We start from the raw sequence: 230,686 nt of genomic DNA, 5'->3' as shown, positions 1-230,686 counted from the left end.
TCATGCGCCGTGGGCGAGCCGCCAGAACAATTGGATATCACATGAAAAACGACACCAGGCCTTTACAGGCAAAACAAACATCCCTGTTCGGAAAAGAAGCCGGGCCTCAATTCATATCATCGAATACAGGCCTGGCCCTTCGTGAAGAAACCCCGGATGATATCGTTGCCATCACGTGCGTGACGGTGGCGGCTTTCATGCATCTCAAGGTAAGCAACCAGACAGAACACTACATCCTCCATGCCCTTCGAAAGGCAGGCGCTTTGACCCTTTCCCTTGTTGCGGAGATGGATGGGCAGGTGGTGGGCCACGTGGCCTTCTCCCCTGTCACCATTTCCGATGGCACCGAAGCCTGGTTCGGCCTCGGGCCCATCTCCGTACTCCCCGGGCACCAGAGACAGGGAATCGGGGGGGCTCTCATCCGGGAAGGCGTCAAGCGGCTCAAGGCTATGGGTGCCAAAGGCTGTGTGTTGGTGGGTGATCCGGGATACTACAAAAAACACGGGTTCCGAAATCCTCCGGATCTGATCGTTGAAGGGGTCCCCCCGGACGTGTTCATGGCCATGCCCCTTGCCCACAGCGTGCCCCGGGGTACGGTCACCTTCCATGAAGGCTTTCTGGCAACGGAGTAACCTGCGTGAAGAACCAATAAGCCCAGGCTTCCACCCATAGGGAGGCAATACCCTAAAGACCGGGGCTGCCCTGCAGCCCCTCCCAACTCAGAGTTATACGTCGGCATCTCCGCTTTCAGGCGCGCTTGAGAGGGGCTTTCTCCTCAGCCTGTCTGCCGAAGGTGACGTGCGCATTTTTCCGAGCCTTTTCTGTTTGAACGGCCTACTGAGAAAATTAGGTCGCGTCTTGATAACTGACATCCCTCCTCTTTCAGTCCGGGATCAGGCATATGATTTTGCTAAAGATAAAACGGCCCTTCAAAAAAAGGCGTCTCAATTGTCAATGGCCAACCTGGGCTGTATCGCTTGCGTGAAGCAATGGCTTTATCCGGTCAACAAGCCCATGCACATCATGAAGGCATTGGATTCGATGCTTTTTTCCGGTTTTTAGATCCAATTGTATAAAGTCTGGACATTGAGGGACCATTACTGTGTTGATATCCCGGATTTGGGACAGTTTAATCCGCCTCACTTTTCCAAATCCAAACATGGAGCGTACATAAAGGCTGGTCTTGGTCAGCGCGAATTGTTTCATGATGAGGTGTATATATCCGACACCCGCCGCCAAAGAGAGGGCCAAAAAGACGTGGCTGCCAGGATAGGGCTGGGGATCCGGTACATGGGCCTTCGCTGCCGGCGAAAGGTAGCCGAGCCACGAAAAGTAGAGCATGGAAGACAGTGTGGTAATGAAAAGAAGGCTCGCTGGATAGCTGGGGCGTCCTTTAAGAAGAACGGGTTCCGGCACCTTAAAAAGCATGTTGGATATGGTTCGAAGTAACAGAAAGAGAAGCAAAAATACACCGAAGGCGAATGCCAGCCCCGAAACAATGGCCCAGTCTCTTTCCGATGTCAAATCAGGATCAAGATATCGTGCGTAGGATTTGTCTTGCCTCTTCTTGTCTTTGAGCCCCAGACGGCCGTACATCAGACCCCTTGCGTGATAGGCCTCAGCGTATTTCGGGTCGAGGGCGATGGCCTTATCATACGCTGAAATGGCGTCCTTAAATTTTGATTGATACCCGTATGACTTTCCCATGAGATAGTAGAGGGTTCTGGACACGATGTACCCATCTGTTGCCACTGCGTTATCAAAACGGGAAATAGCTTGATCGAACGTATTGAGCTCATACCAGCATATTCCCTCAAGGTAATGAGTATTACCTACATTTATTCCGTATGCGCCCTTTTTATTATGGCAGATGATGGGTTCTAGTTGACGAGCGTTCTGGAAGTCCCCAATTGCCTTCTTAAATTCCTGGTGCTTCAGGTGAGCGAGCCCACGTTGATAGTAGGCACACGAAAGATTGCGCCCCTTTGAAATGTCGTCGGACCATTCTGTGATCATTTTTTGATACTCTGCGGTTGTCTCCGGAGCCGCCGATGCCATAACCGGTGCGAGAAACCATAAAATTAGCAGGCTAAATGCTCTGAGTTTCAATTTCATCGTAGGCCTTTTCATTCAGGGTGAGGGGCGTAATAAAACGGCAGGGGCAAAATCTTTGCTACAATGTTCGATAATTAGCTTTAGCTGATGCTCACCTTGAGAGCAATTCATTTCGCATGTTGTCATGCTTTTTTGATGCCACAGATCGCGGTCGTCTTTTTTTGTTCCCTTGTGTGGTATCGCAACATGCCATATGTCCGGCATGACCGTCCTTCCATGGGGGCATCGTTTTGCGTGGGGAGTGTCCTTGCCCTTTGCTTTTTGGTGTTCGTCGCGATTTGCTTTGCAAGGATGCTGGAGCGGCTTTTGGGACGCTGACTGGTGCGGGAGCCGCACCCTACCCTTCCTCTGCCTGCGTTGGTTTTACGGGGCCGTGTCATCTCTCTTGCCCCTCTTGGAAAATAGCAGCTGTGCTCAATACGAAATCAACCGTGGCACGCGTCCCCTCCCCTGTTGGCGGATGGGCCAAAAAATGCGTTTTTTGAGGCTGTGGCAATCATGGTGGTGTTGCGGGGTGAGTCCACTGTTTCTGAAAGCCGTGGGGCCCATTTGAGGGGTTTTGCCGAGGGGGGGGATAGCAGAAGAGCGTGGGTGGCAGTTTTGACGCTCTATTGGTTGGGCTTGCGACGGGGGAATAAAAAAAGGGGACATCGTGTTTAAACGATGTCCCCTTTTATATCTTTTTTGGTCGGGATGAGAGGATTCGAACCTCCGACCCCTGCGTCCCGAACGCAGTGCTCTACCAGACTGAGCCACATCCCGTTTGTTTTACGGACACACTTCTACCGAAACGCGTGCCAAATGTCAAACCCAAAAAAGGGATCAGAAGTGTTTTTTTAGAACGATGGTTTCCTCACGGCCGGGGCCCACGGAAACAACATCCACGGGGGTTCCGGCCAGCTCTTCGATGCGCTTGAGATAAGCCTTGGCATTCTCAGGGAGATCGTCGTAGGAACGCACGCCGGAGATGTCCTCGTCCCAGCCGGGAAGGGTCTCGCAGACCTGGGTGCAGTTGTCCAAGGCATCGAGGTCGGCGGGGAAATCGGTGATCACTTCGCCCTTGTATTCGTACCCGGTGCAGAGCTTCAGCTCCTTAAGTCCCCCGAGGACGTCAAGCTTGGTGATGACCAGGCCGGTGAGGCCGTTCAGGCGGACGGCGTTTCTCAGGACCACCATGTCGAACCAGCCGCAGCGACGGCGACGACCGGTAGTGGCGCCGAACTCTGCGCCCTTCTCCTGCATGTAGGAGCCCACCTCGTCAAACAGCTCGGAGGGGAACGGACCGGCACCCACACGGGTGGTGTAGGCCTTGACGATCCCCAGGACACCGGTGATTTTACCCGGGCCAACGCCGGCGCCGCCGCAGGCGTTGCCGGAGACGGTGTTGGAGGAAGTGACAAAGGGGTAGGTGCCGTGGTCGATGTCGAGATGGGTGCCCTGGGCACCTTCGAAGACCACGTGCTGGCCCTTGTCCATGCCGGTGTTGATCTCAACGGAGGTGTCGGTGATGTAGGGCTTCAGCTCCTCGGCCAGCTTGAGGCAGTGGGCGATGGTGGCTTCCACATCTTCGGGCTCTTCGCCGAAGTAGTTGGTCAGGAGGAAGTTCTTCTCCTCCAAGGCTTCGGTGACCTTGGCGCGGAGAACGTCGGCGTTGAGGAAATCCAGAAAGCGGATGCCCACACGGGAGGCCTTGTCTTCGTAGCAGGGGCCGATGCCGCGACCGGTGGTGCCGATCTTGCCGTCGCCTTTTTTGATCTCCCGGGCGTGGTCGATGCGCTTGTGGTAGGGCATGATCACCTGGGCCCGATCGGAGAGGCGCAGATATTCGGGGCTGACGTCAACCCCTTTGCCCCCCAAGTAGGCAATCTCTTCGAGGAGCACTTCGGGGTCTACGACCACTCCGTTTCCGATGAAGCATTTCTTTTTCTGAAGGATGCCGGAGGGAACGAGATGGCTGATGAATTTTTCTCCGTCAACAACCATGGTGTGTCCCGCATTGTTCCCACCCTGGAATCTGACAACGTAATCGGCGTGTTCGGAAAGGAGGTCTACGATTTTCCCTTTTCCTTCATCACCCCACTGTGTTCCGACAATCACATAGTTACCCACAAGATGCTCCTTGACATGTGTGCAAATTAAAGTTGATGCGTCCATGCGTTTCATTTGATGGTACAAGCGGAGGGTGGACGCCTCCCCCGCCATGCCAGCGTATATATAACTGATGGGCGGTGAGCGACTGCCTGGCATGACATGGAGGACGATGCCCGGCGCGCTTCACGTGCCATGCTTACGTGTTTTGCTGAAGGGCGCTTTTTTTGCGCGCCTTCTGTTCCCTGCGCCTGAGCCGGAAAAAATCCTGCATAAGCGTGCGACAGGCATCGGCACAGACCGAAGGGATAACGTCAAGGGAATGATTCAACCGACTGTCGTCGGCCAGGTTGTACAGGGAACCGGCTCCCCCCCACTTCTCGTCACATGCCCCGAAGACAACACGGGAAAAACGCGCATGGACAATGGCCCCCATGCACATGATGCAGGGCTCGATGGTGGCGTACAAGCTCATTCCGGGAAGCCTGTAATTGTTCAGTTCTTTCGAGGCTTTCCGTATGGCGAGGATTTCCGCATGGGCCGTGGGGTCCGACAGGGAAATCGTCAGGTTATGGGCGGCAGAGATCACTTCTCCGGTTTCTGCCACAATCACGCAACCTATAGGAACCTCTCCTTTTTGTCCAGCTTTTTTGGCCTCTTCAATGGCCATGTCCATATAATAGGTATCGTTTTTCATGGAGCCGTCCCCGAACGCCGACAGGCACCCGGATGTCTGGTGGAAAAAATGCGCCCGCAGGCGCCGTGAATGAATGAAAAGCCTCTCTATACCCCATCGGGCCAACGGGTGCACCTTCTTTCTTGGCCGGGGCCGATGTTTCCGATTTGGGGGGCTGGACCACCCCAAAGGGAACCTGTGTCAAAAAAATCGGGAGGGCTATGGGGTTGATATCATGCTCAACCCTTGTCATACGCATGTTTCGCGGTTTTTGGACGTCAAAAAAGTGGAACTTTCACGTTGACAAGCCGACGCGCTTTGGATTAAAAGAAAGCCAACTTTGAGACGCGCTCGTAGCTCAGCTGGATAGAGTACCTGACTACGAATCAGGTGGTCGCAGGTTCGAATCCTGCCGAGCGCGCCACTTCAAAGAGACGGGCTTTGCGAACGCAACCGCAAAGCTTTTTCTTTGGTCCCCTTGTGCGCTTGTAGCTCAGCTGGATAGAGTACCTGACTACGAATCAGGTGGTCGCAGGTTCGAATCCTGCCAAGCGCGCCATTTCAAAGTTACCTGTTTGCGGGTTTCGCATCCCGCAGATATTTTTCGGTTTTTATGTGCGCTCGTAGCTCAGCTGGATAGAGTACCTGACTACGAATCAGGTGGTCGCAGGTTCGAATCCTGCCGAGCGCGCCATTTCAAAGGGACGGCCCCAGCGAAGCCACTTTATCTCCTTTGAATCCCATTTGTGCGCTTGTAGCTCAGCTGGATAGAGTACCTGACTACGAATCAGGTGGTCGCAGGTTCGAATCCTGCCAAGCGCGCCATTTTTATCTTAAACCGGAAAAACCCATTTGCGCGCTCGTAGCTCAGCTGGATAGAGTACCTGACTACGAATCAGGTGGTCGCAGGTTCGAATCCTGCCGAGCGCGCCACTTAAAAAGTATCAAGGCCCTGCATGGTTATCATGCCAGGCCTTAGCTGGTCTCCCCTGTTGATACAGGGGCGCGTGCGGCGTTGCCCGTGCTTTCAAGGCGTTCAGCGCCAGAACGCTCGCCACGACGAATGCGGCGCGACAGCCAGGTCCGCACCAGCGAGTAGATCACCCCCTCTTTTTCCCAGCGACGGGGCGAGGTGGTCACCGCCTCGGGCAGGATGCAGACCCGCTCCTTTTTTTTCCGCAGGCGGCGCATCAGCTCGATGTCTTCCATGACGGGGATCTCCCGGAACCCGCCCAGGCGGAAAAAGTCGGCCCGATGCATGAAGATGGCCTGGTCCCCGTAGGGAATGCCCGTGAGGCGGCACCGCAGGCCCGCTGCCCGGGAAATCAGGGCAAAGGCTTTTTTGTCCCCGGAAAAGCGCAGGGTAAAGGCCCCGGCCACATAGCGCCCGGTGGAAAGGGTCTCCCGGATGCGGTCAAAGGCCCGCTCCGGGAGCCGGGTGTCGGCGTGGAGAAACACAAGGATCTCTCCCGTGGCCGCCCTGGCCCCTGCGTTGAGCTGAGGTCCCCTGCCACCGCCTGCCGTCAGGGTGACGGCATGGGTGCCCTCAAGGGTGGCAATGCTTTCCCCGCCGGGATCGCCGTCCACCACAACCACCTCATGGACGGCGTCTCCGAACCGGGCACGAAGCCGGTCCAGAAACACCTTGATGTGGGGTTCCCGCAGCACGGGAACGATGACGGAGATGCGTGGCATGGTCCTCCTTTTCAAAGGGGCGCGGCATGGCAATGGAGCCCGGGGCGGACGGAACACCCCGGGACTCAGCCCGGATACGTAACGGAAAAAGCGGTGGGGTCAGACCCGGAACGCGCCCGTTACCGTATTGATGGTGGCCACCTCACGGTTCAGGCTGTCCACATGGCCGACCACCTCGTCGGCGTGCTGTGAGGCCAGGGCAACGGCCCCGTTTACCTCGGATATGCCAGCGGACATGTGGGAGACGATGTCCGAGCTCTGTGCCAGGTTTTCATTGATCTCCCGGAGCCCCACCGACGCCTGGACCACGTTTCCGGCAATCTCCTTGGTGGCTGCGGACTGCTCTTCCACGGCCGTTGCAATGGAGTTGATGGTCTCATGGACGTGGTTGATGGAGCCCACCACGTTGGTGATTCCCCTGGCCGTGGCGTGGGTGGTGGCCTGAACCCCGCCGATCTGCTCCTTGATATCCTGGGTGGCCCTGGCTGTCTGGCCTGCCAGCTCCTTGATCTCGTTGGCAACAACGGCAAAACCCTTACCCGCGTCCCCTGCCCTGGCCGCCTCGATGGTGGCGTTCAGGGCCAGCAGGTTGGTCTGCTCCGAGATCTCGGTGATGGTCTGGGTGACCTTGCCGATGGCCTCGGCTGCCTGGCCCAGGGCGTCCATTTGTTCAGAGGTCTGCTGCGCTTCGGCCACGGCCTCGGTGGAGGTGTGGCGGGCTTTTTCAGAGTTGGCTGCAATCTCGTTGATGGTGGCGGTCATCTCCTCGGCGGCACTTGCCACCATGTTGGTGTTGGTGGCGGTCTGCTCCATGGCGGAGGCAATGGAGTTCATGTTGGCCGAGATCTCGGAGGCCTCGCCGTCGATGCGGTCGATGCGCTGGGCCGTGGCGGACATGGTCTGGTTCATCACCTCGGCGGATTCCGTGAGCCCCCGGGAGACGCCTTCAAGGGTCTGTGAATTCCGGACCAGCCCGGTGACGATCTTCTGCAGGTTGCCCACAAAGGTGTTGAACCACCTGGAGAGCCTGCCGATTTCATTTTGGGTGCCGGTGTCGAGGCGTCGGGTCAGGTCTCCCTCGCCTTCGGCAATGTCCTTGAGCATCTCACGGGCATGGTGAATGGGGGTGACGATGCTGTTGGCGATGAGGGTGCCCAGGGCGCAGAAGACCAGGAACATGAAGGCGGCGACCCCGGCGATCACCTTGATGAGGCCGTAGGTGGTGGCCATGACTTCCCGGTTCTCGATCATGGAGATCACCTTCCAGCCGACCCCGGGGATGGTGTGCACCACGGCCCTGTAGTCCGTGTCCCCCACGGCGATCTCTGCGTTGCCTTCGGCCATGGTCCCAAGGGTGGCAAACCCCGGTGAACCAAGCTCGGACAGTTTCTTGAAGTTGGTGGCCGGATCGTCGGCGTTGGCAAGGATCACCCCGTTGGGCTGGACCAGCATCAAATACCCGGTCTCTCCTATTTTGATGTCATTGATGAGTTTTGTCAGCACTTTTAATGAGCATTCGATGGAGGAGACCCCCACCACCTCGCCTCCCCGCCTGATGGCCGAGGTGATGGCCACCACGGTTTCGCCGTTTGACGAGAGAAAGGCCTCGGACACTAAATCTGTTGAGGGCTCGGCTGCCTGTGCCTTGTACCAGGGACGCACCCTGGGGTCATACCCGGCGGCCATGGCAATGTCGATGGAGGTGATGAAGGCGCCGTCCTTCGTGGCAAGGTAGACCTCGATATAGTTCGGGTGGGTTTCATGGATGAGTCTGGCCAGCTTGTAAAATGCCGCATCGGGCTCTCCGGCCCGGGAGGACGGATCTCCCACGGGTCGGTGTTGTTCAGATAGGTCGTCATGCCCGGATGGATCGCTTCTTTTAACGGGGACTCGGACAGCATGTGTGTGTTGGCTTTGGCTTCGGTGAGAAAGGATGCGTAGTGGTCTGAAATGCGGTGGAGGAGCTTTGTGCTGTTGGCGTGATAGGACCGGATGGCGTGTCGGCTGAGGGAGACCCCCATGATCACGACGATGATAAGTAGGGGGAACATCACAGCTCCCATGAACGAGGCGATAATCTTCTTGCGGATGGTCAAATTCATGCATGTCTCCGTTGTTTCGGTTATCGTGCTCTTGTGCTGCCTTGAATATGGAGGCATTCCACTCCTGATATATCAGGGCTATGTTCTTTCTATCGGAACACCGGGGGCAATAGTTAAGGACGCCATAAAACAGGGTGCCCTGAAGGCCGCCAGGGGCGGGATAAACTTGTTTTCCCGGGACCTGCGTGTTACGAATCGGTTTTGTTTGGTGTGAAGGCGGTTTTTTTTTGTATGTCCAAGGGTGACGGCATCTTATCCGGGTACCTTTGGGACTGTCCTGTTCTTTGCAGCGTGCTTTTTCGGCGCGCGTGTTATGGATTATTCAGTTAGCCCGAATATTTCACGATTATTTAGGGCTAGAAGGGAAGCGTTGATGTCTTGTTCCGGTTGTTCATCTCCTGAATCCGGTTGCGGTGTGGCCCACCCATCCATCATGCGGCGGTTTTGCGCGGCGCGTGCGCTTCTCTGCGCCGTGATCCTGTGTTTTGCCGCCAACGCCTCGGCTGCCGAGGCGCCGAAGCGCTACCTTGATATTATCACCTCCTTTCCCCCGGAGTTCTACGCGCCTTTTATCGCTGCCTTTTCAAAAAAATACCCGGACATCCAGGTGATGACCCGCAACAAGAAGACCACCTCCGCCCTGGTGGATATCCGTCGGGACAACCCCCACCGGTTCGATGTGTTCTGGTCTTCGTCCACGGACGCTTTTGCCATCCTCAAGGCCGAGGGGCGTCTTCAGCCCGTGCCCGGGGGCAGGCGTCACCCTGCCCTTTCCATTGACGGCATCCCCATCGACGACCTGGACGGCTATGTCATGGGCTTTGCCCTCTCCGGCGTGGGCTGGATGTGGAACCCCGCCTATTTAAGGCGGGAAGGCATCCCCGTCCCCAAACACTGGGAAGATCTGGCAGCCCCCGTGTATTACGGGCACCTTGCCATGTCCACGCCGTCACGCTCGGGCACCACCCATCTTATTGTGGAGAGCCTTCTCCAGGAGCTGGGGTGGGAGAAGGGCTGGGCCATGCTGCTGCGCATGGCCGGAAACCTGCGCACCGTCTCTGCCCGGAGCTTCAGCGTGCCCGAAGGGCTGATCAACGAGCGCTTCGGCGTGGGCCTCGGCATTGATTTTCTGGGCCAGTCCCGCAGGGAGCTCAGGTTTTCCTACGCACTCGCGTTTCGTGCCCGCGGGCATCGGCATGCTCACCGGCGGATGCAATCCGAAAGAAGCCGATCTTTTCATCGATTTTATCCTCTCCCCCGAAGGCCAGGAGATCCTCCGGCAGCCCACGGTCTGCCGCTTGCCTGTCTCCAGGGAGGTCCACGACCGCTCCACCGGCGAGGCCCCCGAGCTGTTGACCCTTATCAGGAGCAACCAGGCCAAGCCCTACGACGCAGACCTCTCCCGGTGCCGCTACCACCTGGTGAACCGACTCTTTGACCGGATGATCACCTACCGGCTCACGGAGCGCCGCTCCCTGTGGAAACGCTACCTTGCCCTGGAGCGCCGATGGGATTCAGAGGAAGGCCTTCCCATGAAAGAGGAGCTGGCGAGCCTGCTCTGTGAGGTGCCGGTCTCCGACGCCCAGAGCAGGAACCATGATTTTGCGGCCCAGTTTGCCCACGCCGCCCGGGGGACCGCCCCCACGGAGATGGAGCGCGCCGAGACAGATCGCTGGGACGCCTTTCTCTCCAAGCGCCTGGACCGCGCCCGGGCCATTCTCACAAAGGCGGAGTCCGAACTCATCAGGAGCAGGCCATGAAAATAAGGGGTGTGATGTTGTTCCCCGTGCGTTACGGGATCTGGTCCCGGCTCCTCATCGCCTTCGGCATTTCAGCGGCCATTACGGTGATGGCCGCGGTTACGGCCCTCCTGGTGTTTAACCGGTCCACCACCATCCTCAACGGCTTTGCCGAGGAGCACCTCCCGGAGCTGGTGCAGGTGGCCGAACTGGAAGGGGTGGGCGGAGAGATCATGGCCATGGCCCCTCTTCTTCTCTCCGCACCGGACGAGACCACCCGCAACACCGTCCAGGCCGATCTTGACGAACTCGTGGCGTCTGTAAACCGCCATATCAATGCCCTGGGCATCACCTCCCCCACGATCCGGGGCGAGATCCAGGGGCTCCTTACCGATCTCACCGATAACCTGGCCGCCCTGCAGGGTGCTGTCTCCGGTCGCCTGGAGGAGGAGGCCCTTCTCGTGCGCCAGACCGAGCGGCTTCGCTGGCTCTACGCAGATCTCGTGGGGGAGCTGGATCCCCTCAACCAGGACCTTGCCTACAACCTGGACTCCGAGATCGAGCGGATGATCGGCGCCTCGTTGCGGGAAGGCCCCCGGTTCTCGGCCCTGAGGCTCCGGGAGAACCGCCACACCAAGGACACCGTGGAGAAGATCGGTTCCAACGGCATCCTGCTGGTGAGCCTGATGCTCCAGGCCGCCACCGTCCAGGGGGACGCCCAGGTGGACAACCTGTCGTCTCTGTCTGCTGATGCCATGGATTTTATCCGCGTGAACCTGGCTCAGTTGCCCGCGGATTCCAGCATGCTGACCCTGCGGCAGCTCTTTACTGAGATTTTTTCCCTGGCCGAAGGGCCGGACGCCCTGTTTGCCATCAAAAAACGCATCCATCTTAAGGAGGCCGAGGGCCTGGAGATCCTGGCCGACAACCGCGCCCTGGTCCTGTCCCTCAGGAAGCGCATCGACACCCTGGTGGCCGACACCCGCCACGATGTGTTCCGGGCCGCCGCAGGCATCCGCAACACCATGGACCGGGCCCAGCGCCTGCTCATCGTGATGGTTCTGTTCAGCCTGTTTATTACCGGTGTGGTGCTCTGGTTCTATGTGCGGGGCAGCATCGTGAAGCGCCTCGATGCCCTGGGCCGAAGCATGCGCGCCGTTGCTGCAGGGAACCTGGATTACGGGGTGCCCGAGGCCGGGGACGACGAGATCGGGGAGATGGCCGAGGCCCTGCGGGTGTTCAAGGAGACGGCCGAGGAGCGGCGCAAGGCCCAAAACGAGCTGGTTCAGGCCGGGAAGATGGCGGCCCTGGGGCAGCTCACCGCCGGTATCTCCCACGAGCTCAACCAGCCGTTGTCCGCCATACGCTACTACCTGCACAACGCCCGGCTGCTCCTTGAGCGGGGCCGCATGGAGACCCACACCGAGAACCTGTCCCGCATCGGGGATCTTGTGGAGCGCATGGCCTCCATGATCAGCCATCTCAAGACCTTTGCCCGCTGGCCTTCGGAGGCTAAAGCGCCGGTGGCCGTGGTTCCGGTCATCGACCATGCCCTCTCCCTTTTTGCCGGAAAAATCAAGGCCGGGGGGATCTGCGTGACCTCTCCGGACCCGGACCTATCCGTGCGGGTGTGCGCCGAAGAGATCCGGCTGGAGCAGGTGCTCATCAACCTGATCAGCAACGCCGTGGACGCGGTGATGGAGATGCCCCAGGAGAGTCGGCATCTTGTGATAGGGGTGGCCGGCAACAGCCGGGAGGTGGTGATCAGCGTGACAGACAGCGGCCCGGGCATTCCCGATGACGCCATGGGTTCCATCTTCGATCCTTTTTACACTACCAAGGAGGTGGGTAAGGGACTTGGGCTGGGCCTTTCCATCTCTTACAATATCGTCAAGGATTTCGACGGGACCTTAAAGGCCCACACGCCCGACGAGGGCGGCACACGGTTTTCCCTTTCCCTGCCCGGGGCCCACGGGACCCCTGAGGCACACACAACAGAAGAGAGAGACGCATCATGAGAGTTCCCTTAGGTGAAATTTTCCTGGTGGACGATGAGGAGGAGATCCGCATCGCCAGCAGCCAGACCTTTGAACTGGAAGGGTACGCCGTCAGGACTTTTGCCTCGGCGGCAGAGGTCCTTCCCCATATCGACCCGGACTGGCTGGGGGTGGTGATCACCGACGTGAAAATGCCGGGCATGGACGGGCTGGAGCTTCTTGCCGCCATCCGGGACATGGCCCCGGACCTTCCCGTGGTGATCCAGACGGGCCACGGCGATGTGCCCATGGCCCTTTCCGCCATAAAGGCCGGTGCCTACGATTTCATCGAAAAGCCGGTGCCCCCGGAGTACCTCATTGATGTGGCCAACCGGGCCCTGGAGTCCCGGCGCCTTAGCCTGGAGAACCGCTCCCTTAAAAAACGCCTGGCGTCGGAGGCGGACATCGGCTCGCGCATCATCGGCGAGTCCCAGGCGGCCTCGGGGCTCAGGCGCACCATCGGATCCCTCTCCCTCATCGACGTGGATGTCCTTCTCATTGGAGAGACCGGCGTGGGCAAGGAGCTTGCCGCCCACTGCCTCCACGACCTGGGCAACCGCAAAGCCGGTAAGTTCGTCCCCTTAAACTGCGGGGCCATTCCCCCCAACCTGGTGGAGAGCGAGCTTTTCGGGCACGAGCGCGGGGCCTTTACCAGCGCCTCCACCCGGCGAATCGGCAAAATCGAGCAGGCCCACGGCGGCACCCTCTTCTTAGACGAGATCGAGTCCATGCCCCTGTCCGTTCAGGTGAAGGTGCTCAGGGCCCTGCAGGAGCGGACCATCGAGCGTGTGGGGGGCGATCGCCTGATATCCGTGGACTTTCGGGTCATCGCCGCCACCAAGGTGAACCTGCGGGACGCCGTGACCCAAGGGGCCTTCCGCGAAGATCTCTTCTACCGCCTCAACGTGGCCCGGGTGCCCATTCCACCGCTTCGGGAGCGCACCGGCGATGCCCGGCTGCTCCTTCAGTGGTTCCTCATGAAGATGGCGGAGCGGTTTCACACGGCCCCGCCGTCCCTTGATTCTTCTGTGCTGGAGCGCCTCGAAGCCTATGACTGGCCCGGCAACGTCCGGGAGCTGCGCAACGTGGCTCAGCAGCTGGTTCTGGGGCTGCCCCTGGACCTGGCCGAGCCCCGGAATCCCGGCACGGCCGAACCGGATGCGCCCGCACCCGACGGCCCATGCGGAACCGGGCTGGACGACCAGGTGAACCGCTATGAGAAACAGCTCATCGAAGAAGCCCTTGCCCGAAACGGCGGCAGCATGACCCGCACCGCCAACGACCTGGACATCCCGCGAAAGCGTCTCTACCTGCGCATGCAAAAATTCGGCATCCAGAAGTGATGCCTTTCGGGGGCGGGTTTCTCGCCCCCGGACCGCTGCCAATGGGTCAATTCCGGACCCTGTGGGTCGATTTTGACCCATCCCCTTCCCCCTTCCCTTTTCCCCCCTTGAAAAGATAGCGAGTCATTTCAACGGCAGGTTCGGCCTTGCCGGCTTTGGCACGGCATTTGCTATTTATTATGCCAGGAATAACACCGGAGCGTTGAGGATGACGCCTCCGGCACCCGGGCGGGTGACGCCCTGCAGGGCACCCCTTGAAGGATCGGCGGGAACCGTTCGACCCTTTTTTTCTGTTGGATGCCCCATCTGCCCCATAAAGAAACATCAACCTTAGGAGAACCTGATGCGTAAAGTGATGACCCTCGTCCTGGCGTTGAGCCTTGCTCTGCCCCTCTCTCTTTCCACCGCCTTTGCGAAGGAGTACCCCTCCAAGCCCATCAAGATCATCGTGCCGTCCAAAGCCGGAGGGTCCACGGACACCGGCGCCCGCCTCTTTATCAAGGCGGCCAAGAAGTACTGGCCCGATGCCAAGTTCGTCATTAAAAACGTTCCCGGGTCCGGCGGCCAGAAAGGCTTTGAAGAGATCGCCAAGGCACGCAAAGACGGTCACACCATCGGCATGATCTTCACCACCCAGGTGGTGGCCCACGTGGTTGCCAAGCGCGCCCGCTACACCCTGGACAGCTTCCACGTCATGGGCAACGTCATGCAGGACCCGCTCATCGTGGCGGTTCCAAAAGACAGCTCCATCAAGGACATGGGCGCCTTCATCAAGGAAGCCAAGGCCCGCTCCCTCACCACCGCGGTCAACGGCATCGGCTCCGATGACTTCATCGCCGCCAAGAAGCTGGAGCGCCAGACCGGCGTGACCTTCAACCTCCTGCCCACCAAAGGCTCCACCGAGCAGAAAGCCATGATCCTGGGCGGTCACGTGGACGCCAGCGTCATGAACCTCTCCCAGCTCCAGGCCCAGCACAAGGCAGGCACCGCACGCATCATCGCCATCCTTGACGATAACCGCTCCGAGATCCTCCCCGATGTGAAAACCGCCGCCGAGCAGGGTTTCCCCGTCAACATGACCGCCACCCGCGGGTTTGTTGCTCCGGCCGGTGTGAAAAAAGAGATCCTGGCCAAGCTCGACGATCTCCTGGCCAAGGTGCAGAAGGACGAAGAGTTCATCGCCGAGTGCACCAAAGATGTCTTCTTCCTGCTGCCCATGAACGGTGTGGATTACCTTTCTTACCTCACCGACCTGCAGGCCGAAACCCAGACCTTCTACGATAAGAACCCATGGTGATAACACATGACAAAACGTGTCGCTGAGTTGCTCATTCTCGGGGGCTTCATGCTCCTGGCCATGCTGCTCTACCGCAGCACCGCCGCCTACCCCGAGGCTGTACAGGGGTCGACGGCCATGTATGTTCGATTCCTTGCCGTCTCCTTAGGGATACTGTGCGCCGTGGAGGTGGGGATGTGGCTCAAGTCACGGGAGCAGGAGATCAGCGAGAAGCTGAATATTACCGCAGCACCGATTCGGTTCTGGGGCCTTCTCGCGGAGCTGGTGGCCTACACCTTGCTCCTGGAGCCTTTGGGCTTCTACCTGGCATCCCTTATCTTCTTACCCGTGGCCATGGTGACCCAGGGGGCGAAAAAGCCGCTGACCATCGGAGCGACCACCGCAGGGGTCCTGCTGTTCGTCTTTCTGGTGTTTGAAAAGCTGCTGGCCGTCCCCCTGCCCGAGAGACTCTGGTTCTAAGCACGACGGGCCTCCACACCACGTGTGATCCGGTTGCAACACACACCACAGACCGGATCACACGGAGGCCCTACAAAGGACATCACTTATGATCGTTGAATCGTTAACTGCCCTCACAAACCCCTACTCCCTTCTGGCGGTTTTCATCGGAACCGTCTCCGGGGTGCTGGTGGGAGGCATGCCCGGGCTCACCGCCACCATGGCCGTGGCCCTTCTTATCCCCGTCACCTTTGCCCTGGAGCCCCTCACGGGCCTGCTCCTCATGGGCGGGGTCTACTGCGGTGCCATGTACGGCGGCTCCATCCCCGCCATCCTGCTGCGGACACCCGGTACCCCGGCGGCTGTCGCCACGGCCATGGAAGGCTACCCCATGACCCAGAAGGGCAAAGGGGGCCTTGCCCTGAAGGTGTCGGTGATCTCAAGCTTTGTGGGGGGAACCTTCTCCGCCTTTGTGCTGCTGCTTGTGGCGCCCATCCTTGCCAAGTTTGCCTTGAGCTTCGGGCCCCCTGAGTATTTTCTGCTGGCCCTGGTGGGCCTGGCGGGCATCGTCTCCATGGCCGACGACGAGAGCAGCCTGGTCAAGGCGCTGATCTCCGGGCTCATCGGGCTGATCCTGGCCGTGGTGGGCACCGATCCCATGTCCGGGATGCTGCGCTACACCATGAACAACCCGGACCTCTTCGACGGCATCGCCTTCATGCCCGCCCTCATCGGCCTCTTCTCCATCTCCCAGATGCTGGAACTCACCGGCTCCGGGAGCATCGTGGCCGATACCAGCGTCATCACCAAGATCAAGAGAGAGCCCATGCCCAAAGGCCTGGGCAAGTACATCGGCACCGGCTCCCTGGTGGGTACCATCGTGGGGATCCTCCCCGGCGAAGGGGCCACCATCGCCGCCTTTCTCTCGTACAACGTGGCCCGCCAGCGCTCCGAGAAAAAAGAGCTCTTCGGCAAGGGCAACCCCGAGGGCATCGCCGCTGCCGAGGCAGGCAACAACGGGTGCGTGGGCGGCTCCCTTATCCCCACCCTCACCCTGGGCATCCCCGGAAACAGCGTTGCCGCAGCCCTTTTGGGCGGGTTGCTGGTCCACGGTCTCATTCCCGGGCCGGAGCTGTTCACCAAGTACGGGGTCATGACCTACGCCTTTATCCTCTCCCTCTTTCTGGCCAACGTGGTCTTCCTGATCATGGGCCTGCTCATGGCACCCCACTTTGCCAGGATCTCCCTGACCCCCACCGGGCTTCTTATCCCCGTGGTCTGTCTTTTCTCGGTCCTGGGCTCCTACGCCATGAACAACAGCATCTTCGATATCTACGTAGCCCTGGGCTGCGGTATCGTGGCTGTGGTGCTCCACAAGACCGGGTTCTCCCTGGGCGCCCTCATCCTGGGCCTCATCCTCGGCCCCATCGCCGAGAGCGGCTTTGCCCAGGCCCTCATCATGGGCCACGGGGACTACCGCATCTTCTTTAACCGGCCTCAGGCCATGGCCCTCTGGGTCCTCATCATCCTGCTGCTGGTTCCCCCCGCCTACCAGGCCGTGAAGCGGCATCGGGAGAAAAAAGAAGCAGACACCCTGCAACCGGTTTAAACGAAACATCCGGTGGCCCATGGCCGCCATGAAATAATATATGCCGCAGCGCGTTGCCCCGGAAAATGAGGGGCAATGGGCTGCGGCATTTTTTTTGGACGGTTTTTGAGGTGGGGCGATGGGGCGCGTTACGTCGGGCGGTGCCACCCGTGAAATTGGTCGGTGAATTGTCGGGTGTGCTGTGTGTGTCGAAAGGCGCTCAAGATGTTGATATGGATCGGGTTTTGAGAGAGGCCGGTGGTTCGCGTTACGCCAGGCGGTGCGGGGGCCGCACCCTACAGCCTGCGAAACCGGTCGATGAATTGTCGGGTGTGCGGTGTGTGTCGAAAGGCGCTCAAGATGTTGATATGGAACGGGTTTTGAGAGAGGCCGGTGGTTCGCGTTACGTCGGGCGGTGCGGGGGCCGCACCCTACAGCCTGCGAAACCGGTCGGTGAATCGTAGGGTGCGCCGTGCGCACCGAAAAGCGGTCAAGGTGTCGATATGTAGGGATTTATGAAGTAGGCCGGTGGTCCGCGTTACGCCGGGCAGTGCGGGAGCCGCACCCGACAGCCTGCGAAGCCGGTCGATGAATCGTAGGGTGCGCCGTGCGCACCGAGTTGTCGTATCGATATGTAGGGGCTTTCAGAGGCCGACTGGCCGCGTTACGCCGGGCGTTGCGGGGGCCGCACCCCACAGCCTGCGAAACCGGTCGGTGAATTGTAGGGTGCGCCGTGCGCACCGTAAAACGTTCAAGGTGCGGATATAGATGGGTTTTCGAGGTGGACCGGAGGTCCGTATTCCGTCAGGGGCGACGCATAGACCGCCCCCAGGAAAAAAATCAATTCCAAGCCAGGCTTTTCCGAAAAGCCCAATACGCCTCCGGGGACTCGGCCAAGGGAGAAAGGGCTTCTTCGGCTTCTGCGTCCCAGGCCACGTCAAGGGCGGTGAGGTTGGAGGCGAGGTGTTCGGTGGTGGATGCGCCGCTCAGGACCACGTGGGCCCACGGTTTGGCGAAGACCCAGGCCATGGCCAGGGCGTCCATGGTGCAGGAGAGGCGCTCAGCCTGAGCAGCGAGTACCTTGCTTATGGGGGCAAAATCCGGGTGGGTGTTGCGCCCGGTGAGCCTGCCGTTGGCCAGGGCCTCTTTGATGATGATCCCCATGCCCGCGTCGGCTGCCTCGGCAAGGGCGGTCTGGGCCGATGGCTCCAGGAGGTTGCAGGTGGCCTGCACCGCGTCAAAGAGGGGCACGCCGTCGAAGGTGACGGCACGGGCGGCATCAAGGGTCTGGGCCTGCATGGGGCCGCTCAAGGAGAGCCCCATAAGCAGCCCTTGTGTCTGCTTGACTTCAAAAAGGCGGGCCAGGAGTCGGGTGTCGGTGAGGACCCCGCTCTCCAGGGTGGCGGAATGGATCTGATAGAGGTCGAGGTGGGAGCCTAATAGGGCCTGCGTCTCCCCCCACTGGGACGAGAAGTGGTCCAGGGTGTGCTCCTTGATCTCGTGGTGGTCTGCGGTGACCTGCCAGTCCGCGGTGTAGCGGTAGCCCCACTTGGAGCCCACGGCGGTGCCGCCTGACGGGATCTTGCGTGTGGCAAGCCAGGAACTTAAAAAGAGTTCGGCCTTGCCGTAGGAACGCGCCGCATCCATATACCGGATGCCGTGCTCCCAAGCCGCGTCCAGCACGGCGTGGGCGTTGGCTTCCATGTTCGCCACGTCGGTGCGGCCCTCAAGGTCTGCGCCATGGCCCAGGTTGATGTACCCGGGCCGCCCCAGAGCCGCCATGCCCAGCCCCATGGGCGAGACAAGGCAGCCTGTGTTCCCCAACGGCCTCAGTTTCATGATGGCTGATCTCCCGATTGTTTTTCGTTGATGCGCCTCTTCTGGTCCCTGGCCTGGTCAGCCCAGTAGCGATCCCGCCTCAGGTAGATCTCCGCCAGCTTGTTGAACCGCTCGGCCTGACCGTAGTTCCCCTTTGCCATCCAGGCTTCGGCCAGATAGTAGTAGCCGGGACCGTCCGACGGGTTGATGCCCACGGCCTTTTCCAGGAGCCTCAATGCGCCGTCCACGTCTCCTTTTTCAAGGCGCTCGTAGCCTTTGGCCGTGAGGCTGTGGGAGGCCATGGTCCGGGAATCGCTGTACCCCCGGCTTTTGTCCGGCGGGGCAATGAGCTCCGGTGCCGGCAGGGATCCGTCCGGGGTTCCTCCCGGAAGCGTGGCACAGCCGGACCCGATAACGGCAAGAAGAAATACCAGAAAAAACGTTCTTGCATTCAATGACATGGAACCATCTCTTTCATGCGTTGGTTAAAGAATTGTGCGGTGGGTCTATTCCGCCTTACGATCACTTGAAAAGCCCTTTGACTCCCCTGCCCATGCGCTCCCACAGGGAGGCCTTGCCGTGGATGGGGCAGGTCTCGTCCGGGGTGTTGGAATCTAGGAAGTATTCTTCATAAACGTCGGGGCACTTGAGCCCGGCGGCTCGCTTGCCGCTCTCCCGGCACACCTTGAGTTTCACCACGTCCGGGGGCGGGACAAAGCCGTTGCCCGAGATATACCCGGGCAAAGCCGACACCAGCTCCGCCCAGATGGGCAGGGCCGCGGTGGCGCCGGTGGCATAAATGGGGTCGTTGTTGTCAAACCCCACCCAGACCAGGGCCAGGAGATCGGGGGTGTAGCCCACGAACCAGGCGTCCCGGTAGTTGTTGGTGGTGCCGGTCTTGGCAGCCACGGGAAAATCGATGCCGTAACGCGCCAGGGAGCGCCCGGTTCCGCTCTTGGCGGCCCCTTCCAGCATGGAGGTGATGAGGAAGGCCTCCCCCGGGGAGAGGACCGAGTCGATCTGCATGTGGCGTCCCACCAGAAGCTCGTCTCTTTCATCCACCACGTCTTTGAGGGACAGGGGAAACGGCTGGATGCCGTCTGAGGCGAACACGGCGTAGGCCCGGGCCAGATCCATGGGAACAACCTCCGAGGCGCCCAGCACCATGGAGGGCCAGGGGGCCACGGGGGTGGAAAAGTGAAAGGCCTCCAGCCTGTCCACGGCATGCTCCAGGCCGCCGCGCATCAGCATGTCCACAGCAGCCCGGTTGCTGGACTTGCGCAGCATATCCCGCACCGAGAGCTGTTTTTCCGGCTCTTCGCTGAAGTTTTTCGGGGTCCAGATCTTGCCGTCCACCTCGTAGTCGGTTTTTTCGTTGGAGAGCAGGTCCGCAGGTGTGAACTTGTCCAGAAGCACCGAGGCCACCACAGGCTTAAAGCAGCTCCCGGACTGCCGTCTGGCGCGGGTGGCGCGGTTGAACTGGCTGATTCTGTAATTGCGCCCGCCCACCATGGCCAGGATGTTGCCCGTGCGGGGCTGGATCACCACCACGGCGCCCTGGAGCCGCTTGGCGGGGTCGTTGCGCCGGAGCTTGGGGTTGTTGTTTTCCAAACGTTCGAGGCCACGCTTCAGGGCTCGCTCTGCCGCCTTCTGCACCTGGGTGTCCAGGGTGGTGTAAATGGAGAAACCCAGGCTGGTGAGGCTGGTGGCCGGGTAAAGCTCCCGGAGCTGGGACGACACATAGTCGAGGAAGTACGGTGCTTTCTGGCTGTAGGCCTCGTACCCTGCCACGGTGATGGGCTCGGCCGAGGCAGCGTCACGCTCCTCTTCGGTGATCCAGCCGTTTTTCTGCATGGAGGAGAGCACCACGTTGCGTCGCTTGCGGCTTCGCTCCAGGTCCTTGTAGGGAGAGTAGAGGTTGGGCCCTTTGATGAGCCCTGCGATGGTTGCGGATTCAGCCAGGGAGAGATCCTGCACCCGCTTGTTGAAGTAGAACCGTGCCGCCTCCCCTGCCCCGTTCACCGAGGCAGACCCCTTCTGTCCGAAGTAGATCTCGTTCAGATAGATGCCGAGGATCTCCTCCTTGTCGTACTTGAGTTCGATGGCAAAGGAGATGAAGAGCTCGTTGAGCTTGCGGGTGAAGGTGCGCTCCGGGGTGAGAAAATAGTTCTTGGCCAGCTGCTGGGTCAGGGTGGACCCGCCCTGGCGGATGGAGCCGTGCTTGAGGTTGGTGTAGACAGCCCGCAGGATGCCCCGGGGGTCCACGCCGTAGTGGGTATAGAACCGGGCGTCTTCCGCTGCCATCACCGCATGCTGGAGGCTTGCGGGGATCTCGTCGATGGGCACCACCTGGCGGATTTCTCTCTCCTTGCCGAAGTAGCGCATGAGCACTTCGGGCTCCAGCTCCAGGATGGGGAGATCCTGGCCCGAGTCCCTGCGGGCCATGGAGTGAATGGTCCCCTTCTTAAAGGTGAGGACCGCCGGAAACCCGTAGCGTACCTTGCCCGGCAGGGTGAGATCGTTGAGGTAGATTTCGAGGCCGTCGTCCGTGGGGCGGTAATACCCCTTGCTGGCGGGGGCACCCGAGGATTCGCGGTAGCCGATGCCGATGAGTTTTTCGCGGAGGGAGGGCCAGTGGATCTTTCGGCCGGGGTAAAGCAGGGTGGTGTCCGAGTAGATGACCGAGGGAATCTGCCATCGCCTTCCGGAGAACCGCTTTTCCACCCGACCCGTCAAATGCCAACAATAAAGTGAAGCGATCAAAAACCCTGAAATACCAGCCACCAGGGCGATCTTGATCAGTCTTTTTATCCAGAGAATCATACAACCAAGCCTGAGTCATGAAGGAACACCCGCAGAGACGGCAAGGCCCTCAGGGGCCCGGCCCCGTACGGGAGACGGTGGGCTTGAACCTGCCGCACAGGCAATCCCTGCACCGGCCGTAACACCCGGCGTTGAGGTTATTTCCGGCCGCGTGACGGTTCAAGACCCGTTCTTGAATGCAGGTATCATAATCGAAGCTTGGACGAATGAACAGGGCCGAGTTTCCCCGGCCCGGTAACAAAGACCTCAGTCCATGGGGGTGTAATTGAATTTCGGGATTTCCAGATTGTAGTAAATCGCCAGGAGCCGGAGGGAAAATCCCGTGCCCAGGGTGATGAGGAGCACCGAGAGTTCAGGCAGGCCGCGGGCCTGGAGGAAGAGGAAGAGCCAGGCCGAGACAATGGAGACCCCGGCGTAGACCTCTTTCTGGAAGACCAGGGGAATGTCCCGACACAGGACATCGCGGATTACGCCCCCGGAGACCCCTGTGATCACCCCCATGATGGAGGCCACGATGAACCCGTGGCCCAGGGCCAGGGTCATGCGGACCCCGATGATGGTGAAGGTCACCAGCCCCAGGGCGTCAAGTACCAGAAAAACCCGGTGAAAATACTTCATGAAGGGGGACAGCAGGATGGTGATCAGCGCCGCGCAGGTGGTGATGACGATGTACTCCGGATGCCCCACCCAGGAGATGGGATGGTTTCCCAAAAGGACGTCCCGGATGTTTCCACCGCCGATGGCCGTGGCGCAGGCGATGATAATCACCCCGAATACATCCATTTTTTTTGTGCCTGCTTTCAAGGCCCCGGTGATGGCCTCCACGGTAATGCCCAGTATGTAGAGATGATGCAGGATCATGCGACGTTTACTCCTTTCAAACGCTGATCAATTTCCAAAAAACGCAGGAGATAAACATGAAACTGCGGGATGTGTCAATGGATGAATTAAAAAATACTGAAAACCGTCAGGCTGGCGGTTTCAAGACCGTCGGCTGGACATGGAGGGTGGCCTCTCCGGCCGTGAACCAGAGGGTGCCGTCGTCGATGGTGGCCTGGAGGGTCATGGTGCGCCGGACCATGGCCTCGAAGTCCGTCTCCTGGGGGATGGGAAGGTGAATCACGGTGAGGTTGTTGCAGCGGCCCAGGGCCTCGCGGTTCTTCTGCCACCAGGGCTCGGTCTTGTGCTCTCCGTACCCCACAATCACCACCTCCCCTGCCTTTGCGCAGGCTTTGCGGATCCTCTTTTCATCGGGCTGGCCCAGCTCGACCCAGAGGTCGATATCCCCCTGGGGGCTCATCTTCCAGAGTTCGGGCTCGCTGTCCGTGCTGAGCCCGCGGGTAAAGGCCAGGCCCTCGTCCGCATAAAGGGCAAAGGCCATGAGGCGGCTCATCATCCGTTCGGCGGTTTCAGAGGGGTGTTTTGCCACGGTGAGGGCATAGGTCTCGTAATGGTGCCGGTCCAGGTCACTGACCTGAAGTTCGGCTTTGTAAATGGTCGCTTTAAGGGCCAACGTCGTATCCTGTGTTTCTGGTAATCAGCTTCAAAAAAGCCTCCGGCGGGTCGCTTTTTTGAAAAAAAGCTCCGCAAAAAACTTTCCTAAATGCACCCGTGCGTCGTTTTGATCACCTTGAAGGGCGAGCAAAACGACGCACGGGTGCGAACATATCAAAAATTATTTTTTTCGTTCCCAGGCAGAGCCTGGGAGCGAGGGCAAAGAGGTTTCAGGAAATACATTCAAGAGAATCTAAATCAAGGGCGACTGTGCTTTCAAGGTGGCACACCTTCCGGCCGAAAGCAGCCCGGTTAAAGCTGATAATCCACGGGTCACGATAACGGATCCTAACCCGTCAGGGCTTGTCGTATCGCTCGTAGAAGCCATCAGCTTTCGAGGTGGCTCACCTCGCCGCCGGAGGCTTGCTTTTGCTCCCGACTTTAACCTTGGAAGGCCTTCTTTTCAGCTCTACTTCACCATGGCACGGGCAAAGGCCAGGGCGCGCTCTTTGGCGTCCTCGGGCATCTGGCCGTCCATACCGCAGCCGCCGATGAACAGGTCCCCCGCATCCTCAGCCTTGTAGAAGGCACGGAGCCGTCCGAAGGCGGTAAACAGGGGTTCCACGTTGTTGTCGTACTGACCGCCACCGGTGACGAGGAGGGCCTGGCCCTTGCCCGCCACAAGGGAGGCGTGCTCCGGGGTGTGGTATCCGGTCACCAGGCTCCAGCTTCGGTCCATGAGGGACTTGACCTGGGCGGTGAATCCCCAGAAGTAGGCAGGGGAGGTAAACAGGGTGACGTCTGCGGCGATCATCTTTTCAAGGATCCCTTCGGCATCGTCCTTCTGCACGCAGGCAATGGAGGTGGTGTCCTCCTTGCATTTTGCGCACCCCAGGCACCCTCTGATGTTCTTGTTTCCGAGGTCCACACGCTCCACCTCATGGCCCAGGGCCTTGAGTTCGTCTTCCACCCATCCCAGGACACAGGCTGTGTTGCCTTTTTTCCGCGCGCTGCCAAGCAAGGTCAAAATTTTCATTTAACACCTCAATGATTTTTTATAACACGTTGTAATTATGACGTTCATAATGATTTATTGCTGCAAGCAGGGGGCCTGCCCCCAATAACGGTCTGTTGTCACTATTCAGCTTATGCCTCCCCGGGATCCAACCGTTCAACACATTGAACAAACCTTAATTGTTCGTTTGAAATGACGTTTTGACCTTGGTTATCGTTTGGCCGTTACCTTCAAAATACCCGTGCCGCACAGGAGTGCGGCGCTCCAGCCAAGGTGGTGATTCAGGAAGCGATCGCTGGTCTTGTTTCAGCAGTGGAAAAAAATCCAGCAGGGATAATTACAGGGCCCGCGGGAAAACGGCCGTCTTTGACTGCTGTCATGCTGTTGCTTGTGAAGTCACGCGGAGCATCATGCTTTACATCCTTTTGGAAACCCTGTAAGCCAAGGCTTTATGCCGAATCCTTCCCTGGTTTTCGGCCCCTTGTCATCTTTTTGAGTTGGACGGATTTACCCATGCCCCGAAGTCACACCGCCGCTGTTGGATTCAGGAGCACCCTGCCCTGGATTTTCATCATCACCGCCATGTATTTCCTGAGCTTTTTTGCCCGAAGTATCCTCTCCCCGCTTCTGGTGCCCATGGAGGGAGCTTTTGCCGCGTCACACGCGGAAACCGCAGGGCTCATGTTCTTTCTCTCCTTAGGGTTCGGCTCGGCCCTGGCCCTTGCAGGGATCGTCTCCAGCAAAATCCGTCATAGAAACGTCCTGGTCATGGCCATCATCACCCTGGGGATCTCCCTGGTGCTCCTGGCCAAGGCCCCGGGTCTGATGACGGCACGTCTTGCCTTTTTTATTTTTGGGGTGGGCTCCGGGCTCTACCTTCCCAGCGGCATGGCCACCCTGGCCTCGGTGGCCGACGGCCGCTTCTGGGGCCGCGCCATCGCTATCCATGAGCTGGCCCCCAATATCGCCTTTATCGTGGCTCCGGTGGCCGTGGAGGCAGCCCTGGGCGTGGTGGACTGGCGGGGCATCCTCATGGCCATGGGGGCGGCCTGTTTTTTAGGGAGCGCCCTCTTCCTGAAGTTCGGCCGCGGCGGCGACGAGCTTGGCACCGCCCCCGATACCCAGACGCTGCCCCTCATGGTGAAAAGGCCCGCCTTCTGGGCCATCATGGTCCTCATCGGCCTGGGCGTGGGCCTGGAGTCCGGCCCCTACAGCCTCACGCCCCTGTTTTTGGTCAGCGAAAAGGGCATGAGCCCGTCGGCAGCCAACCACCTGCTCTCCACCTCCCGCCTGGTGACACCCCTCATGGCCCTTGCCGGGGGCTGGCTGGCCGATCGGGTACGGATCCCGCTGATCCTCATCGCCACCATCCTGGGCAGTGCCCTTTCCCTTGCGGGGATGGGTTTTCTGGATGGGTCCGGCCTGAGCGTCTCCATCATGGTGCAGGCTTCCATGCCCGCCCTTATGTTCCCGGCGGTCTTCAAGTCCGTGACGGAAGTCTTCGGCGTCAAAGAGCAGTCCCTGGTGCTCTCCCTCACCATGCCCGTGGCCATTTTTGTGGCCCTGGGCATCATCCCCACCCTCCTGGGCTGGTGCGGAGACCGAGGCCACTTCGGCTACGGCTTTGCCGCCGTGGGCGTCATGACCCTCTTTGCCCTGGGTGCCCTGCCCTTTCTTAAAAAATTGCCTCCGGCGGCGAGGTGAGCCACCTCGAAAGCTCATTGTCCTTGCGCTTCGGGAGCATACGGGCATGACGACAGGGACTCGCTATATTGAACATGGAGGCGGAGCCTCCAAAAACAGCATTCCCAGGCGGAGCCTGGGAACGAGGGACTATGCGCTTAGCGGCGAAGGCCGGGAGCATTCGTGAACCAAAAAAGCCCCGGGCATTTGCCCGGGGCTTTTTTTATGTGACGTGGATCCCGGTGGGGATCGGGTTATTTGATGATGGCATCCAAAACGCCCTGGCCCCAGGCTTCGCCCACGTCTTTCAGGACCACGGGCCACACCTGGCTCTGGATCTTTTTGGCGATGGCGGCGATTTCAGACTCGCTGATGGGAACAATCTGGGCGCCGCTGTCTGCCAGGCGCTTTTCATTGGCCTTCTGGTCCTCTTCGGCGGCGTTCCAGCGGCGGGTTTCAAATTCGGCGGCCACCTTGGACAGCTTAGCCTGCAGCTCGGGAGAGAGGGTGTCGTAGAGCTCCTGGTTCATGATGAAGTACCACACCTCAAAGTGGGTGTTGGCCGGGATGTAGTACTTGGTCACGTCCCTGAAGGAGGCGTAGTAGCCTTCGGCTCCGGAGCCGATGACCCCGTCCACCACACCGGTCTGCACGGCGGTGAAGGCATCGGAAAAGGGAATGGGCGTGCCCAGGTAGCCGGTGGTGTCAGCCATGAGCTGGAAGGTTTTCATGGGGGGGACGCGGAGCTTGATCCCTTTGGCAGCGTCCGGGTCGCCCTGGGCCACGGGGGCGGTGTTCAGGGCGATGCCGCCGAAGTAGACAGGCCAGGCGGCCAGCAGCTTGATGCCCTGCTCTGCGTACAGCGTTTCCACGGTGCCGCGCAAGGGAGCGCCCGGGGAGTAGTTTTTCCGGGCCTGGTCCCAGTTCTTCACCATGTACGGAAAATAAGGCAGCTGGAACCGCTTGTCCGCGGCAGATGACGGGGGCTGACAGGCCATGTCCACGGCACCCAGGCTCACCCTCTCCTGGACCACGGTGTAATCGCCCAGGGCGCTGGCCGGGTAGACCTTGGTACGGATCTTTTTGCCGGTGGCCTCCTTGATGCTGTCGGAGAACCACCGTAAGTCGTTGTCGATGGCCGTGCCCTGGGGACGGACATGGGAAATCTTCCAGGTGCGTGCCTCGGCTCCGCCGATCATCAACACAAAACACCCTGCCAGTGCCATGAGGCTGTACCTTAACGTCTTGGTCATTGTGTCACTCCTCCTACGTTGTTTCTTGCCAAAATCATAACTTTAGTAGCCGAACAGTCCCGGGATGAAAAGGGATAGTTTCGGCCATAACGAGGTCAGAAAGACCACGGGAACGTACCCGAAGATGATGAGGATCATCGCCGGTTTGATCACTTCGGAAAACTCCACTTTGCCGATGCGCATCCCGAGGTAGAGGATGCTGGCGTAGGGCGGGGTCACTCCGCCCATGGCCGTGTTGACGCCCATGATGGCCGCGAACTGCACCGGGCTGACACCGATGGCGCCCATGAGGGGCAAAAGCAGGGGCGCCAGCAGAATGATGGCGGTGATGTCGTTGACGATCATCCCCACGAAGAACAGAAGAAAGTTGATGAGGATAAGCAGCAGGACCTTGTTCTGGGTCACCGTAAAGATGCCGTCCACCAGGGCCTGGGGCACGTCTTCCATGACGAAGATCTGGCTGAGCATCAGGCTGAAGACGATCATGACCATGATGGCGCCCACGGAGGTGGCCGAGTTCTTGGCGGCCTTGAAGAAAGTGTCGAAGGTGAGGCCCCGGTAGACGAGGAACCCCACGGGAAGTGCGTAGATCACGGCCACGGCCGCTGCCTCCGTGGGGGTCATGATGCCCCCGTAGATGCCGCCCAGGATGATGAGGGGCATCACCAGGGCCGGAATGGCCTTGGAGGTGAGGCTCACGCCCTGGCGGACGGTCTCTTCCACGGGCTTGGGCGGGTCCAGCACCAGGGGGAACTTCCGGGAGAGGACCATGTTTACCACGGAGAAGAGAAAGGTGATGAGCAGGCCCGGCCCCATGGTGGCCAGGAAACAGGCGAGGATGGAGGTGTCCGTGACCCACCCGTAGATGATCATGGTGACGCTGGGTGGGATCAGGAGCCCTAAGATGGACGAGTTGGCCACCAGGGCCGTGGCATAGCCCCTGGGGTAGCCCTTGGAGTCCATCTCCGGGATGAGGATGGGGCCTGTGGCGGCCACGCCCGTAAGCCCGCTGCCGGAGATGGCCCCGATGATGGCGCAGCTCACCGTGGCCACAACGCCCAGGCCGCCCCGGATGCGTCCCACGAAGACGTTGACAAAACGCAGGAGGCTTGCCGCGATGCCGCTTTCACTCATGAGGGTCCCGGCAAAGACAAAAAGCGGAATGCAGAGGAGCACGGGGTTGGCCAGCTGGCTGAATCCCCACACCATGGTGCCTTTCATGGTGGCTCCGCCCAGGCCCACCATGGTCATGAGGGCACCGCCGAAACAAAACGGCAGGGGCACGCCAAAGCTCAGCATGAGGACAAGGAGTCCTAAGGCGATGAACGAGACAGTTACGATTTCCATGCGAGCCTCCTTGCGTTTCAACAAGGGGTATCGGCCTCCCCGGGTGTTTTTCACGAGGTGCCAGGCGGTGTAGAGGGTCATGAGACCCATGCCGAGGAAAAAGGCGCATTCGGCCCAGAACGTGGGGATGTACAGGGTGGGGCTCTCCTTCCATACCCTTCGGGCGTAGAGGAAGTAGTCCCAGGCCCAGTAGGTGAGCCAGATGGAGACCACCAGGGACATGAGGTCCGCGATGACCCGAACGACCAGCCGGGACCGCTGGCTGTTAAGAAAGATGTCCAGGACGTTGGCCTTGATCTGGGTGTCTTCCCGGCTTGCGTTGACGCTGCCTAAAAAGTAGAGCCACAAGGTGGGATACACGAGGATCTCGTCCAGCCCCATGACCGGGAGCTCCAGGACGTAGCGCATGACCACCTGGTAGAACTCAAGGGCGGCGACAATGGTGATCAGGGCGGTCAGCGTGTACTTGAAAAGTTTTTCCATTCCACACTCCTTCTCGTTATTTCTTGTCCAGCAACCAGTTGCCTCCGTCGGGGCCTGAGCTGAGGTCCATGGCGGCGATCTCCTCTAAGGGGATCGGTTTCAGCGGAGGACGTACCGAAAGCTGTCCGGTGCGATGCGGGGAGACCCCCAGGGCCGCTCCCACCACCTCGGCCAGGGCCGGTCCGCACATACGCCCCTGGCAGGGGCCCATGCCGCAGCGGGTGATGATCTTTATCTCGTTAAGGTCCCGTACGCCCTCTTTCACCACCTTGTGCACGTCGCCCACGGTAACATTCTCGCACCGACAGAGGACGGTGTCGTCGGTAAAAAGGAACTGGCCGGGCCTGGGTGCGTACAGGGCGTCAATGAAGGGGCGGGGCCAGGCATCGTGCATCAGGGCCTTGCGGAGAGGCAGGGCCCGGGCATTGCGCTCCTCTTCGGAGAGGATGCCCAGGCATCGGGCAACCTCCAGGGCGGCAAGCTCCCCTTTGTACCGGGCTGCCGGAGCCCCGGAGACCCCGGCGCCGTCGCCGGCGGCAAAAACGTTTTCAAAGTTGGTGCGTCCCCAGGGATCACAGGCGGGAATCCAGCAGCGCTGCCCGGCGTGCCAGGCCATGCGGCACCCCATCTGCCGAAAGATATGGGTGTTGGGGATCACCCCGAAATGGAGCAGGAGCATGTCGGCCTTCAAATGCAGCTTTTTCTCGCCGCAGGTGGCCTCCACCGACTCCACGGCCTCCTCGCCCAGGGCGCGGATCCCGGTAACCCCTTTGTAGTGGGGCACGCCCGAGCGTTTGATCTCCCGGAGCATAAAGGCCCCTTTCAGGAGAAAGTCGGCCCTCAGCAGGGCCTGGGGAGCCCGGGGCAAGGCCCGGATAGACGGCACCGCCGGGGTGGTCTCCAGTACGGCGGCGATGTTCACCCCTTTTTTCACCAGCAGGGAGGCCTCCAGAAGCAGCAGAGGCCCGCTGCCCGCAAGGACCACACGCCCCGACGGAGTCAGCCCCGCCTCCTTGGCCAGGTTGTTGGCCGCCCCTGCCCCCATGACGCCCGGGAGAGTCCAGCCCGGGATGGGCATGGGCCGCTCCATGGCCCCGGTGGCAGCCACGATGTAGTTGGCCACCACGCGCCGGGAGACGCCGTTCTGGGAATAGCAGACCGTGCCGTCGGATTCGGCCTGCCACACACAGGCACCCGGCTCGTAGCGGGCGCCGCTTTTCCTGAATCGTTGGGTGAGATCGAGGCCCCGGGTGTAGTCCGGCCCGAAGAGGGCGTGGGCCGCCTTGGGCGCCTCTTCCACGTTACGGTAGATCTGTCCTCCCACCCGATGCTGTTCGTCCAGTGTAAGGACATCGAGGCCCATCTCGGCAAGGGCTGCGCTGGCGGCAAGCCCGGCCGGTCCGGCACCGATGACGATGACATCCACGTGTCGGCTCATGGGCGGCCTCCTTTTTCGTCGTCTGTGTCCTGAAGGTGGCGACGGATCACCATGCCCTCCCGGACCTCGGTCATGCAGGCCTGGCGGTTGACCCCGTCAATCTCCATGAGGCATTCAAAGCAGACCCCCATGAGGCAATGGGGAGAACACGGCCTGCCGGACGACGGCGAGGTGCGGGAGAGGATCTCACCAATGCCCAGAAGACCCGCAGCCACGCTCACCCCGGCGGGCAGTGTCACGGCTCGCCCGTCCAGGGTCACCGACACGGTTTGGTGCGTCTTTTTTTTGTCGAGTTTAAACATGAAAGCGTCCGTTGCTGAAGTGAGAGATGATATCGTTTTCGCCCTCGTCCAGGATCCACGTGGCAATGTCGCTGGCCTGCAGGGGGGCCAGGGAGACGGCGCTGTGCAGGGCCAGGACCGTGATGTTTTCATGGCCGGGGATGCGGCTGTAGATGGGAGCCCCGTCCGGCGTCATGACCCGGATGGCACCCCAGGAGCGGACCCAGTTGAGCTTGCCCAGCATGGGAAAGAGCCGGATGGCGTTTTTTGCCTGGGACTGCATGGCCTCGGGGGTGACCCGGGTGTCCAGGGCCGTATCCTCCGAGGAGAGGCCGATCATGAAGGTGCCGTCCACGGTCTGGCGGACGCTGAGCAGGGGCACCCGGAGCAGGCGCGTGTGCCGCTCCGTAACCATGAGCTGGCCGCGCTGGGGGTAAATGGCGAGTTTTTCGCCCAGGGGGGTCACCAGGCCGGAGGAGCCGTGTCCTGCGGCGATGACCACCTTGCCGCACAGATAGTCGCCCCGGCTGGTCGTCACTTTTACCGTGCCGTTTTTAAGGGGGACCACGGCACGGGCGCTTTCGGCGGCCCGGTATTCCCCGCCCTTTCGCTGAAAGGCGCCCCGCATGGCTGCCAGGAGCTTCAAAGGGTTCACGTGGCCCTGCTCTTTGGTGTACATGGCCCCTGAGACTTCGTCACCCAGGGTCATCTCCGGCACGATGTCCGCAAATTCGTCGCGGTTGAGGATGCGTACCGGGTAATCGAGCCCGGCTTCGGCGCAGGTGTCGGTGAGGCTGGCAACGGAATCGGCATAGCCCTGGAGCTCGTCTTCGCCAAAGGCGTGGACCGCGCCCCCTGTCCATTCGAGTTCCACGTCGTAGCCGGACTCTTCTTTGAGCTGGGCTGCAAACTCAGGCCACTGGCGTGCGGCCATGCGGCACCACCGGGCATATTCGGGGTTGCCGGTGCCTTTGCACATGAACCAGGTGAGGCCGAAGTTGCCTCTGGAGAGGCGCTGGCTGGGAAGCTGTTCGTCCAGAAGCACGACCCTGCCTGCGGCACGGCGCATGAGGCCCAGGGCCGTGGCCGCACCGGAGAGTCCGCCGCCGATGACGAGAATATCAACGGTTTTCACAAGGCACCTCCCGGGTGGAAGGCCCTGGGCGGCACACCGTTGTGGGGAAGGAAGCGTGGTGTCTTCATAAAGGATTGCCCCCCTACGTTGTTGTGTGAATGGGAAATTGAGTTACCCGGTAAACAAAGCAAAGGGTGTACCAACGGGTTAAACCACGGGATCAGGTATTGAGTGCAACTCGCTTTATTGATTTGGTATCAAGGTATTTTTGTGGCAAAAAGCCCGGTGGCCGTGCTGCCCACGCCCCCGGGAGGAAGCAGGCAAACTGTTTCATTTTGAGAAAGCACCGAAGGAAAGGCCGCGTAAAGGGCTTGTTTTTAAAGAGAGAGGAAAGGTTTGATTCAAAATGCGACATGTGTCAAAATGAGACTCCCTGTGACCGATGACCCCAGACAGAAACCCGGAGGCCCATGAAACAAGGACAGATTCTCGGCGTCGATGAGATGCGCCGACAGATCGCGTTGTCACACCGGCGCTCAGCAGCGCGGGGGATCAATCCCATCCTGCGCAACACCAAACAGACCCTGCTCTCCCCTTCCGAGCTCAAGGCGAAACGCAATGAGAACAGCGAGCTTCTGGATGTGCTGCTGCCGCAGTTCGAGGAGTTTTACAACTTCCTGTCACCCAACGAGTTTGTCATCGCCGCCGTGGACTCCGAGGGCTATATCCTCCATATCGAGGGCAGCAGCAATCTCATTGAGAGCGCGGCCAAGCGAAACTGCATCCCCGGGTACCGGTGGACGGAAAAAGACGTGGGCACAACAGCCATCGCCCTGTGCCTGAAGCTGGGGAGCCCCATTCAGCTCATCGGGGATGAGCACTACTGCCGCCAGGCCCACGGCCTGACCAGCTCCACAGCCCCGGTGTTCGGGAAGAAGGGAACACTCCTCGGCGTCATTGCCGTGTCCGGTCCCTCCACCAAAGCCCATCCCCACACCCTCTACATGGTCACCACTGCGGCCCGGGCCGCCGAGCAGCAGCTCCGGGTTCTTCGGCGCAACAAAGAGTTGGCCCTGAACGTGCGGTTCCTGGACCAGGTCATCGACACCTCCCGCACCGGGCTTATCATCATCAACAGTGAGAACCAGATCTGGCGGGTCAACCGGCGGGGAGCCGAGATCCTCAAGATGGACAACCTGGCGGGCCAGCCCATCACAGCCCTAAAGGGCTTGAAGATCGACCTGGACGATGTGCAGACCCGCCCCGAGTCCTGGGTGAACAAGGAGAGCCGCCTCAAGATCCAGAACCAGACCCTGACCCTCATCCACACCGTTCAGCTGGTGATGTCCCCGGAGGGAGAGCGCCTGGGGGCCCTCATCACCTTTTCCGAGGTCAAGGAGATCTACAAACTGGCCGACACCATCGCAGGGACCCGGGCCCACTTCACCTTCGACAGCCTGGTGGGCTCCTGCCCTCCCTTTGTGGAGGCCCTGAACCTTGCCAAGCGGGCCGCCACATCGGACACCACCGTGCTGCTCCAGGGGGAAACCGGCACGGGCAAAGAGCTCTTTGCCCAGGCCATTCACAACCAGAGCGACCGGAGCCAGAACGCCTTTGTGCCCATCAACTGCGGGGCCATCCCCGCCAACCTTCTGGAGAGCGAGCTCTTCGGGTACGTGGAAGGGACCTTTACCGGCGCCTCCAAAGGGGGAAAACCCGGAAAATTTGAGCTGGCCAACACCGGCACCATCCTCCTGGACGAGATCGGGGACATGCCCCACAAGATGCAGGTGAAGCTCCTGCGGGTGCTCCAGACTGGGGAGGTCTACCGCATCGGCGCCGACAAGCCCGTGAAGATCAACACCCGCATCATCGCCAGCACCCACGTGAACCTTCTCGAAGCCATCCGGGAGGGCCGGTTCCGGGAGGACCTCTACTACCGCTTGAACGTCTTTCCCATTGCCATCCCGCCCCTGAACACAAGAGGGCCGGAGGACATCCTTGCCCTGTCGGCCCTCTTTCTGTCGGAAAACGCCGAGGAGCCCCCGGGGCTCAGCCAGGAGGCCCGAAACCTTCTGTGTTCCCACCCGTGGCCGGGAAACGTCCGTGAGCTGGAAAACTGCATGCAGCGCGCCCTGCACCTCTGCGAAGGCCGGGAGCTTAAGCCCGAGCACCTGAGCCTCTCCCCTGCCCCGGCGGATCAGCCCAGCCAGGCCGGAACCTTGGAGGAGATGAACCGAAAGATGATCCAGGACACCCTGGAGGCGACCTCCCGCAACATGGCCCGCACCGCCAAGATCCTGGGGATTTCTCGGGCGACCCTTTACCGGAAGCTGAAGCAGTATGCGATGTAATACTTTAGGTGTGGTGCCTAAGTGCCTGAAAAGATGGCATGGGGCGCCGCACTCCTGTGCGGCTTTTTTCGTGGGATGAAGCGCCTGCCGCACGGAGTGCGGCGCTCCACGATGTGTGGCTCTCCGGGGTATTTCTGAAGCTGCGGGCCTGGATGAAAGACCCATGGCTGGGGATGTCACATGGAGCGCCGCACTCCTGTGCGGCTTTTTCGTGGGGCGAAACGTCTGCCGCACGGAGTGCGGCGCTCCAGGATGTGTGGTTCTCCGGGGTATTTTTGACACTGCGGGCCTGGATGAAAAAGCCACGGTTGGGGATGTCATATGGCGCGCCACACTCCTGTGCGGCTTTTTTGTGGGATGAAGCGTCTGCCGCACGGAGTGCGGCGCTCCACGCTGTGTGGTTCTCCGGGGTATTTTTGACACTGCGGGCCTGGATGAAAAACCCATGGCTGGGGATGTCATATGGAGCGCCGCACTTCTGTGCGGCTTTTTTCGTGGGTCGAAGCGTATGCCGCACGGAGTGCGGCGCTCCAGGATGTGTGGTTCTCCGGGGTATTTTTGACGCTGCGGGCCTGGATGAAATAGCCACGGCTGGGGATGTCATATGGAGCGCCGCACTTTTGTGCGGCTTTTTTGGTGGGACGAAGCGTATGCCGCACGGGAGTGCGACGCTCCAGGATGTGTGGTTCTCCGGGGTATTTTTGACACTGCGGGCCTGGATGAAAAAGCCGCGGTTGGGGATGTCATATGGAGCGCCGCACTCCTGTGCGGCTTTTTTCGTGGGACGGAGCCTCTGCCGCACCGAAGTGCGGCGCTCCCATTCCGTGGGATTTACACCTCTTTCAGGCGAATCCCCGTATCGCTCAGTTCGATGAGCCCTTTTTTGTAAAGCGCCCCCACCGTGCGTTTGAACTCTTTCTTGCTCATGGAAAAGACGCCCTTGATCTCTTCCGGGGCGCTCTTGTCGTGGCAGGCCACAAAGCCTCCGGCTTTTTTAAGGATTTCCAGCACTCGCTCAGAAGAGCCTTCAATGGACTGGTAGCCCGGTTTTTTCAGGGTGAGGTCGATCTTGCCGTCTTCCCGGATGCGGGAGACGTAGCCGGTGAGGCGTTCTCCGATGGACACCTTTTTAAACACCTCATTGCGGTAGAGGATGCCCAGGCAGGTGTCGTCGATGACCGCCTGGATGCTCAGCTTGGTGATGCCGTAGATGAGGAGGGAGACCTCCTGGCCCACTGTCTGGTCGGTGGCGACCTTTGCGCAGTGGCGGCCCAGGCGCGTGGAGCCGAAGACCCTGCCGGTCTCTTCATCCAGGCTCACATACACCACGTACTTTTCCCCCACGGCCATGGGCTTCTGCTGCTCGCTTCGGGGCACCAGGAGGTCCTTTTCCAGGCCCCAGTCGAAAAAGGTGCCGAAGGGGTTCACGTCCTTTACCGTCATGACGGCAAACTCCCCCACCATGGCATTGGGCTTCAGGGTGGTGGCCACGGGGCGGTCTTCGGAGTCGGTGTAGACAAAGACGTCGATGCGGTCCCCGAGCTTGAAGCCTTCGGGTACGTATTTGTTGGGAAGGAGCACCTGCTCCTCCCGGGGGTTGAGGTAGAAGCCGAATTCCATGTAACGCTCGGCAACGAGCGAGTTCATCTGACCGATCTTGAGCATATCCTGCCGTCCTTCAAAAGCCGTAATTCCCTGAATAAGGGCCTTCGGCGTTGATTTTCTATTTGGTTCACACCGGCTCCACAGCCGATTCGCCCCGTTACATATCAGCAATGGGCCACCGAATCGAGGGATTTGACGAGAGGAAGGCGAAAAAGACCGGTTGATTACAGGGACCCCATCTTGAGAAGCCGGAAAAATTCGGTGGCCGGGACCGGGGCTTTGAAATAGTAGCCCTGGGCTTCGTCGCAGCCGTAAGACTTCAGGAGCTCGTACTGCTCCTCGGTCTCGATGCCTTCGGCCAGGATCTTTTTGCCGAGGCTGTGGCCCATGGCGATGATGGCCTTGATGATGATGCGGTTGTTTTTGTGGATGGTGCTTCCGATGACAAAGGAGCGATCGATTTTGATGACGTCCACGGGAAAGGTGGTGAGGTAGCTCAAGGAGGAGTAGCCCGTGCCGAAATCGTCCAGGGCGATGCGCACCCCGAGGTCCTTGATCTCTTTGAGGGTCTCGATGGTCTCTTCGGTTTCCTGCATGAGGATGGTCTCGGTGATCTCTATTTCGATGTTGGTCGGGTCCAGGCGGGTGGTCTCCAGAACGTCCCGGATGCTGGTGACGATGTTCTGGTGGGCAAATTTGTAGCCCGAAAGGTTCACGGCGATGTTGAGGTCCGGAAATCCGTTTTTTATCCATCCGTCGCTCTGGCGGCAGGCCATGAGCAGCACCCACTTATTGATGTCGATGATGAGGCCCGACTCTTCGGCCACGTGGATGAACTTGTCGGGGGGGACCATGCCCTTTTGGGGGTGCATCCACCGGATCAGGGCCTCGGCGCCCACGATCTTCCGGGTGGCCAGGTCGATCTGGGGCTGGTAGTAGAGCACGAGCTCGTTGCGGTCGATGGCCCGGGCCAGGTCCCGTTCCAGGGAAAAGCGTTCGGTGGCAACAATGTTGAGGGATTCGATGTAGAACTGGAACTGATTTTTTCCACTGTTCTTGGCGTTGTACATGGCCGAATCCGCGTTTCGAAGCAGGATGTCCGCGGTCTGCCCGTCGTTGGGGAACACGCTGATGCCGATGCTGGCGGACACCGAGACCTCCTGACCTTCCAGGTCGTATTCGGTGGAGATCTCCTTGATGAGGCGTCTTGCCACCAGGGCCGCGCTCTCCGGGGACCTTATGTTGGAGAGGATGATGGTGAACTCATCCCCTGCCAGCCTGGAGATGGTGGGCTCGGAGCGGTCCATGACGTTGCGGGTGGCCAGGTCCGTGCTTCGGATACAGGCCTGCATCTTTTCCGCCACCTGCTTCAGGAGCAGGTCGCCTATGTGGTGGCCCAGGGTATCATTGATGCGCTTGAACCGGTCCAGGTCCAGAAAGAGGAGCGCAAACTTCTGGTCGTTGCGGGTGGAGTCCTTGATGGCCATGTCCAGCCGGTCCAGAAAGAGCATGCGGTTGGCAAGCCCGGTGAGCCCGTCGTAGAAGGCAAGGTGCATGATCTCTTCTTCGGCGCGTTTCAGCTGGGAGACATCCTGCACCACCCCCAGCATCATTTCCGGCATACCCTGTTCGTTGAAGAGGATCTCCCCCTGGTTGAGGATGTGCTTCTGGGTGCCGTCGGGATAGAGAACGCTGTAGCTCACGCTCATATTTTTCCGTGCCTTGACCGCATCGTTCATCTCCTTTCGGACCTTCTCCTTTTCATGGCCCATGATGGGCGCCAGAAAATCATCCAGGGAGACGGGGGCGTTGCCCGTGTCGAGCCTCAGCAGGCGACTGGCTTCGGTGGAGCAATGGAAATCGTTGCTGTTGAGGTCGATCTGCCAGTTCCCCAGCTTGGCCAGCTCCTGGGTTTTGGCCAGGCGGCTCTGGCTCATGTAGAGCTCCCGAAAGGCGAACCCGGCACGGAGCATGTATCGGGCCCGATGGCCCAGCATCACCCAGTTGATGGGTTTGGAGACAAAGTCGTTGGCCCCGACTTCAAAAGCCCTGGCCGTTGACTCCACATCATCCAGGCCCGTTACCATGAGAATTTGGGGATACCGGCCGTACAGGGATTTGCGGATGGCCGCGCAGACGTCAAAGCCGTCCATCTCGGGCATGATGACGTCCAAAAGGATAAAGTCCGGCTTCTCCGCATGGAACAGCGCCAGGGCCTGACGTCCGTTTTCCGCCTCCAGGACATCAAAATCGCATTTTTTCAGAGCCGCCTTTATGGAGAGGCGCAGCGACAGGTCGTCATCTGCGATGAGGGCCAGCGGTTTTTTCCGTGCATGCTTTTCATACATCATGGGATGTTATCTCCTCTTCCAGGGCGTTCCTGACCAACATGAGTTCCGATTCGATGGCGTGTACCCGTGCGTCGGCGTCATCGCCGCACTGCCTGCTGCATCTCACCTCAAGGTCCCTGCACAGGGCTGCCAGTCCGGTTGCGCCGATGTTGGCGCTGCTCGATTTGAGGCTGTGGGCCGCCCGTTGGAGGGCGGATATATCCAAGGGGTTCAGGGCCTGTGTCATCTGCGTGCGGATGGCCTCGGAATTTCTCAGGTAGGCCGTAAAGACCTGCACGAGTATGTCGGGCTCTCCGTCTGCCTGGAGTTCCTGGAGGGCGGCGAGGCGTTTCCGGTCGATGAGGTCGACGCCGTCCGCTTCGTCCGGGGCCCCTTGCCGGTCCGCCGAGGACGCGGAGAGCTTCGGGCGGGTGTCCATCCCTTCGCCGAACCATCGTTCCAGCGTGGCGCCGATCCTGTCGATGTCAAAGGGCTTGCTGATGTAACCGTCCATGCCCGACGCCAGGCAGCGCCGGTCGTCTTCATCCTGTGCATGGGCGGTGAGGGCCACGATGGGCGTCCGGGCAAACCCTTTCTCCGCTTCAATGCCGCGGATCTCTTCGGCAGCGCCATACCCGTCCAGCACCGGCATCTGGCAGTCCATGAGAATGAGGTCATAGGTGCTGCTTTCTCGGAACGCTTCCACAGCCTCCCTGCCGTTTTCAACCACATCCACACGGCATCCGAACAGTTTCAGCATGGAGACGACCACCTCACGGTTTGTTTCGTTGTCCTCGGCCACGAGCACATGGCGGTGAAACCGACGCATCTCTTCGGCGATGGAGTGCTGGGTAATCAAGGGCAGGTCGGAGCGTTGGGGTGTCTCCGACATGGCCTTCACCAGGGCTGCGTGCAGATCGGTGCGGCTCACCGGCTTGGTGAGATAAGCCGAAACCCCTGCCCGTGCCGCAAGCCTGGCCTCCCCGCGGAATCCCGGGGGGGTGATAAGGATGATGGGAAGGTGGCTCAGCTCCGGGCGGGCCTTGATGGCCCGGGCCAGTCCCAGGACGTCGGTTTCGGCAGGGCTGTCCAGCAGGATCACCAGGTCAAAGGGCCGGTCCGAAGCCCTGGCGTCGTTCAGGAGGGTCAGGGCAGCGCTGCCGTCGTCGATGATCGTGCGGGGAACCCCCAAAGACGAGAGCATGGGCTCGATGATGGCTCGGTGTGGCTCAATCCTGTCGTCCACCATGAGGACGTTCAGGCCGGAGATATCCACGGATCGGCCCTCTCGTGTGCTTCGCCACGTTCCCTGCCCTGCCCTCAGGGGCACGGTGAAAAAAAAGCGGGACCCCTTCCCTGGTGTGCTTTCGCAGTCAAGACAGCCCCCCATGAGGGAGATGAGCTCCATGGAGATGGCCAGCCCCAGGCCGGAGCCGCCGTATTTTCGCGTGGTGGCCCCGTCAGCCTGGGAAAAGGGCTTGAAGAGCTTGGTCCGGTCCCGGGGACTGATGCCGATGCCGGTGTCTTCCACGGACACGCTGAGCTCCACGGTCTCCTTCGTCTTCATGGTGGTGGACGCCCGGATCACCACCGAGCCTTTATCCGTGAACTTGACGGCGTTACCCAGAAGGTTGGTGAGCACCTGGCGCAGTCGGGTGGGATCCCCGCGCAGGTGGGTGTGGGTGGCCTCGGGGATGTGAATGCTCAGCTCGTTGCCCTGGGCATGGGCGCGCAGCAGGAGCAGGTCCACAACGCCCTCGATGAGGGGCCGCAGGTCAAAGTCGATGGTCTCCAGTTCCAGCCTGCCCGCCTCGATCTTGGAAAAATCGAGGATGTCGTTGATGATGGTGAGCAGGGATTCCCCGGAGTTGCGGATGGTGCGGGCAAAGCGCTCCTGCTCCGGGGTCAGGCTGGTTTGCAGCAGCAGGCCCGCCATACCCAGCACCCCGTTCATGGGGGTGCGTATCTCATGGCTCATGTTGGCCAGAAACTGGGATTTGACCCGGGTGGCCTTCTCCGCGTCGTCCTTGGCTCGGCTGAGGCCCAGGCTGTGTGTTTTCAGCTCGTTGTCCCGCCGCTGGATCTCTTCGAGCATGTCGTTGAACCGGTCGATGAGGGTCCCGAACTCATCGTCGCTCTCCTTGTGAACCCTCACCGCATAGTTTTTTTCCCGGATCACCCGGTTCATGGACTGCATGAGTCCCAGCACCGGACCGGTGAAGATGATCTGCATCTTCACCGACATCACGATGATGACCGCAAGGGTAAAGGCCACGAAAAAAGCAAAGACAATGTAATCCGTGTGCAGGCGGATGCGCATCTGCTGCATGTTGTCCACCAGGTGAATGGCTCCGATGACCTCATCGTTGGCGATGACGGGCCGGAGCACATGGGCGTGGTGGGACACGAGGAAGATGGTTCTCTTTCCCCCGAGGACCTCACGGAAAAGCGCGGCCCTGTCCGGGTAGGCTTCCTTGAGCTCGGCCGTGAGGGCTTGCCGGTCGGCTTCCAGGGCCGTGTAGCTGCTGTAGAGTTTGCCGCGGGCATCGTAAAGGAGCGCGGCGGCGATATCGGGCTTTGCCTCCAGGGACATGAGGGTCTCCCGGGCGGACAATTCGTCGTTGAAGAGCAGGGCCGGGCCGCTGTTCACCGCGACGACACCGGCCATGGAGCTGAGCTCTCGGGCAAGGTTCTTCCTGCTGGTCCATTTCTCCTTGAACACAAGGGCCGTGGACAGAAGGATCACCGTCAGGACTGCGGGCAGGCTGAAGAGCAGGACCAGTTTGGTCCGGATGGACAGGTTTTTCATTTGTCGTACTGCGTCGCCACCGCTCATGGACCACCCACAATGATTGCATGCCGCAACAGCCGGGACCTGAACTTCAGCCTCACCTGCAGGGCACGTTCCACGTTGATTTCAAACCGCAGTCGGTCGTTTTTCTTGAACATGTTGATGAGTCCGCCGGACCCCAGGAAACGGGGCATGTCATCACCGATGGTCAGGGTGGATCCGTCCTTGACGGCGTCAAGGGCCGCAAGGCGTTTCTCCAGGGGCGTCTCCCGGCAGAAATAAACAATATGGGACCCTTCAAGTGTTTCGGGATCGTCCGTGAACCGTATTTTTAACGGCCGGGACCCGATGGGTTTGCCCTCGATGCGTTGAAAGGCCTCTTCCATGCCGGTACCCCCGAACACGGCGAGCTCACAGGGCTCGTCAGCCGTCTCAAAGTGATCTTCGGGCCACTGGGTGTACCTTGCAAAATTGAGAACAAAAGCCGCTTTGACCGTGGGTTCGTCCATGGCAGCTGCAAGGGTGTCTTTCGGCCCGAAACAAAGCTGGGCCGGAAAGATCAGAGCCGTACACGAGACGATACCCCAGGCACGGCGGATGTATTTCGCATAGGTCATCCGATAGCCTTAAAAACGGTAGGTGATTTTACCGTACACGCTGCGAGGGACCTCTGTGGGCAGACCGTAGTTTTCCATGACATACTCCGGGTGGCGTTCGTCCAGAAGGTTCTGGCCCACCACGGAGAGCTCCAGGGCCGGGGCGGGAGCCCAGCTCAGACGGACGTCCAGGGTGAGGTAATCGTCAATCTCATACGTGCCGTCCGGGGACGCGGCATAGGCCGCGCTGGAGTCGTCCACGTACCGGAGCCAGAGGTCCAGTTCCAGGTCATTTCCCATATCCACCGCTGAACGCAATGAGACCTGATGGGTGGGTTCCCGTCCCACCTGCCCCTCCTCTTCCAGGTTGCTGTTCAGGTAGGTGTAGGCCAGGTCTTCTTTTAACCAGTCCGTCACCTGCCAGGCCGTTGCCAGCTCCGCGCCGTAGGCACGGGACGAAAACTCATGGACCAGAAAAAAGGGCTGCTTGATGTAGGTTCCCTGGAACTCGGGGGCGCCCTGGCGGGTGACCCGCAGGTGGTCGTAGTCGTGGTAGTAGCCTGCGATGTCCACGGAAACGGTGGGCCTGGGCATGAACCGGTACCCCACTTCGTAGGCGATGAGCTCTTCGGACTGCTCGTCGTCCACACCGATTCCCGTAACCACCACGGGCAGGGGCGAAGGGTTCTCCGGGCTCATGGGGGGGACCACATAAAGGTTCACCACCCCGTCCCGCTCGACCCGTGACGGGGTTCGCACGGCACGGGAGACCGCGGCCCAGAGTTTGTGGTTGGGACGGGGGGAAAAGAGGAGGCGCGCGCTGGGTTGAACCTCATAGCCCGTGGACTCGTTGTGTTCGACTTTGCTGCCCAGGGTAAGCCAGAGCCTGTTGTCGGAAAGGAGGATCTCATCCTGGAGAAAGGCGCTGAACAGGTCGTCGGTGCGGCTCTCCGGAGAGTACATCAGCACGGATGTGTCGGCCAGCTCGTCGTGGATCCGCTGGTATCCGGCTCCCCAGACAATGTCATGCCGCTCCCCGGCCTTGAAGTGGTGTTGAAAATCGACGTCGATGTTCTCTTTTTCTTCGTTGGTAAAGGCCTCTTCCCGCTTTGATACGTCGTAGATGAGCTGCAGGGAGAGGTCCGATGTGGAGGAGAGAACCCGTTGCCAGCGGGTGAGCAGGTTGCCCCCGGACACATCGGCGGTGTCGTCCACGATCTCGGCATAGGGTGGTGCAAGGGTGGGAAGCACCACCTCCTGATTGATCTCCCCGTCGTAGAGATCCCCCTGGAAGGTGACCTTGTTTCGTTCGCCAGGGTGTCGCCGAAACCCTCCCTGGGCCATTTCCCAGTCGTCCCCTGCCCCGTCCCCTGATGCGCGCTCAAACTCATCCCGTTTGAAGCCCTTGGCATAAAAACGGCCGTGGGTGGCCTTGCCCAGGGCCGCGCCGTAACGCGCCTCGGCAAAGCCCTCTTCCGTGGTTCCCCCGCCCACAGTGGCCACGCCCCCCACCGTATCCGAGGCCTGCTTGGTGATGATGTTGATTACCCCGTTCACCGCGTTGGCTCCCCAGAGGGTGGCCCCGGGCCCTCGGATCACCTCGATGCGGTCCACGTCTTCGAGCATCACGTCCTGCACCTCCCAGTAGACCCCGGAGAAAAACGGGGTGTAGACGGTGCGTCCGTCGATGAAGACCAGCAACTTGTCGGCAAACCGGCTGGTGGCACCGCGGCTGTTCACGGCCCACTTGTTGGAGTCGATGCGGGAGACCGTGAGCCCGGGTACCATGCGCAGGGCATCGGGAATGTTGGTGACCCCGGACCGTTTCAGGTCCTGGTTGGTGATGACGAACACTGCGGCCGTGCTGTCCGAGAGGTGCTGCTCTTTTTTGCCCACCGAGGTCACGTTGATATTCATGAGATCCTCGATACTCAAATCAACCACCTCCTGTTCGGAGGCCCGAAGCGGAGAGCTGAGAAGCAGGAGAAGAGACAAAACCATGAAATATGAGGCCGGGGACCCGGGTAGCTGCATTCATGATCGATTCCCTCGGTGCTGGGAAAAGGGTGCATGGCAGTCAGGTGATCGGCCCGGCGGGCTCGGCGTCCGCATCGCAGGGAAAAGGCATGGGGATACGGAGAAGACACTGCGTCACCGAAAGCGGACGGGGGCTTTGCTCAGCAAATGGAAAGGGGGCCGCTTACGGGTACTGGAGACATCCACGGGCTGTTGGCCTGCGAGCAGTCAGCCGGATTGATTGAAAGATCACCGCAGGTAGGGGGCGCGTGAGTTCGCGTGGCGAGGTGCGCGCATCGGGTAATGGTTAAAATGGTTAAAGATGTTTATTTACTAATAATTTCATCGATTTTTCAAAAAGTCCAGTTGAAAAAACAGTTGGCACGGCCCGGTCAGCCACCATTGAAGGCGCTTTCCATGGACTCTGCCTGCCTCACCGGTATGGGAGTCTTCCCGGGAAAACAATTCAGTCAGATGGCGACAGGGCCGCCATCGGTGGGCTATGGGTTGAAATATTTCGAAAAGCTGGAAATCAGGGAGCATATGCGTTACTATACACAGAATCCGAAACTTATTTTGAGAAAAATGGAAGCCGAACCTGCTGATTTTAATGAATACATGAATCTGCAGGGTACCACCGTTTCCCTTCCATGGATCAGACCAAGGAAAAACAGCTATCAAACAAGGGGTTACCAACATAGTGTCATGACCAATCAGAGAAGGAGCGTTTTGTGAGTTTAGTCAAGCAGAGAGAGCAGCTCGGAAGCCGCATCGGCTTCCTTTTTATTTCCGCCGGGTGCGCCATCGGCCTGGGGAATGTGTGGCGTTTTCCCTTTATCACCGGAAAGTACGGAGGGGCCGCCTTTGTGCTGATCTACCTCCTCTTTCTCTTCATCCTGGGCCTGCCCATCATGGTCATGGAATTTTCCATCGGCCGCGGCGGCCAGAAGAACATTGCCGGTGCCTTGAAAGCCCTGCAGCCCAAGGGAAGCCGCTGGCATCTCTACGGCTACTTTGCCATCCTCGGCAACCTGATCCTCATGATGTTCTACACCACCGTTGCCGGGTGGATGCTGGCCTATTTCTACCACACACTCACCGGTAACCTGGCGGGTCTCTCCCCGGATGCGGTGGGCGGTTTCTTCGACGGGCTCCTGGCCAGCCCCGGTACCCTGGTGTTCTGGATGGGCCTCACCGTGGTTTTAGGCTTTTTTACCTGCTCCCTGGGGCTTCAAAAGGGGGTGGAGAACATCACAAAATGGATGATGTCCTCCCTTTTTGTGATCCTCATCGCCCTGGTGGTCAAATCCGTCACCCTGCCCGGTGCGTCTGCGGGGCTCTCCTTTTATTTACTGCCCGACTTCGGCCGTCTCATGGAAACCGGGGTCTGGCAGACCGTCTACGCGGCCATGGGCCAGGCCTTCTTTACCCTGAGCCTCGGCATCGGCAGCATGGCCATCTTCGGCAGCTACATCGGCAAGGACCGCTCCCTTACCGGTGAATCCCTCAACATCATTGGCCTGGACACCTTTGTGGCCATCCTCTCCGGCCTGATCATCTTCCCGGCCTGCTTTGCCTTCGGAAAAGATCCCGGCGCCGGTCCCGGCCTGATCTTCGTCACCCTGCCCAACATCTTCAACACCATGGAGGGCGGCCGCATCTGGGGCACCCTCTTCTTCCTCTTCCTGAGCTTTGCCGCCATGTCCACGGTCATCGCCGTGTTTGAAAACATCATGGCCTTCACCATGGAGGAGTGGGGCTGGACCCGAAAGCGCGCCTCCCTGAACAACGGGTCTGTCCCCTTCCTCTTCCTTCTGCCCTGCGCCTTGGGCTTCAACGTCCTGAGCGGCATCAACCCCCTGGGGGAAGGCACCGTGATCCTCGACCTGGAGGATTTTATCGTGGGCAACAACCTGCTGCCCATCGGCTCCCTGATCTTTGCCTTTTTCTGCAGCTATAAAATAGGGTGGGGTTGGGACTCCTTCGTCAAAGAGGCCAACGAGGGCCACGGGCTCCGTTACCCCGAGAAAACCAAATTCTACGTCAAATACATCCTGCCCCTGATCATCCTGGTGGTCTTCATCGGCGGGTACATTGAAAAATTCGGCGGCTGATACCGAACCTGAGATTGCGTTACGTAAAAAAAGCCCCCGGCTGTGCCGGGGGCTTTTTTGTTTGCCGGGCAAAGCGGCTAAAGAGCTGTGCTGTGGGATTTTGGGGCAATGATGGGCACGCTCCGCTTTGCCCATCCTACGACCAAACACACCGACCCGCGTCGATAAGCGAGACCATGTAGGGTGGGCAAAGGCAAGCCGAACCCATTGGGGTGGCGATGCCCTTGGCGCCGTGCCCATCGAGCACCACAAGCCCACCTGGTTGAATGGGGTTGCCGGGCAACGATGGGCACGCTTCGCTTTGCCCATCCTACGGTTAAACACACCGAGCCACGCCGATAATCCCCGACCACGTAGGATGGGCAAAGGCAAGCCGAACCCATTGGGGTGGCGATGCCCTTGGCGCCGTGCCCATCGAGCGCCACAAGCCCACCCGGTTGAATAGGCTTGTGGGGCAACGATGGGCACGCTCCGCTTTGCCCAGCCTACGGTCAAACACACCAAGCCACGCCGATAATTCGCGACCACGTAGGATGGGCAAAGGCAAGCCGAACCCATTGAGGTGGCGACGCCCTCGGCGCCGTGCCCATCGAACGCCACGAGCCCACCCGGTTGAATGGGTTTGTTGGGCAACGATGGGCACGTTCCGCTTTGCCCATCCCACAGTCAAACACACCGAGCCGCGCCGATAAACCGCGACCATGTAGGATGGGCAAAGGCAAGCCGAACCCATTGAGGTGGTGACGCCCTTGGCGCCGTGCCCATCGAACGCCACGAGCCTATCCGGTTGAATGGGGTTGCCGGGCAACGATGGGCACGCTCCGCTTTGCCCATCCTACGGTTAAACACACCGAGCCACGCCGATAATCCGCGACCACGTAGGATGGGCAAAGGCAAGCCGAACCCATTGGGGTGGCGACGCCCTTGGCGCCGTGCCCATCGAACGCCACGAGCACATCCGGTTGAATGGGGTTACCGGGCAACCATGGGCACGCTTCGCTTTGCCCATCCTACGATTAAACACATCAAACCGCGCCGATGGTCCGCCACCATGAATGTGGCCCCTTTTCCGCCTCTCCCTTTCATTTCTTAAAGAAGAAGGGCTCTCACAAGGGCTTTCCCGTCTTTTTTTTGATGGGCGGGTAAAAAATCGAAAACATGAACGGCGCCCGGTTTACGAATAAAAAGAAAGCTCTCCAAAAACTTTCCTTTTATCTGGTGGGTTACGACACTATCTTAATTAGACATTGTATTTATTATAGATAATGCCTATCGGGCCCATCCCTGTCATCCCGCAAAAGATTGTGTTACCCTCCGATTTCTGTGTCAACGTGGAGTTGAAAAGCAACTCCCAAACAAGTGCTCGAATCGGTGGAGGTAACACCTGTGAATAAAGAGATGAAGGATATCGTTGTTGCGGGAGCAGCTCTGTTTGCCATGTTTTTTGGAGCGGGAAACCTGATCTTTCCCCCTGCCCTGGGGTTTATGTCCGGAACCTCATGGTTTTTCTGTATGCTGGGCTTTTTTATCACTGGCGTGGGCCTGCCCATCCTCGGTGTGGCGGCCTTGGCCAAATCCGGCGGGTCCCTGGACCGGTTTGCCGGTCGGGTGAGCCCGGTGTTCGCCAAGGTGATGGGCACGGCCATTGTCCTGGCCATCGGCCCGTTCCTTGCCATTCCCAGGACCGGTGCCACGGTCTATGAGATCGGCATCAAGCCCCTCTTTCCGGGTGTCTCCCCTTTAACGGCCTCCGTGGCCTTTTTTGCCGTCACCCTCTTTTTTGCCCTGAAGCCCTCCAGCATCGTGGACAAGATCGGAAAATACCTTACCCCCTTGCTGCTGCTCATTATCGGCCTGATCATTGCCAAGGGCATTGCAAGCCCCATAGGCCAGCCCGTGGACAAGGGGTTGATCCAGCCCTTGGGCAGAGGCTTCGTCGAAGGGTACCAGACCATGGACGCCCTTGCCTCCATTCTCTTTGCAGGGCTGGTGCTTTCGGCCATCGCGGCAAAGGGGTACAAAACCGCCGAGGAGCAGATCTCCCTGACCTGCAAGGCAGGCCTCATCGCAGGGACGGGCCTGATGCTTGTCTACGGTGGGCTCCTTTTTCTGGGGGCCACGGCAAGTGGGATGTTCGAGACCGGGATCACCAAGACCGACCTCATCGTCACCATCACCAACATCGTGCTGGGCAGCGCCGGGCGCATGGCCTTGTGCCTGGCGGTCTCAGCCGCCTGTTTGACAACCGCCATCGGCCTCACCGCCGTGGTGGGGTCCTGGTTTGAAAAACTCTCCCACGGAAAGCTCAAGTATCAGCCCGTGGTCATCGCCACGGCTGTCTTCAGCACCCTCATCGCCGTGTCCGGCGTGGAGAAGATCGTCACCTTTTCGGTTCCCCTTCTCATCATCGCCTACCCCATCGTCATCGTCCTCATTGCCCTGGCTCTCTGGGGAAGCAAACTGAGTTCCGCCGTGTACAAGGGCGCGGTCACCGGCTGCCTTATTGTCAGCGTTTTCGATGCGCTGTCTTTCCTGAAAGTGGACACCGGGGCCGCAGGCAAGCTCATCGCCAAGCTCCCCTTTGCCGATGCCGGATTTTCCTGGGTGCTGCCCGCCATCTTCTGTGCGGTGGTGATGGAGTTGATCCGTAGCACCATGCATCACAAGCCCCTGAACCAGAGCACCATGCCCAAGAGCTGATCCCTTTCCCCTCAAGCCCGCCTTCCTTTCTGTGACAGGAGGAAGGCGGGTTGTCCCCTCCCCCTCATTTATTTACCGCCCCGTCTTACGCAACGCCCGTCAATGGTGTATAAGGAAACCATTGACGATTCATGGATACATGATGAACGAAAAGGGCGATACCAGCGTGGCGGAATTCAAGACACATCTTACGGTTTCCAGTTTCTGCAGCAGTGCGGCAGCAACCTTTCTGCTAGCGGCCTCCCTTGCCACCCCCGATGAGGTGCTGCTCTTTTTCGTCATGGGCGTTGTGGGCGGCCTTTTGCCCGACATCGACTCGGACAGCTCCCTTCCCGTGCGGCTCCTCTTTACCTTCATCGCCACGGTGATTTCGTTTCTCATCATGTTCAACCAGAGGGCCGATAATTCCGCTGCGGAGCTGTTCACCATCTGGCTGGTGAGTTTTTTCGTGGTCAATTTTCTCTTTTTCTCCATGTTCACGCGCATCACCGTGCATCGGGGGATCATTCATTCGGTACCGGCCAGCTTTGTCTTCTGGTTTTCATCCACACTCATCCTCTACCACTTCTTCAGCTTTTCCAGGCAAACCGTCTGGATGGCAGGGTTTTTCGTCTTTGCAGGCTTTCTCATCCACCTCCTTTTGGACGAACTGGTGAGTCTCGATCTCTTCGGCAACGGCCCGAAGCGCTCCTCGGGCACCGCCTTTAAGTTTGCCAACCCCAGGGACCTGAAATCCACGGTGGCGGTCTACGGCCTGGCCGCTCTCCTCTTTGCAGCCACCCCGGACTACACCCCTTTTGTGCGTACCTATTTTTCACCGGACAGTTTTGCATCCCTGCGGGTGTTTCCGGATAAGGGCTGGTTTACGCACCTCTACCGAACCTACCTCAGTCGCTGGCAGACCAAACCCAAAGGGGCCCCCGGCACGTCTGCCGGGGGCCCCTCCTTTCATCAAACACACACCATCTCTACAAGGTGAAGCGGATACCGCCCATGAGGTTGAGCCCGGGCATGGGATAGCCCGGCAGGTATTCGTAGGATTCATCGGTGAGATTTTCCCCCCACAAAGAGCTCCCCTTCCATGCCGGGCAGGTGGAAGGCGTAGCTCAGCTGGCCGTTGACGAGGGTATACGAATCCACCGGAGAATTATTGGTTGCACCGGCCTTGCGGGCCTGGGAGCTGACGGTCATGCTCGACAGGTAGGAGGCGTCCAGACTCAGGGTAAAGGCTTTAAAGAAACGCCAGTTGAGCCCGCCGGTGACCGTGGTCTCCGGAGCGTAGGGCATGTCCCCGGGGTCGGTGTCCAGGAAGGTCGCCCCGGCAAACAGGGAGAGGTTCCGGGTGGGGTTGACGCTTACGGTGATCTCCGAGCCTTTGATGGTGAACTCTTCGATGTTGTCGTACACGGGGGGAGGCGGCGGCGTGATCGTACCGGTCTGTGCCGTCGTCGTAGAAGAAGGTGACGTCCACAACGGCGCGGTCCCCGAATTTTTGGGTGATTCCCGCCTCGAAATGGTCCACCTTTTCCGCGTTGAGGTCCTTCCAGGAATCCCTAAGCATGGGGATGACCTTCTCGGAGAAGACCACCACCTCAAGGCCCGGGTAGACCACGCCCCGGGCATAACTCAGGTGCACCTCGGTCTCTTTGTAACCGGCAACCAGCCCTGCGTGGGGTGCGAGTTCGTCATCGAAGTCGGTGTTGTCGTAATAGCGCAACCCCGCCGACGGCACGACGTAGAACCCCTCCTGGGAACCGGACTGCCTGCTCACGGCCGTGTACGGTGAAAAAAGGGTCACGTCGTGGCCGTCCCATCGGTCGGTTGATCCGTCGCTGAAGGTCTTGTCGTACTCTCCCTCGCTGTAATCCCAGTCAAACCCCACAAGCCACTCCAGGCCATGGTCCAGGTAGAATGTTTCCCGGGCCTTGACTCCGTAAAACAGGGAGTCGTTGTAGAGGTTCTCCCTGACCCCCGGGGTGGACGCGGGGTAGTCCAGCCAGTCCCCTTCCCCGCCGTTCCAGTACACCTTGACGCTGCCGTCGGCATGTTCGTAGCTGTTGGAGAGGGTGGCCTCGGCCAGCCAGGTCCGCGTCTCAAAGGTGCCTTCGCGCAGGGCGGGGTCTGCCCCCTCTTCGCCCGGGTCCTTGGCGTAATTGTCGTTCCAGAGGGTCACCATGTTGAGGTCCCAGTTGGGGCTTAAGGCAAAACCCAGGCTGGCGTGGACGTTTTTCAGCTCACCGTCGGCTTCGTCCCTGTGGCCGTCGGAGCTTCGGTACCCGCAGCCGATGTAATAATCAACCTTGTCTTTTTTTCCGCCGTGCTCCACGGTCCCCACCAGGGTGGACCAGCGGCCTGTTGCCACCTGGCCCTTGGTGACAAAGCCTTCGGTCTCCATGCGTTTGGGCACCACATTGATCACCCCGAAGGCGTTTCCGAAGTGCTGGGGCTGAGGGCTTTTGTACACCTCAATGGCATGGGCGGCGTCCACGGGGATGGTGTCCAGGAGGGGGTGGTTCCAGACGCTTAAGTACATGGGAATGCCGTCAAACAGTGTTTTAATCTCTGCCCCGGGCCTGCTGGAGCCCATGCCCCGGATAAAGACCCCGCCCCCTTCGGCCCCGCCGAAAGAGCCGATGGGGTTGTACCGGGAGATGTTGACCCCGGGGGTTCGCCTGAGGGCTGTCTCCAGGTCCTGGGCATTGAGGTCTTCCACCTGCTCCTCGGTAACCCGGGTTTTCCTGGCCCCATAGGCGTCGGTGATGTTTGCTTCGATAACAGGGGACGCGGTGACCGTCACATCGTCCAGAAGAAGTGCCGGCTCTTCGCCTGCTGTGGCGCTGCCCGGGAGTGCTGCGGTGATGAGCAGCAGGATCATGATAAGGCCTGATTTTACTTGTCTGACTGAAGGGGTCATGCCTTTCTTGCACACAGGAAATACCCCCTTGCATCATCGCTCAATTCAATAATTCGCAGCCCTGCTTCGGTGCACATGCCCTCCATCTCCCCATGTTCGGGGATCATGTCCTGTTCAACGGCTGTTCCAGCCTTGCGGTGTACATCATTGATGACGGACAGCGGTTTAAAGTGGCAGATGATGAGAAGGCCTTCGGGCTTCAGGCTGCGGGTCAGAAGGGCAAGGGCCCCTTCCTGGTCTTCGAGGTGGGGAAAGACCTGGTGGCAGAGGGCCAGGTCCACCCCTTCCCCGGGAAGGGGACAGGCTTCGAGTCGTCCCTGCCGCAGCTCCACATGGGCCTGATCTGCGAGCCTTTCTTTAGCTGCTGCCACCATGCCGCGGCTGATATCCATGGCAATGACCCGGCCCGACGGACCTACCCTGCGAGCCAGGATCTCGGTGAGGCGGCCGGTGCCGCAACCCGGCTCCAGCACGGTTTTTCCCTCCAGGGGACCGGCAGACGCAAACACCCGGTCCAGTTTTTCCAGCTCCTCCGGGCCGTACGCTTCGGTTGCCCAGGGGGCGCCTGTCTGTGAATCAAAAAAGTCCGCCTTGCGTGCATACATTTGGGTTGTATCCTTTCTTTTAAAACGCCTCCGGCCATGTCTTTAAGGTGTTTGGTCACCTTTCCAGCAGGTTGGTCTCGGCAGGGCCGAAGGCTTTTATTTCATGGTCAGCTTGCCCCCCAAGGGGCCGTAGGCTGTTTTCATCTGCCCATACACCGGTTTTCCCACGAGAAAGGTGTAGATCTCGTCGGCCATGGCTGCGGGGTCGATATCGGTAAACCGATGCGGGTAAAGGATCTTGCCGATGGTGTAGGCGTCTCCCATGGCCGTGCCGATGTTGGTCATGTACCAGTTGTAGGAGTGGAGGGTGTGGACACGTCCTTCCCGGAAAGCGGTGAGACCCTGGTAGAAAGCGGGTTTGGCCTGCATGTCCCGGGCCACGTTGCCTCGCCCTCCGCCGTCGATGAAAATGATGTCCGGGTCCATGGCAAGGAGGGCTTCCCTGCCCACAAACAGATGACCGGTGGTGCTTTGCCCAGCCACAACGTTTCTGGCCTTTACCCAGTCAAAGGGGGCGTAGGCGGTCTCCGTGCTTCCGATGCCCTGGGTGCCTTTAAACCCGATGCCCCCCACAAACACCCCGGGTTGTTCCTCTGCGCTCTCCCCTTCCACCCGTTGGGCAAGGTCCTTTTCTGTCTCTCGGATAAAACCCACCACCTCTTCCGCCCGGTCCTCTTTGCCCAGGATTTTTCCGGCAAGGCGCAGGGAGCGGTACATGGTCTCGTCAAACCGGCCGAAGGGACCGTAAGAGAGAACCACCACGGGAATCCCCAGCTTGGCCTGGAGTTTGTCGGCTTTGCGCCGTTCAAGGTAAGTGATGAAGATGAGGTCCGGGGCTGCGGCGAGCAGGGCCTCCAGATCCGGCTCGCCGTTGATGGACCCGGGGCCTCCCGGGCCCACCGTCGGCAGGTGGGACAGCTCGCTGTTGGCGACCCAGTAGGGGCGCGTGGTGGGAAACCGTTTTTCAATGGCTTCCACCCCCACCACCTTGGTCTTGGCCTCCAGGTAGATGATGAGCCTCAGGGTGCCCGGGGCCAGGCAGACGATGCGCTGCGGGATGGCTTCAACGGTGACGGTGCGTCCGGCCATGTCCTGCACCGTCACGGCACCGACCGGGGAGATCCAGCCAAAACAGAGCAGGCATAGGATGATTACGATGCGTTTCATAAGGTGGCCTGCCCTTTCTTGACGGCAACAATCATCCGGGAGTCCAGCCTGTCCCCGAATTTGGCCAGGGGGTGGCCGGAGAAGGCGTCGGCTTCCAGGATCTCCTTGATGGTGAAGTGGCGTTCCAGAAGGTCCCTGTACGCCTCCCAGGAGAGGTCGCCGGAGAACCGGTAGATGTTGTCCTCCTTGCCCACGCCCTTGAAGGCCGAAAGGCTCCACTCCAGGTCGAGCAGCCGGTCTTTGGAGCCCTCCCCTTTTCCGTAATAGACGTGCTTTGTTACAAAGAGCCCTCCGGGTTTCAGGGCGTCGTGGATCCGTTTTAAAAGGGCCGGGTTTTTGCCCCCCGGATTGTAGGAGAGAAAAATCACGTCGTGGTCGCTCCCCAGGTCGTCTGTAAAGAGGTTTCCGGACACAAACCGGACCCGGTCCGCGCCGTGGGCCGCCATGACCTCTTCAGCCTTGCGGGCAATGTCCGGGAAATCAAACACCGTGGCACGGAGTTCGGGGTTGATGCGGCTCAGCGCAATGGCATAGAGCCCGTGGCCGCCCCCTAAGTCCAGCAGGCTCCGGGCCTGTTGAAAGGCGGGGATGGCTGCCACGGCGTCAACGGTCTTTTGGAGCTCTCCGCAGAGGATCTCGGCTGCCAGGGAATCCACCATGCCGTTTTCGAAAAAATCCTCTTCCATGACATCCAGGGGGCCTTCGCGGAGCACTCTGTCCAGGCGGTCCCACAGGGCAAACCCGTTCTGGATATCCCGCATGACCGCTCCTTGAAACAGGGGGGATGAGGAGACGAGGTAGAGGGCGCTCAAGGGGGTGTTTCGGTAGTACCCCTCTTTCCGGCAAAGGAGCCCCAGCTCACAGAGGAGCTCCACAAGGTGCTCCGCCGCTGGGAGCTTCAGGTTGCAGGCCGTGCAAAGCCCGGTGAGGGTGAGGGGCTCTTTCAGGGCATCGAAGAGCCCCAGGCGAACAGCGGCATTCATGGCACAAAACTCTTTGTAGTGGCGCGAGGCCTTGTAGAACAGGCTGTGAAGCGCATCGGCTCCGGGTGCGTCACCTTCCCCTTTCATGTGGGTGGTCGATTCGTCTGTTGCAAACACTGAAGGTCCCTTTCATTTATCGTTGGGTGGTAAGCAAGAATGTCGCTGGGATTTTTATCCGGCTTTGACCAGGGACGGCCCCATGGTTTCTGCCTGCCGTCGGCTGTCCAGGGGCACGGCCACGGTGTGGCCCCGGATGCGTTCCAGGGCCACAGGAACGCCGTAGACCTCCCGGATCATCTCCGGGGTCACCTCGTCCCTGGGGCAGAAACCATGCATGGCGCCGTTTTTCAGCAACAGGAAATAGTCGGCATGGCGAAAGGCCAGGTTCAGGTCGTGCATGGAGACCACCACCGTAAGGTTCTGCCGGGTGGCGATATCGGAGATGCGTTCCATGACGTCCATCTGGTTTTTCAAATCCAGGCTGCTGGTGGGCTCGTCCATGAGGAGGAGCTCAGGCTCCTGGGCCAGGGCCCGGGCGATGGTGACTTTCTGAAGTTCCCCGCCGCTCAGGCTGCCCGCGGGCCGAAGGGCCAGGTGGTCCAGGTGCATGGTGGTGAGGATGCTCTCCACCATGGCCAGGTCCCGGCGGGACGGTGCCCAGGTGATATAGGGCTTGCGCCCCAAAAGCACGGTGTCAAAGACGGAGAGAAGCTGGGCACCGGAGCTCTGGGGCACATAGGCCACGTGCCGGGAGAGCTGTCGCCTTGGCATGCGGAGGAGGTCCAGATCGTTTAAACGCACCTCCCCGCTCAAGGGGGGCAGGATCCGTATGAGGCTTTTCAACAGGGTGGATTTCCCGGCGCCGTTGACGCCCAGAACGCCGCAGACACACCCCGGGGGAAGCTGGAATCCCACACCCCTCAGGACCATGGCGTTGCCATACCCGACGTGGAGATTATCGACGGAAAAAGTCATCTGTGTATCCCCCTTATAAGAAGGAAAAGAAAAAGCGGGGCCCCCATAAAAGAGGTCAGCACCCCCACGGGCAGGGCCCCGGAACCAACGAGCAGGCGGCCTGCGGTGTCTGCCCCGAGGAGCAGCAGGGCCCCGATGAGGCAGGAGAAGGGAAGAAGCAGCCTGTGATCGCCTCCCACAAGCCGTCGGCCGATGTGGGGGGCCAGGAGCCCCAGAAAGGCGATGACGCCGTGGAACGCCGTGACCAGGGCGGCCACCAGGGTGGCAAGGATCATCCCTGACAGGCGGAGTCCGGTGACGTTGACCCCCAGGGCCTGGGCTTCGTCTTCCCCAGCTGCCAGGGCGTTTAAGTTCCACCGGTTCATCAGGAAATAGACAAGCACGGCAAGGGTCACGGCCCCTAAGATGCCGAGTTCCTGCCAGCCGGAACGGGCCACGTCCCCAAAGGTCCAGAAGACAACGGCGGCCAGCTCCACCTCAGAGGCAAAGTACTGGATCAGAATCGTGCCCGAGGTAAACAGGGCGGAAAGGGCAATGCCTGCAAGGATGACGGACTCCGGGGACATGCCCCGGAGCCGGGCCAGCACCAGAATCACCACCGTGGCGGTCATGGCACCGGTGAAGGCGCAGAGGGTTACGGCGCACACGCCGGGGATGGACCAGGCCTGGGGCCCTGAGGCTGCCAGGGCGCCCTGGTCCAGGCCACCGGCTCCCAGTGCCACGATGGCAAAGGCCGCGCCGCAGGCCGCTCCCTGATTGATGCCAAGTGTGAAGGGTGAGGCCAAAGGATTCTTGAGAAGGCTTTGGGTGACCACACCCGAGAGTCCCAGGCCGCATCCGGCCACCACGGCCGCCGTGATCCTCGGCAGGCGGATACTCCACACCACGATGCGGCCCGTTCCCGTCTCAAGGCCCATGAGGCTTCGGATCACTTCGGAAAGCGACAGCTGATATGAGCCCACGCTGACCGCCCAGATTCCAAGGACCACGAGGAGGATGCACAACCCTGCGAAAAGAAGGAAGCGCCGTGCCAGGGTTGTTCCGTAAAGCCGGGCCACAGCACCCTGCCCTTCGCCTGTGCCGACCTGGGCTCCACTTGTTACCATGTATTCCATGCATGCCCTCCGACAGGGGGAGCTGACCCGGATATGTCATGAGAAAGTAACCAGGCTAAAAACGATCATCTGTTTTTACGCCTGGTTGTCGAGGTGCGAATGGATATTTCAAAAATGCAAAATATCATTCGCCTTTTGTGCCTCGATTTTCTCACCCATCGGCCGAGTCCCCTTTCCTGCCCGGAAAATAAAAAAGGCCACGAAGGCTCAACCACCTCTTTTTTGAGATGGCGTGAGCCTTCGTGGCCTTTGGGTTGCGTATTGCGGCACCGGAAGCGCCGGGCTTAGTGCCCGAACGCATCACCGGATCACCGGGGATGTCAATAACGATCTGTCAATCGAATACCAACGGCTTCTTGCCGCAATTTATCTACACTTAAGCAGGTTTTTCGCTGTTGTCAAGGACGGGGTGGGTTCCATGGGAAAAAGTGGGCCTGGGCCGGGGGCTTGTGGCCTTTCGCCCCGACGACGACGGGACGACGCGACTTGATATGACAAATATGTATTTTTTATTTTTTCAAAACACAAAAATGTTACCCATTCAAAAAGCCATGACACCTCAATGCAAGTTTTGCCGGATAGATATTTGGAAGCCATGGGCTGTTGTTTCAAGGTCTTGTGTCGGTGTAGCTCACCCATATCGCGAATTTGGCACACCCGTTGCACTATACACAAGTCAACATCACGGAGACAGGAATCCACGACAAAAAAGGAGAGTTTCATGCGAAAAATTGAAGCAATCATCAAGCCGTCCCGGCTGGACGAGGTAAAAGATGCCCTCAACGAAATCGGCATCAACGGGATGACCGTCAGCGAAGTTCGCGGGTTCGGAAGGCAAAAGGGCCATACCGAGATCTTTCGCGGCGCAGAGTACCAGGTGGACTTTATCCCGAAAATCAAGATCGAGATCATTGTGGAGCGCTCCATCATGGAGAAGGTGCTCTCGGTCATCGAAGAAAAGGCTGGAACCGGAAACATCGGGGACGGCAAGGTTTTTGTCCTGCCCGTGGAGCAGGCGGTGCGGATCCGCACCGGTGAATGCGGCCGGGAAGCCCTCTAACCAGAAGCCTGTATACGGAACATCACCCAACCAAACGCTTAAGGAAAAGAGAGATGAAAAAAAGATTCATGACACTTACCGCGCTGCTGGTCGCAGCTTCGTCAGCCTGGGCAGGGGACGACACCCCCACTGCTCTGACCAACCGGGATGCCATTGCACTGGTCCAGGAGCATGCCAACTTTGTCTGGACCCTGGTGGCTGCATGCCTCGTCTTTTTTATGCAGGCGGGTTTTGCCCTGGTGGAAGCCGGGTTTACCCGGGCGAAAAACGTCATCAACATCATGATGAAAAACCTCATGGATTTTTCCATGGGGTCCCTGGCCTACTGGGCCGTGGGCTTCGGCCTGATGTTCGGCGTGAGCAAGGGTGGCCTCATCGGCACCTCAGGCTTTTTCCTGAGCGACTACACCCCTGGCGGTGATCCCTGGATCCTGGCCTTCTGGATGTTCCAGGTGGTGTTTGCGGCCACGGCAGCCACCATCGTCTCCGGTGCCATGGCCGAGCGGACCAAATTCTCCGCATACCTTATTTACAGCGTGCTCATCAGCGCCATCATCTACCCCATCTTCGGCAGCTGGGCCTGGGGCGGCCTCCTCAACGGCAGCGGATGGCTTGAAAAACTGGGATTTATCGATTTCGCAGGCTCCACCGTGGTTCACTCCGTCGGGGGCTGGGCAGCCCTTGCCGGAGCCATGGTCCTGGGGCCGAGGCTCGGCAAATACACCAAGGACGGCAAGGTCAAGCCCATCCTGGGCCACAACATCGGCCTGGCTGCCCTGGGCGTCTTTATCCTGTGGCTCGGATGGTTCGGCTTTAACCCCGGCTCCACCACCACGGCAGATAAGAGCATCGCCATGATCTTTGTGAACACCAACCTGTCGGCTGCTTCGGCCGCAGTGGCCGCCATGTTCGCCTCCTGGATTATCTTCGGCAAGCCTGAAGTGGGCATGAGCTTAAACGGCGCCCTTGCCGGCCTGGTGGGGATCACCGCAGGCTGTGCCAACGTGTCCCCGGGAAGCTCCATCATCATCGGGCTTGTGGCAGGCGTCCTGGTGGTCTTCTCCGTGCTCTTCTTCGACAAATGCCGCATCGACGATCCCGTGGGTGCCATCTCGGTCCATGGCGTGTGCGGTGCCTGGGGCACCCTGGCAGCAGGGATTTTCGACATGAACGGGTTCTCCATGTCCGTGGTGGGTGTTCAGCTCATCGGCATCGCGGCCTGTTTTGCCTGGACCTTCCCCACGGCTTACGGCCTCTTCAAGCTCCTTGAAAAGACCATGGGCCTGAGGGTCTCCCCCGAAGAGGAGATGGAAGGCCTCGACCTCTGCGAGCACGGCGGCACAGCCTACCCCAACTTTGAGGTGTTCAACTACGGCGGTGGCGGCGGCTCCGCCAAGCCAGCAGGCGAAATGGGCGCCTCCGGGACCTATGAGAGGCCGCCCGAACCAGCCCACTGACCCACGCAACCCCATGTAAAAACGGTTTCCGGCGGTGCCGTTGTGCACCACCGGAGACCGGAAGCGAAAGGAGTTTTCCATGCATACCGTATCACGCTTACCCCACTGCTGCGAACCGGGAGCCGTACTCTCCCCCGTCACCGATGCCCTTCACCTGGTCTACGGCGACACAGGCCAGAGGGCCTGCCCCGTATCCTTGCATGGAAAATCCACCGTCAACCAGACCAAAAAACGTCCGCCCCTGTCCGTGCACTTGCCGGGCGTTCGGGGGCTTTCCCAGGGACGGCGTATGCTCTACAGGGGCCTTACGGATCTCATCGATGGCCACCATCCCGCCGCTGCCTTTGTCTACCCCACGGGCAAGGGAGAACGCCTGGGCGATGAGGTGGACGCGGTATGCAGCCGGGTGGAAGAAGAAAAGGGCATTCCGGTGATTCCCGTGCACTCCGAAGGCCCGAAAGGAATGCGCAAGGCCGCGGACCGGGCAGCCTGCCAGGCCCTGTTTCGGCTCATGGGAACCGGGGACATTTCCGGCATCACCCCTGCCTCGGTAAACATTCTTGCAGGGCCCGGAAACAGGTGCGCCGCCATGGCCCTGAAGAACCGTTGCCGGGAGCTGGGGGCCGAGGTGGTGGCCGTGCTTCCGGGATGCAGCAGCGTGGCGGAGATCCGCCGTAGCCACGGGGCGTCCCTCAACCTGGTTTTCGGTGGCGGGGCCATGCTGCAACTGGCCCTTATGATGGAGGTGGAGTACGGCATTCCCCTGGTGCAGGTGTCGGGGGATACAAAGGAGGCGGTAAGGGCTGCCCTTGCCGGCGTGAAAAGGTAAGGCGCAACGCATTTTCGACTGGAGACGTGCAGGCCCTTTTCGCAAAAGGGCCTGCACGGTTTTATCTGGGTATCAGCAATAGTGGCAGGCCGTTTTTCGGCCTGCCTCTTTTGTTTCCAGCTCGGGTTCCACCAGGTCACACCCTTCCTGACGGTTGGGGCACCGGGGGTGAAAGCTGCACCCCTTGGGCGGGTGGATGGGACTCGGTACGTCCCCGGAGAGGATGATGCGCTCCCGCGGCCTGTCCGGGTCGGGATAGGGAATGGCCGAAAGGAGGGCCTTGGTGTAAGGGTGCTTCGGGTTGGCGTAGACCTCTTCGCAGGTGCCCTCTTCCACCACCTTGCCCAGGTACATGACGGCGATGCGGTCGCAGATGTGCTCCACCACGGCCAGGTCGTGGGAGATGATGATGTACGAGAGGTTGAATTCCTGCTGGATGTCGATGAGCAGGTTGATGATCTGGGCCTGGATGGAAACGTCCAGGGCAGAGACGGGTTCGTCACCGATGATCATCATGGGGTTCAGGGCCAGGGCCCGGGCAATACCGATGCGCTGGCGCTGACCGCCGGAGAATTCGTGGGGGTAGCGATTGCCCTGCTCAGGGGAGAGGCCCACCTTTTGTAAAAGCCAGGCCACCCGGTCGTTTCTCTCGGATTCGCTGCCCATGCCGTGAACCTTCATGGGCTCGCCGATGGCGCGGTTGACGGTCATGCGGGGGTTCAGGGAGGAGAACGGGTCCTGGAAGATCATCTGCATCTTCTGGCGCGTGCGCCGCATCTCGGCTGGGGTAAGGCTGTCCAGGTCGGTGCCGTTGAAGATGAGCTTTCCGTGGGTTTTTTCGATGAGCTTCATGGCGGCAAGGCCCGTGGTGGTCTTTCCGCAACCCGATTCACCGACGATGCCCAGGGTTTCGCCCCGGCCCAGGGTCAGGTTGACGCCGTCCACGGCGTGGACAACGTCCTTGCAGCAAAAGCCGCCCTTGACGGGAAAATGGACTTTCAGGTTGTCAACGGTCAGAAGGTCTGTCACGCGGCGGCTCCTTTCACACCTGTGGATTCACACCGCCAGCACCGCACCGAATGGTCCGGGGAGACCTGGAACAGGGGCGGCAGCTCGGCATCGCACCGCTCGCTCCGGTGGGGGCACCGGGGGGCGAAGCTGCACCCTTTGGGAAGATCGTAGAGGCTGGGGACCATGCCGGTGATCTCCGTAAGGCGGCTGTTGCCGTCTGAATCTTTGGAGCCGATGACGGGCACCGAGTTCATGAGCCCTTTGGTGTAGGGGTGGCCTGTCTCCCGAAACAGGATGCGCGTGGGGGCGGACTCCACGATACGGCCCGCGTACATCACGATGACACGGTTGGCCATCTCCGCGATGATTCCCAGGTCGTGGGTGATCATCATGATGGCCGTTTTCTGCATGGCCTGGAGCTTGAGCATGAGGTCCATGATCTGGGCCTGGACCGTGACGTCCAGGGCGGTGGTGGGTTCATCGGCGATGAGGATTTCCGGGTCGCATGCAAGGGCCATGGCGATCATCACCCTTTGCCTCATGCCGCCGGAGAGCTGGTGGGGATATTCCTTCACCCGTCGTGCGGGTTCCGGCACCTGGACTTTTTCCAGCATCTCCACCGCTTTGTTCATGCTCTCCCTTTTGGATACCCCGCGATGGAGGGCGTACACCTCACCGATCTGCCTGCCCACGGTTTTCACCGGGTTGAGGGAGGTCATGGGCTCCTGAAAAATCATGGAAATGCGATCGCCGCGGATTTTTCGCATCTGCCGGGCGGAGAGCCCGACGATGTCTTTGCCGTCGTAGAGGATTTCGCCGCTCTCGATGCGCCCGGGCGGTTCCGGGATGAGTCGCATGATGGATTGGGCGGTGACGCTCTTACCGCAGCCGGACTCTCCCACCACGCCCAGGATTTCGCCGGGGTACATCCCGAAGGAGACGCCGTTGACCGCGTGGGCCACACCCCGCTGGGTGTGAAACCGCGTGGTGAGGTTCTTCACTTCCAATAAATAATCGTTTTGCATGGTTCCCCTGATTGAATGAAAATTGAGCAAAAATTAATACCAGCAAATCATTGTCCATTCAACTCTTAAAAAAAACTCCATCGCCTTTAAACATATACCTAAGCGAATGCTTTACATATCTTACGTTCCTTAAGCGGAAACATAAAATCAGATTTAGTATAACTTATTGACAGTCAATTGATGGTGTGGTTCTATTTTTAGTTCTCGTAAAAAACTGTTTTCGAATAATCAGTCACAGTAACTCAGGAGGATCGTTTTGATGAAGAAGATTGGATTGTTGCTGCTTGCCGCAGCGACGGCTCTTCTGGTGACGGCGGGTGGGGCGGCGGCCTCATCCGGCGGGACCTTTGTATTCTGCGCGCCCTACGGCGGTGACCTTTTTTCCCTGGATATGCATAAAACCTCACGGACCCAGGACTACATCGTGGGGCTGAACATCAACCGCAGCCTCTACAAGTGGGACGCGGACCAGAGCAAGCCCGTCCTTGACCTGGCCACCGAAGCCAAGGTATCTGCCGACGGCAAGACCTACACCTTCAGCCTCCGCAAGAACGTCAAATTCCACAACGGCCGCACCCTGACCGCCGACGATGTCATCTGGAGCTACAACCGCATCGCCCAGCCCGAGACCACCTCTTCCGCGGCCAGCTACATCGCCAACATCGACGGTGCCGAGGCTGTCATCGCAGGCAAGGCCAAGACCATCACCGGCCTGGAGAAGATCGACGACCACACGTTCAAGATGACCCTGAAGCACCCCGTTGCCATCGGGTACTCCCTCTGCAAGGTGGAAACAGCCATCGTTCCCCGTGAGGCCCTCGAAGGCAAAGAAGCGGCATTCGCCACCAACCCCGTGGGTTGCGGCCCCTTCAAGTTTGTTAAGTGGGTGCGCGGCAGCGAAGTGATCCTCGAAAAATTCGACGGCTACTTTGAACCCGGCAAGCCCTACATCGACAAGCTGGTCTACAAGATCATGCCCGAAGGCGCGGCCCGTGACATTGCATTCCGCGCAGGCGAACTCGACGCCAACATCGTGGGGGCGTCCCAGTACCCCATCTACCAGCGCGACCCCGAGATCAAGGACAACATGATCGAGGTGGCCGAGATGTACACCCGTATCATCGGTTTCAACCCCGAGTTCAAGCCCTTTGCCGACAAGCGCGTGCGCCAGGCCATCAACCACGCCATCAACGCCGAGCTCATCATCAAAAAGCTCCTCAAGAACAAAGCGGTTCCCGCCACCGGTTACCTGCCCACCAGCTCCCCTGCCTATGAAAAGGCCATGAAGGGTTACGACTACAACCTAGCCAGGGCCAAGGAGCTGATGAAAGAGGCGGGCTACGAAGACGGCTTTACCTTTGAGTGCATCGCAACGGCCAACAAGAGCTGGGGCGTGGGCATCGTGGAGGCCCTGATCCCCTTTATGAAGCGCATCAACATCACGGTCAAGCCCCAGCAGCTCGAAGGCGCCGCCCTGGGCGAGCGCTGCCGCACCGGCAAGTTCGACGCCTTTATCTGGTCCATCGAGTCCGGTCCCGATCCCCTGGAGACCCTGAACCGTTTCCGTTCCACCACCCCGAGGTCTGCCGGCAACTACACCGCCTATGCCAACGCCGATTACGACAAGGCCCTGGACCAGGCTGCCGCCGCCTCCTCCGAGACCGAGAGAATCGAGTGGGTTAAGAAAGCCAACCGCATCCTCTTTGAGGACGCCCCCTTCTGGTTCTTCAACTACAACAAGGCCATCATCGCCTATCATCCCTGGGTTCACGGCATTAAGCCCGTGGCCATCGAGATGATGCTTCAGGACTTCACCAACCTGAAACTCGACGACAGCTCTCCGCGCAAGTAAGCCCGGAAGGCCGCGTAAGGGGGAGGACGCTCTCCCCCGATTCACACATCAAACCACAGAGCCTTGCCGGTACGGCAAAGGGGCTCTGTGGTTTTGCCATTGAATGCGTTTCATGGGTACCGTTACACCACAATTTCTCGGAAAGGCCTGCGTCGGCACACCCTGCCCATCGCAAGGCACCAGTGGCCTCGCCGGAATACCGGCGGGGCCATTGATACGCTTTTCGGCACCATTTATTATTTATCCCAGGTTGTTCAACGTATAAAGCTGACGCCTTTCGCCGTCTCCAGATTCATCCCCACGAGATCCTGATCATCTCCATGATCATGTTCGTGCTGCTCAACCTCCTGCCGGGGAACGCCGCCCTCATGGCGGGCGACCAGCGCAAGGCACCGGACCCCCGGATCGTCGAGCAGCTTAAGAAAGAGTGGGGCATCGACAAGCCGGTGCACACCCGTTACTTTATCTACCTCAAAGGGCTTGTCCGGGGCGACCTCGGCACCTCGTTTCTGCGCCGTGAGCCGGTGAACAAGCTGGTGGGCGAGCGCATCTGGCCCACCCTGCGTCTCTCCATTGCCGCCCTTATCATCTCCGTGGGCATCGGCATCCCCCTTGGTTTTATCTCCGCCCTGAAACGCGGGACCCTTGTGGACACAGCGTCCATGATCGGGGCGGTTTCCGGGGTCTCCCTGCCCCAATTCTGGCTGGGGCTCCTCTTGATGTACCTCTTTTCGGTGGTTCTCGGCTGGCTGCCCTCCTCGGGCTACGGCCACGGAAAATTCGCCAACCTCATCATGCCCGCCATCACCCTGGGCATCGGCTACACCGCCCTTCTCGCCCGGGCCACCCGGGCCGCCGTCCTTGAAGTGCTGCACAAGGATTACATCCGCACCGCACGGGCCAAGGGCCTCTCCGAGCTTCTGGTGAACTGGCGCCACGTCATGCGTAACACCATGGTGCTGGTGCTCACCACGGCAGGGCTCCAGTTCGGCGCCCTCATCGGCCAGACGGTCATCGTGGAGAAGCTCTTCTCCTGGCCGGGACTCGGCTCCCTTCTGGTGGACTCCATTTTTCAGCGGGACATCCCCGTCACCCAGGGCTGTATCCTGGTGATGATCCTTGTCTTTCTCATCGTGAACCTTGTGGTGGATCTTCTCTATTCGGTGGTGGATCCGAGGATTGAATACTGATGGCATTTTCCAAAGCGGCACTCAAAGGCAGAAGCAACCTGATCATCGGCGCGGTGCTGACCGCCCTGGTCATCGGCATGGCGGTGTTCGCCCCCCTGCTGGCACCTTATCACCCCATCAACGACGCGGACCTCATGGTCTCGGAGGAACCCCCGTCCGCAGATTACCTCTGCGGCACGGACACCCAGGGGCGGGACGTTCTCTCCCGGGTAATCTACGGATCCCGGATCTCCCTTTCCGTGGGGCTGGTGAGCCAGCTCATCAACACCATCATCGGTGTGATCTTAGGGGTCACCGCCGGGTATTTCGGCACCTGGTGGGACGATCTGGTCATGGGGCTCACCAACATCATGCTCTCCATCCCCTCCATGGTCTTTGCCCTGGCCATCATGGCCCTTTTAGGCCCGGGGCTGGTGAACGTTTATATCGCCCTGGGGCTTACCAACTGGTCCTTTACCTGCCGGATCACCCGGTCCCAGGTCCTTTCGGCCAAGCGCATCGAGTACGTCCGGGCCGCCGAAGCCCTGGGCTACGGCAAGTGGCGCATCATGTTTGCCCAGATCCTGCCCAACGTGGTAGGGCCGATCCTGGTCATGGCCACCCTGGGCATCGCCTACGCCATCCTGACGGAGGCCTCCCTCTCGTTCCTCGGCCTGGGTACCCAGCCCCCCACCCCGAGCTGGGGCGGGATGCTCTCCAACGCCCGGGAACAGTTTTTCACGGCCCCCTGGATCTCCATCTATCCGGGCCTGGCCATCTTCGTCACCGTCCTGGGGTTCAACCTTCTGGGCGACGGCCTGCGGGACCTTCTGGATCCCCATAAGCATTAAACCATGCGAGCCTCCGGCGGCCCTGCCGGGGGCCTAACAGATAAACAGGGGTTAACCCCATTTGGGGTCGCTTTTTTCCATTCCGCATACTGCGAGATGTCCCTTGGGTGATGCAACAACGGAAACATGCTGCTAAACTTGGGCTAAAAAAGCGACCCGCCGGAGGCAACATGAAGCGCGCCATTGTATCGACAAAAATCTATACGGGGGTACCCGATGCCCCCTTTGCAGAAGCCCTCCTCATGGAAGACGGCCTTATCACGGCTGTGGGCACCACCAAAGAGATCATGTCCCGGGTCACCCCGGACACCACCGTCTCCTCCATGTCCGGCCACCTTGTGGTGCCCGGGCTCGTGGACGCCCACTCCCACCTGGCCAGCTACGGCCTGACCCTGACCCGGGTCAACCTCGTGGGCCTGCCCTCCCTTGCCGCCTGCAGAAAAGCCATTGCAGAGGCCGTGGCCTACACCACCAGGCCCAATTCTACTGGATCATCGGACGGGGCTGGAACCACCACTTCTGGGAAGAGCAGCGCGAACCCACCCGGGCCGACCTCGACGACATCTCCCCCGACCACCCCGTGGTCATGACCCGGGCCTGCGGCCACCTGATCTGGGTGAACCAGAAAGCCCTTGAAGTGGCCGGGGTCACCAAAGAGACCGTCACCCCCGAAGGAGGCCAGATCGACCGGGATGAGAACGGCCTTCCCACGGGCATCGTCCGCGAGTGCCTGGAGGTGATCCGGGACCACATCCCCCCCGTCACCCACGAAGAGCGAAAGGCCGCCATCCTGGAAGCCCAGAAGCGTACCTTGGCCTACGGCCTTACCGGCACCCATGTCTGCGAAGAGCTCGTCGACTACCTGGCCTACGCCGAGCTGGAAAAAGAGGGAAAACTCACGCTGCGTGTCTGCCACCTGTTGCCCCCGGAAGACCTGGAAAAAGCCGATGCCCTGGGCATCACCGCGGGCTCGGGCAGCGACCATCTCTGGCACACCCACGTCAAGCTCTTCATGGACGGCTCCCTGGGTGCGGAAACCGCCTGGATGTTCGATGACTACGAAGGCTCTCCCGGGTGTTGCGGCCTGGCCTGCCTCACCAACGAAGAGCTTCTCGCACAGATCGAGATGGCCTACAAAACCGGACGCAGCGTCGCCATCCACGCCATCGGGGACCGGGCCGTCTCCGCCGCCCTTGACGGGTTTGCCGCCATGCGCGTTAAGTACCCCGGCACCCGGCGGGACCGCGTTGAGCATGTTCAGCGGGTCACCGACGAGGACCTGAATCGATTCAAAGAGATGGACGTCACCGCCTCGGTACAGCCCGGGTTCCTCCCCACGGACTGGAAGACCGCCGAGGCCAAATGGGGGCGTTCACGTTGCCGCCAGGCCTACACCTGGAAACGCATTCAGGAGACAGGCATCCGCATGCAGTTCGGCTCCGATGTGCCCGTGGAGTCCAACGACCCCATGATCGGCATCCGCGCGGCCATGTTCCGCACCGACGCCCAGGACAAGCCCACCGGCGGCTGGTTCCCCGAAGAGGCCCTCACCTTCTGGGAAGCCATCGACGGCTACACCAGAACCGCTGCATGGACCGCTGCTGTGGAGGATAAGTCCGGTACCATCGAGGCCGGCAAGTGGGCGGACCTGACCATTTTTAACGATGCCTTTGACGAACCGGAAAAGTCCGTCCTCAAAGCCTCTGTGGTGAAAACCATTGTGGGGGGCAACGAGGTATAATAAAAACCAGGTCGCGGGATACCCCCACACCATGGCAAACAGGGCCATGGCCCCTATGAACTTTCAGGGGCTGGCCCTGCATCCCCTTAGGAATTCTCTCTCAACTCATTTACAGGATGATGGCCCCATGACACGACTGGTAATGATCCCCGTGCTTCTCTTCGGGATTCTTTTGCTCTACTTCTCTCAGAGGTCATTTTTTGAATCCTGGGACCTCACAAAAAACGCCGAGCACACCTACGGAGAGGTTGTGGATTACACGACCAGTCAATCCGACGGAACCACCTACTACTATCCCGTGCTCACATTCACCACCCGGGACGGCCAAACCATCACCTTTGATGCCAAATCAGGCAGCTCCAAGCCGAAGTATGCTTACGGCGAGAAAGTTGAACTTCTCTACGACGCCACCAACCCTTCCAACGCCCGTGAAAAAGGCTTTTTCGCCCTTTGGGGCGGTGCGCTCATTGCAGGGGTCATGGGGCTCATTCAGACCGGCATCGCCCTGTTCTTTCTGGACAACCCCTTTGCGTCCAAAGATGACGACGATGATGATGAAGATGACGATTACGATGAGTCGTAATCAGGCCCCTGCATCCTGATGGATGCATTCCGGCTCGACCATATAAAAACGGTTGCTCTCCCAAGGTGCGGGAGGCAACCGTTTTTTATTGTCAAAAAAGCCTCCGGCGGCAAGGTGAGCCACCTTGAAAGCAGGGGCCCCACGGTGTTTTGCCCCTCGCTTCTCGGGTCAAAGCACATCCACCTTTAAAGCGACATTCATTCAAATAGTTTTAATTGCGAACTGTTTGTTCACCTTTTTTAAATGCTTAATTCCGGTTAAGGTCAAGCGAATCCTTTTTTGTTTTCCAGAACCGATGACGCTAGCCCCCTTGCTTTTGCCGCAAGGCCTCCAGGGCTTCCCCGACAACCGGGGCCTGCGCGATAAAGCCCCTCAGCTTTTCACAGACATACTCAGGGCACGTTGCGCAGTGTGGCGCCTCCTTTTCCATGGCGCATTTCCGGATTTCACACAGCGATTCGGTGAAGAAAAATTTTTCTCCCTCCGACGTGCATCCCCGGCAGTTGATCTGCTCCGGAGAAATGTCGGTTTTGTACTCAATGGTCCACGCCTCGGCAACCTCTTTGCGCTTGGCATCCGAATCATCCCGGGTCGCTTTATACGCCTCGCATTGCGAGCAGTCCATACCACAACGAGCTATCATTTCTGTTCCTTTCATCAAAAAAAACGGTGCAATGCTCCACCCCGGTGTCACGACCATCCGGGCTGAACATCAGTTGACGGTAAAAAAGCGTACCTGAAGGAAAGCTGCGGTGTATTGGAAAAATGGAACCTTTTTATGCGGGGGAAAGGTATTCTGCGGGGGTAAGGCCGGTGATGCCCTTGAATTCATGGATCATATGGGACTGGTCAAAGTAGCCGCCCTCCTGGGAAAGGTGACTCCAGCCATGAAGGTTCCCATTTTTGTGCAGGGCGATGGTTTGGTGCAGGCGCACCACCTGCATCAGGAACTTGGGGGACAGGCCCGTGGCGTGGAGGCATCTGCGGGTAAAGTGCTGCCTGCTCCAGCCAATGGCATCGCTGATCTGCTGCACCGAACACTGCCCGCCGGCATTGCGGATCAGGCGAAGGGCCTCGGCAAGGGGGCGTTCCGGGGGAGATAAACCGGTCATCTGCCTGAGAAACACCTCATCGAGCAGGGCGATGCGATCCTGCGGCAGAGCCTTTTCCGCCAGTTGGTCCGAGAGTGCATGGGTGGGATTGCCCAAGGCGTCACAGGCGTCCACCATCAGGTCGGTGAAGTGATGCATGGGAGTCTTGAAAAGGGAGGTCGCCATGGCGGTGTGGAATCGCACCCCAAAAAGGTTGGTTTTCCGGCTTTGAACGGGCTTTGTCATGGCGCCCACGACAAAACACCTCAAGGGAGCTGCGGGTTCCAGATCAAAAATGATGTCCACGCAACCGTCGGGTATCACCGGCTTCCGGGCCGATAGCCGGGCTTTGGACTGGACATGGCACGACCAGTAGCAATCGATGAGGGACGCAAGGAGAGGATGGGGCCTGTACTCAGCGTATTCCGGGGGTGTCATCATGGGCATGTGGATTACGCAACGGTAATTTTTTGAAGACAGATGGTGTCCCCGTTGAGAATGGATTTCAGCAGGGTGACCTTCACCGGCCTGCCGAAGAGCGTCTCAAAAATCTGCCGGGTATACCCGACGGTGCAGTTGCAGAGAAACGGATGGATCACCTTGCCGGATGTCACCATGCCGCAGGCACACTCGGTGTACTCCAGGTAGATCGTTCCATCCTTTTTATAGAGGGATGGTCTGTTGTCATACAGTTTGGCCTTGTAGGTATCAAACAACAGGTCCAGGTCATCCTTGTGGGCAACGGACTCCCGAAGGGCTCGGATCGATTCAAACCCCTCGGAGGACTTCAGGCAGGCCCTGCCGCAGTTTTCCACGGCTGCGGAAGCGTCGGGGCTCTTGCTGGTGCTCAGCTCGCTGAGGATGGTGTTGATCCATGCGGACGGGTCGTTGGATTCCATGGTTCTCCCCTTTGTGTTTCCGATGCCGTGGCCCGATGATGTCTCTGGCTGCGTGCATCAATGTTCCGTAAGGGGTTCCTTATACCACGATGGCATAAAAAAATAAAAACGCCACCGCCTCAGAGCACATGCCTTAAAACGCCGGACAGGGTTTGAACGGAATAGGTTTGCCCGTAATCCGCTGTTTCCCCGGGTGCCAGCAGGATGGATCTGGCCCCCGCGTTTGCTGCGCAGGCCATGTCTTTTTCTTCGTTGCCCACATAAAAAACGTGGCCGGGGTTTGCGCCAAACGCCTTCATCAAGTTGATGAGCCCCAATGGATGGGGTTTTCTGACCCCAACCTCGCATGACGACACAACGCGATCCATGAGGGGAACCAGCGGCCCCAGATCGTCCATCAGAAAATCCCGGGGCATGCCGTAGGGCACGTCGGAGAGCACGGCCGTAAAGACCCCTGCGTTTTTTAACTCGGTAAGGGTCGCGACTGCAGACGCTTCCACAACGGCCCTTCGCTGAAAGTAGGCAAAGAAGCTTCGCCCAAAGGCCGCCCCGTCCACTCCCAGCACCGTGGCGATTTTTCGGGTGACCTCCCCTTCTGCGACTTCAAAGGTGCGTTGATGGGTCCGCGTGTTGTAAAAATCCAGGATGGAGACGGCCAGCTCCAGGTCGGGCGTGGTGACGCAGATACTGTTCTTCACCAGAAAATCGTTGATGGCATCGATGTAATGCTCGCTCCAGTTCAGCGGAATGCCGTAATAGGAAACAAGGGTCTCTCCGAGATCGAATACGACGAGGGTCATGATATCCCCACTGCTCACCCGGAGATATATCCGGGCTACTGTTTAATACAGATAAACACCGAACCGTTCCTGCTCTTGATGGAAATCTTCCCCATTCGGTGAAGGGCAGCGCATTCTCTTTCACCATCCTGGCGGGACATGTGATCCGTCAACCGATCCGCAAGGCCGTCGGGATCCAGGCCTCCGCACTCTTTCAGGGTACTGAGTATCTTCAACTGGTTGTCGGTGAAGGCCGTTTCCGGGTTGCGCTTGTGGAAGGACTCGGCTCGTGATATATCCGGGCAAGGGAATCGAGGCGTTGCATTTACTGCATTCCATGGTTTCCTCCGGAAACAGTGATGAAGACACCTTCGCCCACCCCCGGAAACATCAGGGGCGGGCTTCCCTCAACATGTAGCGGTTTTTCACATCGAACACCTGTGATGTGGCGACAACCTCAAAGCCGAAAAGTTCATAAAACAGCACATTTTCATCCCTGTCTGTTTCCAGGTACGCCCTGGCGGCGCAGGCATCCACCTCGTTGCAGAATCGATCCATGAGCCTTGAGCCGATTCCCAGTCTCCGGTGGGATGGAAGGACGCCGATGGGCCCTAAGTGCCAGTGCTGCTCCTTGGGATCCTGAAGGGCCCATTCCCTCAGCCAGACGAATTTTCTCCACCGGATGTCCGTTTTGCCGTCGAATTCAGGCGGTCCGTCCGGCAAATTACGGCCGGAGCACGAATTCATCCTCATGACGCCTAAAATGTCTCTCTCTTCTTTTGCCAGAAAGACAATGCCCGGCCTCTGAGTCAAAAGGTCATCAAACATGGCCTCGATTTCGAGGCGTTCCTGTTCGCCGCTGCCCAGGAACACGGCCTGGTGAAGGGGGTTGTCGAGCATGGCGAGGCTGAGGACCTTTGCCGCTTTTTTGGCCTCGTTTTTTTGCATCAGCGAAATGGTTATGTTGCCCATGGTACGCGCCTTCTTTTGAATCGGACCGATCCACGTTACGGGTTTACGGGCTCCCAGATCGATTCATCCGGCCGAAAACCGGATGTCTGGGTCAGCATCGCATAGATAAAGACATCTTCATCCACCCCACTCTCTTTGATTTGCTCTTCAAGGACCATTTCAGTTATCGAGAACATGGAGGTCAAGTCAATGCGCCATGTCTTGTCTTCTTTTCGAAAGGTAAACCCAAAGGGAGCCTCCCCCTCTTCATTGACGACATGGGTTTCTGCAACATTCTTTTCAATGCTTGAGACGGTTATCTCCAGGTTTGAAATGCTTTCCTTTCCGATCCACCCATTTTCAACGGCGTAAATAAACAGCTCTTCCCCGTTCATTTCCCTCAACTGTTGATTGCTGATGGAGTGACGGGCCATGGTAACGATCATCTTCGTGCCGAATGACATATTCTTTGTCTCGGATTCCGATGCCGTCATGACCTTGTCAAGGATCTCATCATAATAGGCCTTTGTGTTGGAATCTACATAGAAATATGCCGTAAACCCGTCCTGGTTGAGAAGTGCAGATTTGTATTGCTGAAAGGACTCCTTGACCATGGGGGCTTGATCCACTTTACTGCAGCCGAAAGCAATAAGAGTCAACAATGCGGTTGCACAGATCATCTTTACCAATGACTTCATCGTGTTTCTAGCCTTATCATGTATGGGAAATCGGGCCTGAAAAAAGTGCGGAGACAACGTGTCTGATTGAAGGGGCATGAACATTGAAATTCTGAAGGGTTGAGTTTTGATGCATGACTCCCCTCAATAATAAATCAGGCGTAAGAATTCATGTATCATCGATAAAAACATAGTTCCCATGCCTGTGCAAGGGCAAACTCGCTCTTTGAGAAGCAGTAAAACCCTGCGTTACAGGCACATCACAAAGAAGGGTCGCCGCCGACCTTGTCGGAGATCACCACCCCTACCCCTGCAGCCACCGCCTTTTCCATATCCTCAGGCCCATCGACAGTCCAGGCGTTGACCCGTTTCCCCAGGAGCTTTGCACCTTTCATCCAGATTTTTTCCCCGGCACCGGGCTTTGGAAACAGGGTAATTTCAGGGTGAAGGGTGTCTGCGCCCGCCAGAAACCCCTTGATGCCGGACCGGTTCAGCAGCGTGTTGACTTTGAACCGCCATTTTTTTTTGTCTTCGATCCGTACCGTGCGGTCATTGAGGCGAAACAGGTAGGCCGTCTCGATGGTGCGATTAAAAAAGCGCGTGGTGATAAGGGTGTTCAGGTCAAAGGAGGATAGGATCACCCGGTCGTCGATGCCGTGGTGCCGGATGACGTTGACGGCTTTTCGGGCGGTGTGGCAGACAAAACGGTGGCTTGATTTGATCTCCACGTTGAAAATGCTCTCTTTCCTTGATGCCATGAACCCACAGGCGTCGTGGAACAACGGGACCTCTATCCCCTCTTCCCGGGCCGTTGCCCGGAGCTCTGCCAGTTCTTTTTCCCAGGGGAAAAAACCGAGCCTCGCCTTGCAGAACCAGCGGTTGATGACAATCAGCTTGCCGTCGGCCGTGGACTCCACGTCGATCTCAATGCCGCGGGCACCCCGCCGGAAGGCCTCTTCAAAGGCTTCGAGGGTATTTTCTGAGACATGGGCGTGCCGGACGCCGCGATGGCCCAGGATGACAGGGCTGTCCGGGCTCTCTTCTACCAGTTTGTCGATAAGGGTGCTTCTCACGGCCGGGTGCCTTTACTCTGTGGGCAACCTTGGCTGAAGAAGGCTCTGTCAGGCAAGGTTGCCGGGTCAATGGGGAAGATGGCTCGGGAAAAGGCCGGGGCCCTACCCTTTCATGGTGTTGATGTGCATCTCAAGGAGGGGGTATCCGTCTCTGGTAAGGCCCATGATGGATTTATCGAGGAGCCACATCTCCACGATGCCCCAGGTAAAGGAGACCAGGGAGAGCCCGCACAACCTGGGGTCCAGGCCGGGCTTCAGCTCTCCTGCCTCGGCAAGGGCGGCGAACACCTCGGTGACGTTGGCGATTCCCTCCTCGGTATTGAGCTTTTGAGAGGTGAGAAACGAATGCATCTCGTCGGTGTACTCCACCTTGTACTTCAGGACACGGTAGAGCCTGGCATACCGGGTGTTGGTCTCCAGAAGGGCCAAATAGCTGTGGAGAGCTTTCAGCACCGTCTCCCAGGAGTGGGGCCCGGAGTCGGTGAGTTTGAATCGCCGGTCGTCGATGGTGCCTTTGACCCAGTCGCAGCATTGGGCAAGGATGTCCTCTTTTCCCTGGAAATGCCAGTAGATGGCTCCCCGGGTGACCCCTGCCTCATGGGCGATGTCTCCCAGGGTGGTCCGGGAGTAGCCCTTGAGGTCAAAAAGGGTCAGGGCGGCATCCATGATGCCGAGTCTGGTTTTTTCAGCGTCTTCCTTGGTTTTACGTGCCATGCAACGGCCTCCTGATGTTTTGGGTCTTGTAACATATTCGGCGACTCATTTCATCCGTCAACAGGCTCAGCTATTCTTTCATCGGGACCACGGCGACGAAACCGCGGCCCCGACCCCTTGGGCTTTGGGCTACAACAGGGTCACCACCACCCCCAGGTGCCCGGCCACGATGTAGTCCTCATTGACAATGGGGCTGTTGTGGATCTCATCGCCGAAGTACTCTGCCTTGACGCCCCCCACCATGTTCAGGTTGGCTGCCAGGGGAGCGGCAAATGATAAAGCGACAAAACCGCTGACGTCGGCCTCGGGTTTGTATGCTTTGCGAAAGTCGGCGGCCTCGTTTTCCCGCACACCGTAGTAGTAATCCACCTGTTTGCCGCTGCGCCAGGTACTCCCTGCCGACGGGATCAGGGTGAACCGCCGGGTGCGGATGGGTATCAGGTAGGCCAGGGTCGCTTCCCCGCCGTTGTGGGTATCCGATGCGTCCAGGCTGCCGCTGAGCTTGATGCCGCCCACGGGGCTCCAGTAAGTGATCCGTGCCCCGGCTTCGATGGCCTCCTTTCTCTCGGCCATGCCTTCAAGGTAAGGGCTGTCCGAGGCCTCGTATCCGTTGACCCCGCGTGCAATGAACACGTCGAGACGGCACTGCTTCATGTTGACGACCTTGACGCCCGCCTTGATACCTTCCACGAAAAAGCGACGGTCTTCGCCAAAAATCAACGGCATGGGCAGGTAGCGTTTGTCGTTTTCCAGGTCTTTATAGAGACGTGAAGAGGCCGCACCTCCGAATCCGATACGGAGCTTGCGGCCGTCGTCGAACGCCTGGGCCCCACCGGTCCACAGCAGGATCATGAAAAACACCAGGACGCCTCGCACACGATAATTGCTTACTTCTTGCATTGCATAACCTTTCTTGGGTGATGTTATTTATACATTCATCAATGTATGTAAAATGTGCGGCAGTTTATATACACTCGTGTATGTATGCGTCAAGGGCTTTCAACGGACCCCCCTGTTTTTTCAGGACAACAGGAATTTCCATCCCCCTTCCGTGTGTTGACAAATCTGTTTAGTGGCTATACAGTCAGGCCATGGAATCAGACTACCTTTCAACAAAATTTGCCGCCTTCGATGCCATCTTTCACCGGGTGATGAACAAGATGAAACGCATCGAACAGAAACCCCGTTATTTCGGGACGGACATTCTCCTGTATCCCTCGGAGATCCACACCATTGAGGCCATCGGCAAGAACCCCGGCATCAACGTCACCGATCTCGCGGCTCTTCAGGGCGTTACCAAAGGAGCGGTGTCCCAGGTGATCCGAAAGCTTGTGGATAAAGAGATGGTGATCCGGATGAAAGATGAAAAGTCGGACCGGGAAGTCCTTCTGGTGCTCTCCCCCACCGGCAAAACCGCCAACGCCGCCCATCAGAAGTTTCATTCCCGCATGGACCCCATCCTTCTGGAGCTCATCGACGGGGCCGACGAAGAAAAGATCGCCTTTATGGTGTCGGTATTTCAAGCCATTGAGCGATTCTGCGACCAGGTCCTCAGCGAATAAATACCCCAACGCTTTAATCTTTGTTTTGTCCCTCCAGCCCACATACGTTGACGTGCTGCGCCGATCCAAAACGGCGGACCGGAACGTGCCGCCTCCACTGTCTGCATTTGTTGATAGCTCGTTTTTTTTCCGGGTCTCGGTCATGGTCGGGACCCTTTGCCCATGTGGCGGTACCACATCGCATCGCGGGGCCAGGGCCCATGAAAGAAAGGGCCTCAGCCCCCCACGGGCTCCCTCCATGGAAAGGTGATGAGCGCCGCCCCTGCTTCGTCCCCCGAAAGAAACCGCGAAACGCAGGTGCTCCGTGGCTCTCTCTTACCTTCTGCAAAAACCTGTTTTTAAAAAATCGAAAATTGTGTTGACAGCTTTGTTTAGTCGCTATACCGTTTAATTAAAGTTTAGCACCTAAACCTTAAACCCATCTGCAAAGGAAACCGCCATGAACACAACCGTATGCCCTTTCTGGGTCGGCTACCTTCTCTTAAACCCATTGCGAAAAAAACTTCAGAATCCGGAAAATCTGTTAACCCCGTATGTGAAACCCGGCATGACTGTGGGAGACATCGGCAGTGCCATGGGCTTCTTTTCCCTTCCCATGGCTGAAATGGTTGGCCCCACCGGACGGGTCGTCTGTGTGGATATCCAGGAACGAATGCTCAAAAAACTAAAAAAGCGCGCCATCAAGGCCGGGGTGGACGATGTGCTGGAATATCGGGTCTGTTCCCCCACGTCTCTTCACCTGGAGACCCCCGGCCGACCTTACGATTTCCTGCTGGCATCGGCAGTGGTCCACGAGGTCCCCGACGCAAAGGCTCTCTTTGAAGAATCGTTTGAGGTCCTTAAACCGGGCGGGCGCCTGTTGCTCTCCGAACCCGCCGGTCACGTTTCCCAGGCAACCTTTGATCGCGAAGTGGCCGCAGCCGAAGCGTGCGGGTTCCACGTTCTCAGCATGCGTCCAGGGCGACGGACCCTTGGAGCGGTATTTGAAAAAGCAGCCTGATCTTTTTTTATCCTTATTGTTTAGCATCTAAACCCAAAGGCACGGAGACACGTACAGGGGCCCTACGGCCCCTTGCAGCTCCGCAACCCACAGGAGGACATCCATGAAAAAACTGACACTTAACAAACACCTGTTTCTCACTGCAGCCATGCTGCTGGCCTTTTTTGCCTTTGCTTCCCCGGCGTCGGCCGCAGGGTTTGACTTTCTCTTCGGTCCCAAGGCGACACCGGGAACGGAGCTTCATGCCCTGGGATCCCGGGCCATGGAACGCAACGCGGGAGGCGCCACCTACTTTACCAACGGAAAGGGTCGGGTTCTTGAGGTACGGGCACGTCACGCCAAGGACGGTGCCCTTCGCGTAGCCGTCAACCGGACCTACATCCCGGAGAATTATAACGGCAGCCGTACTGCGGAAACCCTGTATCGCCGCCTGGGTCGACTGGCAAAAGAAAACAAAGCCATCAAGGCGGGGCAATACACCCTCATCGACGAGGAAAACGGGTTGGAGGCGTATCAGTACGGTGCCATGGTGGCCAAAGCCCTGGACAAGGAGTAAGTTCTGCGGTCATACAGCCTACAGGATTGATTTGCAGTTCATATGGGCCTGGTGAGTTTTGCCATGACTCCCGGGTCACATAATCATGCCAGAATCACCCTTTGGTGGCCGGAACAGTCATGCCTTACCCGTCCGTTTGTCTGTTCGTTCTATATTGCAGTGCATTCCGTGTGAACACCCCCAAAACACAGCCCGATTCGACGATTTGCTCGGATCGGGCTGTGTTTTGCGCATTTCATAATATGGAATATAACATTTAAAATCCCATATTGTGTTGCGCTGTCGGTTTTCACGTGTCATAGTAGCGACGTTTTGAGGGGACACCCCCTGCCCGCCCTTTATTAGTGCCGGGCAAAACCATGACATACCACAGACACCAGGAGGATGACGATGAATGGTAAAACCCTTATCTTAAAAGCTCTGAATCACGAAGAGGTCCCCCGCACACCCTGGGTACCCTACACCGGGGCCCAGATTGCGAATCTTAAGGGGTATGCTGCCGATGAGATGTTTCAGGACGTCGATAAACTCGTGGCGTGCCTCCTGGAAGCCGAGGCCCAGTATGCGCCCGACGGCCTCCCTGTGATGTTCGATCTGCAGGTGGAGGCCGAGATCCTCGGATGCGACCTGAAGTGGTACCCCAACACCCCGCCCACGGTGAGCAGCCACCCCCTGGCCGATGAATTCACCATCCCCACCCGTCGCCTGACCAGGGAGGATGGCCGAATCCCCATCATCATGGAGGCCACCCGCCGCCTCAAAGAGATGAAGCCGGATATCGCACTGTACGGCTTGGTCTGCGGCCCCTTTACCCTGGCGTCTCACCTGCGCGGCACCAACATTTTCATGGACATGTACACCGCCCCGGACCAGGTCAAGGCGCTGATCAGCTACTGCGAAGAGGTGGTGAGCGAGTATTCGGAATTTCTCGTGGAGGCGGGGTGCGATGTCATCGGTGCGGTGGATCCCCTGGTTTCCCAGATCTCTCCGGCTTCCTTCGAGCAGTTTTTAAGCGAGCCCTTTGCCGCCTATTTCAAAAAACTGCGGGATCAACATATTCCTTCCACCTTTTTTGTATGCGGGGACGCCACCAAGAACATCCCGGCCATGTGCGCCACCCGGCCCGATGCCATTGCCATTGATGAAAACGTGGACATCGTGGAAGCCAAAAAGGTGACCGACGAACACGGGGTCCTGATCTCCGGCAACCTCCAGCTCACCATCACCATGCTCTTCGGGTCCCAGCAGGACAACCAGAAAGCGGCCATCGACCTCATGGACGCTTTGGGGACCAAAGATTTTATCCTGGCCCCGGGATGCGACGTCCCCTTCAACGTGCCGCCGGAGAACATCGTGGGCATCGGCATGGCCGTCAATAATAAGGAAGCGGTGCGAAAAGCCCTTGAAACCTACGTAAAAAAAGAGGGCCTGCCGGACATTGAGCTGCCCGACTACCAGAGCCTTGATCACGTCCTCATCGAGGTGGTCACCATCGACGCCCAGACCTGCGCAGCCTGCGGCTACATGCTCGCCTCGGCCCAGGACGGCTCGGCCTCCTTCGGGGACAAGGTCAAGGTGGTGGAACGCTCCATCATGTATCCGGAGAATGTCTCTTTTATGGGAAAGGTGGGCCTTGAAAATGCACCGGCCATGCTCATCAACGGAGAGGTCAAGCACGTCTCCCTGATCCCCACGCGTGAAACCCTGGAAGCGGAGATCAAGGCCGCATTGGGTTAACGAGGAAGTTCAGTTGCCTCCGGCGGCCCTGCCGGAGGCCTGCTTTTGTTTTTTCTGAATCCCCCTATCTCTATAGGCGTCTTAGCGCCTCCATATCCAGTTCCGCCCCTCCGGAGTTCATCTCCGGAGGGTAGCTCCCCTTCCTGAACCCCTCCATTAAGAAAGCGGCTTCGTGACCCACGGTGGATATGCGGCAGTCCCTGAACGAAGAATAGATGCTGTGGACATTGGCGCACGGTTCCCGGGAATCCAGCAGCGCCTGAAGTCGCGAAAGATGCTCCTTTGTCAGCCAGGCGTCCGGTATCTCCGGCACCACAACGGTGGGACAGGGATCGTCTTTTTTTGTTTGTAAAAACGTCAGAAAGGCAAGGGGGTCTTCGCGGGCCCAGTCAAACGATTCGTGTGAATGCGTTGCCCCCATCTGTGTTGCACATGATGCGAGCATCACCGTAAAGACAATAGCCGAAAGAATCAGAGGAAGGCGTTTGGATCTGGGCATGGTGTTTTCCTGTGTGCGTTTTTGGTGAGAACAGTTTAGGGTGTTGGCAAGGCAACGCAGGGCGCACACCGCGCAGCCGTTGCCGCCACAGCCCAATGGACCATAGAATCCAGGGAAATACAACGGCAAAGGGACAGGTTTAGAGGAACGGTTTATGGAATCGCTCAAAGGGTACATACTGACGCGTGAAGGGGTGGATGTGCGCGATTCACACCACCTCCGGTATGCCGGGACCAGTGACCGGGGGCCCTTTGAGATCACCATCACCACTCATCGCCCCCTGTTTTTTCTACTTCGGGGAACCCCGCTTCCCACGGGCCTCCCGTCATGTGAGCGGCGCGCCGTCGAGTTGACCGATTTAGGCTGCCCGGGGACTGCCTCGATTTTGAAAGCCGAAATGCCCACTACAAAGCCCGGAAGCTTTTTGAGGAATCGAGCATCCAGACTTTTGAAGTGAAGCGCTTACTGAAGACCGCTACCTCATGGAGCGGTTTATTTACGGAGGCGTGGACATCCATGGTCCCTCAAGGGTTCAGGATGGTGTGATCCGATTCACCGACCCGGTCATCCGCAAAGCCGACGTGGAACCGATTTTTTCCCTTCTCTCCCTGGACATTGAGACCGGCCAGCGCGGCGAGCTCTACTCTGTGGCCTGCCACTTTACAAAACCGGTGTCAGGCGGTGTTGACGGAAGCCAGGTTTCCGAAGGCATCGTCCTGATGCTGGATCCTGGAGCGCAGAACCGAAACACCGCTGGCCCCCGCCTTCACGGCAGGCTCCCGGGAACCCCGTGCGAAGCCCTTCCCGGCGGGGGCGTGATGCATCGTTTTCCTGACGAAAAGGCACTCCTCCACGGATTTTTCAGGGTGTTGAAAGAGTTGGATCCGGACATCCTCATTGGCTGGCACGTCATCGGATTTGACCTTCTTTGAGGGCAAAGTGAAATTGAGATTCCTTTCTTGATGGGGCGAAACCAAAAACCGCCCAGGATCCGCGAGGTGCGCAAAGGCATCTACCGGGTCGAGGCCTGCGGCAGGATTGTCGTGGACGGTCCCCCTGCCCTGCGGGGCGCCTTTTACACCTTTGACAACTTCCGACTGGAGACCGTGGCCAAAGAGCTTCTGGGCGCGGGCAAAGAGATCGGCGAAGACGTCGACAAGGTCGCGGAGATCGAGCGCCGGTTCCGGGAAGACAAGGTAGCCCTGGCCCGCTATAACCTCTTGGACTGCACGCTGGTGACGGATATTTTCGGTAAAACCGGCCTCATCGACCATCTCTTCAAGCGGGCCATCATCAGCGGCCTTCCCATGGACCGGGTGGGCATGTCCGTGGCGGCCTTTGATTACTTTATGCTGCCCCAGGTCCACCGCAAGGGGCTCGTGGCCGCCAACGTGCGGGATGTGGAGAGCGCGGGCCACGCCAAAGGAGGCTTTGTCTTCTCCAGGGAGGCGGGTTTTTACGAGCATGTGGTGGTGCTGGATTTCAAGAGCCTGTACCCCTCCATTATCCGAACCTTTCACATTGATCCCCTCTCACGGCTCCGGGCGGAGACTGCCCCTGTCTCCACACCGCCGGGCATCGATTTTTCCCGGTCCGAGCACGTGTTGCCCGGTTACATCCAGTCCCTCATGGAGAAAAGGGAGCAGGCCAAGAAAGCCGGGGACCCGCACCTCTCCCAGGCCATCAAGATTTTAATGAACAGCTTTTACGGGGTCATGGGGACCCCGGGGTGCCGCTTTTATCACCCGGATCTCCCCTCTGCCGTCACAGGCACCGGGCAGTGGGTCCTGAAGACCACACGGAACCACCTGGAAGAACAGGGTTACGAGGTGATCTACGGGGACACAGATTCGGTGTTTGTCTGCCTCAAGGCCTCTGAAATCGCCGAAGGTGAGGACGCTCCCAAGGCGCTTGTGGCAAAGCTCAACGCCTTCATGGCCCGAACCATCCAAGACATGTTCGGTGTGGCCTCCCGGCTGGAGCTGGAATTTGAAAAGCATTTTACCCGTTTTTTTCTCCCCTCCTTACGGGGCGGCGGGGAGAGTGCCAAGAAGCGCTACGCAGGCATGGTGCGTACCGGCGATACGGAAAAACTTGTCATCACCGGTTTGGAATTCGTGCGCTCCGACTGGACCCGCTTTGCACGGGACCTTCAGTTTGAGCTTTTTCAACGGATTTTCAACGACGACGAGGTGGAGACATGGATCAAGCAGAAGGCAACAGACCTCAAAAACCACGTCTACGACGCGGACCTCATCTACCGCAAGCGCCTGACCAAACCGCCCGGAGAGTACACCAAGGCCATCCCGCCCCATGTTAAAGCCGCCCTTCTCCTGGGCAAGGCCGGTGAAAACGCCCGGGAGAGCCGCTACGTCATGACCCTTCGGGGGCCGGTTCCCGTTGAACTCCCCCACCCCGACCTCGACTACGGCCACTATATCGAAAAGCAGCTGATCCCCATCTTCGATGCGGTGATGATGTTCTTCGGCACCTCCTTCCATGAGATCATCCACGGTCGCCAGTTGAGCCTCTTTGACGATTGATTTAAGGCCTCCTTATTTACTTAAATAAAAGCAGAAAAAAACAGCCTCCGGCGGCAAGGTGTGCCACCTTGAAAACACCCATGTGGGGCTCTTCCCCCTCGTTCCTCGGGTCAAATCCCAGCGGTATTCCGACGAACCATTGTGTGATTATTTGTTTCCGACAGCCCTCCCTCCGGCGGGTCCACGTCGTTCGTAAAACCTGTTTGTCAAACCCGGTTTTATAAATCAGGCTAAAAGTTTGGCCCCCGGCAGGGCCGCCGGAGGCTTTTTTTTAGGTCTCTCCCCCAAATGGGGGATGTTTTTTTTCGGCCTCTCTCCTATGGATTTGTATGAAAGCGCACACGGATCCCTTTCGGCTGCAATACAGCATCACAATAAGGAGGACGCCATGAGTCAATTCCGCAACGCCATGGAGATTTTCAAGCATTTGCCCCGAACAAACTGCCGGGCCTGCAATGAACCCACCTGCCTCGCCTTTGCTTCCAAGGTGTTTTTGGGTCAGAAACCCCTGGAGCTGTGTCCCCATGCAGCGCACATTTCCTGCGAAGAGAAAACAGAGGGAACCAGCATCAAAACTCTGGAGGAACAGCGGCAGGAGGGTCTCAAGGCGCTAAAATTAAAACTGGCCGACTGCGATTTAAAGGAGGCGGCCCAACGGGTGGACGGGGTCTACGGGAACGGCAAACTGACCCTTAGAATGTTTGGAAAGCCTCTGTCTGTGGACAACGCCGGGAATCTTTCGGCGGATATCCATATCAACCCGTGGATCACCTCCGTGGTGCTCAACTACGTCCTCTCCTGTCGCGGCGCCGAACTTACCGGGGACTGGGTTCCCCTGCGGGAGCTCAAAGGGGGACGGGAAAAAAACGGCCTTTTTGTCCAGTGCTCGGAGTCGCCTTTCAAATCCCTTGCAGACATGTACCCCGACCTGTTCGAAGAGCTCATTGTTCTCTTCAACGGAGAATCCATTGAGGAGCAGTTCCAATCGGACATCGCCCTTGTGCTCCGTCCCCTTCCCCGGGTTCCGCTGCTGGTCTGCTACTGGAGTCCCGACGAGGGCATGGACTCCGACCTCCATCTCTTCTTCGACTCGTCGGCCGACGACAACGCGGGCGTGGACACCATCTACACGGTTACCACGGGAATCGTGAGGATGTTCGAGAAGATTGCCCGGAGGCACTGGCGCATATAATTGGGAAGCGCGACTGTTGCAGGGCTGTTTATGGCTCAGATAATTTTGCGTCGGGCGGCCCAGACCGCGGCCTGGGTGCGATCGCTGACGCCCAGCTTGTTGAAGAGATGGATGACGTGGCTTTTGACGGTGTGGGGGCTGATGCCGAGCTCGGCAGAGATTTGCGGGTTGGTAAAGCCCCTGCCCAAAAGGGACAGGACTTCGATCTCCCGAGGGGTCAGGGCGGCAAGCAGGGAGGCGTTGGCCTCATCCACGGCACGGCCCATGTGCACATCAGGATCGTGGGGTGGGGTGTGCTGTTGTGGAGCTGGGCGGGTGTCCACGTCAAAGGTGACAGAATCCACGGGGCGTCCGGCGGTGTCCAGAACCGGGTAGGTGACCTGCTCACTGATGGGAGGACCGAGGTGGGGACACTGGCCGGGAACGGCCCGTTGTTTGGAGACCATGGAGGCAAAGGCAAGGCAGGTGGGGTACCCGCAGGCCTTGCAGTTGGTCAGGGGCAGAAGCTTTAAGATATCCGGTACGGCAATCTTCCTGAAGACCTTGTGCTTGGGCACGATGGTCTCTTTTTTCTCCAGGATGGTGTTGAGTTTTTCCAGGAGCCTGTCCCTGAAGGCTGCGGCTTCGTCGCGGTCTTCAAAGGGCGTTGCAAGGCAGCGAAACGGGTAGAGCACGCAGAAGACCCCGTCCAGCTCAAAGCGCATCAGTGCTGGCGTCTCGTGAAGTTCGGCGCGCGGTATGACCGCGTTGATATAAGGAAAGAGAAACGAGAGATCGGTGTCGAAAAAAAAGCCTGTCATCACCGAGGCGCGACGGACCGAGCCCGGTTTGGCCATGGGGCCTTCAAGGCAGGTGAAAAAGGTATGGTATTGGATGCGATTCGTCGTCAAGGCGTACCGTTCCTTACTCTGTTTCTTCCCGTAACAGGCCGTAGACCACAAGGTCCCTGTACTGATCGTAGAATTTTTCTACCCTGCGAAGGGTGCCTTCCTCAGTGAACCCGAGCCGTTCGGGGATGGCCCTGCTCCTGATGTTTTCCACGCCGCACCGGATTTCCACTTTCTGCAGGTCCCAGTAATGATACCCCATCATGACAAGATCCTTGACGGCCCGTGTCATAATGCCCTTTCCGGTGTATTCTTCCCCCATCCAGTACCCGATGTGCCCGATACCGTTGGCATGATCCAGCAGGTTGTACCCGAGGACCCCTGCGATGCGTCCACGGTAAAAGATCGTTTCATGCAGGGCCAGGCCTTTACTGAAACGGTGCAGCTGGAGATCGATAAAGTGACGGGTGTCTTCCGGCTTTTTGATGGAGTCGAGCCAGGGCAGCCATTGTTTCAGGTAATCGCGGTTTTTCTCCGTGAGTTGAAACAACTCGTCGGCAAAATGAGGCACGGAAAGCCGGAGTTGAATGTGCCTGTCGAGCTGGCGGTAAAACATGGCAGGTTCTCTCCATCCTTTTGGGGACAGGTTCCCCTTGGTTTACCCTCTATAATATGTTTCATGAACCGAGTACGCCCATATTCAAGGCATCAGAGCTGCAGATGTGGTTGCTTCCCTTAAAGCCTTGATAACGAGGACGATGGATACACTTTGCATCTTTCCAACAGGAGGTGGGCGTTTTTCATGAAATGGCCGGGTTATTGACCTTTCTTTTGCTCCCCCATCGTCCAGAGAGCCAGGGTACCGATTCCATAGAGGACCCCGATGGCAAGGGAGAGCACAGACGAGACAAAGACAAATAAAATCCTGGTGTTCATCTCTTCCAGGTACGGATGCTCCACAAAGACGATCATCGGGATGCTGCCGATGCCCCGGGTCAGGTAGACACACGAGATCATCACAAGGGCCGCTCTGGTGAAGGGAAGCCTGCGGACATACCCGGCTCCGGAAAAAGCATAGAGACCGAACACCAGAAAGATCAGAATAATCGCCGTCGTAATCCCCATGGGGACCCATGAGCCGTTTTCCGCCATGGCGGCCATGGACTCACCGGCGCCGAAAAAACGGTACCAGTCCCCACCCCCGATGACAATGACTGTATGCAGGGCGGCAATGGCCACGCTGCAACACCCTGCGACCGCAAGACATGGATTGCCGGTTTTCATCATGGTCGTCCCCATTGTTGTTGCCCCGGCAGACCGCCGGGGCTCAGTCGAACAGGCTCGTTACGGAAAAATTTTCCGTTAATCGATGAGATACAGCGTATCCACCAGTTCATTGGCATCGTCCGGGGCAACGGGAAAATGGCTGGCCAGGAGTTCGCCGCATCGCAGGATCCCCTTGCGCATCCCCTCTTCGGGCTTGCCGCGTCTGAAGCCGCTGATGATGGTATCGCACAGGGCCTGCCAGTCTTCCCCGGTGAGCTTGGCGTTGATGGTGTCGTCTCCCACCACGTGGACCATATGCTCATACAGGGAGACATAGATCAGCACGCCGGTGGCGTCTTCGGTTTTCCTGATTTTCAGTTGCTGAAAGGTCTCCCGTGCGCGGCGCTCCACCTCCTCCTGCATCTCTCGTTTTGTGATGAGAGGGAGCCTCAGCACGGGAAAATGGCTCGCCAGGGACATGCCCATAAAAAAGGAGACAACAAGAACCGCCAGGGCAACGGCCATGGGAAGGCGTGATGCCGTTGAGGCACCCCAGGTATCGACAACGGGGGCCAGGCCCTGAATCCACCCCCAGGTGCACCCGAGCACAATCAGGGAGAACAGGAACCCGAAGAGATCCTCCGCCCTGTCGTAACGCCCGGAAGCGCTGGCAATGACCGGAACCACTTCGGCCGAAGTGTTCTTTTCCACGTCGGCAATGGCTGCTTCGATGCTTCGAATTTCGTCGTCTGTCAACAGACTGGTCGCTTTTTTCATACCGGTTACCATGATCCTGTTGCCCCCCCGCCGCCGGAAAAGCCGCCTCCGAAGCCCCCGCCGCTACCTCCGTCAGAAGAGGAGTCAGCCGAGAGCAAAATCTGGATAATAAATAAAAGAACCACGCCAAGAATTCCCAGGAGCACCCAGGCCCATCCCTTTCGCCCCGAACGGAACAGGTTGATGATAAGCATCACCATAAAAGCGATACCACCCAGCACCGCGGGAATCACCCACCAGGGCCCTTGGGGTTTGGGCAGGGAGAGCCCACGTGCCATGGCATCCAGTCCACGGACCCCGTCGGCAATTCCTGTTGCGTAATCGCCTCGTTTGAACCCGGGGATAATGAGGTCATTCATGATCTGGCCGGCCTCATAGTTATGTACCCCGCCCCAGTCAGCCCCAAGCTCGATGCGGGCTTTGCGATCCCCTTCGGAGACGAGGAGCAGGATCCCGTAGTTGCGATCCTCCCAGCCGATGCCCCAGTGGTTGAAGAGGGCGGCGGCGTACTCTTCTATGCGCATGGTCACGGCATCCTGGACGGCAAGGGCATGTATGGTGACCACATACAATGGGATGTTTTCTTCGGCAAGGAGAGCCGAAGCGATCTCATCAATTTTGGCCCCTGTCCGGGCATCGATGAGCCCTGCTTCGTCCACGTAAAAATGCTCCGACGGTGGCTTGTCCGGAAACGTTGCAGCCAGGGCACATATGGGCGTCAGCAACAGAATCGCTGCCCATGCAAACCATTTTTTTCTGTTCATCTATGAATTTCCCTTCAAGGTGTTGAGGTTAACACCTGCGACATGACGTTGAATATCAGATATAATCAAAGATAACCATACGATTTTACGCTGATGCCGTATGACGTTACCCCTTCAAAATGAGGCGGGAGTGTGTTTCTACCTGCATCTCTAACAGCTGAAAAGGTGCCGGCAAAAGAACCTGTCCCCTTCTCTTCGGCGTGTAGTAATAAGATACGGCAGGTTTGTCAATTGGTTCCGTTTGTCGGGGCTGAGCCGTGCTGATTCAGGCCTGAGCGGTCTGGTGTTTGACGTGTTCCCTTCCCTTGCGCGATGGCTCTATTCCCTGTATTGAGTTAGGTTCTTGGTATAGAAAATGCAATGAGTCACCTTTTCACTCCCCATATGTTTTTCACTCTGTTTGTAGCCGCTGCTACAGACAAGAATACTCTTCTATACTTAATAGAAGCACCATCATTATCTACAATCCAGGTGGAGTAAGAAAGGGTTGAATCGTGTGTCATGCTAAACAAATTGCAGGTAATGATATCAACAAATTGTCAATAGATTTTAATTTCGAAAACACGTATTCGCCGGAGTTTGAAGCCTTTATCGTCAAGGCGAAAAAAAAGAGAGCCGCCAAGGGAGATGCCCTGTTTCTTCAAGGGGCTGCCGCAGAGGAGCTGTTTTTGATTACCGCCGGGCGTGTCAAGCTGAACAAGGTGTTTGAGAACGGCAATGAATTGACGCTTGAGATGCGGAAGTCAGGGGATTTTGTCGGTGAAAATATTTTTCTCTCAGGGGCCCAGTACCCTGTCTCGGCGTACTGCATGGAAGACACGACCACGTGCGGTTTCAGCAAAACAGAATTTGAACAGCTTATTCTGGAATACCCGAAGATAGGCCTTCAGGTGATCAAAAACATGAGCGAGCGGATTTCATGGCTGACGCGTCGCGTGAGAAGCTTGTCTCTGCCCAATATCGAGGACCGCCTCTTTCATGTGCTCCTGAACATAGCCAAAGAGCACGGGATACAGAGCCCCCAGGGTATTATCATCAAATTTCCGCTGACCCATGAGGAACTGTCCATTTTAACCGGCGCCCACAGGGTGAGCATTACCCGTGCCATGAAGGTTCTCAAACGAACTGGTAAAATCATATCCGAAGATCGAAAACTCATTGTCCCCACCATCAAATAGATGTCGGGTATTCACACATGATCCTTCCATGGATACGTACGGTTTACTCCGTACTGAGGTACCGTTGGGGTCGGAATTACAGCAGGGCGATACCAAGGATGACAAAGGCAATTCACGTTCCCGAGCATATCAAGAAAACCTGGCAGGACATGACCGACCTCATAACCGAAATCACAGGAGCGCCCGTTGCCCTTATCATGCGGTTTTCCGACCCGTGCGTGGATGTGTTTGTGTCAAGCATCGGCACAGGCAACCCCTACTCCCCGGGTGAGACGCTGGAGTTGAACAATTCAGGATTGTATTGTGAGGCGGTCATTAAAACGCGGGAGCCCCTTGTTGTCTGCGATGCCATGAAGGATGAGAGGTGGCTGGCCAACTCCAGGTCCAATCGGGACATGACCTCCTATCTGGGGTATCCTGTCTTGCTTCCCAACGGCGAGGTCTACGGGACCCTGTGCGTTTTGGACAGGGTCAGCAAGGGCTTCCCCGATCCCGTACGGCACCTTCTGCATCATTTTACCAAACAGATGGAATCCCACCTTGCGCTTCTCTGCCTCAACCATGCCATGGTGGAACAAAACAGAAAAATCACGCGGAGTCTTGCCGAGCGACAGGTGCTCCGAGGATTTATCACCATGTGCGCCAACTGCAAGAGCATCAAAGACGCCCGGGGCAACTGGCAGGATATAGAGAGCTTTCACCCGGAGGCCAACTTCAGCCACAGCATCTGCCCTTCATGCCGCCGCGTTTTGTATCCCTATTTAAAGTAATCGACAGGGGGAACCCCCACCCTTTCCCTTTTGGCTTATCCGCTATTCCGGGGTGTAGTTGAAATCCATGATAAAGGAGTGCTCCGAGGATTTGGAGGACGCATAGATGTCGTTGAGGACCTCCCGTGTGGAAAATACATCGGGCTGGGTGGCTTTCAGGGCCGCTCCGATAAAATCAAAGGCCCCTGCCCCGGCCTTGGTCTTTCCGCTGAGGACCGTTTTGACAAGGCCAAAGGGCACGTCCGGGTCATAAAAGTTCACCTGGGTCATGTCCGCGTCCACGGTGCCGAAAAACGGGTCTCCGGAGTAGTGAACCATCTGCTGGGTCTGGATGTAGACAACGTTGTACGACCTCCCTTTGATATCGAAATGCTGGGGTACGGCGCATCGTTTAAAGGCAACGCGACGGAAATAGCCTGATTCAGGGTTCTCGCCCTCAACCTTGAGAGGCATGATTTCCCCTTTGTATTCCAGCTGCGCCTTAAGCACCTGCCCCCCGTCCGTGACCCAGTAGAGTTTCCTGAAATCCAGCATGTTTCTGTTCTCGGGCTCAATGGCCACCAGGTTCACCCTGTCTTCCCGGGACACTAAGGTAACCCGGCTCCCGTTGCCGGTCATGTTTTCGTTATCCGAGGTGTAAAACGCCGTGTCCCCCACCTTGGGGTCCGGGTGGATATAAAATCGCTCACAAACCGGCTCTTTTTTCATGCTCGAGACCACATAGCCCTGCAGGAGCGACATGCAGCCCGTGAGGGGAATCAGAAAGAAAAACGTCAATACAATAAACATGGCGCGTTTCATAAAAACTCCTTCTTAGGGGACAGGTTCATTTTGCACTTTGTAACACAAAGCCAAAAAATCGTGTGAATCGCTTTGACTATCTGTGGATTTTTTTTGCCCGTTTTGAGGTGGAACGCCTTCTAAGGGCCTATGAAAAAAACACTCACCGGAAAAACCGATGCAAAAATGGGCAAAAAGGCGCACCCGGACACAAGGCCTCTTTAAGGCCGACAGGAATCAGGCTTTCAAGCATGGGTTAGGCTCCGACAAGCCGTTTTAAGGAGTACATCCCATCTATCCCTTTGACGCTTCGAGGAATTTTATCCCGTGCGGTTTGGTGCTTATCCTTGAACAAACCGTATGTTCTTTCGACAAAAGCCCTTGAGCCGATAATTCCTGAATCCGTGAAGTATCGCGTTTTAAACCGGAACCGTCTCACCCGGGCAATCTCGAAACCATGGGCTGTCTCCTTGTCAAGGATATGCTTTGCAAGGCTTGCCTTGCCCTGCTTTTCAACGGTACCCACATTGTAGAGAAATTTCCGGTAATCCTTCAAGCGCGCCACCCGGTCAGTCGTTCTGGAATCTTCAAGTCCCAAGTCCAATGAAAGAAAATCATCTTTGTTCCCCGTTTGCAGATGGTAACCTATGGAGCACCAGCGGTAATCCTCGGGACGCTTCACAATTCCAGCCCGCAGAGGGTTCAGGTCGATATACGCGAGACAATGGATCAAGGAATGCCCCTGCTGAACAAGAACGCTTTTAAAGCGTTCGCCCCAGAGAGTCCCTTTGCGATTTTTTCGTTTGTTGTAATAGACGGAAAAACATTGCTTGATATCTTTGACATAGGCAGACAGGCTGCAGAACCTTTCCCGGTAATCGTTAAGCAACCCGTCCGGAAATTCGGCGTCTCTCCCGTAAAGAATTCTGAATCGCCGTTTTACCTCGTCGTCGGAGACCATGGATTCGGGGGTGATCTCCACAAGCAGATGAAAATGATTGCCCATCACAGCAAACCCCAATACATCAACAACATAAATCGAGGAAAGGCGCTGAATGATGCTGACCAGCTTATCTTTATCGACCTGGCCAAAGGGGAGGCCTTCAAGTGCTGTCCGACTGATAATGTGGTACGCGGTCTTTTGTCCTGGATCCGTGACAACCAAACGGGGAATTCGCGGCATAACACCCTCCTTCCTGAAACCCGGAATAGATACGGCGATCGGTTGGTGTGAATCATTTAAAAATAAATCTTTTATAATTCAAGGATGATATCTTCGCAACCACTGTCTCACACATGGCAGAGGAAAGTCCAGCATTAAGAGCCTGTCCCCTGATGTGCGATGAGCTTGAAGTCAAATATAAATGCCAGCATAATGGTGAGGTGATGGCCTGCAGTGAACCTTACAGACAAGAGAGGTGCTCCATGAGGCTTGATTTATCTCGCTCCCTGGCAGGAGGATGGGTGATCGTTCTGTTGGTCGCCTGTATGACTCTGTCGTGTACCAAAACCACCACAACGCCTTTAAACGCGGAACAGGAAACACCAGGAGACGTGATTGTGTTCTACAGCCCCCCGACGGACCGGGAGTACGTGGAGCTGGGGCTTGTAACCACCCAGACAGGGCAGACCATTTTCCATGACCGAAGCGCAGAAGGTATGATTGAAAAACTCAAAGAAGAGGCAGCCAAACTCGGGGCCGATGCCGTGATCGTGCGGTCTGCCAACGAAGGGACCTGGGGACTGAAGGGCGGAGGCACCACCGGCTTTGATCGTGGCAACGCCCAGGCCGTTGCCATCAAGTTCAAGTGAAACATGAAAATCGAATAACCGGTATACCTTGAAATTCTAAAGAAATCACGCCCCCCGCCGGTTGATCCATGGGGCAAGACAAAAAGAACCTGTCCCCAAAAGGAAGCAAACAGAAATAATGAATTACATTCCGCGCAGTTCGAATCTTACGGGCAACGTGACCCAGGTGGGTTGGGTAGATCCGCTGGCGGAAAATCGCCATTTTTTAACTCCTTTTAGGGCGCTGCGATCCAGAACGCCGTGGCCGCTCGATTTCTTCAATTTTACCTCCTCCACGTGGCCGTCACCGGCCACCAGGATATCGAGAAGAACCACACCCTGATATCCCCTGCGGATGGCCGCTTTGGGATAACGGGGCTCCGGCGCGTAGACCGAGGTGGGCTGTGCGTCGGTGAGTGTTCCCCCGACGGCAGGTGCAGAGGCAGGCTCAACGGTTTCTTGGGACTCCTGATCGGTCTCTTTGGCCATGGCGACCGCAACCGGGGCAGACGGCTCGTCTGGTGTGGGCGAGGGCTCCGGATCTTCAGCCGCCACGGGCGGAGCAGGCGTGGGAAGCTCCTCCACGGGCTCAAGAACGGGGACCCTCTTTTTTGCCGCTTTCTTAGGTTTGATGCGCTTTGCCTGTGTTTTCTTTTTTTGAACAGGAGGCTTTTTGGAAGGAACTGGTTTTTTCTTTTTGGGGGGCGTTTTCTGGGGTTTCGGCTTTGCCACCGCTTTGGGCGGGACAGCGGACTGCACCGACGGAACAGTCATGGAAACGGAAATGGTGGTGCCGTGGGTGGGGGCAGACGGAGGAATGACCGATGCCGTGGGCAAGGGCACCAGGAAAAAAAAAGCATGCAGCAAGGCGGCTGCACAGGCGGAAAGCATCAGGCGATTCACGGCTTTGCCACCTCCGCCTGAAGGGCGATGTCACAGATTCCCGCTCCGCGGATGGTGTCCATGACATGGAAAAGATTTTGATACGACAGGTCTTTGTGGCCGCTGAGAATGACCTGCTTTTTTTTCTTCCCCTCAAAGTATCGCTTTACCCTGGCACCGAGGTCCGCCAGGATCACTTCTTCCTTCCCCATGAACACCCGGCCGTCTGCTTCCACTGAGATGATGAGCTCCGTTGTCTCCTCCATGTGCTCGGCCTGGGCGGACTCCGGGAGCTCAAGGCGGATGCCGTTGTGGTAACTCATGGAAAGCATTGCGTAGATAAAAAAAACGAGCAGGAGGAACACCACGTCGATGAGCGGCAACATGTCCGGCTTGTTCTTGATGCTGAAATCTCGTTTGACTTTCATCTGGAAAACCTTTTTCTTAAAAAACACCGCCTGAAAGGGATCCCCCCTTACATGGAGGCGATGGTGCCTTTCCGTATACTACGTAACATGCCCCGGGATTCATCACACAAGGGTATGCTCATACATTGCATGTACCCGGTACCGGGCTATTTAGATGATTTGTTCGCGCATGCTTATCCCCTGCCCCCGGCTGCGAGCTTTCCCTCTTCCGGACGTTGCACATCGTTGTTGCCGTTGGCTCTTTTTTCATAGGTAATCTCAAGGGAGGTGGCATATTTTTCGATGGCAAGGGCCGAAGCTTCGGCACAGGCGTTGAAGTAGTTGCAGGGAAGCAGGGTCAGAATACTGATGGAAAGGCCCGCAGCCGTCGTAATGAGAGCCTGGGCAATCCCCCCTGTCACGGCCTGGGGATCGCCGATACCCTTGGCCCCGAGCATATCGAAAGAATGGATGATGCCCACCACGGTTCCCAGGATCCCCAGCAGGGGAGCCACAGTGATGATGGTTTCCAGCACGCCCATGAAACGCCTCATCTTGCGCAGCTCATCAGATGCCGCGGATTCCATGGCCATGGCCATGGAGTAATCGCGATGCAGGATGCCGTTGATCAGGATACGGATAATGAAGTTGCGGGAGCCCCGTGCAGCCAGGCGGATCTCGTCCCAGAGCCCCTGCTCGGCAAGGTCCAGGACCCGATAGACCAGCTCTCGGTCCTTATCCCGCCTGATGCGGAGCCAGAAGATGGATCGCTCAATGATAAGGGTCAGTGACACAAAAGAACATAAAACCAGCGGAAGCATCAGCAGGCCGCCGCTTTTCAATAAGTGAATCATGTTGCCTGTACCTGTCTCGGAATGAAAACACCAAAGCCTCGCAGAAACAAAATCATTTCAGCAAGGCGCTGTGATAACAAGGGATCAATTGCCATGATCGCTGCGATATATAGCACAGATCATCCGGCAATGCGAGATGATCCCGTCAACAAAAAATCTCCGAATCCAGCCGGATATCATGGGAGGGGGGAGGGACGCCGTTGTCCCTCCCCTGCCCCTGATTCCAACCACAGATCAGGAGATACATGATGCTCCGAGTCAACGGGCGGAGCAACACCCCTTTTCCGGCCCTTTCCTTTGCATTCGGTTCAAAAAGAACCGAACCGCCCTCCGCAAGGAGGATCTCCCGCCCTCTTAGCAGCTGCCCAATCATACAGCCAAAGACGGGAAAAACGGGGGCGGCCTGCCCTGATGCGCCGGGCACGGCCTTCAAGGGGTTTTCAAGGGGGCGACGATGCCCCCCTGATTTTCCGCCGGTGTCACAGGTCCGGCGAAAATTGGTGAGCGGGGAAACCGGTCCCAGCCCGGGTCGTGGGGACAACCCGGATTAGTAGGACCAGGTTACCCCGGCAAAAAATCGGCGGCCCGGGATGGGGTATCCCAGAACATAGGCCGCATCTTCATCAAACAGGTTTTTCACTTCACCGCGGAGGGACAGGCTCCCTAGTTTGTCCGTGGTCAGCACGCGTTTGGTGATGGTGAAATTGGTCACGGTGACCGAAGGAAGCGTCACATCGGATGTTGACCAGTCTGGGTTGTATTTAACCACATCCTGGCTGCTCAGGTATGAGACGCTGAGATCCGAAGAGAACCCATCCAGATCGGTCAGAGCGATGCCTGCTGAAATATCGAGATCCGATGTATACTTGAGGTCTTTGTCGGTCTCTGCATCCTCGTATTTGAAAAGATGTGTCAGCGTGGCGTAGGGCCTGAGTTCCCAGCCCCCGAAGATGTCGGAGAATGTGTAGGAAAATTCGCCTTCAACGCCACTGATGGTTGCTTCATCCAGGTTTTTGTAGGTAGTAAATCCATGCTGCTTGTCAGTCACGATTTTATCATCATATTCGGTGGTAAAAACGGTGAGGCCTGTTTTTAAGCTACCACGGGTAATATCCACTCCCGCTTCATAGGTTCGGCTTTTCTCCGGGTTCAAATCCGGGTTGCCGACATAATGAGTCCCGTAAGACGTAAAATCAGCGGCCAGCTGTTCTGCAGAGGGCATGCGAAAGGCGTCGGCAACGGATGCCCTGAGCTTGACCTGCTTGGAGAGGTTGTAGACAACGCCCAGGCTTGGGTTCAGGTCATCATCGGATTTATCGCTGCCTTGATCTCCGGAAATATCTACGGAGTAGTGATCATACCGAGCCCCACCGATGAGAATTAATTTCTGGTCAAGAAGTTTAACCTTTCCCAGGGCAAATCCGGCTGTGTTGTCAAATGCTGTGTTATTCGGTGCACTGGGCTCGTTGGTCACATCATAATCCACCCAATCCACGCCGGTGGTAAGCCCGAATCGCTGACCATCGTATGAAACTTGGGCCTGAGCGCCCTTGCTGTCTGTTTCATGCACACTGGGAATGCCGTCATCCCACCCCGAGGCATTGCTATCTGAAGGGTCATTCCACGTGTCTTTGTCCGTTCCGCCGAAGTATCGAAGCATCCATGCCAGTGACGATGTGCTGTTTTTCCCGTCATAAGTAACGTCGTAGGAGCTGTTTTCCGAATCTTTTGTGTTGTCCAGGTCGTTGGCGTCGATACTGCCGGGGTTGCCGATGTCGTCGCCATCAAAGAGCGTATACGTCAATCCGATGCGGTGTCCGGGAGAAAACTCATACCCTGTGTTCAGGCTGGCACGAAGGATTCCATCATTACCCGTGTTCAAGTATTCCTTGCCGCTGCCTGTTTCGTAATCGCCTTCTTCGGAATGGGATACAGACGCAGAGAAATCGATTTTGCCAGCGGTTCCCGACACGTCAGTTCCAAATTCGTTGTAGTCATAAGATCCGGTCTTTGCGTAAGCTGAAACGGTGGGCTTCCCGGTCCCTTTTTTGGTAATAACGTTTACAACGCCACCCATGGCCGCCGAACCGTACTGAACGGCTGCAGGCCCCTTGATAATTTCCACTCGTTCAACATTTTTTGTGATCAGTTTGGCTGCGTTGCCGGTCCCTGCACGGCGACCATCAATGAGGATAAGCACATTACCCATCAGGTCGTTTCCATGGGTGTCTGTGCTGAACCCACGGATCTTCACAGTCGTCAGAGCTCCGGGATACTCGCGTATTTGAACGCCGCCCTTTTCCACAAGCAGCTCTCCCAAGTTTCTTGCCGAGGAGTTCTCGATTGTTTCCGAGTCAATCACCGTCACAGCCGCCGCCACTTCCGTAATGCTCTCTTTGGCTCGCGACGCGGTCACCACATATTCATCCAGGGCAGCGTCGGTTGCCCAGGCCGGGGAGCTGGCCGCCACCCAGGCGGCGACAGCACCGATCATCAGACTTTTTCTCATTACTTTTCCTTCCACAAGCATCAGACTTCTTTTGCACCGGAGGCGGCGATCCTCCATGCAGAACGACCACCTGAACCACTGCTGTTTCGAGTTGCGGGGGGCTTCCATTCAAGGGGGCTGGGTATAAGGAGAGAAGAGAGACACCTCGGGCGTTTCGCCCAAACAAAAAAAGCCCCATGAAGCCTACAATAAAAAGGGGGCATGGGGCCGTTTTTCCCATGTCGTCTGATCAGGTCTCCAGTTCCTACCGCGAGAACGAAACCCCTCACCTGATTGTACTTTACAAAAAGCATAAGCAGGTGAATTCACCCTGGCAGGTCTTCTGACTTCCGGATCGTCCGAACCCTCGCGCCTTCCCGCTCAGATCATGAGCAGTGGCGTATATACGAAGTTCGTCCCCGGTTACAGCGGCGGGCCCGTCCCCGATTCTCACGGGGTTCCCTTTTAAGCAGCATCTCTTTTGTTAAAAAAGAAGCGTGCACCAGAGATCAATTTGTATGTTTATCTACACAAGATATTCGACGTGTGTCAAACACTTTCTTATCTTTTTTGTCACCCCCTCTGTGCGTGAACAAGGGGCGCCGTTTTTTCCTTTTGCTCATGCCTGCAGTTAAGAGTGTAACGGTTTTATGTTACAGTAAAAATAAAAATGCATAACAATAAAAAAACAGATCCTGCGGCTTGACTCACCACGTCAATAGAAAGGCCTCACACCGTTTCCGCTTCAAGGACCATGTCCATAGCCTCTTCCAGGTGCCGGACAAAGAGCCGCACAATCTCCGGCATGTACCCGATACCCCGATCAATGAAGGTGGTTTCAATGCCTTCTGTTGCAAAGAGGTTTTTCCAGGAGTCTTCATCGTCGCCAGCCAGGTCTTCCAGGTAATGCACCCCGGCCACCAGCATCAGCGGAACGATCTTCACCCGTGTAAAACCGGCTGCTTTAACCGTACTTACGATATCCTCAGCCTCGGGAAAGCCCTCCACCACCCCAGTAAAGGCACTGGGGCCGTAGGTGCTTTTCAGCATCGCGTCCAGGCCGGGTGATCGGTGCCGTGGCCTATAAACAGGGTGGCTTCGTGTTGGAGGCGGTTTGCGGTTGCATGGTTTCCAGGAAATATCCGGGTTATGCATTGGCTTTGGTCATGCCCCAGGCAAACAACCCGATAAAGCCCAAGAGAAAAATCGCCGCATACCACATCACCCCGGATGAGGAGAGTTTTGTGGTCTCTTCCCTGGTCTCGATTTTTTCCATCTTGTACCCCTGGACCTTTCGGTCGCCGCTGCCGGTTTCTGTCACCTCAAGGGTTTCGGATTCTGACGGAGTTGCGGGATCGGATACCTGAGAGGCTTCGGCTTTTTCAACGGGCGCATTTGTATGGGGCTTTGCGGCCGCCAGGACCTTGTCGTGGACCGCTTTTTGTTTGGCTCGCTGATTTTCAAGGGTCGTTCCCACGGCCTCTTCCATGGCCAGGGTGAATTTTTCCACCATCTCCGGGGAGAGCATGCCGGGCATGGAGATAAGGGTCACCACCATCTGATTCAATAAGGGGTTGTTGCAGGTGTGGTCGCAGCAGGCCACGCCCTTTTCAATGACGCCCACGGCGTACTCTTTGGCCAAATTCTTCGTCACGGATTCGTCCGGGGCCCAGTACCCTTTCCTTACGGACTCAAGCATGCGGGCCGTAAGGGATTGATAGGCCCAGGGGTTGGCTTTGTTGAAAAACGTTTTCATGTCCAGGCCCAGGCTGTCATTCACATAGACGTCGTAGGTCTGCTGCCAGGAGGTCTCTTTGACGGCATGGGGAACCGTTACCTGCCAGCCCCACATGTACTCCACAAAATGGGCCATCTCACGTGCCCCGGCGTAATCCTCTTTTTTCATGGCCGCAATCCACTTGGGATTGATGTAGCGACTCCTGAGCTCCCGGCCGATGGTTTTGTCGATGCCCTCCACGGTGACGGCGTCCGGGCGATCCTGGCGGGTCATCACAACGTCGGGGCGGGTGCCCGTCTCTTTTTCCACGGCAAGGGAGAGGCCACCCAGGTACTGAAAGACATCGTCGTTGTCCATGGTGCCGTACAGGGCAGACGAGCTGCTGTGGACCGTTGTGGAAACGTTTTTAAGGTTCTCTGCCAACAATCCTTGAGCCTCCTCGCCCCAGAGGTCCTGGCCGAAGGCAAACCCCATGCGTCGCTTCCACACATCGGCGATCTCCTGATCGGACTCCCAGAATCCGCTCATGCCAGTCATTTCCGACACACCGTTACCGTAGCTCCCGGGTTTGCCTGTAAAAATGCGGACCCGGGAAAGAGTCTCGGCCCGTTCAGGGGAAATGCCCTGCTCTTCCAGCGCACGTCGGGTCCGTGCGCTATGCTTTGCCAGGAAATTCTCCACATCGTTGGCTGCGATGGCCTGCTGAACGGCCTTGTCCAGAAGCGTCATCTTTTCCGGAAACAGATCCCGGTAGAGCCCTGAAGGGTTGATAAGCACGTCAATGCGCGGTCGCCCCAGCATGGCACCGGGCACCACCCGCGTCCCGGAAACGCGCCCTGAGGAATCCCACACCGGCTCCACACCCATGAGCCACAAAACAGTGCCCTCGTTGATGCCCTCGTTTCGAAGGGTCTCCGTGGCCCAGAGAACCACGGCCACCTTTTCCGGGTACTCCCCTTTTTCACGGAGTTGCCGCTGAAGAATCTCTTCGCCGGCTTTGGCCCCAAGCTTCCAGGCCTCCCTGGTGGGAATCTTGCAGGACGAAATACCGTAGAAATTCTTGCCCGTAGGAACCGACAAAGGGTTTCGAATGGGGTCGTTCCCCTCCCCCGCCGGAACAAACCGGCCGGACAGGGCCCGCACCGTGCGTTCCAGCTCCAGATTACCGGAGTTCCGGATCCCCCGGGCCATGGCCTTGGTATCCAGGCCGGGCCGGAGTTCCGCCGCCAGCGCGGAAAAATCCTCGGCCTCCTGGTCCGACGGCGAGATACCGAAAGTATGGAGCCCGTGGGGCATGAGGGTCTCTTTCAGCTCCAGGATGGCGTGCTCCAGGGTCTCGATCTCCTCCTCGTCGTAGCTGGAAAGGGAGAGCTCCCCGTGGAACCCGGTCTTGACGGAGAGGGCCCTGATCTCCTCTAAAATGGCAGGCACGGTGGCGCTGCCCACGGCCTGCCCTCGGGTGAGCCGGTTGATGAGCTCATACAAGGTGGCGTAATCGCTGTGGAGGCCAGCTTTCTGGAACAGGGGCGTCATGTGATCGATGATTACCCCGCGGCCCCGTCGCTTGGCCTGAATCCCTTCGCCCACGTCATCGACAATGTAGGGATAGACATTGGGAAGGTCCCCCACCATCACCTCCGGGGGGCAGGACGGGGAGAGCCCGGCCTGTTTTCCCGGAAGCCATTCGTAGGTGGCGTGGGTGCCCAGGTGGATCATGGCGTCGGCTTTAAATCCGTTCTGGATCCAGAGGTAGGCAGCAATGTACTGGTGATGGGGCCAGACGCTGGGGTCGTGGTAGAGCTTCATGGGGTCGTCCCCCCAGCCCCTGGAGGGCTCGGGCATCATCACCAGGTTCCCGCTCATCACCACCGGCAGGATGAACTGCCCGTCTTTGACCATGATGGTGGAAGACTCCGGAGGGCCCCATTGCTTGATCACCGCGTCCTGAAAGGCCTTGGGAAGCGTTCGAAACCAGCCCGCGTAGGTGGCCACCGGAATCCGCACCACCTTGCCGGCTGCCAGCAGTTTATCCAGCTCGCCGGGAGCCCAGGAGCCGATGTTACGGCCGGTGCGCAGAATCATCTCCTTGATGGCGGCCTCGGAAAGATCTGCGTCAGCCCCCATCCGGTACCCCTCCTGCCGGAAACGGGCGATGAGGGTTTCGATGGATCGGAAAACGTTCAGATAACTGGCCCCGATGTTCTGTTTCCCCTGGCTGTGGTTGTAGTAGAGAAGGGCCAGCTTTTTTTCAGCGTTGGGCTTTCGCTGCAGGGCGATCCACCGCTTGAGGCGGGGCATGAGCCGATCCATGTTCTCCTCGATGGGCACGGTTGCAAACAGGGGTTTTCCTTTTTTCTGCCCCTGGACTTTCACCTTGCCTTCCAGGGGCGTCGGCTCGATAAGGCCCGAAATCTCGGGGTTTCCCACCGCCCACATCAGATCGGTCACAGGGATTCCCACAGGGTCTTTTCGCCATGCGTTGATTTTTGTGGAGTAGAGGGTGACGGCGTTGATCACGGGCACATCCAGATCCCGCAACCCGTTTTTGGTGGGCTCGGAAAGGGCCGAGTAGAACTTCATGGAAAAGGCAAGGACAAGGTCTCATGTGGTCCTTTTGGTGATTATTCGTCCAGGAGAAACCGGTCAAAGAGAACCTTCTCCCGCCCGAAACAGGGTAACACGTTAAAGCCCTCCTTTTCCAGGCGCTTGATAATGGCTGCTGCCGAGCCGTGGGCTCCCCGCAGGACAGACGGGGTGTAAAAGGTGACCCCGATCCAGGGTGCGCCGGAAACCGGGTGGTACCAGTTGCGGTACGCCTCCCAGAAACCGAAGAGCTCCGGCGCATCGGGGTGGTAGATGCCGCTTTCAATGCGCACCGGCTCACCTGCGCACCCCTCGGGACGATCCAGGGCCACAGCCACGGCACACCGGACCATGGAGGCAACATTGGCCTCGGTGAGCACCGAATACCACCCCCGGATCTTGTCATCAAAGCGGTACCCTTTTTTCTTGAGCCCCTCGGTGTCCCGGGAGCCCCGCAGGGCAAACACACTCTTTTCTGAAAAGTCCACATGGGTGTCCAGGTACGCGGGAAGCTCCCGGTGCATCACATCCACCAGAATCACGTCCGATGAGCGAAGGAAGGTGCGAGCCTTTTCAGAGGCATGGAGTTCGGCGTGGGTGAAGTAACGGGCCTCGATGTCCTCGGTGTCGCTGAGCTCGGAAAGCCCCCGGCTCACCACCCCGGTATCCGACTCGCTGATGACAAGGGAAACAGTGGTGGCGTGGACGGACACGGCAAAAAACAGACAGGCCAGACATGTGGTGACAAATACTCTCAATGACAATGCCTTCTCGTGGATAAATCAGATTTCAAAAAAACATACAAATGCGATGCCTCCGGCGGCCCTGCCGGGGGCCAAACTTTTAAAAAGTTTGACAAACAGGTTTGGGCTTATTCCATGAGAATTTTCGCGAATGCTTCACCCCGAGGAACGAGGGGGGAAGCATTCGTAACCTGGGGTCCAGGGAATTTATTCCCTGGCCGCCGGAGGCATGCTTTTGCAAACCGAACAGCCCCTGTCTACTTTTTGTATTCAATCCCCTTAAGCAGGGCATCCACGGCAAGGCCAAGGGGCTTGGGCAGGTCGGTGTCTCCGGTGAAGCTCTCATCGGAAACCTGTCCCCCTGCGATTTCCGTGGCCATCTGGTTGCACCAGCCTTTGTAGGCGGAAAGATCGGTGACCAGGCCGCGCTCCCAGGCATCGGAGAGGGCCATGGCGGTCTCCAGAAAGGCGGCGTATTTCGGTTCCAGCAGCAGGGTTTCCAGTTTGGCGTAGGCGGGGATGCCCGTACCGCCGGAAGATGTGTTGCAGGGGCAGGAGCTGTCTCCCACAAGATCGGAGACGGTAAGCTGCCGATCCTTGAGACGCCTGAACACGCTGCGATCCGCCGTGAGGCCGTTCTGCTTGAAGATCGCCTCGGTAACGGCTTCATAGACCGCCGTGGCGATGAGCTCGCCCATCTTGGTGTGTCCTCCGGCGTTGTCCACGGCAACGCCCTCCCCTTCGGCGATGAGGATGTTGTCCGTGCCCGTGCCCGTGGCAGGGTTCACCAAAGAGGTGTAGCTGCTCCGCACGTCCAGGTCCTGGAGGGCGGCGGTTTTGCCTTCGGTGGCCGAGATGACGGCGCGGCTCATGGCCCGCTTTGAAAGGTGCATGTTGGGCAGGATGATGATGTTGATGGTGCCGGGCTCGTAATAGCTGCCCATGTCCTTGCCCATGCGCATGGCGTTGGAGCAGACCCCGGCCGTTGCCAGCACCGTGACGCTCATGTCCCGGAAAGAGGCGGTTTTTTTGCTGAAGTTGTCCATGTCGGCACCGGTGAAGAGAAAGCTCGTGGTCTCCCCCTTGATCCCCAGCATGGCAAAAATGTCCTGCTTCATACCCTCAAAGCCCCCTTCGTGGGCCAGGCGCCAGCACTGGGGCGGCATGTAGTTGTTGCCCACGGTGGTGATGTTCTCCCGCCAGCCGTCCAAGGTGGAAAGAATGGTCTTGGGGGATGTGAAGGTCACCTCCAGGCTTCTGGAGGGAAAATCGTAGAGTGTGGCGTGGTTTAAGCTGGCTTTCTTTACGTACGTCAGGTCCAGGGGAACCGGCGTACGATCGATTATCGCATCGGGGTGGATCTGGTTTTTCCGAATGGAAAATTCTGCGGAATAGAGGTTTGACGAAAGCCAGGAGACAAAATAGCCCACATGGGTGGAGGCCCGACAGGTAAGCTCGCAGGGGTAATAGTCGATGCGCTTGTTTTTGACGGCGGGAATCGACCCAAAGGCCGGGTTGGCGTAAAGAAGCTCTGCGGCCTCTTTGTCTCCCCCGCATCCATAGATGACGTCCGGTTTGAAGTCGATCAACTCTTTGTCCGTCATGGAAATCACGGCGCCGTCGCGTTTGATCCCGTGGGGGATGCCCCCGGCCAGCTTGATGAGTTCCTGCTGAAAGGAGTCGGCCCCGGGGGTCATGATGCTGGTGCGGCCCATGAGGCGCATCACCCGTTTGCGTTTGTCAGCCGGAATCGCCGCCACTTTTTTCCGGATATCGGCAAGGACCTGCCGGTTGTCCGTGATGATTTTCTCCGCTCCGGCCTCGCAGCCCATGATGCGTCCCATGAGCCGCATCTGCTGAAAGGCATCGTCCACTGTGGCGGGGTCGAACTGAACCAGGGGCACAGACCCTTCAAGGGCCTCAATCATCTCCTTCTGGATGCCGGAGACAAACACCAGGTCGGGGTTAAGGGAAAGCACCTTGTCCACTGAGGGCCTGAAGAATCCGCCCACCACGGTCTTGGTGTTGGCCTCAGCGGGCCAGGTGTCGTGGAGGGTCACCCCCACCACCCGGTCCCCGGCTCCCATGACAAAAAGGGCCTCGGTGAGGGACGGCACCAGGGACACCACCCGTGTGGGCCGCTGGTCAAAGGTGACGGTACGGCCCGTGGAATCGGTGATGGTGACAGCCCGGGCAACGGGTAGAAAAACAAAGAGAAAAAGAGTAAGGACGGCCGCTGCCATCCCCCGGCGGATCCATGTCATGGTCGGGTTCCTGATTGCGTGGCGTAAACGATAATGACTCCGCTTGTCTCCAGCGGCCCTGCCGGGGCAACACGTTTGGAAAAATTGACAAACAGGCCTTGAATATGGGGGCACTCGATTCGAGAAATATCCGGGTTAGTCCGGTGCAGCCTCGTTTCCATCGGGAACGTACACCATGGAACCGTCTTCCAGACGATAGGCCACGCCCATGCGATGCCCCTCCCCTTCCCCCATGGTTTTGGAGACCTTCAGCGCTTCGATTTTTCGCTTGGATTTGGTAATGATCTCCATCTCCCCGTTTTTGTTTTTTTTGACGATGGTCATCTCGCTCTCTTCGTTGAAGAGGTCGTGGAGGCGATAGGTGGAAAACAGGGTCACGATGAGCCCCACAATAAAGACCAGGCCGATGTCAAACAGGTTGGCCACCCCGTCCATGGGGTCAGAGGCCATGGGCCTCCCCTGATTCCCGCCCCCCACGGCGTAGCGTCGTTTTTTCAGGTACCTCATGCCGCCTCCCCGGCGGGTGCCCCTGTTGTCCCGTTGCCCGATGAGTCTTGCGGGGTTCCGGCCAGGGCTTCGGTGGCCACCTCCATGTTCAGGAGGTCCTCATCGGCCCAGCGGGTCTTGATGACGAGGAACAGATAGGCCAGAAGTCCCACGGCAAGGCCCACCACCGTGGTGGTAAAGGCAATGACCAGCTCCGAAGAGAGCATGGAAAGGTCCCCCTGTCCCAGGGCGGCCAGCCCCGTTCCCATGGGAATCAGTGTGCCGATGAGGCCCAGGCCCGGGCCAACGCGAACCACCAGGCGGTACATGTCAAGAGAGGAAAAGAGCCGGCGCGTGGTGTCCTGAAGGAGTCCCTCCACCTCAAGGGTCGAGGCGCCGCCGTTTTTTTCCAGGAGGCCTTTGAGCCGGGCCACATAACGGCTGACCCGGGGCGTGGTATGCAGGTCATGGTCGGGCCTGAAGAAAACATCCGGGCCGTCGTTTTCCACCGCCATGCGATGCCTTCGTACCCATTCGGAAAAGAGGGCCCCGGCACACACCACGGCCCAGAAGGTGAGAAAGGCCAGAAGGATCAGGACCGGGTAGAGAAGGGATGATGAGACCACATAGATATAACTTTTGATGAGAGCTGCCGTTTGCACGTACGAATCCTTAAAAAAACGTCAATGGGTATGGACAAAACGATCCAGAAAGATGCCGCCCCCAAAGAGGCAACATGCAACAATGGCCGCAGCAATAGATGCCTTTTCCTCGCCGCGGGCCGAATCGGCTGCGCCGGATGCCATGGCAAGCACATCCGGCAACTCGGAGACATGGGGAACCACCAGAATCGTCAGGAGAAACCAGAGCGCCGCAAGGACCATCATCGTTCCCATGACGTGGTGAGGGGTACCGAACCGGGCCCCCAGGCATCGGGTGATCAGAAAACCACCCGATGCAACGAGGACGAAAATCCCCCAGGCCATGGCGGTCATGCCAAAGGCATTCTCCGGGAAAAGCCCGATAACAAAGGCGATGGTCAGCAGAATCACCCCCATGCACACCGGGCACGGCAGGGCAAAGAGCAGCCATCCCCGCACGGGCCCTGATCCCTCGGCAGGTTTTTTCAGCAAGGCGGAGCCCCACACGAGGAGAAGCGAGGCCATGGCCGCGTGAACGGCCATGGCCCACTTCACCAGGTGTTCTACGATAAGGAGCTTGTTTAACAGATTGACTCGGGTAAGGAGCAGGTAACACCCGGCGAACAGGAGGGTATAGGCAAGAGCCGCCACTGCGATGAAGGCAAGGCGGCGGCTCTTTCTTTGCGACCACCCGCAGGCCAGGCCGATGCCGCATTTGGCGGCGTACATTCCCATGGTAAAGACCAATCCGGCAATCAGGCTTTTCCATTCCATGGTACGTGTACTCCTTCCAAATCATACGGCAACGGAGTGGTCTCCGTCGGGTTGCGTAAAGCCGGGATGGAGGGTGCGGGCGTGAAAACAAAAAAATCCCCGCACCTGTAGGTTTAAGGTGCGGGGATCCGTATTTTCCCACAAAAAAAGCGTGACACACAATCTGTGCATGCATCGCGGCATATCTCAGCCTTTACCACGGGCATCGAGACATCTCCATCCAGGCAGGTCTTCTGACTCGCGGATCGTCCCGTCCGGCGCGCCTTCCCGAGTGTTTAACAACACCCAGTGGCATGGTGGCCGAAACAGTCCCCACTTACAGCGGCGGGTCCGTTCCCGAATTTCACGGGATTCCCTATTCTCTTCTCCCCTTGAGCCATGCAAAGGGAAAAGCACCTGAATTTCTCGTTTACTATTCCATAGAAATGTCCTATGTCAAGGATAATTTTCCCTGTGGGGAGAATCCGGCAATCAGGCTCGAACCCTTTGGATTCAAGCATATCCAAAGATATGCGCGGACCCGGTTTCGTGGGAGGTCATGGATAACATCATGAAAAATCGAGCCTTACGCACCCTTTTCCTTCTCGCTTTGGGCGTGGCCTGGTGCGGCCTCTTCGCTGCCCGTGTGCAGGCCAAAAGCGTCACCGACACCACAGGCTGCATCGTTGATCTGCCGGACGCCCCCAAAAGAGTGGTGTCCCTTGCCCCCAGCATCACCGAGATCGTTTTTTCCCTGGGCAAGGGAGATCTCCTTGCCGGGGTTACCCGATACAGCGACTACCCTGCGGCAGCACAGAAACTTCCCCGGGTCGGCAGCTATATCCGACCGGAGCTGGAGACCATTGTCTCCCTGAAGCCCGACCTCTGCCTGGCGGTGAAGGACGGCAACCCGGATAAAGTGATCCAGCGTATCAAGGCCTTCGGCATCCCCGTGTACACGGTCAACCCCGACGGTATCGACACGATTATCCGTTCTATCAATGAGATAGGCAACCTCCTTAATGCAACGAGTGAGGCCAGAACCATCACCGATGCCATGGGCGCCCAGCTGGAAGCCATTGACCGGACCATTGCCGGGGCATCCCATAAACCCCGCCTCTTTTTCCAGATCGGGATCTCCCCCATCGTCTCCGTGGGCAAAAACACCTTTTTAAACGAAATGATCCGCCGAGCAGGTGGAGAGAACGTCGTCACCAGCAAAACGCCCTACCCCCGGTTTTCCAAAGAACAGGTCCTGGCCCTGGCACCGGAGATGATCATCATCACCTCCATGGCGAGAAACGACGACTTCGACACCATGAGACAGGAGTGGGCAAGCTGGCCGTCCCTTCCCGCCGTTCAAACCAACAACATCCATGTCGTGAATTCGGACATCCTGGATCGCCCCACCCCGCGTGTGGTGGAGGGCCTTGCCATGCTGGCGGCCCTGATCCATCCCACCCTTTTTGAGGAGGCGGCCCGGTGAGCGACACATCCAGGGTACGGGGGCGCCTGCTGAAACGAATCCTCCTTATCACCGCCCTGCTCTCCATGGTTCTTGGGGCTGCGGTTCTCCTGGGCCTGGCCACTGGGCCTTCGGGTATCGATCTTACGCCTGTGGCACAGCTCATAACGGGTGATTCCCAGGCAGACAGCCTCCAGATTGCCATCATCGAGCGCATCCGGTTGCCCCGGGTGCTCATGGCCCTGTTTTGCGGGGCAGTGCTCTCCTTAGGGGGGCTGGTTTTCCAGGCCCTTCTGGGAAACCCCCTTGCCGAGCCCTATATCCTTGGCATCTCCGGCGGTGCGGCCACCGGTGCCATCATGGGGATACTTGCCGGATTTGCCCGTGTGCCGGGGGTCAGCCTCACCGCCTTTGCCGGCAGCATGGTCACCCTCTTCCTGGTGCTTGTCCTTTCACGGGGCGAAAGCCGGGTGGGCCGGGACGCCATGCTGTTATCCGGCGTCATGGTCAACGCATTCTGCTCGGCGGTGATTATGTTTCTCATCTCCATTTCCGAAGAGAACAAGCTCCACGACATCATGTTCTGGCTCATGGGGGATCTCTCCTCAGCAGACATGCCCCAGGTGGGCATGGTGGCCCTTCTGGTACTGCCCTGCTTTGTGGTGATCTTTCTTCTCTCCCACAAGATGAACCTCATGCTCATGGGGCGCGAGATGGCAAGGGCCATGGGGGTCTCCATCCGGCGGACCACCCTTATCCTTCTTATCGCCACCTCGTTCATGGTCAGCGCCATGGTCTGCCAGAGCGGCCTCATGGGGTTTGTGGGCCTGGTGGTGCCCCACATCCTCCGGCAGGTGTTTGGTTCGGACCACCGGGTGCTGGTGCCTGCCACCATCGTGGGCGGAGGCGCCTTCATGGTGATCTGCGACCTGCTGGCCCGTTGGATTCCCCGGGAGGGAGAGATTCCCGTGGGGGTGATCACTGCCATGATCGGGGCCCCTTTGTTCATCATGCTTCTTAAAAGGAGGGCCCGATGATGACACGCAACAATGCGGTCACGGCAGCCAGCCTTTCCACCCGTGAACTCTCCACGGGCTACGGCAGCCATGAGGTGCTGACGGACATCACCCTTTCCGTTCCCCGGGGCTCCTTTTTTATCATCGCAGGCCCCAACGGCACGGGCAAAACCACCCTGCTGAAATGCCTGGCCGGGCTTTCCCGCCCTCGAACAGGCGAAGTGTCCCTGGAAAATACCCCCCTGTCCCGGATGACGCGGCGGGAGCTGGCACGGCGCATCGCATTTTTACCTCAATCGGTGGAGAGTGCTTTTTCTTTGACGGTACGGGAGGTGGTGCTCATGGGGCGGGCGCCCCACCTGGGCATGCTGGGCTTTCACAAAGATGAAGACATGGCCCTTGCCGAAGAAGCCATGGCCTTTACCGATGTCCTGCATCTGGCAGACCGTTCGGTGGAGGCGCTGAGCGGTGGGGAAAAACAACGGGTCTTTATCTCCAGGGCTGTGTGCCAGCAGCCCGAGTTCATTCTCCTCGACGAACCCACCTCGGCCCTGGATCTGGCCCATCAGGTGCGTGTCATGGATTTGATGGAGAGGTTGAAGCTGGAGCGGGGAACCGGGGTGGTGATGGTCTCCCACGATTTGAACCTGGCGGCCATGTATGCCGATACCCTCTGCCTGATCCATAAGGGCACCGTGTCGTCCTTTGGGGCGCCGTCCCAGGTCCTGGAAAAAGAACGGCTGGAAGCCGTCTACGGGTGCCGCCTCTTTGTGGAAGAGAGCCCGGCGGCCTCAAGCTTGCGCATCACCCCCGTCCCCGCTCGATTGAGCAAGGGCGTGGCGAGCCATTGAGGGGGCTCACCCCTTGCCGGACGATTCTCCACCAAACTCCGGGTAAAGAAGGTTTCTGCACTCCGGGCAGATCCCATGGGAGAAGTTCGCCTCGGAATGATGTGAGATGTAGGCCTCCAAAGGATGCCAGACGCCCTGTTTGTCGCGGATTTTTTTGCAGGAGCTGCAAATGGGAAGGATCCCCTTGAGGGTCCGGATTTCAGCCAGGGCTTTTTCAAGGTCTGCCATGGCCCTGTCCCGCTCAAGCTCGGCCTTCTTTTTTTCCGTGATGTTGATGACGGTCCAGAGGATAAAAGCTGGCGGCCCTTCGTCGTTTAACAGTGGGGAAATGCGCCCCTGGAACCACTGAAGGTCCGATGGCCCGCCCCCGGGGTTGTCTTTCAACGTGTCGGGCACGAGGCTGTACTCCACCACCTGTATGGTTTCCGTATCAAGGGTGAGATGAATCATGGAAAGGTAGTGTTCGGCCAGTTCCACGGGGAGCACCTCGTGAAGCGTTTTGCCTTTGAGATACGCAGGGTCATCGTAAAGGCTCCGCTCGATGCCCCCGAACACCTCCAGATAACGCCCTTTCCGATCCATGATAAAAACCGGATCCGGAAAATGTGCCACAATGGAAACAAGGTCCTGTTTCCCCCACGTTAAATCCTGCATCCCTCGTAACCTCCCCCCAGTCAGCCGAGACAGCGCGTTAACCCATCGTTCCCATGGTGTGTTTCCCCTATGTCGAGCCTGCCTGAACAACACAAAGAGGTCAACCTGAAACATCTGGCAAGGCGCTCCGGACTTGCCTAAGGAACCATATTGTTATTGCCATTCATGACGAGTTTGTTTAATGTTTGCCCGAACGCGTGCCGTCATCTAATCAATGCCGCACGTCTTCAGGGTATCCTCCCTGAGGGATTGTTTTTGCCAGAGCCTTGGATGCCAAGTCATGTATGTAAACCCAGCCATCTCCGGAGGGATGCATGGAGATAGAACAGAAACGCTACCTGAACAGGACGCGCTTCACCTTTGAAAAGGAACGCCTGACCTACGCCATGGGTCAGGAATCAGGATCTCGGTCTTTCGGGGTGTATTACGCCGACATCCCCATGGAGACGACCATGGTGGAAGCACGAAATCCCTGGTTTCGAAACACAGCGGCCGTGCTCATGATCGTCTGGCTGTGCAGCCTCCTCACATGGTTTGCCATGCCGTCTCAACAGGCGGGCCCAGCCCTCTACCTTCCCCTTGCAGCATCCATCTGCCTGCTCATCTACCGGTTTGCCTTCACCCGGTATACGGTGCTGAAAACCGAATCCGGGGAGATTTACCTGATCAACGACAATCGCTATGACGAAATCTTTGACGAGCTCATGAAGCGACGCAAAAGCCAGCTTCTCTCCTGGTACGGAGAGATCGATTACGCCAACGACCCCGGCGAAGAGATTCGCAAATTCCACTGGCTCAAAGTTCAGGGCGTCATCGGCGATGAAGAGTTCGAATCCATCCGCACCCGCATCGAGGTGTTCCACGGTCCCATGCAGGAGACTGATTTTATGGAGGGGCCGAGTATAAATTAGGAACAACAGGAAAAAAAGGTTATAGAAAAACAAAGCGCCTCCACAGCACATGTGGAGGCGCTTTTTGTTTTCGGCAAATGCATACTTTTTATTTGCCTATGACCTATCGCCTCTTACCTGTTTTTCCCGTTTTGTCATACCTTAAACCTCGACACCATGGACGTCAAAGACTCCGAAAGCCGGGAGAGCTCTTCGGCGCTGGTGCTCACCATGGTGCTGCTGGATGCGATCTCGGCGCTTCCGGCGTTTACGGCGCTGATCTCCCGGGCGATGTTCTCCGAGACCATGGAGGTCTCGGCCACGTTGCCGTTGACCTCTTCGATGCCCTGGGCGGCCTGGGCCACGTTGCCGGAGATCTCCCGGGTGGTAACGGCCTGCTCTTCCACTGACGCGGCGATGGTGGAGACGATGTCGTTAACCTCGACGATGACGTCGGAGATGGAGCGGATCTCCGTTACGGTCTCCCGGGTGGATCCCTGGATGCCCTCCACCTGACGCTTGATCTCCTGGGTGGCCTCGGAGGTCTGGGCGGCAAGGGCTTTGATTTCGTTGGCCACAACAGCAAAGCCTTTGCCCGCTTCACCGGCCCGGGCCGCCTCGATGGTGGCGTTCAGGGCCAGGAGGTTGGTCTGCTCCGAGATGTCGGTGATGGCCTCGGTGACCTTGCTGATCTCATCAGCCGACACGCCCAGGAGGTCCACTTTTTCCGTGGCTGTCTTTGCCTTTGACACGGCGCCCTGGGTAATCCCGCTTGCCTTTTCGGAATTTGAGGCGATCTCCTGGACCGTGACGCTCATCTCCTCGGAGGCGGCGGCCACCATGCCCACGTTGGTGGAGGCCTGCTCGCTGGCTGCGGCCACAGAGGTCATGGTGACGTTCATCTCTTCGGCGGCGGCCGCCACGCTGTCTGAACGGGAGGAGGCTTCGTCGGCACCCTGGGAGAGCTGGGTGGCCACGGCAGAGAGTTCCGTGGAGGCGCTGTTAAGGCCCATGGCATTTTCCGCCACGTCCCGGACAATGGTCTGCAGATTTTCGATAAACACGTTGATCCAGCGGGCGAGCTCCCCGGTTTCATCTTCATTGGTGATGGCAAGTCGCGTGGTCAGGTCCCCTTCCCCTTCGGCGATGTCCTTGAGGCCGTTGATGGCCTGCCGCAGGGAACGGGTAATGGCAACGGCCATCATCAGGGTCACGGGCATGATAATAAGAAGAAAGAACCCGCCTGCGATCCCCGCCACCAGAGTCACGCCCCGGGAGACGTCTCCCGCGATCACTTTCTGGATAACAGCCTTTTCTTCTTCGATGTTGTCGATGTAGACGCCCGACCCGACCCAGTAGGATGTTCCGGGAATCTTCTCGGCGTAGCCGATCTTGGGCTGCACCCCTTTTCCGGGTTTCTGGAAGCTGTAGGAGACGAATCCGCCCCCGGCGCTGGCGGCTTTTTCAAGCTCAATGAGGTAGTAGACGCCGTTGGCGTCCTTGGAATTTTTTCTGTTTTCTCCGGTCAGGGACAGGTTGGCTGCATTGCACACCACTTTAAACCCGTCATAGACAAAAAAATAGCCGGACCGGTCTTCTTCAAACCGAATGGGAACGATGATCTCTCGAACAACGTCCTCCACCGACTCGGATTCCGGCGCTTTTTGAAGGGCATTGCCCAAAGCCAGGGCCATGGCGTGGGTGGCCACCTTGAGCTTTTCCTTCTGCCCCTTCAGCATCACCTCTCCGGCTTCATGGATCCCGGCGTCCCTTGCTATGGAACCGATCTTGAATGATCCGACCAGCATGCCGCTGAAGAGAAGAAAGACCATACCGATGATGATATAGATCCTTGCCTTGATTGAGACCTTCTTGAACATTACAACTCCTTATCATCTTTGATGTGACATCCGTGTCACGGCAGCATGGGATGCTGCCGACCAAATCTGAGGGATCCCCTCAACGGATCCGAGGCGAGACCGCAGTCACTCCCGCACGTGGTGAACATCTCGGTATATTTCTTTTGTATGTTCTTACTTTCCTAAAATTCTCCTCGCTATTTCCCCCCGTTTAGAAGAATCATTTCCCGGAATGGACACCAATACCGGCCCATGCCCAATGGTTTGTGAGACTGTTCTTCTTTCTATTTTGTAAATGATAGTGATTAAAATACGTATCGCCAAAAGGAACTCACAATTTAGTAAAATTTACCAAATTAATTTCCCTCGACACCTATCACGCCTTAAACACAGAACATACAGGCCATGGTTCAACAATGCATGACAGGTTCCCTGAACAGCATCATCCGAACCGTGAGCACACCGTCAGTGGCGAGGCTTTGCCGCGCTGAACCCAAGGTAAAAACAGGTCGACGCCCTTGGGGCATTTCTCTGGCAGTTGCCTCCCGAACCGCAGCTCTCTCAAGGACGATATGAATCCCATTCAGTTTTTCCGGTGCAAATTATCCTAAGGTACGTGTGCCCCTGTGCTTCCAAAGAAGACAGGTAAATTTCAGGGGTGAGTGCGCGTTTATTCCGCCACGTTCCGGAGATGAATAACTGGCGGACACAGGCTCTCCCGCCCCATGACGTCACTGTTTTTGCCCGCAACGGAACAATTTATTTCCTCGATATTTTCTGATAGCAATATTCAATATTCCTATTTGACATATTTAATACGTCTATATATCACTAAACCGAATCCCATGGACCGACCCGTTGCCCGTATACATAAGGGGCTCCAGGGACTTTCGTTCCCCCATACCTCACTGCACTGGAGACAAGATGCGATTTCCATCCGGGTACAACTGACAGAGCAACAAAATCCGCCCGTGCTCGGCGGATTTCCGTTGCCGGTAAGCACGCCCCTCGTGCGTGCGTCAGGTGATACCCGGAAATGTGCCCGCCTTTTTATCCAGACGGCCCATTTCCTCTTCACCTCCCCTGCCTGGTCTTAACGGACCGGGCTCCTGACAATTGTGGACACCATTTCCGTCGACCACGGGAATCTTACATCCCGCCCACCCGAGGTGCATGCATCGGGTGGCGGAGCGAGACGTTGTTTGAAGAGGAGACGACCACACAATGATTGAACCACTGGAAGTAACCGGAACCCCATCGCGAATCCGAGACAAGGCCCTGGCCATGATCCCGGACGGGAACTTGAGCGCCTGCCTCACCTGCGGCACCTGCGCAAGCGGCTGCCCGGCAACAGGACAGATGGGCATGGACCCGCGCAGGTTTTTGCGCATGGCGGTCCTTGGCATGGATGAACAGCTGGATCGCCACCCCTGGGTATGGGTCTGCACCATGTGCAAACGGTGTTACGACGCCTGCCCCATGAGCATCAACATCCCCCAGCTCATCTACGACCTGCGGGCGGAGTGGCCACGGGAGGAACGACCCAAAGGGATCCTCGGCTCCTGCGACCACCACATCAACTCCGAGGGCGGCGCCATGGGCGTCCCCCTGGAGGATTTCAAGTTCACCATCGAGGACCTGGCCGAGGAGTGCCGCGAGCAGCCCGGGTTTGAAGAGCTCCGGGCCGACCTGGACCGGGAGGGCGCCTATTTTGCCCTCAACCAGAACTCCCGGGAGCCCGTCACCGAGCCCGATGAGCTCCTTCCCCTGTGGAAGATCCTCCACACCGTGGGGGCGGACTGGACCTACTACTCCAAAATGTGGGGCGGCGAGAACTACTGCATGTTCCTGGCCGATGACGAATCCTGGGAAAAAATCATCCGCGCACAGGTGGAGCACATCGAAAAGCTCGGCTGCAAGGTGTTCATCAACACCGAGTGCGGCCACTCCTTCTATGCGGTCTGGCAGGGCCTGCGCCGGTTCAACATTCCCCACAACTTTGAGTTCCGAAGCATCATCGAGTACTACGCCAAATGGATCCGCGAAGGAAAACTCCCGGTCAACTCCGACTGGAACACAGGCGGCATCAAATTCACCGTCCAGGACCCCTGCAACGTGGTCCGCAAATCCCTGGGGGACAAACTGGCCGACGACCTGCGCTTTGTGGTGAAAAAAGTGGTGGGCGAGGAGAACTTCATCGACATGGTGCCCAACCGCTCCATGAACTTTTGCTGCGGCGGCGGAGGGGGCTCCCTCCAGGCCGGTTTCACGGACGAGCGCCAGGCGTACGGCAAAGTGAAGTTCGATCAGATCCAGACCACCGGGGCCGACTACGTCATCACCCCCTGCCACAACTGCCACGCCCAGGTGGAGGACATCGGCCACCACTTTGAGGGAACGTACCACACCGTGCACCTCTGGACCCTCATCTGCCTCTCTCTGGGGATCCTGGGAGAAAACGAGCGCCCGCTGCTCGGGCCGGACCTGGCCGACTACGGGCTGTAAGGAGACTGGAAATGACTGCAAAACAAACCATCGGATCGGTACTCATTGCCGGGGGCGGCATCGGCGGCATCCAGGCCGCCCTGGACCTGGCCAACTCGGGGTACAAAGTCTACATGGTGGAAAAGGCACCTTCCATCGGCGGGGTCATGGCCCAGCTGGACAAAACCTTCCCCACCAACGACTGCTCCATGTGCATCATGTCCCCCAAGCTCGTGGAGGTGGGGCGCCACATGAACATCGAGCTCCTCACCCTTGCCGAGATCAAAGGGGTCTCAGGGGAAAAGGGTGATTTTACGGTGGAGGTCTTCCAGAAGGCCCGCTACGTGGACATGGACAAGTGCATCGCCTGCGGCGCCTGCACCGAGAAGTGCCCCAAAAAAGTGGAAGACGTCTACAACCAGGGCCTGGTGAAACGCAAAGCCATCTACGCCCTCTACCCCCAGGCCGTGCCCCTGAAGTACTGCATCGACGCCGACAACTGCATCAAACTCACCAAGGGCAAGTGCGGCATCTGCGAAAAAACCTGCCCTGCCGGGGCCATCAACTATGAGGACACGGACAAGACCCTCTCCCTCAACGTGGGCTCCATCATCCTGGCACCGGGATTCAAGGCCTACGACCCCAGCGGAAAAGCCATCTACAATTACGACAAGAGCCCGGATGTGGTGACCTCCCTGGAATTCGAGCGCCTCCTCTCCGCCTCGGGCCCCAACCAGGGCCACGTGGTGCGCATGAGCGACCACGCCGAGCCCCGGAAGATCGCCTGGCTCCAGTGCATCGGCTCCCGGGACATCAACACCTGCGACAACGGCCACTGCTCCAGCGTCTGCTGCATGTACGCCATCAAGCAGGCCATCATCGCCAAGGAGCACGACCCGAGCCTGGACTGCACCATCTTCTACATGGACATGCGGACCCACGGCAAAGGCTTTGAGAGCTGCTACAACGAGGCGAAAGAGAAGCACGGGATCCGTTTTGTACGATGCCGCGTTCACTCGGTCTTCAGCCAGGTTGGAGACGAGGTGGGCCAGGTCATCGACTACGTGGACGAGGCCACGGGCAAGGTGACCCGGGAAATCTACGACCTGGTGGTCCTCTCCGTGGGGATGGAGATCTCAGACGAGGTGAAAGAGCTCGCCCACACCATGGGCGTGGAGCTCACCCCCGGAGGCTTTTGCAAAACCGACTCCTTCAACCCCGTGGCCACCACCCGGGACGGGGTCTTTGTCTGCGGCGCCCTCCAGGGACCCAAGGACATTCCCCAGTCGGTCATCGAGGCGGGCTCTGCCGCCCTGTCCGCAGGGGCTGCCCTCACCTCGGCCCGGGGCACCCTCACCAAGGCCGTGGCAACTCCTGAAGAGACCGACATCTCGGGCGAGCGCCCGCGGGTCGGAGTCTTTGTCTGCCACTGCGGCATCAACATCGGCAGCGTTGTGGATGTGCCCGCCGTGCGGGATTTTGCCAAAGACCTCCCCTTTGTGGAGTATGTGGGAGACAACCTCTACTCCTGCTCCCAGGACACCCAGGACGCCATGACCAAGGTGATCAAGGAGCAGAAGCTCAACCGCATCGTGGTGGCGGCCTGCTCTCCCAGGACCCACGACCCGCTCTTTCAGGAGACCCTCATCAACGCAGGGCTCAACAAGTACCTCTTTGAGATGGTCAACATCCGGAACCACAACTCCTGGGTCCACAAGGACCACCCGGCCGAAGCCACGGAAAAAGCCATGGAGATGGTGCGCATGGCCGTGGCCAAGGTGGCTCTTTTCACGCCTCTCACCGAAGCCGAACTCTCCATCGACCAGAACGCCCTGGTGGTGGGCGGTGGGCTCTCGGGTATGGCCGCAGCAAGAGCCCTCTCCGGCCAGGGGTACCACGTCTCCATCGTGGAAAAAGAAGATCGTTTAGGCGGCCAGGCCAACAGCCTGTTCACCACCTCCAAGGGCGAGTCCATTCAACAGGGCCTGAAAGCCATGAGCGCCGAGGTGGAAGCCGACCCCAACATCGATCTGTTCCTGGGGGCCGAACTCTCCGAAGTGGAAGGCTTTGTGGGCAACTTCTCATCCACCATTTCCCAAAAGGACAAGAACACACAGGCCGAGCACGGGGTCACCGTCATTGCCACCGGCGCTTCCGAGCACACACCGGACGAGTACCTCTACGGCAAGGATCCGCGTGTCCTGACCGGCCTGGAGCTGGACGAAAAATTCATCGCAAACGATCCCATGCTGGAGAAGGCAAGCTGCGCCGTTTTCATCCAGTGCGTGGGTTCCCGGGAGCCGGGGCGTCCCTACTGCTCCCGCATCTGCTGCACCCACACCATGTCCTCGGCCCTGCACCTCAAAGAGAAGAACCCCGAGATGAAGGTGTTTGTGCTCTACCGGGACATCCGAACCTACGGCGAGCGCGAAGCCCTCTACAAAGAGGCCCGGGAAAAAGGCGTGATCTTTGTCCGCTACAACGTGGATGACAAACCCGTGGTGGATAACAGCGGGGACTGCCTGACGGTCACCGTCACCGACCACGTGCTCAATCGGCCCCTGGCCATCAAGGCAGACCTGCTCACCCTGGCTGCGGCCGTGGTTCCCCACCGGGACGAAAAGTTGGCCCAGTTCTTCAAGGTGCCCATCAACGACGAGGGCTTCTTTGCCGAGGCCCACGTGAAGCTGGCGCCCTCGGACTTTGCTGTGGACGGTGTCTTCCTCTGCGGCCTGGCCCATTATCCCAAGCCGGTGGACGAATCCATCGCCCAGGCCCAGGCCGCCGCCTCCAGCGCCACGCGCCTGCTCTCGGGCAAGACCATCAACACCAGCGGAAACGTGGCCGAGGTCAACCCCTCCCTTTGCAGTGGGTGCGGGGTCTGTGTGGCGGTCTGTCCCTACAACGCCCCGAGCCTCCAGGCATCGGGCCGGGACGAAGGCAAGGCCATCATCAACCCCGTGATCTGCAAAGGGTGCGGCGCCTGTGTCGCCTCCTGCCGCTCCGGCGCCCTGCAACTCAAAGGGTTTGAAGAGGCCCAGCTCATGGCCATGATCGACAACATTTAGGCCCGTAACCATGTAACCACTCAGCTGGCCTCCGGCGGGTCGCTTTTTTGAAAAAAAGCTCCGCAAAAAACTTTCCATAATAGAAAAGTCGAAATTATTTCGGCGAAGCCTGGAAAGACTTGCTCAAGACCTGTTTGTCAAACTTTTCAAAAGCTTGGCCCCCGGCAGGGCCGCCGGAGGCAAGGCGTTTAAGATACAGGAGAACACCAATGAGTTCGTTTGAACCGAAAATTGTCACGTTTCTCTGCAACTGGTGCAGTTACGGCGCCGCCGACCTGGCGGGTGTGAGCCGTTTTCAATATCCCCCCAACATGCGGGTGATCCGCGTGCCCTGCTCGGGCCGCATCTCGCCCAAAATGGTCCTGGCGGCCCTTCGCAAAGGAGCCGACGGGGTGTGGATCTCCGGGTGCCACCCCGGGGACTGCCACTACATCGAAGGAAACTATTATGCCCGGCGCAAGTTCACCCTCCTCAAGGAGATGCTGGAGTTCAACGGCATCGAACCGGGGCGTCTCCACTTCTCGTGGATCTCGTCCGCCGAAGGGGTGAAGTTTGCCGAGGTGGCCAACAAGGTCATTGACGAGGTGAAAGCCCTCGGGCCCGCCACCGTGTTGATCAAAGAGAGCCCCGAGGAGACTGCCGCATGAATGCCATCGTAGAAACAATCCGGACCACGGCAAAGGAGCTCCTCGCCAAAGGAGAGGTGGAAGCGGTCATCGGCTTTAAAAAAGGGAGCCTGCCCCTCTCCACCGAGCCCTTCATGGCCACAACCCCCGACGACGCAGAAAAGCTCACCTGGGACGCCAACTGCCGCCTCAACCTGGCCGCTTATCTCAACAAAGAGATGGGCAAGGTGGCGGTGGTTGCCAAGGGGTGCGATTCCCGGAACATCGTGGGGCACATCGTTGAGAACCGCGTGAAGCGTGAGGATGTGGTGGTCATCGGCGTCCCCTGCACCGGCATGATTGATCCCCAAAAGGCCATGGATGCCGCAGGGGGCGAGATCCTGGCCATGCAGGAAGACGGAGAGGTTCTGGTCCTTACGTCCGCCACGGATGAGAAGCGCATTCCCAGGGCAGAGCTGCTGCGCCAGAACTGCACCCTCTGCGCTCACCCCAACCCGGTGATCTCCGATACCATGGCAGGCGATGCCGTTCCCGAGCCCCAGGGCATCGACCGCTACGCCGATATCCGGGAGATCGAGGCCAAGCCCAGTGCGGAAAAATGGGCTTTTTTCGAGGAGGCCCTCTCCGCGTGCACCCGGTGTTACGCCTGCAAAAACGCGTGCCCCTTGTGTTACTGCCCCACCTGTTTCACGGAAGAATCCCGTCCTCAGTGGGTGGGCAAGGGCACCGACCCTGTGGATGTGCGCACCTACCATATGCTCCGGGCCATCCACTGCGCCGGTCGCTGCACCGACTGCGGGGCCTGCGAATCGGCCTGCCCCATGGGCGTGCCCGTGCGGCTCCTGACGCGCAAGATGGAAAAGGCCGTGGAAGAGAACTGGGGATTTGAAGCGGGCCTCACCATCGAGACCCGCCCGGCACAGGACACCTTCCGCCTCGACGACCCGGAAGCGTTTATTCTGTAACCAGGGCATGCCCAGGTTGCAGCCTGCCTTTTCCGGTTTCCCGGGCAGAGCAGGGTCTGGCGCTATGGCCGGAACCAGGAAACTCACTGACCGATGCGGTTTACTGGAACTCATCGAATCCTGGGTGACAGCACATAAAGGATCATACCGATGACCATATTACGTATCGATAAATCATGTTGGACCGAGGGGCTGGACCGTGCGCGGCAAGCCTACGCCCTTGTGGGACCCGCTCCGGATGGAGAGGTCCCGGGCTTTCGGGAGCTGAAAGAGAGCGAGTACCCCATCATGGACGGCAGTCAGACCCGTCTGTCTCCTAAAGGCGTCGTGTTTCCGCCTTCCCAGGTGATGATGACCTGCTCGTTCAAGGAAGGGGACCCGAAAAAAGATATCTACGAGGCCGTAAAGATTGACACCCGCCCCCGTGCGGTGGTGGGAATCCGCCCCAACGACGCCAAAGCGCTCCAACTTGTCCGCCTTAACTTTGACACCGAGGAGTACAAGGATCCCTATGTGGTGGAAGCCTATGAGGCCTGCACCTGGATCGGCCTGGCCGTGCAGGCGCCGTCTGCCACGGATTTTTCCACAAGCTGCGGCACCGGGCCCTTTGACGAGTCCTGCCTGGACGTGATGCTGGTGGACAATGGTGAGCACTACCTTGCCAGGGTGCTCACGGACAAGGGCGCGGCCTGGGCCGAGGCAGCAGGGTTTGAGACCCCGGCCGAAGAAGGCGCCGATGCCCGCATTGCCGACCTGAAAGCATCGGCGGAGAAAGCCATCTCCTCTTCCATGGCCTGGAACCGCATTTTCAGGTTCTGGACCTCTACGAGGCCGATCACTGGAACAAGACCACCTTTGCCTGCCTCAACTGCGGCACCTGCACCTATGCCTGCCCCACCTGCTGGTGTTTCGACATCCAGGACGAGGTCCACGGGGAGACGGGCTACCGCATCCGAAACTGGGACTCCTGCATGACCTCTCTGTTCACCCGGCACGGCTCCGGCCACAACCCCCGGGAGACCCCCATGCAGCGGACCCGGCAGCGGTTCATGCACAAGTTGAAGTATTTTCCGGACAAATACGGTCAGGGCATCATGTGCGTGGGATGCGGACGGTGCATCGAGCAGTGCCCCGCCGGCATCGACATCCGAGACGTGTGCAACACCATGAACAGCCAGGCATAGGGGGAGCCCATCATGCAGAATCCGTACGTACCCTACCCGGTCCGCATCGACGCCGTCGATACGGCCACCGAAGACAATAGCTTAAAGACCTTTACCTTCAGCTTCCTGAACCCCGGCGATGAGGAAAAATTCGCCTACCAGGCCGGGCAGTTTGCCGAGCTTTCCATCCCCGGCCAGGGGGAGATCCCCATCGGCATTGCCTCTTCCCCTACGGAAAAAGGCTTCGTCATGTTCACCGTGTTCAAGACAGGCAAGGTGACCGCCTGCCTCCACGACATGAAGGAGGGGGACATCATGGGCATCCGAGGGCCCCTGGGCAACTGGTACCCCTGGGAGACCCTCACCGGTAAGAACATTCTCATCGTGGGCGGTGGGTTTGCCTTCACCACTCTGCGTTCTTCCATCAAGATGATGCTGGAACCGGAAAACAGGTCCAAATTCGGAACCATCGACGTGGTCTACGGCGCCCGGACCCCGGGGATGCTTCTCTACAAAGAGGAGCTCATGGCCTGGGAAAAACGGGACGACATCAACATGCACATCACCGTGGACGCCACCGACGACCCGCACTGGGGCTACCACACGGGCTTTGTGCCGGCCCTCACCGAAAAAGTTGCTCCGGCCGCCTCCGAGGACACCTACGCCATCGTCTGCGGGCCGCCTGTGATGATCAAGTTCACCCTGCCGGTCCTTGAAAAACTCGGCTACAGCCACGACCGCATCATCATGAGCCTTGAAAACCGCATGAAATGCGGCATCGGCATGTGCGGCCGCTGCAACATCGGCAAGGAGCTGGTCTGCAAGGACGGTCCGGTCTTCAGCCTTGCAGAGATCAACATGACGCCCGGCGAATTTTAGCCTCATACAATCAAGATGTTATGCGCATCTATTGATGCGCTTGTTTAACCAATGGGGCATCCCCCCCATGGACACAAAGGAGTACACAAACACATGTTTACCGTCACCGAAGCGGCTCAAAACGAGATCGCCCGTTACTTTGAAAACCGAACCCCTGCCCCCATCCGCGTCTTCCTCAACTCCGGCTGCGGCGGTGCCCAACTGGCCATGGCCGTTGATATGCAGAAAGACGGGGACACCCTTTATACCATCGGGGGCATGGAGTATGTCATCGAAACCGATCTCCTCAACCAGGCCCAGCCCCTGGTGGTGGATTTCAAGGATGTCGGCTTCAAGCTCAGCTCGAGCCTGAAACTCTCAAGCGGCTGCTCATCCTGCGGTAGCCACGGTTCCTGCTGTTCCTGATCCACACTGATAACGTGCCGGATGTATTCGCCCAGCGGATGACCGGCACCTGAAAGATTTGTCCTGTCCGACCCGGCGGGCGCATGGCTGAGGGCTTACAGCCTTGCGCCTGCCGGGGACGACATTTTTTCCGGAGGCACCATGATTCGCTGCATCCATCTCACCCATCGCTTTGAAAAACAGCTCAGCGCCATGCGGCGTTCCTCAAAGATGGCGGTTGCCGCAGGTCGCAAGGCAGACACCATCATCCACCGCCTTACCGCCAACGGCCAGGGCCCCCTGCACGAAGCCGGTAAGCTCAGCAACCACGGTGAACGCCGGATCCGCCATGCCGTGAAGTTCGATATCGGCAAGGGCTACCGCATGCTGGGGGTCAAAAAAGACGACGAGCTGTTCCTGCTCTTCATCGGGCCCCACGACAGCTGCGCGGCCTGGATCGAAAACAACAGGGGTGTGGAAAACCCCGGGGACCTGGCGCGCATCAGGACCCTTGCAGTGGACCAGCCCGTCCCCGAACCGGCAGCAGCCTTCGATGGCTCCCGCGAACCCGATTACGACGACCTCCTCCTTGCCCGGGTCACCGAGCAGGACCTCTGTGTTATTTTCAAGGGGTTGAGGGGGCAGAACGGTTGAATGGCGTGAGTAGTGAGTAGTGAGTAGTGAGTAGTGAGTAGTGAGTAGGTTAACGGCGAAAGGGGTGGTGTCAATCGCAAAGGCACGTCGAAACCTCCTGACCCTTGCACCGGTGCGATGGTGCGACGGATGCCGTAATTTTATGTGTGTAGCACTCCGTAAAAAACCCCGCAGCTTTTCCTGAAAAACGTCCTCCCTTTTCCTCGACAGCCCCGACGGCCCATGTTATCACACTATCTTTAACGCCTTGCCCCTTGACGTCAAGGCAACCCATGACTTACAGGAATGTCCCATGCCGTCTCGTTCAGAATCCGCCGTCGGCCTGCTTGTTGCCATGCAGGCTTTTCTTATTTGGGGGCTCTCTCCCCTTTACTGGAACCACCTCTCCCATGTCCCGGCCTTTGAAACCCTGATGCACCGCGTGGTGTGGTCCCTGGCTTTTCTGGTTCCCATCCTTGTCTTCCAGAAGAAAATGGGGCCGTTTTTAAAGGCCCTGACCAGCCTTCGCACCCTGGCCGTCCTCACCGTCACCACCTGCCTGGTGGGGGGGAACTGGTTTCTCTTCATCTGGTCCATCAACCATGGCCACGTGATGCAGACCAGCCTGGGGTACTATATCAACCCCCTGGTCACTGTCTTTTTAGGGATGATTTTTCTAAAGGAACGGCTCACGACCAGGCAGAAAATCGCCGTGGTCCTCGCAGGGGTCGGCGTGGCCTGGCTCACCATCGATTACGGCACCCTGCCCTGGATCTCCCTGGCCCTGCCCTTCAGCTTTGCCTTTTACGGCCTTATCCGCAAAGTAGTGGACGTAGGGCCTCTGGTGGGCCTCACCGTGGAGACCCTGCTCATGGCTGTTCCGGCCTCGCTCTACCTGGGGAACCTGGCCGCAAGCGGAGAAGGCGTCTTTCTCCACACAGGGGCCACCACGGACCTTCTCCTCGTGGGCACGTCCCTGATGACGGCCCTGCCCCTGCTTCTTTTCAACCTGGGCGCCAAGGCCCTGACCCTGTCTACCATCGGGTTTATCCAGTACCTGGCCCCCACCTGCACCTTTCTGCTGGCGGTGTTCTATTTCAAAGAACCCCTGGACCCGTCCCTGGTGCGCACCTTTCTCCTGATCTGGAGCGCCCTGGCCCTGGTGACCTGGGACTCCATTGCGGCCTACCGGCGTCAGGAAAAACCCGCGGAGGCGGCCTGACCCGTCACAGGCGGTTCTTTTGCCGGAAGAGACACAACCAAAAAAGCGGAGACCGGTTGACCGGTGCTCCGCTTTGTTTATGATCCGTGGAAACGCCCCGCCTGCCGGGGCGTTTTTTTTATTAGAACTGGGGCTCCATCACGTCTCCGCTGTAGGCACCGATAAGGATGGTCAGGTCCCCTGAGGTGAAGTGATAATACGGCTCCTTGACGTCCGGGTGCAGGGCCCAGTACAGGTCGCAGGAGGCCCCCTGGAGGTCAAAGCCCGGCGGCAGCTTTTTGGCGGCATCAATGGCGCTGATCATGCGGCTCACATCAATGGGCCGCATGCCGATGGGCAACGGAATCTTGTCGTGCTGAAGCACCCCGCCGTATCGCCAGGTCTCGGCCCAGGGTTCGGGATCGGGAACCACGGGGATGACTTTCATCATCACCTGGACCCAGTCGTAAGGGGGTTGGGAGACATGGCTGTCCTTGGCTGACAAGAGTTGAACGCTTACGCCCGTCTCTCCGAACTGCTCGAAGGTTTTCTTGATATCCTCGTCAAATCGTTTGGCATCCATACACGGCACTCCTTGCTTGTTTTGGATGGAATGTAGGGAGGGCCTTACCGGGTGGCAGATGGGATCGATGGGGACGTCACGGACGGTGGGATCCGGTTTGTGAAAACGGATGAGAGACGCGTTGTGTCTGTCAGGGGCCCTTTTCGGGTGATCTGTGGCAGATCATTTTTTTCCTTAGTGAAGTTTACCATACAGCCCCTGTGTCCACAAGGGATGTCGATACCGGAAAAAGGCCCAACGAAAAAAGCCGAAGCAAATGCTTCGGCTTTTTTCATAGTGGTGGGTCGTACTGGGCTCGAACCAGTGACTCTCTGCTTAAAAGGCAGATACTCTACCGACTGAGTTAACGACCCGCGGATGGTGGGCGAAACAGGGCTCGAACCTGTGACTTCAACCTTGTAAGGGTTGCACTCTTCCAACTGAGTTATTCGCCCGGTCAACCGGGGCGACACCGAAAGGTGCCTTATGTATGGTGGGTCGTACTGGGCTCGAACCAGTGACTCTCTGCTTAAAAGGCAGATACTCTACCAACTGAGTTAACGACCCGGAAGATGGTGGGCGAAACAGGGCTCGAACCTGTGACTTCAACCTTGTAAGGGTTGCACTCTTCCAACTGAGTTATTCGCCCGGACATCCGGAGCGACGCCAAAAGGCGCCATATGTGTTGCCAGCCATGCCGGCTTGTCTTCTGGTGGGTCGTACTGGGCTCGAACCAGTGACTCTCTGCTTAAAAGGCAGATACTCTACCGACTGAGTTAACGACCCATTGGGTGGTGGGCGAAACAGGGCTCGAACCTGTGACTTCAACCTTGTAAGGGTTGCACTCTTCCAACTGAGTTATTCGCCCGAAGAACGAGGAAACTTTTACAGGACCCTCCCATGCATGTCAACACCTGAAAGCCACATTTTTCGATGCTTTCAGCCTCTGGGAACTATGGGACCGGAATATCAATCGATATTGTAGCATTATTTTAAAACCAGTCGAAGATCCAAAATGGACTCCCTTCCCACCCCGTTTGGGGCCGGTTTCAGCCCCCACGGGACCGGCCGGAAGGCACCCGCAGCGTTCCCGGACACGCCACATATCAATTTGCCCGTGCGGCCCCCAGCATGGCCGTGAAGTCCGCCCCGAACCGATAGATGGGCCCCGGGGTGAGACGACGCACCCAGTACAACAGCTTGGTGCGCACACCGGGTACAATAAGGAACCGGCCCTGCTCAATGCCCCGGATCAGCTTGGCCGCGGCCACGTCCACGGGTAGGACACCGGCAAAATCCTTGAGGGCGCGGGTCTCTTTGGGGATGGTGGGCTTTTCCCGCTCCAGCATGGGGGTGTCCACCTCGGAGGGGCAGAACAGGCTGACCTGCACCTCAAAGCGCGCCAGTTCACAGCGCAGCACCTCGGCAAAACCCATGACGGCAAACTTGGAGGTGCTGTACGCTGAATATCCGAACACAGGGATAAAGCCGGCAGAGGACGCAATCAGGACAAGGGCGCCCTTGTTCTTCTTGAGCCAGGGCAGAGTGGCCGCGGCCATGTTGCGACTCCCCGAGACGTTGATGGCCAGCACCTTGTCAAAGGCCTCGGCATCGATGTTTTCGAAATGGTCGGCAATCCCCACCCCCGCGCAATTGATCACCACATCCGGTGCCCCGAAGTCGGCGACGGCCTGAGCGATTTTGCCGTTCACATCCTCCCAGTCGGACACATCCATGGGCAGAGAGAACACCTCTGGCTCATCCGATCTCGCCCTGAAGGCACCGGCCACGGCGGTCAGCGCCTTCTCCCCCCGGGCAAAAAGCGCCACACGGGCCCCGTTGTCAAAAAGCTGCCTTGCTGTCTCCAGCCCAATACCGCTTGAACCGCCCGTCACATAGACGGTGATACCCTTCCAGTCCATGGTCGCCTCCTTTCGTAGTAAGAATGTTGCCGGTGGTTACAAGGTCTCGATCCCTCGCTTTTCAAAACAGGTTTCCCATCGTGCCACTTCCTCCGGTGCCATGAACCCGCCCGGGGCACCGGGCACGCGGCCTCCGAGTTTAACAATTTTTCCGTGCCAGAGCGGATTGTAAGGCAGGAGCTGAACCTCCCGGGCCCCCAGGGAGCTGAGATGGTCGGCCACGGCCGTGATGTTCTCATCGGTTGCCGTGATCCCGGGAACCAGGGGAATCCTGGGGAGAAGCTCCAGCCCCCCTTCCCGGTGAAGTTCCAGGAGGTACTCGAGGTTTGCGAGAATGCGCGCGTTGCCCGCACCGCAATACTGTTTGTGGGCTTCAGGGGAGATGAGCTTGATATCAATGTATACCGTATCGGTGTGGGGGCGGATGTGGGCGTCAAAGGCCGACCGGGAGAAATGGCCGCTGGTCTCAAGGAGGGTGTGAATGCCCCAAGCCTTGAACCGCTGCATGAGCTCGCCACAGTATCGGGGAAACAGGGTCGGCTCGCCCCCGGACAGGGTCACCCCTCCCCCTGAGGCGTCGAAAAAGGGCATGTCTTTTGACACCGCCGACACCACCTCATCCGGTTCCATGGCGCTGCCCACAGGCTCCAGGGCCTTTGACGGGCACACCTCGGTGCATGCCATGCAGAGGGTGCATCGGGAACGGTCCGGCCCCCACCCGGGGTCGAGGGCCCCTTGCCGGCATACCCTCAGGCACTCTCCGCAACCGATGCATTTTTCCGCGTCGAAGGAGAGCTCCGCCCCTGTCTTTTTGCTTTCGGGGTTATGGCACCAGGCACAGTCAAGGGGACACCCTTTGAGAAAAACCACCGTCCTGATACCGGGGCCGTCATCCAGTGACGCGCCCTTGATCTCCAGGACCAGGGGCGCATCGCGTTTGTCAGCCGCTTCTGGGGGATTCATGCGCACCTTCATGTATGGGGTAAATCCATCTGTTTTTACGTCGGATCAGTCCATATGGGCATGAAACACCGTAACCATGTTTACAAAAGCGGTCAATCCTTATCTACGGGCGGACGTGCGTGATAAATTCAACGATGTACTTTCCGGCGGTTCCGGCAAGGACAAGGCAGAGGAGCCACTTGAGCCCGCTTCGGTACGGTACATTTTCTGGCACCGGGCGCCCGTGTAGATACCTGCGATGCCGCCCAGGCCGAAGAGAAGCCCCAGGCCCCAGTCCGGGGCAATATGCATGGAGGGAAAAAAAGGGGCCATGCCCTGATAGAAAAGCACCCCGGTAATGGAGGTCACAAAGGTACCCATGAGGGTCGCTCCGGCGATGGTGTGGACCGGAAGCCTGTAAAACGAAACAAAGAACGGCGCGATGATGGCCCCACCCCCGATGCCGTAAATGCCACCGATGATGCCCACCACAAAACTCATAAAAGAGATGCCGGGCACCGAGAAGCGATGGGTACGCCCCCGAAAGGTATAAGCCATCTCCCGAAGGTTCCAGAAAAGGACCGTGGTCTTAAAATCGCCCCCCTCTTCCGTTTTCGGCTCCTTTCCCCTGGTGTCGAGGAGCTGCCTGACCATGCGAAACCCGATGTACAGAAGGACCATGCCCACAAACATCTTGAAGTGAAGCGGGTCCGGCAGGTAGAGCACCCGGATCATCGCCCCCAGGATCACCCCGGGCATGGTGCCCACCACCACCACCAGGGTCAGGGGCCAGACCATGCGCCCCTCCTTGATGAACCGCCACACCCCCGAAGGGATGGCTACAATGTTGAAGAGCTGATTGGTGGCGCTCACCGAGGGGTGCACATAGCCAAGGACGGACATCTGAAAGGGAAGGAGCAGAAAGGCGCCTGAGAGTCCGGCCATGGAGGTAATGAAAGAGACGCCGAAGGCCACGACGGGGGGGATCCAGGGGGCCACGTGGATACCTGCGGTTTCGAAAAGCATGGTCACCTCCTTTGGGAAGGGGGTTGTCATGAAGCGCGCCCGATGGTTAATTGGCACGGTTTTTATAATTTGCATGTCACTTGTACCATTCGATTTCCAGCCATGTCAACCCGATTTCCTTGGAAAGAAACGGATCTGCCGCTATAATGCCACCCATGAAAACACCGCCGCACGCATCCGCCAACCCATCGACCATCCTCACGCCTTCCGAGGAGGAGCGCACCCTCGACCCTGTTCAGCTGGCCGCCCTGGAGACAGCCTTTCGGGACTGGGTCTCGGCTGCACGGCGCTCCGACGTGCGAAGGTCCCGGCAGAGAATTTTCTGCATCTTCCTGCTCATTCGCTACACCGGTGCCCGTTTAGGGGAAATCCTGGGCATCGCCTCCACCGATCAGATCGATTTTACGGGCCACACCGTGCATATCGGAAGCCGGTCCGCCGGGTACCGGGATGTCCAGATCCCTCCCCACGTGGCCGAGGGAATCCTCGAGGTCCTGCCGCCATCCACCGAAGCCCCTTTTTCCGTGGATCCGGGGCATGTGCGGAGAAAGTTTTATGAACAGGCAGAGTCCTGCGGGCTGGCCAAGGCCATGGGAAGCCCCAACGTCATCCGCCGGTCCCGTGCCCTGGAGCTCCTGCGCAGCAACCTGCCCCTTCCCGTGGTCCAGAAGATGCTCGGCCACAGCACGGCGGGCCTCACCGCCTCCTGGCTCGATTTTTCCGAACAGGACATGCAGCGGGTGGTGGCCCATGTCACCCGACGCGAGAGCAGGATCAAGACAAGCGCAAGGAACAGCTTTGCCGGAAAGGTGGCCCGCATGGTCCCCGGAGAGATCCAGACGGTGGTCACCCTGGACACCCTGGGGGGCTACCCCATCACCGCCATCATCACCAATGAAAGCGCCGGCCGACTGGCCCTGAAGCCCGGGACCCTTCTCACCGCCGAGGTAAAAGCCCCCTGGGTCCTGGTGGCCGCAGGGCCCCACCCTCCCCTGACCAGCTGCGCCAACACCCTTGAAGGAACGGTGCGACGTATTATTAAAGGTGGAAACACCACCGAGGTGATCCTCGGTCTCAAAGACGGCACCGAGGTCTGCGCCCTCATGACCCGCTCCGGGGACGATGACCTAGGGCTTCGGCAGGACGATACGGCCTGGGCCCTCATCGATGCGTTTTCCGTGATTCTCCGTATGGGGGACCTGTAGCGCCAAAAAGGCGCCTTGAGCTGGGGGCAAGGTATGGTATAAGTGGGATCTTGTGAGGATCAAACGGGGACCCGGAGGACGAAAAAACATGAGCCAGACAAACGACAAAGAGATTATTTATGTGGGCGACCCCATGTGCGCCTGGTGTTTCGGATTTGAGCCGGTCCTGGATGCCCTCATGGAGCGCCTCGGGTCTTCGGTGCCCTTCCGGTTTATGATGGGGGGGCTGCGGGTGGAGGATCCCATTGCCATCACCGACGCCATTAAGCCGAAGCTTCTTGAAAACTGGCAAGGGGTGACCCGGGCCACGGGTCAACCCATCAACGGCCACCTGCTGGCAGATGCCCCGGATTTTCTCTACGACTCGGCACCGGCCAGTCAGGCGTTCGTTGCCGTCAGGCGCCTGGACCCTGCCCTGGCCCTGCCTTACTACCGCGCCCTTCATCACGCGTTTTACCTGGAGATGAAAGACATCACGCAGCCGGAGATCCTCTGCGACCTCGCCAAAAGTATCGGCGTGTCCCCGGAGCAGTTTCTGCCCCTTGCGCAGAGCGACTCCGTCCGTGCAGAGGCCTTCGACGATTTTGCCCTGGCCCGGGCCTACAACGCCCTGGCCTTTCCCGCCCTGGTGCTCAGGGAAGGCGAGGCGGCATCGGTGCTCAACCAGGGCTACAAACCGCTCTCCGCCCTCACCGGCATCCTCGATGACTGGGTGGCGGGCACCCTGCCCACCTCGGAGATCACCCCTGCCCTTCTCATCTTCGGCCGCGCATCCTGATGCGGAGGAATCATCGCAACCTATCAATATTCATATCAATGTTTAGAAAAATAACACTTCATATTCATTCCGTCCCGTGACATAATTCAATCATCCGTAAACGGTCGGACACCCCCACGCCTCCACCCCCACACTGCGCTTTTAAACCAAAACCCACCTCTCCACCAGGCCCCCAGACCGAAGACGCCGGGCCAGGCCCGGGCACCAGCCATCATGAAATAACCAAATCATTGGGCCACCCCGCAGGGCTGACACGCCTTCCGGGTGGATCCGGCCTGCCGCGGAACGGATAAAGCGCCTGCTTTCCCCATGGGACAGACGGGGTTGCAGGGATGTGTGACGGGTTGTAAGTCGCTGTTTTTCATTCTTTAAGAACCAGGAGAATTCCATGCTCAAGCCATTTTCAACCAACCACGACATCAAGGGTAAAGCAACGGGTTTTTCCATAACAAACAGCGAAGGCAAGGAACGCAAGTTTGCCCTGACGGACAACACGTTGCCCGAGTCCCGCACAGACAGGCCCCAGTCCTGTTTTGTCCGCGCCCCCTTTTCCCTTTTGTTCAAGGGCGCTGAGTGCACCTGCTCATCCAGGGGAAGGGTGACCATCCGTCCCCCGGCCAAGGAAGACGCCTCCGGGTTTGAGACAACCGAACCCCGGGACGAAAACGGCAATGAGGCCCCGCGCCTTCGCTTCCAGGCGGTGTTCAATTCCAACTCCGGGTTGTGGAGCACCTGATCCGCCCTGGCCCGGATATCTCATGAGAAACCATCCAGACAAAACGTAAATCAACGTTTGCTGTTTGATTTTCTCACCCTTCGGGCAAGCCGGGTCAGAGGGTCATGCTGCGCTGAAACGCTCGGATGATGGCGGAAAAAAGGGCAACACCCGGCCCGAGAAGGGCGTCCGGAAAGTTGTAATCTGCGTTGTGAAGCTGCGGCCCCTCGCCGCAGCCCAGCCCCACCATCACCCCGGGGTACCGGTGGGTGAACCACCCGAAGTCCTCACTCCACCTCATGGGCTCGGAAAGTGTGGTGACGTCCAGGCCCGCATCGGTGGCGGCCTCCATCACCATTTCCGCCATCTCCCGGTCCACGGGTGTTCCCGGAAACTCATTGGTCACCATCACCTCGCATCCCACGCCTGAAAGCCCGCTTTTCTCCTCCAACGCCTCCTTGATACGGGACATACGGTAATGCAGGTATGCGTCCGCCTCCCCTCGCAGGGTGAGCTGCACCCGGGCTTCGCCGGGGCTCACCCCGAAGCCGGGTCCTCCCACCTGAAGATGGGTCACCGTGCTCATGAAAAACGGTCCCCCCTGTTCCCGTGCCAGCAGGCCCTCATCGGCCAGAAGCGACTGCACGATGGGCATGGGGGAGTTCCCGTGCTCCGGCCAGGCCGCATGGCTCGGTGTGCCGGAAAGATGGATATCCATGCCCAGGGAGGCGCAGGCAAACAGCCTGTCCGGCACGCACACCTGCCCCAGGGGCCTGCCGGGCAGGTTGTGAAGGGCGAAGACCCGATCCGGGATGATGCCCTGGAACCGAGGGTCCTTGATGACGGCCTCGGCACCGTCCCCGGTCTCTTCGGCCGGTTGAAAGAGAAGCACCACCCGCCCCCGCTTCGGGGGAGCATTTGAGAGTTCCCGTGCCAGGCCGCAAAGGATGGCCGTGTGCCCGTCGTGGCCGCAGGCATGGGACAACCCCTTATGAACCGATGCATAGGGAAGGCCGGTCATCTCGGTGACGGGCACTCCGTCAAGGTCGGCTCGGAAGAGAAGGGTCTCTCCGGTGGACATCCCGTCGAAAAAAACGGCCACTCCGTGGCCGCCCAGATCCCTCACCATGCCGTGATGGTCGCAGCCACTGAGCCAGTCTGCAACCATCCCTGCTGTCTTCTCCTCTTGCCCGGAGGCTTCGGGTATGCGATGCAGTGCCTGCCGAAGTGCTACCAAGTCTTCATCCATGATCCCCATGTCCCACATCTGACGGGCACCTGTAAGGTGCCCTCGTTGACCTTGGCCCAAGGGAGAACGCCATGCTCCTCCAGGGCTGAACAAACGACCCGCATCACAACGAAAACGAGCCGACGGCGTGCAAACAACTGGACGCCCCTGTGCAGATATGCCATGAACATATACGCAGAGCCACCAGCATTTCAACCACCCATTCGCCCCCTTTCTCCGCTTGTCATCGGTGAACGCGGGCCGACGCATTCCGGAGCCTCCCATGACCATCACCCCCACGGACAAATGGTACATCACCACCCAGACCTTCCCCGAACTCCTGAACCGAAACGTCACCCGCTTCGGGCACCGCATCGCCCAGCGCTGGAAATGCAAAGGATCAGACGAAACCGCCGCCCTCACCTACGGAGAGATGGGCGAAGCCGTCCGGGAGATAAGCTGCGGCCTCATGGCCCTGGGCATTGAAAAAGGCGACCGGGTGGGGATCATGGGTACCACATCGCCCCAATGGACCCAGGCGGACTACGCCATCCTCTGTGCCGGGGGCATCACCACCTGTGTCTACCCCAGCCTCACGGCCAAAGAGCTGGCCTATCTCATCAACGATTCGGGAAGCACGGTGCTGTTTGTGCAGGACGCCTCTCTCCTGGAGACGGTGCGGGCCGCGCGGAGCCGGATGCCGAACCTGTCCCGGGTCATTCTCCTTGAGGGAAACGAGGCGGGGGACGTCGACACCCTCACCCTCGACGAATTGAAGCAACGGGGCCGGACGGCCCACGACGCCACTCCGGAAGCCTGGGAGGCGAGGTGGCAATCCGTGGGCCTTGGGGACCCCATGACCATTGTCTACACCTCGGGAACCACCGGTAACCCTAAGGGCGCCGTGCACACCCACGCTTCCGTCAACGCCGCCTGCAGGCGGGATCTGGCGGCTATCCCCGTCCTCACGGAAAAAGACCTCCTCCTCTCCTTTCTGCCACTGGCCCACACCTACGAACGCGAATGCGGCCACGCCATCGCCATGCACGCGGCCCTGCCCGTGGCTTACTCCAGCCCCAAAACCCTGCTGGCGGACCTGGCTATGTTCCGCCCCACCTTTTTCATGTCTGTGCCGCGGATTTACGAACGCATCTACATGGCCATGAAAGAGAACGCATCGGCCTCTCCCCTGAAGCGCCGCCTCTTCTTTTCTGCCATGGAGACCGGACGGCGCGTGGTGGATGCCCGGGCCGACGAGCGGGGGTTCGTGGACATGTCCGAAGGGACCGATCTCCTCTCCGGGGCCGGGCCCCTGCTCTCCGTAAAATACCGGCTCTTCGACCGGCTGATCTTCGAAAAGGTCCGCAATAGACTGGGCGGACGGTTCCGTTTCGCGTTTTCCGCCGCCGGAAGCCTCTCCGCGGACCTGTGCAAAACCTTCATGGCCATGGGGGTGCGCATCTTCGAGGGATACGGCTCCACCGAAACCTGCAACACGGTCAATCTCAACACTCCGGGGGCCATCCTGCCCGGATCGGTGGGCGCCCCGTGCGCGGGTGTGTCCGGTCGCATTGCAGACGACGGGGAGTGGGAGGTCAAAGGGGAGAATCTCTTTGTGGGGTATTGGAACAACGAAGAAGCCACGCGGGCGGCCTTTACTGAAGACGGGTACTACCGGACCGGGGACATCGTTGAAAAGGTGGCCGGGGACCACATCCGCATCGTGGACCGCAAAAACGGGCTCCTTGTGCTGGACACGGGCAAAAACGTGCCCTCGGCAAAAGTGGAAGGTCTTTTTGCCCTTTCCGCGTATATTGACTCCGTCATGGCCGTCGGCAGCGGGAAAAAATACGTCACCGCCCTTGTGATCCCCGACTTCGACGCCCTTCTATCGGTCCTTACGGCCCGGGATCCCGAAGCAGAGCGGTACGCCCTCTCCCATGCCAACGGCCTCTGCACGGAGGTGATGCGCGAAATGCTCCACCTCCCTGAGGTGAGGGCGCTTATCCAGGCTGAAATCGATACGGCCAACGACCAGCTGGAGCCCCACGAACAGATCAAGGCCTACCATGTCTCCCACCGGCGCCTCACCGAAGAGGCCGGGGAGCTCACCCCCACCTTCAAAGTGAAGCGCAAGGCGGTGATGGCCCGCTACGCCCGTGACATGGAGGCGCTTTACGGCAGGGACCTCACGGCCCGGACATAATAGTGATTCGCTTTGTTGCTGATGTTGACGTACCCGATGTAGTAGAAATCGATGCGCCAGGCATAGCCGGAATTGGCTTCATAGGTGGAGGAGGACCAGTAGCCCGAGGACGCCGTGTCCGGAAAAATCCGGGGGTCCACCGCGGGATCGTAGCTCAGGTAGTTAATGATACTCTGGAGTTCATCGGAACTGGGCAGGCGCCAGTCGTCATACCCGGCCAGGTCGAGTTTTTTGCAGTAGGCCACCGCTTGGGCCCAGGTCAGGGCCTCATTGTCATTGCCTGTCTGGCGTTGCCACATGAGCCCTGTGTCGGTGTCGACGACCACCCCTTTTTTTTCATCCACCTTGAACTCGGCCAAGGCGGGTCCTGTGAGCATCACCACCAGAAGCAGCATGCCTCCCAGGGTCATTCCAAGGGTTCTCAGGTTTTTCCTCGCATCTTTTTTCTCTCCTTTACCTGTCATGGCTCACCTCCATGCAGCTTTCATCCCGGAAAGGGCCTTTCCCCTGCGACCACCGGAAGGAGAAGGCCTCTCCCTGCCATATATTGTCTCAAGCCCCGGGGCCCGTCGGCATGGTCCCCCTTACCCGTGCCGAAGGGCAAGACGCTCCAGCATATAGGTGAATCCCACCCCGAGGTAAAAGAGGGATTCGGCGTCCGCGTTTTCGATGGCGGTGCTGTCGTAATAGACATTCACGGCTGAACCCAGGCCGTCCTGGTCGTTGCAGTAGCAGATCATAAAGGGAACCGTGGGGAAAAAGTGAAGGACCACCGAGATATCCGACTGGAACTGGGGCGGCACCTCTTTGGCGTCGAAGAGATGCACCAGGTCGTCAAACAGGCCGGTGTGTCCGTCCGCCAGGCGCAGAAGGTTCTCCTCACAGCGCCGGTGAAACAGGTTGTACTGCTCACGCCCTCCCGGAATATCCCGATAAGAGACCCACTGCCCTTTGGCCGGAACCCCCTTGCCGTCCAGGATATGATTGAGAAAGGGCACCCCAAGGTAGGGGTTCACGTGCAGGTCGGTGTGAAACCGGCCCTGGTGATCCACCCCCACATCCTTGCCCAGCACCTTGAGGGTCAGCACCTCGCCGGACAGCGTTGCCCCGATGCGCCGGGATGCCTCGTCAAAATCGCAGGTCCCCATTTTTTCCTGGAGGGCGGCAAGGTAGATATCGCCGTTGTCTCCGGTCTCCCCTGCCCCGCCCCTGAACAGGGCCCGTGTGGCCTCATCCGCCCTGGGACAGGCGTCTATGGACTTGGCGCCCGTAAACACAGCTCCGGCAAAGGCCAGGCAGCTCTTTTCGCCGCACTCCCGGCAGTTGGATTTCTCCAGGTGCTTGAATATCTCCATGGCGTTTTTGGGTCGGGACACAGGTATACCTCCGTATTGTTGGGTCTCAGGATGAGGATGAGGACGGTCGCAAAGGGATCCTACCTTCATTCATAGCCCAAAGAGAGCCGGGAACAAACCAAAATATGAACGCAGGCGGCGATTCCTTGAGGGTGATTATCCCTTTTCGCAATGGTTTACGCTCACCACCGGGCAGGAGGCCCGTATGACAACCTGCTCCAGGGTGCCTCCCATGGCCGGGCCCTCTTCCGGGCCTTTGCCGTGGTGCGCCATGACAACAAGGTCTCCGTGGCACCTGCGGGTCAGCTTCAGGATCTCCACGTACGGGGTCCCTTCGCACACCTCCACCTCCAGGTTGGTGAAATCCCCGACGCGGCTTAAAAAACGGGCTTCGACAGCTGCCCGCGCCTCGGCCAGGCGTCTGTCCATGGCAACGGGATCTTCGGGGATCCCCGTGATCTCCAGGGTATGGAGCAGGTGGCAGGTAGGTCTGCATTCCGGGCGATCTTCACGGCAAAGTCAAAGGCGGCATCCGATGCCTGCGACAAGTCGGTGGCAAAGACAATGTGCTTGAAATCCCAGTGCGGAAGAGGACAGAAACGGTTGATGATAAGGACCGGTGCCCTGGCGCTTTTTGCCACCTTCTGCATGGTGTTGCCTAAGGTGTTGCGAAACGCAAGGGACGCACCGGTGCAATCCAGGCGGGTATGGGTCCCCATGACGATGAGGTCGCTCTCCCAGGCCCTGGCCCGGCGCAGGATTTCCGTTGCGGGAATCCCGGGTTTTACTACCACCTCACAATCCATGGACGTATCGGCCAGGTGCTTGTGGGAGGCACGGATTTCACGGGTCAGGAGCGTTTCGTAATCCGCGTCCGGCACCTCCTCGCTTTCGGGGCTGTACGCTTTGACCTGGGCCGTAAAGCCGTGGGAGGGCAAGCCGTAGACGTGAAGGACTTTTAATCCGGAGTGAAATTTTTCGGCCAGGTTGTAGGCAAACCGGGCGGCTTCGTCGCAGATGGGCGACGCGGTGGTGGTGAACAGAATGTTTTTGAACATAAGGAACCTGCCTGTCTGAAGTGTCAGCATCAAACTCGATCGAATGGTTCGACGAAAGAGGTCAGGGGAAACGGGAAGAGAGGGGCAAAGGGAGGTTTGTGCAGGGAGACCGGGTGACATGGGCAAGGGGAACCGACGGGGCCGACCCCTGGGACGAACACGGCACCGGGGTGCGGAAGGGGTGTCCCCCGCAGACCGACACGTCCCATGCTGTCGCCGTGATACGCTTCATGTCCCTGGCTCCTGGTTTTTGGTGCCACGCCATGGCCTCCCCCGGATGCCGAGTTGCAGCCGGGGGAGACGGGTCATAACTAACTACTAACTAAAGCAGTTATTTTTTCAAAGTTCAATCAATTACCGTCCATGGGGTGTTTTTTCCTTATGAAAGAGGCGTTCCCCATGAAAAACCGGCAAATCAAGATATCGCCAGAGAGCTGTTTTTACTCCTCATTGTGCGTCAAGTGATCCGGCACCACCACCATGGGAATGAGCAGGGGTTTCAGGAAAGACCACCGGATCCCGATATGGTAGACCTCCTCCAGGTCCCGGATGGCGTCCCAGCAGTTGTGGCAGGGAGAGATCACCAGCTTGGCCCCGGTCTCAAGAATCTGGTCTCGCTTGACTTTCAGGCCGATGTTCCGCTGTTCCCGGTACCGTCCGATGCCGTTCATGCCCCCTCCCCCGCCGCAGCAGTAGTTGTGTTCGCGGTTGGGGGTCATCTCGCGAAAATCCTCGGCGATCTGGCTCATGATGTACCGGGCGTCGTCGGCCAGGCCTGCATTGCGGATGTAGTTGCAGGAGTCCTGGAAGGTCACGGGCTCCTTGATCCGTTTGGCCGGGTCGATCTTGAGCTTGCCCGTGCGCAGGGCTTCGGCCACCCACTCCACGTAGTGCAGGCTGTCCACCGGGGCTTTGCCCGACTTGATGCCCGCCCAGTAGGGCCCTTCGGTCACCGTGGCCCGGTAGGCGTGGCCGCACTCGGTGACCACCATGCGCTTGGGCTTCAACCGATCGATGGCGGAGTAAACGGACTTCACCTGCATGGTGGAGGCCTCCCAGTCTCCGGCGAACATGGCCAGGCTGGTCTCTTCCCACCCTTCGGAAGGAACGGTCCAGTTTTCCCCGGCCAGGTGAAAGAGCACCGCTGCGTCGGCGAGGTCCTCGGGGTAGTGCTTGGCCTCGCGGGCGTTGACCGTGTAGATGATGTCGGCGTCCTCTTTGTCCACGGGGATTTCAAGGCCCGGCCACTCCTCTTCGGTCTCCTCTTCCATCCACTGGCAGGTGTCCACCCAGTCCTCGGTGGTGATGTCCATCTGGGCGCGATAGACCCGGTGCATGCCCGATCCGATCTTCATCTCCCACGGCACAAAGCCCTGGGAAAAGAGCACCCCGCGCAGGTAGGAGAACATCACCCCCATGTCGATACCCATGGGGCAATACATGGCGCACCGGTTGCAGCAGGTGCACTGGGACCAGGCCACATCCATGCAGTGCATCATAAAAGCGGTGTCCACCTCCCCTTTTCGCCGCACCAGCTCCCCCAGGGTGGACTGGATCTTGTAGGAGGGGACCTGCTTGGGATCCTTGTCATTGGCAATGTAAAGAAAGCAGGAATCGGCGCAGAGCCCGCATCGCATGCAGGAGTTCAGCCAGGTCTTGAGCCGTGATTTCAAGGTGTTTTTCAAAAGGGCCTTCAACGCCGGGACGTCCACGTCGAGGCTCTCCATCTCTTTGTAATATTGGGCGCCACCCTTGTCTCCCAGGAGTTCCTGGAGTTTTGCTTTGGTTCCGATGGGGGTTCGGTTGCACAGTATGCCTTGCTGCTTTGTCATGGTTCCTCACTCACAAAATCGTTGTATCTTAAAAAAGATGGTTACCAGGGAAATCCAGGGGCCTTGAGCCCACCGCGCTTGATGCTGAAATCCATGCCGAGCTGGATGCGCGAGCAGAAAAAAAGCACGATATGGGAGAGCTTGGTAAAGGGCACGGCCACGAGGAAGAGCTCCCCGCTGAGGATGTGTGCCAGGGTCCAGAAGGTGACGTCTCCGATCTGGTGATAGGCCATGAAAGCGGTGGCAAAGGGCGCCACCGACAAAAAGAGCACGCCGATGTCCCGGGGCCTTGTGAGCTGTCGCACCTCGGGGAGCACCATGCGGCGGATGAGAAGCCCTGCGGCCCCTATCAGAACGCCCACGGTGAGGGCATCGGCCACGGCATCGGGCATGGCCGGAATGGAGATGCCCCAGCGGTACTTCAACAGGATCCCGTGGGCCGAGACAAACAGCGGAACGGCTACAGCCCCCACGTGAAAGAGATAAAACAGCAGGGTGTGTACGGGGTTCTGCCGCCAGCAACGGGTCCCGAAGGGCGTCAGCCAGAGCACAATGGAGCGCAGCGCCCCTTTCAGCCCGCTTGCGATGCATGTGTCGTAGGCCACCCGGTCCAGGCGGGCGTCGAGGTTTTTGATATAAAGAGCCACATGGGCAATGCAACCGATGGAAAAAATCCCGAGGGAAAGCCACAACAGTGGCCCGGTGATAAATTGATACATGGTGTTTCCTCTTTGTTCATTCCGGTAAGATACAGGCCCTTGCTGATGCTCCGGTGACGAAGGGTCCGGGCTCGGCAAATCATCCGAGCCCGGGAGGTGTCCATCCCGATCGTTTAAGGAGTTCCCCCGCTGAACGGGGCATGGCAGGCGGTGCAGTCGTCCACCTCCCCTGCCCCCATGGCGTCATGGCAGCCGATGCAGCTGCGGTCGGCTTGCCGGCTGTGCATGGCAGCGTACAGGGAGACGCCGCCGCCCCGGGAAGAGCCCGACGCGTCATGGCATTCGGAGCAGGAGGTTTCCGGTTCCTTGTGGTGACAGGTCTCGCAGGAGATGTCTGCGCCTTCATGGAGGTCGTGGTCAAAGAGCACCTCACCGCCACCGGCGGCAACGCGCGGCATGGAAGAGGTGTCCACAGGGTCGGTGTGGCAGGCTGTGCAGGTTACGGGACCGCCGGGTTCACCGGAATCAAGGGTGGATACATGGCAGCTTACGCACAGATCGTGGGAGGTTTCCCGGGATGACATGGCCGGGCTGTCCGTTGCACCGGGCTCACCGTGGAGCCTGTCGTGGCAGGTGCGGCAGTCAAGGGTGGCCTGCTCGGTGTGGATGCTGTGCAGGGTATCGTCAAAATCGATGGCGTGGGACGAAGAAGGTGATGATGCGGGCTCGCCATTAACGTGGCAGCCGCCGCAGACCTGGGGCCCTGTGGCCCCTGTTGCCGCGGCCGCATCGGCGTGGCACTGGATGCACTGGGCGTGGTAATAGTCCCTGGCCTCCATGCCGGAGAGCCCTTTACGCTGCCTGAACGCCAGGGAAACCCCGCCGTCTGGCCGCGCCTCATGGCACTGAAGGCACGTGTCCTTCTCGGCATCAATCACATGTTTTTCGTGTGGGAAGTGTACCTTGGGGCGCTGAAGTACCCCGTAGGAAGTGATGGTGTCCATGGAGATGACATCTACACCCCGATTCTGTTCGTCGGTGCCCTCGGAATATGCAAGACAGAGGCCGAAAAACAGAAGACCAAGGAGAAATGCCAGGCTTGCCCCGACTCGTTTGCGCATAACTGCTCCTTACCAAACCCTCAAGTTAACAGAAAACAATGGCTATATCCGTACCGGGTCGTCGCGACGCCGGTTTCAATGCCGAGCAATCGTCCCTGAATTTGAAATTCAGAAACAGCTTCTCTTTGTTTCCTGCTGAATGAGGGCCGACACCATTTGGTGCAAAGGTGCAGCCTGTCAGGGCGTGGGAATAACTATCCCCACAACAGACGTTATAGCGCCTGCAATTATGTTACACGTATTACTAGATAAAAAACTCCAAGCCCACTGCGTATGAGCAAAAGCACTTTACCATGTGGCGGTTCATTGTCAAATATTTTTTAACAAAAAACGGAGAGCATGCTCCTGAGCACTGTATTTTTTATCGTTAAAATACAGAGTGTTAAGTTAAGAAATTTTTCCGAATTTCATTTACTATACCATAGCAGTATAGATTGCAATAGTATGTTAAATTCAATTGAATACATTCCTCAGTTAGACTTTTTAAACACCCTTTTCACGCGCCACAGACCTTCCTGAGCAAAAAGCCCGGCAGGCGAAGATCCCGCCTGCCGGGCCCGGGGCAACGAACACCCTGATGCTGTCAAAAAAAGGCCCCCTGAAAAGGGGCTCCCCCGCGGCCTACTCTTCCACGTGGGTCAGGTACTCGGGGACCTCCACCATCTTGATGAGCAGGGGCTTGAGAAACGACCAGCGGATCCCGATCTTGTAGACCTCTTCAAGGTCCCGGATGGCGTCCCAGCAGTTATGGCACGGAGTGATCACCAGTTTGGCCCCGGTGGCCAGGATCTGGTCCCGCTTCACCTTCATGCCGGTATTGCGCTCCTGGCGGTAGCGCCCGATGCCGTTCAGCCCCCCTCCCCCGCCGCAACAGAAGTTGTGCTCGCGGGTGGGCGTCATCTCCCTGAAATCCTCGGCGATCTGCCCCATGATATACCGTGCGGCCTTTGCCAGGCCCGCGTTGCGGATGTAGTTGCAGGAGTCGTGGTAGGTCACGGGCTCTTTGATGCGTTTGGCCGGGTCGATCTTGAGCTTGCCGGTCTGCAGGGCCTCTGCCACCCACTCCACATAATGCAGGGTCTCCACCGGGGGCTTCCCGTCCTTGATCCCCGCCCAGTAAGGCCCTTCGATGACCGTGGCCCGGTAGGCGTGCCCGCACTCGGTGACCACCATGCGCTTGGGCTTGAGGCGATCAATGGCCGAGTAGACGGACTGAACCTGCATTTTTGCCGCTTCCCAGTCCCCTGCGAACATGGCCAGACTGGTCTCCTCCCACCCTTCGGAAGGGACTGTCCAGCTCTCCCCGGCCAGGTGAAACAAGGTGGCGGCGTCGGCAAGGTCTTCTGGATAATGCTTGGGTTCCCGGGCGTTGACCGTGTAGATGATGTCCGTGTTCTCCTGATCCACGGGTATTTTCAGGCCCGGCCACTCCTCCTCGGTCTCTTCCTCCATCCATTCACAGGTATCCACCCAGTCTTCGGTGGTGATGTCCATCTGCGCGCGGTAGACCCGGTGCATGCCCGAACCGATCTTCATCTCCCAGGGCACAAACCCCTGGGAGTAGAGCAAACCGCGCAGGTAGCTGAACATTACCCCCATGTCGATGCCCATGGGGCAGTAGAGGGCGCATCGGTTGCAGCAGGTGCACTGGCCCCAGGCCACATCCATGCAGTGCATCATAAAGTCGGTGTCCACCTCCCCTTTCCGCTGCACCAGCTCGCCCAGGGTGGACCGGATCTTGTAGGACGGAACCTGTTTGGGGTCCTTGTCGTTGGCAAGATAGAAAAAACAGGAGTCGGCACAGAGGCCGCACCCCTGGCAGGTATTGAGCCAGGTTTTCAATCTGGATTTGAGGGTCCGCTTGAGTTCTGCCTTCAGGGCGGGGACATCCACCTCAAGGGACTTCATCTCTTCATAATATCTGGCGCCCCCCTTGTCCTGCATGAACGCCTGGAGTTCGTCTTTGGTATCGATGGGTTTTCTGTTGCAAAATGTTCCTTCCGGCATCATCTTTTCCTTCTTATGATCATGGTCCGTACACATCGTAAGCCCCTTAAGGGACGTTGTTGTCTCCGTTTCTACCAGGGGCTCACACCGGCATGCCCGCGGATTTCATCCCCCCTCGCTTAATGCCGAAATCAATACCCAGCTGAATCCGGGAGCAGAAAAAAAGCACCACATGGGAGAGCTTGGTAAAAGGAACGGCCACCAGCAGCATCTCCCCTGAAAGAATATGGGCCAGGGTCCAGAAGGTGCTGTCCCCTATCTGGTGATAGGCAATGAACCCGGTGACAAAGGGAGCCACGGCGATGACAAGGGTTCCGATCTCCCGACTTGTGGTGAGAACGCGCACTTCAGGCAACGCCAGACGGCGAATCACCATGGCCAGTGCCGCAAGGATCACCCCCACGGTCATCCAGTCCGCCACCACATCGGGCAGGGTCGGCAAGGCAATGCCCCAGCGCAGTTTCAGGATCACCACATGGGCGGAGAGAAACAGGGGCGCGATCACCGCCCCAAGGTGAAAAAGGTAAAAGATAACCGTATAAACAGGCTTGGCCCGCCAGCTTCGTGTGCCGAAGGGAAGCATCCAGAAAACAAGGGAGCGCAGAGCACCACGGATGCCCCAGCCCACGTGTGAGCCATAGGAGACCCGGTCCAGGTCCTGGTCCAGGTTCTTGACGTACAAAACCACATGAACAACGCACCCGACAAAAAAAATGCTGAAGGCGAGCCAGAGAAGGGGCCCGGTAATAAACTGGTACATGATATGTCCTCCAAATTAGGATCCGATAAGAAAACAGGCGCAAAGACGGTTGCCTAGTCAGCTTCGGTGCCGAAGGGAACATGGCACCCGGTACAGTCGTCCACCACGCCGGCACCCATGGTGTCATGGCATCCAATGCAGCTGCGATCAGAGGTCCGGGAGTGCATGGCCGCCTGAAGGGAGACGCTGTCGCCCCCGGGCTCACCGCGCCTGGGATGGCACTCGGCGCAACCGGTGTCGGGCTCCTTGTGATGACAGACCTCGCAGGAGATATCGGCTTCTTCATGGAGGTCGTGGTCGAAGTCGACCTCACCGCCGTGGGCGGCCCCATGGCCCTCCCCTTGGGAGGCGGAAAGGGCATGACACCCCGTGCACTCCAGGGGGGCGTCGGAGGCCGAGTCCAGGTGGCAGGTGACGCACAGGCCGTGGGCCTCATCACTGTCTCCTCCTGACGGCAGGGCATCATGGCAGGCCTTGCAGTCAAGGGCGGCATCATCGGTGTGGCGCATGTGGAGGCGGGCGTCAAAGGTTATGGCGTGTGACATGGGGGAAGAATCGGGGACAGGTTTTACATGGCACCCGCTGCAGACCTGGGGGCCGGTGGCAAGCCCTACTGTTTCACGGTCGGCATGACAACCGATGCACTGGTTGTGGTAGAGGTCCTGAAGCGCCTCTCCGGAGAGTTCATGGCGGTTTTTCATGGAAAAAGAGATCCCATGACCGGCACCGGGGGCCGGGTCATGGCATGCCAGGCAGCCGGCAGACTCGCTTGTGGCCGACACATGGATTCCATGGGGGAATCGAACAGGGGGACGTTGAAGGGTGTCCAACGGGGCAATGGAATCAATGGTAATGAGATCAACGCCTTCTTCCGGCGGCATCCGGTGTTCGGTATACGCCAGCCGCAACCCCACACAGGACAGGATCAAAAGAACAGCCAGGGTTGCCTCGACTCGTTTTCGCATAACGGTTCCTTCTCATGGCTCAGGTTAACAGAAAACAATGGATATATCGGGCCCAGTCATCTCGACTGCGGCATCGGTCCAAACAAACAGATCCCCCGGCAGCGCTGCCGGGAAATGCGTTCTCCTGTGATCCCTGCTGAGAAGGCGAATTCCTCAAAATGTGGATTCCTGCGAGCGTGGGCCCGCAACGTAAAAATCGCCCCGTTATGTGTCTCTCAATGTATTACTCATCAATACTCCATGCTCACTGCGTATGAGCAATGAAACCCTACGCCCCGTGTGTGATCCTTGTCAATTATTTTTTTTAAAAGGGCTAAAGAAGAATGTGCATCATTCCTTATAAACAATATGATTCGAATACATTACAGAGAAAAGAACGTAAACGCATTTTGTATTTCAGCCCGATTTAGAGAAGAAATAAAAAAGACATCATCAATTATACTGATGATATCTTTCAATAGAATTGCGAGTGAGACATAAAGGAACAAATCAACCTTTTGCAGATGACAGCACGAGCCGTGGTTGGAACGCGGAATAAAGGGAAAAGAAGAGAGGGAGAAGGCATGAGGCCACTGCCGGGGCCCCCGTAACCGAACCGGAGGCTGCCCGCGTGCACACAGGTCTGAAGGGCATGAAGGAGGGAATGTGATCAGTAGCGCTTGACACGCCGGATGGATTCACCATGCCAGAGACACCCGCCCAAAGCGCAAAGCCAGGCAGATCTTTCATCTGCCATCTGCCCCTTGGCAGGGGCAAGGGAGACCACCGGGTACTCCCCGAGCTGATCCTCGTTAAAGCTCCCTTTTTTCACAGTGTTTTCCAGGGCTGCAACCATCATGGGGGCGGTGACCACATGGCAGTTGTGAAAGGCATCGGACTTGAGGCGTTGCCGAGCGGTCTCATCGGGCTCGGTGCTTAAAAGCACCTCCACGGACGCGCATCGCCTTCGCATGGCCTCTGCCATGCGCACCTCATCGTCCCAGGAGGAGAGAAGGATCAGCGGAGGCTCTTTTTTGGTCTTGGCGGGACGACCGCTCTGGCTGAACACCTTCTTCACCGCTGTCCAGCGATCATCCAGGCGCATGTCAAGGAGAGTCCGGGTCAGGGCGTCGTGGTCTTTTTCCTGAAGGATTTCAGCATGGATGATGCGGTATCGTTTGGTGCCGCTGTAAAATCCCTTTTCCACCACAACCACCTCGGCACTCCCCTCTTCCCGCTCCAGATACGCCCCCAGAAAAAACATCTCCGCCTCCACATCCACAATCAGCAAACAGAACAAAGGCCCTGGCAGATAAATCGTGGGATCTATCTGCCAGAGCCCCAATACACCGGAACCTTGGAACGATATCTATACCTGACGCCCCGTGATGTCAATCACGGAGGGCTTGTGTGCCAGGCACCTTACCCGAAAAATGAGGACTCCGAAATGGTCATGGCGGCATCCGACCCCTTGAGGATGGCACGCATGCGCCCCTGGGCCACAGGAAGCTCCGTCTGGATGTAGTGGGCGGCCGAGGACAGGATGCCTCCGTAGAAATCCTTGTCTTTCTTTTTGGCCTTTTCAAGGGCCGCCGTTGCGGTGACGGCCCGCCAGAGATGCATCCAGGCAAAGACCACGTCCCCTGTGACGGTCATGAAAGGATGTGCGCTGGCAAAGGCGTTCATCACCTCGGTGCTCATGGCGGTCTTGCCCATGTACATGGCCACCTCGCCGAGTTTGCCCACGGCCTTTTCAAGCTCGTCTGCAAGGGGAGAAAGGGCCTCCACCCCGCGCGCTTCGGCAATGGTCTTCTGCATCTCGCCCATGAGGTCCATGACAGCCTTGCCCTTTTTCATGCCGAGTTTACGGCCCAGAAGGTCCATGGCCTGGATCCCGTTGGTGCCCTCGTAGATCATGGTGATGCGACAGTCCCGGAGCAGCTGGGCCTGGGGGTACTCTTCAATGAACCCGTAGCCCCCGTAGACCTGCATGCCGTGGGAACAGACATCGTAGGAGCGGTCCGTGACGTACCCCTTGCCGATGGGGATGAGCACGTCGATGATTCCCTGGAGGCGCTCCTTCTCTTCCTCGGAATCACTCACTTTTTTCAGGTCCGAGCAGTACCCGATGTAAAAGAGAAGGCTTCGCATGGCCTCCACGTTGGCCTTCATGGTGATGAGCTGGCGACGGATGTCCGGGTGCTGGATAATGGGCACGGCAGGCGGGTTCTTCTCCATCATGGACATGAGGTTGGGCCCCTGGACCCGCTCCTTGGCGTAGGTCAATGCGTTGGCGTACGAAGCCCCGGCCACGCTGAGACCCTGGATGCCCACAAAAAGACGGGCCTCGTTCATCATCTGGAACATGGCGCGCATGCCCTTGTTGGGTTCGCCCAGGAGTTCGCCTACGCAACCGCCCTTCTCTCCCAGGGCAAGGGAGCAGGTGCAGTTGCCGTGGATACCCATTTTGTGCTCGATGCCCGTGCAGACCACGTCGTTGAGTTCCCCCACAGATCCGTCTTCGGTAACCCGGTACTTGGGCACGGTGAACAGGCTGATACCCTTGGTGCCGGCAGGGGCCCCTTCGATGCGGGCCAGGACAGGGTGCACGATGTTTTCGGCCATGTCGTGATCGCCCCCGGAGATAAAAATCTTGTTGCCCTTGATGCTGTAGGTGCCGTCGGCGTTGGGGGTGGCCGTGGTGGTCAGGGCGCCCACGTCGGAACCGGCGCCGGGTTCGGTGAGGAGCATGGTACCGGTCCACTGGCCGGAATACATCTTGCGCAGGTACTTCTCTTTCTGGCTCTGGGTACCGAAGGCCTCCACAAGGTTGGCGGCGCCATGGGTCAGTGCCACGTACATGTACATGGCCATGTTGGCCCCGGAGAGGTACTCCGTGCATGCCATGGAGAGGGCGTGGGGCATGCCCTGGCCGCCCCAGGACGGGTCCTCGCTGGTGGCGATCCACTCCCCGTCCCGATACAGATCCCAGATCCGCTTGAACTCCTCGGGAATCTGCACCTGCCCCTTATCCAGGCTGCAACCGGTCTGGTCCCCGGGGGCGTTGGTGGGAAGCACCTCTTTCAAGGCCAGGTTCCGCGCCTCGGAGATCACCAGGTCGATGGTTTTCTTATTGAACTCTCCGTAGGTTTCATGGTTGCTCAGGTCACTCAGGTTCAGCTGCTCATGAAGAACAAATTCAACGTCACGTCGATCTGCAAGTTGGTGTGCCATCATGCCTCTCCTCTGGTTGGAAACTCGGAATAAACAACATGGTGCAAGTGCTTCGGCCGCTTTACGGGGTTGCCGCGGGATCTCCACAATAACGTTAACGTCAGCTTTAGCTAAGAGACCCTGTCCGTGTCAAGATGATTGTCTCCATATGTAAACTTTGTTACCATTTAAAGAAAAACACTCACCCATCTTCTTTTTTCCCTTCCGGGAGGCCCACTGACATGAAACGGATTGTACTCATCACCGGATGCTCATCCGGCATCGGAGAGGCCCTGGCCCAGAATTTTCTCAAGGCCGGATGGACCGTTTACGCCACTGCCCGCAAACGCGACGCCCTGACGCCCCTTGTCTCCCTCGGGGCACAGCCCGTGGCCCTGGACCTCACAGCCCAGTCATCCGTCAGCCAAGCCGTGGAACATGTCCTGGGCCGGGAAGGCCACATGGACATGCTCATCAACAACGCCGGGTACGGGGCCATGGGTCCGCTTGCCGAGATGCCCGTGGACGAGGTCAGGCGGCAGTTCGAAGCCAATCTCTTCGGCCAGATAGCCCTCATCCAGGCGGTTGTCCCCGCCATGATCCAGCGCGGTGCAGGACACATCATCAATATCGGAAGCGTCTCAGGGATCCTGCCCACTCCGTTCTCCGGTGCCTATGCCGCCAGCAAGGCGGCGTTCCACGCCGCGAGTGACGCCCTGCGCCTGGAGCTCGCGCCCTTTGGCATCAAGGTGGTGATTGTGCAACCCGGGGGCATCGCCTCCCGCTTCTCCGCCAACGCCGAGGCCCAGCTCAAAGAGACCACGAAAAATCTCAACCACTACGCCGCCTCCATGGACGCCATCGTCCGGCGCACCCGCATTTCCCAGGAGAGCGCCATGCCCCTGGACCGATTCGCCGAAAAGCTCACAGCCATCCTCCTTCGGGAGCCCATCCCCCCGGTCATCCGCCTGGGTACCCATAGCACCCTGATGCCCTTCCTCAAGAAATGGGTCCCCACGCAGCGACGCGATGCCATCCTGATGAAGAAGTTCAAGCTGAACTGACGCCAGACACAAGCAGACAAAAGCGCGCCTCCGGCGGCGAGGTGAGCCACCTCGAAAGCAGGTTGCCATTGCGCTTTGCCCTTCGTTCCTCAGGGCAAAGCGCAATGGCATTTGTTGCTGCATGGGTTTTCATGACCTTCACAATTCTTCGGAGGTGCGCAAAGGGCAACCGACCTCATCCCCCTGCGCCGTCCGCTCCGCAGGTCTCGCCCATATGCAAAATCAAGCCGTGGATAGCACACGTCACAGAACCTGGAGGTATCTCACATGGAGGCAGAGCCTCCGAGACGCATGCCCAGGCGGAACCTGTTAATTAAAATTTGTATGTGAAACGTTTTAGAAGGTTACTTCCGGCAAGGCCGCCGGAGGCTTTTTTTCAGGAGGTCATAGAAGGGGGCCCTGGCCTGTGTCTCCTTCCAGGGCACGTGCCCGCACTGCGGCAAGAGAAAAAACTGAAACTCATCAAGGGCCTTTTCAAGGGGGACACGCACCCCGTCGGCCGGATGGGGGTCGTAGTCGCCGTGGATGGCGGTCACCGGGCAGGTCAGGGAAGAGGCCGCGGTCAGCAGGGAACCGTTTCGGCGGCACTGGGCAGCCTCGGGCCACACCGCGTTGAAGATGTCTGCGGAGCAGAAGATGTCCGCCTTATCAGTGTCCATGGGGTCAAAAGCGTCGGCCTTTGAAAAGATCCTGCCGAATCGGCTGAACACATCGTTGCGGACACGCGCAGAGGGATGCTTCAGGTCCGGCAGCAACCCCTTGACCTCGACACGCTCTTCAGGCGTCAGGCGCCCCATGCGCTCGGCATCAATGCCTGCGGCATCGGCTTCGAGAAAAGGGCCGCTTCCCACCAGGATCAGGTGGTTCACAAGCTCCGGGAAGCGAGCGGCCAGGATCACACTCAGCCAGGCACCCCAGGAAAACCCGATGAGGGCCACAGGGCACGTGGCATGCTCCAGAAGCGCCGAGCGAAGCTCTGCCACCTGGCCTTCAAGGCTCAAGGCCGTCTGAAGGGGCTCCAGCACCCCCCATTCGCGTGAGAGCTCCCGGGCCACCGGTGCCATCTCCCCTGCCCCGCCCGGCCCGCCGTGCACAACAGCCACCCCAAAAGGGCGCCTTCCCGTACGTTCGTCACACTTTCACTTGTTCAGACCTTTCCATGGAATTCTCAGACGCAAAACAGCCCGCAACACAGAAGACCCATATCACGGGCTGCCCAAACATGCACCCCCGCCGCCCCTACACCCCAGGGTTAACGCATTTAGATTTTTGCCTCCGGCGGCCCTGCCCCCATACCCTATGCCCCATAACCTATGACCTTATTTCCCTCTATCCTCTTTCCCCTACATCTCCCCCGTCCTCACGATACGCTCCGTGCACCGATCCACCAGGTAGAGAATGGATGAATAGGTGATGCCGCCGTGGAGGGAGAGGCCGATCTCGCAGGTACGGCTGGTGGAAAATCCTTCCCGGCAGCCTGCCACCTTATCCTTCAGGCCGTCCAGGGCCGCTTCGTTCAGCTCAGGGACGTTGAATCCCCGGTCTCCGGCAAAACCGCAGCAGTTGATGTCTTCCGGCACCACCACCCGTGCGGCACAGAGTTCGGCCAGCTCTTTGAGCTTTCCCTCCAGGCCCAGCTTGAGGGTGGTGCAGGTGGCGTGGACGGCGATCTTGTCGTCGCTTTGGTTGAAGATGAGGCGCTTTTTCAGGAACTCCAGGATGAACCCCACGGGCTCATAGAGGGCAAGGGATTCGGAAAGGGTCTCTTTCATGTGGTAAAGGCAGGGGCTGGTGTCTGCAAGGATGGGGTATTCACCGTCCCGGCTCGCCGCCATCAGGGCCTTTTCAAGCTCAGCGGCCTTTTTATCGGCCTGGCGGGTATACCCCTTGCTGGCAAAGGGAAGGCCGCAACAGAGTGTGTTGAGTCCCTCGGGGATGATCACGTCGTAGCCCGCCTTTTCAAGGACGGAGAGGGTCACGTCCCCCAGTGGACGCTTATCTTCCATCTGAAGAGAGGCGCCAAAGCTTCGACTGATGCATGAAGGAAAGTAGACAACCTTCAGGGGATTCGATGATTTTCCTTTGAGCTTTCTCATTTTCTTTGCTGCGTCGGGGAGGGCACGGTTCCACATGGGAAGCGTCTTGAGGGAGAGGCGGCGGGCATGCATGGCCACGGCCTCCATGATGCCGTCCCCGGCAAGCTTATGCACCATGTGCGCCCCTTTGAGCCCTGCCCGCACTGTGCGGGTGGTCCCGTTGTAGTGGTCGGCCAGAAAAGAGGCGGTGTGGTTGCCCATTTTCCCGGTGGCCTCGGCCCGCTGTTTTTTGGTGAAGGTCCCGGTGTTGATCCCCACGGGGCACCGCTGGGCGCACAGGCCATCTGCCGCACAGGTCTCAAGGCCAGGGTACTGATATCCCCTCTTCCACTTCCGGGCACCGGAACTGTTTTCAAGACGCTTTGCCTCCCTCCAGGCGGTGATGCGATGCCTGGGGGTAAAGGTCAGGTTTCTGGAGGGGCAGACTGGCTCGCAAAACCCGCACTCGATGCACTTGTCCACGATCTCATCGGCAGCGGGCATGGGTTTGAGGTGGGTGATATGGGCCTGGGGATCGTCGTTCAGGATCACCCCGGGGTTGAGGATCCCCTCGGGATCGAACAGGGCCTTGATCTCCTTCATGAGGGCGTATGCTTCCCTGCCCCACTCCATCTCCACATACGGCGCCATGTTGCGGCCGGTGCCGTGCTCGGCCTTGAGGGAGCCATCGTAGGTGGTCACCACCATGCCGGCCACCTCGTCCATGAAATCCCGGTAGCGGTTGATTTCTTCCTGTTCTTCAAAGGCTTGGGTAAACACGAAGTGAAGGTTCCCTTCCAGGGCATGGCCGAAGATGATGGCTTCGTCGTAGCGGTATTTTTTAAAGAGGGCCTGAAGTTCCAGGGTGGCAGAGGCCAGGGAGTCCATGGGAAAGGCCACGTCTTCGATGATCACCGTGGTGCCGGTTTCCCGCACCGCCCCCACAGCCGGGAAGAGCCCTTTCCGAATGGCCCAGAGACGCGTGAACTCCTCCGGGTCCGGGGTAAACACCGTGGGAACCACCTGGGTGAGATCGGCCAGGGAGGCCGTGACGGTTTCCACCTGGGCGGCAAGGGCCTCCCGGGTTTCGGCCCGGGTCTCCACCAGCAGGGCGGTGACGCCGTCGGCCAGCCCTTTGATGGCTTCGGGCATGCCCTCCTTGTCCTCCACCGACTTTAAAGCGGCCCGGTCCATGAGCTCCACGGCGGCCACGGGCTGTTTTTTCAAAATCATGGTGGCGTTGCAGGCGGTCTCGATGTCGGGAAACAAAAGAAGGGCCGAGGCTTTGTGGGGATGCTCCACCACGGTGTGTAGGTCACCAGCTCAGAAAACCCCGAGGGTCCCTTCCGACCCCACCAGCAGGTGCTTGATGATGTCAAACGGATCATCAAAGTCCACCAGGGCGTTGAGGCTGTAGCCTGTGGTGTTCTTGATCTTGAACTTCCGGCGGATCCTGTCGGCAAGCTCGGGGTTGGCCTTGACGGCATCACGCAGGTCGCAGATCCCTTTGAGCATGTTCGGGTGCTCGTCTGCAAAGCGACTCCTGCTGGCGTCGTCTTCGGTATCGAGGACCGTGCCGTCGTAAAACACCGCCCGAATATCCGCAATGGTCTTGTAGCTGTTCTCCGAGACCCCGCAGCACATGCCGCTGGCGTTGTTGGCGACGATCCCCCCGATCTGGGCGGTGTCGATGGAGGCCGGGTCCGGGCCGATCTTCCGGCCGAACTGCCCCAGCCTGCTGTTGGCCCAGCTTCCGATGACCCCGGGTTGGAGCCTTATTTTTTCGGCGTTGTTAAAAATCGCGCACCCCTGCCAGGTGTGGCCCAGCCTGACGAGGATGGAATCGGTGACGGCCTGGCCCGAAAGGCTTGTTCCGGCGGCACGGAAGGTCACCGGCAGGTTTCGCGCCCCGGCTTCCCGGAGGAGCCACACCACCTCCCGCTCCTCTTCCACGGTGATCACGATCTTCGGCACCATGCGATAAAAACTGGCGTCCGTGCCGTAGGCCAGGGTAAAGGGGAGCCGTGGTAATTCGCTCCGGCGGGATCACTTGCTTCATGGCGCGTAAAAAGGCTTTATACTCTTTGGTCAGCATGGCGGGTCCTCGCTGATGGGTTGGCAGAGGGTTGATCAAACCACCGAAGCGTTTAGGAAAAAGGCTGAAAAAACATTGGGAAGGAGGAAGGGAAAAACGAAGGGGACGGATGGCATCCGACGAAACAGCCCCGGCTTTTTCTTCATATTATGGAAAAACCGATGTGGGGTGTCAATGGGTATCCCGAATATTGCCCTGTCACGACAGGTAGTTGCGAATCCAGAAGGCGCGATATCGTCGGAGACGAACCGCCGCGATTCCATGCTGCCAATGCCCCTTGAAAGGACGACATTCTCAAATTGTCATCATAAAATGAATATGCTATGGTTTTGTTAATTTTTTGCTGTCATATCGGTTACCCACGCCGTTGATAAACCTTGGACAGCACTGTTATTCCTGATTCTCATCGTCATTTCCAACCATGGATTTTGGATCCCAACACTCAGTCACGACAACCCTTTCAGGGGAGGTTTTGATGAATCGCACTCGCTTTCAGGTCTTTCCCACCTATACCCAGGAATTCCACACCCACCACAGCTACCCCGTCTGCTTTACGAACAACCTGTTTACCGGCACCAATCAGACCATTCGCCGGACCCTGACCAAGATGAACGATGCCCCCCTTCGATGCGCCATTCTCGTGGACTCGGGTGTGGTGGCCCGCGCAATGGAATCTGGTTAAGCAATATGATCCGCCACTTTCAAAAAGAGCATCCCTTCTTTGAACTCTGCCACGCACCCTTTATCATGTGCGGCGGGGAGTCCGTTAAAAACAGCCAGCGCATGGTGGAGGAGACCGCCACCATCGCCCATGCCCACGGCCTGACCCAGGAGAGCCTGGTGTTCGTGGTGGGGGGCGGAGCGTTTCTGGACGCGGCCGGTACGGCCCTGGCCCAATGCCGGGGCGGCATCAAAACCATCAATGTCCCCACCTCCACCCTCTCCCAGTGCGCGGCCGGCATCGGAACCATGCGTTATATGAACACCCGAGGGATCAAGAATTTTTCCGGCATCACCGCCCCTCCCTACGCCGTGTTCATCGATTTTTCCCTGCTCAGAACGCTCCCCTTCGAGCACCACATCAGCGGCATGGCCGAAGCGTTCAAGATGGCCCTGTCCGCCGACACCGAATTTTTCTTATTTCTGGTGAAGAAGGCGCGAAAGCTGCGTCAGAACGATCTGGAGACCGTGGAAAAGGTGGTCCACAAAACCGCCACCCTCCACCTGGACCGGGCCCGTGCATCCAGCGAATCCACCCTCGACGAAGGGTCGAGCCTGGGGTGCCGTGTCGCCCACTGGCTGGAGACCCGCTCCGGGTACAAACTCCCCCACGGGCACGCCCTGTCCGTGGGCATTGCCCTCAACGCAAGCTACGCACGCCACACAGGCTCCCTGTCCGAGGCGGACTTTTCCCGGCTCGTCAACGGACTTGTCACAAGCGGCCTGCCGGTCTGGAACCGGTTTCTTGAGACCCGGTCCGAAAAGGGTTCCCTGGAGGTGACGGCCATGCTCGCCCGCTCCCTTCAGAGTACCTCAGAGCCCCTCATGGTCCCCGACGGCCTCGGTGCGTTGAAAGCCGTCTCTCATCTGGATTTCAAAGCCTTTGAAAAGGGAATCGGCGTGCTTCGGGGGCACTGCCGAAAAGAGTTCTCCGGGGATCGGCGCCTCTTTGTGGTCACCCCCTGGAACAAAACCGTGCAGAGCGACCTGTCGGGCCAGGGCGCACACGCAGACCAATAACCTCGCAGAGACAGGGTTAGTTGCCGCACCCAAAATCAAGGGTCTTCGCCTTGAACGCCGCGGGCAGAAACGCAATGCGACGCGCTGCGTAGTTGAAGGCAACGAGCCCTGTCTCCGCAACAGCAACGGTTTTGCCGCTGCATGTCACATGATAGTGGATCCGAAACCCTGCCTCTCCCACCTCACCAAAGGCGCACCCCACGGTGAGGTTGTCCCCCAGAAAGGCCTCGGCCCTGAAGTTCACCACCAAATCATCCATGACGATGCCGGTCTTGCCGTCGCCCAGGTCCCCTTCGTGGACCCCCATGGACCGAAACAAGGCCACGCGGGCGTCGTGGAGGATCCCCACCATTTCTGAATTTCCCACATGACCGCCGTAGTTCAGGTCTCCCACCCGCACCTGGATATCGCAGGTAAACGGGTACTCTTCTTTCAGCGCAAGCTTGATTCGAGGCATGATTATTTCCTGTGCAAAGTATCTTGGGTCCATGGCCCCGGAGGCCGGAAGGACACGTATTTTTTCTCAGCCCGACCATCGGCCGGATTTCAGTGATAGCTGAAAGCAACCGAAAATGGAACCCGAAACAAGGCAACTCATTCCTTGTTTTCCCGTTGTCAGAAAAGGATTGATCCCGTCATCTTTTGCCTGTTACAACACATACTGTTTTCCAGGCACACCCATGGCATCCCATGGATTTCCAATTTTGCCGACAGGACGACGATGTCCTGCCTCGCGAACAGATGATCCAGGTGAATCAAGCCCCGAGCTGGTTCGAGTCTGGTGCGATGACGGTCAGTCCATCAAGGATGATGCGGCCCCGGGCACCCCGTTTCGAATGAGATCCCGGTTTGTTGCAGGTGGAGAGAGGTTGTATGACCAAGCAGACCAACCCCGTGGCCCGAGGCGATGCTGGCGCATCATTTTTTCAGAACCTCATGCAGAATATCTCGGCACAGATCATCGTGCTCATGGACTCCATCCACAACCCCGTGGTGGGAGTGGACAGCCGCAGCCGCGTGGTGCTGTGCAACCAGACGTTCACCAAGGTGGTGGGACTGTCCCGGGACGAGGTCATCGGAACCCCCATTGCCTCCATCATCCCGGAAACCCGGCTGACCCACATCGTGGCCACCGGCAAGACCGAAGCCGCCAAAAAAATCCGCATCGCCGGAAAGACCTACCTTGCCAACCGCACCCCCATCGTCAACGACGGCAACGTGGTGGGGGCCATGGCCCTTCTTCAGGATATCACGGGCATCGAAGCCCTGGGCAATGAGCTCAGGCACTCCAGCGACACCAACGAAGAGCTCCAGGCCATCATCGAGTCCTCCTTCGACGGGATTTTCGTCACCGACGGCACCGGCACGGTGACCCGGCTCAACCGCGCTTACGAGCGCCTCACCGGTATCAAGCGTTCTGAGATCATGGGCAAATCCATGACAGAGCTCGTCAACAAAGGGTACTACAGCGAGTCTGTCACCTTAAAGGTTCTGAAGAGCAGGCAGCCCGAGTCGGTGTTCCAGGAGGTCAAAAACGGCAAGACCATCATGGTTACCGGCACCCCGGTGCTGGACAAAGAGGGTCAGATCGCGCGGGTGGTGACCAACGTACGGGACGTCACCCAGCTCAACCGCCTCCAGCATGAGCTCTGCTCCATGCAGACCCTGCGTTCCCATTACGAGGTGGAAATCAACAGCCTGCGCCAGGAGAAGGGGGACGGCCAGTACGTGATCCGCTCCAAAAGGCTTCTGGAGATCAAGGCCCTTGCCATGCGCATCGCCCAGGTGGACTCCACTGTGCTCATCCAGGGAGAATCCGGGGTGGGCAAAGAGATGGTGGCCGAGATGGTCCACGAAAACGGCAAGCGCAAGGGAAAGCCCTTTATCAAGATCAACTGCGCCTCCATCCCCGAAGCCCTTTTGGAAGCCGAGCTCTTCGGCTACACCCCCGGCTCCTTTACCGGGGCCTCCAAAAAGGGCAAGGCAGGCCTTTTCGAAGCCGCGGACAACGGCTCCATCTTCATGGACGAGGTGGGGGAGATGTCCCTTCCGCTTCAGAGCAAGCTCCTTCGGGTCATCCAGGAAAAGGAGATCACCCGCATCGGGGACACCCGCCCCATCACCGTCAACGTGCGCATCATCGCCGCCACCAACCGGGACCTGGAAAAGATGGTCCAGGAAAAGACCTTCCGCAAAGACCTCTTCTTCCGGCTCAACGTGGTCCCCATCCACATCCCCCCGTTGCGGGAACGCTCTGAGGCCATTGTGCCCCTGATCCGGCATTTCCTGGCCAAGTACAACAAGCGCTTCGAGTTTGCCAAGCAGATCGACCGGGAAGCCGTGGACATCCTCACGGCCCACCCGTGGCCCGGCAACGTGCGGGAGCTTGAGAATGTCATCGAACGCCTGGTGGTGATCACCCCGGGGGAGCTGATTTGTGCCGCGGACATCCCGGACTCCATCCGAAACCCGGATGGAAACGGAGGGCTCCCCTCGTTGACGGGGAAACCCTTGAAGGAGCTCCTTGAAGAGGTGGAGGCCCGGGCCATTCAGGAGGCCCTCAAAACCCACGGCACCACACGAAAGGCGGCCGAAGCCCTGGGCATCAATCAGTCCACCGTGGTGCGCAAGGCGTCCCGGTACGGCTTGCGCCCCTGACCAGAACTGATGCATGGCTGCATTTTTGCGATGCCCCACAGCATCACCCGATCACCACAGACTGTTTGAAGAAGTATTTTAGCATGTTACCTGATTCTACCCACCAGATTCTCGCCACCGGAGATGCCGCCGTGCATCGCCGGTGTACCGCGTCTTCCCTTCGTCCGCACCTGTTGCCCGTCAAACATCTCTCCTGTGACGTGATGGCCGTAAGCCCCGTAAACATTGGACACCCTGAAGGTCCTCCGGGCAGAGACCGGCCCTTTTTACCACCGGAGTAAGTCATTCCTGCGGCTTGGCATGCTCCTTGCGAAATACCACCTTCGAAAGCCGGTCATGATCGGTCTTCGGCAGGAGGATTCCTCGTCGGGTCACAGTCTGTGTGCATCACATACACAGTCAGGCCGGGCGGATTGCAGGGAACACATTGCTTGCCGTTGCCCGGAGCACTGAACGTCAGATGTTGGAAGGAGAATGAAGCATGAGTAAATACCGCGAGCACGGTGGCAAGCAGTCCGGGATCCCCATGGGACCCCTAACGCTCAGGCTGCCCTTTATTCACTACCGTTTCGAATGGCCGGATTACCTCCAGGGCCTGTTGATGTGCACCGTCTGTCTGGCCATTATCCCCGTCCTCACCGGCAAACTGGGCATGTCCTTTGAGGTGGCCCTGGCCATCGTTATCATGAACGGCACCCTTTACCTTGCCCACGTCACCTTCGGCGACCCGGTGGTGCCTGGCTGGGTCACCCCGGCCATCCCCCTTCTCATCGCCTATGTGGAGACTTACGCCCCCGGGGTTGAGCGCATGCAGTGTCTCATCGCCTTTGAGATGATGTTCGGGATTTTCTGTGTAATCCTGGGGGTCTCGGGGCTGGCCAAGAAATTTGTCTCCATCATCCCCAACGCCATGCAGTCCGGCATCGTGCTGGGGGCGGGCTTTGCCGCCGTCATGATCGTCTTTAAGCCCGGCAACGGTCTGAAAAGCTTCGACAACTTCCCCTGGACCGTGGTCATCTGCGTGGGCCTTGCCTTCTACCTCCTGTTTTCAGAACACTTCAAGAGCCTTCGAACCAAAAACAAGTTCTTCTTCTATCTTGCCAACCTCGGCATGATGCCCACCCTGGCCCTGGCCGTGTTTGTGGGGCCCCTCACCGGTGAGCTCTCCTGGCCCACCTTCACCGGAGAGATCATCACCTCCCCTGATTTTGCGACCCTTTTCAGGGATTTCACCATCCTCGGCAACATCCCCATGCCCTCGGGCCACATGTTTATCTCCAGTATCCCCATGGTGGTCAGCGCCTACCTCGTTATCTTCGGCGACGTGATTCAGAGCCAGGCCCTTCTCGACGACGCCCAGAAGTACCGCCCCGATGAGGACATCGACTACAACCCCAACCGATCCCACATCATCTTCGGCGTACGTAACACCATCATGAGCGTCATCGGCCCGGACATCTCCATGTGCGGGCCCCTGTGGGCGGCCATGCAGGTGGTCCTGTGCGAACGATACAAGCACGGGCCGGAAGCCATGGACTCCATCAGCGGCGGCGCAGCCTCCTTCCGTTTCGGCACCTGGACCGGCTACTTCCTGGCCCCCATTGTCTCGGCTGTGAAGCCCATCCTGGGCATCGGCCTGGCCTCCACCATGCTGATCCAGGGTTATGTAAGTGTCCGCATCGGGGTCCTGAAATCCCGGTCTTACAACGACCTGGGCATTGCAGGGGTCACCGGCGCCATCGTGGCCACCCGCGGGGCTGCATGGGGTCTGGGGGCTGCCATCGTCATGTGCGCCCTCATCTACTTGGGCGGAGACAAGCGCAAGGCCTACATCCAGGAAGAGCCTGTCTTCCCCGGAGATTCCCCTGAAAAAATCAACAAAGAGATCGAAGAGCACGTGGGCAACGTCGCCTAACGCGATGTAAACCGACACGACGCCGCCCCGCCCCTTTGCGGCGGGGCGGCATCACACCCCAGAAGGAGTTCACGCCATGGCATACATTCAAGGCAACCCCGTTGAAGGGCTCAAGCAGACCGTCACACGCCACCTTTTTCTCATGGGCACCGTCACCGTGGTGCTGGCAGGGATGATGCTCGCCTTCTCCGAGGACCCCGTGGCCGAGGCGGGCCCCATTGCCGCCATCACGGTAGTTTGCGCCGCCATCATCGGCTTTGTCTCCTTTCGCTCCAACCCCCTTGCCCTGACCATGCTCTTCAAAAAGGACCGGTTCGGGGAAGCCGTGGCCCGGGAAGAAAAGGTCATCACCCATCTGGAGGCCCTTTCCGACCGCTGTTACGTCTTCAACAACCTCACCCTGGAGCTCTTCCGCATCGACCACCTTGTCATCTCCCCCTGGGGCATCTTTGTCCTTGGCCGCGTCCGCAAAGAGGGCGAGCTCCACGTAAAGGAAAAAATCCTCCACGCAGGCCAGACCTCTCTGGACAGCCTCTGCACCAGCACATGGCGTATCTGCCACCTCCTGAACATCGTCATCCGCAAAGGCTGGAGCCAGGAGATCATGCCCATGCCCGTCATTGTTCCCCATGAAGCTCACCCCAGCCGGACCAAGGCCGTGGACAGCATCATGATGGTGGAGGCAAGCCGTCTGCCCTCTTTCATTGAGTCGGGCCGTAAAGAGACCATCTCCAAGGAGATGGTGGACTCCATTACCGCCTATCTCCTCAAGCGCTACACCGCTTAACCCGGATCTTTCATGAGAAAACAGCCATTTAAAAGAAAAATAATATGATCTCGGATAGATGCAATAAAAATGTCAGCTATTTTGAAAATGTAAATCAGCGTTTGCTGTTTGATTTCCTCACCCTTCGGGCGAGCCGAATGCACCCATCTTCTGCGTTATCAGAGCTTTGAGGTAAAACACTACATCTGCAGCTTTGATGCCTTGAATATGGGTGCACTCGACTCGTGAAATATCCAGGTTAATCACATACAAAAGGGAGTTTTGCCATGAACAGCCTGCACCGCCTGACGCTTTCCCCCACCCGAAAAATCGCCCTTGCCACCCTTACGGCGGCATGGGCCCTGGACCTGGGCTACGGCATCTTCGTGCTCAAGGGCCTCTCCCTCATCAAGATCACCCTGCTGCTCCTCTCCTTCACCCTGGCCCTGTCCGACAAAAAGAGCGGCGCCATCGGGTGCGCCGTGGTCTCCTTTTTGATGGTCCTCTTTTCTGCGGGCACCGCCGCCACCCTGAGCCAGCAACCGCCCTCCTCCCACCTCATGGTCACCCTGGTGTCCCTGGCCCTTTTCCTCATCACCACCCTTGCCATGGGGGTGGCGGCGATAAAGCAGGGAAAACAGGTGATAGGTGATAGGTGATAGGTGATAGGTGATAGGTGATAGGACAAAAAAGAGATCTATCTCGTGACCTGTCAAGACGGTTTCCTCCCCCTGAACTGCAACACACCTTTTTAACAACGTATCGCACCCTCGAACCACAAACACACCACTACCATCCCCCCCAGAACTCCCCATAAAAGATCTAAGCACCGGTGGTCATCATGCTGCGTATCTGCCCAGGACACCGACGGCTTTCGTCTTGGTGCGTGGGACGCACCCTACGTGGTGTCGATCGGTGTTTTTTTTGTTGGTGCCACAGGGTGTTGTAGGGTGCGCCGTGCGCACCGCAGGCGATTCATGCCTCTGAATTAGCCGATTTCATGAGGACATGCCGATTGGCAGGTGGTTAAACCCAAAGCCGGTGGTTTGCGTTAAGTAAATCGGTGCGGGAGCCGCACCCTACGGGCCCCGATGCCCCCCCAATTCTCATCATAAATCCGTGTCTCCACACCCTGTAGGGTGCATTTATGCACCATGTTCGAAATGCCACCAATTATCGATTTTTACATAAATTCAGGGCAATACAGATATTTCCAGTCACTCATAGTTAAAGCCATAACCCTTGATGCGCCAGCGCATCACAATGCATCCATGCATCTCCCGTCCAACCCCTTGTTTGCATGCAATTTCTTACCCCGAACCCACGAAAGCGATGCTGCTGTGCATCTCTCATCCTGGTGGGCTGTCGAAGGGTCGCCCATGGCATGGCCTGCGAAGCACCCTGTGTAATGACTTGTTATTATACACAATCAAAACAAATCAAGTAAATTCAGGTTAAAAAATGACTTCCTGGCATGCTTCTTGGTATATCTATCACCAGTCATTTTGGATGGCCGGCTTTCACCCCATTCAATCTCTTGTTAACGCCCTGATGTCGGGACGTTCCATCCATGAAGTTAGAACAAGGAGTAAGCGATATGAAAACCGCAGCGGAATACGAAGCAAGTTTGAGAGAACTCAATCTGAACGTCTACCAGTTCGGTAAAAAAGTAGAAAATGTCGTGGACGATCCCATCATTCGCCCCTCCATGAACGCCGTGGCCGCCACTTATGACTGTGCCCACAAACCCGAGTACGAAGACCTGATGACGGCCACCAGCCACATCACCGGCAAAAAAATCAACCGTTTCACCCATATCCACCAGAGCACCGAGGACCTTGTTAAAAAAACAAAGATGTGCCGTCTTTTGGGCTCTTTGACCGGATGCTGCTTCCAGCGCTGCGTGGGCATGGACGCCATGAACGCCCTGTCCATGACCACCTTTGATATCGACGCCAAGTACGGCACCGAATACAACAAGCGCTTTCTTGCTTATCTGGAATTTGTCCAGGAGAACGACCTGGTCTGCGACGGCGCCATGACCGACCCCAAGGGTGACCGAGGCCTGCCCCCCCACAAGCAGGCAGACCCCGACATGTTCCTCCACGTGGTGGAAGAGCGGGAAGACGGCATCGTGGTCCGGGGCGCCAAGGCTCACCAGACCGGCGCGGTGAACTCCCATGAGATCATCATCATGCCCACCATCTCCATGCGCGAAGAGGACAAGGACTACGCCATCAGCTTTGCCCTGCCCAGCGACGCAGAAGGGATCACCTACATCATGGGCCGTCAGTCCTGCGACACCCGCAAGCTCGAAGAGGGCAACATCGACCGCGGCAACGTGCTGTTCGGCGGCCATGAGGCCCTGGTGGTCTTTGACGACGTCTTTGTGCCCTGGGATCGTATCTTCATGTACAAGGAGTGGGATTTTGCCGGCCAGCTCGTGGAGCAGTTCGCCTCCTACCACCGCCAGAGCTATGCCTGCAAGGCGGGCGTGGGCGACGTCCTCATCGGAGCCACCCAGACCATCGCCGAGTTTAACGGCGCCCAGAAGGCCTCCCACGTCAAAGACAAAATCATTGAGATGAACCACCTCAACGAAACCCTCTTCTGCGGCTCTGTTGCCTGTGCGGCCGAAGGCCACAAAGAAAAATCCGGCACCTACCTGGTCAACACCCTTCTTGCCAACGTCTGCAAGCAGAACGTCACGCGTTTCCCCTACGAGATCTCCCGGCTCGCCCAGGACATCGCTGGGGGTCTCATGGTGACCCTGCCCTCTGAAGACGATTACCGCTCGCCGGAAGTGGGCAAATGGGTGAAAAAGTACTTCAAGGGCAACGACGAAGTGGACACCGAAGACCGCATGCGCATGCTGCGCCTCATCGAAAACCTCACCCTGGGCACCGCGGCCGTGGGCTACCTCACCGAGTCCATGCACGGCGCCGGCTCTCCCCAGGCCCAGCGCATCATGATCTCCCGCCAGGTGAACCTCAAGCAGAAGCAAAAAGTTGCCAAGCGCCTGTGCGGCATCACAAAGGACGATGAGTAAGTCGGATACGGGGGCCCTGGCAGAAGACCACGGCCCGAGGCGTATCGGCCTGAAGTATTGCGGGGGGTGTGCCCCCCGCTACGACCGGGTCGAGCAGGTCAAGGCCATGGAGCGAGAGCTTCGCGGACTGGTCACCCTGCTCTCCCCGGACGCGGAAGGGCTGGAAGCCATACTCATTGTAGCGGGCTGCCCCACATGCTGTGTGGACGCCTCGGACTTCCGGCCCCTGCCTGTTCTCAGGATCCGGTGCGAGGCCGACGCCCGCCGATTTATCGACGACATACGATCCGAACCGAGCCGTGACCTGGCCGGGAGCACACTCTGAAGTGGTTGGATGAGGAGAGCACATGAACTGGAACGCACATTACGAAAACCGACAGATCACCCTTGAGGAGGCCGCACAGAAAATCGAATCGGGCAACCGGGTGGTGGCAGGCCACGCCTGCGGCTCCCCCGAGCCCATCCTGGATGCCCTGGTGGACCGGGCCGATGAGCTTGAAGACGTGGAGATCGTCCACATGGTCTCCATGGGCAAGAGCGCGTACTGCCTGCCGGAATACGAGAAGAACTTCAGGCACAACTCCATTTTCGCAGGGGGCGGGTCCCGCAAGGCCATTGCCGAAGGCCGGGCCGACTTCACGGCCTGCTACTTCAGCGAAATCCCCCTGTTGTTCCGAAACGGGCACCTGCCCATGGACGTGGCCCTCATCACGGTCTCGGAGCCGGACAAGATGGGCAACATGAGCCTGGGCATCTCCGTGGATTACACCCTGGAGGCAGCCAAGTCCGCGAAAATCGTCATCGCGGAGGTATCTCCCCACATGCCCACCATCGGGGGCAACGCGTACGTCCACGCCTCGGACATCGACTTTTTCGTAAAAAGCGATCGCCAGATGATTGAGCTCCCCCTGCCCCGCATCGGCGAGGTGGAAAAAGCCATCGGCTCCCATGTGGCCAGCCTCATTGAAGACGGCGACTGCCTGCAGCTGGGCATCGGCGCCATTCCCGATGCGGTCCTCACCTTCCTGGACGAAAAGAAAGACTTAAGCGTCCACTCGGAGATGATCTCCGACGGGGTCATGAACCTGGTGGAAAAAGGGGTCATCAACTGCCGCCGCAAGCAGCTCCATCCGGGAAAAATCATCATCACCTTTGCCATGGGCAGCCAGTCCTTCTATCAGTGGCTGGACCACAACTCCATGGTGGAGATGCACCCGGTGGATTACGTCAACGACCCTTTTATCGTTTCCCAGAACGACAACATGGTCTCCATCAACTCCGCCATCGCCGTGGACCTTCTCGGTCAGGTGGCGGCGGACAGCATGGGGGCCCGGCAGTTTTCCGGGCCGGGCGGCCAGGTGGACTTTGTCCGCGGTGCCAAGCGCTCAAAAAACGGCCGAAGCATCATCGCCATGCCTGCCACGGCAAAAAAAGGCACCATGTCACGAATCGTCAGCACCCTGGCTCCGGGCCAGGCCGTCACAACCCCCAGGAACGATGTGGACTACATCGTCACCGAGCACGGCCTCGCCCACCTGACAGGGAAAACCCTGGAACAGAGGGCCAAAGCCCTCATCGACATCTCTGCCCCCGAATTCCGAGACACCCTCTGGTACGAATTCGAGGAGATCTACAGAGACAAATAGGGATTGTTTTCGGCCGGCACCTTTCACCCTTGCGTCCCTCTCCCAGGCCTTCCGGCGGTGCTGTCCCTCCATCAGCGCCGCCGAGATCCATCCGGGCCCTTCCGCACCAACGCCAAGGCCGGAACATCCCGACTCCTTCCCACCAGCCCGTACCGTACGCTCCCACATCAGACGGGGCGGGCCGGATGGGAGGCATCCAAAACCCATCACGTGTTTCATCCCCACACACGACATCCCACTATCAAAGCCCTCATCATACGCGATGGGCACGGCGCCAAGGCCGTCTCCATCCCAACGAATACGGTTATGCCTTTGCCCATCCTACAGGGCTCGGGATAACCGCTCCGGTCGCCATGCGTCACACGTAGGATGGGCAAAGCAAAGCGTGCCCATCTTTGCATCGTTAACCCGCACGCCCCAACCCCATGAAGGAAACCCTCGCCACACCCGATGGGCACGGCGCCGAAGCCGTCTCCACCCCAACGAATACGGTTATGCCTTTGCCCACCCTACAGGACTCGGGCTAACGGCTCCGATCGCCATGCGTCGCACGTAGGATGGGCAAAGCGAAGCGTGCCCATCTTTGCATCGTTAACCCGCACGCCCCTACCCCATGAAGGAAACCCTCGCCATACGCGATGGGCACGGCGCCGAAGCCCCCTCCACCCCAACGAATACGGTTATGCCTTTGCCCATCCTACAGGACTTAGGCTAACGGCTCCGGTCGCCATGCGTCACACGTAGGATGGGCAAAGCGGAGCGTGCCCATCTTTGCATTGTTAACCCGCACGCCTCACTCTTTTCACGATGTGGCAATAAGCTAAACTATTCCCATATTACATTGACACAATACGGGGCGTGTGCCACCCTCGTTAGCGCCAGACCCTACACGCATACGATCCCAACATAATGGGACAAAGGAGCTGGACATGAACCATAAAGAACGTGCACTCACCGCCCTGAACCACGAAGAGCCGGACCGGGTCCCCATAGACCTGGGGGGCCGCAACACCACCTTGATGCTCAGCGGGTATGAGGCGTTTAAAAAAAAGCTCGGAAAAGAAGAGATCCCCACCCAGGTCATGTCCAAGGTGTGGCAGACCGCTTATGTCGATGAGTATTTCCTGCAAAAATTCGGTGCGGATTTCCGCCAGGTACGGCCCCGCAACATCGCAGTGCTGGGCAGCACCAAACCCAGGGAGTTCGCTGAAGACGGCTGTGAGATCTTTACGGATCAGTGGGGCGTAAAGCGAAAAGTGGACGGTGAGTACGCCACCATCTACGAATACAACCTGAACAACCCCACCCTGGATGCCCTGGAAGCCTACCCCTGGCCCGACACCACCAAAGATTTTGATTTCAGTGGGGTCCGGGAAGAGGCCAAAAAGCTCCACGACGAAGGGGAATATGCGGTGGTGGGCTGCATGGCAAGGTTTTGACCAGAGCTGGTACCTGCGTGGCATGCCCGAATTTTTCATGGACATGATGAGCCGCAAGGATTTTGCCCATGCCCTGATGCGCAAGGTCTGTGATGTGAGAAAGGAAAACGCCCGCCTTTTCCTTGAAGAGGCCGGTGAGTTTATCGACGTGTTTCAATGCGCCGACGACCTGGCCATGCAAAACGCCCCCTTCATGTCCCTGCCCATGTACCGTGAGTTCATCAAGCCCTACCAGGCCGAGCTCTTTGGCTACATCAAGGGCATGACCAAGGCCAAGCTCTACTTCCACAGCTGCGGGGCGGTCGCCACCCTTCTGGACGACCTCATTGAGGTGGGGGTAGACATCCTCAACCCTATCCAGGTTTCTGCCACGGGCATGGAGACGGACAACCTTAAAAAACGCTACGGCAAGCAACTCTCCTTCTGGGGCGGTATCGACACCTTTGACGTCCTCCCCAACGGCAGCGTACAGGACGTCCGCAACGAAGTGGCTAAACGCATCGGCGACCTGGCTCCCGGCGGCGGCTACATCCTGGGCTCCGTCCATAACATGCAGTCCGACGTGCCCCCTGAAAACGTTATCGCCATGCTGGAATCTGCCGTTGAGCTGGGTCAGTATCCCATCGCCTCCTGAATCAAAAAAGGCGGAAGAGATGAACCCATCCCTTCCGCCCGAACCCGCCTCGTTCAACCTGTTCCGAAGCAAGACCTTACATCATTGAATTAGTCGCCGCATTTATCAGGCGACTTTGGTGGAGCCTTTTTTATTGGAGGATCTCCAGATTCCCATGGCTTCGGCATCTTTGATCAACGCCTCGCGAAAGTCGGGGTGTGCGATGGAGATAAGGGCTTCGGCACGTTCCCAGGTGCTTTTGCCTTTCATCTGGGCAATGCCGTACTCTGTTACGATCATATGGGTGGCGGTACGGGGAGAGGTAACGATGGCCCCGGGGGTCAGGGTGGGCTTAATGCGGGACACCGGCCCGTTGGGGGTGTTGAAGGTGGAAGTCATGCAGATGAAGCTCTGGCCGTTTTTGGATTTGTAGGCCCCTTCCACAAAGTCGAGCTGGCCGCCGGTGCCGCTGATGTGTTTCGTGCCGACGCTCTCGGAGCAGACCTGGCCGAAGACATCCACCTCAATGCAGGCGTTGATGGAGACAAAGTCGTCGATTTTGGCCACCACCACCGGGCTGTTGGTGTAATCCACGGAGTAGGAGATGACCCCGGGGTTGTCGTCGATGAAATCATAGAGATCCTGGGTCCCCATGGCAAAGGAGAAGACCTGCTTGTACTTGTCGATGTTTTTATACCGACCGGTGATCTTCCCGGCTTTGGTCATCTCCAGATATGCGTCCACGTACATTTCGGTGTGCACGCCCAGGTCCTTGAGGTCGGATTTGGCCACCATGGCCCCCACGGCGTTGGGGATGCCCCCGATGCCAAGCTGGAGGCAGCAGCCGTCGTAGAGCTTTTCGATGATGTAGGAGGCGATCTTCTGTTCTTCAGGGGACGGGTTGGCCGCGGGCAGGGTCGGAAGGGCAGGGTTTGAGCTCTCCACCACATGGGTCACCTGGGAAAGGTGAACACACTCCTGATTGCCGCCGAGGACCCTGGGGCAATTTTCGTTGACCTCCACGAGGACGTAGTCCGCCATCTCAATGGCAGCCATGGTGGCGGGGGCACCGGAACCAAAGCTGAAGTACCCGTGACGGTCCATGGGGCTGGCCGTAAACATACACACCTTGGCGCTGGTGCAGTTGTTACGGACCATAAAGGGCTTTTCATGGAACTTCATGGGCACGTAGGAGAGCAGGCCTTTTTTGTAGTACTTGCGGTCCAGGCCGCCGCAATGCCAGCTGTTCCAGTAAAAATGGTCACCCGTGGGGTCGGCATCGTTCGTATGGTGGGGCATGGCACCGATGTCGCATCGAATGTTGACCCCTGCCAGCTCATCTTTTCGCCTGGCAAGGGCGGCGTCCAGTTCGTTGGGAGCGTTCACCCCGAAGGCATACTCTATCCAGTCTCCGCTGTTTACGACCTTGACGGCCTCATCAGCTGATACCAGTTTCGCTTTATACTCATCCTTCGTAAAATCGATGATCATAAGTACCCCTTATCTTTCGTTATGGAAATTGAATACCAACAACTACTCGACATTTCAGGAGTTATGCCAACCATCGGGGTAATTTATTAACCATCTGAATTAACGAACGCTTTTATTCTAAACGCTATTTCCCTGCGAGACACACGTTCATCGCAATGGCTGGGGTTATTCCGCCACACCCCAGCCGGGGCTTCCTGACAACAGTCTGAATACATGGGCGAATCAAAGGATGGGGTCAAAGGGCGCCAATATGTGTCGAATCGGTAACATCACCATGCCAAAAAGGCCGTGCCACGTCAGGATTTTTCCACGGACACAGCAATGGCCTCGGTATATCGCGCGTGGATGGAGAGGCCCACCTTTAGGGTATCAAAGGTTTCCACCGAGGTATCGACCCGGGTGGTTATGACATTGCCGTCCGGCAACTTCAGGGTCACGCTTCGGTTTTCCCTGTCGATGGCCACGATCTCGGCAGAGACATCCACGGTCTCCACCAGGATCCCTGCAGGCTTTTCCCCTTTGGCCGCCCTGCCGGTAACGCTCCCACTGCGGGTGGCGGGCTTCATCCCGTGGTCCCCCAGGTACAGGGCCACCGATCCGTAATATTCCACCCGGACCCGGTCGCCGATATCTATCTGATCGAAATTCCGTGCGTCCTCACTCACCTCATAGTGCACCACGTCGCCATCCGGTCCGGAAAGCATGAGCACACGATCAGCGTAGTCGATTCCCACGACCTCCGCCGTGATGACCTTTCCGCTGCCCAGCTCAAACCCGGACTCCATTTCGGAAACGGCTGCGTTTTTCCCGTCATCGGCCATAACATAAAGGGGCGCTGAGCAAACCATAAGAGCCCCAAGGGCAACGGCACACAGAAATACTGATACGTTGGTTTTCACGTCATCCTCCTGTTCGTGCGTTATTGTTACGTTAATCATGTTATTGAAAAGCGAACACAGGCAGATTATCACCGCCGTTTACGACAATTCAAGAAGTTCCTGCAATAGGTCAAAAGCGCTTAAAAGCCTGAGGCCCCCACGGGCAGCCGGTTTCCAGCAGGGCACAGGCCCCCAGAAATCAACAGGGTTGAAACACCGCGGCAACCGATACGGCCCTCCCGCGAAAAACACTTACAGAATCAAGCAATTCCGCCGTTTCGGCCCGGGGCTCACGGCCTTTTATTTTCAACCCATTTGTCCCCTGAGAATGCCAATTGTTTAAAAAAACTAAAAAAAGTCTTGACCAATCGAACGTTTTCATAGACTATACGTTTCCAGTGCCTCACCGGAGGCTTTAGTGTTTCGTTATCTTAAGGTAAGATCCATTTCAAGAAGTGGCAGACCCTGAAGTATCGAACAAAAATTAACACATACCAAGTAAGGAAACGTCACGATGGCTAATGGAATCGTAAAATGGTTTAACGAATCTAAAGGTTTTGGTTTTATTGAGCAGGAAAACGGCCCCGATGTATTCGTACATCACTCTGGAATCAACTCCAGCGGCTTCAGAACTCTCAATGAAGGCGACCGTGTTACTTTCGACATCGAGCAGGGCCAGAAAGGTCCCGCTGCTGTCAACGTAACCGTGCAGTAGCTTGATTAAGGCCTGATGGCCTTTTCAGCATATTGAAAGCCCCCTCGCTTTACAGTGGGGGCTACGCTCATTGCCCGAGCCTGCACGCCCAGCCTGCGCAGACACACCGCGAGCCATCCCCCGGCATGACCTCCTTTCGGTACGGTGTTGATTTTGCCACCGCAAACCGGATAAAATAAGCTTTCTTCTCTCCGGATCCATCACATCCGAAACGCGCCTCCATCCGATCCGGAACAGCCCGGTTATCTATCGATCGTCCCCTCTGTCGACCCCATGAGCCCCTGCTTGGCCATGGCGGTAAACCCGTTTGTTTTATGGATGAACCCCCGCAAAGGAGCACCTTTCCATGAACAGATTTTTCACCACGGCGGCAGCGGTCCTCCTGGCCCTGGGACTTGCTGCGGGATGCGGCAAAGAGAGTTCCGACACACCCGAGGACACCAAACCCGTGACCCTTCGCATGGCCACCCAGTACCCTGAAGACCATCCGGCCCACGCGGCTGCCCTGCGTATTGAAGAGGCTGTAGAAAAAGGGACCGAAGGCAGGGTGAACATTACCGTCTTTCCGGACAGCCAGCTGGGTGACCCGGGGCAGGTGTTCAAAGGCGTCCAAAACGGCTCCATCGACGCTGCACATATCTGGATTCCCGCCCAGGACGATCCCAGGCTGGGGACCGGCAACCTGCCCTATATCGCGCGGGGCTACGGGGACCTCAAAAACGTCTTTGCCCAGGACGCCTTTATCCCCACACAGGTCGGGAAACTCCTCGACAAAAAAAACGTCACCCTCTTCGGCTATTACATTGAAGGGTTCATGGGGGCAGGAACAACCGGAGGCAGGACCCGTGCCAGGACACAGACAAGGGGGTTGTTGTCAGTATCTCCGACTCTGCTACGGTCAAAACAGGCATGGAGGCCCTGGGGTTTCGAACCACTGCCCTGCCCTACACGGATGTCCTTGCAGCCCTTAAAGCCGGCGTGGTGGATGGATGGGTCGGCGGCCCTCCCCGCCTCACCTACACGGGATTCCGTGATGCCATCACCACCTACTACCAGCTGAACTCGAACGTTGTGAACTCCCAGTACATCATGAGCACCAAGATCTTCCGTTCCTTCAGCCAGGCAGACAGGAAGGTGGTGGCTGAAGCCTTTGCAGCCGAAAGCCTCAAGAGTTTTGAGATTGCCGAGCAGGAGGAGGTCTCCTACCGAAAAAAAATGACGGAGGCCGGCATCACGGTCAATGAATTTTCAAGGCATGAGCTCCGCGCCATGGCCGACTACGTCCGTGAAAACGTGTGGCCCGGATTTGAAAAAGAATTGTCTCGCAAGTGGATGGAGGAGCTGGCGGCGTCGTATGCTGACAAATAGCAGAGACGGACCAGCGGAGTTGTGCTGTGTACGACGCCGCATTTCATATCAAAATGGTCGGAAATATCGTCTTGACACCAACGCAGCGATCCCCCACAATGAGTCGTTTTAAAAGAAAAACAACCCATGAAATAAAAAGGCACGGGGCCAACGGCCCTGTACCTCGCTTGATTACAGCAACAGGAGTTCCCATGCGCCAACGACTCATGTATGTCATCACCTTCGTTCTTTTGACGGTGATCCCAGCCGGAGGGGCTTTTGCCGAGCCGCCTTCGGTTCCCCTGATGAAACAGACGAGCCTGGGCCTTTACATCACAGCTGCAGACGCCTGGGCCGAATGGCAGAAACACCCCGAAGCCACAAGAATCCTTGATGTCCGTACCCAGGAAGAGTACATGCTCGTCGGCCACCCCCCCATGGCCCGCAACATTCCCGTGATGCTCATGGAACCCATTCGCGAGCGTATCACCATGTCCGCCAACCCCGATTTCGTTGAGCAGGTCAAAAAAGTCTACCCTCCGGAAACACGACTCCTTGTCCTTTGCCGGTCCGGCGGGCGCAGCGCCATGGCCGTCAATATCCTGGCCAAAGAGGGGTATACCCAGGTCTACAACATTGTGGATGGATTTGAAGGAGACACCCTCAAAGAGACGGGCCATGAAGACTACGGCAAACGCACAGTAAACGGTTGGAAAAACGCCGGGGCGGAATGGACCTACGACCTGAACCGGGAGCTGCTCTACCTGCCCTGACGGGCCCACCCGATCCTTTCAAGCCTCCGGCGCCCCTGCCGGAGGCTCCTCACAAATTCTTACTCATCAGCCTGTTTTATCCCCACGGCTTTCACATTCCCATTTTCCGCGACCTTGTCCACCATGGCCTTGACGCTCTGATCCATGGGGCTGCCGTCCGTGTAATCTGCCGGGGCAATAAGGGTGGCGCGCCCGTCGTCCACCAGTCCGGCGGCCCGACTCTTTGCTCCGTTGCTCCCCGGCGCATAGGCCGCGATGGCATTTCCTCCCATGCTTGTCACCACCCGCATGCACGGAATATCCGTCTCCCCGTCTCCGATAAAAATCATGTTGGAAAAGGGAACCACCCGGTCTTCCCGGGGCATGCGCTTGTTGATGAGGGAGTTGTCATAGACATCCAGGCTCCCTTTGTTGATGCGAAAAAGGTATTGCGTCTTGGTGGTGTAATTCACGGCCAGGGCCGGCCAGCTTGCAATGCCGTGGTGGTCGTACATGAACCCCGAGGCAAAGATGGCGTCAAAGCACTCCGCGATCACCGTCCCGCGGATCATCTCCCGCAGCCCGGACGAGACAATGTAGTGGCACACCTTCACCCCCTTCTCCGCCCCGTAAGTGTTGATGCGATCAAACCACCCTTCCACCCCGTCAAACAGCTCGATGCCCGCCCCGAAAGCATGAAAATCTTCCCGCCTTACCGGCACCTCATGCTGCCGGGCTTTTTTGAGCATCAGCCCCATATACGCAAGGATCTGGTCGGCATCCTGCTCCCGGGCATACGCATCCACCTCCGCCCAGAAATCCCGGGACGCCACCTTCAGCCTCGGAATAAAGTCATACTCTTGCATGTTCCCCGGAGACAGGGTTCCGTCAAAATCATACGCAATGGCCATGGGAATCAGATTGGACACAGGCAACCTCCCTGAAGCAAAATCGAAAAGAAAGAAGACGGAAACACAATAAAACAGACAGGGCCGACAGCGCAAGGGGCATGCAGGCTGCGAACCATCGCCACCGGTCGCCGTGCGTCATACGTAGGATGGGCAAAGCGAAGCGTGCCCATCGTTACCCAATCTCCCACGCCATTCATCACCTCAAAGGGCACCTCGCAGCCCGACAAAGCGCCCCGACTTGACTCATCGATAGCAATCGTATCCAGCGACAAGACCAACAAACCCGATGATCGCAAGGCACCGAAACCAAAATAACAATACAAACGTACTATGCAGCACATAAAAGCGCCACCACAGCAGGTCATGTAGATAAAAATTGGGTAATCGGAAACCGGCATCCTTTGACGAAGGGAACAATATCCTTGGAGCGCCGCACTCTGTGCGGCATAACCGTCGGCACAAAAAAGCCGCACAGGAGTGCGGCGCTCCGGTACGGCTCTTTGATTCGTGCTGTTTTCATCGCTATAACATCTTCTATTTATCTATTCTTCTTCATAGTCTCACATAAAGACAGAAAAGTACTGCATAAACACTTATGCGCCAAAATATATCAACTTATCACACACACAAACTCAGCAATTATATTTATTTCATCAAAGTCATTACTATCAATAACAATTTCATCATACCCAAATACTGTTGTTTCTGGCTTAAGAGTTATCTTTGAATGAAACCATGCCCCATCTTCACTTACTATTTTTTCACTGGAGTAACGCTTTACTGTATATTGCCCACCAAGATCTTCATCAAATATATCTTGATGCTGAACCAAAACAATTTTCCCTTGCCTACTTCCCACCGGACCTTTTTTGAATAGACACCATGATTTGTTAGGAATACGTTTGTTCATAGATTCGCCAACAACCTGTAAAACAAAGTAATCTGAATTCGGCTTTATATAATCTGGAAGCAAAACCCAACAATAGTCACGAACGACTTGATTCCCACTAAACAAACCTGCAGCAGCCTTTAAGTCGTAAACAGGTACTGCATTAGTATTCTTAAAAACTTCATTATCTGCTAAAATAGGAAGGTTTAATCCAGGATATAAGTCAATTATGTCCGTCGATTTGAGTTCATCCATGACACATTCATGATGAATAAGATTCTGAAAATAGGTGGACGTCTCTTGATCTGTGCAATAAATATAGCACCCTTTTTGGCCTCGTGTCATTAACGTTCTATAAGTATTCTTTATGATTTCTGAAGCTTGTTTATTCGCAGATTCAGGGTCCTTTTTCTTAAGTTTTTTATAGCCCCTTAGTGAAGCATCTGTTTTAGCACGATATTCTGGCCTTGCAATCACTTCACCATTGCGAACAACTAAATCTGGTCCTATGATCACTCCTATATAATCAAGTTCAAGTCCCTGGCAAGTATGAATACATCCAATTTCGCTAACCGATTCGGGCTTAATAAGCCATAAATTTCCATCCGTAGCCAAGTTCCACTTCATAGCAAAATCATATTCAGGAAATGAAATATCATATTCCTCGACAGAGGATCTTTTTGAAATCCAATTCCAACAATAACCAGCTACAAGTCTTGCTTTATTCGTAAATTTATTCTTCCTAAATATTATATCTCTTAAAACAACCGGCGAGTCTAACACTTCAATTTCATAATTTAATTCAGAAATATTTGTATTTGCTGTCTCTTGTATTTGAAGAGCATTATCTATCCACGCTAAATACCCATCCGATCCATTACACCTGAATTGAGAGCTTAACTTTAAAGAGCGTACACTTGCACCAAGGCGTTGCGCCCAACGTATGATCTCCGCATTACAACCGATATCTTTAAACGTGACCCTTTGATTTTCATCAATAAAAAAAACGCTCACCTTTGCCGCATTGATTATTTCCTTAATTTGATTCTCACCAAGGTTTTGATACATTCCAGATTTAGCATTCAGCCGATGAGCTTCGTCTACAACTAAAACATCCAATTCATTAGTTTGACTTTTTGTATACGAGCCAGAGCCTTTGAACATGTTATCTATGTAATTTTTTTTTAAAGAGCCTTTCAATTTGCTAGAATAAACAGCTCTCGGAGCTGCATTCTTCGTGACGTACTGAACCATCTTCTTTTGATTAGTAAGTTCGACTAGAAGATTAATGGCAACAACAGACTTACCCGTTCCTGGTCCTCCTTCAATTATCAGAACCGATTTTTGTTCACCAGTCGCGTTTTTTGACAACTCCAAAACCGTTTCATATACAATTTTTTGATCGTCAATCATTATAAATTCAGCATTTCCCCTTAGCATAGAGTCAAGTTTTTCAGCTAAATGCTTTGATGGACTAATTTTTCCATTTTCGATACGATACATTATCCTTCCTGCATCGCCGTACTTAACATACCTCTCTATCCAAGATGCGAGCAACTCTGCATCATACTTCAAAAAAACAGGTGCTTTTTTTATATACTCGGCATAGTGTGAATTTTTGATCACATCATAACTGGTGCAATTATGAAGATAAGCACAAGGCCTTAACTTAATATTTTCATCACGAACTGTTTCATTAAAATCATGAAGTAATGCAGCATATGTCCACGCTTGATAAGAGGGATGTTCAACATCTCTAACACCTTTATTCAAAAAGGTCTCAACCACGCCATCCTTGGAGCTTAATAAAGCATTTTCCCACTGCTTCAGCTCTACAATTACAACAGAATCCTTACGATCTTGATCTCTACCCGTTAAAATAAAATCAATTCGCTTCGATGACTGAGGAATTCTATACTCAATTGAAACACCTGCATCATCAGGTATTGAAGACAATGCAAGAACATTATTCATGTAAACCAGCGAATTTTTCCATGATAAAATTTCATTCTTGCTTGTACCGTATCCAAAGTTATTTTTAAATGCAGCTAAAATTTTATCTTCAATACAATTTGATAATACATCGGATATAAAACGTTTCTTTGATGTTGAATAAACGAGCATACAAAATCCTTTTACAATTCATATTCAAGGGTGCCCCCAGCAAGCCTCACTTTTTACTTGAATATTTACGTCCACGAATTCACGTGTCTCTATATAATTGAGACGCCACTTTTGGAAAAAGTTCCAGGCGAAACTCACAACAAGACCAAATCCTTTCAGCCTAAATGAAAATCAGAGATCAGTATATGACATAACAAACCCTATTTCGGGTAGCTACAGAAACATGACAAAAATAGGCAACATCCTGCTTTTTAGATCAATATGTTCCTTGTGCCATGCTTTTTCAAATAAAACAAATTTTTATGTTCTAATTCAGGGCTATCGTTGTTTTATGTGGTAACTTTTTTCCAAAATGGACTAATTTAGGAATCAATTACACACGATTGAATGGCATACCCAGGGTTAAAAGCTGTAATCGACAGAGGTAAAGGTTGCTGAGCATCTGGCGGAGCCTGGCTTTGCATTGAGGGCAAAAATTTCTGTCGAAGCCTGATGCGTAGGGCTTTCTAATCCCAATCCGTAACCAGAGATCACAAACATCGCCATCAGAAAGCTGTTTTCCAGGCTTTTTCATACCAATTTGAAACAATATGGGGATTTTTCAGATAAAAAGCATTGACATCTTGAAAGGATGAATCTATCGTGGGTGGTAATAACTAGTTATTGACGCAATGAAGAGCGACCCGACAGGATGCGCTAACATCCTGCCAGGCCTGACCAAAACAACCTTACTGGGAGGTCGTCATGGCTACACGGTTTTTTACACCACACCCACCCCCTTTTCAAGTCGTATTTTCCTCATCACGCGGTAACCCGCACCTTTTCACACCACATGTGTGTCGCAACAGATGGCCGCTAAAGGCGTGCGATCCTGATTAACGGGAGGGGGAAGCGCCTCTTCGGATCTCTGTACGATCTCTTTCAGGCCCGTCACTATTGGCGTTCCACGGGTCTCCTGCGCCTGTCCTCACCGAAGAGGCACTTTTCGTTCGCACCCTTTGCCCATGGGTACGCATTGATATGTCGTGCCTGGACATCCACTCATTTTCCTCACGCGATGCGTTGATTTCCTCTTTTCAGAAGAAGGAAATGAGCAAGATGCCACGGTTGCGCGCATTCTCGGGGGGAACCCTGGCTCGTCCAAGCCGGGCGTCACAGCATAGAATGGATGGAGAGACGCCCTTCATGAGTCCCCTTATCCGGGTGAATACCAGGCAACGGTTCTGGTGCATAGAATGCACCCTACCCAAACATGCTTAATCACCATACACCAAGAAGGCCTGTCATGACCTCACCCATGTTTTCCGGGAAAGAGATCCCGGAACTTTGCGATGCCATCAAAGATATCCACCGCCTGCTGACATCCGTGGGTGTTTTTTTCAGCGAGCTGGACGATGCCGAAGACCCCGGCGGCAACGGCCTGCAGATCGATTTCAAAAAATGGGGCATCCGAACCATCGCCGAGGATCTTCTGGCGCGCCAATACGAGAAAATCGACCGGATTGTGGCGATTTACCGGGAAGAACAGGGACGGATGAAAGAGAACAAGACAGGTCACAGGTAATATAGGTGATAGGTGATAGGAAAAGCGGGGGGAGGCAACAAACGGGCATCATGCGTGGGGTAACGCGCTCTATTTCGTTGAAAAACATGTGATAATAACGTAATGTCGCGCCCACATGGGTTGCAGGCCCATCGGAGAAAACCGGAGACAACGCTGGTCAGCGACCCTGTTGCCCCCACTCACCCACAAATCATTCACATCGATTTTATCGAAAAAGGAGGTCTTATGACGATGCATGCAGATCGAGTCAACACCATACGGCAAATCGACCCAATGAAACAAAGCGTTCAAAAAAATACTATGGAGTCCCATGGGCACATCAGAGACATCGGCGATCATTCGTGTCATCGCCTCCGAAAAAAACTGGATTGAAGGGGCTGCCCTTCAGCAGCTGAACACCACCGCAACACTTCCCGGCATGAAGATGGCCATTGGCCTGCCGGACCTTCACCCTGGAAAAGGAACCCCTGTGGGGGCGGCCTTTTTCACCCTCACCACCCTCTACCCCTTCCTCATCGGCAACGATATCGGATGCGGCATGGGGCTGTGGCAAACCGACCTGAAGCACACCAAAATCAAACGGGATCGCTGGGTTAAAAAACTAACCGGGCTGGATGCACCGTGGAACGGAGACCCCGCGCCTTTTCTTGATGAAGAGCGCCTGACGCAAGGCGAATGGGACCCGGCCCTGGGCACCATCGGCGGCGGAAACCATTTTGCCGAATTGCAGACCGTCAATACCATTGAAAACGACGCACTTTTCCATAAGGCAGGCTTGTCCAAAGGCGCACTGATGCTGCTGGTTCACAGCGGTTCGCGGGGCCTTGGGGAATCCATTCTGAGGCGCCATGTGGCTGTGTACAGAAACAACGGCCTTGAAGAAGGGTCAGAAGAAGCCGCGGCCTACCTTCGGCAGCACGACCACGCCCTGGCCTGGGCGCGCGTCAATCGAGCCATCATTGCCCATCGGTTCTTATCTGCCCTGGGCACACGGGGAGATCGCATCCTTGATATCTGCCACAACAGCCTCACACCCCAGACCATCCAGGGACAAGCCGGTTGGCTCCACCGCAAAGGCGCAGCCCCGTCCGACCAGGGGCTGGTGGTGATCCCGGGCTCCCGGGGCAGCCTGAGTTACCTTGTGTTCCCCACAGCTCCCAACGAGATGCACGGGTTTTCCCTGGCCCACGGCGCAGGCCGAAAATGGAAACGAAGTGAAAGCAAAGGCCGCCTCCAAAACAGGTACACTCTGGAGGCCCTTACGCAGACCGCCCTGGGAAGCCGGGTGATCTGCAAGAACAGAGCCCTGCTTTACGAAGAAGCACCCCAGGCTTACAAAAACATCGACGTGGTTATACAGGACATGCTGGAGGCGGGCCTCATCACCGTTGTGGCCACCCTGAAGCCCCTCATCACATACAAGACCCGGGAGGTGCAGGCATGAGCACCTGGATACAGATCACCGCAGGCAAAGGCCCGGCAGAGTGCTGCTACGCCGCCCACCATGTAATGAAACGGTTTTCCGGCGATGCCAGGGCGCGCCATATCAAGGTCGTCACCCTGGAAACAATCCCGGGGCCACGGCCCGGCACCCTGAAGTCGGCCCTCCTCTCCCTGGATGGCCCGGACATTGAAGGGTTTGTCGCCTCCTGGGCCGGAACCATTCAATGGATCGGGCAGAGCCCTTTCCGGCCCGGGCACAAGCGGAAAAACTGGTTTGTGGGTATTTATGCTGTCACGCCCCCTGAAGAGACGGATTTCCGGGATAAAGACCTGAGAATCGACACCATGAGGGCTTCGGGTCCCGGTGGGCAACACGTCAACACATCCAACACGGCGATTCGTATCACTCACCTCCCCTCCCGGCTGGTGGCCGTGGCCCAGGAAGAGCGGTCCCAGCACCTCAACAAAAGGCTTGCCCTGGCCCGGCTGAAAGCGCTGCTTCAAGCAAGAAACGACCAGGCAAGCATGGCCGCCCAGCACGCCCAATGGGAAAGCCACACCACCCTTGAGCGGGGTAACCCGGTTCGGGTTTTCCATGGGTCGGGGTTTAAAGAGAAAAGGTAAGTCCAAAACATAAAAAAGCCGCACGGGAGTGCGGCGCTCCATGGTGGAGATGGACCTCGTTCCTTTGAGGGGTTCATCGCTGCACGCGATGGGCACGGCGCCGAGGGTGTCGCCATTCCAATGGAGCGGGCCATCCTACATGTTCTCGGCTTATCGCCATTGGTTGCCATATGTCACCCCGTAGGATGGGCAAAGCGCAGCGTGCCCATCGTTGCGCGGGTTGCCGTACATTGCCAAAGCCATCATGAAATTGGGTTACCCACACAGCATGGATATCTTCGGTGCACTTGATGGGCACGGCGCCAGGTGTGTCGCCACTCCAATGGGACGGGCTTGCCTTTGCCCATCCTACATGCTCTCGGCTTATCGCCGTTGGTCGCCATATGTCACCCCGTAGGATGGGCAAAGCGGAGCGTGCCCATCGTTGCGCGGGTACCGTACATTCCCCCAGCCATCATGAATTTGGGTTCCTTACACAGCATGGATATCTTCGGTGTACGTGATGGGCACGGCGCCAGGTGTGTCGCCACTCCAATGGGGCGGGCTTGCCTTTGCCCACCCTACATGCTCTCGGCTTATCGCCATTGGTCGCCATATGTCACCCCGTAGGATGGGCAAAGCGGAGCGTGCCCATCGTTGCGCGGGTGCCGTACATTCCCCCAGCCATCATGAATTTGAGTTCCCCACACAGCATGGATATCTTCATTACACATGATGGGCACGGCGCCGAGGATGTCGTCACCCCCATGGGGTGGGCTTGCCTTTGCCCATCCTACATGTCCTCGACTTATCGCCATTGGTCACCATGTGTCAGCCCGTAGGATGGGCAAAGCGGAGCGTGCCCATCGTTGCGCGGGTTGCCGTACATTCCCAAAGCCATGATCAAATTGGTGTTAACGTCTCTCTCAACCCAATATATGTGGCCGGTACCAAGGTTTGCATCCTTTCTCCACACCAGCATAAAGGCCGTTAGGCGCCTCATCACACCTCTGTTCAAACTATTGATTTTAAACACAAGACGACATCAGGGACGACATAAAATCATGTCGGTTTACAGTGGGACGACTTTACCCTCTTCTTAAAAACGTGAAATCTGATCCCATAGGTTACCCACGGATGGGGCATGCCTGATACGGGCGAAGGATCGTCGCCCTGACTGAGGGTGTCTCCAAAGGTCATGGAGCCACACAGACAAACCCGACAACTGGAGAGGTACGTTTATGAAGATTCACGGGAAGACAAACTGGATGAAGAGGCTGCTGATGGTGTTGATGGCCCTTACCCTCGTGGCCTGCGGAGACAGCGACAACCCGGTCAGCACGCCAGCGACGTCAAGCACCATCACCGGTGTGGCAGCCAAAGGGGCTGCCATGGCCAATGCAAATGTGATCCTTGTGGACAGCACCGGGAAACGCCTGGCCGCCAAAACCGACGGGAATGGAAAATACAGCATCACCGGCAATGATCTCACCCCGCCTTTTGCCGTGGAGGTAACCGACGGCAATGGAGACACGTTCTATTCGGTCTCCATGGACTTCGGGTGCATCAACATCACACCGTTGACCGGGGCCATCACCTCGGCGCTTCTGGGCGGGGCCGACCCCGCAACCATTATGAACCAGCTGTCAACCGTGACGGCAGCGAAGATCACCAAGGCACAAAATGAACTCAAGGCGGTCATGGCCCCCCTTCTGGAGGCATACGGCGCCAAGGACATGGATCTTATCTGCGGTGAATTCCAAGCCAACAGCCGTGGCATTGACGCTCTTTTGGACGCTGTACGGGTTGAGATCGACGGGGCGTCCGGGACCCTGACCCTGAAGTCCACATCGGACCAGGTGATTGTGGAGGCAACCCTGGACACCAACGGAGCCACGTTGACCACGCCCTTAAACATGAACAACTTGCCTGAGCTGACAGATAAAGTATACGGCTATGATTACCATGTGGTGGACTTCAACACAGCCACCACCGACGAGACCTCGGAGGTCAACTGGGGCTCAGCCCGGTTTATTGCGGACGGATACGTCACCCTCACCATCTCACAGACCAACAACGGAGATGTTGGCAGCACGGTCTATGACTATTCCCTCTCTGACACAGGCATCTTAAAAGTTGATGGTGAAGCCGGTGTAGAGGGGGCTTGTAACACGGACAAGTCCCTCATGGTCCTCAGCGATGTTTCCCCGAATGACGGGGACACGGGCATGGTCTTTTTCATCAAAAAAAGCACGGAAACGCCCGCCATCGACGGAGACTACGCTATGATGTATTTCACGCGCAACAACACCGGGGAATTCGAGACCGACAGCTGGCCCACGGACCTTCATTTTACCTGGGACGCCAACAACAAAGAAGCCGCTTACGACGATGATGGCACCCCAGCCACCCTTGCCTACGGCGCAGACGGGACCCTTTCCGGCCCCAACGGCCTGACCGTCTTTCCGACATGCGAGGGAACCATCCTTGTGGCGCCCCATGCCTCCCCGGACGACCCGGGGGTCACCTTGCTGGTGAAACAACCCACGGAACCCTTTCCGGATTTCACGGACACCAATGTCAACACCATGGCGGATTTCATCACCCCGGGCTTTGTCATCAACACGGGATCCAACAGCTTTACAGGGCACCGCAATATGATGTTGATTGGAAGACAAACCGATACAACCGGGGCACTCACATTAGGAAGCCTCATCAACGGGGCAACAATCCAATGCGAAGACGGGGTCTTTTACAAAATGAGCGGCGCAACGCGCGAAGAAGGGGTTTTCGGGGTATATCCCCACGAAGGAATTTTCCTTTGGGTGGATGAAAAGGAAGGCGATGCCGATCACAACTTCGGTTTTCATATGGGATTCAGGACAAATCCATAGATTTGGGGGCGCAGGAGTTCTCCTCTGAAGAGGCTCCGTAGGCATATACCTTTTCCAGAAGTTCCTTGCGATTCTTGCAATCGAACTTCTGGAAAAGGCGCTGCATGTAGGTTTTCACAGTGGATTCGGCGATGCCCTCAATCTCGGCGGCCTCTTTGTAAGTCTTGCCTGCCACCACATGGGAAAGCACAGCCTTCTCCTTATCGGAGATGCGCTTTAACATTCCTTTGGGCAGGAGATCCGACAGCACAGAGACAGGTTTCTGGTCCGGTTCCGCTCCCGTGGCGATGGACCAGGACCTGGATCTTCAGATGGGAAAAAAGGGCCAGGGTGAGCACCAGCACCACGTTGGCCACCACCATAAGAATAGAGAGATAAGGGCTGAAAAGGGACACGATGAGGCTGCCCAGAAAAATCCCCCCGCACATGGACCCCATCATACAGAACTGTTCGGCCAGAGTCCGCCTTGGGGCAATAACCAGGGCAATGACCAGCAGATCAAAGACCCCGAAGGATGCATAACTTGCGAACATCCCTATCTGAAGCAGGAGAAGGGCGTTGAAGGCCACCATGGAAAACGCCACGATCCCCAGGATCACGGCAAGGTAGATGGCTGCGTCATGGGACTTTTTCAGTATAACAACGGTAAGGGGCAGCATTACCAAGTAGGCCAGGGTATAGAGGTGGCTCGTGTCCCCGGCCTCGGCAAGGGCTGGGGCGAGGTACCCGTGCATGAGTCCTCCGGTGACATAAAAAACGGAGAACAACAGGTACACCGCCAAAAAGGGACGCGCCCACAGGGTTGGAGCCGGGGCCGTGGGCTTAAAACGGACATGTGAAAATGAGATGGTCCCCTGCATCCAGAGCCCGGCGATAAACAGTACCACGCTCATGCCCCCGAGCTTCGCGGGTAAGGCCACCGGAAGCCAGTAGACGGACAAGGGGATCAGGTTGCCTGCGACGCAGGCAAAGGCTGATGCAAACAGGGGTTGCGGGGCGGCCCTCAAGGTGTTCATCACCCCCACCACAAGGGGTGCGGAGACGATGCCCATGGCCATAAACAGAATAGCGGTGTGGGAGGTAACCGCCAGAAGAGAGGCACTGAGCACCCCAAGCAGCAGAAAGGCGTATTGAGACACAGCATTCAAAAGTGAAGAAGAGAGCCGTGAGCAAAGAAAAAGGGCCACTGTGTGAACAGACAGGAAATGGTACACATGCAGAGAATCGGCCCACGATGGCAGCAGCACACCTTCAAGGGGTATGGCATTGAGCCATGTCAGATAGAGGGCAAGCCCGGCCGTTGCCTTTAAAAACCCTTGATGAAACATAACGCCCCCACCGATACCTACCCGTAAAAAAGCACCTGTCCCTCCCCCACTCGGTCCCGAGCCGAGCCGGGGTCCCCGACCATTTGAATGCATCATATAAACTTAATACAAAACAAGCCGGGCCTTCAAGGGCGATTTCTCTAATTTTAAATTACCGGAGATGTCGTAAGGTGGCATAAATGCGAGGTGTTAAAGGCGGGAAAGACCATCAAGATTGCATCTATTTTTATCTCAACAGGAAATTCGTCACGTTCGATGGGCACGGCACAAAAGGTGTCACCACCCGAATGGATGCGACTTTGCCTTTGCCCATCCTACAGGGTCTCGGATTCTCGCCACCGGTCGTCGGGTGGCGACCCGTAGGATGGGCAAAGCGGAGCGTGCCCATCTTCGCTGCGAAGGCCCATGGGCACGGTGCCAAGGGCGTCACCACCCCAATGGATGAGGCTTGCCTTTGCGCCATCAAAGGCTACAAACCGGGTTATCGACGCTGATCGGCACACGTTATACAAAATGAGCTGTTAAAACGGATTACTGCTCAGGTTTCCATCAAGACGGATCAATGGGTTCCATGCATCCGGCCCGCCTCACCGGTTTGATCACCTGGCTGTAATCCGTGATCCACTCTTTCACGGTCAACGGCTCCTGCTCATACAAAAGGGGCTTGGCCGGGCTGGGGACACGGTTCCACGGGGCCTTCTTGTCATCTGGGGTATTGTAGTTGCTGGGTGCAGGGAATTTGAATGTGCACGTCATCCAAGCCCTGTTATTAATCTTGCATCGCTCACATTGAAGACCAGACTTGTCCGGCGTGCTTACTTCCATAAAATACTTATAGTGCTTTCCGGGCTTTATCATCTTTCCGAAGGGACGAATCCCATTGATATGCACACCATGGAGTGAGGTGTAGTGCATCTTAAACCGGGCTGCAAAAACATCCCTCTTTTCGCCGTACTTGGTCGCGTTAAAACAAAAGTCCTCTTTGGTTACTGTCAGGTCAACGCTATCTTTTTTACGGAGGGTCACCCAAGAGCCCATAAGCGCTCCGGCGTGTATCTGCTTGGAGGGTGTTTCAAACCAGGAAATGAGCTCGTTAAAGGAAGCGTTTTTCTTTTCCTTGCCCGTGTAGGCGTTGGTGAACTCAATGTCATTTCGCCGCATGGTTGCCTCGCCTAAATACTTCATATTCCCTATGCTTTGATACGTGGGGCCCTGGATATTATTGAAAGCACTGTCCTGAAAAAGGGTAATGGTTGCGGGGATGGACTTCCAGTCGAAGCCCCTCTTTTCATAGTTTTCCTTGGCTGACTCTGTCACCTTTTCACAGGAAGCAATCACCATGAACTCCACAGACTGATCCCATGTAAAATCACCCAATGTGAGGTTGGTGTCACCCTTTCCATCGTCGCGGAAAAGCATATGCCCGTTCATCCAGTCACTGTCCCCAACTTTGATAAGGATTGTTGCATGGATATCGTCTTCCATCAGTGTGGGATACGCATCCGAAGAAGTAAGAGAGTTGAGGAAATCCTTTTCCAGGAACAGGTCTTCGTCTTTCACAAGGTAATGCCCGTCGCCGTTTGTTTTATACCCGGCATCCCCATACATCTTCTTCTCAAGAACAGAGAGACATGCGGGGTCGATGACATGCGCTCTGTCAGGGTCAACGGTCAAATGGAAGCACCCGTCGTCGCTACTGCCTTTTTCCATCATCGACGTGAAGTCATCATGGCTTTCCGGATAACAGATCACCCGTCTGCTTCTCGGTGCATGGGCAACCATGACCGTCAGATAATACGGAACATTCGCCAGCAATCCCATGGCCTCGTACAGAAACATGGGCATCAGATTCATTGAGAACCCTGCCATGGGCTTGATGCCACGGACGGTCTGGGACGCCAGTTGGTAAAACGGCTCAAACACAAATCCGATGCGGCCTTCAAAGGCTTTCTCCTCATCGGTGATAAGCTCAGCCTTGGTCAGGGGGCGCATGATGGTTTTAAACTTAATGCCTGCTCTGTTCTCATCCCACCTGTGGAGCTGGATGGAGGCTGTGCAGGTTAAGGCATACTCCTTTTTCAGCACCACGATCACCCGCACCTGATCAAAGGGGCTCAGGGCATCAAAATGATATTTCTCATCCATGGGCGATCCGTCGGGCATGTGCAAATTGGTGTAGACACTCCTACGGCGCCGCGTTGCCATGGGTACCCAGTCTTCATCTTTTTTCTGTTCACGTCGCCGGGTGTAGATGTTCATGTATTCATAGATATCCTCACCGTATTCACCGGCACGTGTGGGTGCAAACATCTCAGATAGTCGTTTGACATCCTTTGAATCCATGGTGTGTATCGGAAAATTTTTCTGGAAATCAGACACCACATGGTCCAGCCGGCGCACCCCGTGGGCAATCCGGTAGGATGCGGTTATATAAGGGGTTCCGCCCCTGTAACGCCCCTTAAAAGAGAGGGCCTCCGCCTGCTCATCCGGTGTACCGTCATTCCCGGGAGGGGAGCTGACATGCCCCATGGTGAGCCCCTCACCAAGAAAGAAAAAATCCTTATCAAGAAAGAAATTCCCCCTGTAACTAACGGACAGCACACCTTCTTCGTCCTGCTCAACGCCTTTTGTGTTCACGGCAAGCTGCCAGAACTCGGCCAGGGATGAGCGTTCATGGCGCTCCAGGGGAAAGGACCACCCGTCGTTTAAGATAAAATTGGCGATGTATTCGGCAACCCGGTTCTTTCGAAGTTCATGCTGAACCCGTTCAATGGGGGACTCTTTCGGGTTTTCACCGGTATCCCGCCAGTACTTTTCACAGGCCGACAGCTGTGCCCTGTAGAGGAGATTGAATAACCCGGCAACAGCTTCGGAACGGATACGAAAATTGGTGTCCATCAAATCGATGCTCTCAACGAACTCATCGGCGGATAAATTTGTGGTTGTCACCTTCTCATCAATGATGAGAAGGGTATTTCCGTGGGAGTTCTTGGTAAACGACTGAAGTTCCTTTTCCAGGGTTTTGATCCTTTTCATCAACCCGTCAAACATCCAGTTGTCCACAACGGTAAAGGCGTTGTCGTAAAGTTGAAGCCCTGCCTTGCCCAGTTCCAAGCTCGCCGCAAGGAAAAGGGCAGGGGCTGCTGTCAACGGCACAACGGATGCAACGCCCAAAGCCGCATCAAAAATGGCCAACAGCGACTTCTTCCGGGCCTTATCCATACCCAGCATGTTGGCAACGGTGAGTTTTCTCTGCTTTTCAAGATACTCCATGCCCTCACGGAATCCACCCTGGGACCAGGCCCCCACACCCAAATGGATATCAGACCGCCTGTTGGCCGCTTTCTTGGATTCGTCCCCTGTGTCCTGACCCGCGTATTTTTCTCCGTACCCCAACGTGAGGATGCGATCGGAGAGAGCATTCAGGTGAAGCTTTTCACCGGCGTCTTTGCGGCTGCGGAGTTCCTCAACCATGGCCTGCTTCACCCCGGATGCCCGACTGAACGAAAGCTCCAGGTTATGGGCCGCCGATGCCGTGGAGTCCGTATACCCCTTGACAAACACAACCCGCGACACGTCGTCCCGGTGAGCAAGGAGGTACCCAACCGCCGTGTCCACCGGCCCCTTGTACTGGGCGGTTACCTCAAACAGGTCACTGTCGTAAAACACCTGCTCCATGGACTCTTCCGCAAAAAACGTCTCCCCGCCCTTCTCCTCTTCCTGATCGATGAAAAAGGTCCTGTTGAAATAATCCCGCACTATGTTCTGGTACTGATCCACCGACACCTCAAGGGAGTGGGACGCGGATGAATAATCCTTAAGGCTTCCGATGGCACTGGAGATGCTCGACGCGATCTCAACCGGCTTCATCAGCCGATTGATGGGCGTCAAAATATGCTGACTCGCCTTGGGAAGGTCAAACCGAAAAACCCTCTTGCTTATTTTCGAAGCCACGGTGGCATCAAAATGCTCAATCTCCTGCCCGGTCGTGAGAAACCCCTTCCCCAAATAACTCTTTTTTAGCGCGCTCCGCACGGTATCTACTTTGTGGTCGCCCTTGGCATACGAGAGCACCCTGGTGCCGCACTCCTTGAAGGATTTCATGCTTTCCCAGGTTTTGATGGTGCTGAAGGCGAGATCCATTGAATCAGCGGTTTTAACATCCGCTACTTTCATTCTGTCCTGCAATGCCTTTCCCAAGGCAAACGTCAGACTGGTTCCCGAATCCGCAAAGGCCACCCCATGGATAAGCCCTGCAATCTCTTTTTTACGCTTGAGCATGGCCGCACACCTGTCGAATCCGGCGGGAGGCACCTTTTTACCGCCCTCCTTTTTACCGTCGGCCCCCTCATCAACAGCGTCCCTCACAAGATGCATGTACTGGTCTGGAAACTGCGTGACCAGGGCCTCTTCTGCAGAAACGGGATCGCACAGGATCACGTCCATCTCCGTAAAGTGGCTTCTTATGGGAAAGCGGACGTAATCAATGATGGTGTATCGGCCGGATTCGGCTGTTCCTCGGTGCCAGCGCTTTGACTCTGATTCTGACCGTTTGCCCACCTCTACGTCGATGCGGTACTGCCCTACAGGGAGGGTTTTATCACTGCCGTAGAGAACGTACCCATACAGGCCCTTTGATTTGGTAAATTGAGACACCTGAAACTTGGCAAACGTCCCATCATGATATTTTTTGCCATTGATATAAATCGTTATCCACGATTTTTCATATTTCGCATCCACTAAAAAATACACAGCTCGGGTTTTGGGAATAACGATCCCCTTGATGCCGTGATGATGAATTTTTTTCTTCTGGTACCACTTTCGGTACCCCTCATCCTCATCGTTTCCATCTTGAGGAATGTCCCTTGGTTCACGAAGAAGATCAAAAGGGATCCACTGGGACTCGAAGGACATCGTTTCCAAATCAGGTATCTGGCGAATTGCGTCCCCGATCTGCTTCGCCCAATTGTAATCATTCGTCTCATATGTGTAGGCCGCCGAGGCCTGTGCAATCATCCCGGCGGGGGGCATCACCAGATGATGGGTCTCCACTAAACCAAGCGCCACCCCCCCAAATGTCTTGGTAAACCGGTATTTTTAGGGCCCCGTAGCTATTGGTAGTGCAGGCAACCAGATGCATCTTTTTTGTCGAGGCGTCGATATTCGAATTATAGCTGACATTGCTGTAGACAAAGAAATTCTTCACCGGTTCGAGTTTGGAAATACGATCTATTCCATCGAAATATCCTGTTAACACGAGCTTTTCATCTATAGCGCCGTCGATCCGCTTGTTGGCTATCTGCATAACCGCCTCCATCAAATATTGATGAGTGTTATATTTCCCAGGCTCAATGGGCAGCTTGATAGTAGTAGCCACCGTCCGAAATTCTGTTTTTATCAAAACCATTGTATTTTGGAGTATAGACATGATCAGAATCCTCCGCAAAAATTGGAATATACTGTCCACTTTCGAAGCGTGACATAATCTCACCATTTTGTGTTGAATACACCGTAAAATAATCCAACGCATTCCCCCGAATTATCTTTTGTCCATCTGGAGATATATCAAAACAATATCCTCCATCAGTGACCAACATCCTGTGCTTGGACCAATCGGAATTAAAAATACACACGCCATAAGTTTTGACTAAATTTTCTGAGCCTCGAAGCCCACCATCTTTCAAGGGAATAGACCGTTCATGTCCATCAGCAACAATTTTATTTGTTGGTGGATAGATGAAAAAGTTATTAATACTAAAATAAACGTTATTGGACCAATCATAGAGAGTAATATCTTTTGTCTTTACGTCATATTTATAGAGCTTTGTTAAGCGCTCATTTTTACTTGTCAGCCCACCACCACCAAAAAAAACGATTGTTTTGCAATCATTTTGCCATCCCATATTTCTTGATTGGCCGTGCCGGGTTATCACATCCCGGCTCCCCATCTTCAAATCGTAAACCACCTTATGAAATCCGTTGGCGTCATCATCAAGGGTGAGACAAATATACCGATTATCGGGCGAGCGCCGCGGTGTATCCATGATAATGGCATCGCCCTCCGGTGAAAGCTGCGTATTGGAAAGCACTCGCCTTAAATCTGTCCCGTCAGTTTTCACGCTCCAAACCGAATCACAGTCTCTTATCGTCGGATCCGTGTGAACAAACTGAATCCTCGGGCTATCAAAAATTCCCGGGTCACCGTAGATCTCCTCTTTGATCTCGAATGTCCCGTCGGGCGCTACCTCATATAAGGGCGGTGGTTGGACAGACTCTTTTTTCGCAACGGTTTTGGTGTTGCTCGCCTCTGCCCGCCTTTGGTCGTCCTCGTCCCCTCCGGAAAGCAAAAAGACAAGGCATGCGACAACAAGGGCGACCATCGCGATTTTCTTCAGGACATCCACCTTGCCATTTTCCATGGTTTTCTCCTCTCTCGATCAAGTCGATTCAACGCAGTATAATTATTCAGGCAACATTCAATTTTAAATCAATTAGGTTTTCGTGACGTTCGATGGGCACGGCGCCAAGGGTGTCACCACTCCAATGGGTGCGGCTTGCCTTCGCCGATTCCAGGCGTACTTTGGGAGAGTTATCGCCGCGGGCGTTGGGTGGCGGACCGTAGGATGGGCAAAGCGGAGCGTGCCCATCTTTGTTACGAGGACAGATGGGCACGGCGCAAAAGGTGTCGCCACCCCGATGGATGCGGCTTGGCCTTTGCCCATCCTACAGGGTTTCGGGTTCTCGCCACCGGTCGTCGGCTGGCGGCCCGTAGGATGGGCAAAGCGGAGCGTGCCCATCTTTGTTGCGTCTACAGCCTGGCCCACGGCAACGCGCCAAGGGTGTCGCCACTCCAATGGATTCGGCTTGGCCTTTGCCCATCCTACAGGGTTTCGGCTTATCAACGCGGGCGCTGGGTGGCGGCAAAACGTAATAATGTCTTTTATGGAGACCGCCCATGCAGAGGATATCTTATTGTCGCAAGTAAAGTATGGCCCTGTTTCGCAGCAGTTCATGACGATTTTCAACCGCGAATCATTGCTCAGATAACTACAAGGAAACTTGAATGTCAAGAATTATAGCAGCAAGATATTATGACACAAAAAGGGGTCGGCAATTTAGGCGGTTATACCGACATGTACACACAGACAAAAGAGGAATAGGCTATGAACCAACGGGGCATGACACGTGGCCGAGTACTTCAGGATAGGCGCAATCAAAAAAGCCGCCCCCGACATAATCGGGAGCGGCTGAGAAGCAAAGAATACTGGTTATGGAGGTCGGACGCGTTCTTACTGAGCGATCCGGGTCAACACACCTGCATGACGGGCACCTCATCGGGGATGATCAGGTCGGCATCGGTGTGTGCCACCACGTCGTCTACGGTGAGGCCCGGGGCAACCTCTTTCAGAACCAGCCCCGCGTCGGTGACCTCCATCACTGCCATGTCCGTAACGATAAGGTTTGCCTGGCCCACGGCGGTGAGGGGAAGGGTGCAGCGCTTGAGGATCTTGGACGATCCGTTTTTGTTCACATGGTCTGTGGCGATGATCACGCGGCGGGCACCGGTGCAGAGATCCATGGCGCCCCCCATGCCCGGCACCATCTTGCCGGGGATGATGTAGTTGGCGATGTTGCCCTCCTGGTCCACCTCAAGGGTTCCCAGGACCGTGGCGTCCACGTGGCCGCCGCGGATGATGCCGAAGGAGGTGGCGCTGTCGAAGAAACAGCCGCCCTGCTTGATGGTCACCGGCTTGTTTCCGGCGTTGATCAGATCGGGATCCTCCTGGCCTTGGGGCGGACAGGGGCCCATGCCGATGAAACCGTTTTCGGACTGGAGAAAAATCTCCACATCGGCGGGGACGTGGTCGGCCACCATGGTGGGCATGCCGATGCCCAGGTTCACCACGTCGCCGTCCTTGAACTCCCTTGCGATTCGCTTGACGATCATCTCGCGCTTGCTGATTTTCTCTGCCATGTTGTCTACCCTCCTACCACTGCGTCGACAAAAATACCCGGCAGCATCACGTGATCCGGGTCAATGGCCCCCACGTCCTCCAGGAATTCCGCTTCCACAATCACATAATCACAGGCCATGGCCATGAGCGGGTTGAAGTTCTGGGCCGATTTGCGGAACACAAGGTTGCCCTGCCTGTCAGCCTTAAAAGCCTTGATGAGGGCCACGTCCCCTTTGATGGGCGGCTCCAGGAGAAATTCGCGGCCGTCCACGGTGATCTTTTCTTTGCCCTCTTCCACGTGGGTTCCCACCCCGGTGGGGGTAAGAATTCCGCCGAGCCCCACGCCTGCGGCACGGATCCGCTCGGCCAGGGTGCCCTGGGGAACCAGAACAGCGTCGATTTTCTCCTCGGCCATCAGCTTGCCGAACTCGGGGTTGAGCCCCACATGGGACGCATAAAAACAGGAAGCCATGTCGTTTCGGATCAGCTTCTCGATGGCTGCCCGGGACCCCAGCATCGTTGCAGACCACGGTGAGGTCCGTCACCCCTTTTTCGACGACGGCATCCACCAGCGCTTCGGGGGTGCCCACTGTCATAAACCCGCCGATCATTACGGTCATCCCGCTTTCGATCCGCGCCACAGCGTCCTTCATTGTCGTGATTTTGTTCATCCTGCCAAATCCTTAATAGTCGCGACCGCGTCATGGTATACGCCCCGGAAACCCAGGAACATGCCGGCTGTCACCCTTGGGAGCCTGCCGGGCTTGAGAAGGATGGTTTCGTGATCAGGGCTGCATCAAACGGATTTCGGATCTCCTTGAAAACCGATAGAAGATCCCGGGCAAAACCACCGGGGATACCCCGCACATGGCCTGCCACGATTACCTAACAAGCGTTAGGTAGAGGGATATATAATCTCGCCACAACAATATTGTCAAGAGTCTTAAAATGATAGAGCCATAGCATCACAGAAGAAACAACACGGTAGTTACGAGCTATACTTCGCAAAAGCCCAACCCCGACCTAACCCGTTCAAGACAGGGCCACGCCAGGCCATCATTTTAAACGGTCGTAAAAACTCTGTAATCACAAGCTAAAAACATGCCAAAACAACTATTTTTCGAGCAATAATATATTTCGCAATTCCCTGCTCTTTTTTTCTTGACTTTGTCCGATCCATGAAACTAACCTAACAAACGTTAGGTTTTGTATCGGCAACTCGCCGCCCGTATGATCTGCAACCAGAAGAACAAGGATCGCCGGCCATGAGCACCACGACCATCTCCACACGCAAGACCATCATCTTCCGCGAAGCCGCCCATCTCTTCCGAGAAAAAGGCTACAGCGGCTCCACCCTCCGGGAACTGGCCAAGCGTGCCGGCGTCAAGGGCGGCAGCATCTACCACCACTTCAACTCCAAGCAAGAGATCCTCTTCATGATCATGGAGTACACCATGACCAACCTCATCACCAAGGTCTCCCGGGAGATCGAAGGTGAGGAGAGCCCCCTTGCAAAGCTGCGCAAAGCCATCCGCGTTCACGTGGAATACCACACCGTGGATTCCGACGAGACCTACGTGGCAGACGCCGAACTCCGCAGCCTGGAAGTCCCCAACTACAAAAAAATCGTCAAAATGCGAGACCGCTACGAGCGGCTGTACAAAGATATGCTTCAGGAAGGAATAGATAAGGGGGAGCTGGCCATGGACAACGTCACCATCTCCTCCCGGGCCCTGCTCCAGATGTGTACCGGCATCTCATACTGGTACAACCCGGAAGGCCCCCTCTCCATCAAGGAGATTGCCGACAGCTATGTGGACCTCTTTTTTCACGGGGTCTGCGGCAATGTGGCCAACTGAGCGGCCACCGACACCGGCTCAAACTGTCGTACCCCATATCCTGGGGACCATACCGCAGCTATTCAATAATGTAAGGAGTGTGTTACCATGTCTTTGGAAGTGATCAAGAACGGCAACCCCTTCGGCGCCCACAGGGTGGTGGAACCCAAGGGTGTCCTTCCCCAGCCCGCCCGGAAAATCGACAACAACTTAAACCGCATCTGGGACAACGAACTCCTCATCGACGTCCAGTTCCTCAACATCGACTCTGCCAGCTTTACCCAGATCAAGACCGAGGTGGGGGCCGACGACGACAAAATCAAGGCAAAAATCCTTGAAATCGTGGGCGATCGAGGCAAGATGCACAACCCCGTCACCGGCTCCGGCGGCATGCTCATCGGCACTGTCCAGGCCGTCGGGGAAAAGCTCAAAGAGACCTGCCCCCTTAAAGAAGGAGACCGCATTGTCAGCCTCGTCTCCCTGTCCCTGACGCCCCTTGCCATCGAGGAGATCCTGGAGGTGAAGAAAGAGACCGACCAGGTCAAGGTAAAGGCCAAGGCCGTCCTCTTTGAAAACTCCCTCTACGCCAAGCTACCCGAAGACATGCCCGAGACCCTGGCCCTGGCCGTTCTCGATGTCTGCGGCGCCCCCGCACAGACCGCCCGCCTCGTCAAGCAGGGCGACACCACCGTCATCATCGGTGCCGGCGGAAAATCCGGTATCCTCTGCGCCTGGGAAGCCAAGCGCCGTGCAGGCGTCACCGGCCGCATCATCGGTGTGGAATACTCCGATGCAGGGGTGGCCTCACTGAAAGCCCTGGGCATCTGCGACGACGTCGTCAAACTCGACGCCTCGGACGCCCTCACCTGCTACGACACCATCAGCACCCTCACCGACGGCAAACTGGCCGACGTCATCATCAACTGCGTCAACATAGAAAACACCGAACTGGCCTCCATCATGATGTGCCGGGACAAGGGTGTTGTCTACTTTTTCAGCATGGCCACCTCCTTTACCAAGGCCGCCCTCGGCGCCGAAGGCATCGGCAAAGACGTGGACATGATCATCGGCAACGGCTACACCGCAGGCCACGCTGAGATCGCCTTGAATGTCGTTAGAGAATCAAGCGATATCAGAGAGATGTACGAAAAGCTTTACGTATAAGACAAATTAAAATACGCCAAGGGACCCGCTCTTCCTCCTGCTGCTTCTCCTCCCACTCTCCTTCTCCCTCACGCACTCCCCTCCGGCGTCGGCATAGAATCGTCACTGTCAGCTCAACAGCACACAAGAGGGTTTTCACCGCATGAAAGAGTACAAGCGTCACGACTACAGGGAAATCGAACTTTACAAGGACGTTCCCGAAGAGGATTGGACCAACTGGAAGTGGCAGCTCCGAAACGTTGTCACCGACATCCCCACCCTGAAAAAGATCATGCCCATCGACAAATCCATGGAGCAGGATCTCGAAAAGTGCCTTGAAAAATTCACCATGGCCATCACCCCCTACTATGCCTCCATCATGGAGAAGGACTACCACCGCGGCGTCATCCGCCTTCAGGCCGTCCCCTCCATCAACGAACTCCACGTGGCTCCCGATGACCAGGACGACCCCCTGCACGAAGATGTGGACTCCCCGGTTCCCGGCCTCACACACCGCTACCCCGACCGCGTGCTGCTTCTGGTCACCCACATCTGCTCCATGAACTGCCGCCACTGCACCCGGCGCCGCATGGTGGGCGACCATGACACCCACCTCTCCCGAGCCTCCATCGACAAATGCATCGACTACATCCGCGAGCACAAAGAGGTGCGTGATGTGCTCATCTCCGGCGGGGACCCCTTTACCCTCACGGACGACTCTCTTGAATACGTCCTTAAAAAGGTCCGCGCCATCGACCACGTGGAGATCATCCGCATCGGCTCCCGCACCCCGGTGGTCATGCCCCAGCGCATCACCGACGACCTGTGCAACATGCTGAAAAAGTACCACCCCCTATACGTGAACACCCACTTCAACCACCCGGACGAGATCACCGCAGACTCCAAGGAGGCCTGTGAGCGCCTGGCCAACGCCGGGATCCAGATGGGCAACCAGACCGTGCTCTTAAGGGACGTCAACGACTGCCCCAACATCATGAAAAAACTCATGCACGAGCTGCTTCGCATCCGCGTGAAGCCCTACTACATCTACCAGTGCGACCTCTCCATGGGCATCTCCCACTTCCGCACCTCCATCACCAAGGGCATGGAGATCATCGAAAACCTGCGCGGCCACACATCCGGCATGGCGGTGCCCACCTTTGTGGTGGATGCCCCCGGGGGCGGCGGCAAGATCCCTGTGATGCCCAACTACCTGCTCTCCCAGTCCGACCGGCGCTTTGCCCTGCGGAACTACGAAGGGGTCATCACCACCTACACCCAGCCCGAAGAAGTCTTCTCCAACTGCGGGCGCTGCAACATCTGCAAGGAAAACGAAAAGCAGTACAAACCCCTGGACGGCGTGGCCAAGCTCCTCTCAGGCGAGAAACTCTACCTGGAGCCCGCCAACCTCCAGCGCCGCAAGCGGGATTAACAAGAAAAAAACGCCTCCGGCGACCCTGCCGGGGGCCAACCTTTTAAAAAGGTTGCCAAACAGGATTTTGATTGTTTCAACGATTAACTTCGCGCTTACTCTTGCCCCGAGGAACGAGGGGCAAGAGTAAGCGCAACCTGGGGTCCAGGGGATCATCCCCTGGCCGCCGGAGGCATCGTCCCTTCATGAAAACGTACTGTTTCATCGGAACCGATAAAAACGCCGGAAAGACCACGGCTTTCAACGCCGTGTATGCCGAACGGGTGCGCAGGGGTCAGACCCTGCTCCTCACCTCCATCGGCATCAACGGCGAGACCACCGATGAATTTGACGGGGGGATCAAGCCCGGTATCCGGGTGATGCCCGGTTCTTTTTTCGTGACGGCCGGAGAGCACCTCACCGGCCACACCGGCAAATACGACACCTGGGCCACCTTTGTGCCGCCGCGTTTTGCAAAGCCCCTGGTGCTGGGTCGGTGCACCCTGGCCTTTGACATCCTCCTGGAAGGACCCAACACCGGAACGGAGCTGTCCCTATTAAAAGGTAAACTCGCAGGGCTCATCCCTTCGGAGTCCATCCTCCTTGTGGACGGTTCCATCGACCGGCAGTTCCTGGCGAGCCCCGAGCTCTGCGACGCCTTCTACTTCTCGGTGCTTTTTTCCAAGCGGGAGCCCCAGAGGCGCAAAGCCGAGGCCTTTCTCTCCGCTCTCTCCTTCCAGGGCTGCAGCGGCAACGTGGCCCGGATGATAGACGAGGAAAAAGGAAAATCCACCCGCGCCATTCTTTTTGATGAAGACGGCTCGGTCATTCATCACGGAGAGCTTATGCCCTTTGCGGACAAGGCCCTCCACGACAAACTGGGCAAGCTGGGGGCACGGCCTGCCGTGCTCTACTTAAACGGCGCCCTCACCCTGACCCTGGCCGAGTACCTGGCGCCCCTTAAAGGGCTCACCCTGGTCCTCGACAACATGACCCTCTACCAGAACGTCTCCGCAGGCCCGAGAAAAGCCCTCCTTTTCAAGCCGGAAGTTCGCCTCCTTCACACGGTGAAGGTCAAGCGGATCTTCATCCGGGAAGAGGCCCCCTTTGATCGCAGCCTGCTTCCGGCTGACGCAGAAGTTTACAACCTCTTCAGGGACGGTACCCATGGCATTGGAATTTAGACAGGACCTCATACCCCGCGCTCTTAAAGAGGAGCTGGCCTTCGACGCTTATCTCGCCCTCTTCGATCTGGGCCTGCCCCTGATCCCCGCAACCATCCTGGAGCCCATGGGAAAAGCCGAAGGGGCGGCGCACTTTGAGGCCCTCGGCAGGATCGAGGCAACCTTCTCCCCGGAGACCCTTTCCGAACTCATCAAGATAAGCGCAAGGCTTCCCCGCCTGGAGTCTCTGCTCCCCCACTTTGAGGGGGCGGGCCTCCAGCAGTTCCATCTCTTTGAGTTGAACCGGTTCCTCTCCGTCACGGCAGAGCTCACCGCCCTTGAGCACACTCTGCCCACAGCGTTGGAATCCCACGGGGCCTTGAACGGCATGCGCGAGGTCCTTTTCCGCCATACGGAGCGGGAAGGCGCAGCCCTTTCCGTCAACGAGGCCACAGCACGAATCAGAAAAAAACTGGAAGAGGTTGAAAAAAGCCTGAACAAAGAGATCCTCGCCCATGAACAGGCGGTGGAAAAGGCCATGGGCCTTCGCATGATCTACCCCTTTCCCCGGGAGATGGAAGGGAGCGATCCGCTCCTTGAAAAGGCCCTGAGCTGCTCGCTTCTGCAGGTCACCGAAACCGGGGAGACCCTCCGCCTGGACCACCGCCCCGGGGCCTCCCTCTTGGAAAAAGTCGCGGCCAAAGAGGCCCTCACCGCAGAGCTGGAAGTCTGCACCGAAGGTCTTCTGGCGGAGATCAACGCTGAGATGGTCCCTTTTTTCAACGCGTTTTACACCCTGTACGAAGAACGGAAAAAACGCTGTCTTCTCTACACCCTCGTGTTTGTAAAGCAGCGGGAGGGGCTTGCCTTCCCCAAATTTGTGGACGGGTGCCGATTTCACCTTGAAGAGGGGCGCTCCTTTGCCCTTGCCCTAAAGAAAGGCAGGGGCTGCGTTCCCCTCTCCATCGATCTGGCCCCGGGCTCCAATGTGCTCTACGGAGCCAACATGAGCGGCAAGACCACGGTCCTCAAGACCCTCTACTTCCTGCTCACCGCCATCCGCACGGGCCTTCCGGTACCGGCTGATGCCATCACCCTGCACTACCCGGAGTCGGTGCGGTTGCTCCTCAAATCGTCCGGGGACATGGGCAAAGACCTCTCCTCCTTCGGGGAAGAGCTCCAGTTCTTCGCCCGGGAGCCCGAAGAGGGAGCTTTTATCCTGGCCGATGAGCTTTTTCTCTCCACCGACCCGGTAAACGGTGCGGAGCTCTCCCGCATCTTCATCGACAATTACGGCAAACGTCCCTTGATCTTCTTCTGCACCACCCACTACCCCAGGGTGCTGGAGATGAACACCCCTCGCCTCTTCCGCATGCTCGACGTGGAGTTTGCAGATGAGGCAGGACAAGCCATGGATCTCTCCAACCTGGCATCCCTGATGCCCTACAGGCTGGAGCACATCTCGTCTGAACATGCCGCGTCTGCGGTGCGCGCCAACCGCAAGCCCCTGGAGCTTGCCCTCTGCTTTCCCCTGCCCGAAAGCATCAAGGCGCGCATCAGGGAAACGGTTGAAGGCACGAAATAACCCGAAGCCGGGGATGTCACCTCCGGCGGACCCATGAATCAGGATATGCACTATGGCAACAATTGATTTAAATCACGAGCAGATCGACCGACTGAAGTCCAAGGCAAAAACCATTGCCGATCAGGTCCAATCCATGATCGACCGCTACTCCTCGGTCTCTGTTGAACGTGCCGTGCTGAGGTTGTACGGCGTGGACGGCGTCAACGAAGAGGGCACGCCCCTTCCCAACCGGCTGGTGGAGATCCTCCAGGAAAAGGGCCGCCTTGACGACGGCGTATCCGGTCACTTTGCAGCCGCCGTCCTGGACTCCGGCCGGGATCCGGTCACCACCGCCGAGCTCATCGAACAGGGCCGCATCGACTTCGGGAACCTCACCCGGTTCTCCCAGGACGAGGTGGCCCTTAAAGAGAAGCAGCTTTGCGCCGCCGCCATCAGCCGCCTGGATGCCACCCGCAGGGCCAAGGCCGAAAAGCTGAAGAAATACCCCGAGGGGCCCCAGCCCTGGAAGTACCTTATCGTGGCCACGGGCAACATCTACGAAGACCGCCTCCAGGCCAAGGCCGCTGCGGGCTCCGGCGCCGACATCATCGCGGTGATCCGCTCCACGGCCCAGTCCCTTCTGGACTACGTGCCGTACGGCCCCACCACCGAAGGGTTCGGCGGCACCTTTGCCACCCAGGCCAACTTCAAGATCATGCGCGAAGCCCTGGACGAAGCCTGTGAGGAGAACGACCGCTACATCCGCCTGGTGAACTACGCCTCAGGCCTCTGCATGGCCGAGATCGCAGCCTGCGCGGCCATGGAAGATCTCGACATGCTCTTGAACGACTCCATGTACGGCATCCTCTTCCGGGACATCAACTTAAAGCGTACCTTCATCGACCAGCACTTCTCGCGGCTCATCTGCTCCCGGGCCAAAATCATCATCAACACCGGCGAGGACAACTACCTCACCACCTCCGATGCCGTGGAGAACGCCTACACCGTCACCGCCTCCCAGCTCATCAACGAGGCCATGGGCAAAAATTCTCTGCTCACCGACGACCTCCTGGGTTTGGGACATGCCTTTGAGATCAACCCTTCCATTGAAAACGGCTTTCTCTATGAGCTGGCCCACGCCCAGATCGCGCGGCAGCTCTTCCCCAACGCACCTTTAAAGTACATGCCGCCCACCAAGTACAAGAGCACCGACATCTTCTTCTCCCACTGCATGGACACCATGTTCAACCTGGCCTCGGTCACCACCGGCCAGGGCATCCACCTGGCGGGCATCCTCACCGAGGCCATCCACACACCGCTCCTGCAGGACCGCTACCAGGCCATCGACTCCATCAACTACGTCTTCAACAATGCCCGGGGCCTGGGGGACGAAATCGAGTTCAAAAAGGACGGCATCATCGCCAGGCGGGCCCAGGAGGTCCTCGACCAGGTGGAGCACTTCCTCACCGAGGTGTGCCAGAAGGGCCTTACCGTTGCCATCAACGAAGGCCGGTTTGCCGACATCAAACGTGCCGACGACGGCGGAAAAGGGCTTGAAGGGGTCTTTGCCAAGGGTCCCTCCTACAAGAACCCCATCCTGGAACAGCTTGAGAAAGAAGGAGTCATCAATGAGTAAGGAGATGATCAAGCCCTATGGCGACACACTGAACGACGGCATTGTCCAGCTGGCCTTCACCCTTCCGGACACGAGGCAGAACCGGGCCAAAAAAGCCGCGGAGCTCTACGCCGGAAAACTCGGCCTCACCGATGTCTCCGTCTCCTTTTCCAAGGAGATAGCCGAGGGCTTTACCTATTTCGTGATCTTCGGCAAGGCCCAGCCCGAGCTGGACTTCTCCCAGGTCCACGCCTCCGAGGCCAAGGTGGAGCGCCTGGATTTCTACGAGATCAACAACCTCATCAAGACCAGCCTCAACCGCAAAGTGGCCGTGGTGGGAGCTTCCATCGGCACCGACGCCCACACCGTGGGCATCGACGCCATCATGAACATGAAGGGCTACAACCAGGACTACGGCCTGGAACGTTACCCGGAGATGGACGCCTGCAACTTAGGGGCCCAGGTCCCCTGCGAAGAGCTTCTCAAAAAAGCCGTTGAGATGGATGCCGATGCCATCCTGGTCAGCCAGACCGTCACCCAGAAGGACGCCCACATCCGGAACTTCACCGAGATGATCGAGCTCCTTGAAGCGGAGAACATGCGGGACCGGTTTGTCCTGCTGGCAGGGGGCCCCCGGGTCACCAACGACCTGGCCGTGGAGCTGGGCTACGACGCGGGCTTCGGCCCGGGCACCGTGCCCTCCCACGTGGGATCCTACATCGCCACCCAGCTGGTGAAACGCAAAGGCAGAAGCTAATGCTTCGTGAAAGCAGAAAAAATCAGATGCACGAAACACACCCGGTTCATCCATTGCGATGACGACGTTAATTCAGGAGACGACATGAACACACTGGCAGAATCACTGATTCGAATCAGAATAAGCGCACACGACGCACATTACGCGGGGTCGCTTGTGGACGGAGCGCGCATGCTCAATCTCTTCGGAGATGTGGCAACAGAGCTGCTCATCAAGTACGACGGCGACGAAGGCCTCTTCCGCGCCTACGACAGCGTGGAGTTCCTCGCCCCGGTGCGGGCAGGGGATTACATCGAGGCCAAGGGCCGCATCGTCAAGGTGGGGGGCACCAGCAGACGCATGGAATTCGAAGCGTGGAAGGTCATCGCCCCCACCCCCGAACACGGAGAGACCGCAGCGGAGCTGCTTGCCGAGCCTGTTCTTGTGTGCAGGGCAAGCGGCACCTGTGTCACCCCCAAAGACGCCCAGAGGATTCGCCATGAGTAACACGCCCCTGATCATCTCGGCAGCCATTGTGGGAGCGGAGCTTACCCGGGACACCTACCCCAACCTGCCCCTGACACCCGACGAGATTGCGGAGGCCGCCGAAGAAGCGGTAAACGCCGGTGCCAGCATCATCCACCTCCACGTACGCGATGAAAACGGGCTCCCCACCCAGCGCGTCGACGTGTTTGAGACCGTCACCGAAAAGATCCGCAACCGCTGCGACTGCATCCTGCAGTACTCCACCGGCGGTGCCGTGGGCACCCCCGTTGAGCTGCGCTGCGATCCGGTGTCCTTAAAACCCGACATGGCCACCCTGTCCATGGGCACCATGAACTTCGGCTCCGAGATCTACGAAAACACCGAGGAAACCATCACCACCATTGCCAGGGCCATCACCGACAACGACGTCATGGCCGAGCTGGAGGTGTTTGACTTCGGTCAGCTCGAGACCGTCACGCGCATGGTCAGAAAAGGCCTGGTCCCGGAAAGGCACCACATGGATTTTGTCCTTGGGGTCCCGGGGGGCATGGCAGCCACCATCTCCAACCTCGTGATGCTGGTGAACCGCCTCCAAGAGGGCCAGACCTGGGCCGTTGCGGGCTTAGGACGCGGCCAGCTTCCCATGGCCATGCACAGCATCGCCATGGGCGGCCATGTACGCGTGGGCATCGAGGACAACATCTATTACCGCAAAGGCGAGCTTGCCGTCTCCAACGCCCAGCTCGTGGAGCGCGTGGTGAGAATCGCCCGGGAATACGATCGCCCGGCAGCCACCGTGGACCAGACCCGACAGATCCTCGGGCTGAACGGATAGCAAAAGAACAATGCATCACCCCGCTCTTTGACAAAATACAGGACACAACGCTGCCCAATACATCTGGTCTGATTCTCTGCGCTGAAGCGGCAGCTCCCACGGATGGTCAATCCATTTCAGGCCGAACGTGCCGTGAAATGAAACGATAGCCCCCCCCAACCACCCAAAGGAAAGAGAAGGAGAAGAAGGTAAAAAAATGAAAGACCGCCCCGTCTGACGCAGTCGTTTTGCAAGGGTCTCCCTTGAAACAACAACACCACGAACCTGAACATGAAGTGACAAACACGCCGGACAACGAGGTTCGGCAGAAACAAAAAACTCCAAGCACAGGTAAGGATGAGATTTATGTTTTCCGGTTTGTTGAAATTAAGTCCTGTTTTTGTCATGGCAGGCCTGATGATATCAGGCTTTGACGCATTGCTCGCAGCTCCCCTTGCGACCATTTACGCAGCCATCGTGGCCTTTGTTACAGAAAAGATGAAGTTCCAGAAAATTGTCGACGCCGCCATCGACAACGTCAAAGAGATGCAGCTTGTCTTTTTTATCCTGATGCTCGCCTATGCCATGGCAGAGGCCTTCATGGCAACGGGTGTCGGCGCATCCATCATCACCATTTCCCTCAACCTCGGCCTCACCGCCAAGACCGTTGCCGTCACCGGGCTGGTGGTCACCGCCATCCTCTCCGTGGCCACAGGCACCTCCTGGGGAACCTTTGCCGCGTGCGCGCCGGTGTTCCTCTGGCTCAACCACATCGTGGGAGGCGACATCGTCCTCACCACCGCCGCCATCGCCGGTGGCGCCTGCTTCGGCGATAACATCGGCCTCATCTCGGACACCACAGTGGTGAGCTCCGGTATCCAGAAGGTGGAGGTCATCGACCGAATCCGCCACCAGGGCATCTGGTCCGTGCTCTGCCTCATGGCCACGGCCGTGGTCTTCTATATGGTCAGCGCCATGATGGGCCTGCCCAGTGAGGTGGGCAACGCCACCGAGGCCATCAGCCAGATTCCCGACACGGTCTGGAGCGCCCTGGCCGAGAAGCGAGCCTCTGCCGTGACCCTTCTTGAGCAGGTACAAAACGGTGTGCCCCTTTACATGTGCATCCCCCTTCTTCTCGTCCTGGTGGTGGCCATCATGGGTCTTCCCACCCTGGTCTGTCTGGGCATCGGCCTGATCTCTTCCCTCCTCTTCGGCCTTGTGGCCGGTACCGTGGAGTCCATCCAGAGCTACCTTGACCTCATGTACAGCGGCTTTGAAGGGGCCGGGTCCTGGGTCATCGTCATGATGATGTGGGTGGGTGCCTTCGGCGGCATCATGGGCAAAATGCATGCCTTCGAGCCCGTCTCCAGGCTCATCACCACCCTTGCGGGCAGCGTGCGCCAGCTCCTCTTCTACAACGGTGTCCTCTCCATCCTGGGCAACGCAGCCCTGGCCGACGAAATGGCCCAGATCGTCACCATCGGTCCCATCATCCGAAACCTCACCGACGAAAACGTAGAAGCACCGGAAGAAGAGATGTACAAACTGCGCCTGCGGAACGCCACCTTCGGCGACGCCCTGGGTGTCTTCGGGTCCCAGCTCATTCCCTGGCATGTCTATGTCGGGTTCTACGTGGGCATTGCAACGGCCGTGTACCCCTTGCACACCTTCGTTCCCATGGACATCATCAAGTTCAACTTCATGGCCATGATCGCCGTGGGTTCCATCCTGATCCTGACCCTCACAGGCCTCGACCGGCTGATCCCCCTCTTCGGGCTTCCTTCAGAGCCCGACGTCAGCCTCAAGGACAAAGAGAAGTATGCCGGTAACCTCGCCCCTGAAAAACTGTAGCGAGCCCGGCCCTGCCTTACCGGGAGCCTGAACCCAAAACGCCCCTTCCACGCATGTGGAAGGGGCGTTTTGCCGGGCGGGCCCCCTGGAAAGGGCCCTGGCTACAGATGCATCACCTGTATTCCGTGTATTTTTTCGCCTTCCCCCGAACCATGTCTGCCGGGTATTTGGCCTCGTTGAGTGCCATCTTGCGCTCCACGGCCCCTTCAATGTCGATCTTCAACAGGTCGGCCAGTCGGCAGAGGTAGACCTGGACGTCGGCAATCTCCTGGGCCACCGCCTCTTTTTTGTCGGGTTCCAGGTCAAAGGAGGCCTGCTCGGTCAACCACTGGAAATGCTCGAGGAGCTCTCCGGCCTCCACGTTCAGGGCCATGGCGATGTTTTTGGGGGAATGGAACTGCTCCCAGTCACGCTCTTGGGCAAAGTGTCTGAGCTTTGCCTGTATGGTATCTATATTCAAAACGGAATATCCTCATTATAAAGTTCGTCATTGATGCCAACGCCCTTGGAAATACACCCACCGAAGCCCGGTGGCGAGCCCTTTTTCCGGAACCCTGCATTTTTTGGCCCCATGGTTCCGCAGCCCCCCGGCAGGATGCAGGCGCCTATCCCATGAAATTCGTTATCCATCTCCATCATCCCCTTGGAATCCCTTTTTTGCCTGACAATTTAAATGACAAAAAAACGTGAAAAGCCTTGATTGGCGGGCAAAGCGCTGCTATAAGTCTTTTCACAAATCGCCGAAGTGGTGGAATTGGTAGACGCGCTAGTTTCAGGGACTAGTGAGAGCAATCTCGTGGGAGTTCGAGTCTCCCCTTCGGCACCAGTTAAAAAGCAAAAGCCCTTGCATGATCGTGCAGGGGCTTTTTTGTTTTAAGCGCCCGAAACCCGGGATCAAGCCCCAATAAGAGCCACCCGCAGCCGGAAGTGTCCGCCATTTCACACGTTCCCGGACCGTCCCTTTTCCGGGTGTCAAAAAAATATGTAAAAACCATGAAAAGCCTTGATCCACGGGCAAAGCGCTGCTATAAGTCTTCTCACAAATCGCCGAAGTGGTGGAATTGGTAGACGCGCTAGTTTCAGGGACTAGTGAGAGCAATCTCGTGGGAGTTCGAGTCTCCCCTTCGGCACCAGTTAAAAAGTAAAAGCCCTTGCATGATCATGCAGGGGCTTTTTTGTTTTTGAGCGCCCGAAACGCGGAATCAAGGCTCAAAAAAGGGACACCGCAGACGGAAGTATCCGCCATTGCACATGTTCCCCGAAACACCCCTTTCCCGGGTGTCAGAAAAATACGGAAAACCCATGAAAAGCCTTGATCCACGGGCAAAGCGCTGCTATAAGTCTTCTCACAAATCGCCGAAGTGGTGGAATTGGTAGACGCGCTAGTTTCAGGGACTAGTGAGAGCAATCTCGTGGGAGTTCGAGTCTCCCCTTCGGCACCAGATAAAAAACAAAAGCCCTTGCATTCACCTGCATGGGCTTTTTTTGTTTTACCCCCCTCGCCTCTTTATCTTTATGGTTCTCCGGCTGGCTCAGCCGTGGTAAAGATAACCTGCGTTTCCCGAAAAAGATATCCCCACACATCACAGGAAGGTTTGCATGAACAGATCCCGTTTTTACAGCCTTGCCCTTGTTCTGTTGTTGGGAATCACGCTGCCCCCCGCAACACAGCGCAGCGTTGCCATGGAATCCGACGAACCCAACACAGCCTTTGTGGAACTCGCGGGAAACCGCAACCCAAGCTTTGGCGGAGGCGGCGGCGGACTCTCCCTTTACGGAGATCACACAGCCTTCCTTGCCGGGATCGCAACCTTCGGCTCCTCCTCCTTTGACGACTATTTTGTAGGGTTCACCCTCGGAACTCGCTTTCATCGGCACAACCCCTTTGAGTCTTCCGTCACCCCCTTCATCGGCGTGGGAAGCTTTCTCGGGTTTACCCAGGAAGAAGAGGAAGCCGAAGACGATGAGATCGACAACAACATGGACGGTAACGTGGACGAAGAGGGTGAAACAAAAACGTCCATCTCAGATACCCTGGCCTCCATCTACCCGGAGGTGGGCCTGCACATAAGGATCCCGGGCTCCGGCCTGCTCACCCTCTCGGCGCGATACAACGTCACAAGCAAGGGCAGCGAACTCGACAGCTGGATATATGCCATAGGGTTTACCATTCCCTTCTATTTTTAAGGAGAACCGAAATGCCTCCGCAGCACCTGGAACTGGCCCCGTTCGAGCCGGAAGATTACACCACCCTGGCTTCCTGGATTACCGATGAACGGACACAGGCCGTCTGGTCGGCCAACACCTTCCCCTACCCCCTGACCCGGAATGACTTCGAAGATTTCCTGAGCATCTGCCGCACAGACACCCCCCACCGGGAGTTCATGAAGGCCACAGACCAAGATTCCGGGGACATGGTGGGGGTCTTCAGCCTGAAGCGCATCGACAGCCTGGGCCGCACCGGCCACCTCAGCCTCATCATGGTTTCCCCCCAAAGCCGTGGCCGGGGAACGGGCTCGGCCATGGTCCGGGCAGCCCTGAAGCGGGGGTTTGAAACCAAGGGATTTCGCCGCATGCAGCTCTACGTCTTCAACTTCAACACCGCAGCAAAAACATGCTACGAAGCCTGCGGCATGACCAATGAAGGAACGGGTAAGCTGAAGATGACGTATAAGGGAGAGAATTGGCAGGTGGAGGTGATGGGGATGGAAAAGCAGGAAAAACAGGTGATAGGTGATAGGTGATAGGCCGAGGCCCCACGGGCCATGCCTGTCAAGGGGACATGTCCCCTCCCTCTATCCTGTGTATCTCAAGGGTGTAGTCGCTCACGGGGTGGGCGGAGAGCTCGATGGTGATCAGGGCGTCCAGAGAGAGAACCTCAACGATGCAGGTGTCGTCGTCCCGGGTTGGGGTCAGCCTGGCGGAGGTGCCGGGATCAACGCTCATGTAGAGATCTTCTCCGCGGCCGGTGATGAGATATCTCTCCCCTTCAAAACCCAGGATGCGGTACCGTGTGATGTGCTCCCCTCCGACAATATCACTCACCACAAAAGGTTTTTTTGCCTCTTCCACCCGGACCCAGGTGGTATCCCGGGAGACGCTTTCGTGGGTATGAATCACATGGTTGACGCAGCCCGGGGCAAGCAGAAGGAGCGCTGCCAGGAGCACAGATGCCATCGTCGTTTGTTTCATGGTGAATCCTTTGTGACGTGGAACCACGCTGTCAAGCCGGATAACCATTGTCCCTGGTTATCCGGCTGCGCATTTACGCAAAAGACACTCTCAATCAATCCTCTTTGATGACGATGCGCTCCAGGCCGTGGGCCTCGAACTCGGTGTCGTATTTGGCGCTCATCTCCCCGAGTTTCTCCATGAGGACCTCTGAGCCCATCTCCTTGAGCTTCTCTTCGCCTTCCTCTTCCTCAAAAAGATCACGCATGCCCAGGCGCTGGGAAAGCTGTGCCCAGAACTCGTTTTCCACAAAGTTTTCCATGATGGCCATGTGACGGCTCTCGGCCAGGGAGTCTTCGGTCTCAATGTAATCGTTGTGCTTCTCGCTGAAGGTAAAAAGGGACTCCAGGCCCATCTTCTTGTAATGGGAAAAAATCTTCTTGCGCAGCTCGCGGTAGTCCGCGGTCTCTTCCGAGGGCTCAAGCTCGTGGGAGTGCATCACGTAATCGGCCACCTGGATCATCTCCACCAGCAGGCGGTATTCTTCTTTGGATATGTTCAACAGCATAGGGTGCTCCTGTGTTTTTGTACGATCTATATTAAGGATTATATTCAAACGCTCCGAAACGGGGCGCTAAAATCATATCAAACGTTAACATGAAACCGGGCCCGGCCCAATGACTGGCATTACAACACCAGCCGATACCGTCTCTCAGGCAGGGGCCGCCCCCACTGGACGCCCTCCCACCTCGACTCAAGGACAAAACCGGACGACTCGTAAATACCGCAGGCAGCTTCAAGGCCTTCAAAGGTCTCCACCACCATCTCACGGGCGCCGGTCTCCCTGGCAAACCCCACGGCCCTTGCCATCAGGGTCTTTCCAAGGCCGTGCCCGTGCAGGGACGGGTGAAGGAAAAACCAGCGAAGCGCCACCTCACCGGGCTTTTCTCGGCCCGAACGATCCACGGCAAGGGAGCCCATGACGGTATCACAAAGAGGCATTGGGCAGCCCGGGCTTTCTGTATACTGCATCACCCGGAAAAAAGCGTCCACCCCGGCCTCATACCGATTGAAAAATTCGGAAAGCCCGGTGGCAATCACCCCTTCGAAACGCCGACCAAGCTGCCAGCGTTCACGGTAAAACGACGCTTCAAGGGAGGTAATCCGACCGATGAGGCCCGTGACGTACCCTTCCTCCACGGCCAGACCGCCCATGGTCGAAGGAGATACCGATTCATTTGATGCATGGACCTGCATGGGCCGAGCCTCCTTATTCAGTCAGATTGCAAAAAAAACCAAATCATGCCTCCGACGGCAAGGTGTGCCACCTTGAAAGCAGGTTGCAAATGCGCTTTGATCATCGTTTGGACCGCCAGCCTTTTACATTACCCGCCCGAGACCCCTTGGCCCCTGGAGCGCCGCACTCCTTTGCGGCACGGGTAACGACGGACTAAAAAGCCGCACCGGAGTGCGGCGCTCCGTTTTATTTAGATCGCGGCAGGGCCACCAGAAACAATTTTAACCGGACGACCGGCTCGAAAGCGCCACACCGGACAAAATAAACCCGGCGCTGGCCGGGTGTCAAAACTCAGCCGATGGGTTCCCTTAGAAGGATCATCACCTGCGGCCCGCTGAACAGAGGCGGGATAGTAACGGGCACGCATAGCCCGGGCGATGAGCATGATGGCCCGGTTCCACAGGGCAAACGCGGCCACGGCGGCACAGACACCTAAGTAGAGCAGCACCCCCATGGAGGCCAGGGGCATCAGGGGAGCCAGGGAGAGCCCCCGTTCCCAGAGATATGCGGGAACCAGCATGATCAGCCCCAGGCAAAAGGTGGCCCCGAGAAAGGTCATCATGGAAAGGCCCGGGGGCTTTTGTTTCACCAGCAGAGAATAAAAGGCGAAAATCAGGGCCGCCACCACCATCAGAAGATCTCCGCTGTTGAAACGCAGCTCAAGGAGCACACCCGGTGAACCGCCCGTAAGAAGCAACAGCACTCCGAAAAACGCCATCAGGGTACCCGCCACCTTTGCCCCGTGCATTGCCTCCCCCTGAAACAGCCAGGCCAGGATCACGATAAACAATGGGGAGACCATGGCGATCAGGGACAGGTTCAAGGCGGTTGTGGCGTGCCCGGCCACATAAACAAGGGTGTTGAACAGGGTCACCCCTGAAAAAGCGGTGAGAAAAAGATAGCCTGCGTGTGCCTTTATCCGGGCCCTTTCCCTCACAAGGTGCGGGCAGGGCAAAGGGCAGACGGCACCGCAACGGCGACGACCCAACGCCAGAAAGGCGGGCGCTCAAAGAGAGAAGGCTGTCGTGAAACCCGCGGGCAACAATAAAGTTCCCTGCCCAGAGAGCCGTGGCGCCCAGCACCGGCACATGATCCCAAGCCATCGTGTTTTCCGATCTTCCACACCACGCCCCTTGCCTATATTTAATTGAGACTCCCAGAGGGGCCACCCACCCGCTCCAAGGGAAACCGGAGCTGACGCCTCATTTTCAATAACATTACATCAACAGCTAAAAAGGTAGTGGTTATCCCAATTTCCACGGCAAGGCAAGCCCAGACAGGGACCAGTCCTGTTTTCAACGGGAACACTGCCCGTTACCCTCCCTGCTGTCTAAAACACCTGTTGTTCGGCCCATCAAGACGTGATACTCTGCAAAATGGTCATACGGCCCATTGCCGGTCGTTTTGACCGTTTTTGAACACACTGACACACAAAGGTTTATGAACCATGACCATACTTGACATCGTAACGTACCCGGACAAGAGCCTTGCCCAGCCTTCAGAAAAAATTACCGACATCGACGAGACTTTGAAAACCCTCATCGAAGACATGGCCGATACCATGTTCGAGGCTCCCGGCGCAGGCCTGGCCGCCGTGCAGGTGGGCGTCAGCAAGCAGCTCATCGTCATCAACACCACGGAAGAGGGCCAGGAGAACAGCTACATGGCCCTGATCAACCCCGAAATCGTCGAAGCCGACGGCGAGTTCATCTCCGAGGATGAAGGGTGCCTGTCCGTGCCTGAATTCCGCGCCACGGTCAAACGGTTCAACCGCGTGAAAGTCACGGCCCTGGATGTGGACGGCAACCCCATGGAGCTCAACGAAGAGGGCTTTCCCGCCGTGGTACTTCAGCACGAAATCGACCACCTCAAAGGCGTCCTTTTCATCAACCGCATCAGCGCCCTGAAGCGGGAGATGTACAAACGCAAAGTCAAAAAATGGATGAAAGGCCGCTAAGACATGAGCAAACCCTCCATCATTTTTATGGGGACCCCCGACTTTGCCGTCAACGCCTTGAAGGCCCTCCACGAAAGCGGACTCTTTGAGATTGCCCTGGTGGTGAGCCAGCCCGACCGGCCCAAAGGCCGAGGCCGAAAGCTGGAGCCCACCCCGGTGAAGGCCTATGCCCAGGCCATGGGATACCGGGTGGAACAGCCGGAAACCGTGGAAATTGCGCGAATTCGTCCGGCCTGACCGAAGAGATCGCTCCGGACTTTTTTGTGGTGGTGGCCTTCGGCCAGATTCTCAACCAGCGCCTCCTGGATGTGCCTAAGGTCCATCTGCCCCGTGAATATCCACGGCTCGTTGCTGCCCAGATACCGGGGCTCCGCCCCCATTCAACGGGCCGTCATGAACGGTGATGCCGTCACCGGCGTCACCACCATGGTCATGGACCGCGGCATGGACACCGGCGATATGCTCCTCACCGTGGAGACTCCCATCGGCCCCGAGGACACGGCAGCCACCCTCCACGACCGTCTCTCCGAGCTGGGGGGCGAGCTTATCGTCAAGACCCTCCCCGGCCTTCTGGACGGCAGTGTGGTGCCCGTGCCCCAGGACAACGAGGCTGCCACCCACGCCGCCATGCTCTCCAAAGCCGAAGGGGAGATCGACTGGAACGCACCGGCCCGTATCATCGACTGCCGCCTCCGCGGCATGACACCCTGGCCCGGCGCCTTCACCTTTCTGGATGAAAAGCGGTTGCGCATCCACAAAACCCAGCCCCTGGAGACGACCGCCACCGCCGCCCCCGGCACCGTGGTGACCAGCGGCTCCGAACTGGTGGTGTCCACCGGCGAAGGAGCTCCTGCGCATCGTGGAACTCCAGGGAGCCAACGGCAAGCGCATGCCAGCCGAAGCCTTCCTCCGCGGCAACCCCATTGAACCGGGTGCCCGCATGGGGCTGAAAAGCGCATATCCATATTGCGTCAGTATCGTCGAGCGCCACCCGGATCGAATAGTGGGCGGCGTTTTTGATGGACTGAAAACCAAGGTATGCAACCGTTCCAGCGAACCAGCCCATAGGGTGCACTCGGTGCACCCTGTTCGGGTCACCCCAAAAAAACATATTTTTTCAATCACTTTTAAAAGCAGGACAATCCATGACCCAAGACGCCCGAAGCCTGGCCTTTGAGATACTCACCACCTTTGATAAAAACGCCGACGCCACCTTAGACTCTGTGATGGACCGCATCACCGGCAAGGTCGAGCTGGACCGGCGGGAGATGGGCCTTGCCAACGCCCTTGTTTACGGGGTGCTTCGACACAGGGGGCAGCTGGACTACACCATCGACCACTTTGCGACCAAGGGCATCGCCAGGATCGATAAAAAAATTCTCACCATCCTGCGCATCGCCCTGTTCCAGCTCCGGTTCATGGACAGGATCCCCGAATCCGCAGCCGTGAACACTGCCGTGGAGATGGCCAAGGTCCACGCGTCTGAATCGTCCGGAGGGTTTGTCAACGCCCTGCTGCGCACCTGCCTCAGAAACCCGGAGGAACCGTCCCTGGAGGAACTCGCCCCGGAAAAGAAACTGGCCGTCACCACCTCCATGCCCCAGTGGCTGGTGGAAAAATGGATTGCCCGCATGGGCCTTGAGGAGACCGCAGCCCTGTGCCGGGCTTCCAACGACATCGCCCCCATCACCGTGCGCACCAACACACTGAAAACAACCCGGGAGGAGCTCTCAGAGCGCCTTGCCCCCCAGGTGGAGACCCTTTCCCCCACCCCGGCCTCCCCTTTGGGCCTCTCCTTTACCTCGCCCAAAACACCCATCTTTGAGATGGACGCATTCAAGGAGGGGCTTTTCCAGGTCCAGGACGAAGCCGCACAGCTCATCGCCCTGATGGTGAACCCAAAGCCCGGCTCACGGGTTCTGGATGTCTGCGCGGGAGTGGGCGGTAAATCCGGTCACCTGGCCCAGGTGATGGAAAACCAGGGGGAGCTTGTCTCCATGGATGTGGAGGCCTACAAACTCAAAAGCCTGGCCCGTGAGATGGCACGCCTCGGTATCACCAACATCACCACCCACGCCTGCGACCTCACCCGTGAGAGCCCCGATATCATCGGAGGCGGATTTGACGCCGTCCTCGTGGACGCCCCCTGCTCCGGCCTCGGGGTCATCCGCCGAAACCCGGACACCAAATGGAAATACTTCAAGCGCAACGCCACCCGGCACACAAAAAAACAAAAAGCCATTCTCTCGGCAGCGGCCCGGTGCGTGCGCCCAGGCGGTACCCTGGTTTACGCGGTCTGCTCCATGGAACCCGAAGAAAACGGAGCCGTGGTGGAGGCCTTCCTTGAAAAACACACGGATTTTCGTATGATGAAACCCTTTGACGCCGCCCCCCAAGGGGCCGAGGCCTTCATCACCCCCGAAGGGTATGTGGCCCCCCTGCCCCACAAAAACGGAATGGACGGCTTCTTTGCGGCTCGCATGGTGCGGGAAGAAAAGTAATATTTTAAAAGCAGTATCTTTTTGACGGCACCTCACATGCCGGATACACATCGGGGAATCATCATGTTCAAGGGTCTTCTCAAGTTCTTCTCTCTCTTCATTCTCTTTGTCGCAGCCGCCGGGATCACCTCCTTTGTGACCCTGACCTACATCATCGGAAACGAAAAGAGCGTGGTGGTCCCCGACCTGGTGGGGCGTGACGTCATCTACGTCCTGGAGACCCTGTCCACCATGGAGCTCAACACCAAGGTCAAGGGTTCCGAGTTTTCCCCACGCATCCCCAGGAACCGGGTCATATTCCAGGACCCGGAGCCCGGTACCCGCATCAAACGGGGCCGGGACGTGCGGATCGTCTTCTCCAAGGGCCCGCAACTGGTGGCCATGCCCTCCTTCAAACACCTTGCCCTGGCCGAGGCCAGGATCCAGCTTACGGCAATGGGCCTTGAGTTCGGAGCCACCTCCACCCTCTATCACCCGGAGGTGGAAAAAGGGGCGGTCATCGCCCACGTGCCGGCTCCCGGTGCCCTGGTGACCCGGGGAGACAAGGTGGACCTTTTGCTGAGCAACGGCAAAGAGCCCAAGGCCATGATGATGGCAGACCTCACCGCCAGCCCCCTGGATGTTGCCTTGGAGCGCATCGAGACCATGGACCTCAAAGTGGGCACCATCACCTCCACTCCGTCGGACACCGCCGAACGCAACAGCGTTCTCGACCAATTCCCGAAGCCAGGTTTTAAGGTGACCCGGGGCCAGACCGTGGACATCACCATCAACCGGTCCCCGCGTCCCGATGATGAATCCATCAGAACAGGCGCCACAGGCTCCCGCCTCTTTACCTGGTGCATGGACGAAGGGTTCCTGAAAAAACGGGTCAAGATCCAGCTGGTTGGGGACCGTCACACCGACACCATCCTGGACCGGGAGGCCCTGCCCGGAGAAGAGCTCTGGGTCCTTGTGCCCACCTTCGAACGCGCAACCCTCTTCCTGTATGAAAACGGCCATCTCAAAGAGACACGTTTTTTTGATTAAGGCGATTGATTTTCAAGGCTGTTCGGGATAAAAAAGCAACAATTCTTTATTTTATCAACCCCATGAAATATCAGGATGTTATTCATGTCCATCATTGCACCTTCCATATTGTCGGCAGACTTTTCAAAACTCGGAGACGAAATCAAGGCGGTTGAGGCTGCCGGAGCCGGCTGGATCCACATCGACGTCATGGACGGCCACTTCGTGCCCAACCTCACCTACGGCCCCATTATTGTGGAGGCCTCAAAAAAAGTGACGGACCTCCCCCTGGACGTCCACCTCATGATCGAAAAGCCGGACCTTCTCATCCCTGACTTCGTCAAGGCAGGTGCCGACTGGATCTCCGTCCACGCCGAGGCGTGCACTCACCTGAACCGCTCCATCCAGCTCATCAAGTCCCTGGGTGCCAAAGCAGGGGTGGCATTGAACCCGGCCACGCCCGTAAGCGCCATCGAGTGGGTCTTGGACGAGCTCGATTTTGTCCTGGTCATGAGCGTGAACCCCGGGTTCGGCGGCCAGTCCTTCATCGAGAACAGCCTCGACAAGGTTCGGGAGATCAAAAAAATGATCAAAGACCGGGGCCTGTCCACCCTCATCCAGATCGACGGAGGGGTAAACAAGAAAACTGTCCGTGCCATCGCAGAGGCCGGTGTGGACTCCTTTGTGGCGGGCTCCGCCATCTTCGGCAGCGAAAGCTACGAAGAGACCATCTCCTTTCTCAAAAAAGAGATCGAAGAAGCATCCAACTAAAGGCACCGCCCCGCGGCGGTCTGCCCGAACCACACAACGTGCGGCGGCTTCGGCCGTCGCCATCCAAAAAGGGAGGCCCCTTGTGAAGCCCATGGTCATCGACGTCATCCACGGCCCCAACCTCAACATGCTGGGACGAAGGGAGCCTGAGATCTACGGCACCACCACCCTTGCCGACATCGACCGGGAACTCAACACCCTGGGTGCCTCACTCGGGGCGGACGTGGAGAGCTTTCAGTCCAACGCCGAAGGGGAGATCGTGGACCGCATCCAGGAAGCTTACGGGCGCGTCAGCGGGCTCATCATCAACCCGGCGGCCTACACCCACACCAGCGTGGCCATCCGGGACGCCCTGGCCATGCTCTCCTGCCCCATTGTGGAGATCCATCTCTCCAACATCCACAAGCGGGAACCCTTCCGCCACCACTCCTACGTCTCGGGAGTGGCAGACGGGATCATCGCCGGTTTCGGCGCCAGGGGATACACCATGGCCTTAGAAGCCGTCCTTGACATGATCCGGGACAAGAAGTGACAAGGCATACCTGAATGGAACCCAACCAGACCTTCCTGAACCTGCCCGATGAAAAAAAACGCCGCATCGAAGATGCGGCCGCCGATGAATTTTCCGACAACGGATACCGAAGCGCGAGCATCAACGCCATCGTCTCCAGGGTCGGCATTGCCAAGGGCTCCATCTTCCAATACTTCGGAGACAAAAAAGGACTTTTCCTTTTTATTTTCGGGCAGTCCGTGGAAAAGGTGAAGAGCTACTTAAAGGACGTCCGGGACGCCACCGCCGACGCCCCCTTAAGAATTCGCCTGGAAGAGACCCTAAAGGCCGGGGTCGGGTTCACCCGAAAACACCCGGTGATCTACCGGCTCTATGTGAGAACCCTGGCAGAAAAAGAGATCCCCTTCCGCTCCGAGATCCTCACCTCCATCCGGCGCTACAGCCTGGAGTACCTCCGCTCCCTCCTCGAAACAGCCCGGGACAAAGGCGAACTCCGGGACGGAGTGAACATCGAGGCCGCCTGTTTTATCATGGACGCGGCCATGGACCGATTCCTCCAGGCCCTGACCCTGCCCCACATGGACGGCGGCCTGGGTATCCACGACGCCGATGACACCGAGCTGGAACAGCGGATCCAAACCCTGTGCGCCAGCCTTCTTACCGGGGTGACACCATGAGACCTGTCCTTGTCCTCTCCGCTGTCCATGCAGAGCTCGCCCCCATGCTGACCCGCCTCGACAACCCGGAACCCATGGACATTGCCGGTCGCACCGCCATGGCTGCCACCGTGGGCACAAAAAAGCTCATTGCCCTTGAGGCAGGCCCCGGGGCCGTGAACACCGCCCAGGGCCTCACCGCCGCCATTGAACGCCTCTCTCCCTCCCTTATTGTCCAGGTGGGATGCGCCGGAGGGTTTGCCAGCGCGGGAATCTCAGTGGGGGATGTGGCCGTGGCCACCGAAGAGATCGACGTCCACATGGGCCTGGAACCCAACACCGAGGAAAAAAGCGTGCACATCTCTCCCCTGCCCTTTCCCCTGATGGAGAGAAACGGAAAAGAGTACAGACACCGCTTCCTCCTCGACCGGGACCTCGCCGGGGATGCCATGGCCGCCATACGCACACAGGGAATTTCGGGCTTTCAGCTCCACAAAGGCTCCTTTGTGAGCGCTTCCACCATCACGACCACGGCCTCACGGGCAAAGGGCCTATTTGAGCTCTACTGCCCGGTCATGGAATCCATGGAGGGAGCAGCAGCAGCCCACGTGGCCCTGCACTACGGCATCCCCTTCCTCGAAATCAGGGGGGCCAGCAATCTGGTGGGTCCGCGAAACCGAAACGCCTGGAACCTGCCCCTGGCCTTTGAAAACAGCTGCGCGTGCTTGATGGCGGTGTTGCAGGAAACCATGTAACGACTCAGCTCAAAAACGCCTCCGGCGGGCAGGGGATAAATCCCCTGCACCCCAGGCTCGCAAATGCTCCGTCCCTTCGTTCCTCAGGGACCTCACATTTGCTGACGGGCTGTGCCCGTGGCTGAACAGCTCCCTTTTTTGTAACTATTCAGCTTATGCCTCCGGCGGCCCTGCCGGGGGGTAAACCTTTGCCTGATTTTATAAAGGCGGGTTTAACAAACAGGTTTTAAAAAATCTTTTTGGGTGAGTTTTGCTTTAAAGGCGGATGTGATTTGACCCGAGGAACGAGGGGCAAAACGCATCCGCAACCTGCTTTCAAGGTGGCACACCTTGCCGCCGGAGGCTGTTTTTTCAGCTGATAAGTTACCTTTTTTTTTTAATAATAGAGACCTGTTTGAGGCGATTTTCATAAAGCTGATCACGGAATCACGCCATAGAACACAAACGACATTTAGACCCACAGGCACATGCAATGAATCGAACCCTGGCATACTCCACCTGCCCCAATGACACGTTCATTTTCCATGCCCTTGTCCACGGACTTGTAAAGGCCGGAGACACAACCTTTGAGACGCACCTCCACGATGTGGAGGCATTGAACGGCTTTGCCACAGAGAGAACCTTTGACGTCACCAAGCTCTCCTTTGCGGCATTGGGCCACCTTCGCCACCGCTACGCCCTCCTGCGCAGCGGCGCTGCCCTGGGCAGGGGCTGCGGCCCCCTCATCGTGGCAAGGCCCGGGTTCGATCCCAAGCGCTTAAGGGAAATTCCCATCGCGGTGCCGGGCCTCATGACCACGGCCCACCTCCTGCTGGGCCTCTACCTCGGCCAAACGCCCAACGCCATCCCCATGGTCTTTGACACCATCATGCCCAAGGTGGCCTCAGGAGAGTTCGAAGCGGGCCTTATCATCCACGAAAGCCGCTTTACCTACGCCGACCACGGCCTCACCTGTGTGGACGATTTAGGGTCCTTCTGGGAGCGGGAAACCGATCTCCCCATCCCCCTGGGCGGCATTGCCGCAGCCCGGGACCTCCCCAAAGACGAAATTGCCCGCATCGAAGCCGCCATTTCCCAAAGCGTCACCTACGCCTTTGCCCATCCCGACGCCTCCCGCGACTACATCCGCAGCCACGCCGTGGAGCTCTCCGACGAAGTCACCCAGAACCACATCGACCTCTACGTCAATAATTTCTCCATTGATCTTGGGGGTGAAGGCGTGGCCGCCGTGGAAGCCCTTATGGACCGGGCAGAAAAAAGCGGGCTCATTCCCCGGTCCGGCATGCCCTTGTTCATATAGGGCACGCAACACCCATGGCATCACAGATATCCGCAATTTCGAAATGATTCCGAGGGTTGAAGCGATGACGGTGCGCACGGCGCACCCTACCATACCAAACGTAGGGTGCGGCCCCCGCACCGCCTAACGCAACGAGGACCACCACCGCAGTACAACCCCTTGGCATCACAGATATCCGTAATTTCGCAATGATTCCGAGGGGCGCACCGCCATTCAATCACACCGCAAAGGCACGATGGTGGGGCATGGAATGGGGAAATTCTCTTGAAGGCAGGGTGTCAAATGAAGAGGCAAAGGCAGGAACGACTTTCTTGGGAAGAAGGCCGTATCGGTAGAGCTGCTCAAAATAGAGGGAGAGACCTTTGATCTCCTGAGCCCCCAGGCTCACCACCAGGTGGTTGAAGTAGCGTGTCAGGATCTCCCTGGAAAGACCTGTTTTTGCATGGGTATCCGTTACAATACCATGCAAATCCGAGAGACCGGTTGCACGGGATCGGTGAAACAATTCCACAAGGCGGTCCACCACGGCCGGAGCCATGGCACAAAAATCCTTTCGTATGGCCCACACCGCAAAGACAAAGGGCAGCCCCGTCATCTGTTTCCACTCCATTCCCAGGTCATAGACGTATGGAAACCGCCCGTGCCAGTCGGCAAGAAGGGCTGAATCCCCTATGACCAGCGCTCCTTTCACGCCTTCGGGAAGGTCTGAAGGGTCGTGGACCCTTCCCGGTTCGATGACCGGACAGCCCCCTTTCTTCCGAAGGAGAATGCGCAACAGCTCCACCGAGGTGGCCGACTCCTCGGTCACCATCACACGGTCCCCGTCCAGGGCCTCCATGGGCTTATCCGACACAAACAACACGCTCAGCACCTTGCCGTCACATGCAATGGAAAGATCAGGCAACAAAAGCCACTGGTCTGCGTTGCGCGCATAGGCCACGGAGGAGACCGGGCTCATCACCACCTCCCCGTCCCTGAGCATGGCGTTGAGGGTCGCCGGGGGCTCGGTCACCATGGAGAGCCACGCCGGGCAGTCCCCATGGTCGATGCCATGGTAAACCGGGGATACGTTGATATAGCTGATACGTCCAATGGGAATCTTGCTCATGACGCTGCCTTCTCTGGTTAAAATCTTAAAAAACGGAAACTATTCCGTTGCCTCCGGCGGGTCGCTTTTTGGATAAAGCGCCGCAAAAACGTTCCGGTTGGGCTTCATGGGAGAACCCGCACAGCCACGTCCTCGTCCAAAAACCAGCCGTACGAAAAAGACGGCGGTGTTGATGCCCGGGTCACTTCAAGGCACCGGGCCGAGCAGCCGGGCGCAAGACGCCCGAAGCGCCCCGTTAAGCCCAGGGCTTTGGCCCCGTGCTCTGTTGCCATGCGGAAGATCTCGGCCGGGGCAAGCCCCGGTGCCTCGGCGGCCACGGCACGCATCTCATCCAGGATGGAGAGGCTGTCGCAACTGGCCAGGCTGTCGGTGCCCAGGGCCACGGTAAGCCCGGCCCCAACCATGGCCTCCATATCCGGCGTTCGGCCATGGAGAAGATGATTGCTGCGCACGCAGCAGACAGCCGTGGCACCGGCCTCTGCCAGTTGCCTGAACTGGGGTGCCTTGGTCTGCAGGAGATGAACCACAAGGGTCGATGCATCCACCACTCCCAAATCCAGGAGATAGGAGACCGGGTCGTCTGCGGGCAGAGGCCAGGAAGAGAAATCGATGCCCCGCTCCGTAAGAAAATCGGCCCAGGCCCCCTTTCCGGTGGTGAGGAACTCACGCTCGGCGTCGGACTCGTCCAGATGAATGCTCAACGGACGGCCTGCCCGGGCGGTAAGGGCCTTCATGGCCTGAATGGCTTTCGGTGCCGTGGTGTGGGGGGCATGGGCGGCAAGGCTCGCCCCGGGCGCCCCCTCGCCCCCCGGGGGCATGGCCAGGGGATTTGGGTTGCCCAGATACTCTTGAAACCAGACGCCCTGTGCCCTTCCCTCGTCGAACAGGGGCCTTATGATGCCCAGGGTCGAGATATCGCCAAAAAGGAGAGTTCCTGCCGCCTCAGCATGACAAACTGCCTGTTGCGCCGCCTCCACCAGCTCATTTCTGGGAATACTCTCCCGAACCGCCAGAAGGTCCCTCACCCAGGGGGCAAACCCGGCGTCGCTTTTCACCCGGCCGGAAAGGGCTGACAGCTCCAGGTGGGTATGGGCGTTGACAAAGGCCGGGACAAGGGCGGCGTCGCCGTGCTCTTCAACCTCAATCCCCTTGGGCCCCTTGCCGGTGCCCACGGAGACAATGGTCCCGTCTTCAACCACCAGGTACCCCTGGGGCAGAACGGTGTCGGCGTCCACCACCACCCACGCTGCCCGGTGCACCCGTCTCATGCACACACCGCAAGGTGGTTGTAAAAGCAGTCCCGCTGCACCGGGGTGAACCCGGCGGAGGCCACCACACGGATCAGCTCATCCTTGGGCAGCATGTGATCCACGCCTGCGGCGGAGACAACATTCTCCTCGATCATGGTGGAGCCCATGTCGTTGGCACCGAAAAAGAGCGCCACCTGGGCAATTTTCTCGCCCTGGGTGACCCAGGAGGCCTGGATGTTGTCCACGTTGTCCAGAAAGATCCGGGAGAGGGCCAGAACGCGCAGGTAGGCGTCGGCCGTGGCTTTCTCCACGTCAAGGGCAGTGTTGGACGGCTGAAAGGTCCAGGGGATGAAGGCGGTGAACCCGCCGGTCTCGTCCTGGAGGTCACGAATCCGGGTGAGGTGCTCCACGATCTGGGCCGGAGTCTCCAGGTGGCCGAACATCATGGTGGCCGTGGACCGCATGCCCGCAAGATGGGCCTGCCGCATCACCTCCAGCCAGTTGTCCACCCCGCATTTGTTGGGGGAGACTTTTCGGCGCACTTCGTCCACGAGGATCTCTGCCCCGCCACCGGGGATCGATTTGAGACCTGCGTCCTTGAGGGCCTTGACCGTTTCGGCAATGGAGAGCCCGCTCTGGTCCGCGAGCCATGAGATCTCAGGGGGTGAGAATCCGTGGACATGGATGGGAAAGGTGGTGGTGAGCCAGCTGAGGAGGTCCACGTACCAGTCCAGGGTCAGGGCCGGATTCATACCGCCCTGGAGAAGGATCTGGGTTCCTCCCAGCTCCAGGGTCTCCTCGATCTTCTGCCGAAACGACTCCCGGCTGAGAACGTACCCGCCGTCTTCACCCACTTTGGAATAAAACGCGCAGAACTTGCACTCTGAGGTGCAGACGTTGGTGTAGTTGATGTTCCGGTCCACCACAAAGGTCACGTCAGGATCGGGGTGCTTGGCCAGGCGCACGGCATGGGCCAGGGCCCCGAGTTCCGGCAGGGTTGCGCGATCATAAAGCTCAAGCAGCTCTTCAGGGCTTACCCGGTAACCCGATGATATTTTGCGTGATAGGGCTTCCAAAAGTCGCCTCCCTTAAGAGATATGATTGTAAAAGGAATCCCGTTCCACGGGCTCAAACCCGGCCCCACGGATCATGGCGGACATCTCGGTCCGGGTGAGGCCCTTGGCAGAGGTGGCACCCGCTGTATGGGTAATCCGCTCTTCGATGATGGTGCCGTCCAGATCATCCGCCCCAAAGGAGAGGGCCACCTGGGCCAGCTTCTCACCGATCATCACCCAGTAGGCCTTGATGTGATCGAAGTTGTCGAGCATCAGTCGGGAAACAGCCACGTTCTTCAGGTCATCCACCCCGCCGGTGGGCGGAATGTGGGTGAGCTTGGTGTTCTTGGAATGAAAGGCCAGGGGAATAAACGAGGAGAACCCGCTGGTACGGTCCTGGAGATCCCGAAGGGTCATCAGGTGAGTCACCCGCTCCTCCAGGGTTTCGATGTGGCCGTAAAGCATGGTGGCGTTGGTGGGGATGCCTGCGGCATGCACCGTCTCCATCACTTCGAGCCAGCGGTCCTTGCCAATCTTCTTGGGGAACAGCTCATCGTGGACCCGCTCGCTCATCACCTCTGCGCCGCCGCCGGGCATCATGGCAAGTCCCGCAGCCTTGAGTTCCGCCACGGTTTCAGCGAGGGAGAGGCCGGAAAGACGGGAGAGGTAATCGATCTCCACCGCCGTAAAGGCCTTGATGGTGGCCTCGGGCCGCACCTCGGCCATGGCCTTGAGCAGGCCGGTAAAATAGTCGAAATCCAGGTTTTCGTTAAGGCCGCCCACCATGTGGATCTCCCGTACGGGCTCATCCATGCGCTCCATGAGGCGGTCCTTGACCTCTTCCACGCTCCACGTATAGGCGTTATTGGTCCCTTCGTCCGTGGCAAAGGCGCAGAAGGTGCACCGGTTGGAGCAGACGTTGGTGTAGTTGACGTGCTGGTTGTAGACGTAATAGGCGATGTTGCCGTGGCGCTGCCTGCGCACGTAATCGGCCATGCGCCCCACTGCGGGCAGATCCGGGGACGCATAAAGCGCCATCCCGTCGTCAAAGGACAGCCGCTGCCCTGCCTTTACCTTGTCCCATACGGGAGCCAGTGCTGAATCGATAAAATCCATATTCCCCTCTTCCGCGAGGTTTCAGAAGGGCCGAGGTACCACAAGCCCCTGTTTCGATTTACATCCCTGCATGTGACCACCCGGTCAGTGACCACGTGGTCATATATACAGAGGTTTTCAGCCCATGGCAAGAAAGATGCGTTATAGACACCAGAAACGGCCGCCATGACGCCTTGACCCCGAACCAAAACCGAATTAAAGATGGAACCATTCTATCCGGGCTATGACACGACCAGAGCGTCCGGCGGCAAGGCCCAATTGCCCCCGGCACAGTCCCACAACCAAAGGAGCCACCATGAACTGCACCACCCACCTTGCCATCAACACCGACCTGTGCGGCACGGTCACCGCCCTTGAAGAGGGACGCTGCGTCGTGACCCTCACCACCACCTCAGACATGGCCGCCGACGCACAGCAGCTTGTCCACGGAGGATTTGTCTTCGGCATGGCGGATTACGCGGCCATGTGCGCCGTCAATGATCCGTATGTTGTCCTGGGAGCCGCCGAAACCAGTTTTCTGAAACCTGTCCGGGTCGGGGAGATCCTTACGGCAGAAGCCGTGGTGGAAGAGGTGAAAGGGAAAAAACGTATGGTGCCCGTCACCGTGAGACGGGGCGTGGAGGAGGTCTTTAAAGGGACCTTTACCTGCTTTGTGCTGGAGTCCCATGTGTTGGGGGAGTCCAAAGCGTAACGCAACCATTCAGCTTAAAAAAAGCCTCCGGCGGCCCTGCCGGGGGCCAAACTTTTAAAAAGTTTGACAAACAGGTCTTAAGTCATCATTTCGAGGCCCCGCCGAAGCACGGTCCATTGGAAATGTTTTTGCGGAGCTTTTTTCAAAAAGCGACCCGCCAGCTCAACGATCACAGCATAAACAAACAGCCCCTTTTGTCTTACGGCAAAAGGGGCTGTTTTCGTGTCATTCCAGTCAATTGCTCCGCATTCTTCATGCAGACCATCACCGGATACTGTTATCTTTTTTTCCGCACCACGCGGCGGACCTTGCGCACACGCCGGGTACCGGCAGGTGCCGCCGCCTTTTCCTGAGGTGCTTCCAGCCCCTCTTGTTTGAAGGAACACACGGACCTCGGGCAGGCAAGGCCATCCCCGGTATCGTTTTCCACAAGGAACGGGTTCTTGCAGACGGGGCAGGCAAAAGGATAGGGCCGCTTCCAGGTGACAAAGCCGCAGGACCTGTTGTCGCACCGGTAAAAGGTCTTGCCGTGTTCCGTGGAGCGGGTTTCCAGTTTTCCCACCTTGCAGATGGGGCACACCAGAGAGAGGCTCTCTTCAAAACGGGCGATGGCGGCGGCAATGTCTTCGTCGGTTTCACCGTGGGTCATGTGCTCCACGGTCTTTTTCTCTTCGTCGGCCCCCTCGAGCTCTGCCGCGCCCTTTCGCTGCCGTTCCTCCTCAAGGCGTTTTTTCTCAAGGAGGAGTTCGTTCTTCTGGCGTTCCAGCTCCATCTTCTCACGCTGAATGGCCAGAAACGCTTCCCGCTGAATCTCCTCCTGGGAAGGTTTCGGAACCTCGGGTTCGGGAGCTTTGGGCTCTTCCGCAGGCTCTGCCTCACGGGGAGGCGGATCGTCCGAAGAGACCACAAGGGTTCTTAAAGCCCCCTTGGCTGTCTGGGGGGTCACCTCCTGAACGTTGAGTGCTTTCCCCTTCTCCTCGGTGAGCCGCTTTCGAATGGAGGCGATCCGCTTGAGGAACCGTTCACGCCGGGCTTCGGCTTCGGCAGGATCTTCCCTGTGCGGCGATTCATCGTCGTCATCAGCGCCACGTCCCATAAGCGTCTGGTCCACCTGGTTCAAGGCTTTGTCAAGATCGTTGCGCCCGTCCAGGAGCTCCTGAAGGATCTGCACAAGAAAGGCGGGAAGAACAATTCCGGGCATCTTGGGGTAGGCGGCATCCAGACCGGCCATAAGAAACCGGGCGGCCTCGCCTACCTCCGGAGCCTCTTCGGAACCGGCAAGGAGCCCCTCCTGGCGCAGCAGCTCCACCACCTCCGTGGTCCGGCCTTCGGTGATCAGCCCCAGCTCCACGGCCTCCCCCACCACATCCTGAAGGGAAAACCCGGATCCCTCTTCGGCATGGACCAGTACAAGGACGGCAAAGGCGTCGATGCTGGGCCCGATGCGTTGCCATACAGGGGTGTACCCGTCCACACCGGTCAAGCGTTTCTGGACATGGAATTCAAAGGTATCTTTCAAACCGACATTCATCAATCACACTCACTGCATAAGCTGACGGTATCATGATAGGTGACCGCCTCGGGTTCCCGGGGAAGTCTCCGCCTCACAAGCCGTTCCGGTTCATTCGGTGTCCTGGGAGGCATCATCCGGGGAGACAACGCCGGCCACCACATCCACACAGCGGCCATCCCGGCCGATCATCAACGAGAGGGTAATGCGAGCCTGAAAATCCATCTGATAGGCAATCCGGTCTTCTTCTACTGGTAAAGGCGCCCCTTTTTCTACTTGATCATCCTGAAGCGGACAGCCGTACTTCTCTTCCAGCAGCTTTTCAATGACATCCCAGTCAAGGCTGCCGGTCACAATGTCCATCAAATCCCGCTCGCCCTTTTGAAAGGCGTCGTCGGGAACCAGCTTTTTCTCTTTTTCTTCTTCGGCCATCGTCTTGCCATCCAAATCGGCCTGGTACATCACATTCTCTCCATCATGGGACTGTCGCCGCTTCCCTCATCTCCCGGGCCAGATCCAGAAACGCTTGGGCCCCGGGGGACATCACATCCACGAGGGCAACGGGAGTATCGGTTGCCATTCCTTTCCGAACGGCATCGCAATCGGGCAGTCGACCGACGAATTGCCTGCCGGCGTCATCCGGGACCGGATCTGAAGGCCCCATCGACACGAACCCAAGGCCTTTCAGGTCCGGGTTCAGACACTTTAGTACTTCATCGACACAATCCTGCGCCTCCTTAAGCTGCGAGTTTTGGTCCCAGCCCGGATACAAGGGGACCAGGGCCAGGTCCGAGGCGGCCAGGGCGCTTTTCACATAAAAGCCGTTCCCCGAAGGGGTATCAATGATTACGCGATCATACCCTTCCCCGGGCTTGCGAAGGCTCAAGGCCAGGACCTTCTCTTTTTCCGGATTGAGGGCCAGCCATTTTTCAGCTTCTTTTTCACCGGACAACGCGGGAAGCACGTCCAGATAAGGCGTCCGGCCAGGGACCACAGCCCCCCGCAGCCCCACAATTCCGCTGATCACATCGGCAACGCCCCAGACCGGCATTTGCTCCTCTTCCATCATCATCCGCGACCCCGCACCGGACGAGGTGCAATCCACAAAAAGGGTTCGCATCTCAAGGAGAGCGTAAGAAAACGCCAGGTTAACAGCCAGGGTCGTCTTGCCTGAGGCGCCCAGTGGATTAAGCAGTGCGATGGTGTGATACATGGCACGAGCCTTTGCTTTGGATGCGTGGAAACAAGAAAAACAAATAATTAACAGGAATTACCCACGTAGACATAGCATACCTGACCGGTAAAAGAAACCGGCATCGCCATGACCTCCCCCATGGAGCCGCGTTCCGCCCGCACCGCCCGGCAGGCAAAACAGGGCCCGCGCACCCTCCAGGCTCCCCGGTATTGTGACCCGCGGCCGATTGGGTTATGGTTCGACCAGGGATAGGACATGCCGAACAGGACTCACAGGGAGCAGGAGCAGCGCCAAAGCGCACCACATGACTTCAAACGATTTCAACAACGTCACATTTTCATCGGACGCCATGGACGAGGTCATCGACCACCTCGGCTACTCCAGGCACTCCCGGAACATGGCGTACCTCAAGGTTCTCCTCTCCCACGCAGGCCGGGACAACGGGTACAGCTCCGATCCCGTGGACTCCGACCTTCTTGTCCAGGCCATCTGGCAGACCGACGACCCGGCACAGCTCAAGTCCAGGCGAAAAAACCTCAGCACCATCCGAAATTCCGTCAACCGGGACCTCTCCCGCCTCTTCAAGGATGGAAACAACCCCGAAGGGGTGACCATCTCAGCAGACCACGCCCTTGTGGTATCCCAGGAGGCCAAAGAGGCCCTGTACGCCCCCTTTGCCAACCACTTCACCAACGCCAACAGCCCGGATATCGAAAAGGCGAGCGCACTGCTGGACGCCCTTGCCGAGATGGCTGAAAAAGGCGGCCCCCTCCTGGACGGCACTGAAAACCTCGCGGAAAAATTGAAACGTGCGGTACAGGCCCTTGAAAAGGGCGGCGCCCTGCCCGACTTTGAGGAGGACACCCCGGAGGAGCCCCCGGAAGAGGAACTTGAAGAGGCCGACGAGGAAGACGACGAAGAGATTGAGGTCCTTGAAGAGGAAGATGACGTCGAGGAGATCCTCGATGAGGATATTGAAGAGCTTGACGAAGCCGAAGAAGAAGAGCTCGATATCCTCGATGATGAAGATGAAGTCGAAGAAATCCTCGACGACGAGCTTGAAGAGATCGACGAGACCGAAGAGGAAGAGCTTGATACCCTCGATGGGGAAGATGAGGTCGAAGAACTCCTCGATGAAGATCTCGATGGGGATATTGAAGAGATTGACGAGTCCGACGACGAAGAGATCGATATCCTCGATGATGACGAGGAGTTGGAAGAGATCCCTGAAGGCGAGCTTGAAGAGGTTGCCGATGAGCAGGACGAAGAACTCGACATCCTCGATGATGACGACACCCTGGAGGAGATCCCTGAAGATGAGATCGAAGAGGTCGATGAAGACGACGCCCTGGAGGAGATCTCCGATGACGACATCGAAAAGATCGATGAAGACGACGCTTTAGAAGAGATCTCCGATGATGAGATCGAAGAGGTCGACGAAAACGACGCATTAGAAGAAATCTCCGATGATGAGATCGAAGAGGTCGACGAAGACGACCCCTTGGAGGAGATCTCCGATGATGACATCGAAGAGGTGGATGAAGATGACGCCCTTGAAGAGATCTCCGATGACGAGGTTGAAGAGGTCGATGAGGACGCTCCCCCATGGGCCGCAGACGAAGATCCCGATGCCATGCAGGAACGCGCCGATCGGTTCGACGCCCTGCTCAACGAATCCGAACGGTACTACAACCGCTACATCCACATCCCGTCCGGCCGCTATCCGGCCCTGGATCCGGTGACCGGCCAGGAGGTCCTGGCCGATCTGGAAGAGTTCCTTGCGGGCAAATACCCGGTCACCAATGCCCTCTTTGAGGTGTTTATCGGTCGCACCGGCTACAAGACCACCGCCGAAGAGCGGGGGTTCGGCGCCGTATACGAACCGCGCCTCACCCGTCAGTCCCGCGGCAGGAGAATCAGCCTCTCCACGAGCAAAGGCCTGCGCCTCATCCGCGGGGCCAACTGGTACAAGCCCTCCGGGGCCCGGTCCTCGGTGCACACCAGCGCCCACCACCCCGTGGTCCAGGTGAGCTACGAAGACGCCATGGCCTTTGCGTCCTGGTCCGGCAAACGGCTCCCCACCCTGGCCCAATGGCTGGCCATGGGGGGAAAATCCGACAGCCCCTACCCCTGGGGAGATGCCTGGGCAAGCCACCTCTGCAACACCGAAGAGGTTGGAGCAGGCGGAACCCTTCCCGTGGACACCTTCCCCAAAGGAGCTAGCCCCTTCGGAGTCTACGACCTCATGGGCAACGCCCTGGAGTGGGTCAGCGACCAGATCCCGGAAAAGGGCGGTGAACCCGTCAAAACAGCGGTGGGAGGCAGCTTCCTCTCCGACCGAAGCCTCATCCGCCAACAGCTCCAGAGCTTTGACACCCGGTTTTCATCCAATGTCCTGGGCTTTCGCTGCATCGGCTGGTAGACCTCGACACGGGCCTTCCGGCAGTGATATGGTTGCATGAATGCAGTTGGCAACACCCACGTACAAGATGCGAAGGAGACACCAGTGAACGACATCTATCGGAAACGGCTCGATGCGCTGCAAGAGACATTGAGCCAGAATGGCTTCGACGCCTGCCTGATCATGCAGGAGGAGAATCGGAGATACTTAAGCGGCTTCACCGGAGAGGACAACAGCGTGGACGAGTCCGCCGGTGCCCTTCTCATCGGTCCCAAGGGCATGATCCTGGCCACGGACTCCCGCTTTGAGCTCCATGCCATCCACGAAGCCCCTCTTTTTGACGTCCATGTCTACAAAACCGGCCTGGACAAAGACCTCCCCGAGCTCCTGGACCGCGTGGGCGCCCGCCGCGTCGCCTTTGAAGAGACCCGGGTCTCCGTGGGGCGTTACAACGCCTTTGCAGATGCCCTGAAAAAAAGTGGTTCCTCCGCTGAGCTGGTGGCCCACGAAGACATGACCGCCCCCATGCGCGCCGTCAAGAGCGCCGATGAGATACAGACCATGCGGGAGGCCCTGGCTATCGCGGAAGCCGCCTTTTCTGCGGTGAAGGCAGGCCTGGTTCCGGGCCTCACCGAAAAGGCCATTGCCTGGGAGATGGAAAAAGAGATGAGGAGCCGCGGAGCCGACGGCCTCTCCTTCCCCACCATCGTGGCTTCCGGCCCCAACGCCGCCCTTCCCCATGCCGTGCCCAGCGACCGAAAGGTGGCCCCGGGAGAGCCCCTGCTCATCGACTGGGGATCCCGATACAACGGGTACTGCAGCGACTCCACCCGAACCGTTGTTCTGGGCAGCCCCTGCGATACCTTCAAACGGGTCTTCGACACCCTTTTTGAGGCCCAGGCCCTTGCCATCGACGCCATCTGCGACGGAGCCAGCGGCAAGGCCGTGGATGCCGTGGCCCGTGGATTCATCGAAAAGACCTTCCCCGACGGCTTTGGCCACGGGCTGGGTCACGGGGTGGGACTGGAGATCCATGAAGCCCCCCGCCTGAGCTACCTCAAGGACCACACCCTCAAGGCAGGGATGGTGGTGACGGTGGAGCCAGGCATCTACCTTCCGGACTGGGGCGGCATCCGCCTGGAAAACATGGTCCTTGTCACGGAAAACGGCGCCGAGGTCCTCAACACCCTGGACTATCACGATCACGTGGTGGCCATCTAACCCGGATACCATGTAAAAACACGCACACGCCGGGTCAGGCCTACCCCTGCCCCGGCTCCCCATCACCCATAACCTGACGTTCCTATGGCCCGATTTTCCCATGCCCTCTCTTCTCAACCACCACATCGACCAGTTCATCACCCACCTCCGCGTGGAACGGGGCCTGGCGGACCTGAGCATCGACGCCTATGCATCGGACCTCACCCGGTATGCCGGCTTCATGGAAGACAACGGCATGGCCCATGTCACCGAAGACGACACCTACGCCATCTTAAAGCACATGATCGGCTTGAGGGACGAAGGCCTGGGCTCCCGGTCGCGGGCCCGGCACCTGGTCTCCATCCGCTCCTTTTACCGGTTCCTTGCCGAGGAAAAAGTCCTTGCCAGCGACCCGTCGAGCCTCATTGAGTTTCCCAAAACAGGCCTCAAGCTGCCCGACACCCTCTCCGTGTCCGACGTCAAAAAGCTCCTGGAGGCACCGGATCCCTCGTCGGCCAGGGGCATGCGGGACGCCGCCATGATTGAGCTGCTCTATGCAGCGGGCCTGAGGGTCTCGGAGCTGATCCACCTCAGCCTCAACGACATCAACCTGGAGGCCGGGTTTGTGCGGGTGTTCGGCAAAGGATCCAAAGAGCGCGTTGTGCCCATGGGCCGCTTCGCCGTGGACAAGCTGCGGACCTATCTTACAACGGGTCGCCCCCTGCTGCTGAAGCATGTCACAAGCAGCACCCTGTTCGTGGCCCGGGCAGGCAAGCCCATGACCCGCCAGGGCTTCTGGAAGCTGCTCAACAAGTACACGGCCCTGGCCGGGCTCTCGGGCAAAATCAGCCCCCACACCCTGCGCCACTCCTTTGCCACGCACCTGCTCATGGGCGGGGCCGACCTGCGGGTGGTCCAGGTGATGCTCGGCCACACCGACATCTCCACCACGCAGATTTACACCCATATCACTGGTGACCACCTCCAGGCCATGCACCGAACCTGCCATCCGAGGGGGTAAAAACCTTTACAGACGGAGATGGCCCCTTTATGATGAAACCATGGTTTTGTTGATCAGGGTCAACACCATCGCAGCTGCAACGTCCCTGTCTTGCTCTTCCTGCGATACAATCACCCCAGAGGTGTCCCACATCTGGCCCGACGCAAGCCCCTTGTAACCGGGATGTTTTTTACAAGCACTCCCCCGGCACTTTTTATCAATGGGTCCGGGTGGTTTACCCGAAGCCCCGCACCGGCAATGCTCCGGCGCGGCGGATACGGAGTGAATCCTTCGGCAAGCAATAGATGTGAACGCATGAAAAGCAACAAACGCACCGATTCTCCCGGGGTGATGAAAAGCCTCTTTATGGTTTACCTCATCCTGGGCGGGCATATCCTCCTCATCGTCGCCCTCTGCTTTTTTGTCCTCTTCTTCCGAGGCCTCGTCAATTACCTGCCCTGGATTTTTCTGGGTGGGCTCAGCCTCATCGGCCTGTCCGCTTACCTCATCTACAAGCGCATGAAGACCGAAGGAAAAGCCCTGCGAGAGATTCTCTCCCTGCCCATGCTCCAGGGAAAAACCGTGGAGATCAGTGTCCTCGGCGGCCTGGCATCCGTTCGCGTGGAGGATCCCAACCCCCAGCAGCCCCTGGCCATTGATGCGGGTGCGCCGCCCCGGCCTGCCACCGTCCATGCTTTGCCCCCTTCCAGCCACGTCACCGAGCTCATGGAACTGGCTCACCTGCTGGACAACAACCTCATCACCCTGGATGAGTACAACAAGGCAAAGAAAAAAATCATCAACTAAACGCCCGTCCATGATTCAGACAACAAAAGCCCCGATCCGCACGGCATGCGAATCGGGGCTTTTTTAGTTGGGTGTTACACCTTGTCGGTTTTATATGGCGTATCCGTCGGGGTTCTGCGATTGCCATCGCCAGGCGTCCCGGCACATGGCCTCCACCCCCTTTTCCGCCCGCCAGCCGATCTCATTCCAGGCCTTGTCCGGTGAAGCGTAGCACACGGCGATGTCCCCGGGCCTCCGGGGCGCCA

204 protein-coding genes, 15 tRNA genes, 4 pseudogenes and 2 riboswitches (1 of these 225 cut by a window edge) are annotated in these 230,686 nt (G+C 57.8%); of the genes and pseudogenes, 107 read left to right on the top strand and 116 right to left on the bottom strand.

Annotated features, from left to right (window positions below; genetic code table 11):
• Positions 1-197: 197 nt before the first annotated feature.
• The gene (locus tag ACOYW2_RS11000) at positions 198-632 is read left to right on the top strand and encodes a GNAT family N-acetyltransferase (protein WP_482770422.1); all 435 of its coding nucleotides are present in this window, start codon (positions 198-200) and stop codon (positions 630-632) included.
• A gap of 319 nt (positions 633-951) precedes the next feature.
• On the opposite strand, the gene ACOYW2_RS10995 is transcribed toward ACOYW2_RS11000, so the two are convergent.
• From ACOYW2_RS10995 to tadA, 4 genes are all read right to left on the bottom strand, one after another.
• Positions 952-2,115: a tetratricopeptide repeat protein gene (locus ACOYW2_RS10995; protein ID WP_482770421.1), complete on the bottom strand. Its 1,164-nt coding sequence runs from the start codon at positions 2,113-2,115 to the stop codon at positions 952-954.
• 685 nt (positions 2,116-2,800) lie between these two features.
• Positions 2,801-2,877, bottom strand: a tRNA-Pro gene (locus tag ACOYW2_RS10990).
• Between the two features lie 60 nt (positions 2,878-2,937).
• Positions 2,938-4,224, bottom strand: coding sequence for an adenylosuccinate synthase (locus ACOYW2_RS10985; protein WP_180145456.1), 1,287 nt, complete (start codon positions 4,222-4,224; stop codon positions 2,938-2,940).
• A 178-nt stretch (positions 4,225-4,402) separates the two neighbouring features.
• Complete coding sequence (tadA, locus tag ACOYW2_RS10980; RefSeq protein ID WP_482416290.1) at positions 4,403-4,900, bottom strand: tRNA adenosine(34) deaminase TadA; 498 nt, start codon at positions 4,898-4,900, stop codon at positions 4,403-4,405.
• A 326-nt stretch (positions 4,901-5,226) separates the two neighbouring features.
• Between tadA and ACOYW2_RS10975 the strand changes: the two genes are divergently transcribed.
• The 5 genes from ACOYW2_RS10975 (at position 5,227) to ACOYW2_RS10955 (ending at position 5,812) form a co-directional block, all read left to right on the top strand.
• Positions 5,227-5,303, top strand: a tRNA-Arg gene (locus ACOYW2_RS10975).
• A gap of 58 nt (positions 5,304-5,361) precedes the next feature.
• Positions 5,362-5,438 (top strand) — tRNA-Arg (locus ACOYW2_RS10970).
• 58 nt (positions 5,439-5,496) lie between these two features.
• Positions 5,497-5,573: transfer RNA gene (locus tag ACOYW2_RS10965), tRNA-Arg, on the top strand.
• Between the two features lie 54 nt (positions 5,574-5,627).
• Positions 5,628-5,704, top strand: a tRNA-Arg gene (locus ACOYW2_RS10960).
• A 31-nt stretch (positions 5,705-5,735) separates the two neighbouring features.
• Positions 5,736-5,812 (top strand) — tRNA-Arg (locus ACOYW2_RS10955).
• A 42-nt stretch (positions 5,813-5,854) separates the two neighbouring features.
• Here ACOYW2_RS10955 and ACOYW2_RS10950 read toward each other — a convergent pair.
• Entirely contained in the window at positions 5,855-6,574 is a 720-nt protein-coding gene (locus tag ACOYW2_RS10950) for a TIGR04283 family arsenosugar biosynthesis glycosyltransferase (protein ID WP_482770420.1), read from the bottom strand.
• A gap of 99 nt (positions 6,575-6,673) precedes the next feature.
• Positions 6,674-8,404, bottom strand: a complete 1,731-nt coding sequence (locus tag ACOYW2_RS10945; protein ID WP_482770419.1) for a methyl-accepting chemotaxis protein — start codon at positions 8,402-8,404, stop codon at positions 6,674-6,676.
• A 189-nt stretch (positions 8,405-8,593) separates the two neighbouring features.
• Between ACOYW2_RS10945 and ACOYW2_RS10940 the strand changes: the two genes are divergently transcribed.
• The 8 genes from ACOYW2_RS10940 to ACOYW2_RS10905 all read left to right on the top strand — a co-directional run bounded on the left by ACOYW2_RS10940 (position 8,594) and on the right by ACOYW2_RS10905 (position 17,138).
• On the top strand, positions 8,594-8,890 hold the full coding sequence (locus ACOYW2_RS10940; protein WP_482770418.1) for a hypothetical protein: 297 nt from the start codon (positions 8,594-8,596) through the stop codon (positions 8,888-8,890).
• Between the two features lie 159 nt (positions 8,891-9,049).
• Complete coding sequence (locus ACOYW2_RS10935) at positions 9,050-10,114, top strand: ABC transporter substrate-binding protein (protein WP_482770417.1); 1,065 nt, start codon at positions 9,050-9,052, stop codon at positions 10,112-10,114.
• The gene (locus ACOYW2_RS10930) at positions 10,029-10,436 is read left to right on the top strand and encodes a hypothetical protein (RefSeq protein WP_482770416.1); all 408 of its coding nucleotides are present in this window, start codon (positions 10,029-10,031) and stop codon (positions 10,434-10,436) included. The genes ACOYW2_RS10935 and ACOYW2_RS10930 overlap by 86 nt, the downstream gene beginning before the upstream one ends.
• Positions 10,433-12,433, top strand: coding sequence for an ATP-binding protein (locus ACOYW2_RS10925; protein ID WP_482770415.1), 2,001 nt, complete (start codon positions 10,433-10,435; stop codon positions 12,431-12,433). The genes ACOYW2_RS10930 and ACOYW2_RS10925 overlap by 4 nt, the downstream gene beginning before the upstream one ends.
• Entirely contained in the window at positions 12,430-13,794 is a 1,365-nt protein-coding gene (locus tag ACOYW2_RS10920; protein ID WP_482770414.1) for a sigma-54-dependent transcriptional regulator, read from the top strand. Before ACOYW2_RS10925 ends, ACOYW2_RS10920 begins: the two co-directional genes overlap by 4 nt.
• Before the next feature lie 343 nt (positions 13,795-14,137).
• Entirely contained in the window at positions 14,138-15,091 is a 954-nt protein-coding gene (locus ACOYW2_RS10915) for a tripartite tricarboxylate transporter substrate binding protein (RefSeq protein WP_482422945.1), read from the top strand.
• A 6-nt stretch (positions 15,092-15,097) separates the two neighbouring features.
• Positions 15,098-15,550 carry a tripartite tricarboxylate transporter TctB family protein gene (locus ACOYW2_RS10910; protein ID WP_482416297.1) on the top strand — a complete coding sequence of 151 codons (453 nt, stop codon included), beginning with the start codon at positions 15,098-15,100 and terminating at the stop codon, positions 15,548-15,550.
• A gap of 88 nt (positions 15,551-15,638) precedes the next feature.
• Positions 15,639-17,138: a tripartite tricarboxylate transporter permease gene (locus ACOYW2_RS10905; RefSeq protein ID WP_482416298.1), complete on the top strand. Its 1,500-nt coding sequence runs from the start codon at positions 15,639-15,641 to the stop codon at positions 17,136-17,138.
• 819 nt (positions 17,139-17,957) lie between these two features.
• On the opposite strand, the gene ACOYW2_RS10900 is transcribed toward ACOYW2_RS10905, so the two are convergent.
• The 6 genes from ACOYW2_RS10900 to ACOYW2_RS10875 form a co-directional block, all read right to left on the bottom strand.
• Positions 17,958-18,956 (bottom strand): aldo/keto reductase, encoded by a 999-nt coding sequence (locus tag ACOYW2_RS10900; protein WP_482770413.1) that lies wholly within the window; start codon positions 18,954-18,956, stop codon positions 17,958-17,960.
• Entirely contained in the window at positions 18,953-19,396 is a 444-nt protein-coding gene (locus ACOYW2_RS10895; protein WP_482770412.1) for a tetratricopeptide repeat protein, read from the bottom strand. The genes ACOYW2_RS10900 and ACOYW2_RS10895 overlap by 4 nt, the downstream gene beginning before the upstream one ends.
• Positions 19,397-19,457: 61 nt before the next feature.
• Entirely contained in the window at positions 19,458-21,659 is a 2,202-nt protein-coding gene (locus ACOYW2_RS10890) for a PBP1A family penicillin-binding protein (protein WP_482770411.1), read from the bottom strand.
• Positions 21,660-22,004: 345 nt separating this feature from the next.
• Positions 22,005-22,619 (bottom strand): trimeric intracellular cation channel family protein, encoded by a 615-nt coding sequence (locus tag ACOYW2_RS10885; protein ID WP_180145410.1) that lies wholly within the window; start codon positions 22,617-22,619, stop codon positions 22,005-22,007.
• A 106-nt stretch (positions 22,620-22,725) separates the two neighbouring features.
• Positions 22,726-23,271 carry a YaeQ family protein gene (locus ACOYW2_RS10880; RefSeq protein WP_482770410.1) on the bottom strand — a complete coding sequence of 182 codons (546 nt, stop codon included), beginning with the start codon at positions 23,269-23,271 and terminating at the stop codon, positions 22,726-22,728.
• A 450-nt stretch (positions 23,272-23,721) separates the two neighbouring features.
• Positions 23,722-24,288: a flavodoxin family protein gene (locus ACOYW2_RS10875; RefSeq protein WP_482770409.1), complete on the bottom strand. Its 567-nt coding sequence runs from the start codon at positions 24,286-24,288 to the stop codon at positions 23,722-23,724.
• Positions 24,289-24,780: 492 nt separating this feature from the next.
• On the opposite strand from ACOYW2_RS10875, the gene ACOYW2_RS10870 reads away from it, so the two are divergent.
• Positions 24,781-25,971 carry an MFS transporter gene (locus ACOYW2_RS10870; protein WP_482770408.1) on the top strand — a complete coding sequence of 397 codons (1,191 nt, stop codon included), beginning with the start codon at positions 24,781-24,783 and terminating at the stop codon, positions 25,969-25,971.
• A 233-nt stretch (positions 25,972-26,204) separates the two neighbouring features.
• Here the strand turns inward: ACOYW2_RS10870 and dctP (ACOYW2_RS10865) are convergent, their stop codons facing one another.
• Genes dctP (ACOYW2_RS10865) through ACOYW2_RS10845 form a run of 5 tightly spaced genes read right to left on the bottom strand, consistent with a single transcriptional unit; the run spans position 26,205 to position 31,887 of the window.
• Positions 26,205-27,203, bottom strand: a complete 999-nt coding sequence (dctP, locus tag ACOYW2_RS10865; protein ID WP_180145398.1) for a TRAP transporter substrate-binding protein DctP — start codon at positions 27,201-27,203, stop codon at positions 26,205-26,207.
• Between the two features lie 42 nt (positions 27,204-27,245).
• Positions 27,246-29,033, bottom strand: a complete 1,788-nt coding sequence (locus tag ACOYW2_RS10860) for a TRAP transporter large permease (protein ID WP_482770407.1) — start codon at positions 29,031-29,033, stop codon at positions 27,246-27,248.
• A 16-nt stretch (positions 29,034-29,049) separates the two neighbouring features.
• The gene (locus tag ACOYW2_RS10855; protein WP_482770406.1) at positions 29,050-30,471 is read right to left on the bottom strand and encodes an FAD/NAD(P)-dependent oxidoreductase; all 1,422 of its coding nucleotides are present in this window, start codon (positions 30,469-30,471) and stop codon (positions 29,050-29,052) included.
• A complete protein-coding gene (locus tag ACOYW2_RS10850; protein WP_482770405.1) occupies positions 30,468-30,773 on the bottom strand; it encodes a (2Fe-2S)-binding protein in 306 nt (101 codons plus the stop codon). The genes ACOYW2_RS10855 and ACOYW2_RS10850 overlap by 4 nt, the downstream gene beginning before the upstream one ends.
• Complete coding sequence (locus tag ACOYW2_RS10845) at positions 30,766-31,887, bottom strand: NAD(P)/FAD-dependent oxidoreductase (RefSeq protein ID WP_482770404.1); 1,122 nt, start codon at positions 31,885-31,887, stop codon at positions 30,766-30,768. The genes ACOYW2_RS10850 and ACOYW2_RS10845 overlap by 8 nt, the downstream gene beginning before the upstream one ends.
• 410 nt (positions 31,888-32,297) lie before the next feature.
• Here ACOYW2_RS10845 and ACOYW2_RS10840 point away from each other — a divergent pair, with 410 nt between their 5' ends.
• Complete coding sequence (locus tag ACOYW2_RS10840) at positions 32,298-34,181, top strand: sigma-54-dependent Fis family transcriptional regulator (RefSeq protein WP_482770403.1); 1,884 nt, start codon at positions 32,298-32,300, stop codon at positions 34,179-34,181.
• An 831-nt stretch (positions 34,182-35,012) separates the two neighbouring features.
• Here the strand turns inward: ACOYW2_RS10840 and ACOYW2_RS10835 are convergent.
• From ACOYW2_RS10835 to ACOYW2_RS10815, 5 genes are all read right to left on the bottom strand, one after another.
• Positions 35,013-35,846 carry a CvfB family protein gene (locus tag ACOYW2_RS10835; protein ID WP_482416312.1) on the bottom strand — a complete coding sequence of 278 codons (834 nt, stop codon included), beginning with the start codon at positions 35,844-35,846 and terminating at the stop codon, positions 35,013-35,015.
• A 164-nt stretch (positions 35,847-36,010) separates the two neighbouring features.
• On the bottom strand, positions 36,011-38,137 hold the full coding sequence (locus ACOYW2_RS10830; protein ID WP_482416313.1) for an EAL domain-containing protein: 2,127 nt from the start codon (positions 38,135-38,137) through the stop codon (positions 36,011-36,013).
• Positions 38,127-40,925 carry a hybrid sensor histidine kinase/response regulator gene (locus ACOYW2_RS10825; RefSeq protein ID WP_482770402.1) on the bottom strand — a complete coding sequence of 933 codons (2,799 nt, stop codon included), beginning with the start codon at positions 40,923-40,925 and terminating at the stop codon, positions 38,127-38,129. The genes ACOYW2_RS10830 and ACOYW2_RS10825 overlap by 11 nt, the downstream gene beginning before the upstream one ends.
• A gap of 23 nt (positions 40,926-40,948) precedes the next feature.
• Entirely contained in the window at positions 40,949-41,524 is a 576-nt protein-coding gene (locus ACOYW2_RS10820; RefSeq protein ID WP_482770401.1) for a YfiR family protein, read from the bottom strand.
• Positions 41,525-41,533: 9 nt separating this feature from the next.
• Entirely contained in the window at positions 41,534-43,438 is a 1,905-nt protein-coding gene (locus ACOYW2_RS10815; RefSeq protein WP_482770400.1) for a TonB-dependent receptor plug domain-containing protein, read from the bottom strand.
• 393 nt (positions 43,439-43,831) lie between these two features.
• Here ACOYW2_RS10815 and ACOYW2_RS10810 point away from each other — a divergent pair, with 393 nt between their 5' ends.
• The 4 genes from ACOYW2_RS10810 (at position 43,832) to ACOYW2_RS10795 (ending at position 49,312) form a co-directional block, all read left to right on the top strand.
• Positions 43,832-44,254 (top strand): hypothetical protein, encoded by a 423-nt coding sequence (locus ACOYW2_RS10810; protein WP_482770399.1) that lies wholly within the window; start codon positions 43,832-43,834, stop codon positions 44,252-44,254.
• Positions 44,251-45,633: a sodium-dependent transporter gene (locus tag ACOYW2_RS10805; RefSeq protein ID WP_482770398.1), complete on the top strand. Its 1,383-nt coding sequence runs from the start codon at positions 44,251-44,253 to the stop codon at positions 45,631-45,633. The genes ACOYW2_RS10810 and ACOYW2_RS10805 overlap by 4 nt, the downstream gene beginning before the upstream one ends.
• Positions 45,634-47,019: 1,386 nt before the next feature.
• Positions 47,020-48,333, top strand: a complete 1,314-nt coding sequence (gene brnQ / locus ACOYW2_RS10800) for a branched-chain amino acid transport system II carrier protein (protein ID WP_482770397.1) — start codon at positions 47,020-47,022, stop codon at positions 48,331-48,333.
• A 121-nt stretch (positions 48,334-48,454) separates the two neighbouring features.
• Positions 48,455-49,312 carry a metal-dependent hydrolase gene (locus ACOYW2_RS10795; protein ID WP_482770396.1) on the top strand — a complete coding sequence of 286 codons (858 nt, stop codon included), beginning with the start codon at positions 48,455-48,457 and terminating at the stop codon, positions 49,310-49,312.
• A 62-nt stretch (positions 49,313-49,374) separates the two neighbouring features.
• Here ACOYW2_RS10795 and ACOYW2_RS10790 read toward each other — a convergent pair whose 3' ends face one another.
• The 7 genes and pseudogenes from ACOYW2_RS10790 to ACOYW2_RS10760 all read right to left on the bottom strand — a co-directional run bounded on the left by ACOYW2_RS10790 (position 49,375) and on the right by ACOYW2_RS10760 (position 56,092).
• Positions 49,375-49,956 carry a TonB-dependent receptor domain-containing protein gene (locus ACOYW2_RS10790; RefSeq protein WP_482771016.1) on the bottom strand — a complete coding sequence of 194 codons (582 nt, stop codon included), beginning with the start codon at positions 49,954-49,956 and terminating at the stop codon, positions 49,375-49,377.
• Between the two features lie 817 nt (positions 49,957-50,773).
• Positions 50,774-51,208 (bottom strand): annotated as a pseudogene (locus ACOYW2_RS10785) (TonB-dependent receptor plug domain-containing protein); the annotation flags it as partial.
• Positions 51,209-51,243: 35 nt separating this feature from the next.
• The gene (locus ACOYW2_RS10780) at positions 51,244-51,852 is read right to left on the bottom strand and encodes a class I SAM-dependent methyltransferase (protein ID WP_482770395.1); all 609 of its coding nucleotides are present in this window, start codon (positions 51,850-51,852) and stop codon (positions 51,244-51,246) included.
• A 96-nt stretch (positions 51,853-51,948) separates the two neighbouring features.
• Positions 51,949-53,019 carry an iron ABC transporter substrate-binding protein gene (locus ACOYW2_RS10775; RefSeq protein WP_482770394.1) on the bottom strand — a complete coding sequence of 357 codons (1,071 nt, stop codon included), beginning with the start codon at positions 53,017-53,019 and terminating at the stop codon, positions 51,949-51,951.
• Positions 53,016-54,119, bottom strand: coding sequence for a class I SAM-dependent methyltransferase (locus tag ACOYW2_RS10770; protein ID WP_482770393.1), 1,104 nt, complete (start codon positions 54,117-54,119; stop codon positions 53,016-53,018). Before ACOYW2_RS10770 ends, ACOYW2_RS10775 begins: the two co-directional genes overlap by 4 nt.
• Before the next feature lie 54 nt (positions 54,120-54,173).
• On the bottom strand, positions 54,174-54,977 hold the full coding sequence (locus ACOYW2_RS10765) for an ABC transporter ATP-binding protein (protein ID WP_482770392.1): 804 nt from the start codon (positions 54,975-54,977) through the stop codon (positions 54,174-54,176).
• Positions 54,974-56,092, bottom strand: coding sequence for a FecCD family ABC transporter permease (locus tag ACOYW2_RS10760; protein ID WP_482422914.1), 1,119 nt, complete (start codon positions 56,090-56,092; stop codon positions 54,974-54,976). Before ACOYW2_RS10760 ends, ACOYW2_RS10765 begins: the two co-directional genes overlap by 4 nt.
• A 721-nt stretch (positions 56,093-56,813) precedes the next feature.
• On the opposite strand from ACOYW2_RS10760, the gene ACOYW2_RS10755 reads away from it, so the two are divergent.
• The 3 genes from ACOYW2_RS10755 to ACOYW2_RS10745 all read left to right on the top strand — a co-directional run bounded on the left by ACOYW2_RS10755 (position 56,814) and on the right by ACOYW2_RS10745 (position 59,438).
• Entirely contained in the window at positions 56,814-57,152 is a 339-nt protein-coding gene (locus ACOYW2_RS10755; protein ID WP_482416327.1) for a P-II family nitrogen regulator, read from the top strand.
• Positions 57,153-57,205: 53 nt separating this feature from the next.
• The gene (locus tag ACOYW2_RS10750) at positions 57,206-58,609 is read left to right on the top strand and encodes an ammonium transporter (protein ID WP_482416328.1); all 1,404 of its coding nucleotides are present in this window, start codon (positions 57,206-57,208) and stop codon (positions 58,607-58,609) included.
• 79 nt (positions 58,610-58,688) lie between these two features.
• Positions 58,689-59,438: a nitrogenase component 1 gene (locus tag ACOYW2_RS10745; RefSeq protein ID WP_482770391.1), complete on the top strand. Its 750-nt coding sequence runs from the start codon at positions 58,689-58,691 to the stop codon at positions 59,436-59,438.
• Positions 59,439-59,510: 72 nt separating this feature from the next.
• Here ACOYW2_RS10745 and ACOYW2_RS10740 read toward each other — a convergent pair whose 3' ends face one another.
• Complete coding sequence (locus ACOYW2_RS10740; RefSeq protein ID WP_482416330.1) at positions 59,511-60,467, bottom strand: ABC transporter ATP-binding protein; 957 nt, start codon at positions 60,465-60,467, stop codon at positions 59,511-59,513.
• Positions 60,464-61,474 (bottom strand): ABC transporter ATP-binding protein, encoded by a 1,011-nt coding sequence (locus ACOYW2_RS10735; protein ID WP_482770390.1) that lies wholly within the window; start codon positions 61,472-61,474, stop codon positions 60,464-60,466. The genes ACOYW2_RS10740 and ACOYW2_RS10735 overlap by 4 nt, the downstream gene beginning before the upstream one ends.
• 259 nt (positions 61,475-61,733) lie before the next feature.
• Between ACOYW2_RS10735 and ACOYW2_RS10730 the strand changes: the two genes are divergently transcribed.
• From ACOYW2_RS10730 to ACOYW2_RS10705, 6 genes are all read left to right on the top strand, one after another.
• Positions 61,734-63,326: an ABC transporter substrate-binding protein gene (locus tag ACOYW2_RS10730; RefSeq protein ID WP_482416332.1), complete on the top strand. Its 1,593-nt coding sequence runs from the start codon at positions 61,734-61,736 to the stop codon at positions 63,324-63,326.
• Positions 63,327-63,568: 242 nt separating this feature from the next.
• Positions 63,569-64,516 carry an ABC transporter permease gene (locus ACOYW2_RS10725; RefSeq protein WP_482771015.1) on the top strand — a complete coding sequence of 316 codons (948 nt, stop codon included), beginning with the start codon at positions 63,569-63,571 and terminating at the stop codon, positions 64,514-64,516.
• Positions 64,516-65,346 (top strand): ABC transporter permease, encoded by an 831-nt coding sequence (locus tag ACOYW2_RS10720; protein WP_482416334.1) that lies wholly within the window; start codon positions 64,516-64,518, stop codon positions 65,344-65,346. The genes ACOYW2_RS10725 and ACOYW2_RS10720 overlap by 1 nt, the downstream gene beginning before the upstream one ends.
• Before the next feature lie 170 nt (positions 65,347-65,516).
• On the top strand, positions 65,517-65,936 hold the full coding sequence (locus ACOYW2_RS10715; RefSeq protein WP_482770389.1) for a hypothetical protein: 420 nt from the start codon (positions 65,517-65,519) through the stop codon (positions 65,934-65,936).
• Positions 65,837-67,087 (top strand): amidohydrolase, encoded by a 1,251-nt coding sequence (locus tag ACOYW2_RS10710; RefSeq protein WP_482771014.1) that lies wholly within the window; start codon positions 65,837-65,839, stop codon positions 67,085-67,087. The genes ACOYW2_RS10715 and ACOYW2_RS10710 overlap by 100 nt, the downstream gene beginning before the upstream one ends.
• A 127-nt stretch (positions 67,088-67,214) precedes the next feature.
• Positions 67,215-67,670: a DUF3592 domain-containing protein gene (locus tag ACOYW2_RS10705; RefSeq protein WP_482422908.1), complete on the top strand. Its 456-nt coding sequence runs from the start codon at positions 67,215-67,217 to the stop codon at positions 67,668-67,670.
• 301 nt (positions 67,671-67,971) lie between these two features.
• Here ACOYW2_RS10705 and ACOYW2_RS10700 read toward each other — a convergent pair whose 3' ends face one another.
• The 9 genes from ACOYW2_RS10700 to ACOYW2_RS10660 all read right to left on the bottom strand — a co-directional run bounded on the left by ACOYW2_RS10700 (position 67,972) and on the right by ACOYW2_RS10660 (position 74,706).
• Positions 67,972-68,313 carry a DUF3795 domain-containing protein gene (locus ACOYW2_RS10700; protein WP_482770388.1) on the bottom strand — a complete coding sequence of 114 codons (342 nt, stop codon included), beginning with the start codon at positions 68,311-68,313 and terminating at the stop codon, positions 67,972-67,974.
• Between the two features lie 133 nt (positions 68,314-68,446).
• Positions 68,447-69,208, bottom strand: coding sequence for a DUF6597 domain-containing transcriptional factor (locus tag ACOYW2_RS10695; RefSeq protein WP_482770387.1), 762 nt, complete (start codon positions 69,206-69,208; stop codon positions 68,447-68,449).
• Between the two features lie 5 nt (positions 69,209-69,213).
• Entirely contained in the window at positions 69,214-69,660 is a 447-nt protein-coding gene (locus ACOYW2_RS10690) for a DUF6144 family protein (protein WP_482770386.1), read from the bottom strand.
• 119 nt (positions 69,661-69,779) lie between these two features.
• Positions 69,780-70,460 carry an HAD family hydrolase gene (locus ACOYW2_RS10685; RefSeq protein WP_482770385.1) on the bottom strand — a complete coding sequence of 227 codons (681 nt, stop codon included), beginning with the start codon at positions 70,458-70,460 and terminating at the stop codon, positions 69,780-69,782.
• Positions 70,461-70,829: 369 nt separating this feature from the next.
• On the bottom strand, positions 70,830-71,411 hold the full coding sequence (locus ACOYW2_RS10680; protein ID WP_482770384.1) for a GNAT family N-acetyltransferase: 582 nt from the start codon (positions 71,409-71,411) through the stop codon (positions 70,830-70,832).
• 35 nt (positions 71,412-71,446) lie between these two features.
• Positions 71,447-72,088 (bottom strand): hypothetical protein, encoded by a 642-nt coding sequence (locus ACOYW2_RS10675; RefSeq protein ID WP_482416343.1) that lies wholly within the window; start codon positions 72,086-72,088, stop codon positions 71,447-71,449.
• A 239-nt stretch (positions 72,089-72,327) separates the two neighbouring features.
• Positions 72,328-73,140, bottom strand: a complete 813-nt coding sequence (locus tag ACOYW2_RS10670) for a glycerophosphodiester phosphodiesterase (protein WP_482770383.1) — start codon at positions 73,138-73,140, stop codon at positions 72,328-72,330.
• 102 nt (positions 73,141-73,242) lie between these two features.
• A complete protein-coding gene (locus ACOYW2_RS10665; protein ID WP_482416345.1) occupies positions 73,243-73,854 on the bottom strand; it encodes a TetR family transcriptional regulator in 612 nt (203 codons plus the stop codon).
• A gap of 129 nt (positions 73,855-73,983) precedes the next feature.
• Positions 73,984-74,706, bottom strand: a complete 723-nt coding sequence (locus ACOYW2_RS10660; protein WP_482770382.1) for a MipA/OmpV family protein — start codon at positions 74,704-74,706, stop codon at positions 73,984-73,986.
• A 239-nt stretch (positions 74,707-74,945) separates the two neighbouring features.
• On the opposite strand from ACOYW2_RS10660, the gene ACOYW2_RS10655 reads away from it, so the two are divergent.
• The 4 genes from ACOYW2_RS10655 (at position 74,946) to ACOYW2_RS10640 (ending at position 78,709) form a co-directional block, all read left to right on the top strand.
• On the top strand, positions 74,946-75,416 hold the full coding sequence (locus ACOYW2_RS10655) for a MarR family transcriptional regulator (RefSeq protein ID WP_482416347.1): 471 nt from the start codon (positions 74,946-74,948) through the stop codon (positions 75,414-75,416).
• Positions 75,417-75,855: 439 nt separating this feature from the next.
• Positions 75,856-76,416: a class I SAM-dependent methyltransferase gene (locus tag ACOYW2_RS10650; RefSeq protein ID WP_482770381.1), complete on the top strand. Its 561-nt coding sequence runs from the start codon at positions 75,856-75,858 to the stop codon at positions 76,414-76,416.
• Positions 76,417-76,519: 103 nt separating this feature from the next.
• Positions 76,520-76,972 (top strand): hypothetical protein, encoded by a 453-nt coding sequence (locus ACOYW2_RS10645; protein WP_482770380.1) that lies wholly within the window; start codon positions 76,520-76,522, stop codon positions 76,970-76,972.
• Positions 76,973-77,362: 390 nt separating this feature from the next.
• Positions 77,363-78,709, top strand: a complete 1,347-nt coding sequence (locus ACOYW2_RS10640) for a uroporphyrinogen decarboxylase family protein (protein WP_482770379.1) — start codon at positions 77,363-77,365, stop codon at positions 78,707-78,709.
• 70 nt (positions 78,710-78,779) lie between these two features.
• Here ACOYW2_RS10640 and ACOYW2_RS10635 read toward each other — a convergent pair whose 3' ends face one another.
• On the bottom strand, positions 78,780-79,208 hold the full coding sequence (locus ACOYW2_RS10635) for a hypothetical protein (RefSeq protein WP_482770378.1): 429 nt from the start codon (positions 79,206-79,208) through the stop codon (positions 78,780-78,782).
• A gap of 482 nt (positions 79,209-79,690) precedes the next feature.
• On the opposite strand from ACOYW2_RS10635, the gene ACOYW2_RS10630 reads away from it, so the two are divergent.
• From ACOYW2_RS10630 to ACOYW2_RS10620, 3 genes are all read left to right on the top strand, one after another.
• The gene (locus ACOYW2_RS10630) at positions 79,691-80,140 is read left to right on the top strand and encodes a 3'-5' exonuclease (protein ID WP_482770377.1); all 450 of its coding nucleotides are present in this window, start codon (positions 79,691-79,693) and stop codon (positions 80,138-80,140) included.
• Between the two features lie 12 nt (positions 80,141-80,152).
• The gene (locus tag ACOYW2_RS10625; RefSeq protein WP_482771013.1) at positions 80,153-81,751 is read left to right on the top strand and encodes a DNA polymerase II; all 1,599 of its coding nucleotides are present in this window, start codon (positions 80,153-80,155) and stop codon (positions 81,749-81,751) included.
• Between the two features lie 388 nt (positions 81,752-82,139).
• Positions 82,140-82,943, top strand: a complete 804-nt coding sequence (locus ACOYW2_RS10620) for a DUF3786 domain-containing protein (RefSeq protein WP_482770376.1) — start codon at positions 82,140-82,142, stop codon at positions 82,941-82,943.
• A gap of 35 nt (positions 82,944-82,978) precedes the next feature.
• On the opposite strand, the gene ACOYW2_RS10615 is transcribed toward ACOYW2_RS10620, so the two are convergent.
• The 5 genes from ACOYW2_RS10615 to ACOYW2_RS10595 all read right to left on the bottom strand — a co-directional run bounded on the left by ACOYW2_RS10615 (position 82,979) and on the right by ACOYW2_RS10595 (position 86,577).
• A complete protein-coding gene (locus tag ACOYW2_RS10615) occupies positions 82,979-83,833 on the bottom strand; it encodes a LuxR C-terminal-related transcriptional regulator (protein WP_482770375.1) in 855 nt (284 codons plus the stop codon).
• Positions 83,834-83,846: 13 nt separating this feature from the next.
• Positions 83,847-84,386 carry a GNAT family N-acetyltransferase gene (locus ACOYW2_RS10610; RefSeq protein WP_482416355.1) on the bottom strand — a complete coding sequence of 180 codons (540 nt, stop codon included), beginning with the start codon at positions 84,384-84,386 and terminating at the stop codon, positions 83,847-83,849.
• Positions 84,387-84,586: 200 nt separating this feature from the next.
• Positions 84,587-85,057: a hypothetical protein gene (locus ACOYW2_RS10605; protein WP_482416356.1), complete on the bottom strand. Its 471-nt coding sequence runs from the start codon at positions 85,055-85,057 to the stop codon at positions 84,587-84,589.
• A gap of 75 nt (positions 85,058-85,132) precedes the next feature.
• Complete coding sequence (locus tag ACOYW2_RS10600; protein WP_482416357.1) at positions 85,133-85,813, bottom strand: TPM domain-containing protein; 681 nt, start codon at positions 85,811-85,813, stop codon at positions 85,133-85,135.
• Positions 85,814-85,818: 5 nt separating this feature from the next.
• On the bottom strand, positions 85,819-86,577 hold the full coding sequence (locus ACOYW2_RS10595; protein WP_482416358.1) for a TPM domain-containing protein: 759 nt from the start codon (positions 86,575-86,577) through the stop codon (positions 85,819-85,821).
• Positions 86,578-87,071: 494 nt separating this feature from the next.
• Here ACOYW2_RS10595 and ACOYW2_RS10590 point away from each other — a divergent pair, with 494 nt between their 5' ends.
• Both ACOYW2_RS10590 and ACOYW2_RS10585 read left to right on the top strand, forming a co-directional pair.
• Positions 87,072-87,755 (top strand): Crp/Fnr family transcriptional regulator, encoded by a 684-nt coding sequence (locus tag ACOYW2_RS10590; RefSeq protein WP_482770374.1) that lies wholly within the window; start codon positions 87,072-87,074, stop codon positions 87,753-87,755.
• Between the two features lie 98 nt (positions 87,756-87,853).
• Positions 87,854-88,525: a GAF domain-containing protein gene (locus ACOYW2_RS10585; RefSeq protein WP_482770373.1), complete on the top strand. Its 672-nt coding sequence runs from the start codon at positions 87,854-87,856 to the stop codon at positions 88,523-88,525.
• Between the two features lie 42 nt (positions 88,526-88,567).
• On the opposite strand, the gene ACOYW2_RS10580 is transcribed toward ACOYW2_RS10585, so the two are convergent.
• On the bottom strand, positions 88,568-89,326 hold the full coding sequence (locus ACOYW2_RS10580; protein WP_482770372.1) for a hypothetical protein: 759 nt from the start codon (positions 89,324-89,326) through the stop codon (positions 88,568-88,570).
• Between the two features lie 235 nt (positions 89,327-89,561).
• Positions 89,562-90,488, bottom strand: a complete 927-nt coding sequence (locus ACOYW2_RS10575) for a transposase (RefSeq protein WP_482770371.1) — start codon at positions 90,486-90,488, stop codon at positions 89,562-89,564.
• A gap of 377 nt (positions 90,489-90,865) precedes the next feature.
• On the opposite strand from ACOYW2_RS10575, the gene ACOYW2_RS10570 reads away from it, so the two are divergent.
• The gene (locus tag ACOYW2_RS10570) at positions 90,866-91,117 is read left to right on the top strand and encodes a hypothetical protein (RefSeq protein WP_218951113.1); all 252 of its coding nucleotides are present in this window, start codon (positions 90,866-90,868) and stop codon (positions 91,115-91,117) included.
• A gap of 123 nt (positions 91,118-91,240) precedes the next feature.
• Here the strand turns inward: ACOYW2_RS10570 and ACOYW2_RS10565 are convergent, their stop codons facing one another.
• The 11 genes from ACOYW2_RS10565 to ACOYW2_RS10515 form a co-directional block, all read right to left on the bottom strand.
• Positions 91,241-91,999: an energy transducer TonB gene (locus tag ACOYW2_RS10565; protein ID WP_482770370.1), complete on the bottom strand. Its 759-nt coding sequence runs from the start codon at positions 91,997-91,999 to the stop codon at positions 91,241-91,243.
• Positions 91,996-92,406 carry an ExbD/TolR family protein gene (locus ACOYW2_RS10560; RefSeq protein WP_482770369.1) on the bottom strand — a complete coding sequence of 137 codons (411 nt, stop codon included), beginning with the start codon at positions 92,404-92,406 and terminating at the stop codon, positions 91,996-91,998. Before ACOYW2_RS10560 ends, ACOYW2_RS10565 begins: the two co-directional genes overlap by 4 nt.
• Positions 92,407-92,579: 173 nt before the next feature.
• Complete coding sequence (locus tag ACOYW2_RS10555; RefSeq protein WP_482770368.1) at positions 92,580-93,239, bottom strand: MotA/TolQ/ExbB proton channel family protein; 660 nt, start codon at positions 93,237-93,239, stop codon at positions 92,580-92,582.
• Positions 93,240-93,786: 547 nt separating this feature from the next.
• Entirely contained in the window at positions 93,787-95,748 is a 1,962-nt protein-coding gene (locus tag ACOYW2_RS10550; RefSeq protein WP_482422878.1) for a TonB-dependent receptor plug domain-containing protein, read from the bottom strand.
• Positions 95,749-96,043: 295 nt separating this feature from the next.
• Positions 96,044-96,249: riboswitch (cobalamin riboswitch) on the bottom strand.
• A gap of 207 nt (positions 96,250-96,456) precedes the next feature.
• Positions 96,457-96,777, bottom strand: coding sequence for a sirohydrochlorin cobaltochelatase (locus ACOYW2_RS10545; protein WP_482770367.1), 321 nt, complete (start codon positions 96,775-96,777; stop codon positions 96,457-96,459).
• A 97-nt stretch (positions 96,778-96,874) separates the two neighbouring features.
• Entirely contained in the window at positions 96,875-100,045 is a 3,171-nt protein-coding gene (locus tag ACOYW2_RS10540) for a cobaltochelatase subunit CobN (RefSeq protein WP_482770366.1), read from the bottom strand.
• 41 nt (positions 100,046-100,086) lie between these two features.
• Entirely contained in the window at positions 100,087-100,812 is a 726-nt protein-coding gene (locus ACOYW2_RS10535) for a cobaltochelatase subunit CobN (protein ID WP_482770365.1), read from the bottom strand.
• A gap of 236 nt (positions 100,813-101,048) precedes the next feature.
• Complete coding sequence (locus tag ACOYW2_RS10530) at positions 101,049-103,055, bottom strand: helical backbone metal receptor (protein ID WP_482770364.1); 2,007 nt, start codon at positions 103,053-103,055, stop codon at positions 101,049-101,051.
• 135 nt (positions 103,056-103,190) lie between these two features.
• Positions 103,191-103,562: a DUF2149 domain-containing protein gene (locus ACOYW2_RS10525; RefSeq protein ID WP_482416370.1), complete on the bottom strand. Its 372-nt coding sequence runs from the start codon at positions 103,560-103,562 to the stop codon at positions 103,191-103,193.
• The gene (locus ACOYW2_RS10520; protein ID WP_482422872.1) at positions 103,559-104,203 is read right to left on the bottom strand and encodes a MotA/TolQ/ExbB proton channel family protein; all 645 of its coding nucleotides are present in this window, start codon (positions 104,201-104,203) and stop codon (positions 103,559-103,561) included. The genes ACOYW2_RS10525 and ACOYW2_RS10520 overlap by 4 nt, the downstream gene beginning before the upstream one ends.
• A gap of 21 nt (positions 104,204-104,224) precedes the next feature.
• Positions 104,225-104,956 (bottom strand): DUF2162 family putative transporter, encoded by a 732-nt coding sequence (locus ACOYW2_RS10515; RefSeq protein WP_482770363.1) that lies wholly within the window; start codon positions 104,954-104,956, stop codon positions 104,225-104,227.
• Positions 104,957-105,162: 206 nt separating this feature from the next.
• A riboswitch (cobalamin riboswitch) is annotated at positions 105,163-105,371 on the bottom strand.
• Between the two features lie 135 nt (positions 105,372-105,506).
• Between ACOYW2_RS10515 and ACOYW2_RS10510 the strand changes: the two genes are divergently transcribed.
• From ACOYW2_RS10510 to ACOYW2_RS10500, 3 genes are read left to right on the top strand one after another with little or no spacing between them, the layout of a single operon-like run.
• Positions 105,507-106,421 carry an ABC transporter substrate-binding protein gene (locus tag ACOYW2_RS10510; protein WP_482416373.1) on the top strand — a complete coding sequence of 305 codons (915 nt, stop codon included), beginning with the start codon at positions 105,507-105,509 and terminating at the stop codon, positions 106,419-106,421.
• On the top strand, positions 106,418-107,437 hold the full coding sequence (locus tag ACOYW2_RS10505; protein WP_482770362.1) for a FecCD family ABC transporter permease: 1,020 nt from the start codon (positions 106,418-106,420) through the stop codon (positions 107,435-107,437). Before ACOYW2_RS10510 ends, ACOYW2_RS10505 begins: the two co-directional genes overlap by 4 nt.
• Positions 107,434-108,267 carry an ABC transporter ATP-binding protein gene (locus tag ACOYW2_RS10500; protein ID WP_482770361.1) on the top strand — a complete coding sequence of 278 codons (834 nt, stop codon included), beginning with the start codon at positions 107,434-107,436 and terminating at the stop codon, positions 108,265-108,267. Before ACOYW2_RS10505 ends, ACOYW2_RS10500 begins: the two co-directional genes overlap by 4 nt.
• Positions 108,268-108,273: 6 nt before the next feature.
• Here the strand turns inward: ACOYW2_RS10500 and ACOYW2_RS10495 are convergent, their stop codons facing one another.
• Positions 108,274-108,921, bottom strand: coding sequence for a PAS domain-containing protein (locus tag ACOYW2_RS10495; RefSeq protein WP_482770360.1), 648 nt, complete (start codon positions 108,919-108,921; stop codon positions 108,274-108,276).
• A 314-nt stretch (positions 108,922-109,235) separates the two neighbouring features.
• On the opposite strand from ACOYW2_RS10495, the gene ACOYW2_RS10490 reads away from it, so the two are divergent.
• A complete protein-coding gene (locus tag ACOYW2_RS10490) occupies positions 109,236-109,832 on the top strand; it encodes a hypothetical protein (RefSeq protein ID WP_482770359.1) in 597 nt (198 codons plus the stop codon).
• Between the two features lie 134 nt (positions 109,833-109,966).
• Here ACOYW2_RS10490 and ACOYW2_RS10485 read toward each other — a convergent pair whose 3' ends face one another.
• Positions 109,967-111,691: a methyl-accepting chemotaxis protein gene (locus ACOYW2_RS10485; RefSeq protein ID WP_482770358.1), complete on the bottom strand. Its 1,725-nt coding sequence runs from the start codon at positions 111,689-111,691 to the stop codon at positions 109,967-109,969.
• Between the two features lie 1,203 nt (positions 111,692-112,894).
• Between ACOYW2_RS10485 and ACOYW2_RS10480 the strand changes: the two genes are divergently transcribed.
• From ACOYW2_RS10480 to rarD, 10 genes are all read left to right on the top strand, one after another.
• The gene (locus ACOYW2_RS10480; RefSeq protein WP_482770357.1) at positions 112,895-114,175 is read left to right on the top strand and encodes a (Fe-S)-binding protein; all 1,281 of its coding nucleotides are present in this window, start codon (positions 112,895-112,897) and stop codon (positions 114,173-114,175) included.
• An 11-nt stretch (positions 114,176-114,186) separates the two neighbouring features.
• Positions 114,187-117,222, top strand: coding sequence for an FAD-dependent oxidoreductase (locus tag ACOYW2_RS10475; RefSeq protein ID WP_482770356.1), 3,036 nt, complete (start codon positions 114,187-114,189; stop codon positions 117,220-117,222).
• 209 nt (positions 117,223-117,431) lie between these two features.
• The gene (locus ACOYW2_RS10470; protein ID WP_482416381.1) at positions 117,432-117,869 is read left to right on the top strand and encodes a hydrogenase iron-sulfur subunit; all 438 of its coding nucleotides are present in this window, start codon (positions 117,432-117,434) and stop codon (positions 117,867-117,869) included.
• Positions 117,866-118,813 (top strand): 4Fe-4S ferredoxin, encoded by a 948-nt coding sequence (locus ACOYW2_RS10465; protein WP_482770355.1) that lies wholly within the window; start codon positions 117,866-117,868, stop codon positions 118,811-118,813. The genes ACOYW2_RS10470 and ACOYW2_RS10465 overlap by 4 nt, the downstream gene beginning before the upstream one ends.
• Before the next feature lie 150 nt (positions 118,814-118,963).
• Complete coding sequence (locus tag ACOYW2_RS10460; RefSeq protein WP_482770354.1) at positions 118,964-119,788, top strand: hypothetical protein; 825 nt, start codon at positions 118,964-118,966, stop codon at positions 119,786-119,788.
• Positions 119,728-119,997, top strand: a complete 270-nt coding sequence (locus ACOYW2_RS10455) for a 4Fe-4S dicluster domain-containing protein (RefSeq protein ID WP_482423706.1) — start codon at positions 119,728-119,730, stop codon at positions 119,995-119,997. Before ACOYW2_RS10460 ends, ACOYW2_RS10455 begins: the two co-directional genes overlap by 61 nt.
• Before the next feature lie 12 nt (positions 119,998-120,009).
• Positions 120,010-120,855, top strand: a complete 846-nt coding sequence (locus ACOYW2_RS10450) for an FAD/NAD(P)-binding protein (protein WP_482770353.1) — start codon at positions 120,010-120,012, stop codon at positions 120,853-120,855.
• Between the two features lie 93 nt (positions 120,856-120,948).
• Positions 120,949-121,260: an IscA/HesB family protein gene (locus ACOYW2_RS10445; RefSeq protein ID WP_482416385.1), complete on the top strand. Its 312-nt coding sequence runs from the start codon at positions 120,949-120,951 to the stop codon at positions 121,258-121,260.
• Between the two features lie 141 nt (positions 121,261-121,401).
• Complete coding sequence (locus ACOYW2_RS10440) at positions 121,402-121,893, top strand: hypothetical protein (RefSeq protein WP_482416386.1); 492 nt, start codon at positions 121,402-121,404, stop codon at positions 121,891-121,893.
• A 292-nt stretch (positions 121,894-122,185) separates the two neighbouring features.
• Entirely contained in the window at positions 122,186-123,094 is a 909-nt protein-coding gene (rarD, locus tag ACOYW2_RS10435; protein WP_482416387.1) for an EamA family transporter RarD, read from the top strand.
• A 121-nt stretch (positions 123,095-123,215) separates the two neighbouring features.
• Here rarD and ACOYW2_RS10430 read toward each other — a convergent pair whose 3' ends face one another.
• The 10 genes from ACOYW2_RS10430 to ACOYW2_RS10385 all read right to left on the bottom strand — a co-directional run bounded on the left by ACOYW2_RS10430 (position 123,216) and on the right by ACOYW2_RS10385 (position 127,525).
• Positions 123,216-123,656, bottom strand: coding sequence for a hypothetical protein (locus tag ACOYW2_RS10430; protein ID WP_482416388.1), 441 nt, complete (start codon positions 123,654-123,656; stop codon positions 123,216-123,218).
• A gap of 277 nt (positions 123,657-123,933) precedes the next feature.
• Positions 123,934-124,009: transfer RNA gene (locus ACOYW2_RS10425), tRNA-Lys, on the bottom strand.
• 5 nt (positions 124,010-124,014) lie between these two features.
• Positions 124,015-124,090 (bottom strand) — tRNA-Val (locus ACOYW2_RS10420).
• Between the two features lie 36 nt (positions 124,091-124,126).
• A tRNA-Lys gene (locus tag ACOYW2_RS10415) sits at positions 124,127-124,202 on the bottom strand.
• A gap of 6 nt (positions 124,203-124,208) precedes the next feature.
• Positions 124,209-124,284, bottom strand: a tRNA-Val gene (locus tag ACOYW2_RS10410).
• Positions 124,285-124,345: 61 nt separating this feature from the next.
• Positions 124,346-124,421 (bottom strand) — tRNA-Lys (locus ACOYW2_RS10405).
• A 6-nt stretch (positions 124,422-124,427) separates the two neighbouring features.
• Positions 124,428-124,503, bottom strand: a tRNA-Val gene (locus ACOYW2_RS10400).
• A 238-nt stretch (positions 124,504-124,741) separates the two neighbouring features.
• A complete protein-coding gene (locus ACOYW2_RS10395; protein ID WP_482416389.1) occupies positions 124,742-125,557 on the bottom strand; it encodes an SDR family NAD(P)-dependent oxidoreductase in 816 nt (271 codons plus the stop codon).
• A 36-nt stretch (positions 125,558-125,593) separates the two neighbouring features.
• Complete coding sequence (locus ACOYW2_RS10390) at positions 125,594-126,520, bottom strand: glycyl-radical enzyme activating protein (RefSeq protein WP_482770352.1); 927 nt, start codon at positions 126,518-126,520, stop codon at positions 125,594-125,596.
• 99 nt (positions 126,521-126,619) lie between these two features.
• Positions 126,620-127,525 (bottom strand): sulfite exporter TauE/SafE family protein, encoded by a 906-nt coding sequence (locus tag ACOYW2_RS10385; RefSeq protein WP_482770351.1) that lies wholly within the window; start codon positions 127,523-127,525, stop codon positions 126,620-126,622.
• A gap of 155 nt (positions 127,526-127,680) precedes the next feature.
• On the opposite strand from ACOYW2_RS10385, the gene ACOYW2_RS10380 reads away from it, so the two are divergent.
• The 3 genes from ACOYW2_RS10380 to ACOYW2_RS10370 all read left to right on the top strand — a co-directional run bounded on the left by ACOYW2_RS10380 (position 127,681) and on the right by ACOYW2_RS10370 (position 130,244).
• Complete coding sequence (locus tag ACOYW2_RS10380) at positions 127,681-128,730, top strand: TOBE domain-containing protein (RefSeq protein ID WP_482770350.1); 1,050 nt, start codon at positions 127,681-127,683, stop codon at positions 128,728-128,730.
• A gap of 88 nt (positions 128,731-128,818) precedes the next feature.
• A complete protein-coding gene (locus ACOYW2_RS10375) occupies positions 128,819-129,508 on the top strand; it encodes a DsbA family protein (protein ID WP_482770349.1) in 690 nt (229 codons plus the stop codon).
• A 388-nt stretch (positions 129,509-129,896) separates the two neighbouring features.
• Positions 129,897-130,244 carry a hypothetical protein gene (locus ACOYW2_RS10370; RefSeq protein WP_180145134.1) on the top strand — a complete coding sequence of 116 codons (348 nt, stop codon included), beginning with the start codon at positions 129,897-129,899 and terminating at the stop codon, positions 130,242-130,244.
• Between the two features lie 94 nt (positions 130,245-130,338).
• Here ACOYW2_RS10370 and ACOYW2_RS10365 read toward each other — a convergent pair whose 3' ends face one another.
• The gene (locus ACOYW2_RS10365) at positions 130,339-131,472 is read right to left on the bottom strand and encodes an amidohydrolase (RefSeq protein WP_482770348.1); all 1,134 of its coding nucleotides are present in this window, start codon (positions 131,470-131,472) and stop codon (positions 130,339-130,341) included.
• A gap of 262 nt (positions 131,473-131,734) precedes the next feature.
• Here ACOYW2_RS10365 and ACOYW2_RS10360 point away from each other — a divergent pair, with 262 nt between their 5' ends.
• Positions 131,735-133,657 carry an AMP-dependent synthetase/ligase gene (locus tag ACOYW2_RS10360; protein WP_482770347.1) on the top strand — a complete coding sequence of 641 codons (1,923 nt, stop codon included), beginning with the start codon at positions 131,735-131,737 and terminating at the stop codon, positions 133,655-133,657.
• On the opposite strand, the gene ACOYW2_RS10355 is transcribed toward ACOYW2_RS10360, so the two are convergent.
• From ACOYW2_RS10355 to ACOYW2_RS10295, 13 genes are all read right to left on the bottom strand, one after another.
• Positions 133,627-134,121: an Lcl C-terminal domain-containing protein gene (locus ACOYW2_RS10355; RefSeq protein WP_482770346.1), complete on the bottom strand. Its 495-nt coding sequence runs from the start codon at positions 134,119-134,121 to the stop codon at positions 133,627-133,629. The two genes, ACOYW2_RS10360 and ACOYW2_RS10355, sit on opposite strands and share 31 nt — an antisense overlap.
• Positions 134,122-134,241: 120 nt before the next feature.
• Entirely contained in the window at positions 134,242-135,033 is a 792-nt protein-coding gene (locus tag ACOYW2_RS10350) for a DUF3786 domain-containing protein (protein ID WP_482770345.1), read from the bottom strand.
• A 135-nt stretch (positions 135,034-135,168) separates the two neighbouring features.
• Entirely contained in the window at positions 135,169-135,441 is a 273-nt protein-coding gene (locus ACOYW2_RS10345) for a universal stress protein (protein ID WP_482770344.1), read from the bottom strand.
• Positions 135,390-136,070 (bottom strand): universal stress protein, encoded by a 681-nt coding sequence (locus ACOYW2_RS10340; protein ID WP_482770343.1) that lies wholly within the window; start codon positions 136,068-136,070, stop codon positions 135,390-135,392. Before ACOYW2_RS10340 ends, ACOYW2_RS10345 begins: the two co-directional genes overlap by 52 nt.
• Before the next feature lie 61 nt (positions 136,071-136,131).
• The gene (locus ACOYW2_RS10335; RefSeq protein WP_482770342.1) at positions 136,132-136,302 is read right to left on the bottom strand and encodes a hypothetical protein; all 171 of its coding nucleotides are present in this window, start codon (positions 136,300-136,302) and stop codon (positions 136,132-136,134) included.
• Positions 136,303-136,510: 208 nt separating this feature from the next.
• On the bottom strand, positions 136,511-137,902 hold the full coding sequence (hmcF, locus tag ACOYW2_RS10330; RefSeq protein WP_180145119.1) for a sulfate respiration complex iron-sulfur protein HmcF: 1,392 nt from the start codon (positions 137,900-137,902) through the stop codon (positions 136,511-136,513).
• Between the two features lie 41 nt (positions 137,903-137,943).
• A complete protein-coding gene (gene hmcE / locus ACOYW2_RS10325) occupies positions 137,944-138,621 on the bottom strand; it encodes a sulfate respiration complex protein HmcE (protein WP_482416398.1) in 678 nt (225 codons plus the stop codon).
• Positions 138,622-138,734: 113 nt separating this feature from the next.
• Positions 138,735-139,682 carry a cytochrome c3 family protein gene (locus tag ACOYW2_RS10320; protein ID WP_482770341.1) on the bottom strand — a complete coding sequence of 316 codons (948 nt, stop codon included), beginning with the start codon at positions 139,680-139,682 and terminating at the stop codon, positions 138,735-138,737.
• A 621-nt stretch (positions 139,683-140,303) separates the two neighbouring features.
• Complete coding sequence (hmcF, locus tag ACOYW2_RS10315; protein WP_482770340.1) at positions 140,304-141,692, bottom strand: sulfate respiration complex iron-sulfur protein HmcF; 1,389 nt, start codon at positions 141,690-141,692, stop codon at positions 140,304-140,306.
• Between the two features lie 79 nt (positions 141,693-141,771).
• Positions 141,772-142,449 (bottom strand): sulfate respiration complex protein HmcE, encoded by a 678-nt coding sequence (gene hmcE, locus ACOYW2_RS10310; protein ID WP_482770339.1) that lies wholly within the window; start codon positions 142,447-142,449, stop codon positions 141,772-141,774.
• A gap of 53 nt (positions 142,450-142,502) precedes the next feature.
• Positions 142,503-143,414, bottom strand: a complete 912-nt coding sequence (locus ACOYW2_RS10305) for a cytochrome c3 family protein (RefSeq protein WP_482770338.1) — start codon at positions 143,412-143,414, stop codon at positions 142,503-142,505.
• Between the two features lie 649 nt (positions 143,415-144,063).
• Positions 144,064-144,657 carry a hypothetical protein gene (locus ACOYW2_RS10300; RefSeq protein ID WP_482770337.1) on the bottom strand — a complete coding sequence of 198 codons (594 nt, stop codon included), beginning with the start codon at positions 144,655-144,657 and terminating at the stop codon, positions 144,064-144,066.
• A 158-nt stretch (positions 144,658-144,815) separates the two neighbouring features.
• Positions 144,816-146,627: an acyl-CoA dehydrogenase gene (locus ACOYW2_RS10295; RefSeq protein ID WP_482771012.1), complete on the bottom strand. Its 1,812-nt coding sequence runs from the start codon at positions 146,625-146,627 to the stop codon at positions 144,816-144,818.
• Between the two features lie 221 nt (positions 146,628-146,848).
• On the opposite strand from ACOYW2_RS10295, the gene ACOYW2_RS10290 reads away from it, so the two are divergent.
• A complete protein-coding gene (locus tag ACOYW2_RS10290) occupies positions 146,849-147,670 on the top strand; it encodes an SDR family NAD(P)-dependent oxidoreductase (RefSeq protein ID WP_482770336.1) in 822 nt (273 codons plus the stop codon).
• A 344-nt stretch (positions 147,671-148,014) separates the two neighbouring features.
• Here ACOYW2_RS10290 and ACOYW2_RS10285 read toward each other — a convergent pair whose 3' ends face one another.
• The 3 genes from ACOYW2_RS10285 to ACOYW2_RS10275 form a co-directional block, all read right to left on the bottom strand.
• Positions 148,015-148,773 (bottom strand): alpha/beta fold hydrolase, encoded by a 759-nt coding sequence (locus ACOYW2_RS10285; protein WP_482770335.1) that lies wholly within the window; start codon positions 148,771-148,773, stop codon positions 148,015-148,017.
• A gap of 240 nt (positions 148,774-149,013) precedes the next feature.
• Positions 149,014-151,050: an FAD-linked oxidase C-terminal domain-containing protein gene (locus tag ACOYW2_RS10280; RefSeq protein WP_482770334.1), complete on the bottom strand. Its 2,037-nt coding sequence runs from the start codon at positions 151,048-151,050 to the stop codon at positions 149,014-149,016.
• A gap of 18 nt (positions 151,051-151,068) precedes the next feature.
• On the bottom strand, positions 151,069-151,722 hold the full coding sequence (locus tag ACOYW2_RS10275) for an FAD-binding oxidoreductase (RefSeq protein WP_482770333.1): 654 nt from the start codon (positions 151,720-151,722) through the stop codon (positions 151,069-151,071).
• A gap of 593 nt (positions 151,723-152,315) precedes the next feature.
• Between ACOYW2_RS10275 and ACOYW2_RS10270 the strand changes: the two genes are divergently transcribed.
• Both ACOYW2_RS10270 and ACOYW2_RS10265 read left to right on the top strand, forming a co-directional pair.
• Positions 152,316-152,522, top strand: a complete 207-nt coding sequence (locus ACOYW2_RS10270; RefSeq protein ID WP_482770332.1) for a hypothetical protein — start codon at positions 152,316-152,318, stop codon at positions 152,520-152,522.
• Between the two features lie 5 nt (positions 152,523-152,527).
• Positions 152,528-153,580, top strand: coding sequence for a 3-dehydroquinate synthase family protein (locus ACOYW2_RS10265; RefSeq protein ID WP_482770331.1), 1,053 nt, complete (start codon positions 152,528-152,530; stop codon positions 153,578-153,580).
• A gap of 16 nt (positions 153,581-153,596) precedes the next feature.
• Here the strand turns inward: ACOYW2_RS10265 and ACOYW2_RS10260 are convergent, their stop codons facing one another.
• Entirely contained in the window at positions 153,597-154,037 is a 441-nt protein-coding gene (locus ACOYW2_RS10260) for an acyl-CoA thioesterase (RefSeq protein WP_482770330.1), read from the bottom strand.
• A 416-nt stretch (positions 154,038-154,453) separates the two neighbouring features.
• Between ACOYW2_RS10260 and ACOYW2_RS10255 the strand changes: the two genes are divergently transcribed.
• The 9 genes from ACOYW2_RS10255 (at position 154,454) to ACOYW2_RS10215 (ending at position 165,687) form a co-directional block, all read left to right on the top strand.
• Positions 154,454-156,238, top strand: a complete 1,785-nt coding sequence (locus ACOYW2_RS10255) for a sigma-54 interaction domain-containing protein (RefSeq protein ID WP_482416408.1) — start codon at positions 154,454-154,456, stop codon at positions 156,236-156,238.
• Between the two features lie 481 nt (positions 156,239-156,719).
• The gene (locus ACOYW2_RS10250; RefSeq protein WP_180145087.1) at positions 156,720-158,153 is read left to right on the top strand and encodes a hypothetical protein; all 1,434 of its coding nucleotides are present in this window, start codon (positions 156,720-156,722) and stop codon (positions 158,151-158,153) included.
• A gap of 76 nt (positions 158,154-158,229) precedes the next feature.
• The gene (locus ACOYW2_RS10245; protein ID WP_482770329.1) at positions 158,230-158,940 is read left to right on the top strand and encodes a nuclease-related domain-containing protein; all 711 of its coding nucleotides are present in this window, start codon (positions 158,230-158,232) and stop codon (positions 158,938-158,940) included.
• 266 nt (positions 158,941-159,206) lie between these two features.
• Positions 159,207-159,578: a hypothetical protein gene (locus ACOYW2_RS10240; protein ID WP_482770328.1), complete on the top strand. Its 372-nt coding sequence runs from the start codon at positions 159,207-159,209 to the stop codon at positions 159,576-159,578.
• Between the two features lie 938 nt (positions 159,579-160,516).
• The gene (locus tag ACOYW2_RS10235) at positions 160,517-161,968 is read left to right on the top strand and encodes a 4-hydroxyphenylacetate 3-hydroxylase family protein (RefSeq protein WP_180145078.1); all 1,452 of its coding nucleotides are present in this window, start codon (positions 160,517-160,519) and stop codon (positions 161,966-161,968) included.
• On the top strand, positions 161,961-162,293 hold the full coding sequence (locus ACOYW2_RS10230) for a hypothetical protein (protein ID WP_482770327.1): 333 nt from the start codon (positions 161,961-161,963) through the stop codon (positions 162,291-162,293). Before ACOYW2_RS10235 ends, ACOYW2_RS10230 begins: the two co-directional genes overlap by 8 nt.
• 22 nt (positions 162,294-162,315) lie before the next feature.
• Positions 162,316-163,614 carry an acetyl-CoA hydrolase/transferase family protein gene (locus ACOYW2_RS10225; RefSeq protein WP_482770326.1) on the top strand — a complete coding sequence of 433 codons (1,299 nt, stop codon included), beginning with the start codon at positions 162,316-162,318 and terminating at the stop codon, positions 163,612-163,614.
• A 929-nt stretch (positions 163,615-164,543) separates the two neighbouring features.
• Positions 164,544-165,053, top strand: a complete 510-nt coding sequence (locus tag ACOYW2_RS10220; protein WP_482422828.1) for a hypothetical protein — start codon at positions 164,544-164,546, stop codon at positions 165,051-165,053.
• A gap of 22 nt (positions 165,054-165,075) precedes the next feature.
• On the top strand, positions 165,076-165,687 hold the full coding sequence (locus ACOYW2_RS10215; protein ID WP_482770325.1) for a uroporphyrinogen decarboxylase family protein: 612 nt from the start codon (positions 165,076-165,078) through the stop codon (positions 165,685-165,687).
• A 105-nt stretch (positions 165,688-165,792) separates the two neighbouring features.
• Here ACOYW2_RS10215 and ACOYW2_RS10210 read toward each other — a convergent pair whose 3' ends face one another.
• Together ACOYW2_RS10210 and ACOYW2_RS10205 are read right to left on the bottom strand one after the other, a co-directional pair.
• The gene (locus ACOYW2_RS10210; protein ID WP_482770324.1) at positions 165,793-167,157 is read right to left on the bottom strand and encodes an acetyl-CoA hydrolase/transferase family protein; all 1,365 of its coding nucleotides are present in this window, start codon (positions 167,155-167,157) and stop codon (positions 165,793-165,795) included.
• Between the two features lie 296 nt (positions 167,158-167,453).
• A complete protein-coding gene (locus ACOYW2_RS10205) occupies positions 167,454-168,056 on the bottom strand; it encodes a hypothetical protein (protein ID WP_482416415.1) in 603 nt (200 codons plus the stop codon).
• A 493-nt stretch (positions 168,057-168,549) separates the two neighbouring features.
• Here ACOYW2_RS10205 and ACOYW2_RS10200 point away from each other — a divergent pair, with 493 nt between their 5' ends.
• The 4 genes and pseudogenes from ACOYW2_RS10200 to ACOYW2_RS10185 all read left to right on the top strand — a co-directional run bounded on the left by ACOYW2_RS10200 (position 168,550) and on the right by ACOYW2_RS10185 (position 170,870).
• Positions 168,550-168,750 carry a cold-shock protein gene (locus ACOYW2_RS10200; RefSeq protein WP_180145060.1) on the top strand — a complete coding sequence of 67 codons (201 nt, stop codon included), beginning with the start codon at positions 168,550-168,552 and terminating at the stop codon, positions 168,748-168,750.
• Positions 168,751-169,096: 346 nt separating this feature from the next.
• Positions 169,097-169,561: pseudogene (locus ACOYW2_RS10195) on the top strand (type 2 periplasmic-binding domain-containing protein); the annotation flags it as partial.
• 98 nt (positions 169,562-169,659) lie between these two features.
• The gene (gene dctP / locus ACOYW2_RS10190) at positions 169,660-170,118 is read left to right on the top strand and encodes a TRAP transporter substrate-binding protein DctP (RefSeq protein ID WP_482770323.1); all 459 of its coding nucleotides are present in this window, start codon (positions 169,660-169,662) and stop codon (positions 170,116-170,118) included.
• 191 nt (positions 170,119-170,309) lie between these two features.
• Positions 170,310-170,870 (top strand): rhodanese-like domain-containing protein, encoded by a 561-nt coding sequence (locus tag ACOYW2_RS10185; RefSeq protein ID WP_482770322.1) that lies wholly within the window; start codon positions 170,310-170,312, stop codon positions 170,868-170,870.
• 59 nt (positions 170,871-170,929) lie between these two features.
• Here ACOYW2_RS10185 and ACOYW2_RS10180 read toward each other — a convergent pair whose 3' ends face one another.
• Both ACOYW2_RS10180 and ACOYW2_RS10175 read right to left on the bottom strand, forming a co-directional pair.
• Positions 170,930-171,778: an HAD family hydrolase gene (locus ACOYW2_RS10180; protein ID WP_482770321.1), complete on the bottom strand. Its 849-nt coding sequence runs from the start codon at positions 171,776-171,778 to the stop codon at positions 170,930-170,932.
• A 592-nt stretch (positions 171,779-172,370) separates the two neighbouring features.
• On the bottom strand, positions 172,371-174,773 hold the full coding sequence (locus tag ACOYW2_RS10175; protein WP_482770320.1) for a DNA/RNA helicase domain-containing protein: 2,403 nt from the start codon (positions 174,771-174,773) through the stop codon (positions 172,371-172,373).
• Between the two features lie 1,285 nt (positions 174,774-176,058).
• On the opposite strand from ACOYW2_RS10175, the gene ACOYW2_RS10170 reads away from it, so the two are divergent.
• From ACOYW2_RS10170 to ACOYW2_RS10155, 4 genes are all read left to right on the top strand, one after another.
• Positions 176,059-176,337, top strand: a complete 279-nt coding sequence (locus ACOYW2_RS10170) for a hypothetical protein (RefSeq protein ID WP_482770319.1) — start codon at positions 176,059-176,061, stop codon at positions 176,335-176,337.
• 310 nt (positions 176,338-176,647) lie between these two features.
• Complete coding sequence (locus tag ACOYW2_RS10165) at positions 176,648-177,781, top strand: RNA ligase RtcB family protein (protein ID WP_482770318.1); 1,134 nt, start codon at positions 176,648-176,650, stop codon at positions 177,779-177,781.
• Positions 177,778-178,404 carry a peptide chain release factor H gene (gene prfH / locus ACOYW2_RS10160; RefSeq protein WP_482770317.1) on the top strand — a complete coding sequence of 209 codons (627 nt, stop codon included), beginning with the start codon at positions 177,778-177,780 and terminating at the stop codon, positions 178,402-178,404. The genes ACOYW2_RS10165 and prfH overlap by 4 nt, the downstream gene beginning before the upstream one ends.
• Positions 178,405-179,624: 1,220 nt before the next feature.
• Complete coding sequence (locus ACOYW2_RS10155) at positions 179,625-181,277, top strand: hypothetical protein (protein WP_482770316.1); 1,653 nt, start codon at positions 179,625-179,627, stop codon at positions 181,275-181,277.
• Here ACOYW2_RS10155 and ACOYW2_RS10150 read toward each other — a convergent pair.
• From ACOYW2_RS10150 to ACOYW2_RS10115, 8 genes and pseudogenes are all read right to left on the bottom strand, one after another.
• The gene (locus ACOYW2_RS10150; protein ID WP_482770315.1) at positions 181,261-181,467 is read right to left on the bottom strand and encodes a helix-turn-helix transcriptional regulator; all 207 of its coding nucleotides are present in this window, start codon (positions 181,465-181,467) and stop codon (positions 181,261-181,263) included. The two genes, ACOYW2_RS10155 and ACOYW2_RS10150, sit on opposite strands and share 17 nt — an antisense overlap.
• A gap of 10 nt (positions 181,468-181,477) precedes the next feature.
• Positions 181,478-182,416 (bottom strand): hypothetical protein, encoded by a 939-nt coding sequence (locus ACOYW2_RS10145; protein ID WP_482770314.1) that lies wholly within the window; start codon positions 182,414-182,416, stop codon positions 181,478-181,480.
• A gap of 738 nt (positions 182,417-183,154) precedes the next feature.
• On the bottom strand, positions 183,155-187,261 hold the full coding sequence (locus tag ACOYW2_RS10140; protein WP_482770313.1) for an OmpA family protein: 4,107 nt from the start codon (positions 187,259-187,261) through the stop codon (positions 183,155-183,157).
• A 325-nt stretch (positions 187,262-187,586) separates the two neighbouring features.
• Positions 187,587-187,910 carry a hypothetical protein gene (locus tag ACOYW2_RS10135; protein ID WP_482770312.1) on the bottom strand — a complete coding sequence of 108 codons (324 nt, stop codon included), beginning with the start codon at positions 187,908-187,910 and terminating at the stop codon, positions 187,587-187,589.
• A gap of 43 nt (positions 187,911-187,953) precedes the next feature.
• The gene (locus tag ACOYW2_RS10130; RefSeq protein WP_482770311.1) at positions 187,954-189,024 is read right to left on the bottom strand and encodes a hypothetical protein; all 1,071 of its coding nucleotides are present in this window, start codon (positions 189,022-189,024) and stop codon (positions 187,954-187,956) included.
• An 887-nt stretch (positions 189,025-189,911) separates the two neighbouring features.
• Positions 189,912-190,580 (bottom strand): 3-oxoacid CoA-transferase subunit B, encoded by a 669-nt coding sequence (locus tag ACOYW2_RS10125; protein ID WP_482770310.1) that lies wholly within the window; start codon positions 190,578-190,580, stop codon positions 189,912-189,914.
• Positions 190,581-190,585: 5 nt separating this feature from the next.
• Entirely contained in the window at positions 190,586-191,077 is a 492-nt protein-coding gene (locus tag ACOYW2_RS10120; protein ID WP_482422805.1) for a CoA transferase subunit A, read from the bottom strand.
• Between the two features lie 40 nt (positions 191,078-191,117).
• Positions 191,118-191,171 (bottom strand): annotated as a pseudogene (locus ACOYW2_RS10115) (hypothetical protein); the annotation flags it as partial.
• 654 nt (positions 191,172-191,825) lie between these two features.
• Here ACOYW2_RS10115 and ACOYW2_RS10110 point away from each other — a divergent pair.
• The 10 genes from ACOYW2_RS10110 (at position 191,826) to ACOYW2_RS10065 (ending at position 203,181) form a co-directional block, all read left to right on the top strand.
• Positions 191,826-192,419, top strand: coding sequence for a TetR/AcrR family transcriptional regulator (locus tag ACOYW2_RS10110; protein ID WP_482422804.1), 594 nt, complete (start codon positions 191,826-191,828; stop codon positions 192,417-192,419).
• Positions 192,420-192,506: 87 nt separating this feature from the next.
• Positions 192,507-193,562, top strand: a complete 1,056-nt coding sequence (gene kdd, locus ACOYW2_RS10105; RefSeq protein ID WP_482422803.1) for an L-erythro-3,5-diaminohexanoate dehydrogenase — start codon at positions 192,507-192,509, stop codon at positions 193,560-193,562.
• Between the two features lie 142 nt (positions 193,563-193,704).
• Positions 193,705-194,973: a lysine 2,3-aminomutase gene (gene kamA / locus ACOYW2_RS10100; protein ID WP_482416431.1), complete on the top strand. Its 1,269-nt coding sequence runs from the start codon at positions 193,705-193,707 to the stop codon at positions 194,971-194,973.
• Positions 194,974-195,158: 185 nt separating this feature from the next.
• A complete protein-coding gene (locus ACOYW2_RS10095; protein ID WP_482770309.1) occupies positions 195,159-196,136 on the top strand; it encodes a hypothetical protein in 978 nt (325 codons plus the stop codon).
• Entirely contained in the window at positions 196,120-197,700 is a 1,581-nt protein-coding gene (locus tag ACOYW2_RS10090) for a P-loop NTPase family protein (protein ID WP_482770308.1), read from the top strand. Before ACOYW2_RS10095 ends, ACOYW2_RS10090 begins: the two co-directional genes overlap by 17 nt.
• A 52-nt stretch (positions 197,701-197,752) precedes the next feature.
• The gene (gene kamD / locus ACOYW2_RS10085; RefSeq protein WP_482422800.1) at positions 197,753-199,315 is read left to right on the top strand and encodes a lysine 5,6-aminomutase subunit alpha; all 1,563 of its coding nucleotides are present in this window, start codon (positions 197,753-197,755) and stop codon (positions 199,313-199,315) included.
• A complete protein-coding gene (kamE, locus tag ACOYW2_RS10080; protein ID WP_482770307.1) occupies positions 199,308-200,051 on the top strand; it encodes a lysine 5,6-aminomutase subunit beta in 744 nt (247 codons plus the stop codon). The genes kamD and kamE overlap by 8 nt, the downstream gene beginning before the upstream one ends.
• 84 nt (positions 200,052-200,135) lie before the next feature.
• Complete coding sequence (kal, locus tag ACOYW2_RS10075) at positions 200,136-200,537, top strand: 3-aminobutyryl-CoA ammonia lyase (protein ID WP_482770306.1); 402 nt, start codon at positions 200,136-200,138, stop codon at positions 200,535-200,537.
• Positions 200,530-201,351, top strand: a complete 822-nt coding sequence (kce, locus tag ACOYW2_RS10070) for a 3-keto-5-aminohexanoate cleavage enzyme (RefSeq protein WP_482770305.1) — start codon at positions 200,530-200,532, stop codon at positions 201,349-201,351. The genes kal and kce overlap by 8 nt, the downstream gene beginning before the upstream one ends.
• Before the next feature lie 345 nt (positions 201,352-201,696).
• Positions 201,697-203,181 carry a Na+/H+ antiporter NhaC family protein gene (locus ACOYW2_RS10065; protein ID WP_482416437.1) on the top strand — a complete coding sequence of 495 codons (1,485 nt, stop codon included), beginning with the start codon at positions 201,697-201,699 and terminating at the stop codon, positions 203,179-203,181.
• Between the two features lie 112 nt (positions 203,182-203,293).
• Here the strand turns inward: ACOYW2_RS10065 and ACOYW2_RS10060 are convergent, their stop codons facing one another.
• Positions 203,294-203,641, bottom strand: coding sequence for a nucleotide pyrophosphohydrolase (locus tag ACOYW2_RS10060; RefSeq protein WP_482770304.1), 348 nt, complete (start codon positions 203,639-203,641; stop codon positions 203,294-203,296).
• The gene (locus ACOYW2_RS10055; protein ID WP_482770303.1) at positions 203,638-203,811 is read right to left on the bottom strand and encodes a hypothetical protein; all 174 of its coding nucleotides are present in this window, start codon (positions 203,809-203,811) and stop codon (positions 203,638-203,640) included. Before ACOYW2_RS10055 ends, ACOYW2_RS10060 begins: the two co-directional genes overlap by 4 nt.
• 109 nt (positions 203,812-203,920) lie before the next feature.
• Here ACOYW2_RS10055 and ACOYW2_RS10050 point away from each other — a divergent pair.
• The 5 genes from ACOYW2_RS10050 (at position 203,921) to ACOYW2_RS10030 (ending at position 205,925) form a co-directional block, all read left to right on the top strand.
• A tRNA-Leu gene (locus tag ACOYW2_RS10050) sits at positions 203,921-204,007 on the top strand.
• A gap of 220 nt (positions 204,008-204,227) precedes the next feature.
• Positions 204,228-204,314, top strand: a tRNA-Leu gene (locus ACOYW2_RS10045).
• A 222-nt stretch (positions 204,315-204,536) separates the two neighbouring features.
• Positions 204,537-204,623 (top strand) — tRNA-Leu (locus ACOYW2_RS10040).
• Between the two features lie 157 nt (positions 204,624-204,780).
• Positions 204,781-205,368 carry a hypothetical protein gene (locus tag ACOYW2_RS10035; RefSeq protein WP_482770302.1) on the top strand — a complete coding sequence of 196 codons (588 nt, stop codon included), beginning with the start codon at positions 204,781-204,783 and terminating at the stop codon, positions 205,366-205,368.
• An 11-nt stretch (positions 205,369-205,379) separates the two neighbouring features.
• Positions 205,380-205,925, top strand: coding sequence for a GNAT family N-acetyltransferase (locus ACOYW2_RS10030; protein WP_482416440.1), 546 nt, complete (start codon positions 205,380-205,382; stop codon positions 205,923-205,925).
• Positions 205,926-205,953: 28 nt separating this feature from the next.
• On the opposite strand, the gene ACOYW2_RS10025 is transcribed toward ACOYW2_RS10030, so the two are convergent.
• The 4 genes from ACOYW2_RS10025 to ACOYW2_RS10010 all read right to left on the bottom strand — a co-directional run bounded on the left by ACOYW2_RS10025 (position 205,954) and on the right by ACOYW2_RS10010 (position 208,604).
• Entirely contained in the window at positions 205,954-206,373 is a 420-nt protein-coding gene (locus ACOYW2_RS10025) for a hypothetical protein (RefSeq protein WP_482770301.1), read from the bottom strand.
• 94 nt (positions 206,374-206,467) lie between these two features.
• Entirely contained in the window at positions 206,468-206,920 is a 453-nt protein-coding gene (locus tag ACOYW2_RS10020) for a hypothetical protein (protein WP_482770300.1), read from the bottom strand.
• Between the two features lie 119 nt (positions 206,921-207,039).
• Complete coding sequence (locus ACOYW2_RS10015) at positions 207,040-207,609, bottom strand: GNAT family N-acetyltransferase (protein ID WP_482770299.1); 570 nt, start codon at positions 207,607-207,609, stop codon at positions 207,040-207,042.
• A gap of 230 nt (positions 207,610-207,839) precedes the next feature.
• Complete coding sequence (locus ACOYW2_RS10010) at positions 207,840-208,604, bottom strand: DMT family transporter (protein WP_482770298.1); 765 nt, start codon at positions 208,602-208,604, stop codon at positions 207,840-207,842.
• A gap of 492 nt (positions 208,605-209,096) precedes the next feature.
• Here ACOYW2_RS10010 and def point away from each other — a divergent pair, with 492 nt between their 5' ends.
• The 9 genes and pseudogenes from def (at position 209,097) to mqnB (ending at position 215,808) form a co-directional block, all read left to right on the top strand.
• Entirely contained in the window at positions 209,097-209,606 is a 510-nt protein-coding gene (gene def, locus ACOYW2_RS10005) for a peptide deformylase (protein ID WP_180146533.1), read from the top strand.
• 3 nt (positions 209,607-209,609) lie between these two features.
• Positions 209,610-210,104 (top strand): annotated as a pseudogene (locus ACOYW2_RS10000) (methionyl-tRNA formyltransferase); the annotation flags it as partial.
• A 129-nt stretch (positions 210,105-210,233) separates the two neighbouring features.
• A complete protein-coding gene (locus ACOYW2_RS09995; protein ID WP_482771011.1) occupies positions 210,234-210,533 on the top strand; it encodes a hypothetical protein in 300 nt (99 codons plus the stop codon).
• 218 nt (positions 210,534-210,751) lie between these two features.
• On the top strand, positions 210,752-212,107 hold the full coding sequence (rsmB, locus tag ACOYW2_RS09990; protein ID WP_482770297.1) for a 16S rRNA (cytosine(967)-C(5))-methyltransferase RsmB: 1,356 nt from the start codon (positions 210,752-210,754) through the stop codon (positions 212,105-212,107).
• 36 nt (positions 212,108-212,143) lie between these two features.
• Positions 212,144-213,136: a PASTA domain-containing protein gene (locus ACOYW2_RS09985; RefSeq protein ID WP_482770296.1), complete on the top strand. Its 993-nt coding sequence runs from the start codon at positions 212,144-212,146 to the stop codon at positions 213,134-213,136.
• A gap of 84 nt (positions 213,137-213,220) precedes the next feature.
• Positions 213,221-213,886, top strand: a complete 666-nt coding sequence (gene rpe, locus ACOYW2_RS09980) for a ribulose-phosphate 3-epimerase (RefSeq protein WP_482422784.1) — start codon at positions 213,221-213,223, stop codon at positions 213,884-213,886.
• A 91-nt stretch (positions 213,887-213,977) separates the two neighbouring features.
• Complete coding sequence (aroQ, locus tag ACOYW2_RS09975; RefSeq protein ID WP_482423702.1) at positions 213,978-214,418, top strand: type II 3-dehydroquinate dehydratase; 441 nt, start codon at positions 213,978-213,980, stop codon at positions 214,416-214,418.
• A gap of 14 nt (positions 214,419-214,432) precedes the next feature.
• A complete protein-coding gene (locus ACOYW2_RS09970; RefSeq protein ID WP_180146518.1) occupies positions 214,433-215,074 on the top strand; it encodes a TetR/AcrR family transcriptional regulator in 642 nt (213 codons plus the stop codon).
• Positions 215,071-215,808, top strand: a complete 738-nt coding sequence (mqnB, locus tag ACOYW2_RS09965; RefSeq protein ID WP_482770295.1) for a futalosine hydrolase — start codon at positions 215,071-215,073, stop codon at positions 215,806-215,808. Before ACOYW2_RS09970 ends, mqnB begins: the two co-directional genes overlap by 4 nt.
• A 212-nt stretch (positions 215,809-216,020) precedes the next feature.
• Here the strand turns inward: mqnB and ACOYW2_RS09960 are convergent, their stop codons facing one another.
• Entirely contained in the window at positions 216,021-216,230 is a 210-nt protein-coding gene (locus ACOYW2_RS09960; protein WP_482770294.1) for a hypothetical protein, read from the bottom strand.
• A gap of 50 nt (positions 216,231-216,280) precedes the next feature.
• On the opposite strand from ACOYW2_RS09960, the gene ACOYW2_RS09955 reads away from it, so the two are divergent.
• Positions 216,281-217,108, top strand: a complete 828-nt coding sequence (locus ACOYW2_RS09955; protein WP_482770293.1) for a 1,4-dihydroxy-6-naphtoate synthase — start codon at positions 216,281-216,283, stop codon at positions 217,106-217,108.
• 217 nt (positions 217,109-217,325) lie between these two features.
• Here ACOYW2_RS09955 and ACOYW2_RS09950 read toward each other — a convergent pair whose 3' ends face one another.
• From ACOYW2_RS09950 to mqnE, 4 genes are all read right to left on the bottom strand, one after another.
• Positions 217,326-218,216, bottom strand: a complete 891-nt coding sequence (locus tag ACOYW2_RS09950; RefSeq protein WP_482770292.1) for a menaquinone biosynthetic enzyme MqnA/MqnD family protein — start codon at positions 218,214-218,216, stop codon at positions 217,326-217,328.
• Positions 218,217-218,320: 104 nt separating this feature from the next.
• Entirely contained in the window at positions 218,321-219,484 is a 1,164-nt protein-coding gene (locus tag ACOYW2_RS09945; protein WP_482770291.1) for an amidohydrolase family protein, read from the bottom strand.
• Positions 219,481-220,542: a cyclic dehypoxanthinyl futalosine synthase gene (gene mqnC / locus ACOYW2_RS09940; RefSeq protein WP_482770290.1), complete on the bottom strand. Its 1,062-nt coding sequence runs from the start codon at positions 220,540-220,542 to the stop codon at positions 219,481-219,483. The genes ACOYW2_RS09945 and mqnC overlap by 4 nt, the downstream gene beginning before the upstream one ends.
• Positions 220,543-220,554: 12 nt before the next feature.
• A complete protein-coding gene (gene mqnE / locus ACOYW2_RS09935; RefSeq protein ID WP_482770289.1) occupies positions 220,555-221,637 on the bottom strand; it encodes an aminofutalosine synthase MqnE in 1,083 nt (360 codons plus the stop codon).
• 295 nt (positions 221,638-221,932) lie between these two features.
• Here mqnE and ACOYW2_RS09930 point away from each other — a divergent pair, with 295 nt between their 5' ends.
• Complete coding sequence (locus ACOYW2_RS09930; protein ID WP_482416453.1) at positions 221,933-222,328, top strand: hotdog domain-containing protein; 396 nt, start codon at positions 221,933-221,935, stop codon at positions 222,326-222,328.
• 277 nt (positions 222,329-222,605) lie between these two features.
• On the opposite strand, the gene ACOYW2_RS09925 is transcribed toward ACOYW2_RS09930, so the two are convergent.
• The 3 genes from ACOYW2_RS09925 to ACOYW2_RS09915 all read right to left on the bottom strand — a co-directional run bounded on the left by ACOYW2_RS09925 (position 222,606) and on the right by ACOYW2_RS09915 (position 225,051).
• Entirely contained in the window at positions 222,606-223,847 is a 1,242-nt protein-coding gene (locus tag ACOYW2_RS09925) for a hypothetical protein (protein WP_482770288.1), read from the bottom strand.
• 102 nt (positions 223,848-223,949) lie between these two features.
• On the bottom strand, positions 223,950-224,300 hold the full coding sequence (locus ACOYW2_RS09920) for a hypothetical protein (protein WP_482422776.1): 351 nt from the start codon (positions 224,298-224,300) through the stop codon (positions 223,950-223,952).
• Between the two features lie 13 nt (positions 224,301-224,313).
• Positions 224,314-225,051: a ParA family protein gene (locus ACOYW2_RS09915; protein WP_482770287.1), complete on the bottom strand. Its 738-nt coding sequence runs from the start codon at positions 225,049-225,051 to the stop codon at positions 224,314-224,316.
• 286 nt (positions 225,052-225,337) lie between these two features.
• Between ACOYW2_RS09915 and ACOYW2_RS09910 the strand changes: the two genes are divergently transcribed.
• The 4 genes from ACOYW2_RS09910 (at position 225,338) to ACOYW2_RS09895 (ending at position 230,441) form a co-directional block, all read left to right on the top strand.
• Positions 225,338-227,455 carry an SUMF1/EgtB/PvdO family nonheme iron enzyme gene (locus ACOYW2_RS09910; RefSeq protein WP_482770286.1) on the top strand — a complete coding sequence of 706 codons (2,118 nt, stop codon included), beginning with the start codon at positions 225,338-225,340 and terminating at the stop codon, positions 227,453-227,455.
• An 84-nt stretch (positions 227,456-227,539) separates the two neighbouring features.
• Positions 227,540-228,655, top strand: a complete 1,116-nt coding sequence (locus tag ACOYW2_RS09905; protein ID WP_482770285.1) for a M24 family metallopeptidase — start codon at positions 227,540-227,542, stop codon at positions 228,653-228,655.
• A 100-nt stretch (positions 228,656-228,755) separates the two neighbouring features.
• Positions 228,756-229,655: a site-specific tyrosine recombinase XerD gene (xerD, locus tag ACOYW2_RS09900; RefSeq protein ID WP_482770284.1), complete on the top strand. Its 900-nt coding sequence runs from the start codon at positions 228,756-228,758 to the stop codon at positions 229,653-229,655.
• Positions 229,656-229,949: 294 nt separating this feature from the next.
• Entirely contained in the window at positions 229,950-230,441 is a 492-nt protein-coding gene (locus tag ACOYW2_RS09895) for an SHOCT domain-containing protein (protein WP_482770283.1), read from the top strand.
• Between the two features lie 90 nt (positions 230,442-230,531).
• Here the strand turns inward: ACOYW2_RS09895 and galE are convergent, their stop codons facing one another.
• Positions 230,532-230,686: the end of a UDP-glucose 4-epimerase GalE gene (gene galE / locus ACOYW2_RS09890; RefSeq protein WP_482770282.1), read on the bottom strand. Its footprint extends 859 nt past the window's final position; 155 of the gene's 1,014 nt are visible here — the last part of the coding sequence; the start codon falls outside the window, past its right edge; the stop codon is at positions 230,532-230,534.

The sequence above is a fragment of the Desulfoluna sp. CLI2B genome, from assembly GCF_056847375.1.
The sequence above is the reverse complement of the archived record's forward strand: the minus strand, read 5'-3'. Positions and strand labels throughout refer to the sequence as shown.

Bases quoted from the DNA above. Each gene is read 5' to 3' on its own strand.
- ACOYW2_RS11000 (WP_482770422.1), top strand. From the start codon at position 198: ATGCATCTCAAGGTAAGCAACCAGACAGAACACTACATCCTCCATGCC.
- ACOYW2_RS10995 (WP_482770421.1), bottom strand. From the start codon at position 2,115: ATGAAATTGAAACTCAGAGCATTTAGCCTGCTAATTTTATGGTTTCTC.
- tadA (WP_482416290.1), bottom strand. From the start codon at position 4,900: ATGAAAAACGATACCTATTATATGGACATGGCCATTGAAGAGGCCAAA.
- ACOYW2_RS10950 (WP_482770420.1), bottom strand. From the start codon at position 6,574: ATGCCACGCATCTCCGTCATCGTTCCCGTGCTGCGGGAACCCCACATC.
- ACOYW2_RS10940 (WP_482770418.1), top strand. From the start codon at position 8,594: ATGATCACGACGATGATAAGTAGGGGGAACATCACAGCTCCCATGAAC.
- ACOYW2_RS10935 (WP_482770417.1), top strand. From the start codon at position 9,050: ATGTCTTGTTCCGGTTGTTCATCTCCTGAATCCGGTTGCGGTGTGGCC.
- ACOYW2_RS10925 (WP_482770415.1), top strand. From the start codon at position 10,433: ATGAAAATAAGGGGTGTGATGTTGTTCCCCGTGCGTTACGGGATCTGG.
- ACOYW2_RS10920 (WP_482770414.1), top strand. From the start codon at position 12,430: ATGAGAGTTCCCTTAGGTGAAATTTTCCTGGTGGACGATGAGGAGGAG.
- ACOYW2_RS10915 (WP_482422945.1), top strand. From the start codon at position 14,138: ATGCGTAAAGTGATGACCCTCGTCCTGGCGTTGAGCCTTGCTCTGCCC.
- ACOYW2_RS10910 (WP_482416297.1), top strand. From the start codon at position 15,098: ATGACAAAACGTGTCGCTGAGTTGCTCATTCTCGGGGGCTTCATGCTC.
- ACOYW2_RS10905 (WP_482416298.1), top strand. From the start codon at position 15,639: ATGATCGTTGAATCGTTAACTGCCCTCACAAACCCCTACTCCCTTCTG.
- ACOYW2_RS10900 (WP_482770413.1), bottom strand. From the start codon at position 18,956: ATGAAACTGAGGCCGTTGGGGAACACAGGCTGCCTTGTCTCGCCCATG.
- ACOYW2_RS10895 (WP_482770412.1), bottom strand. From the start codon at position 19,396: ATGTCATTGAATGCAAGAACGTTTTTTCTGGTATTTCTTCTTGCCGTT.
- ACOYW2_RS10885 (WP_180145410.1), bottom strand. From the start codon at position 22,619: ATGATCCTGCATCATCTCTACATACTGGGCATTACCGTGGAGGCCATC.
- ACOYW2_RS10875 (WP_482770409.1), bottom strand. From the start codon at position 24,288: ATGAAAATTTTGACCTTGCTTGGCAGCGCGCGGAAAAAAGGCAACACA.
- ACOYW2_RS10870 (WP_482770408.1), top strand. From the start codon at position 24,781: ATGCCCCGAAGTCACACCGCCGCTGTTGGATTCAGGAGCACCCTGCCC.
- dctP (WP_180145398.1), bottom strand. From the start codon at position 27,203: ATGACCAAGACGTTAAGGTACAGCCTCATGGCACTGGCAGGGTGTTTT.
- ACOYW2_RS10860 (WP_482770407.1), bottom strand. From the start codon at position 29,033: ATGGAAAAACTTTTCAAGTACACGCTGACCGCCCTGATCACCATTGTC.
- ACOYW2_RS10855 (WP_482770406.1), bottom strand. From the start codon at position 30,471: ATGAGCCGACACGTGGATGTCATCGTCATCGGTGCCGGACCGGCCGGG.
- ACOYW2_RS10850 (WP_482770405.1), bottom strand. From the start codon at position 30,773: ATGTTTAAACTCGACAAAAAAAAGACGCACCAAACCGTGTCGGTGACC.
- ACOYW2_RS10840 (WP_482770403.1), top strand. From the start codon at position 32,298: ATGAAACAAGGACAGATTCTCGGCGTCGATGAGATGCGCCGACAGATC.
- ACOYW2_RS10835 (WP_482416312.1), bottom strand. From the start codon at position 35,846: ATGCTCAAGATCGGTCAGATGAACTCGCTCGTTGCCGAGCGTTACATG.
- ACOYW2_RS10830 (WP_482416313.1), bottom strand. From the start codon at position 38,137: ATGATGTATGAAAAGCATGCACGGAAAAAACCGCTGGCCCTCATCGCA.
- ACOYW2_RS10825 (WP_482770402.1), bottom strand. From the start codon at position 40,925: ATGAAAAACCTGTCCATCCGGACCAAACTGGTCCTGCTCTTCAGCCTG.
- ACOYW2_RS10820 (WP_482770401.1), bottom strand. From the start codon at position 41,524: ATGACCTATGCGAAATACATCCGCCGTGCCTGGGGTATCGTCTCGTGT.
- ACOYW2_RS10810 (WP_482770399.1), top strand. From the start codon at position 43,832: ATGGTTAAAGATGTTTATTTACTAATAATTTCATCGATTTTTCAAAAA.
- ACOYW2_RS10790 (WP_482771016.1), bottom strand. From the start codon at position 49,956: ATGCCCGGGGCGTGGTCTACCCGGGCCTTGAGGTGGTGGTCTTCTCCG.
- ACOYW2_RS10780 (WP_482770395.1), bottom strand. From the start codon at position 51,852: ATGTATGCACGCAAGGCGGACTTTTTTGATTCACAGACAGGCGCCCCC.
- ACOYW2_RS10775 (WP_482770394.1), bottom strand. From the start codon at position 53,019: ATGAAACGCATCGTAATCATCCTATGCCTGCTCTGTTTTGGCTGGATC.
- ACOYW2_RS10765 (WP_482770392.1), bottom strand. From the start codon at position 54,977: ATGACTTTTTCCGTCGATAATCTCCACGTCGGGTATGGCAACGCCATG.
- ACOYW2_RS10760 (WP_482422914.1), bottom strand. From the start codon at position 56,092: ATGGAATACATGGTAACAAGTGGAGCCCAGGTCGGCACAGGCGAAGGG.
- ACOYW2_RS10755 (WP_482416327.1), top strand. From the start codon at position 56,814: ATGCGAAAAATTGAAGCAATCATCAAGCCGTCCCGGCTGGACGAGGTA.
- ACOYW2_RS10750 (WP_482416328.1), top strand. From the start codon at position 57,206: ATGAAAAAAAGATTCATGACACTTACCGCGCTGCTGGTCGCAGCTTCG.
- ACOYW2_RS10745 (WP_482770391.1), top strand. From the start codon at position 58,689: ATGCATACCGTATCACGCTTACCCCACTGCTGCGAACCGGGAGCCGTA.
- ACOYW2_RS10735 (WP_482770390.1), bottom strand. From the start codon at position 61,474: ATGCAAAACGATTATTTATTGGAAGTGAAGAACCTCACCACGCGGTTT.
- ACOYW2_RS10730 (WP_482416332.1), top strand. From the start codon at position 61,734: ATGAAGAAGATTGGATTGTTGCTGCTTGCCGCAGCGACGGCTCTTCTG.
- ACOYW2_RS10720 (WP_482416334.1), top strand. From the start codon at position 64,516: ATGGCATTTTCCAAAGCGGCACTCAAAGGCAGAAGCAACCTGATCATC.
- ACOYW2_RS10715 (WP_482770389.1), top strand. From the start codon at position 65,517: ATGAAGCGCGCCATTGTATCGACAAAAATCTATACGGGGGTACCCGAT.
- ACOYW2_RS10705 (WP_482422908.1), top strand. From the start codon at position 67,215: ATGACACGACTGGTAATGATCCCCGTGCTTCTCTTCGGGATTCTTTTG.
- ACOYW2_RS10700 (WP_482770388.1), bottom strand. From the start codon at position 68,313: ATGATAGCTCGTTGTGGTATGGACTGCTCGCAATGCGAGGCGTATAAA.
- ACOYW2_RS10695 (WP_482770387.1), bottom strand. From the start codon at position 69,208: ATGCCCATGATGACACCCCCGGAATACGCTGAGTACAGGCCCCATCCT.
- ACOYW2_RS10690 (WP_482770386.1), bottom strand. From the start codon at position 69,660: ATGGAATCCAACGACCCGTCCGCATGGATCAACACCATCCTCAGCGAG.
- ACOYW2_RS10685 (WP_482770385.1), bottom strand. From the start codon at position 70,460: ATGACCCTCGTCGTATTCGATCTCGGAGAGACCCTTGTTTCCTATTAC.
- ACOYW2_RS10680 (WP_482770384.1), bottom strand. From the start codon at position 71,411: ATGGGCAACATAACCATTTCGCTGATGCAAAAAAACGAGGCCAAAAAA.
- ACOYW2_RS10675 (WP_482416343.1), bottom strand. From the start codon at position 72,088: ATGAAGTCATTGGTAAAGATGATCTGTGCAACCGCATTGTTGACTCTT.
- ACOYW2_RS10665 (WP_482416345.1), bottom strand. From the start codon at position 73,854: ATGGCACGTAAAACCAAGGAAGACGCTGAAAAAACCAGACTCGGCATC.
- ACOYW2_RS10660 (WP_482770382.1), bottom strand. From the start codon at position 74,706: ATGATCCTGCTGTGGACCGGTGGGGCCCAGGCGTTCGACGACGGCCGC.
- ACOYW2_RS10655 (WP_482416347.1), top strand. From the start codon at position 74,946: ATGGAATCAGACTACCTTTCAACAAAATTTGCCGCCTTCGATGCCATC.
- ACOYW2_RS10650 (WP_482770381.1), top strand. From the start codon at position 75,856: ATGAACACAACCGTATGCCCTTTCTGGGTCGGCTACCTTCTCTTAAAC.
- ACOYW2_RS10645 (WP_482770380.1), top strand. From the start codon at position 76,520: ATGAAAAAACTGACACTTAACAAACACCTGTTTCTCACTGCAGCCATG.
- ACOYW2_RS10640 (WP_482770379.1), top strand. From the start codon at position 77,363: ATGAATGGTAAAACCCTTATCTTAAAAGCTCTGAATCACGAAGAGGTC.
- ACOYW2_RS10635 (WP_482770378.1), bottom strand. From the start codon at position 79,208: ATGCCCAGATCCAAACGCCTTCCTCTGATTCTTTCGGCTATTGTCTTT.
- ACOYW2_RS10630 (WP_482770377.1), top strand. From the start codon at position 79,691: ATGGAGCGGTTTATTTACGGAGGCGTGGACATCCATGGTCCCTCAAGG.
- ACOYW2_RS10620 (WP_482770376.1), top strand. From the start codon at position 82,140: ATGAGTCAATTCCGCAACGCCATGGAGATTTTCAAGCATTTGCCCCGA.
- ACOYW2_RS10610 (WP_482416355.1), bottom strand. From the start codon at position 84,386: ATGTTTTACCGCCAGCTCGACAGGCACATTCAACTCCGGCTTTCCGTG.
- ACOYW2_RS10605 (WP_482416356.1), bottom strand. From the start codon at position 85,057: ATGATGAAAACCGGCAATCCATGTCTTGCGGTCGCAGGGTGTTGCAGC.
- ACOYW2_RS10600 (WP_482416357.1), bottom strand. From the start codon at position 85,813: ATGAAAAAAGCGACCAGTCTGTTGACAGACGACGAAATTCGAAGCATC.
- ACOYW2_RS10595 (WP_482416358.1), bottom strand. From the start codon at position 86,577: ATGAACAGAAAAAAATGGTTTGCATGGGCAGCGATTCTGTTGCTGACG.
- ACOYW2_RS10585 (WP_482770373.1), top strand. From the start codon at position 87,854: ATGACAAAGGCAATTCACGTTCCCGAGCATATCAAGAAAACCTGGCAG.
- ACOYW2_RS10580 (WP_482770372.1), bottom strand. From the start codon at position 89,326: ATGAAACGCGCCATGTTTATTGTATTGACGTTTTTCTTTCTGATTCCC.
- ACOYW2_RS10575 (WP_482770371.1), bottom strand. From the start codon at position 90,488: ATGCCGCGAATTCCCCGTTTGGTTGTCACGGATCCAGGACAAAAGACC.
- ACOYW2_RS10560 (WP_482770369.1), bottom strand. From the start codon at position 92,406: ATGAAAGTCAAACGAGATTTCAGCATCAAGAACAAGCCGGACATGTTG.
- ACOYW2_RS10555 (WP_482770368.1), bottom strand. From the start codon at position 93,239: ATGATTCACTTATTGAAAAGCGGCGGCCTGCTGATGCTTCCGCTGGTT.
- ACOYW2_RS10550 (WP_482422878.1), bottom strand. From the start codon at position 95,748: ATGAGAAAAAGTCTGATGATCGGTGCTGTCGCCGCCTGGGTGGCGGCC.
- ACOYW2_RS10545 (WP_482770367.1), bottom strand. From the start codon at position 96,777: ATGCTGAAAAGCACCTACGGCCCCAGTGCCTTTACTGGGGTGGTGGAG.
- ACOYW2_RS10540 (WP_482770366.1), bottom strand. From the start codon at position 100,045: ATGAAGTTCTACTCGGCCCTTTCCGAGCCCACCAAAAACGGGTTGCGG.
- ACOYW2_RS10530 (WP_482770364.1), bottom strand. From the start codon at position 103,055: ATGACATGGATCCGCCGGGGGATGGCAGCGGCCGTCCTTACTCTTTTT.
- ACOYW2_RS10525 (WP_482416370.1), bottom strand. From the start codon at position 103,562: ATGAGGTACCTGAAAAAACGACGCTACGCCGTGGGGGGCGGGAATCAG.
- ACOYW2_RS10515 (WP_482770363.1), bottom strand. From the start codon at position 104,956: ATGGAATGGAAAAGCCTGATTGCCGGATTGGTCTTTACCATGGGAATG.
- ACOYW2_RS10510 (WP_482416373.1), top strand. From the start codon at position 105,507: ATGAAAAATCGAGCCTTACGCACCCTTTTCCTTCTCGCTTTGGGCGTG.
- ACOYW2_RS10500 (WP_482770361.1), top strand. From the start codon at position 107,434: ATGATGACACGCAACAATGCGGTCACGGCAGCCAGCCTTTCCACCCGT.
- ACOYW2_RS10495 (WP_482770360.1), bottom strand. From the start codon at position 108,921: ATGCAGGATTTAACGTGGGGGAAACAGGACCTTGTTTCCATTGTGGCA.
- ACOYW2_RS10490 (WP_482770359.1), top strand. From the start codon at position 109,236: ATGGAGATAGAACAGAAACGCTACCTGAACAGGACGCGCTTCACCTTT.
- ACOYW2_RS10485 (WP_482770358.1), bottom strand. From the start codon at position 111,691: ATGTTCAAGAAGGTCTCAATCAAGGCAAGGATCTATATCATCATCGGT.
- ACOYW2_RS10480 (WP_482770357.1), top strand. From the start codon at position 112,895: ATGATTGAACCACTGGAAGTAACCGGAACCCCATCGCGAATCCGAGAC.
- ACOYW2_RS10475 (WP_482770356.1), top strand. From the start codon at position 114,187: ATGACTGCAAAACAAACCATCGGATCGGTACTCATTGCCGGGGGCGGC.
- ACOYW2_RS10470 (WP_482416381.1), top strand. From the start codon at position 117,432: ATGAGTTCGTTTGAACCGAAAATTGTCACGTTTCTCTGCAACTGGTGC.
- ACOYW2_RS10465 (WP_482770355.1), top strand. From the start codon at position 117,866: ATGAATGCCATCGTAGAAACAATCCGGACCACGGCAAAGGAGCTCCTC.
- ACOYW2_RS10460 (WP_482770354.1), top strand. From the start codon at position 118,964: ATGACCATATTACGTATCGATAAATCATGTTGGACCGAGGGGCTGGAC.
- ACOYW2_RS10450 (WP_482770353.1), top strand. From the start codon at position 120,010: ATGCAGAATCCGTACGTACCCTACCCGGTCCGCATCGACGCCGTCGAT.
- ACOYW2_RS10445 (WP_482416385.1), top strand. From the start codon at position 120,949: ATGTTTACCGTCACCGAAGCGGCTCAAAACGAGATCGCCCGTTACTTT.
- ACOYW2_RS10440 (WP_482416386.1), top strand. From the start codon at position 121,402: ATGATTCGCTGCATCCATCTCACCCATCGCTTTGAAAAACAGCTCAGC.
- rarD (WP_482416387.1), top strand. From the start codon at position 122,186: ATGCCGTCTCGTTCAGAATCCGCCGTCGGCCTGCTTGTTGCCATGCAG.
- ACOYW2_RS10430 (WP_482416388.1), bottom strand. From the start codon at position 123,656: ATGGATGCCAAACGATTTGACGAGGATATCAAGAAAACCTTCGAGCAG.
- ACOYW2_RS10395 (WP_482416389.1), bottom strand. From the start codon at position 125,557: ATGGACTGGAAGGGTATCACCGTCTATGTGACGGGCGGTTCAAGCGGT.
- ACOYW2_RS10390 (WP_482770352.1), bottom strand. From the start codon at position 126,520: ATGAATCCCCCAGAAGCGGCTGACAAACGCGATGCGCCCCTGGTCCTG.
- ACOYW2_RS10385 (WP_482770351.1), bottom strand. From the start codon at position 127,525: ATGCTTTTCGAAACCGCAGGTATCCACGTGGCCCCCTGGATCCCCCCC.
- ACOYW2_RS10380 (WP_482770350.1), top strand. From the start codon at position 127,681: ATGAAAACACCGCCGCACGCATCCGCCAACCCATCGACCATCCTCACG.
- ACOYW2_RS10375 (WP_482770349.1), top strand. From the start codon at position 128,819: ATGAGCCAGACAAACGACAAAGAGATTATTTATGTGGGCGACCCCATG.
- ACOYW2_RS10370 (WP_180145134.1), top strand. From the start codon at position 129,897: ATGCTCAAGCCATTTTCAACCAACCACGACATCAAGGGTAAAGCAACG.
- ACOYW2_RS10365 (WP_482770348.1), bottom strand. From the start codon at position 131,472: ATGGATGAAGACTTGGTAGCACTTCGGCAGGCACTGCATCGCATACCC.
- ACOYW2_RS10360 (WP_482770347.1), top strand. From the start codon at position 131,735: ATGACCATCACCCCCACGGACAAATGGTACATCACCACCCAGACCTTC.
- ACOYW2_RS10355 (WP_482770346.1), bottom strand. From the start codon at position 134,121: ATGACAGGTAAAGGAGAGAAAAAAGATGCGAGGAAAAACCTGAGAACC.
- ACOYW2_RS10345 (WP_482770344.1), bottom strand. From the start codon at position 135,441: ATGGACAGACGCCTGGCCGAGGCGCGGGCAGCTGTCGAAGCCCGTTTT.
- ACOYW2_RS10340 (WP_482770343.1), bottom strand. From the start codon at position 136,070: ATGTTCAAAAACATTCTGTTCACCACCACCGCGTCGCCCATCTGCGAC.
- ACOYW2_RS10335 (WP_482770342.1), bottom strand. From the start codon at position 136,302: ATGAAGCGTATCACGGCGACAGCATGGGACGTGTCGGTCTGCGGGGGA.
- hmcF (WP_180145119.1), bottom strand. From the start codon at position 137,902: ATGACAAAGCAGCAAGGCATACTGTGCAACCGAACCCCCATCGGAACC.
- hmcE (WP_482416398.1), bottom strand. From the start codon at position 138,621: ATGTATCAATTTATCACCGGGCCACTGTTGTGGCTTTCCCTCGGGATT.
- ACOYW2_RS10320 (WP_482770341.1), bottom strand. From the start codon at position 139,682: ATGCGCAAACGAGTCGGGGCAAGCCTGGCATTTCTCCTTGGTCTTCTG.
- hmcF (WP_482770340.1), bottom strand. From the start codon at position 141,692: ATGATGCCGGAAGGAACATTTTGCAACAGAAAACCCATCGATACCAAA.
- hmcE (WP_482770339.1), bottom strand. From the start codon at position 142,449: ATGTACCAGTTTATTACCGGGCCCCTTCTCTGGCTCGCCTTCAGCATT.
- ACOYW2_RS10305 (WP_482770338.1), bottom strand. From the start codon at position 143,414: ATGCGAAAACGAGTCGAGGCAACCCTGGCTGTTCTTTTGATCCTGTCC.
- ACOYW2_RS10300 (WP_482770337.1), bottom strand. From the start codon at position 144,657: ATGTTTTTTCTGGGGGCGTATCTGGAGCGGGAAGAGGGGAGTGCCGAG.
- ACOYW2_RS10295 (WP_482771012.1), bottom strand. From the start codon at position 146,627: ATGGCACACCAACTTGCAGATCGACGTGACGTTGAATTTGTTCTTCAT.
- ACOYW2_RS10290 (WP_482770336.1), top strand. From the start codon at position 146,849: ATGAAACGGATTGTACTCATCACCGGATGCTCATCCGGCATCGGAGAG.
- ACOYW2_RS10275 (WP_482770333.1), bottom strand. From the start codon at position 151,722: ATGGTGCCGAAGATCGTGATCACCGTGGAAGAGGAGCGGGAGGTGGTG.
- ACOYW2_RS10270 (WP_482770332.1), top strand. From the start codon at position 152,316: ATGAATCGCACTCGCTTTCAGGTCTTTCCCACCTATACCCAGGAATTC.
- ACOYW2_RS10265 (WP_482770331.1), top strand. From the start codon at position 152,528: ATGATCCGCCACTTTCAAAAAGAGCATCCCTTCTTTGAACTCTGCCAC.
- ACOYW2_RS10260 (WP_482770330.1), bottom strand. From the start codon at position 154,037: ATGCCTCGAATCAAGCTTGCGCTGAAAGAAGAGTACCCGTTTACCTGC.
- ACOYW2_RS10255 (WP_482416408.1), top strand. From the start codon at position 154,454: ATGACCAAGCAGACCAACCCCGTGGCCCGAGGCGATGCTGGCGCATCA.
- ACOYW2_RS10250 (WP_180145087.1), top strand. From the start codon at position 156,720: ATGAGTAAATACCGCGAGCACGGTGGCAAGCAGTCCGGGATCCCCATG.
- ACOYW2_RS10245 (WP_482770329.1), top strand. From the start codon at position 158,230: ATGGCATACATTCAAGGCAACCCCGTTGAAGGGCTCAAGCAGACCGTC.
- ACOYW2_RS10240 (WP_482770328.1), top strand. From the start codon at position 159,207: ATGAACAGCCTGCACCGCCTGACGCTTTCCCCCACCCGAAAAATCGCC.
- ACOYW2_RS10235 (WP_180145078.1), top strand. From the start codon at position 160,517: ATGAAAACCGCAGCGGAATACGAAGCAAGTTTGAGAGAACTCAATCTG.
- ACOYW2_RS10230 (WP_482770327.1), top strand. From the start codon at position 161,961: ATGAGTAAGTCGGATACGGGGGCCCTGGCAGAAGACCACGGCCCGAGG.
- ACOYW2_RS10225 (WP_482770326.1), top strand. From the start codon at position 162,316: ATGAACTGGAACGCACATTACGAAAACCGACAGATCACCCTTGAGGAG.
- ACOYW2_RS10220 (WP_482422828.1), top strand. From the start codon at position 164,544: ATGAACCATAAAGAACGTGCACTCACCGCCCTGAACCACGAAGAGCCG.
- ACOYW2_RS10215 (WP_482770325.1), top strand. From the start codon at position 165,076: ATGCCCGAATTTTTCATGGACATGATGAGCCGCAAGGATTTTGCCCAT.
- ACOYW2_RS10210 (WP_482770324.1), bottom strand. From the start codon at position 167,157: ATGATCATCGATTTTACGAAGGATGAGTATAAAGCGAAACTGGTATCA.
- ACOYW2_RS10200 (WP_180145060.1), top strand. From the start codon at position 168,550: ATGGCTAATGGAATCGTAAAATGGTTTAACGAATCTAAAGGTTTTGGT.
- dctP (WP_482770323.1), top strand. From the start codon at position 169,660: ATGGAGGCCCTGGGGTTTCGAACCACTGCCCTGCCCTACACGGATGTC.
- ACOYW2_RS10185 (WP_482770322.1), top strand. From the start codon at position 170,310: ATGCGCCAACGACTCATGTATGTCATCACCTTCGTTCTTTTGACGGTG.
- ACOYW2_RS10175 (WP_482770320.1), bottom strand. From the start codon at position 174,773: ATGCTCGTTTATTCAACATCAAAGAAACGTTTTATATCCGATGTATTA.
- ACOYW2_RS10170 (WP_482770319.1), top strand. From the start codon at position 176,059: ATGACCTCACCCATGTTTTCCGGGAAAGAGATCCCGGAACTTTGCGAT.
- ACOYW2_RS10165 (WP_482770318.1), top strand. From the start codon at position 176,648: ATGGGCACATCAGAGACATCGGCGATCATTCGTGTCATCGCCTCCGAA.
- prfH (WP_482770317.1), top strand. From the start codon at position 177,778: ATGAGCACCTGGATACAGATCACCGCAGGCAAAGGCCCGGCAGAGTGC.
- ACOYW2_RS10155 (WP_482770316.1), top strand. From the start codon at position 179,625: ATGAAGATTCACGGGAAGACAAACTGGATGAAGAGGCTGCTGATGGTG.
- ACOYW2_RS10135 (WP_482770312.1), bottom strand. From the start codon at position 187,910: ATGCAGATAGCCAACAAGCGGATCGACGGCGCTATAGATGAAAAGCTC.
- ACOYW2_RS10130 (WP_482770311.1), bottom strand. From the start codon at position 189,024: ATGGAAAATGGCAAGGTGGATGTCCTGAAGAAAATCGCGATGGTCGCC.
- ACOYW2_RS10125 (WP_482770310.1), bottom strand. From the start codon at position 190,580: ATGGCAGAGAAAATCAGCAAGCGCGAGATGATCGTCAAGCGAATCGCA.
- ACOYW2_RS10120 (WP_482422805.1), bottom strand. From the start codon at position 191,077: ATGCTGGGGTCCCGGGCAGCCATCGAGAAGCTGATCCGAAACGACATG.
- ACOYW2_RS10110 (WP_482422804.1), top strand. From the start codon at position 191,826: ATGAGCACCACGACCATCTCCACACGCAAGACCATCATCTTCCGCGAA.
- kdd (WP_482422803.1), top strand. From the start codon at position 192,507: ATGTCTTTGGAAGTGATCAAGAACGGCAACCCCTTCGGCGCCCACAGG.
- kamA (WP_482416431.1), top strand. From the start codon at position 193,705: ATGAAAGAGTACAAGCGTCACGACTACAGGGAAATCGAACTTTACAAG.
- ACOYW2_RS10095 (WP_482770309.1), top strand. From the start codon at position 195,159: ATGAAAACGTACTGTTTCATCGGAACCGATAAAAACGCCGGAAAGACC.
- ACOYW2_RS10090 (WP_482770308.1), top strand. From the start codon at position 196,120: ATGGCATTGGAATTTAGACAGGACCTCATACCCCGCGCTCTTAAAGAG.
- kamD (WP_482422800.1), top strand. From the start codon at position 197,753: ATGGCAACAATTGATTTAAATCACGAGCAGATCGACCGACTGAAGTCC.
- kamE (WP_482770307.1), top strand. From the start codon at position 199,308: ATGAGTAAGGAGATGATCAAGCCCTATGGCGACACACTGAACGACGGC.
- kal (WP_482770306.1), top strand. From the start codon at position 200,136: ATGAACACACTGGCAGAATCACTGATTCGAATCAGAATAAGCGCACAC.
- kce (WP_482770305.1), top strand. From the start codon at position 200,530: ATGAGTAACACGCCCCTGATCATCTCGGCAGCCATTGTGGGAGCGGAG.
- ACOYW2_RS10065 (WP_482416437.1), top strand. From the start codon at position 201,697: ATGTTTTCCGGTTTGTTGAAATTAAGTCCTGTTTTTGTCATGGCAGGC.
- ACOYW2_RS10055 (WP_482770303.1), bottom strand. From the start codon at position 203,811: ATGGATAACGAATTTCATGGGATAGGCGCCTGCATCCTGCCGGGGGGC.
- ACOYW2_RS10035 (WP_482770302.1), top strand. From the start codon at position 204,781: ATGAACAGATCCCGTTTTTACAGCCTTGCCCTTGTTCTGTTGTTGGGA.
- ACOYW2_RS10030 (WP_482416440.1), top strand. From the start codon at position 205,380: ATGCCTCCGCAGCACCTGGAACTGGCCCCGTTCGAGCCGGAAGATTAC.
- ACOYW2_RS10025 (WP_482770301.1), bottom strand. From the start codon at position 206,373: ATGAAACAAACGACGATGGCATCTGTGCTCCTGGCAGCGCTCCTTCTG.
- ACOYW2_RS10020 (WP_482770300.1), bottom strand. From the start codon at position 206,920: ATGCTGTTGAACATATCCAAAGAAGAATACCGCCTGCTGGTGGAGATG.
- ACOYW2_RS10015 (WP_482770299.1), bottom strand. From the start codon at position 207,609: ATGCAGGTCCATGCATCAAATGAATCGGTATCTCCTTCGACCATGGGC.
- def (WP_180146533.1), top strand. From the start codon at position 209,097: ATGACCATACTTGACATCGTAACGTACCCGGACAAGAGCCTTGCCCAG.
- ACOYW2_RS09995 (WP_482771011.1), top strand. From the start codon at position 210,234: ATGCTCTCCAAAGCCGAAGGGGAGATCGACTGGAACGCACCGGCCCGT.
- rsmB (WP_482770297.1), top strand. From the start codon at position 210,752: ATGACCCAAGACGCCCGAAGCCTGGCCTTTGAGATACTCACCACCTTT.
- ACOYW2_RS09985 (WP_482770296.1), top strand. From the start codon at position 212,144: ATGCCGGATACACATCGGGGAATCATCATGTTCAAGGGTCTTCTCAAG.
- rpe (WP_482422784.1), top strand. From the start codon at position 213,221: ATGTCCATCATTGCACCTTCCATATTGTCGGCAGACTTTTCAAAACTC.
- aroQ (WP_482423702.1), top strand. From the start codon at position 213,978: ATGGTCATCGACGTCATCCACGGCCCCAACCTCAACATGCTGGGACGA.
- ACOYW2_RS09970 (WP_180146518.1), top strand. From the start codon at position 214,433: ATGGAACCCAACCAGACCTTCCTGAACCTGCCCGATGAAAAAAAACGC.
- mqnB (WP_482770295.1), top strand. From the start codon at position 215,071: ATGAGACCTGTCCTTGTCCTCTCCGCTGTCCATGCAGAGCTCGCCCCC.
- ACOYW2_RS09955 (WP_482770293.1), top strand. From the start codon at position 216,281: ATGAATCGAACCCTGGCATACTCCACCTGCCCCAATGACACGTTCATT.
- ACOYW2_RS09950 (WP_482770292.1), bottom strand. From the start codon at position 218,216: ATGAGCAAGATTCCCATTGGACGTATCAGCTATATCAACGTATCCCCG.
- ACOYW2_RS09945 (WP_482770291.1), bottom strand. From the start codon at position 219,484: ATGAGACGGGTGCACCGGGCAGCGTGGGTGGTGGTGGACGCCGACACC.
- mqnE (WP_482770289.1), bottom strand. From the start codon at position 221,637: ATGGATTTTATCGATTCAGCACTGGCTCCCGTATGGGACAAGGTAAAG.
- ACOYW2_RS09930 (WP_482416453.1), top strand. From the start codon at position 221,933: ATGAACTGCACCACCCACCTTGCCATCAACACCGACCTGTGCGGCACG.
- ACOYW2_RS09920 (WP_482422776.1), bottom strand. From the start codon at position 224,300: ATGTACCAGGCCGATTTGGATGGCAAGACGATGGCCGAAGAAGAAAAA.
- ACOYW2_RS09915 (WP_482770287.1), bottom strand. From the start codon at position 225,051: ATGTATCACACCATCGCACTGCTTAATCCACTGGGCGCCTCAGGCAAG.
- ACOYW2_RS09910 (WP_482770286.1), top strand. From the start codon at position 225,338: ATGACTTCAAACGATTTCAACAACGTCACATTTTCATCGGACGCCATG.
- xerD (WP_482770284.1), top strand. From the start codon at position 228,756: ATGCCCTCTCTTCTCAACCACCACATCGACCAGTTCATCACCCACCTC.
- ACOYW2_RS09895 (WP_482770283.1), top strand. From the start codon at position 229,950: ATGAAAAGCAACAAACGCACCGATTCTCCCGGGGTGATGAAAAGCCTC.